Consider the following 226,415-nt stretch of genomic DNA (forward strand, 5'->3'; position numbering starts at 1 on the left):
GTGGACGGCGGTAACAGCGTCCGCGAGGCCCGGTTCCGTTGACCGGGCACGTCCACAGGGGACGGGTCCTGGCCGCCGGTCAGTAGCCGCCGCTGTCGCCGGTGTTGCCGATGAGGACCAGCGCCAGCCAACCACAGCAGGCCAGCAGGGTGAGCCCGGTGAAGGCGTAGCCGAGGACCAATCCCCAGGTGGCGAGCTGGCCGCCCTCCTCGCCGCTGGTGCGGATCTGCCGCTTGGCCACGTGGCCGAGGACAGCGCCGGCCGGGGGGAACACGAAGGCGAACACCAGCGACAGGATCGCCAGCACGTTGGTGCCCCGACCCGGTCCGGACGACGGAGGGCCGTACTGCCCGTAGGGGCCCTGCGGAGGGTACGGCGGCTGCTGCGCCCAGTGCGCCGGCTGGTGCGGTCCCTGCTGCTGGTACGGCGAGGGGTCGTCCGCCGGCGGCCCGTACGGCGAGCGCTCCGGCGGCCCGAAGGCCGACTGGTCCGGCGGCGGCGCGTACGGCGACTGGCCCGCCGGCGGAGGCGCGTAGGGCGACTGGTCCGGGGGTGGCTCGTAGGGTGACGGCGGCTGCTCGTCCTCGGGCGGTCCCGACGGCGGCGGGTAGCTCACGGCTGTCCTCCTCCTGCCGGTGCCGGAAAAGTCCCTCTTGCCGGACGCTACCCGCAGCGGTGAACCTTTTCACAGCGGTTGTGTGGACTGGTCACCTTGGCCTCGCTGGCCCCGGAGGCCGATACTGACCCAGCGTTCAGTTACCCATGAGTAGTGCGCTGATCCCCGGAGGCTGAGATGGCTCGACTCGCCCAGACACCCGGCCTGACCGATGTGCAGCGGTCGATCCTGGAGACCGTCCGGGAGTTCGCCGACAAGGAGATCATCCCGCACGCTCAGCGGCTGGAGCACGCCGACGAATACCCGACCGACATCCTCGACGGGATGCGCGAGATGGGGCTGTTCGGCCTCACCATCGACGAGGAGTACGGCGGCCTCGGCGAGTCGCTGCTCACCTACGCGCTGGTGGTGGAACAGCTGTCCCGAGGCTGGATGTCGATCTCCGGCATCGTGAACACCCACTTCATCGTGGCGTACCTCATCTCCCAGCACGGCTCCGCCGCGCAGAAGGCCCGGCTGCTGCCGAGGATGGCCACCGGCGAGGTACGCGGCGCGTTCTCGATGTCCGAGCCGGAGACCGGCTCCGACGTCTCGGCCATCAAGTCTCGGGCCGTCCGCGACGGCGACCGCTACGTGCTCAACGGTCAGAAGATGTGGCTCACCAACGGGGCGTACTCCTCCGTGGTGGCCACCCTGGTCAAGACCGACACCGGCGCCGAGTCGGTGTACGGAAACATGAGCACCTTCCTGCTGGAGAAGGAGCCGGGCTTCGGCGAGACCGCACCCGGCCTCACCATCCCCGGCAAGATCGACAAGATGGGCTACAAGGGCGTCGAGACCACCGAGATGGTGCTCGACGGGGTGACCGTGCCCGACTCGGCGATCCTCGGCGGCGCCGACAAGGTGGGCCGGGGCTTCTACCAGATGATGGACGGCATCGAGGTGGGCCGGGTGAACGTGGCCGCCCGCGCCTGCGGCATCTCCATCCGGGCCTTCGAGTTGGCGGTCAGCTACGCGCAGCAGCGCAAGACCTTCGGTCAGCCGCTCGCCAAGCACCAGGCCATCGCCTTCAAGCTCGCCGAGATGGGCACGAAGATCGAGGCCGCGCACGCCCTCATGGTCAACGCCGCCCGGCTCAAGGACGCCGGCCAGCGCAACGACGTCGAGGCCGGGATGGCCAAGCTGCTCGCCTCGGAATACTGCGCCGAGGTCGTCCAGGAGGCGTTCCGCATCCACGGCGGCTACGGCTACTCCAAGGAGTACGAGATCGAGCGGCTGATGCGGGAGGCCCCGTTCCTGCTCATCGGCGAGGGCACCTCCGAGATCCAGAAGACCATCATCTCCCGCGGCCTGCTCAAGGAATACAAGCTCTGACCTCCGCCCGGCCCGCAGTCAGGGAAGCAGACGGCGGTCGGTCGTGAGCGTGATGAATCCGGCCGCAGCGTGCGGGAGCGGTTTAGCCGAGGCGGGTGAGGGCGCCGACGGCGCGCTCGACGGCGAGGCAGCGGTCCTCGACGTAGTCCATCCCGGCGGCCTCGGCGATCCGCCGTGCCTCGGCGGAGACGATGCCCAGCTGCAACCAGACCGCCCGGGCGCCGATCGCCGCCGCGTCCCGGACCACCTGCACGGCGTCGGCTGCCGGTCGGAATACGTTCACCAGGTCGACCGGGTGCGGGATGTCGGCCAGCGTGGGGTAAGCCCGCTCCCCGAAGAGCTCCTCGACGCTCGGATTGACCGGAATGATCCGCCAGCCGTGCCGCTGTATCTGCAACGGCACACTGTGCGCGGCCTTGTCCGGGTCGCGGGACGCGCCCACGACGGCGATCACGGCGGAGTCGGCGAGGATCTGCTGAGCGGTACGCACCCGCCGACTGTAGCGCCGCCCGCCGGCTAGAGCAGGGTCAGCTGCTCAGCCGGCTGTGGTGGTGGCTCGGGGAGGCTGCGGTTGTCACCCAGATCAGCGCGGTGCAGCCCGTGCCGGCGGCCCGCGATCCGCACCCGCGCGGTCAGCTCCCGCTGGTACGCCTGCGGGGCGTAGGCGCCGGCCCGGTAGAGCTCGCGGTAGCGGGGGACGAGGTGCGGGTGCTCCCTGGCCAGCCAGTGGGCGTACCACTCCCGGGCGCCAGGGCGCAGGTGCAGCGCCAGCGGGGTCACGCTGGTCGCCCCGGCGGCGGCGATCGCCGACACGGTGGCGTCGATCGACTCGTCGGTGTCGCTCAGCCCGGGCAGGATCGGGGCCATCAGCACCCCGACGGAGAAACCGGCGTCGGCGAGCGCCCGGACCGCGTCCAGCCGCCGGCGCGGGTGCGGCGTGCCCGGCTCGACGGAACGCCAGAGCTGCTCGTCGACGAAGCCCACCGAGAAGGAGATGCCGACGCTGGTCACCTCAGCGGCCTGGCGCAGCAATGGCAGGTCCCGCAGGATCAGCGTGCCCTTGGTGAGGATCGAGAACGGGTTGGCGAAGTCTCGCAAGGCGGCGATGATCTGCGGCATCAGCCGGTAACGGCCCTCGGCGCGCTGGTAGCAGTCCACGTTGGTGCCCATCGCCACGTGCGCGCCCCGCCACTTCGGTGCGGCCAGCTCCCGCCGGACCAGCTCACCGGCGTTGACCTTGACGATCACCTTCCGGTCGAAGTCCGTCCCGGCGTCCAGGTCGAGGTAGGTGTGCGTATTCCGGGCGAAGCAGTTGTGGCTGACCACCCCGTTGGCGATGAAGTCCCCGGTGCCGGTGGTGATGTCCCACAGCGGCAGTTCCAGCCCGAGCGCTTGGATGCCCACCACCCGGAGTGCGGTCTGATGCTTCAGCGCGGCGCCCTCGATCGACCGCTTGCGAGTGATGGCCGGGTCGGTCAAATGGAAGAAGCGCAACCGTGCCGGGAGACCCCCGGTCAGCCGTACGTAACGCAGTCGGTTGGTCCGCCGGCGGTCCTCCAGAACACTGGTGAATCCGAAGGCGCGCAGTGCTTCCGTCGTGTAGCTGAGAATCTGATCATCGCAGTTGGCGATCCTCAGGATGCCCTGGCTGCAACTGCCCTCGGCATCGAAGATGCCAGCGAGGAACCCTCGCTGCCACTCAGAAGTCGGATGTTTCGGCCATCGGATCATCTCCCTGATGGCATCGACCTTCTGCTTACCCGAAGCGCGGACGGCCTCCATCTTCCGCCGGTCAGGCATGGCACGACCGAACGAGGAGCGGCTTGTCTCGACGCCCGTTTCCCTCAAAAACTGCTCGGTACGATCGAGTGCCTCGCTGTCCGCGAGCGCCAAGCGAAACTGGTGACTCCAGCTCTTGCCTGTGGCGTAGGTGCCTATGGTTCCGTCACCACGCACCATGCCGCAGATATAGCCGCGACGGTAGTCGTGGGAGGCCTTCGGAGTTGTTTCGAACGCGCCAGTGCCGATCAGGCGATTGTTGGTGGTGAGGTAGGGGCGTTGGTCGGTGCCGGCCATGTCGCCGGTGATGTGTTTCCAACCTCGCTCCGTCAGGAAGCGGTGGTCCCCGCTGGCGATGAGCGTCGTGCCGTCCTCCAGGGTGACCCGGTAAGCCGCTTTCACGGTCGACCACTTGTCCAGCACGGTGGTGACGACGTATCGCCGGTAGGCGCCGCGCCGCTCCGTCCCGTAGATCCGGTCGCCCGGCTCCAACTCGCTGATCGGCTTGGTGCGCCCGTCCGCCATCAAGACTGGGGTGTCACCCGAGACGCAGTAAACGCAGGCATGAGAACAGCCCCGGTACGGGTTGATGGTCCACTCGAAGGGGACGCGGGACTGCCCCGGCACACGGTTGATGATGGATTTGGCCCGCACCTCGTAGAAGGTCATCCCGGCGAACTCCGGGGTGTCGAAGGTGCGGGCGACGGCGCCGGGCAGCGCCAGCGGCAGGGGTGGCGTCGCTGGCGCTGCCCGCTCGGGGTCTCCCTCAACCGGGGGAGCGGTGAGGTTGTCCCAACGCATGGCCACTATTCGAACACGTGTACGAGGGAAGCGCAAGTGACCCGCCGGACACCGGTGCCCGGTCGGGCGGTGACGGAGGGGAGGATGGACAGCATGAAGACGTCGACCTTCGTCTACGACGGGGACTGCGCGTTCTGCACCCGGTGCGCCGAGTTCATCGAACGCCGCATCCCCACCGCCGCGCGGGTGGTGCCCTGGCAGTTCGCCGACCTGGACGCGCTCGGCCTCACCGCCGACGAGTGCGAGGAGGCCGTGCAGTGGGTCGGCGCCGACGGCTCACGCGCCGCCGGCCCGGACGCCATCGCGAAGCTGCTCGCCGCGAGCGGCCCGGTCTGGCGGGTCGCCGGCGCCGGGCTGCGCTTCCCGCCGGCGCGCGCCGCGGCCTGGCCGGCGTACCGCTGGGTGGCGCGCAACCGGCACCGGCTGCCGGGTGGCACGGCGGCGTGTGCCCTTCCGCAGGAGGCCCGGGAGCGGCTCTACGGCCCGACCGGTCGCCCGACCACCGGCGGCTGACCGCCCAGCGGCGCCGGCTCGGCGCCCTCCAGGGCCGGCGCAGCGCTCGGCTCCGGCGGGTCCTGGACCGCGGCGCTCGTCGGCTCGGCCGTGGGGCGGCCGACGAGCCGGCGGGCCCAGACCAGCGGGCGGACCCGCTCCAGCGGCAGGAAGCTGGTCATCGCCGCCAGGTGCGGTGCGAACGAGATGGTGATGGTCGCGAAGGTCACCACGTGGAACGAGTAGAAGAAGCCGACCATGGCCGACCGCCAGCGGGCCGGCAGCAGGAAGACCACCGGGCTGAACAGCTCGAAGGCCACGATGCCGAACTGGGCGACGATCAGCAGGTACGGCACCTGGGCGATAAGGTCCGCCAGGTCGGTGCCGCGCCGGATGATGGCCCGCGCGAGCACCGAGCCGGTCAGCCAGTCCAGCCCGCCGAAGCGCAGCTTGGCCCAGGCGGCCAGGAAGTACGTGCAGATCACCGCGATCTGGGTGACCCGCAGCGCCCAGCCGCCAGCCTCGGTGCGGGTGGTGTCGCCGTGCCGGGCGCGGCCGGCGGTGGGCAGTACGGCCAGCGCGACGAGCAGCCCGAACCGGTCGTGGTCGACCTTTCCGTAGCTCATCGCGATGATCATCCACAACAGGTACAGCGCGCACACCGACCAGCCGAGCAGCCGATGCGCCCGTCCGGTTGCGGCGAGCAGGGCGAGCAGCAGCAGCACCCAGAAGATCACCGCCACCAGCGCCGGGGTCGGGGTGGGTAGCGGGAGGAGCCGGCCGACCAGCAGCGGCTGGTAGAGCTCGCCGGGCACGCTGGCCCTGGTCCGTACCCAGGGTGTGAAGACGACCAGGTCGGCGGCGACGAAGAGGTAGATCAGGGTCCGGAACGCGGCGATGCGGCCTCGCGGCACCGCTTCGGTCAGCCAGCGACTCATCGGGGGGCCTGCCAGCGGACCACGGTCTCATCGGTGTGCTGGCCGGTCGGCCGGCCGGCGCGGATGCCGTGCCAGCGGATGACGATGCGGACCTCGACCAGCTCGGCGGCGTCCGGGTGGCGTTCGGCGTACGCGTCGGCGACCTCGGTGAGCAGCGTCGGGTCGGCGGCGTATCGGGCCTGCTGACCCTCGATCTCGGCGCGGCGGATGCCGGTCGCGTCCTGGCCGAGGTCGATCACGGCCCCGGAGCTGTTCACCCCCTCAACTCGCGTGTCGGGGGCCGGCGCGTTCGGCGGATTCGAGGTGGAGTACATCCGGAACGGGCCGAACGGGAAGTCGTCGTCGCTGCCCCAGAAGGTGCCGGCCAGCAGCAGGACGAGACCGAGTGCGGTCGCGCCCAGCCGGGTCACGCGCCCGCGGGTGGTCAGGTTCTCCATCGGGTCGTGACGATACGGGATCTACCGACCGCGTTGGTTCCCACCGGCGGTCAGTTCCGCCTGCCCGGGCAGGTGATCATGTGCGCGCTTCCGGGTACGACGAAGGCCAGGCCCGTACCGGGCCCGGCCTCGCGTGCCGTCGCGGGGACGGCTCAGTGGTTGTGCTCGGCCAGCTGCTTACGGACGTCGTCCATGTCCAGTGCCTCGACCTGCTCGATCAGGTTCTCCAGCGCGGACTCCGGCAGCGCACCCGGCTGGGCGAAGACGATGACGCCGTCGCGGATCGCCATGATCGTCGGGATCGACCGGATGTCGAACTTGGCGCCCAGCTCCTGCTGGGCCTCGGTGTCGACCTTGCCGAAGACGATGTTCTGGTGCTTCTCCGAGGAGCGCTCGTAGACCGGGGCGAACCGCTTGCACGGACCACACCAGTCGGCCCAGAAGTCGACCAGGACGATTCCGTCGTTGCCGGTCACCTCGTCGAAGTTCGTCGAGGTCAGCTCAACGGTTGCCATTGCACTCTCCGATCACCGCGGTTTGTCTACGTCCCGTAGAACCAGGGCTGACCGTATCGAATTCCCGGGCGGTCGGGCACGAAACGTGCTGTGGGCTGACTGCGGGCACTGAGGGTCATCGACCCACGTCTGTGCGTTCCGATCTGCGGAACGCAAGTGCATGACGCACTTGCGTGACCGGACGTGATGGGAGCGTTTCCAGGGAGATCCATTCGATCGAGCGCTACGAATCGGTAACTTGCCCCTTGACAAGCAGGTATCGGGCCTGCAGAGATCGCCGATCACCCTGCGCTCAACTACGGAAAGTAGTGTTACAAAAGAGTAAATGTGACGCCGGTCTCTGTTGAACCTACGCTGCCGTAGGGCAGAATTCTCCGCATCAGAGCGTGGGCGGCGGGTGCCGGGGAGGGCCCCGCCGCTCATTGCGTCTCCCCCCGAGCGAGCGACCGGTGTGACTTTTCCGCCGGGGTCACGCCCCGCGGGTCACCTTAACCACCGGTAAGGCATGCTGTGCCGAACTCCATCGCCGCCCGTCGAAGGGGACCAGGATGCAGTTCGGCCGTTACTACGAGGAGTTCGAGGTCGGCGCGGTCTACCGGCACTGGCCGGGCAAGACGGTCACCGAGTACGACGACCACCTCTTCTGCCTGCTCACCATGAACCACCACCCGCTGCACATGGACGCGCACTACGCCGAGACGGCCAGCCAGTTCAAGCGCAACGTCGTGGTCGGCAACTACATCTACTCGCTGCTGCTCGGCATGTCGGTGCCGGACGTCAGCGGCAAGGCGATCGCCAACCTGGAGGTCGAGTCGCTACGGCATGTGGCGCCCACCTTCCACGGCGACACCATCTACGGCGAGACCACCGTGCTGGACAAGCGGGAGTCCGGGTCCAAGCCCGACCGCGGCGTGGTGTCGGTGGAGACCCGCGGCTACAACCAGGACGGCACCATGGTCTGCGTCTTCCGCCGCAAGGTCATGGTCCCCAAGCGGGAGTACGCGGCCAGCAACGTCCCCGAGGGAGTGGACCCGGAGCGGCCCAGCTTCCCCGAGCCCCGCTGAGCACCGCGGCGGGCTACCCGCGCCGGCGTCGGGCTCCTTCCCACACCAGGTTCTGAGGGGGAAGGGGCCCTTTTCCCGTTTCGAGGCATATGCTGGCGCCGGAGGTTCCGATGAGCCACTCCGTTGCCGGAGAGCCGCCCTCTGCCGGTCGCCGAGCCGCACCCTTGACCACCGCCGTCTACTCCGCCGCCGAGTGGGACCTGCTCACCAGCCTGCCCGGTCGGGTCCTCGTGGCCGCCGCCGCCCCGGGCCCCGGCCGGCCCGCGCGCGGGGTCATGGCGGGCCTGGCCGGCCTGGACGCGGTCGCCGCCGGCCGGGCTTTCGACAGCGATCTGGTCCGCGCGGTGGTCGCCGCGATCTACGCCCGCCACGACGGCACCCAGCCCCCGACCGAACGGCTCACCGATCTGGTGGACCTGCTGGCCGCCTGCCGGGCGGCGGTCCGGGTCCTGCACCGGCGCGCCGACCCCGCCGACTCGGCCGCGTACCGCCAGTGGGTGCAGTCGGTCGCGGCTCGGGTCTGCCGGGCGGTGCCCGCCGCCGGCGAGCCCTCGGCCGACCGGTCGACCAGCCCGGCCGACCGGCGGTTCCTGGACCGGCTCGGTGGCGCGCTCGGGCTGGGTTGAACCGGCAGGCCGTCGGTGGCGAACGCGGGACGGGTCCGTACTCTCTGATGACCGTGACCGACGACCAGCTTGAGGTGGGCGTGGGCCCCTGGCCGGGGGACCTGCCGGACGACCCGCGCTACGACCCGCAGTTGCTGGCCGAGGGGGACCGGCGCAACGTGACCGACCGCTATCGCTACTGGCGGCACGAGGCCATCGTCGCCGACCTGGACCGGCACCGGCACGGGTTCCACGTCGCCATCGAGAACTGGCAGCACGACTTCAACATCGGCACGGTGGTCCGCAACGCCAACGCCTTCCTCGCCGCCGAGGTGCACATCGTCGGACGGCGACGGTGGAACCGGCGCGGCGCGATGGTGACCGATCGGTACCAGCACGTCCGGCACCACGAGACGATCGAGGAGTTCGTCGGCTGGGCCGCCGGGCAGGGGTTACTGGTGTTCGGCATCGACAACCTGCCCGGATCGCGCCCACTGGAGACCGGCACCCTGCCGCGGAAGTGTGTGCTGCTGTTCGGCCAGGAGGGGCCCGGTCTCTCCGAACCGGCCCGCGCCGCCTGCGACCAGCTCTACTCCATCGCCCAGTACGGCTCCACGAGGTCGATCAACGCGGGTGTGGCCAGCGGCATCGCCATGCACGCGTGGATCCGCACCCACGCCGGGCCGCCGCCGGACTGACCACGCCACTGAGTGCCGAATCGGGCGTTCCGGCTTGACGGGCCGGCGGTCCGGGGTGACGGTGGGGATGTGAGTGTCGCGGTGAGTTGTCCGAGATGCGGGGGCTCGGTACGGGCGCCGGATCTGATGCACACCGAATCGAGGTGCCTGCACTGTGGCCCGGTGCCACCGCTGCACGTGCCCGAGCACATCGGAGCGGACATCCTGGCGAGCGTGGTGGACCGGATCACCGCGGCGACCGCGGATCCGCCGGGCACGCCGCTGTGGTGCCCGTGGCCGCTGCCGCCCGGCTGGACCCTCACCGGCGTGGCGTACGCCGGGGACGACCGCACCGGAGTTCGGGCGACCGCGGTGGCCTGCGCGGGCCCGGCGCCGCTCGGTGGCGGCCCGGCCGATCTGCTCTTCGTGGCAGAGGAGCCGGGCGTCGGCCTGGGCACCCGGCTGGCCGGGCTGTCCGGCCCGGACCCCGGACCGGAGTTGGCCGACGCGTTGACCGACCCTGGGCCGGGCCACCCCGAGCACGTCGGGCAGGCCCGGATCCGGGTCGGCGGGCATCCCACTCCACTGTGGCTCGTGAATTCGCCGACGGATCGAAGCGCGTACGCCGGCGAGGCTCGGGGAATGTGGCTGCATGCGATAGCCTGGCCGGCGAGTGCGGGTCACCTGCTCGCGGAAGATGTCGTGCTGCACGACCTGACCGAGTGGACTCCGCCCGAGCTCGTGTACGGCGCACCGTCCCCGTACCTACCCGGGAGAGCTTGACATGGCTCCCGGATTGACGGAGAACGGACGCAGATATTCACTGTACGACACCACACTGATACTCTGGGTGCCGCTGCGGTAATGGGACCCGGCGCCGCGCGAGAGGATGGCCCGCCATGGTCAAGAAGGTCCTCACCTGGGCCGGAATCGCATTCTTGATCTTCTTCGTCGCCTACCGGCCAAACTCTGCGGCGGATGTGTTCAAGTCGCTCGGCGGCGGGATCGTCGACATCGCCCAGGGGTTCGGCGACTTCTTCACCAGCCTCGTCGCCTAGCCGCCCATGGGCAGCCCCTCCGGTCCACCCTTCGACCCGGACGACCCCGACCGGGAGCGCCGCGAGCGCGACACCGAGCCGATCCCGCGGATCGGGCCCGACGACGGCCCGGGCTACGGCGCCGGCCCCGGCCTGTCCGACGGTCCGTCCCTATCGGACGACGTCGGCTACGGTGACGGGCCGGGCTACGCCGGTGAGGGTCGTTCGGGCCGGGCCTGGATCCGTGATCCGGAGGCCGGCTACCAGCCTCCGCAGATCTCCGAGGACGAGCTGGCCGGGTTGCGCGCCGACGCGACCGGCGCCACCCCCCGGCGGGTGCTGCCGCTGGAGGACGAGCCCAGCTCGCTGGTCGCCCGCTACCTCTTCCCCACCGAGCGCTACCGGGGTGAGTGGAAGCGGCACTGGATCCACCTCACCACCCCGCTGCTGGTCGGCATCGCGGCGACCTTCGTGCTCGGCTACCTCTCCGGCTTCCTCGCCGGGCAGAACGTCGGGGCGTTGACCACCGTCGCCGTGCTGCTCTGGTTCGCGGTGATGGGCTGGGTGGCGTGGAAGGTCGCCGACTGGTGGTATGACCGGTTCATCCTGACCAACAAGCGGGTCATGGTGGTCAACGGCATCATCACCCGCCGGGTGGCCATGATGCCGCTGGTCCGGGTCACCGACATGAAGTACGAGCAGACGCCCTCCGGTCGGGCGCTCAACTACGGCACCTTCGTGCTGGAGTCCGCCGGCCAGGAGCAGGCGCTACGCGAGATCAAGAACCTGCCCAACCCGAACGAGCTCTACCTGCGAGTGGTCGAAGAGATGTACGAGCCGCAGGCGGTCGAGGCGCGGCTGGGCAAGGAAGCCGACGAGGCCAAGGCCGACGACGGGGCGTGAAGGTTTTCGTCCGAACATCGGAGCAAGTGCGCACCTTTCGTCATGGACCGGAGCGCCTCTGACATGGCACTCTGCCAGGACGGCTGGGGTGCGGAGGTGCGTGGTGGCGAGCAGGGACCCGTTGGAGGAGGAGTTTCGCGACTTCGTCGCGGCTCGCTCCGCCGCCCTGCTGCGTACCGCGTACCTGCTCACCGGCGACTGGGCCACGGCCGAGGACCTGCTCCAGACGGCGCTGACCAAGACCTATCTGGCGTGGAAGCGGCTCGGTGGGATCGAGGCGGTCGAGCCGTACGCCCGGCGGGTGATGGTCAACACATCGACGAGCTGGTGGCGGCGGCGCTGGCACGGTGAGCGCCCCACCGAGGTGCTGCCCGAGCGCGCCGGTGTCGACGAGATCGAACAGCAGCTGGACCGCGACCTGCTCTGGCGGCACCTCAGGGAGCTGCCCAACCGGCAGCGAGCGGTACTGGTGCTGCGCTACTACGAGGACATGTCCGAGGCGCAGACCGCCGCGATGCTGAACATCTCCCCGGGCACCGTGAAGAGCCAGGCCTCCCGGGCGCTGTCCACGCTGCGCCGGCGGATGGGCGCGGCCGCACCAGAGTTGGCCGGCGAGGCCACCACCGGCGGCCGGACCGCCGTTGCCGGGACGCTCCGGAGCGGCGCAGGCCCCGCGCGTGCCGGTGGCGCGACCACCCCGAGCGGGCAGGTCACGGCCACCGGCGGTGCCGCGCCCAGCCGGCCCCGGACGACGACCAACCCGGCGTCCCGTCCGGCCGTGCCCCGCCCGATCGCCCCCCGTCCGGTCGAGCTGCCGGTCGAGTTGGCCGTCGATCCGGCGGCCGTGCCGGTCGGCACGGGCACCGGAGAGCAGCGGTGAAAGCATTCCCGGGGCGGTCAGGCAACCTGACGGGCAGCCCGCCGCGTCCCTACCACGTGCGACCTGACGAGCTGGATGGTGCGGTGCGGGAGACCCTCTCGCACCAGGTCGCCGTACCCCGCCCACTGAGCCCCGATCCGGCCGGCCAGGCCATCCGCCGGGCGAACCGGATCCGGCGCCGTCGTACCACGGGCGGCCTCGCCCTCGCGGCGGTCGCCACGGTGCTGGTCAGCACCGTGATGGCCCAGCTCGGTGACGATTCCGGTGGGCAGGGCACACCCATCGTCGTGATCGGTGACCCGAACCCGTCGGCCCGGCCGATTCCCTCGGCCGCACCCGCCCCCGCGCCCTCGCCCGGGACGTCCCTCGACCTGCTCGTCGACGGAACGCTGATCAGCGCGACCGGGGGGCGGCTGGAGCTGTCTGGCGTCGGGCCGGCCGAAGCCGCCCACCTGCTGCCCGGCGGCGGCGGTTGGTTGGTGGTTGGCGCTCCGACCGCCGCTGGCCGTTCCCTTTGGGTGGCGCAGCGCGACGGGCTGGTGCAGGTGCTGCTGGCCGGGGCGGGCGCGATCGTCGTGGCACCCGACGGCCGCCAGGTCGCCTGGCGCGACGGCACCGGCCTGCTGGTGGCGGGGGTGGTCGGCACCCAGCTCATCGGGCCGGTGCGCACCTCCCTACCCGCCGACGCGGAACCGGTCCGGTTCGTCGGCGACAGCGTGCTGGTCCGGCTCGACCCGGACCGCGCGGGCCACGCCCTGTGGCGGCCCGGCGCCGGGCAGCTGACCGTGGGCGTCGACCGGACCACGCTGAGCATCTACGGCGCGCTGCCCGACGGACGGCTGGTCGGCCAGGTCGCCGCCGGCGACACGAGCGGGACCTGCCTGGCCGTACTCGACCCGAAGCGTGACCTGAAGCGGGTCAGCACCGGCTGCGGTCCGCAGCTGAGCGAGGACGGAGTCGGCGGGATCTCCGCCGACGGGCGGTGGCTGCTGGTGAACGGGCGGGTCGGCAAGGCCGCCCGCGCACTGCTGGTCGACCTGCAGCGGTTCGGACCGGACATGACCGCCGTGCCGGCCGGGCCGCCTGCGACCGGCGCGATCGCCTGGACGACCGACTCGGACGCCACCTACGTCGACGGCGCCGGCCAGCTGGTCCGGGTCGACGTCGGCCGGGTGCGGGCCGGAAACCAGGCCCAGGCGGTCCCGGCGCCCGACGTGCAGCCGGGGAACCGGCCGGTCGTGGTGACGGGCTCCTGACCACCTGCACCGGTCGCGAGCGGGCAGGCCTCGACAGAACCGGGTCGGTGGCGCTGGGTAGCGTCGGGTGATGACCTCGCGTACCGGCTCCGCCCCGCGAATCGACCTGCACGCCCACTCGACGGCCAGCGACGGCACGCTGAGCCCGGGCGAGCTGGTCCGCGCGGCCTCCCACGCGGGGCTGGACGTGCTGGCGATCACCGACCACGACACCACCGCCGGCTGGGCGCCGGCCGTGCGGGCGCTGCCGCCCGGGCTGCGCCTGATCCGGGGCGCGGAGCTGTCCTGCCGCTGGTCCGGCACGGAGTCGCCGGTGCCGCTGCACCTGCTGGCGTACCTGTTCGACCCGGACCACCCGGAGCTGGTCGCCGAGCTGGCCCGGGTGCGTGCCGCCCGCGAGGAGCGGGGCGAACGCATCGTCGGGCTGCTGCGCGCCGACGGCGTCGACGTGAGCTGGCCGGACATTATGGCTGGCGCGGGGGGAGGCACGGTGGGCCGGCCGCACATCGCGCAGGCGCTCATCCGGGCCGGCCTGGTCGGGAGCACCCGGGAGGCGTTCGGTCCGGACTGGCTGGGCGAGCGGTACCGGCTGCCCAAGGAGGACATCGACGTGTTCCGGGCGATCCGGCTGGTCCGGGCGGCCGGCGGGGTGCCGGTCTTCGCCCATCCGCGCGCCACCCGACGCGGCCGGGTGGTGCCCGACGAGCTGATCGCCGAGCTGGCCGCCGCGGGGCTGGCCGGGCTGGAGGCCGACCACGAGGACCACAGCCCGGCCGAGCAGGCGCACGTACGGGCACTTGCCGCCGAGCTCGGTCTGCTGGTCACCGGCTCCTCGGACTTCCACGGCACCCACAAGACCGTCCAACTCGGGGCGTTCAACACCGGTGTCGAGGCGTACGAGCGGATCGTCGCCGCGGGGGTGACCGAGGTCGCTTCGGGCTGATCCGGGTTTCGGTCCACAACGGCGCGGCTAGGTTGATCACGTGGATCTGAAGCTGTTCGGCGAGGTTTTCGTGACCCTGCTGGTGATCACCGACCCGCCGGGCATGATGCCGATCTTCCTCGCGCTGACCGGCCCGCTGCCCGCCCGGGACCGGAACCGGGCGGCCTGGCAGGCGGTGGCGCTGGCGCTCGGCGTGATCGTGATATTCGCGGTGGCGGGGCAGACCCTGCTCGATTACCTGCACGTGGACCTGCCCGCCCTGCAGGCGGCCGGCGGCCTGCTGCTGGTGCTGGTCGCCCTGGAACTGCTCACCGGCAAGGCCGACGACCCCAGCCAGCAGGTCACCTCGAACATCGCGCTGGTGCCCCTGGGCACCCCGCTGCTGGCCGGCCCCGGCGCCATCGTCGCCACCATGCTCTTCGTCCAGCAGGCCGACGGGCTGGGCGACTTCACCGCCATCGCCGCGGCGATCCTCGCCGTGATGGTCGCGGTCTGGATCGTGCTGCGCTTCTCGGGCGGCATCGTGAAGATCCTGCGCCCCGGCGGGATCGAGGTGCTGACCCGGATCGCCGGCCTGCTGCTGGCCGCGATCGCCGTGCAGCTCATCGCGGACGCGGTGGCCGCCTTCGTCACGCAGTACGTGAACATGACCTGACCCGGCACCCCCGTGCTGTCGGGGGTGGGTGGCAGGATCGCAGGCGTGCGACGATCCTCTTCAGCCGGACGACCGGCCGCCGGCGGCCGAGCCCCGCAGCAACGTGCCGGCAGCGCCGAGCAGCTCGGCTTCGAGGGCATGCCGGAGCGGCTCTTCGTCTGCACCCCGAGCAAACTCGGTGCGTACGCGGACTGCCCGCGCCGCTACCGCTACTCCTACGTCGACCGGCCGGCCCCGCCCAAGGGCCCGCCGTGGGCGCACAACTCGCTCGGCGCCAGCGTCCACACCGCGCTGAAGAACTGGTATGCGCTGCCCGCTGACCGGCGTCGCCCAGAGGCGCTGGCCACCCTGCACAAGGGCACCTGGGTCCGCGAGGGCTACCGCGACGACGAGCAGGAGCGGGCCGCCTACCGGCGGGCGTTGGGCTGGCTGGAGGCGTACGTCGAGACGCTGGAGCCGGACGCCGACCCGCTCGGCGTCGAGCGGGTGGTGGCGGTCAAGACCGCCGTGCTGGCCTTCAACGGCCGCGCCGACCGGATCGACTCCCGCCCCGGGCCGGACGGCCAGGAGCTGGTCATCGTCGACTACAAGACCGGTCGCACCGGGCTGGACACCGACGACGCCCGGGGCTCGCAGGCGCTGGCGCTCTACGCGTACGCGGCCGAGCGGGTGTTCCGCCGCCCGTGCCGCCGGGTCGAGCTGCACCACCTGCCGACCGGCACGGTGGCGGGTCACGACCACACCGTCGAGTCACTGGCCCGGCAGTTGACCCGGGCCGAGGAGACGGCCCGCGACATCATGGCCGCCGAGCGGGCGGTCGCCGACGGCGGCGACGCGGATGCGGCGTTCCCCGTGGCGCCCGGCCCGCGCTGCGGCTGGTGCGACTACCGGCGGCACTGCCCGACCGGCGCGCAGACGCCGGGCAAGGATCCGTGGGCGGCCGTGGACCGACCCACCGACGGCTGAAACCTCTGGCGACGCGGGGTCAGCCGGCCAGCGGGGTGGCGGTGAGCCGTTCGGCCCGCTGCCTGGCGGCCTGCCGGATCGGCCCCTCCCGGTAGCGCCGGGGGACCGTGCCGAGTGCCAGCCGCAGGGCGCGCACGGTCAGGTCCGCTGACAGGGCGGTGGTGGGCAGACCGAGCCCGCCGTACATCCGGCGGGCCCACGCCGGCAGCAGCGCGAGCGCGGTGCCGGCGATCCCCAGGTACGCCCAGCGTGCTGGCCCGAGGCCGAGCCCGAGTCGGGCCGGCAGGTTGAGTTTCCACGGCAGCGGCGGGGCGGTGAGCAGGAGCGCGGTCTCCGCCGCCTCCCGGGTCATCCGCAGCTCGGGTCGCACCGCGCGGTAGTACTCCGCGACCTCCTCGGCGGTGCCCGGGACGCTGCCCGGGTCGAGGCCGACCAGGGCGGCGGAACGGCGCTGCTCGGTGTAGTACCCGTCCACCTCGTCGTCGGTGAGCGGCAGCCCGGCCCGCCGGGCCGTGCTGAGGAACGACTCGACCTCGGCGACGTGCACCCAGCGCAGCAGATCCGGCTCGTCGATTCGGAACTCCGCGCCGGTGTCCGGGTCGGTGGCCCGCATCCGGTCGTGCAGCCGGCGCAGTCGCGCCCCGGCCGCCTCCGCCTCGGCGGTGGTCCCGTAGATGGTGGTCGCCACGTAGGTGGCGGTGCGGACCAGGCGGCCCCAGGCGTCGGTGCGGTAGTCGCTGTTCTGCGCGACCCCGGCCATCGCGCGCGGGTGCAACGCCTGGAGGTAGAGCGAACGCAGGCCGGCGACGATCAGGATCGGCTCCTCGTGCACCTTCCACGTGACCGAACCCGGACCGAAGAGGCCGAGGTCATCGGAGTCCACCGCCCAAGAGTGCCACGGCCCGACCGACCCCGCCGGTCACCTCTCCGGACGCGAGCCCGGTCAGCTGTCGGCGGAGCGGCGGGTCTGGCAGCCCGGGCAGAGACCCCAGAAGGTCACTTCCGCCTCGTCCACCTCGAAGCCATGCGAGACGCTCGGCTCGAGGCAGGGGGCGCTGCCCACCGCGCAGTCGATGTCGGCGATCTCGCCGCAGCCCCGGCAGACCACGTGGTGGTGGTTGTCGCCGGCGCGCGCCTCGTACCGGGCGGGACTGCCGGCCGGCTCGATCCGTCGGGACAGCCCGGCCCGGGACAGCGCCCCCAGCACGTCGTAGACCGCCTGGGTGGAGACCGAGTCGAGGCGTTCGCGGACCTGTCGGGTGATCTCGTCGACCTCCAGGTGGCCGCCGCCGGCCAGCACGTCGAGCACCGCGAGGCGCGGTCGGGTGACGCGCAGGCCCCTCGATCGCAGCAGTTCCTCGGCACCGGACATGCGCCAATGACAGCACGTGCGACCGGCGCCGACAACCGACGTCCGGTCGGGGTGGCCGCGGACACAGTCGGCGGTGGCCGGATCGGGGCGCGGTGAACCCGATCGAGAGGCAGCGCGTGTCTCCGGTCGAGAGCCTGGGGGCGGCCGGCGAACCGTAGGCTGGCCACCCCCTGACCGTGATCCACCTGGAGGGTGTCGATGTTCGAGGAGATCCAGGGTCTACCGGTACACGTCCTGGTGGTCCATGCGGTGGTCCTGTTCGTGCCGCTGCTGGCTGTGCTGGCCGTCGCGTACGTGGGACTGCCGCGCTGGCGGCACCGGCTGGACTGGGCGGTGGCCATCCTGGCCGTGGCCGCTCCGCTGACCGCCTTCGTGGCCATCCAGTCGGGTAAGGCGTTCACCGACGCGCTGGTCGCCCGGGGTTTCCAGGGCCCGATCTTCGACCAGATCTTCGAGCACTCCCGCTACGGCGACATCCTGTTCCGGATCGTGGTGCCGCTCGGGATCGTGGCCATCCTGCTGTTGGTGGCGACCAGCGGGCACCCCCGGGTGCCGCGGCTGCCGGCACTGGTGACCCCGGTGTTGGCGGTGGCCGTCGTCGCGCTCTCCATCGCCGCCCTGGTCTACGTCTACCTGACCGGCCACTCCGGCGCGCAGGCCGTCTGGGGCACCACCCTCTGACCGTCGGTCACGACGGGGTCAGAAGAGAACCCGCGAGCAGAGCAGGCAGACCAGGACCACCAGCACCACGCCGACCGCCGCGCCGAAACCGTAGGTGACCCGCTGCGCGCGCTGCTCGGCCACGTCGAGGCCGGCCATGTCCTGCGGCGGCAGCCGCCGGGGCGGCGTCGGCTCCAGGTGTACGGGTGGACGCCAGCCCGCCGGCGGCGGCACGCTCGGCGGTGGGCCGGCGTACCCGGGCGCGGGCGCGGCGGCGGCTTGGTCGGGTGCTTCCTCGCCGCCGGTCCCGGGTCGCCGCCAGTAGTCGTCCGGGGTGCTGCCACCGCTGGGGGTCGTCACGCCGTCCGACGCTACCAACGCGGCCGGCGGCTCGGTCGCTTCTGGCCGGCGCGCCACCGTCTGCCACCGGTCCGCTGCCGTCGGCTGCGCTAGTCTTGCCGCTCGTGAGCACCGAGGACCCCGGCACGCAGGGCGCGCGCGGCGACGATGACCGCACCGTCGACCTGAGCGAAGACTTCGTGGTGCTGCCCGAGCAGACCGCCGACGACACCGACCGCGGCTGGGGCGAGCGGCCCGGCGGCAACGACGACTGGCTGCTCGCCGAACGCCCTCCGCACTGGGGCTGACCCGGCTCCCGTCCTGCGGGTCGGCGCGGCTGCCGCCCCCGTAGCGAGTCTCGGTGGTGTGCGCGGTCAACCGCGGACGACGATCGCGAACCGGCTTCCCTCGGGTAGCCCGACCGCGCGTTGCGCCTGGTCAGGGCGGAGCGCCAGATAGAGCGCTGACGACCCGTCGGTCGCGCCGGCACCCAGCACGTCCAGCACCAGCGCTCGGGGGGCGAGCAGGGCGGCTTCGGTGCCCGAGCCGCCCGGCGGCGTCGCGAGCAGATCGACCCGGGCCCCGGGGCGGACCACCACCAGTGCGGCCGGCTCGGCCAACCGGACCGGCACCCCGACCGCGCCGCTGGGCAGCGCCAACGGGCCGGCCGTCACCTGCGCCCCGGCCGTGGTCGCGCTCGTGCCGGTCGGCTGCGGCCCGTCGACCGTGCCGGCCGGCCCCTTCCCGTCGACCGGTCCCGCGCCGGGCGGGCCGGGGGACGGGGTGGCGCTGGTGGCCGGCGGGCAGCCGGTGGGGGTGTGCAGGACGGCGGCGGCCAAGCCGAGCAACGCGGCGACCACGCCGGCCCGGAGCAGGGTGCGCCCGCGGGGCAGGGCGAGCCGCCGCAGCGGCCGCAATGCCCGAGCGGAATCTGGATCGCCGGTCGCCATCTGCCGCCTCCCGTCGCGGGGTGCCGCAGCGACACCCGTGGACGGCAGGTTAGGCCGATCGGGACCCGGTCAGCTGATCGTCCGCCGATGCCTGTGGACAACCGGCCGGCCTGTGGACAACGCCCACCGACCGGCCGGACCTGCTATGACACGGGACGACCACGCCGCTCGGGCGCAGCGGTCAGGATGCGGAACTGGCCGCCGGGGCCTTGCCGCTGCTCGACCCGCCGCTCGACCCGCCAGACGACGAGGAGCCGGACGACGAGGACGATCCGGACGACGAGGACGTCGACCCGGTCGAGGAACCCGACGACCCGGAGTCTCCGCCTGAGGACGACGAGGACGACTCGGACTTGGCCGGCTTGCCCGCCGTACCACCAGCGGACGTCTCGGAGCCGGAAGCCCGGGAGTCGGTGCGGTAGAAGCCGGAGCCCTTGAAGACGATGCCGACCGAGTTGAAGACCTTGCGCAGCCGCCCCGCGCACGCCGGGCACTCGGTCAGCGGCGCGTCAGAGAAGGACTGGACCGCATCGAGCTGGTGACCGCACGCGGTGCAGGCGTACTGGTACGTGGGCACGTTCTCCTCCGGATGTGGGCTCAGCCAGTTGGCACTCGACGTATTCGAGTGCCAATGGTGCGTCATTCGCCCCGGGTTCGTCCAGCGGACGTGTGGGGCGCGACACCATGCGCCGCACCCGGGCCGTCGTCAAGCGTACGCACCCCGTCGGCAGGGGTGACGATCGCGCGGACCGGACGGTCGTGCGGCTCCACGGGAAGCGCCTCGACCAGCTCGCCGTCGTGCAGCGGCACCACGGTCAGCGTCGCGGTGGGCACCCGGGCGAGCGCCCGGTCGTACGAGCCACCGCCGCGGCCCAGCCGCCGGCCGCGTCGGTCGACCGCCAGCGCCGGAACGACCACCAGACCCGCGTCGGTCACCGCGGCCACCCCGAGCCGGGGGCCGACCGGCTCCCGGATACCCCGCCCGGCCGCGATCATGGCATCCGGACCGGTGTACGCCGCCCAGTCCAGGTCGAGGTCGGCGCGGAGCACCGGCAGCAGCAGCTCGGCGTCGGCCGGCAGCGCCGCCCGCAGCACCTCCGGCAGGTCGGCCCCGCCCGGCTCGGAGCCGACCGGCACGTACGCCGTCATCCGGCGCGGGCGCAGCCGGCGTACCAGCGCGACCAGCTCGGCCTGGACGCGCCCGGCGGCGGCGGCCCGGGCCGGACCGCTCAGCGCCCGACGGCGGGCGAGCAGCTCGGCCCGCGCGTCCCGCTTCGCCACCCGGGTCACTTCCGCTTCATCAGAAAATTCCGGCACGCAACACTCCTGACGCAACGCCTCTCCCACGGTTGCTCTGTGTCAGCATCGCAAGCAACGAAAGCGGAACGTCCGGGGGGACCGAGTGACGCTACGGGGGCGGTTGACGGCAGCATTCCTCGTGGTGGTGCTCGGGCCGGTCCTGCTCGGGGCGTTCTTCGTCGCCTCCACCTTCGCCGCCGTCGACCGCAGCCGCTCCACCGAGCGCCTCGCCGTGGCGGCGTCCACCGTGCGTACCTCGGTCGACGCGCTCTGTCAGCAGCTACGCGCCACCGCCGACGCCGTGGCCCTCACCGGCGATCCGGCCGGCGCCGCTGATCAACTGGTTGGCCGGGGGCTTGCCGCCGGGGTGTTGATCACCGACGTGACCGGCCAGGTCACGTACGCCTCGCCCGGCGCGCCGTCGACCCCCTGGCGGGACTGCTCGGGCACGGTCGCGCCGTCCGGCCCGGTCCGCGCCCTGGCCGCCCGGGTCGACCTGCGTGACCGTGCCGGCACTCTGCTGGGCACGGTAGTCGCCGCGCAACTGGTCGACCCGGCCTTCGTGGCGCGGCTGGCCGCGGTGACCGGCGTGGCCGTCACCCTGCTCGACGGCGGTGCCAGCGCCGGGCGGGTCACCCACACCACCGAATCCCGTGAGGTACGCGACGCGGTGCTGGCCGCCGCCAGCGCCACCGACGGCGAGCGGGTCACCGAGACCTCCGAGGGCCGGTACGTGCGGCGCATCGGGCCCTCCGCCGGGCAGCCACTGCCGCTGGTGCTCTCCGTGCCGAGCGAACGGCCACCCGCGCTGCACGTCACGCTGGTCGGCGTGGTCGTGCTGGCCGGGCTGCTCGCCGTGCTGAGCGCCTGGCGGTTGGCCCGGATTACCACCCGGCCGCTGGTGGAGCTGGCCGGCGCGGTGGACCGGGTGGCGCACGGCGACCTGACCGCCCGGGTGCCGGTGCGCACCCGGGACGAGCTGGGCCGGCTGGCCGCCGCGTTCAACCGGATGACCCGGGAGACCGGGTCGTACGTGACGGCGCTGACCAGCAGCCGGGACCAGCTACGCGGCCACCTCGCCGTCCTCGGGGACACCCTGGCCAGCACGCACGACCTGCAACGCATCCTGCGGGTGATCCTGCACAGCGCCATCGCGGCGACCGGGGCCCGGGCCGGCGCGGTGCTGCTGGTGGAGGCCGATGGGGTGCTGGTCGCCCAGTGCACCGAGGGGCTGGACGGGCGCTGGCCGGAGGGGGACGAGACGGAGACGCTACGGGTGCCGGTGGGCGTCGGCGTCGTCGGCGCTGTTGCCGCCACCGGGGAGCCCCAACGTGGGCGGGCGGGGCCGACCGACGCCCCGGCGGGTGAGCCGCGCTGCCACACATACGTCGCGGTCCCCTTCGCCACCCCGGGCGGCGGCGCCACGGCGGCCCCGGGCGCGCCTGCGGCGCCGGTCGGCGGCGCCGGCGAGGAGGCCGGGGCGCCGGCGGCGGCGCTCGGCGTGCTGGCCCTCTACGACCGGCTGGGCGCGGACGAGTTCGACGACGACGACCTGGTCACCCTGCGCACCTTCGCCGGGCACGCGGCGGTGGCGGTGGACAACGTCCGGGTGCACGAGGAGGCGCAGCGGCTCTCGCTCACCGACCCGCTCACCGGGCTGTGGAACTACCGCTACCTGCGCGAGTCGATCCGGCGGGAGGTGGAACGGGCCAGCCGGTTCAGCCGGATGCTCAGCGTCCTCGCCCTCGACCTGGACCGGTTCAAGGACGTCAACGACACGTACGGGCACGCGGCGGGGGACACCGTGCTGGCCGAGTTCGCCCGGCGGGTGCGCGGCGAGATCCGGGAGGTCGACCTCGCGTTCCGGCAGGGCGGCGAGGAGTTCGTGCTGTTGCTGCCGGAGACCGACGCCCGGGGTGCGGCGATCGTGGCGGAGCGGCTGGGCGCGGCGGTCCGCGAGACGCCGGTCGCCGTCGAGGCGTACGCGGGGCCGGTCGTGGTGACCGTGTCGGTCGGCATCGCCGTCTATCCGGACCACGGCAGCACCGGGCGGGAAGTGCTGGAGGCCGCCGACGACGCGCTCTACGCTGCGAAGGCCGCCGGCCGGGACACCTACCGGGTCGCCGAGGTGTACCCGGACGTGCCGAGGCGGGAGATCCCCGTCCCGGCGGGGGCGATGAGCCCACCGGACGGGCTGCCGCGCGCCGGCCGGCCCGTGCAGGCCACCCGGGAGCCGGGCGGACCCGCCCGGTCGGAGCCGGCTGCGGGCGTACCCGAATCGTCGCCGGCGGGGCCGACGCACGCCCGGCCGGAACCGGCCGACGGCGGGGCGGACAGCGCCGGGGACGCGGCCCGACCCGGCCCGGAAGCCGGCGGGTCGGGGTCAGGCGGCGGCGCGTCTTCTGGGCCACACCCGCCGCGGCAGAGCCGTGGCCGATAGTCTCGCGGCATGTCGGAGCACTCAGCGAACCCCTCATCGACGGTCGCCGCAACCGGCCGTCCCCTGGCGGTCAAGGCCGTCATCCCGGCCGCCGGACTGGCCACCCGGTTCCTGCCGGCCACCAAGGCGGTGCCCAAGGAGCTGCTGCCGGTGGTGGACCGGCCGGTGTTGCAGTACATCGTCGAGGAGGCCGCCCAGGCCGGCATGGGCGACGTGTTGCTGATCACCGGTCGGGGTAAGACGTCGATGGTGGACCACTTCGACCGTCGCCCCGACCTGGAAACCAGGCTGGAGGAGAAGGGCGACGCCGAGCGGCTGGCCGCAGTGCGCCGGCCCAGTGACCTGGCCGAGATCTACACCGTCCGGCAGCCGGAGCAGCTCGGGCTCGGCCACGCCGTCGGGTACGCCGAGGCCCACGTCGGCGACCAGCCCTTCGCGGTGCTGCTCGGCGACGAGTTCGTCAAGCCGTCCGAGCCGCTGCTGCCGGCCATGCTGGAGCTGCAGGCCCGCACCGGTGGCGTGGTGCTCGCCTTCTTCGAGGTCGACCCGGCCGACACCAAGCGGTACGGCATCGCCTCCGTCGAGCCGGCCGAGGCGGAGCTGACCGACATCGGCGAGGTCGTCAAGGTGACCGGCATGGTGGAGAAGCCGCAGCCGGAGGACGCGCCGAGCAACCTCGCGGTGCTGGGCCGCTACGTGCTGCCCGGCACGATCTTCGACGCGATCCGGCGGACAAAGCCGGGCAGCGGCGGTGAGATCCAGCTGACCGACGCGATGGAGCTGCTGCGCACCGAGGGCACGCCGGTGCACGCGATCGTCTACCGGGGCACCCGCTACGACACCGGAATGCCGTTGGGCTACCTCCAGACGGTGGTGCAGATCGCCGCCGAGCGCGACGACATGGGCGCCGAGTTCCGCTCCTGGCTGGCCGGCTTCGTCAAGGCCGATGCGGCAGGCGGATCTGGTACATGACCGCGACGGCCGACGCCGAGGCGGCCGCGAACGAGTTGACGCCGCTCGCCGACTACCTGGGCAGCGTGCTGCGCAGGTTACGAGCGCTGCCGCCACTCGACCTCGACCTCACCCAGGCGTACGGCAACGTCCTCGCCGAGGACGTCGTCGCGCCGCACGCCTTTCCGGCCTTCGACCAGGCGGCCGTGGACGGGTACGCGGCCCGCTGGGAGGACATTTCCGGAGGGGGCCGGGGCCCCAGCTACGTCCCGGCCCCCTCCGGCACGCCCGGCGGCCGGACCATCCGGCTGAACGTGGTCGGCGACCTCGGCGCGGCGAGCTGGCGGCCCGTCCGGCTCACCCCGGGCTCGTGCTTCTCGGTGGCCGCCGGGGCGCCGCTGCCGGTCGCCGCCGACGTGGTGGTCCCGGTGGAGTGGACCGACCAGGGCATGGCCGCGGTGGAGATCTTCCGTACCCCCAAGCGGGGGTACGGGGTACGCCGCGCCGGTGAGGAGCTGCCCGCCGGCACCCTGCTCGCCCGGGCCGGCACGTACGTCTCCCCGGCCCTGGTCGCGGTCTTCGCCGCCACCGGCATCGGGCACGTGGTGGTCCGGCCCAGCCCACGCGTGGTGATCGTGGCCACCGGCGACGAGCTGGTCGACGTGGGCCGGGGCAGCCAGCCCGGGCAGGTGGTGGACGCGAACTCGCACGCGCTGACCGCCGCCGCGGCCGAGGTGGGGGCGCTGGCGTACCGGGTGGGCATCTGCGACGACGACCCGGAGGGGCTGCGCGGGCTGCTGGAGGACCAGACCCTGCGCGCCGACCTGATCATCACCACCGGGGGGACCGGCACCGGCCCGGGGGACATGGTGCGCCGGATCCTGTCCCGCCGGGAGGGCGGCCGGGCGGGGCCGGTCACCTTCACCGACGTGGCGCTCTATCCCGGCACCGCGCTCGGTTTCGGCACCGTCGGCGCCGAGGAGGTGCCGGTGGTCTGCCTGCCCGGCGACCCCGGCGCCGCTCTGATCGGCTTCGAGGTGCTGGCCCGTCCCGCCATCCAACTGCTCGCCGGCGCCGAGCCGGTGTTCCGGCCCAGCGTGCGGGCGCACCTGCTGGAGACCGTGTCGTCACCCGGCGGGCTGCGCGAGTTCCGGCCCGCCCACGTCGCCGAGCGGCGCGGCGGCGGGTACACGGTGCAGCCGCTCAGCGGTGGGCCGTTCACCCTCTCCGGGCTGGCCGAGGCGAACGGGCTGCTGGTGCTCGGCGAGCGGGTCACCACCGCCGCCGCCGGCTCCACGGTGGACGTCCTGCTGCTTGACCGTCGCCGGTGACGGTGTCCCGGTCTCCCGCCGGCAGGTGTGGCGGTGCGTCGGGGCGATCGGTGGTCCGCCTCCCGGCCCCACGAACATGAGGCCCTCTGCGCGGAGGACGGTGGGTCGACTTGCGCGCTACACGGTCCCGCACGGGAGACTGTGCGGGTGAGTCTCTTCGGCCCCGAGCGGGCGCCCGGCTGGCCGGCGGTGCTGGTCGACGGCCCGGTGCTGCTGCGGCCCTACCGGCGCTCCGACGCGGGGGCGTGGTCGGAGGTACGGCGAGGCAACCGGGCCTGGTTGTCACCCTGGGAGTCGTCGCTGCCCGGCGACTGGGACGAGCTGAACTCGCCAGCCGCGTTCCGCTGGGTGCACCGTGACCAGCGGCGTTCGGCCCGCGAGGGCGAGGGCATGCCGTTCGCGGTCTGCCTGCGCGAGGCCGACCGGGACCGGCTGGTCGGGCACCTCAACGTGGGCAGCATCGTGCGGCGGGCCCTGTGTTCCGGGTACGTCGGCTACTGGGTGGACGCCCGGGTGGCCGGCCAGGGCGTGATGCCGACCGCGCTCGCGCTGGCCGTGGACCACGCGTTCGGCCCCGGCGGGCTGCACCGGGTGGAGGTGAACATCCGCCCCGAGAACCGGCCGTCCCGGCGGGTGGTGGAGAAGCTGGGCTTCCGCGAGGAGTCGTACCACGTGCGCTACATGCACATCGACGGCGCATGGCGGGACCACATCGGATACGCGATGACCAGTGAGGAGATTGCTGCCGAGGGTGGTCTGCTGGCCCGATGGCACCGGGTTCGCGCCAACGCGCGGTAGGAGGCTGCCGGGAAATCCCGGGCGAGCGAGGCTGGGCCGCCGTAGCCGGGACGGGATTCCCGACGGCCTCTCCGTCGTCCCACGGACGGGATCGGCGCGGCGCGGCGGCATCCCGGTCGGTGCGCCGTAACCTCAAGTAACTGCAAGCTTCGGCAAGCACTGCCCATCCGGACGATCCACTCGGCCGGGCGCGATCGGTGGAAGATCCTGCGGTCGGGTGGTGGTTGCTCCGAATTAGGTGACGGGAGGGGTGAGGGTGCCGACCTCGGTGCTCCTCGCCGTCCTCGCCGCCGCCGGCCTGCTCGCCCTGGCCCCGGCGCTGGTCCGCCGGTACGACGCCACAGAGCGGCTGGTGGCGGAGCGGGCGCAGTCGACGGCGCGGGTGCTCCAGCGCCGCCGACGGCGCCGCACTGTGCCGGGGCGCCGGCCCGTGCACCCGCCGCGCTCACTTGTTGTCACCCTCAGTGAGGATGCCGCTACCGGAGCGTTGACCGCGCCGGTCTCCGCGCCTCCGGCAGGCCGCCGTTCCGGCCGGCTGCGGGCCGTGCCGCCCGCATCGAAGCGGTCCCGCCGCCGCCCGCCGCCCCGCCGGCAGCACACCCCTGCCGTGTACCGGCGGCGCCGCGTCCTCGCCGCCCTGCTGCTGCTCAACGTCGTCGAGTTGATCGGCGTGCTGTTCGTCAGCCCCGGCTTCTGGATCGGCTTCTCGGTCACCTTCATGCTGCTGGCCGTGTACGTCGTCCACCTGCGCGGTCGGGCCCTGGCCGGCCGCCGCCGGCGCCGGGCCCGGGCCCGCGAGGCGGCCTGGCTGGCAGCCCGGCAGGCCGAGGTGCGCCGCGAGCAGGCCCGCCGCGCCGCGGCCCGTCGGGAGGCGCAGCGTCGGCTGGCAGCCCAGCGCGAGGGGGTACGCCGCGCCGCCATGGGCCTGGACCGGCCGGGCGACCTGCCAGCGGCTGTCAACGGTGCGTCGGTCTCCTACCGGCGGTCCGGTGGCCTGCGCGGACGCCCCTACGAGGCCGGCCGCGGCGCCTGAACGGCCTGAGTGCGGCGGCTTGCCTCGAGTCCGCTGCGGCGCGTGCGACGGCCGCAGTGGCGGCCCGGTAGTGGCGCGCGCCGCGGCGCTTGATCGACTCGGTTTCCTGGAAGTCGGGGTGTCGCGGCGTCCCGCATGCCCCGGTTTCCAGGACGTCGAGTGGATCTTCGGGTGGGTGCGAGCGCCGCGCCGGGGGCGGATTCGCGGTGGGGGCCGGCGACCTGTTAGCCTTGCTGCCGGCCCGCCCGGTGTAAGCCGGGTGGGACCGAAGCCGGTTCGCCGGCGGAGGGGCTGTGGCGCAGACTGGTAGCGCACCTCGTTCGCATCGAGGGGGTCAGGGGTTCAAATCCCCTCAGCTCCACCCAGTTCAAGGCCGTTTCCGCGAGTCGGAAACGGCTTTTTTCGATCTTGTACAGCAGCGAAGGGCGACGGACGAGTCGACCTGTACGCCGGATTCCGGAGCGTCGCTCCGCTTACGATACGGAGCAGCGCTCCATATAACCAGTGTTGGGATGTGCGCCATGCCACCGACTACCGAACCACCTCCGCGCGTCGGCCGGCGACCGCGTTCGGACGCTCAGCGCAACCAGCGCACGCTTCTTGAGGCCGCCAGCGTTGTCTTCGTGCGCTCCGGCGTGGACGCTCCCGTGCGCAACATCGCCGCCGAGGCGGGTGTCGGCATGGGCACCGTCTACCGGCACTTTCCGACCCGGGCGGACCTTGTGGTCGCGGTGTTTCGGCATCAACTCGACGCGCTCGCCGGCAACACGGCGGTCGCCGAACCTGGTGTGACACCGTACGATGCTCTCCGGCGCTGGGTGCTTCGCTTCGCCGATTTCCTCGTGACCAAACACGGTCTGGCTGAAGCGTTGCGCTCGGACCAGGCCGGCTTCGAAAGTCTGCACGCGGAGTTCGTCGAGCGCTTGTTGCCCGTGCTCGATCAGCTGCTCAAGGCATCAGCCGCCGCCGGCCAGACGCATTCGGACACCCGGGCGTACGACCTCATGCTCGCCATCGGCAACCTGTGTATCGGCGTCGAGACCTTCCCCGACTACCGCGCGCGGCACATGATCGATGTGCTTCTCAGCGGGCTGGCCAGGAACAACGAGGAGACTCCGGGCAGCGGCGATCAGTAGTCCCCTCCCACGGCGATCGGCGACTGGCGCGTCCCGAACAGACCCGAACGGATCAGGAGAAACGCTCGGTCGTCACCGGGATCAAGCCGTGCTGACGCAGAAGGTTCGTCAGGTCGCAGAGGGTGGCCGCCACCGCCGCGGAGTCGGCATTGCCCACCAGGACGGTCACGTCCAGGCACCAGGCGAGCCCGTGCCCGACTCGACGTAGGTCCCAGGTGAACTGGTCATCGCCCTGCTCCAGGTGACCGGCGGCAACCGACCCCGGCGACCTGTCGACCGCCGAATGCCAGGCCGTGCGCAAGCTCGCCACCTGCTCCTCCCGGAGGTCCTTGGCGAAGAGGACACGGTAGAGGCGACGCTCGTGGAATCCGGCGGGTGGCTGCGCGGGGCCGAAGCGCAGCGGCGGAACGGTCGGGAACGGCTGGTGGTCGTGGAAGTACGTACGCAGCACCGCTTCGGCCGGAAGTTGACCGCCACCGAGTGTGCGACAGGCGTTCTCCGCACCGCTGCGGCAGGTGGGGAGCACCCTCGCCAGCAGCTCCGGGTCGGAGCGCATGCGGCGGCTGAACGAAGCGGAACTCCACCAGCCGGCACCCGCGGGCGTCCAGCCCGCGCTGTCCAGGCCTGCGGTCGTATGGTCGGGGTGGCGGGTGAACTCCTCGACGACGATCCCCTCGACCTCGCCGGCCGGATGACCGGCCAGGATCAGGTAGTAGTCCAGCGACGGGTTGGTGACCATCCTCCGCCTCTCTGCTGGCGCGGATCCCGGGCAACCCTAGCGAATCGGCCGACTAGCATCCGGACTCGACGTGAGGAGTCCACATGACATCGGCGGTCCAGACCAGGTTCGGCCTCGTTGGCAGTGGTTGGCGGGGCGAGTTCTTCCTCCGCCTGGCTCGACTGCTGCCGGAGCGGTTCCGCGCGGCCGGGGTGGTCACGCGTACCGAATCGCGCGGTGCCGCGGTGGCGGCCGAGTGGGGCGTGCGGACCTTCCGCACGACGGCCGAACTGCTCGCCCACGAGCGGCCGGACTTCGTCATCGTGTCGGTGCCCTGGTCGGTGACGCCCGAGGCGACCCGCGACCTGGTCGCGGCCGGGGTGCCGGTGCTCGCCGAGACGCCGCCCGCGCCCGACCTGGCGGGGCTGCGGTCCCTCTGGTCCGACGTCGGAGGCAGTGACCTGGTGCAGGTCGCCGAGCAGTACCTGCTGATGCCCGGGCACGCGGCCCGGCTGGAGGTGATCCGCGCCGGGGTGCTCGGTGAGCCGACCTCCGTCCAGGTCTCCTCCACGCACCTGTACCACGCGGTCTCGCTGATCCGTGGTCTGCTCGGCGTCGGGTACGACGTCGCCGAGGTCAACGCGCGGGCGTTCGTCGCGCCACTGGCCAACCCGTTGTCACCCGCCGGCTGGAGCGGTGACGCCACCCCGCAGCAACTCTCCACCACCCTCGCCACCATCGACTTCGGCGGGCGGATGGGGCTGTACGACTTCACCGACAACCAGTGGTGGAACCCCCTGCGTACCCGCCGGTTGGTGGTGCGGGGGTCGCTCGGCGAGCTGGTGGACGATCGGGTGGTCCGCCTGGTCGATCCGGCCACGCCGGTGGAGTCGTCCCTGGTGCGGCGGCAGACCGGCGTCGACCTGAACCTCGAAGGGCTCGACCTGAAGCACATCAGCTTCGACGGCGCCGTGGTCTACCGCAATCCGTTCGTCGGCAGTGGAATGTCCGACGACGACATCGCCGTGGCCGACATCATGGCTCGCGCCGGCGCCTGGGCACGGGAGGAAGGCCCGGCGCCGTATCCCCTGGCGGAGGCGTGCCAGGACCACCTCATCAGCCTCGCCATCGAGGAATCGGTACGCACCGACCGTCCGGTCGTCACCGCCAAGGAGGCGTGGGCACGGTAACCGCGGCCGAGATCGATCTGTGCTCCGGTCGTGTTCGGGACCTGACTCGCCGTGGCTAGCGTGCCGGGTATGACGCCACCGATGCACACGCCGCCCGGGGCCGTTGGCCAGCGAGGCTGGGGGCCGTGGGCCGTCGCCGCCGCCTGCGTGGTGGCGCTGCTGGCGGCGGCATTCCTTCCGGTGCTCGGCTTTCTGGTGTGGATGTACGGCGGCCCGGACATCGATGAGGCGCGAGCCGCAGCCGATCGGTTCGTGCAGCACCTGGAGCAGAACCAGGACGACACCGCTGACCGCTCGATGTGTTCGGAGGTGAAGGTCCGAATCAGCGTCGAAGAGTTCACCGAGGCGGTGGAGCGACTGGGCCGCCCGGTCTCCCACGATCTCGGGCGGGCCGGATTCGGCAATGAAGCCGGCAGCAGTGCGCTCGTGACCGTGCGACTGACCGGCGGTTCCGGTGCGACGACGTCGGTTAGTCTCCGGCTCGAGACCGAACCGGGCTGGCGCGTCTGCAGCGACACCTTCGGCTGACCGTCGTCCTTCGCGCGCACGACGAACCCGCCAGGGATGGGCACCGGCTGCCAGCCGTGCGGTGGCGCCCCCGGCACGCCAGACGGGGCGCCACCGCAGTGGCGCGTCAGCTGGTGAAGTCGTCCGAAACGTCCCGGGCGTCCTCCTGGACGTGCTCGCCGGGCTGGTTGCCCCGGATCTCATCGCGCTGCGCCACGTGATCCGCCTGTGACCGCTCGTTCCGGGTCATGTTGCCCACCTGCGCCTTCGCCGGACCGGCCACGCGCTCAACCTGGTCGTTCGCCCTCTCCACGCTCATGTCGCCTCCCTTTCGTCGCGGCGGGACGCCTCTCCTGACTTGCGTCCCCGCCCTCCGTCGGGGAAAACGTCAGGGCTTCCAGGAGCCGGCGGTCTCGAACTCGTGCTGGTACTCCAGCACACCCTTGGTGTCGGGCACGTCGAACACGACGCTGCCGGTGCGCTTGGTGCCGGCGGTCAGGTCGTTGCCGGCGGGCATGGGCTTGCCGCAGCCCGAGAAGGCCCCACCGATCGCGTTGGTCTCGGTGCCGTCGGCGGCGACCCATTGGAAGAAGAGCGGGTTCGTCGAACCGGTGCCCTTGGTGACTGCGACCGTCACGTCCGCGATCACGTACATGCCCTCGTCCGGCTTGAGGCCGTACGACTTGCAGGGCTTGGTGGAGGTGCTGAACTTCGTCACCGTGATCTCGACGGTGCCGTCGTCGCCGTCGATGACCAGGGTGTCCCCGGGCGACATGTTCCGGGTGTCGTCGTCCGTCGAGGGCGGGGCCGACGAGCGCGGGGCCGACGAGGGGGCGCCGATCGGCGGCTGCCCGACGCCCCGGGTCACGCCCGGGGCCGGCAGGGCTTCGGTCACGTCGTTGGCGGCCCGGTTCGCCCCGATGACCACCGCCACGATGCCGCCGGCGCAGCACAGCAGGGTGAGCACGGCCGCGGTGACCGCGATGACCACCACGGTCTTCTTGGAGTTCTTCGCGGGTACGGGCGGCGGCATGGTGAGCGGGTGGCCCGGCCCGCCGGGTGGCGGGTACGCGCCGCCGCCCGCTCCCGGGTACGCGCCGCCCGAGAACGGCGGCGGCGGCCAGGCCTGGTCCGGCGCGGTCGGGTACGGCGGGCTGGCGTACGGCGCCTGCGGCGCGTTCCCCCCTGCCGACCACGGGTTGGGCGGCACGGGCGCCTGCGGGACCGTCGGCTCGGCGGCGGACTGCTGCGGTGTCGCCGGGAACGGTTGGGTCGGCGGCTCCGGGTTCGGCTGTTGGGGGTCCTGCGGCCCGACGGGGGGCTGGGGGTGGGTCACCGTACTCCTTGACGCCTCGGTACGTGCGGTTCGCGAACCCGCCGACGCTACCGTGCGTCATTGACCGACCGGTCGCCGCGCCAGATCCCGTCCCACGCCGGACCACCACGGTGGACGGTCCGGTGCCGGACGCTGGGTGTCAGCGCAGCGGGAGAACGGCGGCGGTGCGGACCAGCCCGTCGGCGACCACGAACCGGCCGCTGACCGTGGCCGGCGGGTCGGTGACCGCCGCCGCGTCCACCCGGGCCGGTGCGATCCGGGCGGTGAACGTGCCGGCGTCCGGGTCGAGATCGAGCCGGGCGTCGTGGAAGTCCAGCCAACTCCCGACGACCGGGTACCAGACCTTGTAGACGGTCTCCTTGGCGCTGAACAGCACGACCGGCCAGGAGACGCCGCGGGGCAGCCGCGCGCAGGCCTCCTCCTCCTCGGGCAGCAGCACGAGTCGGCGTACTCCCTCATTTATCTCGCGGTGCTGCTCGGCGTCCATTCCGACGGACCGGAGGTCGGTGCTGCGCGCCGCCGCGGCGGCGCAGTAGCCGGTGGTGTGGGTGATGCTGCCGACCACCCCGGCCGGCCAGACCGGCGCGCGGGCGGCGGCGGCCGGAACGGCGGCCGGTGGCAGGCCGAGGCCGGCCATCGCCCGGCGGGCGCAGACCCGCCCGGCGGTGAAGTCCCGCCGGCGGGTCTGAACCGCCCGCTCGCCCAGGCAGGCCTGCTCCGCGGCGAGCAGTTCCCCGACCCAGTCGTCCGGGCCGGCGACGGCCACCGCCACCGTCGCGGGCAGCAGGTCACGCATTGCCGGCTACCGGTCGGTAGATAGGGACGCGCTGCGCCGACTTCGGGTCGACCGTCAACTTTCCGACTGCCACGAGGGGAGAACGTACCGGAAGGATGTAACACCGGAGGGACGCGCAGCGCTCGCACTGATGACACCGGGGGGCCACCATCAGCCGCTGACCGGGGCTCGGCAACCGCCAGTCCTGCGGACATCTGGAGAGGACGTGCGATGACCGATGGTGCGGAACGGCCGGGAGGACGGGCTGACGATCACGCCCCGACAACCCCCGGCTGGAGCTGCGGCTCCTGCGGCGAAGAGTGGCCGTGCGCGACGAAGCGCAGCCGGCTGCTGGCCGAATACGGGGGTGACCGGGCGATGCTCAGCGTCTACCTGGGCTCCTGTCTCGCCGCCGCCACGGAGGACCTGCGCGCCGCCCCGGTGATGTCCCTCCAGGATCGGTTCATCGGCTGGCTGCCGCGCGGCTCGCGACGCTCCTGAGCCCGCCGGTGGCCCCGCCGCCGGGCGGGGCCACCGGGGGTCGGGCTCGTTCAGCCGCGCCGGGGTCGCCGGGTCAGGGCGAAGCCGACGACGCCGGCTACCGCGGCCAGCACACCGCCGATGCCGGTCCAGACCCAGCGCGAGCCGAGATCCGGCAGCCAGTCCGCCAGTGAGTCACCCTCGTCGTCGGCCTCCGCGTCGGCCGCCGGTACGGCGGTGAGCACCGTGCCCGCCTTGGTGTTCGGCACCAGCGGCGCGGCCAACTCACCGTCGTCGGCCGAGGCGCCCCGGTCGGCGACGGTGCCGACCAGCAGGTCGACGTCGATCGGCGCGCCCAGGTCCGGTTCCGGCAGGTCCACCACGGAGAGCCGGATGACGTACGTGCCGGGCAGCGGATCGGCCGACCACGGCTCCGCCCAGGGCCGCACCTCGCGCAGCGTGCAGCCCAGCGCCACGCTCGACGCCCGCGCGTCCACCGTCGGGGTCTGCGCCCCGGCGGTGCACGCCTGCCGCCGGCGCAACCCGTCGAAGACGTCGACGGTCCAGGTGGAATCACCGCCGCGTGCCTTCGGCAAGGTGACGGTGGCGCTGATCTCCTGCACCTGCCCGGCCGTTGCCGGGAAGGACCAGTAGAGGTGGTCGCCGACCGAGGCGTCCACCCGCACCGGTTGCCCGGCGGTGATCGGCGTGGCGGTCAGGAACGACGTGCCGGCCCGGGTCACCGGCGTGGCGCCCGGCGAGGGGGTGGGGGCGGCGACGGCCGCCGCGGGCAGCAGCGCGGACCCGCCGGCGGCGAGGACCGCCGCCAGCGACCGGAACAGTGCGGTACGCATCAGTTCTCCCTCCAGGTGGCGACCCACCAGCGGGTGAGCAGGCCGGCGAGTAGTCCGGTGAGCAGGCCGGCCACGGTGAGCAGGGCGAGCAGCGCCCAGCCCCGGCCGAGGTCGGGCCCGTCCGGCGCGGGCGCGGCGGCGACCACGTCGACGGTCAGCTCGACCGGCATGCCGGGCGTCGCCGCGGTGCCTGGGCGCGGGGCGAAGGAGTTGCTCACCACCAGGCAGACGGTGGTGGGCTCGATGGCCGCTGCCGCGGTCTCCTCGGCCTCGACGGCGTCCTCGTCGTCGGCGCTGGCCGACCAGCGCAGCCCGGCGGAGAGCACGTCGGCGCGCCCGCTGCCGGCGTCCGCGCCACGGACCAGTTCCCGGCCGTCCGCCGCGGTGGCCCGCAGCAGCACCCCGTAGTCCCGGTTCACCGGCCGGTCCAGAGCCATGCTCACCGACGCGCGCAGCTCCTGCCCGGGGCGCACCGGCACCCGGTAGTAACGGTGCTCGGAGAACGCCTCCCGGTCGGCGTAGACGCCGGGGGCCAGCAGTGGCGCCGAGTCGCAGGCGTTCGCGCCGCCGACCACGGTCGGGGCCCGGGTGTGCGTGTCACCGGCACGCTCGACGAGTTGCTTGATCCGGTCGGTCAGCTCCTCGGCGCTCTGCGCCGCGGTGTAGGTGCCGCCGGTCGCGCCGGCGATGCAGAGCAGCTGCCGACGGACTTTCTCGTCGGGGGCCAGGCCGAGCGTGTCGACCACCAAACTGGTGCCCTGGGCGGCCAGCTCGCGGGCCACCTCGCACGGGTCCGGCGGGGCGCAGGTGTCCTCGCCGTCGGTGATCAGCACGATCCGTCGGGTGGTGGCGCCGGTGCCCAGGTCCTGCGCGGCGGAGCGCAGCGCGAGGCCGACCGGCGTGAACCCGGTCGGTCGTAGCGTCGCCACCGCCGCCTTGGCGCGCGCACGGTCCACCGGCCCGACGGGCACGATCTGCTGGGTGTCCTGGCAGCCGGCCTTCTTGTCCTTGCCCCGGTAGGTCGCGCCGAGCACCCGGATGCCGAGCTGTGTCTCGGCGGGCAGTGCGTCCACGACCTCGTTGAACGCCTGCTGGGCGACTGAGATTCGGCTATGCCCGTCGATGTCCGCGGCCCGCATCGAGCCGCTGACGTCGAGCACCAGCTCGACCCGGGGCGGCTCGGCCACCGGCTCCTCGTCGGCCGCCGCCGGGACCGGCCCGGTCAGCGCGGTGGTCGCCAGCAGTCCGAGAAGGACGGCCGCCGATCGTCTGAAGTTGATCACGGCCCGCAGTGTAGTTAGATCCACTTTGGATGATCATTTGGGTGGTGGTTGGTGACCGCCGGGCACCGGTCCGGCGGGCGCCGGACGTGGGCGCGGCGAGCGGGGTCGCGCGGCCTCGGGCCTGCTCGTTCGGGGCGCTGAGTCCACGCCGGGTCACCCTCGGTCAACGGCCGGAGGGGAGGCGTCGGCCCGGCCCGCATCCGTCGGAAATCTGACCCAAGTCGACCCGTTGTGCCGGTGGTGCGCGGTGGTTAAGCTGCTCATGCGCGCCCCAATCGCCCGCTTCCCCCGTGGCAGGCGATCGGGGCGCGCATCTGTGTAGAACGGGCCCGCACGCCGAAGCGTGCGGGCCCGTTTCCGTCGCGCTGAGCGGCGCGTCGCCTGCCGATGCTTATATCCAGCGCCCGTCCAGCCACATGCGGGACAGCCAGTCCGAGTACGGGATCAGCCGACCCACGAAGATCGGATAGAAGTACGCGAAGCAGAGCGCCACCAGCAGCACGTACGCGCCGGCCGCGATGCTGCCCACCAACCGGCGTTCATAGCCCGGGTCGCCGGGCACCAGTGGCGCCACCTCGCCGACGTCACCCCCGGCCGGGGCGATCAGCGCACCCAGCACGTAGACGACGGCCAGCACCAGGAAGGGCAGCGCGGGTGCGGCGTAGAACGAGAACATCGTCCGGCCGTCGAGGGCGAACACGAACCAGGGCAGCAGCCCGGCCGCCACGCTGAGCAGGAGCGCTCCGGCCCGCCAGTCGCGGCGAGCCACAACACCCAGCCAGACCAGCGCCACCAGGGCGGGCAGGAACGACCACCAGAGCAGCGGGGTGCCGAGCAGCAAGATCTCCGAGGCGCAGGACGGCGCGCCACAGGCGCCATCGCCGGACCAGTGGAACGCCACCGGACGGCCGAGCAGAAGCCACTGCCAGGGCCACGACTGGTATTTGTGCGGGGTGTCCAGCCCGGTGTGGAAGCCGAATGCCGCCCGGTGGTACTCGAAGAGGTTGATCAGCGGACCGATCACCGGGGTGTCGCTGAGCGGGGCGTTCGGATAGGACGACGCGAGCCGGTAGTAGCCGTCGTCGCTGAGCAGCCAGCCCGACCAGGTGGCCAGGTAGGTGCCCACCATCAGCACGCCGGCCAGCACCAGCCAGGGCAGCTCGTCGAGCAGGGTGTCCCGCCAGGGCCGGCGGACCCCGGCCGAGCGGCGGACGCCGACCTCCCAGAGGAGCACCAGCAGCGCGAGGGCCGGCACGAAGTAGAGCGCGCTCCACTTCACCGCGCAGGCGCAGCCGAGCAGCACCCCGGCGGCGAGCCGCCACCACGGCCAGGTGCGCCAGCCGGTCGGCGGCCGGCCGGCGCGGCCGGGCAGGGACGGGTCGAGCCCGTCGTCGAGCGCCCGCGCCCAGCGCCGGCGGCGGGCGTCGCGGTCGAGCACCAGCGCGCCGAACGCGGCCAGCACGAAGAAGAGCAGGAAGATGTCGAGCAGCGCCGCGCGGGACAGCACCAGGTGGAAGCCGTCCAGAGCGAGCAGCAGGCCGGCCGCGCAGCCCAGCACCGTCGAGCGGAACATCCGCCGCCCGATGCGGACCAGCAGCAGCACCGACAGCGTGCCGACCACGGCCGCCGAGAACCGCCAGCCGAACTCCGGGGCGGTCGTCATCAGGTGCCCGGGGACGGAGACCTTCGACTCGACGTCCTGATAGCCGAAGGCCCACTCGCCGAGGCCGATCAGCCACTTGCCCAGCGGGGGGTGCACCACGTACGACGGGGCGTTGTCCTTGTAGTTCCACTCGACGCCGCGGCTGATCAGCCCGTAGGCGTCCTTGGCGTAGTACGTCTCGTCGAAGATCTTGCCCTTCGGGCTGGACAGGCCGACGAAGCGCAGGATCGCCGCGATGGCCACCACGACGGCGGTGGCCAGCCACGAGAAGCGGTCCAGCCGGGTGTCGACGGTGGTGAACCGTCGGCGGACCCCGCCGGACACCGCGCCACCGCCGGCGGGGGGCGACGCGGACTCCTGGTCGGGGCTCTGGTCGCTCGTCACGTCGACCATCTTTGCCGGGTCGGCGCTCGGGCTCTGCGCTGTCGACGCACTCGTCACCCGGCGATCGTAGGCTGCCAACGTGTCCGGTGGCGTCCGTCGTCCCTGATACCGGTATCCGCTGTCAACGAAGGAGACGATCCTGTGGGTGAAATGTCCGAAGCTGGGCGCCTGATCCTGCTCGGCGCCCCGCTCGGCAACCCCGCCGACGCCTCGGCCCGGTTCCGGGAGGTCCTGAGCAGCGCCGACGTGGTGGCCGCCGAGGACACTCGCCGGCTCACCCGGCTGGCCCGCGACCTCGACATCACCGTCGGCGGCCGGATCGTCTCCTACTTCGAGGGCAACGAGGAGCGACGTACCCCCGAGCTGGTCGAAGTCATCCTCGGCGGGTACGTGGTGGCGCTGGTGACCGACGGCGGGATGCCGAGCGTCTCCGACCCCGGCTACCGGCTGGTCCGGGCCGCACTGGACGTCGGGGCGCCGGTCAGCGTCGCGCCCGGGCCGAGTGCGGTGACCACCGCGTTGGCCGTCTCCGGGCTGCCCTGCGACCGGTTCTGCTTCGAGGGCTTCCTTCCCCGTACTCCCGGCGCCCGCCGATCCCGGCTGCGCGCCCTCGCCGCCGAGGAGCGCACCCTCGTCTTCTTCGAGGCGCCGCACCGGATCGGAGCGGCGCTCGCCGACCTGGCCGAGACGTTCGGGGCGGACCGGCCGGCGGCGCTCTGCCGGGAGCTCACCAAGACCTACGAGGAGGTCCTGCGCCGCCCGCTCGGCGAGCTGGCCCGGTGGGCCGCCGAGGGAGATCCGCGCGGGGAGATCACCCTGGTGGTGGCCGGGGCGCCGGTGACCGCCGCGGAACGCCCCGACGACGACACCCTGCGCGCGGCGGTCGCCGAGCGGGAGGCGGCCGGCCGGTCACGCCGCGACGCCATCACCGACGTCGCCACCGAGTACGCCCTGCGCCGCCGCGACGTCTACACCATCGTGCACAGCTGACCCACGTTCGCGGCGCGTCGGACCGGGTTCACCGGGTGGTCGGTCCCGCAGGCGGGAGCGCACCGGGCGGACGGGTCACCACGCGGCGGCGAGGAAACCGAGAGTGATCAGCACCGGGCCGGCGACGGCGACCGCGACCGCCCAGCGGCGGTTCCGTCGGCCCGGCAGCCGCGTCGCTCCGGTCCACCGGGCGATACCGGCGGCGCAGCCGAGCACCACCAGCAGGCCGGGCAGCCAGCGGAGGTGCCGGGCCACGCCGGTGTCGACGTACGCGGTGCCGCCGTCGGGGCCGGCCATCCGCGCCGGCAGCGCCGTCCCGGGGACGTCCCGACCGGCGGGTACGCCGCCGACCCGTACCCCGTGTGCCAGGAACCGCCCGTCGTCCGCCGTGAAGATTCCCCGGCAGCGCTGGGTGAGCCCGCCGCCGGTGCAGTCGTCGATCACCACCGTGCCGACCCGGGCATGCCCGACCGCGAGCCAGAACGGGCCGGCGCTGACCCAGGCGAAGAAGGCCGCGACCAGGCTCAGCAGCACCAGCACCGCGAGCCCGGGCAGCGGCTCGGGGGGTGGAGTGGTGCGGGTCGGTGCCCGGCGCCGGGCCGCGCCGGAGCCCCGGTCCCGCTCCGGTGCGGGATCGTCCCGGACCGGGGTGCCGTCCCAGTGCACCTGCTCGATCGGCGCCCAGTAGGTGCCGTCGTCACCATCCGGCGGCGTGTCGCCGTCGGTCCGGCGGGCGCCCCGGTGCCAGCGGCTGTGCTGCCGGACCGGCACCCGGCGCGGCACCGCGTCCACCGGCGCCCCGGTGGTCGGCTGCAGCTCGACGGCCGCCGCGGGCTCGCCGCCGGCCGGTGCCCTGCCGCCCGACCGGCCCGCCGGCGTGGGACGAGCCGAGGTGGGTGCCCGCGCGGCCGGCGTGGGACGGCCCGGAGCCGCGGCGGTCCCCGCCGTGCCGTCCGGCTTCGGCGTGGCTGTCCGCCCCGCCGGCGTGGGCCGCTGCCTGCCGGGCCGGCCGGCGGCGGGGGCCGGTGAAGCGGTGGCGCCGGGCACCAGCCGGGGCTGGGGCGCGACCGTTCCACCACGCGCCCCGCCGGGCTCGGGGCTGGGGTCGCCGCCGACCGTCGGCCCGGTGGGACGGTCATCGTGGTCCCGGGCCGCTCGTCTGCCAGTCACGACGTTCATTGCACACCGGTGCCGGAGTCGGATCGGGCAGGCTGAGCGCGTGTCGACACAAATCGGACCAATGGGCGGGGTGCCCGGACCGGTCCGCCGACCCCGCACCCCCCATTGGTTCGCGGGCGTCCCGGAGAGGTCACTAGGCTTGCTGCTCATGAGTCACGTTCTCGCGGCAGTGGCCTGGCCGTACGCCAACGGCCCACGCCACATCGGCCACGTTTCCGGTTTCGGCGTTCCCTCCGACGTCTTCGCCCGGTACATGCGGATGGCCGGCCACGACGTGCTCATGGTCTCGGGCACCGACGAACACGGCACCCCCATCCAGGTGCAGGCCGACGCCGACGGGGTCACCCCGCGCGAGCTGGCCGACCGGTACAACAGGGTGATCGTCGAGGACCTGCACGGCCTGGGGCTCTCCTACGACCTGTTCACCCGCACCACCACCCGCAACCACTACGCGGTGGTGCAGGAGCTGTTCGAGGGGATGTACCGCAACGGCTACATCGTGCCGAAGACCACCATGGGCGCGATCTCCCCGTCCACCGGGCGCACCCTGCCCGACCGGTACATCGAGGGCACCTGCCCGATCTGCGGGTACGACAGCGCCCGCGGTGACCAGTGCGACAACTGCGGCAACCAGCTCGACCCGATCGACCTGATCGACCCGAAGTCGCGGATCAACGGGGAAACTCCGAAGTTCGTCGAGACCGAGCACTTCTTCCTGGACCTGCCCGCGCTGGCCGACGTCCTGCGGCAGTGGCTGGACACCCGGGAGGGGTGGCGGCCCAACGTGCTGCGGTTCTCCCGCAACCTGCTCGACGACCTCCAGCCGCGGGCGATCACCCGGGACCTGGAGTGGGGCGTACCGATCCCGTTGGACGGCTGGCGGGACCGGCCGGACAAGCGGATCTACGTCTGGTTCGACGCGGTGATCGGCTACCTGTCCGCCTCGATCGAGTGGGCCCGCCGCACCGGCGATCCCGAGGCGTGGCGGAAGTGGTGGTCCGCCGACGGGGAGGGCAAGGACGCCCGGTCCTACTACTTCATGGGCAAGGACAACATCGTCTTCCACTCGGTGATCTGGCCGGCGCTGCTCTCCGGATACTCCGGCGAGGGCTCCCGCGACGGTGAGCCGGGCGAGCTGGGCCAGCTCAACCTGCCCACCGAGGTGGTCTCCAGCGAGTACCTGACCATGGAGGGGCGCAAGTTCTCCTCGTCCCGCAAGGTGGTCATCTACGTCCGGGACTTCCTGGAGCGCTACGACGCCGACGCGCTGCGCTACTTCATCGCCGCCGCCGGCCCGGAGAGCAACGACACCGACTTCACCTGGGCGGAGTTCCTTCGCCGCAACAACGACGAGCTGGTCGCCGGCTGGGGAAACCTGGTCAACCGGTGCGTCTCGATGGCGGCGAAGAACTTCGGCGCCATCCCGCCGGTCGACCCGGCCGGCCTCACCGAGGCCGACGAGGCACTGCTCGCGGTGGCCCGTGCCGGCTTCACCACGGTCGGCGACCTGATCGGCCGGCACCGGCAGAAGCAGGCGATCGGTGAGGCCATGAAGGTGGTCGCCGAAGCCAACAAGTACCTGTCCGAGCAGGCGCCGTGGAAGCTCAAGGCCGAGGCGGACAAGCCCCGCATGGGCACCATCCTGCACGTCGCCCTCCAGGTGATCAGCGACGCCAACACGCTGCTCACCCCGTTCCTGCCGCACTCCGCGCAGCAGGTGCACGAGCTGCTCGGCCGCACCGGCGTGCACGCGCCGATGCCCGTCATCGAGCAGGTCGACGACCTGGACGGCGGGCCGGCGTACCCGGTGCTGACCGGGGACTACACGGTCGGCGCGCGCTGGGAGTCGGTGCCGCTGGAGGCCGGCCGTCCGCTGGCCGCGCCGAAGCCCGTGTTCCGCAAGCTCGACCCGTCGATCGTCGACGAGGAGCTGGCCCGGCTGGCCGGCTGAGCGCAGGACGTCGCCGTGCGGCGGCACGGCGCCCACCCGGGCGCCGTGCCGCCGCTGGGCTTCACAGCGCGTACCGGGTGTCCATCACCTGATCGTCGGTCACCTCGGCGACCGGCGCCCAGGTCTCGTAGACGCCACGATCGTGGCACTGCGCCCCGGTCGTGAGCACCGTGTCCGGATCCGGCTGGCGCAGCCGCAGCCGCAGCCAACCGGCCTCCTCCCGCAGCACCAGGCAGGGCACGCCCCGCCACCGGGCGAACCGGATCCGGCGGGCCACCGCGTCCACCGGGTAGCGGGCCGCCCGGGTCATCGCCAGCACCCGGAACCCGCCGGGCAGGTCCGCCACCGCCTCGTACTCGCCGTCGCCGTGCACGCCGACCAGCTGGGTGGAGCGCGGCGCGTCCCCGGTCGGCACGTACTCCTGGTCCGGGGAGAGACCCGGCACCGCGGCCAGCAGGTGCCGCCACTGCGGGCCCACCATCCGCAGCCACCCGCGCTGCTCGGCCTGATAGGTGTAGAGCACCACCTCCACCCCCTCCGCAGGGTAGGCGAGCAGGGCGGCGTTCGCGGGCATCGGCAGGTCGGCGAAGTCCCGGGTGATGAACTCCGGAATGAGCTGGGCGTTGCTCGGCACGAACCCGGTACCCAGCACCGGCGGGCCCAGCCGGTCCCGGGGCGCCAGCGCGGTCAGACCGTGGTGCGCCTCGCCGACCGGCACGTCGTAGTCACCCGGGTCGGCAGCCCGCCAGCGCAGGGCGTACGCCACATCCAGGCCGTCCCGGCCGACCTCGCCGTCGGTGCGCAGCACCGTGGTCGCCGCCGGCGTACGCAGGTGTGCCACGTCGTGCTCCCGGTAGCAGAAGCCGTGCGGCAACCACCCCCGCACGTACCCGGCGAGCTGTCGGGGGGAGAGCACCTTCACCATCCGGGTGCCCCGCCGGACCACCGCCGACGCGCGTGCCGCTGCCACCATCGGGTCACCCGCCGCGGCCGGCTGCTGGCTGAGCTGGTGCAGCTGCGCCCACCCCCGCTCCCGGTGTGCCGGCAGCATCAGCGGCGTGTCCGGCTCCTCGGCCGGCTCCACCGCCCCGTGCACCGCCGTCACCTCGGTGACGTGCACGAACCGGTGCCACGGCAGGGCGCTGCCGGGTCGGGGAGCCCACTCGAAACCGGGCACCTCGTCGGCGCTGAACAGCTCGTACGCGGCGCCGCGGGCGATCTCCTCGGCCGGGTAGACGCCGCCGCCGAACGCCACGCGCAGCCCGGTACGTTCGCTGGCGGCGTCGCTGGCCTGGGGAATGACGCTCATGCCGTCACCTCCCTCCACTCGGTGAGATGCGGGCCGTCACGCTGTCGCGTCGGCCCGGTGACGCACTCAGTCCGCCCACGCGGCGATGGTAGAGTCGCGCGGCGTAGGCGAGGTGAACGTCGGGTGGCGGGTGGATGGACAGCCCCGGTGTGTGATGCTGTCGCTGATGAGCGAGCCTGCTGAAACCCGCCGAGAGCGTGCCGCACGGCGGGCCGGAGAGTTCCCGCCCGCCCCCGAGCCGCTGCCCCGGCCGGTGCTGGACAGCCACACCCACCTGGACATCACCGTCAGCGAGGCCGGCGTACCCGGCGGCGGGCCGGCCGACGACCCGGTCGCCGTGGCGATCTCGCTGGCCGCGAAGGTCGGCGTGGACCGGCTGGTCCAGGTGGGGGTGGACGTGGTCTCCTCCCGGTGGGGCGTGGAAATCGCCGACCGGCATCCCGCCGTGCTGGCCACGGTGGCCCTGCACCCCAACGAGGCGCCCCGGCTGGCCGACCTCGACGAGGCGCTGCGGGAGATCGATTCACTCGCCGCCCGCGACCGGGTCCGGGGCATCGGCGAGACCGGGATGGACTTCTTCCGCACCGGCGACGAGGGGCGTGCCGCGCAGGAGGAGAGCTTCCGGGCGCACATCGCGATCGCCAAGCGGTACGGCCGGGCGTTGGTGATCCACGATCGGGACGCGCACGCCGACGTGCTGCGGATCCTCGACGACGAGGGCGCTCCGGACACCGTGGTGCTGCACTGCTTCTCCGGTGACGCCGACTTCGCCCGCGAGTGCGTCCGCCGCGGGTACGTGCTCAGCTTCGCCGGCACCGTCACCTTCGGCAGCGCCGCCGCGCTCCGCGAGGCCGCCGCGCTCACCCCCGTGGACCAGATCCTGGTGGAGACCGACGCTCCCTACCTCACCCCGACGCCGTACCGCGGCCGGCCGAACGCCTCGTACCTGATCCCGCTCACCGTCCGCTCGCTCGCCGCGACCACCGGCGCCGACCTGGACGAGCTGTGCGCGGCCATCTCCGCCACCGGCGACCGCGTCTTCGGCCCGTGGTGAGCCCGGCCCCATCGCACGCCCGGACGTTAGGAAGGGCGGCACCTTGCAATCGCCTGGTGTTGTACAAGGGGCCCTTCCTAACGGCGGGGTGCGGGCGCATACGCTGCCAGCCATGACCGGACTCCTCGGCCCGGCGGAGATCCGGGAACTCGCCGCCCGGCTGGGCGTCGCGCCCACCAAGAAGCTGGGCCAGAACTTCGTGCACGACCCGAACACCGTGCGCCGGATCGTCACCGCCGCCGGCCTGACCCCCGACGACGTGGCCCTGGAGGTCGGCCCAGGGCTCGGCTCGCTCACCCTCGGGCTGCTGCCGGTCGCCGGGCACGTGCACGCCGTGGAGATCGACCCGGTGCTCGCCGGCGCGCTGCCGGAGACCGCCACCCGGCACGCCGGCGCGGACGCCGGCCGGCTCACCGTGCACCGCGCCGACGCGCTGCGCGTCGACGCCGCCGAGCTGGCCGACCCGCCGCCGACCGCGCTGGTGGCCAACCTGCCCTACAACGTGGCCGTGCCCGTGGTGCTGCACCTGCTCGCCGAGCTGCCCAGCCTGCGCAAGGGCCTGGTGATGGTGCAGAAGGAGGTCGCCGACCGGCTGGTCGCCGGCCCCGGTTCCAAGGTGTACGGCATCCCGTCGGTGAAGCTCGCCTGGTACGCCCAGGCGCGAGGCGCCGGCCGGGTGCCGCCGAACGTCTTCTGGCCGGTGCCCAACGTCGACTCCGGCCTGGTCGCCTTCACCCGCCGCGAGCCACCCCGAGCCGACGTACCCCGGGAACGGGTCTTCGCCGTTGTGGACGCCGCGTTCGCGCAGCGCCGAAAGACCCTGCGCGCCGCGTTGGCCGGCTGGGCCGGCGGCGCCGACCGGGCGGCCGCCACGCTCACGGCGGCCGGCGTCGACCCCGGCGCCCGGGGGGAGTCGCTGACCGTCGAGCAGTTCGCCGCCATCGCCGCGTCGGCTCCGGTCGGTACGCCGGCCGCGAAGTAGGCTGACGCCGTGCCCGCCGAGGAGGCGTACGGGTGAATGCCGACCACGCCGAGGAGCTGATCGTGATCAAGTCGTTCGACATCCGCCTGGCCGTTCGGGACATCGCCCCGTGACCGAGGCCTGGCGACCGGACGAGGACGACGAGCGCCGCGGAGCCATCGGACCGGTCAAGGTCCGGGTGCCGGCCAAGGTCAACCTGCACCTCGGGGTGGGCCCGCTGCGCCGCGACGGCTACCACGAGCTGAACACCGTCTACCACGCGATCTCCATCTACGACGAGCTGACCGCCCGTCGGGGCGACACGCTCGCCCTGACGATGGAGGGCGAAGGCACCGGCGAACTGGCGCTGGACGACACCAACCTGGTGATCCGCGCCGCGCACGCCCTGGCCGGGTACGCCGGGGTGCTGCCGCACGCCCGGCTGCACCTGCGCAAGCAGATCCCGCTCGCCGGCGGGCTGGCCGGCGGCAGCGCCGACGCCGCCGCCGCGCTGGTGGCCTGCGACGCGCTCTGGGGCACCGGGCTGTCCCGTGACGAGCTGGCCGGGATCGCCGCCGACCTCGGCTCCGACGTGCCGTTCCTGATCTACGGTGGCACCGCGCTGGGGACCGGCCGGGGTGAGGCGGTCAGCCCCGTGCTGGTACGCCCCACCTCCTGGCACTGGGTGGTGGCGATCGCCGACGGCGGCCTGTCCACCCCGGCCGCCTACCGCGAGTTGGACCGGCTCCGCGACGCCCGCACCGCCGGTGCCCCGCTGGGCAGCACCGACGCGCTGCTGGGCGCGCTGCGCCAGCGTGACCCCCGGGTGCTCGCCCGCACCCTCGGCAACGATCTCCAGGACGCGGCGCTGGCCATGCGCCCGGCGCTGGCCGACACCCTCAAGGCCGGCGAGGCGGCCGGTGCGCTCGCCGGCCTTGTCTCCGGCTCCGGCCCGACCTGTGTCTTCCTCGCCGCCGACGCGGCCGCCGCTGAGCGGATCGCCGCCGAGCTGACCGCCGTGGGCGTGTGCCGGGAGGCGCGGGTCGCGCACGGCCCGGTCGCCGGAGCCCGCGTCGGCTGACGTCCCGTCCCTCCCGCGCTGCGGGCGCGCGGCGCGGGAGGCTGGGGCGTCCGCGTACCCTTGTGGCAGGCGTCCAGGTGCCCGCCGGCACCGGGACGCCTTGATCATGAAGGGTGGAACGTGGCGAACATCGTCAATCTGGACCGGGTGTCCAAGGGGTACGGCGCCGCGGGGCGGCTGCTCACGGACGTCTCGCTCGGTCTGGACGACGCCGACCGGATCGGCGTGGTCGGCCTCAACGGCGCCGGCAAGTCCACCCTGCTGCGGCTGCTCACCAAGCAGGAGGATCCCGACGACGGCCGGGTCACCCACCGCCGCGACCTGCGGGTGCTCTGGCTGCCGCAGCAGCTCACCCTCGCCCCCGAGGCCACCGTCCGGGACGTCGTGCTCGGCACCGCCTGGCTCGCCGAGGGCATGGGCGCCGAGCACGAGTGGGCCGGTGACGCCGGGGTGCGCGCCATCCTCGATGGCCTCGGCATGCCGCACCTCGGCCTCGACCAGCCGGTCGGCCCGATGTCCGGCGGCGAACGGCGCCGGGTGGCGCTCGCCGCGCTGCTCGTGCGCGACTCCGACCTGCTGATCCTCGACGAGCCCACGAACCACCTCGACGTGGGCGGTGTCGACTGGCTGGCCCGGCACCTGGTCGGTCGCAAGGGTGCCCTGGTCGTGGTCACCCACGACCGGTGGTTCCTGGACGCGGTCTGCACCACCACGTGGGAGGTCGCCGACCAGACCGTCCGCGCCTACGAGGGCGGCTTCGCCGCCTGGATCCTGGCCCGCGCCGAGCGCGAGCGCGTCGCCGCCGCCACCGAGGCCCGCCGCCAGAACCTGCTTCGCAAGGAGATCGCCTGGCTGCGCCGCGGCCCGCCGGCGCGTACCTCGAAGCCCCAGTTCCGCATCGACGCCGCGAACGCCCTGATCGCCGACGTGCCGCCGGCGCGCGACACCATGTCGCTCCAACGGATGGCCACCTCCCGGCTCGGCAAGCAGGTCTACGACCTGGAGAACGTCGAGCTGCACGCCGGCCCCAAGGAGATCCTGCGGGACGTCACCTGGCTGGTCGGGCCCGGCGACCGGATCGCGATCCTCGGCGCCAACGGCGCCGGCAAGACCACGCTGCTGCGGATGCTCGCCGGCATCACCCGCCCCGACGGTGGCCGGCTCGGCACCGGTACCACCGTGCGGCCGGCTTTTCTCTCCCAGGAGCTCGCCGAGCTGCCCGGGCACCTGCGCGTGCTCGAAGCCGTCGAGGAGGTCGCCCGCCGGGTCCAGCTCGGCGACCGGGAGGTCTCCGCCGCCCAGCTCGCCGAGGTCTTCGGCTTCGACGACCGACGGCTCTGGACCCCGGTCAGCGACCTCTCGGGCGGGGAACGCCGCCGGCTGCAGATGCTGCGGCTGCTCGCCGGGGAGCCCAACGTGCTGCTCTTCGACGAGCCCACCAACGACCTGGACACCGACACCCTCGCTGCCCTGGAGGACCTGCTCGACTCCTGGCCCGGCACGATCATCGTGGCCAGCCACGACCGCTACCTCATCGAACGGGTCACCGACACGGCGTACGGGATGTTCGGTGACGGCCGGCTGGTGCACCTGCCCGGAGGCGTCGACGAGTACCTCGCCCGGACCGCCGAGCGAGCCGGGCCCTCCCGGGCTGGCGCCACCCCGGGCGCCGGCCCGGCCGCCGTGCCGACCGGCACCGGCGCGACGGGAATGTCCGCCGCCGAGGTCCGACAGGCCCGCAAGGAGTTGACCCGGCTGGAACGCCAGCTCGGCAAGCTCGACCAGCGCGAGGCCACGCTGCTCGGCCAGCTCGCCGCCGACGCCACGGACTACGCCCGGGTCGCCGAATTGGACACCCAGCTCAAGGATCTGCGCGCCGAGCGGGAGCGGATCGAGGAGACCTGGATGACGCTCGCCGAGGACCTGCCCGAGACCTGATCCGGGCGGGGCGCGCCGCCCGGGGGCCGTGTGCGGCGTCACATCTCCGCGTGCGGGACAATCGTCCACGACACCTCACCCCACGGCGTTGGAGACTCAGATGGCCCACACCCCCGTCAACCACCCCGCGCGGCCGATCTACCGGGCGATCGGCGGGCTGACCGGTCTTTACCTGGTGGTCTTCGGTGTGCTCGGCATCATCGCGAGCGCCGGCAACGAGATTTTCGCGCAGGACGACACCAAGGTCCTCGGCCAGGGCACCAACATCGGCTTCTCGCTGCTCAGCGTGCTGCTCGGGCTCCTCGTGCTGGCTGGCACCGCACTCGGCCGCAACATCGACGTGGCGATCAACCAGTGGCTGGCGTACGCCCTGATGGTGATCAGCCTGGGCGGCCTCGCGTTCATCCGGACCGACGCCAACTTCCTCAACTTCAGCATCACCACCGTGGTCGTGGTGATGGCGGCGGCCCTGGTGCTGCTGATGGTCGGCATGTACGGCAAGGTCGGCACGGACGACGAGGCGGAGGCGTTCCAGAAGGCTCGCCTGGTGCTCTGAGTTCTTGCTGGTTGCGGTGGTGGGTTTTCGCCGGAGCCCGAGCTGCTCCGGCGGTCAGGCTTGATCCCTGCGCAGCTCGGGCTCCGGCGAAAACCTGACTCGGTCCGGCCTGCGGCGGACCTACCGCCTTTGTGGTTCTCCGGACAGCCCCCTCTGCCTCAGGTGACAATCCTCCTGAAATGGTCTTTCTCGGGTGGATGGGGATCAGGGCATGGCGCACTTTCCGGTGAACCATCCGGCACGGCCGCTCTACCGGGTCCTCGCCGGCCTGATCGGCGTCTACATCCTGGTCTTCGGCGTCTGGGGCGTCGCCCAGACGCTCGGAGATCCGCTCTTCAACCGGGGCAGCCACTGGGTGCTCGGGCTGCGCACCAACCTGGCCTTCTCGCTCGCCTCAGTGGTCTTCGGAGTCGTTCTGATCATCGGGGCGTCCCGGCGCACCAACCTCGGCCACTACATGAACCTCACGGCCGGCGTGGTGTTCCTGGTGACCAGCATCCTGATGATGTCCGTGCTGCAGACCGACGCGAACTTCCTCAACTTCTCGATGTCGACCGTGGTCGTGTCGATGCTGTTCGGCCTGATCCTTCTCGGCACCGGCCTGTACGACAAGGTCGGCCCCGAGGACCACGCCGAGGCGGAACGTCGCAACCGCAGTCACCCGGTGGCCGAGGTGCACACCCGCCGCTGACCGTGGTCAGCGTCGGCGGGCGGTGATCAGCGTCGGCTTCGCCTCCAGGTGGGACAACCCGTTCCACGCCAGGTTGACCAGGTGTGCCGCCACCGTCTCCTTGCGCGGCTTGCGCACCTCCAGCCACCAGCGGCCGGTCAGCGCCACCATGCCCACCAGCGACTGCGAGTACAGCTCCGCCAGCTTCGGGTCGTACCCGCGGCTCTTGAACTCGGCGCCCAGGATGTGCTCGACCTGGTGTGCCACGTCGTTCATCACGCTGATGAAGTTGCCCGTCGCGGACATCACCGGCGATTCGCGGACCAGCACCCGGAACCCGCTGGTCTCCTCCTCGATGTAGCCCAGCAGGGCCATCGCCGCCTGCTCGAGCAACTCCCTCGGGTGCCCGGCGGTCAAGGCCGTGGTGATCCGGTCGAGCAGTGCCCGGACCTCCCGGTCCACCACCACCGCGTAGAGCCCTTCCTTGCCGCCGAAGTGCTCGTACACCACCGGCTTGGAGACCTTGGCGCGGGCCGCCACCTCCTCGATGGAGGTGGCGTCGAAACCGCGCTCGGCGAAGAGTTGCCGGCCGGTCGCGATCAACTGCTCCCGCCGCTGGGCCGCTGACATGCGGACCCGGGAGGTGGGTTTGGCGGGTGGAGCCGGCGTCGCACGCCGGCCCCCCGCTCCGTCTTTGAGCTCAGGCATGTCGCCGCCTCGCTGGCGCTCGGTCACGCCCTGCCGTGGGATGGTGCCTCCGCTGTGCCCGTTCACGTCGTCGCCTCACTGGCGGGCGGTCCGACCGCCCAGCCGCGCCGTCCGACCGTACCCGGATCGGGCCCGGCTCCCCGGCCGCCGAGCCGTCCGGTCCCCCCGCGTCGCTCGGTCACCCGGCCATCCTGCCAGGCGGCCTCCCGGAGCACCGCCCGCTTTTAGCGGGGTGCGACCGGCTTCACCAGCTTCGCCGCGAGACGCTCCGGCTTCGGCCAGCGCACCTGCGACGCGGCGCCGACCTTCTCGAACAGCCAGATCACCCGGGCGGAGATGTCCACCTGACCACGCAGCACGCCGTGTCGGGCGCTGGTCGGGTCGGCGTGGTGCAGGTTGTGCCAGCTCTCGCCGAACGACAGGATCGCCAGCGGCCAGAAGTTCGACGCCCGGTCGCCCTGGCGCATGGCGAACGGACGCTCGCCGTAGACGTGGCAGACCGAGTTGATCGCCCAGGTGACGTGGTGCAGCAGGCCGATCCGGACCAGCCCGGCCCAGAAGAACGCGGTGAGCGCGCCCTGCCAGGACCAGGTCACCAGGCCGCCGATCAGCGCCGGGCCGAGCAGCGAGATGGCGACCAGCAGCGGGAAGAGTCGGTCCACCCGGCGGATGTCATGGTCGGCCAGCAGGTCGGGGGCGAACCGCTCACGATTGGACAGCTCGCGCCGGAACAACCAGCCGACGTGGGCGTGGAACAGGCCCCGGGTCAGTGCCCAGAGGCTGGTGCCGAAGCGCCACGGCGAGTGCGGGTCGCCCTCCAGGTCGGAGAAGGCGTGGTGCCGTCGGTGGTCGGCCACCCACTGGATGATCTCGCCCTGCACCGCCAACGAACCCGCGACCGCCAACGTCACCCGCAGCCACCGCTTGGCCTTGAACGAGCCGTGCGTGAAGTAGCGGTGGAAGCCGACCGTGATGCCGAGCCCGGAGACCACGTACCAGACCAGGCCGATGGCGATGTCGGTCCAGCCCAGCCAGCCGCCCCACGCCACCGGCACGGCGACCAGCAGGGCGACGAAGGGGATCACGACGAAGGCCCAGAGGGCGACCAGGATGCCGGGGGACTGGCTGCCGTCGGTGAGGGGTTTCGGGCCGGGCCCGGCGGTGTTGGGTTCGAGCAGAGCGGTCGACATGGGACCTCGCAGAGGGGACGGAAACGATCACGAAGCTACGCCTACGTCACCGTAACTTACGGCACCGTAGATCGCACGGGGAACTTTCCGAAGTCGTGCTGAGGGCCAGGTCAGAGCCCTGATCAGGGCTGCGGGCAGTGGTGCCGTCGGCCCCATCCCGGCAGGGCCGGGGCGGCGCTGCGGGTCGCGGTGTGCGGTCGGGAGGCATCGAGGTTCGGCGTTGTCGACGACGCCCCCGAGGTGATCCCCCTTCGTCCGGATCCGCCCGTCCGGGCCGCCGCCGCGTGGGCGTGGCGGAATGAGCGATGGCGTCCGGCGGGCGGGGCGCTAAGGTGTAGCGGCGGGATCCCCATCCCCGGATGTGACGCGCTCGCGTTGCTGATCGGCCGTGGTGTAATTGGCAACACCCGGGTCTTTGGTACCCGTATTTCAGGTTCGAACCCTGGCGGCCGAGCTGCCCCCTAAGTCTGGTTTAGGTTCCAGTGGGGTAAGGCGGAGACGTTCCCGGCGGCGCGGTTAGCATGACCGCGAGAGTGTCCGCCGTCCCGACGGGAGCCACATCGTGCCCCAGCCCCACCTTCGTACCGTCGTCGTGCTCGCCGCCGGTGAGGGCAAGCGGATGAAGTCGACACTGCCCAAGGTGCTGCACCCCCTGCTCGGCCGGACCCTGCTCGGTCACGTGCTGAGCGCGGCCGCGCCGCTGGCCGCCGACCGCACCGTCGTGGTGGTGGGGCACGGCGCCGACCAGGTCCGGGGCCACCTGACCGAGGTCGCCCCGGAGGCCACGCCGGTGCTCCAGGCCGAGCAGCTCGGCACCGGGCACGCCGTCCGCATCGCGCTGGACGCCGTGCCCGAGGGCGCCGGCACGGTCGTGGTGATCAACGGGGACGTGCCGCTGTTGCGGCCGGAGACGGTGGGCGCGCTGGTGTCCGCACACGAGGAGGCCGGCGCGGCGGCCACCGTGCTGGCCGCCGAGGTGCCCGACCCGACCGGGCTCGGGCGGATCGTCCGGGACGACGACGGTCGGCTGGAGCAGATCGTCGAGGAGCGCGACGCCGACGCGACGCAGCGCGCGATCCGGGAGATCAACGCCGGTATCTACGCGTTCGACGCGGTGCGGCTGCGCGACGCGCTGGGCAAGCTCTCCACCGACAACGATCAGGGTGAGGAGTACCTGACCGACGTCTTCGGCCTGCTCCGCTCGGCCGGCGAGCCGGTCGCGGTGCACGTGGCCGTGGACCACGTCGAGACGTTGGGCTGCAACGACCGGGTGGAGCTGGCGACGCTGCGCCGGCTGCTGCGCGACCGGGTCAACGAGGCGTGGATGCGCACCGGCGTGAGCCTGCTCGACCCGGTGACCACCTGGATCGACGTGACGGTGGCCTTGGACCGCGACGCGGTGATCGACCAGAACACCCAGCTGCGCGGCGGCACCGTGGTCGGGGCGGGCGCGCAGATCGGCCCGGACGTCACGCTGATCGACACGGTGGTCGGCGCGGGCGCGACCGTTCTGCGCAGCCACGCGGTGGGCGCCGAGATCGGGCCGGGGGCCAGCGTCGGGCCGTACGCGTACCTGCGCCCGGACGCGCGGTTGGCGGAGAAGGCCAAGGTCGGCACGTTCGTCGAGGTGAAGAACTCCGAGGTCGGCCCGGGTGCGAAGGTGCCGCACCTGTCGTACGTGGGTGACGCGACGATCGGCGCGAAGGCGAACATCGGCGCGGCGACGATCTTCGTCAACTACGATGGGGTGCACAAGAACCGGACGGTCGTGGGCGAGGGCGCGTTCGTCGGCTGCGACACGAGCCTGATCGCACCGGTCGAGGTGGGCGCCGGGGCGTACGTGGCGGCGGGTAGCGCGATCGCTCAGGATGTGCCGCCGGGCGCGCTCGGGGTGACCCGCGCGCCGCAGCGCAACATCGAGGGCTGGGTGGCGCGCAAGCGCCCCGGAACGGTCTCCGCGGCGGCGGCCGAGCGTGCGCTGCGGGCTGCTGAGGGTGCGTCGGGTGTGGCCGGTACCGCAAGCGACAGTGAGGCAATGCACGGGCAGACCGAGACGGTGGGCGGCACCTCCGGCACGGGAGATACTGCAACCGAATAGTCCCCGACCCACCACCACCGGGCCGGGTACCACCGACAAACGGGAGCAGACGGGCCCATGGGCAGCATCGTCGCCGAAAACCGCAAAAGCCTGATGCTCTTCTCCGGACGTGGTTTTCCGGAGCTGGCCAAGGAGATCGGCGAGGTGCTCGGCGTCGCGCCGACGCCGGCCGACGCGTACGAGTTCGCCAACGGCGAGATCTTCGTACGGTTCAAGGACTCGGTCCGTGGTTCGGACGCCTTCGTGGTGCAGTCCGTGACGCACGGGGTGAACACCTGGGTCATGGAGACCCTGATCATGGTGGACGCGCTGAAGCGGGGGTCGGCCAAGCGGATCACCGTGGTGCTGCCGTTCTACCCGTACGCGCGGCAGGACAAGAAGCACCGGGGTCGGGAGCCGATCTCGGCCCGGCTGGTGGCGGACCTGCTGAAGACGGCCGGCGCGAACCGGATCCTCACCGTCGACCTGCACACCGCGCAGATCCAGGGCTTCTTCGACGGCCCGGTCGACCACCTCTTCGCGATGGACATCCTGGCCGAGTACGTGGAGCGCAAGTACGCCGGCCGGCCGATGACCGTGGTGGCACCGGATTCGGGTCGGGTGCGGGTGGCCGAGCGGTGGACCGACCGGCTGGGCGGTTGCCCGCTGGCGTTCATCCACAAGACCCGCGACCCGATGAAGCCGAACCAGGTGGTGGCCAACCGGGTGGTCGGCGAGGTCGAGGGTCGGGTCTGCCTGATCGTCGACGACATGATCGACACCGGGGGCACGATCACCGGCGCGGCGGACATCCTCAAGGAGTCGGGCGCGGCGGAGATCGTCGTCGCGTCCACCCACGCGCTGCTGTCGGACCCGGCCACCGAGCGGCTGAAGAACAGCTCGATCAGCGAGGTCGTGGTGACCAACACGCTGCCGTTGCCACCGGAGAAGCAGCTGGACAAGCTGACCGTGCTGTCGATCGCGCCGCTGCTGGCGCGGGCGATCCGGGAGGTCTTCGACGACGGCTCGGTGACCACCCTCTTCGGTGGCCTGAGCTGAGCGTCGCGCTGCGGTGAGGGCCCGTTCCCGCCGGCGTCCCAGCCGGCGGGAACGGCCCTCAGCGGCGTCGGGCGCGCGTCCGGCGCCCGTTTGTGAGTGGTGACCTGGGGACTGCCGGAAACCTCGGAATCAGCTCGGGTAGACTGGTGCGGTTGCCACGGCGAGGGTGCCCGGCGGGCCGCTGAATAGCGCCGCACGGAGGCACCGTCATCGACGCGGTGCTCCGGGCAGTCGTTCATGACGCATGAGCCCCAGCGAGCCCCTCGCCCCAGCACCGCAAGACGACAAGCCGCCGCAGCGAAAGCATCAGGAGTTTCCCCGTGTCCGAGGTAAAGATCAGCGCCGAGCCCCGTACCGAGTTCGGCAAGGGTGGTGCCCGTCGTACCCGCCGGGCCGGCAAGGTGCCCGCCGTGCTGTACGGCCACGGCGAGAAGCCCAAGCACATCGCGCTGCCGTCCCGGGAGTTCGCCGCGGCGATCCGCAAGGGTGGCGCCAACCAGCTCTTCGCGATCGACATCACCGACGGCACCCAGGTGCTGGCGCTGCCGAAGGCGATCCAGCGTGACCCGATTCGCGACACCTTCGAGCACGTCGACCTCATCCTGGTCCGCCGGGGCGAGAAGGTCACCGTCGAGGTCCCGATCCAGCTGACCGGTGAGGCCGCACGGGACACCCTGATCGTGCACGACCACGACACCCTCTCGGTGACCGCCGACGCCACCAAGGTGCCGGACCACCTCGAGGCGTCGATCGAGGGCCTGGAGGCGGGCTCCCAGGTGACCGCCGCTGACGTGCAGTTGCCGGCCGGTGTCGAGCTGGCCGTCGACCCGGAGCTGACGGTCGCCGCGGTGACCGCCGCGCCGACCGCCGAGCAGCTCGAGGCGACGCTGCCGGAGGTCGAGGAGGCCACCGAGGAGGCCGAGGCCGAGGTCGGCGAGGGCACCGAGGGCTCCGAGGGCGCGGACGCCGCCCCGACCGCCGAGGGCGGGGAGAACACCGAGGCGCGCACCGAGGCCTGATCGGTTCGTACTGTGCGGCAGGCGTCCCCGAGCGTTCGGGGGCGCCTGTTGTCGTATCGGGAGTCGGTGGGACGGACGTCGGGAGGGGCGGGTCGTGACGGACGAGGCGGGGCCGTGGCTGGTGGTCGGCCTGGGAAACCCGGGCCGGGAGTACGCCGGGAACCGGCACAACGTCGGGTTCATGGTGGCGGACCTGCTGGCCGGGCGGATCGGCGCGCGGTTCGGCCGGCACAAGCGGGCGGTTGCCGAGGTGGCCGAGGGGCGACTGGGTTTCGGCGGGCCGAAGCTGGTGCTGGTCAAGCCACTGACGTACATGAATCTGTCCGGCGGGCCGGTGGTGGCGCTGGCGCAGTTCTACAAGGTGCCGCCGGCGCAGGTGATCGCGACGCACGACGAGCTGGACATCGGGTACGGCCAGGTGCGGGTCAAGTGCGGTGGCGGCGAGGGTGGGCACAACGGCCTGCGCTCGATGTCGAAGTCGCTGGGCACCAAGGAGTACATCCGGGTGCGGTTCGGCGTCGGCCGGCCGCCGGGGCGGCAGGACCCGGCGGATTACGTGCTGTCGGATTTCGGCGCGGCGGAGCGCAAGGAGTTGGATTTCCTGGTGGACCGGGCTGCCGACGTGGTGGAGTCGGTGATCGTCAAGGGTGTGGAGCCGACGCAGAACCTCTACCACGGCGGTTGAGACTGTCGGGGAAGTCCCGCACCGGGTTGGCGGGCCGGTAGTCTGCGCCTTTCGGCGTGCCGCGATCGGCGACGCGGGTCGCGGCGCGGCGATCCGGGTGGGCAGGGGTCGCGGCGAGGCGACGGGAGCGGGCAATGAGCAGTCCTCCGATGATCGACGGCGCGTTCGCCCGGTGGTTGGCCGCCCGGGCCGGTCAGGCGCTGCTCGACCTGCGGGCGGAGCTGGGCTTCGCGGACGCCGGCGCGCTGAAGTCGGCCGGGGACAAGGTGTCGCACGACCTGATCCGTACGGAGCTGGCGAAGTGGCGGCCGGGCGACGCGGTGCTCTCCGAGGAGGACGAGGGGTCGCGGCTGGCCTGGGCGGCCGAGGTGAACGCCGAGGCGGTGTCCCGGTTGGCCGCCGACCGGGTGTGGATCATCGATCCGTTGGACGGCACCCGGGAGTTCGCCGAGGAGGGCCGCTCTGACTGGGCGGTGCACGTGGCGCTCTGGGCCCGCAGCGCGCCGAGCCCGCACGGGCTCGTCGCCGGCGCGGTGGGACTGCCGGCGCAGCACCGGGTGCTGGGCACGGACTATCCGCCGGCGTACCCACCGATGACGGTGGAGGCCGCGACGGCCGGCACGCGGGTGATCCGGTTGGCGGCGAGCCGGAGCCGGCCGCCGGTGTTCCTCACCGACCTGGCCGAGGACGTGGCGGCGAAACTGGTGCCGATGGGGTCGGCCGGGGCGAAGATCGCCGCGGTGATCAACGGTGAGGTGGACGCCTACATTCACGCCGGCGGGCAGTACGAGTGGGACTCGGCGGCGCCGGTGGCTGTGGCGACGGCCACCGGACTGCACGCTTCCCGGATCGACGGTTCTGCGCTGAGATACAACGAGGCGGATCCGCGCCTGCCGGACCTGCTGGTCTGCCGCAGGGATCTCGCCCCCCGGTTGCTTGCAGCGCTGCAGAGGCATTCCGGGTAGCCTGAGGCACTTCTTGACATGCCCGACCGGAAAGGTCTGGAAATCGGATGAGCGAGCGAGTCGAGCCGGTGTCATGACCACCCCCGCGGCCTACCGGGTCTCCCATCTGGACGCGCTGGAGGCGGAGAGCATCTTCGTGATGCGCGAGGTGGTCGCCGAGATGGAGCGCCCGGTGCTGCTCTTCTCCGGCGGCAAGGACTCGATCGTCATGCTGCGGCTCGCGCAGAAGGCGTTCGCCCCGGCCAACATCCCCTTCCCGGTCATGCACGTGGACACCGGGCACAACTTCCCCGAGGTTCTCGAATACCGCGACCAGCGGGTCGCCGAGCTGGGGTTGCAGCTCGTCGTGGCGAGCGTGCCGGAGGCGCTGACCAGCGGGCTGGTCCGGGAGTCCGGCGACGGCATGCGCAACCGGATCCAGACGCCGGTGCTGCTGGACGCGGTGGAGAAGCACCGCTTCGACGCGCTGTTCGGTGGTGCCCGCCGGGACGAGGAGAAGGCCCGGGCCAAGGAGCGAATGTTCAGCTTCCGCGACGAGTTCGGCCAGTGGGACCCGAAGAACCAGCGGCCGGAGCTGTGGTCGCTCTACAACGGCCGGCACCATCCGGGCGAATCGATCCGGGTCTTTCCGCTGTCCAACTGGACCGAGCTGGACGTGTGGCACTACGTCGCCCGGGAGCGGATCCCGCTGCCGTCGATCTACTACGCGCACGAGCGTGAGGTGATCGAGCGGGACGGGATGTTCTACGCGGTCAACGAGTTCTTCCGTCCCCGGGCGGGTGAGGAGCGCTTCAAAGCGCAGGTGCGCTATCGCACCGTGGGCGACGCCTCCTGCACCGCGGCGGTCCGCTCGGACGCGGACACCGTGGAGAAGGTCATCGAGGAGGTGGCGGCCACCCGGATCACCGAGCGCGGCGCGACCCGCGGTGACGACCGGGTCAGCGAGGCCGCCATGGAGGACCGCAAGCGGGAGGGCTACTTCTGATGACCACCGAGATCGTGGCCCCGGCTCCCGAAGCCCGGCCGATGGACCTGCTGCGGTTCGCCACCGCCGGCAGCGTGGACGACGGCAAGTCGACCCTGATCGGCCGGCTGCTCTACGACACCAAGTCGCTCTTCACCGACCAGTTGGCCGCGGTGGAGGCGGTCAGCGCGGCGCGTGGGGACGAGTACACCAACCTGGCTCTGCTCACCGACGGCCTGCGGGCCGAGCGCGAGCAGGGCATCACCATCGACGTGGCGTACCGGTACTTCGCCACGCCGCGACGCAAGTTCATCATCGCGGACACCCCCGGGCACATCCAGTACACCCGCAACATGGTCACCGGGGCGTCCACCGCCGACCTGGCGCTGATCCTGGTGGACGCGCGCAAGGGCCTGGTCGAGCAGTCCCGCCGGCACGCGTTCCTCTGCTCCCTGCTGCGGGTGCCGCACCTGGTCCTCTGCGTCAACAAGATGGACCTGGTGGACTGGTCGCAGGAGGTCTACGAGCGGATCGCCGACGAGTTCACCGCGTTCGCCGCGAAGCTCGACGTGCCGGACCTGACCGTGGTGCCCGTCTCCGCGCTGCGCGGCGACAACATCGTCACCCGGTCGGAGAACATGCCTTGGTATGAGGGCCCGTCGTTGCTGCACCACCTGGAGCGGGTGCACATCGCCAGCGACCGCAACCTGGTCGACGTGCGGTTCCCGGTGCAGTACGTGATCCGGCCGCAGTCCACCACGGTCACCGACTACCGCGGCTACGCCGGCCAGGTCGCCTCCGGCGTGCTGAAGCCGGGCGACGAGGTGATGGTGCTGCCCTCCGGCTTCACCAGCCGGATCGCCGCGGTGGAGACCGCCGACGGGCCGGTCGCGGAGGCGTTCCCACCGATGTCGGTGACGGTACGGCTGGCCGACGAGATCGACATCTCCCGGGGTGACCTGATCTGCCGGCCGAACAACGCGCCGGCGGTGGCACAGGACATCGAGGCGATGGTCTGCTGGATGGACGAGACCCGCCCGTTGCAGGTCGGCGGCCGGTACGCGATCAAGCACACCACCCGGTCGGCGCGGGCGATCGTGCGCGGGCTGCACTACCGGCTGGACATCAACTCGCTGCACCGCGACGAGACGGCCGACGCGCTGCGGCTCAACGAGATCGGCCGTGTGCGACTGCGCACCACGGTGCCGCTGCTGGCCGACGAGTACCGGCGTAACCGGACCACCGGCGGTTTCGTCATCATCGACGAGGCCACCAACCGCACCGTCGGCGCCGGCATGATCGTCGAAGCCAGCTGATCCTGGGCTCGGCCCGGCCAGGTCGCCCGCAAGATCACGCTCCAACCAGGGACTAGTGGCCTCGCCCGATGGGCGAGGCCACTACTTCCACGAACGAGCACGATCTCGCCGCCGGGGGTCGCCGCCCGGTGGGGTCAGTCGAGGCGGGTGGCGCCGGGGGCGGGGAGGACCGTGATGGTGCCCGGTGCGGTGAAGCCGCGCTCGGCGTAGGCGGCGGTCACGGTTGCGGCGACCGCGTCGGCCCGGCCCGTGTCGACCAGGGCGAGGACGCACCCCCCGAAGCCGCCGCCGGTCATCCGGGCGCCCAGGGCGCCAGCGGCAAGCGCCGCCTCGACCGCGGTGTCGATCTCGGGCACCGTGATCTCGAAGTCGTCGCGCATCGAGACGTGCGAGGCGGTGAGCAGCGGGCCGATGTCCCGGACCCGGCCGGCGCGCAGCAGCGCCACCGTGTCCAGCACCCGCTGGTCCTCGGTGACCACGTGCCGGACCCGCCGCCGGGTCTCCTCGTCATCGAGCCGGGCGAGCGCGGCGTTGAGCTGGTCGACGGCCACGTCGCGCAGCGCGGAGACGCCGAGCGCCTTGGCCGCCGTCTCACAGGACCGACGGCGGGCGGCGTACTCGCCGTCGGCGTGCCGGTGCGGCGCCCGGCTGTCGATCACCAGCACGGCCAGCCCGGCGGCGTCCAGGTCGAACGGAATGTGTTCGACGGACTCGTCACGGCAGTCGAGGAAGAGGGCGTGCCCGGCACGGCAGCGGATCACGGCGGACTGGTCCATGATCCCGGTCGGCGCGCCGACGTAGACGTTCTCCGCCCGCTGCGCCAGCCGGGGCTGCCGCTCGGCGGGCAGCTCCAGCCCTCCGAGGTCGAGTAGCGCGGCGAGCACGGCCGACTCCAGCGCGGCCGAGGAGGAGAGCCCGGAGCCCAGCGGCACGTCGGAGGCGATCGCCAGCCGGGCGCCGGGCACCTGGTGGCCGGCCTCGCGCAGCGCCCAGACCACACCGGCCACGTACGCGCCCCAGCCGGTGACCCGGCCCGGCTCGGCGACGTCGTCCGCGCCGAAGGTGATCGTCTCGTCGGAGAGCTCGGACCAGACCGTCCACCGCTCGCCGTCCTGCCGGTCGGCGGCGACGACCGTCCGCAGTGGCAGTGCGAAGGGCAGCACGAACCCGTCGTTGTAGTCGGTGTGCTCGCCGATCAGATTGACCCGCCCGGGAGCCGCCCAGCGGCCGGCGGCCCGGCCGCCGTACTGGGCGGTGAAGCCGGCGGCGGCCCGCTCGGCGACGTCACCGGTCGGGTGGGTCATGACTGCTCCAGGATGTGCGTGCGGTAGAAGGCCCAGGCGTCCCCGACCATGTCGTGCAGGGTCGGCTTCTGCGGCGTCCAGCCCAGCTCGTCACGGGCCAGCGCGGAGGAGGCGACCAGCTCGGCCGGGTCGCCCTCGCGGCGGGGCGCCACCTCGACCGGCAGCGCGTGCCCGGTGACCTCGCGGACGACGTCGACCACCTGCCGGTTGGTGAAGCCGTTGCCGTTGCCCAGGTTGTAGATCCGGTGCTGGCCGGCCGTCGCCGCGTCCAGCGCCAGCAGGTGGGCCCGGGCCAGGTCGGCGACGTGGATGTAGTCGCGGACGCAGGTGCCGTCGACGGTGGGGTAGTCGTCGCCGAAGAGTTGGAGCTTCTCCCGCCGGCCGGCGGCGACCTCCAGCGCGATCGGGATCAGGTGCGTCTCCGGGTCGTGCCGCTCGCCGAGCGCGACGTCACCGGCGAGGTGCGCGCCGGCCACGTTGAAGTAGCGCAGCGACACGGCGGCCAGCCCGTGGGCGATCGTCTCGGAGGTGAGCGCCATGTCGACGGCGAGCTTGGTGGCGCCGTACGTGTTGGTGGGCGCCTTGACCGCGCTCTCCGGGATGGGCAGCTCGGTGGGGTTGCCGTAGACGGCGGCGGTGGAGGAAAAGACCATCCGGGGCACCCCGGCGGCCCGGACCGCGTCGATCAGGGCGAGCGTGCCGACCGTGTTGGTCTGCCAGTACAGCTCCGGCCTGACCATCGACTCGCCGGCGGCGATCAGAGCGGCGAAGTGCAGCACCCCGTCGAAGCCGGCGTCGGGAGTGACGATCCGGGCGGCGTCGTGGATGGACGCCTCGACGTGGGTCGCATCCGGAGCGAGCGCCTCGCGGTGGCCGGTGCGCAGGTCGTCCAGGACCACCACCCGGTGACCCGCGTCGAGCAGCATCCGGGTCACTACGCTGCCGATGAAGCCGGCGCCCCCGGTGACGAGCAGTTTCACGTCGTTGCCTCCCTGCCTGGCCCGCCCGGGACGTGGCCTCGGTGAATCACCCTACGGCGGCGGGTGGCCCCCGGCCGATCCCGTCACCATCGCCATTCCATCATAATCTCTCACGATTAAACAGACCCGAACATTTGATCCGCACCATGCGAACCCCGGTGCGACGGGCCGTCGGTGTCTACCATCTCTGTCATGCGGGAAGCGGCCCGTACCGGGCTCCGGCGAGGCGCGCGGGGGAGGCCCCGCCGCGACCCTGGCCCGCTCGCCCGGGTCGTCGCCCGGGTCGTGGTCCGCGCCGCCGACGGCGCCACCCGTCTCGTCACCGACCTGCTGGGGGCCGGCCCGGCAGCCGGCCGGGAGCGCATCTCCGAAGCCGAACTGCGGGACCTGGTCGCGGCGAACACGCTGCTCGACCCGGATGAGCGGCGGATCATCGACGAGGTTCTGGTGGCCGGAGCCAGCCTGGTCCGTGAGGTGATGATGCCCCGCACCGAGGTGGTCTTCCTGCCCGCCCGGCTGACCATCGCCGAGGCCGCCCGGCTGGTACGCGCCGAGACGCACACCCGCTACCCGGTCACCGACGGCACCCACGACGACGTGGTCGGCTTCGTGCACCTCCGAGACGTGCTGCTGCGCCCGGACGCCGACGCGTGCGCCACCGTCGGCGAGCTCACCCGGGAGGTGAAGCGCCTGCCCGGCAGCAAGCGGGTGCTGCCCGCGCTGACCGAGATGCGCCGGGAGGGTCAGCACCTCGCGGTGGTCGTCGACGAGTACGGCGGCACCGCCGGGATCGTCACCCTGGAGGACCTGATCGAGGAGCTGATCGGCGAGATCCGCGACGAGTACGACGTCGCGCCGGACCCGGTGCACGCCGGCCTGCCCGCCGTGGTGGATGGTCGGCTCAACCTGGCCGACTTCGCCGAGCGGACGGGCGTCGCGCTGCCCGCCGGGCCGTACGAGACGGTCGGCGGGTTCGTGATGGCCGCGCTGGGCCGACTACCGGTCACCGGCGACGAGGTGCCCGTACCCGTTGAGCCGGCCGAAGCCGGCGGACCCGACCCGGCCGACCCCCTGGGCGGTTGGCTGCTGCGGGTGCTGGCCCTCGACGGACGCCGGGTGACCCGGGTCGCCGTCTCCGCCGTGCGGGTGCCGGAGCAACGCCGTGAGTTTAGCGCCGGGTTGGCGCGGGACGCCGGGGCGGAGCAGGCGTGGGAGGCGCTGCCGGAGCAGCAGATCGAGGCCGGTGTCGCGCCCGTCCGCCGGGTCGGCGCGAGGGAAGCGTGCGAGGTGAACGCCCCGACACCGGCGGGCCGCGGCCGACCCGCCGGCCCGTCATGACGGACCCCGCTGCTTGCTGACAGAATTATCGGCATGTCCGACGTTCCCGCCCGCCCCCGCGTCTTCTCCGGCATCCAGCCGACGGCCGACTCGTTCCACCTCGGCAACTACCTCGGCGCGGTGCGGCACTGGGTGGCCCTGCAGGAGACCCACGACGCCTTCTACTGCGTGGTGGACCTGCACGCCATCACGGCGGGGCACGACCCGGCGCTGCTGCGCCAGCGGACCAGGGTGGCCGCCGCCCAGCTCTTCGCGGTCGGTCTGGACCCGGAACGCAGCACCCTGTTCGTGCAGTCGCAGGTGCCCGAGCACCCGCAGCTGGCCTGGGTGCTCGGCTGCATCACCGGCTTCGGCGAGGCCAGCCGGATGACCCAGTTCAAGGACAAGTCGCAGAAGCAGGGCAACGAGCGGGCCAGCGTCGGCCTGTTCACCTACCCGATCCTGCAGGCCGCCGACATCTTGCTCTACCAGGCCAATGCGGTGCCGGTCGGCGAGGACCAGCGCCAGCACCTGGAGCTCTCCCGGGACCTGGCCCAGCGGTTCAACTCGCTGTTCGGCCCGACGTTCACCGTGCCCGCGCCGCACATCGTCAAGGACACCGCGAAGATCACCGACCTGCAGGACCCGACCGCGAAGATGTCCAAGTCGTCGTCCTCGCCGGCCGGCATCATCGACCTGCTGGAGGACCCGGCCCGGTCGGCGAAGAAGATCCGCTCGGCGGTCACCGACACCGGCCGGGAGATCGTCTTCGACGCCGAGACCAAGCCGGGCGTGTCCAATCTGCTGACCATCCACTCGGCGCTCAGCGGGCGCGACATCGACGAGCTGGTGGCCGCGTACGCCGGTCGCGGCTACGGCGACCTGAAGAAGGACCTGGCCGAGGTGGTGGCGGAGTTCGTCCGCCCGATCCAGCAGCGCACCAGCACGTACCTCGACGACCCGGCGCAACTGGACAAGCTGCTCGACGCCGGCGCGGAGAAGGCCCGGGCGGTGGCAGGGGCCACCCTGCGGTCGGCGTACGAGCGGGTCGGGTTCTTCCCGCCGGTGCGCGGCGAATAGCGCCGCGGGACAGGTGGGCGGGTCGGTGGCCGAAGGGGCGACGCGAAGCGTGGATCGCAGTGGTGGGGTGCCGCCGACCGGCGACACCATCCAGATCGGCATCGCGGTGGACATCCCGGAGCCGTGGGGGGCCCAGCTCACCCGGCGGCGGGTCGAGGCCGGTGACCCGCTGGCCGTACCCGCGCACGTGACGCTGCTCGGGCCCACCGAGATCCCGACGGCCAACCTGCCGACCGTCGAGCGGCACCTCGCCAGCGTCGCCGCCGCGCACCTGCCGTTCACGCTGCACCTGCGGGGCACCGGCACGTTCCGCCCGGTGACCCAGGTGGTGTTCGTGGCGGTGGCCGCCGGGATCAGCGAGTGCGAGCTGCTCGCCTCCGCCATCGCTGCGACGCCGGGCCTGCACCGCCAGACCCGGTTCCCTTACCACCCGCACGTCACCGTGGCGCAGGACGTGGCGCCGGAGGCGCTGGACAAGGCGTACGAGGACCTGGCCGACTTCTCCGCGATGTTCGAGGTCGAGGCGTTCACCCTGTTCTCGCACAGTGGGCAGGCCCGATGGCGGCCGCGCCGGGACTTCCGCCTCGGCGGCTGAACCAGCCGGCGACGCGCCGCCGGGCGAGGACGGGAAGCCGGTTGCCACCACGGCGGCGGGAGATCGGCGAGGATGACCGCGTGAACGTGATCGGCCGGATCGAGGCGGGCATCGACCGCTGGGTGAACGCCGCGCGCTGCCGGTCGGGGCTCTTCGACCACGTGTGGCGAGCCGGCGCCCTGTACGCCGAGGTGCTGGCCGGGCGGCTGGCGGCGGCGATCGCCTACTACGGCTTCTTCGCGGTGTTCGCCCTCGCGCTGGTCGCGTACTCCATCTTCGGCGCGATCCTGGAGGACAACGACGAGGTCAGCGCGGCGGCGGCCGATTTCCTGAAGGACAACCTGCCGTTCCTGGACGCGCAGCAGATCGCCAACTCCAGCGGAACGGTCGGTGTGGTCGGCCTCGTCATCCTGGTCTTCACCGGGATCGGCTGGGTGGAGGCGATCCGCTCCTCGCAGCGGTTGATGTACCGGCTCAACCAGCAGCCCGGCAACCTGGTGATCCGGCGGCTGGTCGACCTGGGCGTGATGATCGGCGTCTTCGTGCTGCTCGGCGTCTCGGTGGCGGCGGTGGACGCGTTGGAGTCGCTGCTGCGCTTCCTGCTGCGCAGCACCGGCTCGGTCGGCCTGACCACGATCAGCGCCGTGCTCAGCGTGCTGATCAACACCGTGCTCGCCACCGCGCTGCTGCTCGCGGTGCCCCGGCTGCGGATGAGCCGGTCCCGGCTGCGCCCGGTGGTGCTGCTGGTCGCGGTCGGCATCACGCTGCTGAACACCGTCGGGCGGTACTACGTGGTGCGCACCGAGCGGAACCCGGCGTACACGGTGGTGGCCGGTGCCGTCGGCCTGCTGCTCTACCTCTATCTGCTCAACCAGCTGGTGCTGTTCGGGGCGGCGCTCCTCGCGACCAGCATGCGCGGGCGGGTGGTCGACCTGGCGGAGGGCGCCCCGCCGGCGAATCTCGACGAGGACACCGATCCGGGTACGCCGGGCGGCGCGGGCTGATGATGGAAGGTGTGCAGGTGCTGATCTCGGTCGATCCGGACTCGTCGGTGGCGCCGTACGAGCAGGTGCGCGGACAACTCGCCGAGCTGATCGGCGACGGCCGGTTGCCGGTGGGCACCAGACTGCCGACCGTCCGACAGCTCGCCGCGGACCTGCGGCTGGCGGCGAACACGGTGGCCAGGGCTTACCGGGAGCTGGAGGCGGCCGGGCTGCTGGAGACCCGGGGGCGTAACGGCACCTTCGTGGCCCCGGGGCGGGACGACGCCGTCGACCGGCTGCATCGGGCGGCGGCCGGTTACGCGGCCGAGGCGGTCCGGCTCGGCGTGCCGCCGGCCACCGCGCTCGCCCTGGTCCGTGCGGCCCTGGACGCCACCCGCCCCGGCTGATCGGAGCCTGATCGGGCGCCGGACGGGCGAAAACTGAGGCGAACGGCGTCACGGCTCGCGTTGGCCGACCATGATGAGCCGGTGGGCGCACTCATGACACTGGACCTGCCGGCCGACTCGCCGATGCTCGGCCTGCCCTGGATCATCACCTTCGGCCCGCTCGGTGACCTGGATGAGTGGGAGCCGGTGGTCTGCGGGCCGTACGAGCGGCCGCACGCGTTGGCGCTGGCCGAGGCGGTGGTGGCTGAGGAGCAGCTGATGGCGGTTGTGGAGCCACTGCTGCCGGCGCTGTCCGCCGACGAGATCCGCAGCGAGATCGCCGCCGCGCAGGTCGCCGCCGAGGATGAGGCCCGGCAGGTCGAGGGGGCCGACCTGTACGGCGACTTCGAGGATGTGATCGACGAGGAGTTGGACGCCGCCGCCGACGAGGCGGGCCATGGCGAACCCGCCGAGCCGCCGGACGAGGCCGAGGTGCGCGCGGGCTTCACCCGGATCGCGGCGCTGCTCACCGCGAAGTGAGCGACTCCCACCGGTGACGGCCCGGTCAGCGGGTCGGTGCGCTGTCCAGCACGCAGAACTCGTTGCCCTCGGGATCGGCGAGCACCGTGAACTGCTCGCTGCCCCTCTGCCCGACGTCCACGTGCCGCGCGCCGAGCCCGATCAGCCGCCGTACCTCGGTCTGCGGGTCACCGTCGGCGACCAGGTCGAGGTGGAGCCGGTTCTTGCCCCGCTTGGTCGTGCCGGAGCCCTGCAACCAGACGCTGGGCATCGCGGCGGAGGGCTGCCCCGGCGGCCAGAGTTTGGCGCTGCCGTCGTCGCCCTCCTCGACCTCGTGGCCGAGGGCCGCCGACCAGAACGCCACCATGAGGTCCAGGTCCTCGACGTCGAGTGTGCACTGCGCTATCCGTACCACCATGCTCCGTGTGGTACGGCCGGCGGCGACGACGCACACCCCGCGCAGACGGACACCGGCGCCGCGCGGAGCGGACTCCGCGTGGCGCCGGCGCCACCTCACCCCCCACCACAAGGGGCCGGTAGCCCAGTCGCCCGTCGGCGCGGGGCACGACGGACGACCAGGTCGATGACGGGTTACCCGCTCAGCGTCGTTCCAACCAGGCGGCCGCGTCGACCGGCAGCAGGTGGCCGGAGCCCTGCCCGGTGAGCGCCTCGCTGGCGACGAGCGGTTCGCCGTACCCGTCGATGGGGACCGGTGCGCCGCTGAGGTTGACCACGCAGGTCAGCACGGTCGCGCCGGCGGCGCGGGAGAACGCCAGCACGCCCGGCCCGCTCTCCAGCCAGGTCACCCCGCCGGCGTCGACGGCCAGCGCCGGGTGCTCGTGCCGGATCCGCAGCGCCGCCCGGTAGAGCTCCAGCGTCGAGCCGGGCAGGCCGGTCTGCGCGGTGACCGAGAGGGCGGCCCAGGTCGCCGGCGCGGGCAGCCAGCTCAGCTCGCTGCCGGCCGGCCCGAAGCCGTACGGGGCCAGCTCACCACTCCACGGGATGGGCACCCGGCAGCCGTCCCGGCTCTCGCCGGTCCGCAGGAACGCCGGGTCCTGGCGCAGTTCGTCGGGGAGGTCGAGCACCTCGGGCAGGCCCAGCTCCTCGCCCTGGTAGAGGTAGGCGCAGCCGGGCAGGGCGAGCATCAGCAGGCTGGCCGCGCGGGCACGGCGCAGCCCTTCGACGCCGTCGCCGTAGCGGGTGACGTGTCGCTGCTTGTCGTGGTTGGACAGCACCCAGGTGGTGGGCGCGCCGACCACGGTCGACTCGGCCAGCGCGGTGTCGACCACCTTGCGGAACGAGTCCGCCGACCAGGTCGCGTCGAGGAAGTCGAAGCTGAACGCCTGGTGCAGCTCGTCCGCGCCGATGTAGCGGGCCAGCCGCTGCGGGGTCTCGGCCCACGCCTCGGCGACGGCCATCCGGCCTCCGGGGTAGCTGTCCAGGATGGGCCGCCAGGCGCGGTAGATCTCGTGCACCTCGTCCTGGTCGAAGTAGGGAAGCCGGCCCTTGCCGAGCAGCTCGACCTGGCGCTGGCCGGTGGTCAGCGTGCTGAAGCCGACGTCCGGCAGACCCTCGGCCTTGATCATGCCGTGTGCCACGTCGATCCGGAAGCCGTCCACGCCCCGGTCCAGCCAGAAGCGCAGCACGTCCTCGAACTCGGCGCGGACCTCGGGGTGGCGCCAGTTCAGGTCCGGCTGGGCCGGGTCGAACAGGTGCAGGTACCACTCGCCGTCCGGGACCCGGGTCCAGGCGGGGCCGCCGAAGATGCTCTCCCAGTCGTTCGGCGGCAGCTCGCCGTGCGCGCCCCGGCCCTCGGCGAAGAGGTAGCGGGCCCGCTCCGGCGAGCCGGGGCCGGCGGCGAGGGCGGCGGTGAACCAGCGGTGTGCGCTGGAGGTGTGGTTGGGCACCAGGTCGACGATGATCCGCAGGCCGAGGGCGTGCGCGTCGGTGATCATCGCGTCGAAGTCGGTGAGGGTGCCGAACATCGGGTCGACGTCCCGGTAGTCGGCGACGTCGTACCCGCCGTCGACCATCGGGGAGGTGTAGAAGGGGGTCAGCCAGAGCGCGTCCACCCCGAGGTCGCGCAGGTACGGCAGGCGCTGCCGGATGCCCTGGAGGTCACCGGTGCCGTCGCCGTCGCTGTCGGCGAAGCTGCGGACGTAGACCTGGTAGACGACCGCGGAACGCCACCAGTCGTCGTCGGCGGCGGTGCGGGGCGGGGTGGCGGTGCTGGCGGTCATCGGTTGGCGTTCCCCGTCTGTCTCTGGCCGGGTGCGGTGGCACCCGGCGGGGTGTGGCCGATGGCCCGCCGGGTGTCTGAGCAATATGCCGGCCGAGCGCTGCAAGAGTCAAGCAGTTCTTGCGCAAGGCAGCACCGCGGTTGCTGCGGCAGTTGGCAGCTGGGACCGTGTGGCGTCGATCAGCCGGGACCGTGCGGGGCCGATCAGGCGGGGACGGCCAGCGCCGAAGAGCCGCCCCGGTGCCGGTTGGAGCCGGCGGCGCCGGGGCGGGCCGGGACGACAGCGGTGGAGCCGCGTACCACCAGCTCCGGGCGGAACAGGTACTCCGAGTGCGGAGCGCCATGCCCGTTGATCTCGTCCACCAAGGCCCGGACCGCGGCCACCGCCATCGCGATGACCGGCTGCTGCATCGTGGTCAACGGCGGGTCGGTGAAGGCCATCAGCGGCGAGTCGTCGTAGCCGACCACGGAGAGGTCGCCGGGGACGGTCAGGCCGCGCTGGCGGGCCGCCCGGATCGCGCCGAGCGCCATCAGGTCGGAGCCGCACACCACACCGGTCACGCCGCGGTCCAGCAGCCGGCCGGCTGCGGCCTCGCCACCCTCCACACCGAACAGCGACAGCTCGGCCAGGGAGCCCAGGTCAGCCTCGGCGACGCCGGCCAGCCGGGTCATCGCGGAGCGCCAGCCGGCCACCTTGCGCTGCACCGGGACGAACCGGTCGGGGCCGGTGATCAGGCCGATCCGGCGGTGCCCGAGTGCGACCAGGTGGGCCACCGCCAGCTCGGCGGCCTCCCCGTCGTCGCAGGAGACGAAGGGGGCGCCGATGCCGGGCACGTACCCGTTGATCATCACGACCGGCAACGGCCGGGCGATCAACGCCCGGTAGCGGTCGTGGTTGGCGGCGGTGTCGGCGTGCAGGCCGGAGACGAAGACGATCCCGGAGACCTGCCGGTCCAGCAGCATCTCGACGTACTCGTCCTCGGTGACGCCGCCGGCGGTCTGGGTGCAGAGCACCGGGGTGAACCCGCTCTGCGCCAGCGTCGACTCGATGACCTGGGCGAAGGCGGGGAAGATCGGGTTGTCCAGCTCCGGGACCACCAGGCCGACCAGCCCGGCGCTGCGCTTGCGCAGCCGGGCCGGCCGCTCGTAGCCAAGCACGTCGAGGGCGGTGAGGACGGCCTGCCGGGTCTCCGGGGCCACGCCGGGGCGGTCGTTGAGCACCCGCGACACCGTGGCCTCGCTGACTTCGGCCTGCTGGGCGATGTCGGACAGTCGAGCGCGCATGGCGGCACTTTAGCCCACCGGCAAGTTCTTGCGGGGCTCTCTGCAAGCCCTTCCATTATCTGCAACCTCTTGCTAACGTCCCGGCAACATGCGAGAGCAGCGGCGCGACATCGATGCGCCGGTTGGCAAGAACTTCCAGAGCTTCCCGCTGGCGGGCTGCCCTTCCCCCGGCGGACCCGCCATGACGACAGGAGTACCGATGCGCATCCGTACCGCGGGTGTGGTCGCCCTCTTCGCCCTGGCGCTCGCCGCCTCCGGCTGTGGTGGCGACAGCGACGAGCCGGCCGCGAAGGAATCCCCCAAGGCCGCCGGCGGCAAACTGGTGATCTGGGCGGACGACAAGCGGACCGCCGCCCTCAAGCCGTTCGCCGAAAAGTTCGGTCAGGAGAACGGCGTCACCGTCGAGGTCGAGGCCGTCAGCAAGGACCTGCAGACCAACTTCGTCACCGCCTCCCAGCAGGGCAGCGGCCCCGACGTGGTGGTCGGCGCGCACGACTGGATCGGTAACCTGGTGCAGAACGGCGCCATCGACCCCGTGCAGCTCGCCGCGGAGCAGAAGAGCGCGTTCAACGAGACCGCCATCAAGGCGGTCACCTTCAACGGTCAGCTCTACGGCGTGCCGTACGCGCAGGAGAACCTGGCGCTGATCCGCAACACCGAGCTGGCCCCCGAGGCGCCGAAGACGATCGAGGACCTGGTCGCCACGGGCAAGCAGCTCAAGACGGCGAAGAAGGCCACCGAGACGCTCTGCCTCCAGGTCGGCCAGAACGGCGACGCGTACCACATCTACCCGCTGTACACCTCGGCTGGCGGCTACCTCTTCGGCACCGGCGCCAACGGCGACTACGACCCGAAGGACCTGGGCGTGGGCAAGCCCGCGTCGATCGAGGCGTTCAAGAAGATCGGCGCGCTCGGCGAGAAGGGCGCGGGCGTGCTCAAGCGCTCCATCGCGGACACCAACTCGATCGCCACCTTCACCAGCAAGAAGTGCGCGTTCCTGGTCTCCGGTCCGTGGGCGGTGGCCGACGTCAAGAAGGCCAACATCAAGTACGACATCTCCGCCATCCCCGGCTTCGCCGGTGGCAAGGAGGCCCAGCCGTTCGTGGGTGTTCAGGCGTTCTACGTCGCCACCAAGGGCAAGAACAAGGCGCTGGCCCAGGAGTTCGTGGCCAACTACACCACCACCCCTGAGCTGGCCGTCGCGCTCTACAACGCCGAGCCCCGGCCGCCGGCGCTGACCGCCGCCCTCGAGCAGGTCAAGGGCAGCGACCCGGATCTGGCCAAGTTCCAGGAGGCCGGCAGGAACGGCCAGGTGCTCCCGGCCATCCCGGCGATGGCCGCGATCTGGGACCCGTTCGGCAAGGCCGAGGCCGCCGTCATCGGTGGCGCCGACCCGACCAGCACCATCACCGCGGCCGGCAAGACCATCTCCGGCCAGATCAAGTAATGAGCACGCCGCTGTCCGGCCCGGGGTCTGCCAAGCAGGCCCCGGGCCGGGGGCCCGTCGGCTCCCGGCCCCCGCGCTCCCGTGCCGCGCGTGACCACGCGCCGATCACCCTGACCGGCCTGGCCGGCAAGGTGCTCCTGCTCGGCCTGACCGCCGGTATCGCGGTCTGGGCGGCCTTCCCGCTCATCGACGCAGGGAAGTGGGTCGGTCTGGCCCTGCTGGCGGCGACCACCGCCGGACTGTTCTACCTGTACCTCACCCGCCGGCACATCCCGGCCAAGTACCTGGTCCCAGGCACCCTGTTCCTGATCGCCTTCCAGGTCTTCCCGGTGCTCTACACGGCCAGCACCGCCTTCACCAACTTCGGCGACGGGCACCGGGGCAGCAAGGACGACGCGATCGTCGCGATCCAGACCTCCTCGGTCACCCAGGTGCCCGGCTCCGCCGAGTACGCCCTGTCGATCGCCACCAAGGGCGACCCGGCCACCGGACCGCTGGTCTTCCTGGTCACCAACCCCGCCACCGGCACGGTCTCCGCCGGCGACACCGGCGGGCTACGCCAGCTCGACGCCGCCGACGTCACGGTCACCCCGGCCGGCAAGGTCACCGCCGCCGACGGCTACACCGTGCTGAACTTCGGCCAGGCCAGCGCCCGCAGCAAGGAGATCACCGACCTGGTGGTGCCCACCGCCGGCGGCGCGCTGCGCTCCAGCGGCCTGTCCCGCGCGTACGAGGGCAAGGCGGTGCGGGCGTACGAGGCCGGCTGCGACTGCGTCCGGGACACCGAGACCGGGCAGACCTGGACCGCCGACGAGGAGGTGGGCGCCTTCGTCGCCGCCGACGGCGAGCGGCTCGCCCAGGGCTGGAAGGTCAGCGTCGGGCTGAGCAACTTCACCCGGGTGCTCACCGACGAGAACATCTCCGGCCCGTTCCTCGGCACCCTGATCTGGAACTTCGCCTTCGCTGTGGCTTCCACCGGCGGGACGTTCCTGCTCGGCGTGCTGATCGCGCTCGTGCTGCACTCGCCCCGGATGCGCGGCACCAACCTCTACCGCGTGCTGCTGGTCCTGCCGTACGCCATGCCGTCGTTCGCGATGCTGCTGGCCTGGCGGGACATGTTCAACGCCGACTTCGGCCTGATCAACAACCTGTTCGGCCTGGACGTGGACTGGTTCGGCCACGCGTGGACGGCGCGCCTCGCGGTCATCCTGGTGCAGCTCTGGCTCGGCTACCCGTACATGTTCCTGGTGGCCACCGGTGCGTTGCAGGCCATCCCGCGGGAGTTGACCGAGGCGACCTCGGTCGACGGGGCATCGCCCTGGCAGTCCTTCCGGGCGGTCACCCTGCCCCTGCTGCTGATCGCGCTCTCCCCGCTGTTGATCTCGTCGTTCGCGTACAACTTCAACAACTTCAACGCGATCTACCTGACCACCGAGGGCGCGCCGTTCCCGGCCGACAACCCGACCAACGGCGCGACGGACCTGCTCATCACGTACACCTACCGGCTCGCCTTCGGCGGGCAGGGCGCGGAGTTCGGCTTCGCGGCCGCGATCTCACTGTTCATCTTCGCCATCGTCGCGGTGGTCTCGGCGGTCAGCTTCCGCCGGACCCGTAAGCAGGAGGAGGTGTACTCGTGACCACGCTCACCGGGCCCATGCCTACCGGCGACACGGCAGGTCCGCCGCCGGCGGTCAACCGCAACGTCACCGGCCGGCGGCGCAACCGCTGGTTCGCCCAGGTCGGCTGGCGGCACCTGGTCGCCGTGCTCGGCGTGCTGTTCAGTCTCTTCCCGATCGTGTTCGTGCTCTCCGCCGCGCTCAACCCGCTCGGCACGCTCTCCACCACCGACCTGGTGCCGACCGACGGGGTGTCGCTCGGCAACTTCGGCGGGTTGTTCGAACGGACCGCCTTCGGGCGGTGGTTCCTCAACTCGCTGCTGATCGCCGGGGTGGCCTCGTTCGCGTCGGTGCTCCTCTCCGCGCTGGCCGCGTACGCCTTCTCGCGGATGCGGTTCCGCGGCCGCCGGGTGGGGCTGCTCGCCCTGCTGTTGATCCAGATGTTCCCGCAGTTCCTGGCGATCGTGGCGATCTACCTGATCTTCGGCACGATCACCGACCTGTGGCCGTCGATCGGCTTCAACACCCCCTGGGGGCTGTTGCTGCTCTACATGGGTGGCGCGCTCGGGGTGAACACCTGGCTGATGAAGGGCTTCTTCGACACCCTGCCCCGGGAACTGGACGAGTCGGCGACCATGGACGGGGCGTCGCACGCCCAGGTCTTCTTCCGGATCATGCTGCCGCTGGTGGCGCCGATCCTGGCGGTGACCGGGCTGCTGGCGTTCATCGGCACCATCAACGAGTTCCTGATGGCCAACGTGTTCCTCACCGGCACCGACTCGAAGACCCTGGCGGTCGGCATGTACGGCATGTTGCAGGGCAACGAGCGCAACAACAACTTCGGCATCTTCGCCGCCGGGACCCTGCTCACCGCGATCCCCACCGTGCTGGTCTTCCAACTGCTCCAGCGCTACATCGTGTCCGGGCTGACCGCCGGCGCGGTGAAGGGGTAGTCGGCCTGGGGCTGGGTGTGGGTCGTGACACGGGCGCGGGCTTGGGCGCGGGCCGGGACACCCTGCCCTGCTGCCTTTGCTCTGCTTCAACCCGCGCAACAGCCGGTGTCCGCTATCCGGACAGTGCCCGTTGCGCGGGTGTAAGCAGAGCAAAGGCGGCCAGCAGAGGCAGCTGGCCCGGCTCACCGTCGTACCCCCGCGCCCCGGACGAAAGGAACATCGTGCAGCCGCACCACGACGGATCCGCCAGTTACGTCCCGCAGCAGGAGCCCACGCTGGGGGAGACAATCGACGTCTTCGTCCGGGCGCCGGCCGGGGGCGACATCCAACAGGTATATGTGCGCACGACTGGCGATGGCGAGCCGCGTTTCCGCGAGGCCACTGTGGACCGCGTCGACGGTGAGGTGGTCTGGTGGCGGGCCGAGATCGAGGCGCGCAACCCGGTGAGCAACTACCGCTTCCTGCTCTCCGGGCGACGGCGTACCCGGTGGCTGACTGCCGCCGGGCTGGTCGACCACGACGTGCCCGACCACGGTGACTTCAAGCTGGTCACCCACGCGCCGCCGCCGGCCTGGGCGCGCGACGCCGTGATCTACCAGATCTTTCCGGACCGGTTCGCCCGCTCCGCGGCGGCCGGCACCCGGCCGCTGCCGGACTGGGCGATCCCGTGCGACTGGGACACCCCGGTGATCGGGCGCGGCCCGGAGACGCCGCACCAGCTCTACGGCGGCGACCTGGACGGGATCGCCGAGCGGCTGGACCACCTGGACCGGCTCGGGGTGAACACCGTCTACCTGACCCCGGTCTTTCCGGCCCGATCCAACCACCGCTACGACGCGGCCAGCTTCGACCGGGTCGACCCGTTGCTCGGCGGGGACGCCGCGCTGGCCCGGCTCGCCGACGCGGTACGGGCCCGGGGCTGGCGGCTGCTCGGCGACATCACCAGCAACCACACCGGCGACGCGCACGACTGGTTCACCGCCGCGTCCTCCGACGTCCGCGCTCCGGAACGGGAGCTGTACTACTTCGACGGGAGCACCGGGGACTACGAGTCCTGGAACGGGGTCAAGTCGCTGCCGAAGCTGAACTGGCGAAGCGCCGAGCTGCGCCGCCGCTTCGCCACCGCCGAGGACGCGGTGCTGCGCCGCTGGCTGCGCCCCCCGTACGGGCTGGACGGGTGGCGGGTGGACGTGGCGAACATGACCGGCCGGCGTGGCGCCGACGCGTACACCCACGAGGTGGCGGCGCTGCTGCGCTCGGTGGTGGCCCAGGACCGCCCGGACGGCCTGCTGATGGGCGAGCACGGCCACGACCACACCGGTGACCTGGACCGCGACGGCTGGCACGGCACCATGAACTACGTCGGCTTCACCGACCCGGTCTGGTCCTGGCTCCGCCACGGCGACCAGCCGGTGCCGAACTTCCTCGGCACGCCGGGCGGGGTGCCCCACCGGGACGCGGACGCGGTGCTGGCCACCATGGACGCCTACCGGTCGCTGGTGTCCTGGCGTTCGTACGTGCACTCGTGGCAACTGCTCGGCTCGCACGACTCGGCTCGGATCCGGACGGTGGTCGGCGACGCGGCCCGACAGGAGGTCGCCGCCGGGCTGCTCGCCACCATGCCCGGCATCCCGATGATCTTCGCGGGGGATGAGCTGGGCCTGACCGGCACGAACGGCGAGTCGTCTCGTACCCCGATGCCGTGGCACCGCCCTCGGAGCTGGGACGCCGGCACGTTCGCCGCGTACCAGGCGCTGATCGCGCTGCGGCGGGGTGAGCCGGCGCTACGCCACGGCGGCCTGCGGCGGCTGCACCACGACCCGGACACGCTCGTCTTCCTGCGCGAGGCGCCGACCGGGGCGGTGCTGGTGCTGGCCCGCCGGGCACCCGGCGGCCCGGTGCGGCTGGCCGGGCTGCCGGCGGCCGAGAACCTGTACGGGGGTGCGCCAGCGCTCCGACCCGGCCCGGACGGCTCGATGACCCTGCCCGGTGACGGCCCCACCTTCCAGGTCTGGCGGCTGTGCTGAACGCGGTCGGTCAGCCTCGACGCGCCGATCCGCAGGACCCCCTACTACAAACTGTCGTTGATAGGGGAGGATGGGCGGCGTGGAAGCTCTGCGACTGACTCTCCTCTATGTCCATCTGATCGGTTTCGCCCTGCTGCTCGGCGGCTCGATCGCCCAATACATCAGCGGCCGGCTGCGGATCAACCCGGCCATGCTGTGGGGGGCGGTGATCCAGTTGCTGACCGGGCTCGGCCTCTCCGCCCCGCTGCGCGACGGTGACGAGCCGGCCCCGGCGAAACTCGTGACGAAGCTGGTGATCGCGCTGCTGATCTTCGTCATGGTCTTCTTCTCGCGGAAGCGGGACGTGGTCAATCGCGGTCACTTCCTCGCGATCGTCGGCCTGACGCTGGTCAACGCGGCGGTCGCGGTCTTTTGGCGGTAGCGTCCGAGGAGGGGGCCGCCCCTGAAAAACGGACGTTCGTGACGCCTGGACTGCTCGCCTACCAGCACGAAGAGTGACTTGCCCCACGCGAGGATTACACCCGGGTAACAGGCACTCAACAGTCGTGCACGATTGTCGGCTGGTGGGTGGGCGCGGGCGTACGCTCCCGTCCGTAACGTGGGACAGCCGGCGGCACACCGCAGGTCGGCTGATGGGCTGCCACCGCACTAGGCGCGGTGTGCAATGGGAAGGAGACGTCTTGCGCTCGGTGCGTGGGATGCGGATCGCCTCGATCTTCGCGGTGGGTGGGCTCGCGCTCACCGCCGCCGCGTGTGGCGAGGCCCCCAAGGATGACAACAACGCGGGCAGTGGCGCCAAGAAGTTCAGCGCCTGCATGGTGACCGACGTCGGCGGCATCGACGACAAGTCGTTCAACGCTTCGGCCTGGAAGGGCCTGCAGGAGGCCAAGGCCGCCAACGACAACATCGACATCAAGTACGTCGCGTCGAAGGCCGAGGCCGACTACGAGCCGAACCTGACGCAGTACGTCAACCAGAAGTGCAACTTCATCCTGGCCGTCGGTGGCCTGATGTCGAACGCCACCTCGAAGATCGCCAAGGCGAACCCGAACCAGGAGTTCGGCATCGTCGACGCCAACCCGGGTGACGCCAACGTCTACCCGATGCAGTTCGACACCGCGCAGGCCGCCTTTCAGGCGGGCTACCTGGCCGCCGGGCTGACCAAGACCGGCAAGGTGGCCACCTACGGCGCCCTGCCGATCCCGCCGGTGACCATCTTCATGGACGGCTTCGTCGACGGCGTGGCGTACTACAACACCACCAAGAAGAAGAACGTCCAGGCGCTCGGCTGGGACAAGGCGACCCAGAAGGGTTCCTTCACCAACGACTTCGCCAAGCAGGACGAGGGCAAGAAGGTCTCCGACACGCTGGTCGCCCAGGGCGCGGACATCATCATGCCCGTCGCCGGTGGCTCCGGCCTCGGCACGACCTCCGCGGCCAAGGCCTCGAGCGGCAAGTACAACACCATCTGGGTGGACGTCGACGGCTGCGAGAGCACCCCGGACTGCGCGGCGATCATCACCACCGTGGTCAAGAACATCCCGGACGCCGTCAAGGAGGCCGTGGTCAAGGCCGCCGCCGGCGACAAGCTGCCGGCCAAGCCGGGCTTCGTCGGCACCCTGGCCAACAACGGTGTCTCGCTCGCCCCGTACCACGACTTCGACAGCAAGGTTCCGGCCGAGCTGAAGGCCGAGATCGACAAGATCAAGGCGGACATCGCCGCCGGCACCATCACCGTCACCTCAAAGGCCCAGCCGACCAAGTGACGACCGGCCGGTCCCTCCGGTGAGATCATCGGAGGGTCGGCGGGGACAGGTACGACCGATCCGGCCGCTCCGGCGCCGCGGGTGACCACCCGTGGGGCCGGAGCGGCCGATCGCGCGCCACGATGACCGGGCCAGCCGGGCCGGGTCGACGGCAGCTACGCTGCACCATCGCTCGCACTCCAGGAGGTTGCGCTGAGACTCGAACTGCGCGGCATCACCAAGCGGTTCGGTGATCTGGTCGCCAACGACCACATCGATCTGACGGTGGAGCCTGGAGAGATTCACGCCCTGCTCGGCGAGAACGGCGCGGGCAAGTCGACCCTGATGAACGTGCTCTACGGGCTCTACCAGCCCGACGAGGGCGAGATCCTGGTCGACGGCAAGCCGCTGAAGCTGAAGGGCCCGTCCGACGCGATCGCGGCCGGGATCGGCATGGTGCACCAGCACTTCATGCTGGTGCCGGTCTTCACGGTCACCGAGAACATCATGCTCGGAGCCGAGCAGGTCCGGGGCGGCATCGCCGGCTTCCTGGACCGGCGGCGTGCCCGGCGCGAGGTCGCCGAGGTGTCCGAGCGCTACAACCTGCAGGTCGACCCGGACGCGGTGATCGAGGACCTGCCGGTCGGCATCCAGCAGCGCGTCGAGATCGTCAAGGCGCTCACCCGCGACGTCGACCTGCTCATCCTGGACGAGCCGACCGCGGTGCTCACGCCGCAGGAGACCGAAGAACTGCTGACGGTCATGCGGTCGCTGAAGGCGGCCGGCAAGTCGATCGTCTTCATCACCCACAAGCTCGGCGAGGTCAAGGCCATCGCCGACCGTATCACCGTGATCCGACGCGGAAAGACCGTCGGCACCGCCTCGCCGGAGGCCAGCCGTGACGAACTGGCCGCGCTGATGGTGGGGCGCAGCGTCCGGCTCACCGTGGACAAGGGCAATGCGACACCGGGCGAGCCGATGCTGGAGGTGGCCGGGCTGGTCGTCGACGACGACCGGCAGATCCGCGCGGTCGACGGGGTGGACCTGACCGTACGCGCGGGCGAGGTGCTCGGCGTGGCGGGTGTGCAGGGCAACGGTCAGACCGAGCTGATCGAGGCGATCATGGGCTTGCGCCCGGTGCTCGCCGGCACGGTCAGCCTGGCCGGCGACCGGATCGACGGCTGGACGACCAAGAAGGTGCTCCGCGCCGGCGTCGGCTACGTGCCGGAGGACCGCAGCGTGGACGGCCTGGTCAAGGAGTTCAGCGTCGCGGAGAACCTGGTGCTGGACATCTACGACCGGCCGCCGTTCGGTGCGGGGCTCGCGCTCAAACCGGACGCGATCGCGACCTCGGCGAAGGAGCGGATCGAGCAGTTCGACGTCCGCACCTCATCGGCCGACGCGCCCGTGGGCACCCTCTCCGGCGGTAACCAGCAGAAGGTGATCGTGGCCCGGGAGCTGTCCCGGCCGCTGAAGCTCTTCATCGCCGCCCAGCCGACCCGCGGCGTCGACGTCGGGTCCATCGAGTTCATCCACAGCCGGATCATCCGCGAGCGGGACATCGGCACCGCCGTCATGGTGGTTTCCAGCGAACTCGACGAGGTGATCGGGCTGGCCGACCGGATCGCGGTGATGTACCGGGGTCGGATCATCGGCATCGTCGGCCCGGACACCCCGCGCGAGGAGATCGGCCTGCTGATGGCCGGTATCAGCCCGGACGCGGCCCACGAGCAGGGTACGGACGCCGTGCCCACCGACGGCGCGGCTACCGACGGGAGCCCGGCGAGCGACGCAGGCTCCGCGAACGAGGACGAGGCATGAGCGACCCCATCCCGCAGTCCGGCTCGCCGGACAAGGAGCCGGCGAGCGAGGCGCAGGCCGCGCAGAACGCGCTCAGCAACACCGAACGGGCCGAGCCGGCGACCAAGCCGGACCCGTCGGCACCGGAGCCCAAGCCCAGCCTGGGCCGGCTGTTCCTGGACAACCTCTGGGCGGCCAACACCTTCACGGTGACCCTGCTGTCGTTGGTGCTGGCGATCGTGGTCGGCGCGGTGCTGATGATCATTTCTGATCCGGCCGTGCTCTCCACCTACTCCTACATCACCGCCCGCCCGGCGGACGCGTTCAGCGCCAGCTGGACGCTGGTCAGCGAGGCGTACGCGAACCTGTTCAAGGGGTCGATCTTCGACCCGGAGGCGTTCTCCGGCTGGCTGAACGGCAGCAACGGCTGGCAGGCCGTGCTCGCGCCGATCTCCGAGACGCTCACCTACACGGCGCCGCTGGTCTTCACCGGCCTGGCGGTGGCGCTGGCCTTCCGCGGCGGCCTGTTCAACATCGGTGCCCAGGGCCAGGCCACCGTCGGCGTGGTCCTGGCGGCGCTGGCCGGCTTCCTGCTGCCGCTGCCGCCCGGTCTGCACCTGCTGGTGGCGGTGCTGGCCGGGGCCCTGGGCGGGGCGATCTGGGGTTTCATCCCGGGCATCCTCAAGGCCCGCGCCGGGGCCCACGAGGTGATCAACACGATCATGCTCAACTACGTCGCCACGTACTTCCTCACCTGGTTGATCGTGCAGAACGGCGTGCAGGACCCGACCCGTCCCGACGCGATCAGCAGGGCGGTGGACACCTCCGCCCAGCTGCCCCGGCTGCTCGGTGACAACCTGCGGGTGCACGCCGGCATCCTGCTCGCCGTGCTGGCCACCTGGGCGGTCGCCTGGCTGCTGAACCGCTCGACGCTCGGCTTCGAGCTGCGCGCGGTCGGTGCCAACCCGGACGCCGCCCGGACCGCCGGAATCAGCGTCACCCGGACGTACATCCTGATCATGGTCTTCTCCGGAATCCTGGCCGGCCTCGGCGGCTCGAACATGGTGTTGGGCTCCACCGCCAGCGCCCTGACCCCGCTGGTGGTCGCGCAGATCGGCTTCGACGGCATCCTGGTGGCGCTGCTCGGCCGGGTGAAGCCGTGGGGGGTGCTGCTGGCAGGGCTGCTGTTCGGGGCGCTCCAGGCCGGCGGTAACCGGATGCAGTCGTACTCGGGGATCTCGCTGGAGCTGGTGACCGTGCTCCAGGCGCTGATCGTCATCTTCATCGCCGCGCCGGCCCTGGTGAAGGCGATCTTCCAGCTCCGGGCCGCGCGCGCCGCCCGGTTGCAGACGAGCCTGGCGAAGGGCTGGTAACTCATGTCCACCATGGCTGTCCCCGACATCGCGGTCGCCCCGGTCGACGAGGGCTTCTGGACCCGTAGCCGCAAGGTCGGTCTGACGCTGCTGGCGCTCGGTCTGCTGTCGGCGGTGCTCTTCGGCGCGCTCGCCACCGACCAGCAGGCCCGGTTCACGCTCAGCGACGACGCGGCCGGCGCCGCACTGGAGATCAACGGCACGATCGGGGCGATCCTGTTCGGGATCATCGCGATCGCCGCTGGCGCGGCGCTGCTCGCCGGGGTGCCGAAGCGCTGGTTCCTTCCCGTGCTCGGCGTCGGGCTGGTCGGCTTCGTGCTCTCCTTCCTCTGCTGGCAGGTCTCCGCCGCGCCGGCCGGGCAGAACTTCATGCCGCTGGTCAACATCATCCGGGGCACGTTCATCCTCGCGCTGCCGCTGATCTTCGGCGCGCTCGCCGGGGTGCTCTGCGAACGGTCCGGCGTGGTCAACGTGGCCATCGAGGGTCAGTTGCTGATGGGCGCGTTCAGCGGCGCGTTGTTCGGCAGCCTCTCCGGCAGCGTCTGGGTGGGTCTGGTCGCCGCCGCCCTCGGTGGCGCGTTCATCTCGCTGCTGCTGGCCGTCTTCGCCATCCGCTACCTGGTCGACCAGGTCGTCATGGGCATCGTGCTGAACCTGCTGGCGGTCGGTGTCACCGGCTTCCTCTACGAGCGGCTGATGCAGACCGACGCGACGAAATACAACAGCGCGCCACGCTTCAGCAACTGGAACATCCCGCTGCTCGAGGACATCCCGGTGCTCGGCCCGGCGCTGTTCCGCGGCAACATCTTCCTCTACCTCGGCCTGCTCCTGGTGCTGGTGATCCACATCGGGCTGTTCCGGACCCGGTGGGGGCTGCGTACCCGCTCGGTCGGCGAGCACCCGACCGCCGCCGACACGCTCGGCGTCAAGGTGCTGCGGGTGCGTTACCGCAACGTGCTGCTGGCCGGCGTGGTCGCCGGAATCGGCGGCGCGTCCTACACGCTGGCGCTCTACTCGTTCACCAAGAACATGATCGGCGGCAAGGGCTTCATCGCACTGGCCGCGCTGATCTTCGGCCGGTGGAACCCGACCGGCGCGCTGCTCGCCGCGCTCTTCTTCGGCTTCGCCGACCAGCTCGCCACCTATCTGGGCGCGATCAACAGCGTGATCCCCAGCCAGTTCCTGGCCATGCTGCCCTATCTGGCGACGATCCTGGCGGTCGCCGGGTTGGTCGGCCGGGTCCGGGCACCGGCTGCGGACGGCAAGCCGTACATCAAGGGCTGACGCCCGGCGTCGACGCGGCGGGGCCGAGGTGGTCCCGCCGCAGGCAGCGATGACGGTGCGGCAGAATGATGGGATGACTGAGATCGACTGGGCGCGATTGCGCGCCGCCGCCTCGGACGCGATGCGGCACGCGTACGCGCCGTACTCGACGTTCCCGGTCGGCGCGGCCGCGCTGGTCGACGACGGCCGCGTGGTGGTCGGCTGCAACGTGGAGAACGCCGCGTACGGGGTGACCCTCTGCGCCGAGTGCGGGGTGGTGTCCAGCCTGCACGCCACCGGGGGTGGCCGTCTCGTCGCGCTCTCCTGCGTCGACGCCACCGGTGAGCCGTTGATGCCGTGCGGCCGGTGCCGGCAGCTGCTCTGGGAGCACGGTGGGCCGGAGTGCCTGATCGAGACCAAGGGTCGCCCGCTGCGGATGGCAGAGCTGCTGCCGCACGCCTTCGGTGTGGAGGACCTGGAGGCGGTGACCGGTGAGACGCCGGTGCCGGTGGTCCCGGAGCGGCTGGCTGCCTGGCGCGGGCGCGGCACCGTCTTCGTGCACCCGGACATGTCCGCCGGGCAGCAGGTCTGGACGGCGTACTGGGAGCGGTCGGCCGGGGACGACGCGGGCGCCGAGACCGGCGTGCTGGAGGAGGCCCCGAGCTGGGACGACCCGGCGGAGGCGATCACCTGGGGGATGGCCCGGACGCCTCGGGTGGTGGTGGTCGACGCGACCGGGACCATCTTCTGGGCCGGTGAGGGCGAGCCGCCTTTGGAGATTCCCGTTCGCTGGGCTGCTGGTTGAGCTCTGGGGATTGGGCCGACCGCGCCCGGCTCCGGGCGGTCAGGCTTGATCCCTCCGCCGGGCACGGTCGGCCCATTCCCTCGGTGTTCACGGTCCGTGGGTCGGGATCTGCATACGACTAGGAAAGATCTTTTCTGATGAGTAGTGGTTTTGCTGCTGTTGATGTCATTCGGGTGAAGCGGGACGGGGGTGTGCTGTCGGACGCGCAGATCGACTGGGTGATGGACGCGTACACCCGCGGGGTGGTCGCCGACGAGCAGATGGCCGCGCTGGCCATGGCGATCCTGCTCAACGGCATGACCGGCCCGGAGATCGCCCGGTGGACCGCCGCGATGATCGCCAGCGGTGAGCGGCTGGACCTCTCGGCGGTACGACGCCCGACGGTCGACAAGCACTCCACCGGCGGCGTCGGCGACAAGATCACCCTGCCGCTCACCCCGCTGGTCGCGGCGTGCGGCGCGGCCGTGCCGCAGCTCAGTGGGCGCGGTCTCGGGCACACCGGCGGCACGCTGGACAAGTTGGAGTCCGTCCCGGGCTGGCGGGCCGCGCTGAGCAACGACGAGTTCATCAGCCAGCTCGGCGACGTCGGCGCGGTGATCTGCGCGGCCGGCGCCGGCCTGGCTCCCGCCGATCGGAAGCTGTACGCGCTGCGCGACGTGACCGGCACGGTGGAGGCGATCCCTCTGATCGCCAGCTCGATCATGAGCAAGAAGATCGCCGAGGGCACCGGCGCACTGGTCCTCGACGTCAAGGTCGGCTCGGGCGCCTTCATGAAGTCCGTCGACCAGGCCCGTGAGCTGGCCCGCACCATGGTCGAGCTGGGCGGTGCGCACGGCGTGCGGACGGTCGCCCTGCTCACCGACATGTCCACACCGCTCGGCCTGGCGATTGGCAACGCGGTCGAGGTGACCGAGTCGGTCGAGGTGCTGGCCGGAGGTGGACCGGCCGACGTGGTGGAGCTGACGCTGGCCCTGGCGCGGGAGATGCTCGACGCCGCCGGCCTGCCGGACGCCGATCCGGCGGCGGCGCTGCGGGACGGCCGGGCGATGGACTCCTGGCGGGCGATGATCCGGGCGCAGGGCGGCGACCCGGACGCGCCGATGCCGGCTGCCCCGGAGGTCGAGGTGGTGCGCGCGGAGCAGGACGGGCACGTGGCGGCCGTCGACGCGTACGCCATGGGGGTGGCGGCCTGGCGGCTCGGCGCGGGCCGGGCCCGCAAGGAGGACCCGGTGAGCGTTCCGGCCGGGGTGGTCCTGCACAAGCGACCCGGCGATGCGGTGCGGGCCGGTGACGCCCTCTACGAGCTGCGCGCCGAGGACCCGGCGCGGATCCCGGCGGCGCTCGCGGAGGCGGCCCGCGCGGTGCGGGTCGCGCCGACCGCGCCGGTGCCGACGCCGCTGGTCATCGAGCGGATCGGCTGACCTGACCCGGGGTCGGGGCGGCGTGGTGCCGGTCACCAGGGAGCGCTATTCTCGCAGGCCAAGGGGGGATAGCCGGCCTTGAGCCGTCGCGAGCAGACAGGAAAACGCGCCGTGACCGTACCTGCCCCCGACCCACGAGAGGTACGCGAGGCGAGCCTGGACGAGTTGTCCCGGCTCCGCCTGCCGTTGCCGCCTCCCCAGTTCCCGCTCGTCTGGGAGCCGGGTGACCAGATCGAGTTGCGCCCCACAGCGGAGATCGAGGCGCGGATCGCCGTGCTGCACCTGATCCTGGCCCGCTGCTTCGGGATGCCCCCGCAGGCGGCGATGAGCTGGCTGCTCGGCTCGCACCTGATGGAGATGGTGACCCCGCCGGAGTGGCAGTTCGTGACCGGCGGCAAGGGCGACCACCGGTCGTTCGTGCTGCACCACGACGCGCTCTTCGCCCTGGCCTGGGTGCTCGGGCTGAGCAAGCAGCTCGACCCGACCCTCGCCGTGGACGAGCGGCTGGTCGAGCGGCTGCCGCACATCGCCGAGGGGGAGACGTTCCCGCGCTGGCGGTCCCGGATCCTCACCGCGCCGCAGCATCCCGCCGACGCGGCCGCCCTGCTCGATCTGCACTACTGCCTGGACTGGGCTTACCTGGAGACTGAGCGGGTCGGGCGGTCGCTGCCTGGGCTGGTCGACGCGAACGCGATCGGTCAGCGGCGCTGGGCGCTGGAGTGGGCGGTGATCCTGCGTGGGCCGTACCACGATGAACCGCCCGGCTGGGAAGAGGTCGACCTCTCCACCTGACCTCAGCGGGGCCGCTGGACGTCGAGCCGGACCGCCACGGTGACCCGGACCGGTTCGGGCAGCGCGACCAGCCGGGCGGCGAGAGCGGCCGGGTCGGTGTGCCATGCGCTGGGGCCCATCCCGACCAGGGTGGCGACCTCCGGCCGGGTCAGCGTCAGCTCCGCCCGGTGTACGGCCGAGTTGACCCCGGTGAAGTGCCCGCCCAGGCTGCCGGCCACCCGGTCGGCCTTGTCCGGGTCCACTCGCAGCAGGCCGAGAGCGTCCACCAGTTCGGCGAGGTGGTCGGCGGCGGGGGTGACCACCAGCAACGTGCCGTTCGGGTCGAGCACCCGGTGGAACTCCGCGCCGTTGCGCGGGGCGAAGACGTTCAGCAGCACGGAGGTCGACGCGTCGGCGAGCGGCAGCCGCTGCCAGGTGTCGGCGAGCGCCGCGGCCGCCCGGGGATGCGCCCGTGCCGCGCGGCGGAGCGCCGGCTTGGACACGTCCAGGGCCAGACCCACCGCGTCCGGCAGCGCCGCCAGCACCGCGCCGAGGTACCGGCCGGTGCCGGCGCCGGCGTCCACCACCAGGGGGTACGCCTCGAAGTCGGGCGTCGGCGGCTCAACCCGTACCTCTGCGGTTGTGTCCTTTGCTCTGCTTGCCTCCGCGCAACGGTTCTGTCCGGAAACCGTTGCGTCGGTTGAAGCAGAGCAAAGGGCGGACGGGGTAGGCCCCGGGTGCGTGGCGGCCGGCGCGCGGAGCCGGCCGACGGCGTCCGTGGCGGCAGCGGCGAGGGCGGCCGAGATGACGTCGTAGTGCCCGGCGGCGAGGAAGTCCGCCCGGGCGGCCACCATCTCGGCGCTGTCGCCGGCGTGCGGGGCGCGCCCGGCCAGCAGGTTGACGTACCCCTGCCGGGCGATGTCGAAGCTGTGCCGGCGCGGGCAGCGCAGCGCCCTGGCGGTGCCGGCGGTCGACTCGGACAGCGGCTCGCCGCAGACCGGGCAGCGCAGCCGGTCGAGGATGCGCGGGTCCACGTCAGGCCGCCGGTTCGGGCTGCGGGCGGGTGGCCCGGGGCTCGGGGCCGGCGAGGTGGTCGACCACCCGGTGGGTGAGCGCGCCGAGCGCGTCGACCTCAGCGGGGGTGAGCAGGTCGATCAGGTGCCGCCGGACGGCGGCCACGTGGCCGGGGGCAGCGGACTCGATGGCCTGCCGACCCGCCGGGGTGAGCACGACGATGGAGCCGCGGGCGTCGTCGGCGCACTCCTCGCGGGTCACCAGGCCGCGTTGCTGCATCCGGCTCAGGTGGTGCGAGAGCCGGCTGCGCGACCACAGCATCCTGGCGGCCAGCTCGCTGAGGCGCAGCCGCCCCTGCTGGGTCTCGGAGAGGTCGGAGAGCACGTCGTAGTCCGGCTCGGAGAGGCCGGCGTCCTGGGTCAGCTCCCGGGCCAGCTCCAGATCGAGCAGTCGACGCATCCGGCGGTAGCCGCGCCAGGCGCGGGCCTCCCGTTCGTCCAGCCACCGCGGTGTGTCCATACGTGGAGTCTAGCGGTTTGGTTGACATGTCACCGATTCGCCTTCTAGGTTGATGACATGTCAACAAATTCACTCGAGCGCGACCCGACCACCCGCCGCCTCAACGTGATCGTCGCGAGCACGCGCCCCGGCCGGGTGGGTCGGATGATCGGCGACTGGTTCACAGACGCCGCCGGCCGCCACGGTGGCTTCGACGACGTCCGACTGGTCGACCTCGCCGAGGTCGGGCTGCCGTTCCATGACGAGCCGCATCACCCGTCCGAGGGTCGCTACCTCTACCGGCACACCCAGCGGTGGAGCGCGACGACCGCGGCCGCGGACGCGTTCGTCTTCGTGATGCCCGAGTACAACTACGGCTTCAGCGCCCCGCTCAAGAACGCGATCGACTACCTCTACCACGAGTGGCAGCACAAGCCGGTGGGCTTCGTCAGTTACGGCATGAGCTCCGGCGGCCTGCGTGCCGTTCAGATGATCAAGCAGGTGGTGACCACGCTCAACATGGTCCCGGTCAACGACGCGGTGACCATCTTCTTGCGACAGGCGCTGGACGGCGCCGGCCGGCTGGTGCCGGATCCGGGGCGGGACGCCGCCGCCGAGGCGATGCTCCACCAGCTCGGCCGGCTGGCCGCCGCGCTTGCGCCGCTGCGGGTGCCGGCATGAGCGACCGGCTGTGGGGGCTGTTCGGCACGCGGGGGCGCGGGGTGCTGGTCACCCTGCGCCGGGACGGCCGACCCCAGCTGTCCAACCTCGACTACCTGGCCGAGCCGGGGCTGATCCGCTGCTCCACCACCGGGGACCGGGCGAAGGTGCGCAACCTGCGCCGCGACCCCCGGGCCAGCTTTCACGTGACCACGCCGGACGGCGGCGCGTACGCGGTCGCCGAGGGCACCGTTACCCTCACCGAGCCGGCCGCGGCCACCGCCGACGCGACGGTCGACGAGCTGGTCGAGGTCTACCGGCGGATTCGCGGCGAGCACCCGGACTGGGCGGACTACCGTGCCGCCATGGTCGCCGACGGGCGGCTCGTGATCCGCCTCGAAGTGCACCGGGTGTACGGCTGGCAGCCGTGACTGCCGGCCGGTCCCGTCCCGGTCCGCCAGGGTCGCTGACTAGGGTCTGAGCATGGTCGCAACTATCCGGTACGAGGACATCGTCAAGGTCCCGAAGGCGCTGCTGCACGACCACCTCGACGGCGGGCTGCGGCCGGCGACGATCGTCGAGCTGGCCGCGGAGGTGGGCCACGAGCTGCCCACCACCGACCCCGAGGCGCTGGGGCGCTGGTTCGTCGACGCGGCCGACTCCGGCTCGCTGGAGCGCTACCTGGAGACGTTCGCGCACACCGTGGCGGTCATGCAGACCGCGCCGGCGCTGCGCCGGGTGGCCCGCGAGTGCGCGCTGGACCTGGCCGCCGACGGCGTGGTCTACGCCGAGGTGCGGTTCGCTCCGGAGCAGCACCTGGAACAGGACCTGAGCCTGGACGAGGTGGTCGAGGCGGTGCTGGCCGGTTTCGCCGAGGGCACCGCCCAGGCCGTCGAGGCGGGGTTGAACATCCGGGTGGGCACGCTGCTCACCGCCATGCGGCACGCGGCCCGTTCGCAGGAGATCGCCGAGCTGGCCGTGCGGCACCGGGACTCCGGGGTGGTCGGCTTCGACATCGCCGGCGCCGAGGCGGGCTTCCCGCCCACCCGGCACCTGGACGCCTTCGAGTACCTCCAGCGGGAGAACTTCCACTTCACCATCCACGCCGGCGAGGCGTTCGGCCTGCCGTCGATCTGGCAGGCGATCCAGTGGTGCGGCGCGGATCGGCTCGGCCACGGGGTGCGGATCGTGGACGACATCACCCCCGGCGCGGCGCCGGTGCTCGGCCGGCTGGCCGCGTACGTCCGGGACAAGCGGATCCCGCTGGAGCTGTGCCCGTCGTCGAACGTGCAGACCGGAGCGGTGGACTCGATCGCGGACCACCCGATCGGCCTGCTGCGGGACCTGCGGTTCCGGGTCACCGTCAACACCGACAACCGGCTGATGAGCGGCACGTCGATGTCGCGGGAGATGGCCCTGCTGGTGGAGACGTTCGGCTACGGCTGGCGGGAGTTGCAGTGGTTCACCATCAACGCGATGAAGAGCGCCTTCATCCCGTTCGACGAGCGGCTGCGGATCATCGATGAGGTGATCAAGCCGGCGTACGCGAAGCTGCTGGCCTGAGTGGTCAGCCGTGCGGGTGGCCGGCGAGCAGGCCGGCCACCCTGCGCAGCACCTCCCGGGCCCGGGCCGCCTCCGCGCCCAGCCCGGTCTGCCGGCGCAGCACCGCGGGCTCGGCGCGCAGCAGCGCCACCCCGCGCCGGACCAGCACCTGTGGCGCCTTGCGCTGCTCGGACAGGTCGCGGGCCAGCCGGCGGAGGAAGGTCGCCCCGCGCGGGCGGCGCAGCGCGTACGCACCGGCGAGCAGGCCACGACGGCGGCACTCATCGACGATCTCGGCGGCGAAGATCCCTTCGGCCACGAAAAGTGGCGATCCGGCGACGTCAAATGGCCGTGTGGCCACCCGTCGATCCGCGCCGATCGCATAAACCGGCACATCGGCGCGACCCTCGCGAGCCAGTCGGGCAATCGTTTCGACCGCCGTGAGGGCGTCCCACGACTCGGGTGATTCCCAGTCCACCTGGCCGTTTCGGCGCGGCAACGTAGGGTCATCGCCATCTTTGTAAAAGTCGTCCAGGCAGAGCACCGGTAGGCCGGTTTGCTGCGCTATGTACGACTTTCCAGAGCCAGAAGGGCCAGCGAGCAGGACAACGCGGTGCGGATGTTTCATTACCTTCAGTTACTCCGGCCAGACGGACTGCTATCAAATCGCATCAACATCTCATCACACCTTCGGCGGGTGACAACCTGGGCTTTCTTCTTGCCGGGCGGCGTGATGGAATCTCGGGGGTCCGACCCGCCGGGTCGGACGCTGGGCGTTGCGCGGGGGCAACGCGTTCAAGCTGTAATCGCGAGGGCGGTGACGTGAGCAAACGGCCAAAGACGGCGGGCTCCTTCCTGTCGCGGCTGCGCCGACCGGCCAGCCGGCTCCGGGACATGCCGATCTGGTCCAAGCTCGGTCTCATCATGATCGTGCCGACCATCGCCACGGTCGTGGTGGGCACCAGTGGTCTCGTCGACCACCTGGAGACGCTCAACAATGCCAACCGGGCCGGCGACCTGGCCAACCTGTCGAGCTACTCGGGTGACCTGGTCGACACGCTTCAGGACGAGCGGACCACCGCCGTGCTGCTGCTGGGGGCCAAGGGGACGCAGCCGACGGCGCAGTACCAGGAGGCCTACAACCGGGTGAACTCCCGGGTAGACCAGGCGAGGGGCCCCTACCTGCAGCAGCGGGCCGAGATCGAGGACCTGCCGAGCAGCCTGGAGGGCGTGCTCAACGGGATCGACCAGACCCTGAAGGACCTGCCAGGCGTCCGCAGCCAGGTGTTCAACGGCAAACTCAAGCTCACCGAGACCATTCAGGCGTACGAGCGCCTGATCAACGACCTGCTCGCCATCCGTGACTCCGCCACCCAACTCGCCGGCAACAGCGACCTGAGCGACCGGATGCGGGCCGCCGCGGCGATCGCCCGGGAGAAGGAGTTCCTCTCCGTCCGCCGGGTCGTCGTGCACCGCGCCCTCGGCTCGGAGCAGCGGCGGATGACCCCGGTGCTGCGCACCGACTACATCGCCAGCGGCACCGGTCAGCAGCAGGCCCTGCAGAGCTTCAAAGCCGTCGCCAGCCCCGACGAGGCGAAGTTCCACGACCAGACGGTCGCCGGCGGTGACCGTCGGGAGGCGCAGAACTACACCGGCTGGATCGACGGCAACACCACCGGCGACATGAGCGGTGCGCCGTTCGGCCCGGACCAGTGGGACTCGGCCATGACGGCCAACGCCAAGCTGATCCGCACCGTCGAGACGAAGCTCGACGGCGACGTGGTCGCCGAGGCCGACAACCTGCGCTCGGACGTCCAGCGTCAGGTGTTCCTGGAGACCGGCCTGCTGCTCAGCATGCTGCTGCTGGCCATCCTCTTCGCGTACCTGGTCGCCCGCTCGATGGCCCGCTCGCTGCGTGAGCTGCGGCAGGGCGCTCTCTCCGTCGCCCAGTACGGCCTGCCGCAGGCGGTGGCCCGACTGCGTGACCCGCAGGTCGTCGGGCAGCTCTCCCCGGTGCAGCTGGCCAACCAGATCGCCGAGCCGCTCCCGGTCCGCAGCAAGGACGAGTTCGGCCAGGTGACCGAGGCGTTCAACGCCGTCCACCTGGAAGCCGTCCGAACCGCCGCCGAGCAGGCGGCGCTGCGCGCCTCCGTCGCGACCATGTTCGTCAACCTGGCCCGCCGTTCGCAGATCCTGGTCGACCGCCTCATCGGGCACCTCGACCGGCTGGAGCGCGGCGAGGAGGACCCGGACCGGCTGGCCGAGCTGTTCCAGCTCGACCACCTGGCTACCCGGATGCGCCGCAACGACGAGAACCTGCTCGTGCTCGCCGGCGCCGACTCCACCCGCGTGCAGCGCGAGCCGGCGGCGCTCATCGACGTGCTGCGCGCCGCGCAGTCCGAGGTCGAGCACTACACCCGGATCGAGTTCGGGGTCATCGACCGGGACATCGAGGTCGCCGCGCACGCGGTCAACGACCTGGTGCACCTCGTCGCCGAGCTGTTCGACAACGCGACCGCGTTCTCGCCGCCGGACTCGCAGGTGATGGTCGAGGCCCGCCGGGTCGGCGACCGCACCTCGCTCTACGTCGAGGACCGCGGCATCGGCATCAGCAACGACCAGCTGAACGAGCTCAACGAGCGTCTCGCGACGCCGCCGCAGGTGGACGTGGCCGTGTCCCGGATGATGGGCCTGGTCGTGGTCGCCCGGCTGGCGTCCCGGCACGGGGTCCGGGTCGAGCTGCGTCCCGGTGGTGACCGTGGCACGGTCGCCGACGTGACCCTGCCGACCTCGGTGCTGGTGCCCCGGGCGCTCTCCGGCCGGATGCAGCAGCCGCCGGCGCTGCCCGCGGCCGGTGGCCCGCAGGGCGGTGGCCCGGTTCCGGCCTTCGGCGCGCTGCCCGCGCTGGGCAACGGCCCTCGCCCGAGCGAGTCCGGCAACCAGGTCACCCTGGGTGGTCGCCCGTTCGACCCAGCCTCGCGCAACGGCGCCGGCACCCCCGCCAACGCCGGTGCGTACCGCTCGATGCCGGCCTGGTCGGACCTGACCGGTGCGGCCGGCACGAACGGCGGGGACGGGTTCACCCCGCGGACGGCCAACGGACAGCCGATCGACCCGCTGCCGCAGCGCCGCGCCGGCGACGACTCTCCGGACGCGGGCCAGCAGCCGGCCATTCCACGGCAGCTGCCCAGCAGCCCCGAGGCGCACCCGTACTCGCCGCCGCCGGTCTCCGCGCAGCCCTACTCCGGCGCACCGGTCTCCGCCTCGCCGGCCTCCGGCCAGCCGTACTCCGCGCAGCCCTACTCGGGTGCGCCGTACGCCGGTCCGCCGGTGTCGGCCGCCCCGGCCTCGGGTCAGCCGTACTCGGCCCCGCCGGCCGGTCAGCCCTATTCGGCCCCGCCGGCCGGTCAGCCGTACTCGGCGCCGCCAGCCGGTCAGCCCTATTCGGCCCCGCCGGCATCGAGTCAGCCGTACTCGGCGCCGCCGGCGTCCGCCCAGTCGTTCCAGTCGTTCAGCGGCTTCGCGCCCCGATCGGCCCCGCCCGCCCAGGCGCCCAACGCCCCCGCGCCGCCGGCCTGGCCGCCGGTGCCCGGTGGCGACCGGGACGCGGCCACCCCGCCGGTGCCCGAGCGGTTCGCCGCCGCCCTGGACATGACGACGGAGCTGCCGCGGGTGCAGCGACCCGCCGAGCAGCCGGCCGCCACGGCTCAGCCGACGGCACCGACCTCGGCGGCACCGGCGCAGAGCCGGCCGGCGCCGCAGCAGCCGCAGGCCCAGAATCGGCAGCGGTACGCGGACGAGACCATGGAGCTGCCGATCTTCCGGGAGCTCGAGTCGGCCTGGTTCCGTACCCGTCGGCCGGGTCCGGAGGAGGCGGCAGCGGCTCAGGCAGCCGCACCGGCCGCCCAGCCGGCGGCCAATGGCGGCACCGCGACCCAGCAGTTCGCGACGGTCGAGGCCAGCGGCCGGGCAGTCCACAAGACACCACCCGGGACGACAGGTAACACACCGATGGCAGACACTCCGACGGCCGGAGGAGCGCCGCGGGACAACGGGTCGACAGCGAACGGGGGCACCCGCCCCAGCCTCGCCGAGAGCCTGCCGAACCGCCGGCCCCAACCGCCACAGACCAACGGCTGGCAGACCGCCGCCGACGACGGCTGGCGTGCCGCCTCGGCAGCGGCCAGCGCGGTCCCGGTGAGCGAGACCACCACGACCGGTCTGCCGAAGCGCAAGCCGATGGCGCAGCTGGTCCCCGGCGCGGTGGAGAAGCCCACCACCTCGGTCCAGCGGCGTTCCCCGGAGGCGGTCCGTGGCCTGCTCTCCGCCTACCACCGGGGCGTGCAGCGAGGGCGTAGCACCTCGGACAACCCGACCAGCCCGGAGGCGACTCCGGGAGGGCAGCAATCCTCGCAGTCTGGCTCAGGCCCAGCGGCCGGGAGCGGGCAGAAGGAGCAAGAAGGATGACAACTACGCAGGATCTTGGTTGGCTGCTGGCCAACTTCGCTGACCGGGTGCCCGGTGTCGCGCATGCGGTCGCCGTCTCGGCGGATGGCCTGCTTCTCGCGTCGTCACGGGATCTGCCGCGGGACCGGGCCGATCAGCTCGCCGCGATCGCGTCCGGTCTGGTCAGCCTCACCCAGGGAGCGGCCCGCTGCTTCGAGGGAGGCGCTGTGCTGCAGACCGTCGTGGAGATGGACAATGGCTTCCTGTTCCTGATGTCCATCTCGGACGGCTCGTCCTTCGCAGTGCTGGCCGCCCGCAGCTCGGACGTCGGGCAGGTCGGCTACGAGATGGCGTTGCTGGTCGACCGGGTGGGCGACGCGCTGACCCCGCAGCCGCGTGCGGCCGCGGGGATGCTGAGCTGACGCCTCGCCGATCGTGAGGTCGGCGCTACTGCAACAACGACAACGACGGGTTTCACCGGTGGGAGCCGGTGCCGGGTACGAAGGAGGTGAGCGGCGACATGGCCGATCGTGACGAACCGACCGGAGCGTTGGTCCGTCCATACGCCGTGACCCGCGGTCGTACCCGTCCCCGGCTCGACATCGCGCTGGAGGCGCTCGTCGAGACGACGGTGCGTGGCCGGGCCGCTGCCAATGGCAACGGTGGCCGCGAACACCAGTACATCGCCGCGCTGTGTGACGGACGCGTGCAATCGCTCGCCGAGATCGCGGCGCGGATGCAGCTCCCGCTCGGTGTGGCCCGGGTGCTCATCGCCGACATGGCGACGGACGGCCTGGTCGCAGTCCACGAGCCGACCATTTTGGACGACTCCGACGACGCGATGGGCACTGAACTGCTGGAGAGGGTGCTGAGTGGACTTCGCAGGCTCTGACATGTCGCACCGCCCGCCGAACCCGAGTGGGCGCGTGACGTCGGCGAAGATCGTTATCGCCGGTGGATTCGGCGTCGGTAAGACGACGCTGGTCGGCTCGGTCTCGGAGATCACGCCGCTGACCACCGAGGCCATCATGACCTCCGCTGGCGTGGGCGTCGACGACACCCGGCAGGTGCCGGGCAAGACGACGACCACGGTGGCCATGGACTTCGGCCGGATCTCGATCGACCGTGACCTGATCCTGTACCTGTTCGGTACGCCGGGTCAGACTCGATTCTGGTTCATGTGGGACGAACTGGTTCGGGGCGCCATCGGTGCGGTCGTGCTGGTGGACACTCGCCGGCTGGCCGACTGCTTCGCGGCGATCGACTTCTTCGAGCACCGGCGGCTGCCGTACCTGGTGGCCATCAACTGCTTCGACGGGATGCAGTACCACGACCCGCAGGACGTTCGGGACGCGCTGGCGATCTCGAGCGACGTGCCGGTGGTGGCCTGCGACGCCCGCAACCGGGAGTCGACGAAGCACGTGCTGATCTCGCTGGTCGAGTACGTGCTCACCATGCGGCGTACACGCGCCGTCGCGCCGGCCTGACCGGGCGATCGCGCCCGGTGGTGGCTTCGGCCGCCACCGGGCGCTGAGTGCTGTCCGGAGGCACCTCGCCGGGCAGCCCCGCACCTCTTTTCAAGACGCCGCCTTTCCAGGCTCTTGGACGCAGTCGGCCCCTTCAGGGGCGGATTGGTCCAGGACCTTCACGAGGCGGCGTTGGTCGTGCCGGGCTAACGCTGTGGCCTGAACGCGCTCCCGCCCCCAGTCAGCTGACTGAGGGCGGGACAGACGCGTGGGTGATGGTGACCGGGGGTCAGGACTGGTAGCCGGCGGACCGGTACTCGTATTCGCGGTCGTCGTCGCGGTCACCGTGGTCACGACTGAAGTCCCAGCCGCCGGCGGCCTCGCGACCCGGCCGGCCGCCCACCGCGAACCCACCGATCTCCTGCCCCCGACGCCAGCCACGGAAGTAGCCGGTGGTGTTCTCCGCGAGACTCGCCGCATCACGCACTATCCGCAGCGGACGCTCCTCGCGCAACGGGGAACCCGGGACCAGGTTGGCCTGCGGCACGCGCTTCGGTAGACCGGCCGTCGTCTCGGCGCCCACCGCGGGACGGGCCGCCTGCTCGGCTGCCTGCCACCCGGTGTCGGCCGTGGTCGACCAGTCCAGGTCGGACTCCTCGGTCTGCCCGACGAACCAGGCCGACTTGGCCTGCGCGAAGATCAGCAGGTCCCCGTCGCCCTCGTCCGCCACCGGTGGCGGACGGTGCTCGACCGGGGGTGACGGCCGGTGCTCGACGGGTCGTTCCATGCGGGGCGCGGGGCGGCCGTTGCGGGCGGCCTGCTCCCGATCGACCAGCCGCAGCGGCGGCGTCTCGAGGCGCGGGTCGGTGGGCGGGTTGAGGCTTGCCTCGCGCAGCGCCCGGTCGGCCAGCGGTGGCGGCTCCACGAGCCGCAGCATGGGTGGCTCCTGCGGCAGGTCGTCCGCCAGCCAGGGCGGGGTGACGCGGCCGTCGGCCCGGCCCGGGTCGGTGGGGGCGTCGATGCCACGGCCGCCGCCGTACGAGTAGGCGGCCGGGTTGTTCGGCGAGCTGTCGGCCGGGTCCTCCGGGTTGTTGACCAGCGGCCAGTTGGCCCGGGAGCCCGGCGGTGCCGACTCCTGGCCCGGACGGGGAGTGGGCACCGGGATGCTGAGGTCGGTGGCGCTGAAACCGCCGGTGGGAGCCTCGTCGACCGGGCGTTGCAGATGGCTGGGCCGGGGCTCGCCGTTGGTCTTGGGGCGGGGCGGGATGACCGTGCGTTGCCGCTCGGCCCGCGCGTTGTTGATCGCCGCGGTCGTCAACGTCGGCCGGAACGGCTCGCCCGCCTCGGCCGGCGGCACCGCGCCGCGCTGCGCCGGCGCGATCGGGGTGATCCCGGGCGGCGGGGGCGGTGGCGAGGAGACTGGCCGGTTGGTCGGACCGTCGATGCGGCTCGGGAGGGGTTCGCCACGCCCCGGCAGGGCGGACACCGCCGGGCCGGCGGCCGCCGCCGGGGCAACCGGAGCGGGTGCGACCGGCGGCGGGGTGATCGGAGCCGGGGCGACCGGCGGTGGCCCGAGCGGGCGCGGCGACGCCAGCGGGGCGCCACCCGGGATCGGTTCGGGGCGGCTGCGTCGGCCCCCGGTGGGGGCGGGCTCGGCGGCGACCGGGGTCGGCCGGACCGCGCGCAGCCCGGTGCCGGTGTTGGACATGCCGGCCAGCTCGCCGACCGACTCGCCACGGCGGGCGGCGGCGCGGCGACCGGGCGCCGGCGCGGGCGTGCTGGCCCGTGCGCTGAGCGCGCTGACCAGCGCCTCGCAACCGGCGTCGCAGGCCCGTACCGAGGCGACCGCCTGCCGGACGGTCTCGGCCACCGCGGAGGTGAGCGCCCGGTTCACCGCGGCGCGGCGGGGCGTCTCGGAGATGGCGACCCGCAGTGCGGTGACCGCCTCGTTGATTTCCTCGGCGTCGGCCACCCCGTCCGCGGCGAGGTGCGCGGCGATGGCGTCCGCCGCCACCGAGACCTCGCGGCCCCGGGCCACGGTGCCGCCCAGCATGCCCGGCTCGGGCAGGGCGTCCAGCACGGCCAGCGAGACCGGCTCGGCCGGGTCCGGATACGCGCGCAGCGCCGCCGGGTAGAGCTCGCGCAGCACCTCGCGCAGCGCCACGGCGGCCGAGTGCCGACCGCTGGCAAGCGCGGCGTGCGCGGAGAGCACCTGCTTGTAGCCGGCGAGATCCCGGGGTGCCGGCAGAGTGACCGCGGACAGCGCGCCCGCCTGCAACGCGCGGGCCAGGCCGACGGCGCGTCGTTCGGCTGGCGGCGACTGCATCTCCTCCAGGGAGTCGTCGTCGGCGAACCGCTCGGCGAAGTCGTCCACCGAGTCGTCGTCCGCGATCGCCAGCGGCCGACCCGCCGCGCTCAGCAGCGAGGTGACCGTGTGGTCGTCGCTGTCGGCGGCGATGGCCGCACCGCTCGGCCCGCCCGACCGCTCCACGAGCAGCGCGACGAGCTGGGCGTAGCCAGCCGCGTCGTCGCCGATCTCGCAGACATGCAGCAGACGGCCTGCGTCGTCGACCACAGCGGACGTCAGCGTCGAACCGGCCGAGGCCGGTCGGTCAGCAGGATCCGCTGAGGCCAGACCGCAGTACACGCGCACGAGCGCCACGGCGTCGTCCTCCTCCCGGGACAGGTCTTTCCTCTGCCAGCAACTGATGCTCCCCGGTACGGGTCAGTCGCGCCAGTCCACGACCGCAGAGATCTTGCCGACAATGGTGCGCCAACCCAAACTTGCGGTTTGTGCCCCGATTTTCTTCAACCGCCGTCGGCCCATGAAACCGCCGATCCCGCCGTTGGCGGTCGCCCGCAGCGCCTCGTCCAGGTCGTCGAGGCTGGAGGCGGCGGAGAGCATGTCCAGCACCGCAGGCAGCCGCAACGCGTACGACAGGTCACGTGCGACCTCGCCGGCCTTGATCAGCAGGGCCGAATCCCAGGCGTCGTGCCCGCCGCGCAGGTTCTCCACGACGAGGTCGAGCTCGTAGCTGTCCTCGTCGAGCGACGCGATGTCGGCCGGCTCCACCCGTTCGGACAATTCATTCCAGCTGTCCAGTTGGGACAGATCATTTGGCGCGCCGGACCGGATGAAACTGACCAACGACTCGGGGGTCTTGAACAGCAGCAGCTTGCCCCGGTGGCTGAGGAAGACCGGCACCTCCTCGTCGTCCGCCTCGTCCGTGGCGTTCTCGTCGTCGGCCTCGTCGGCGTCCGTGTCGGCGTCACGGCGACGGCGCGACGCCTCGTCCTCGTCGCTCTCGGCCAACTCCTCGGCCAACTCCTCGTCGAGGATGACGACGGTCTCGTCGTCCTCGTCCTCCTCGATCACCTGACGGCGGGCGAGGAACGGGTCGTCCTGGTCGCGCTCGGTCACGTCGGTGGGGGTCAGCGCCCCCGCCGGCCGGTAGGCCCGCAGCGTGAAACCGGAGCCGGCGGGCAGGGCGATCTCGACCGGGTCGATCCGCAGCTCGTCCCAGAGCGACCGGTCGTCCGACGTCGACGCGAGGCCAATCTCCTCGGCCTCGTCGGCCTGATCTGGCTCGGCCGGGCCGGTGGTGTCGTCGAGCTCGGGCTCGTCGGCGTCGGGCCGTTGGGGCGACTGGCGGGCCACGCTGACCTCCGTGTGCTTCGGGTTGCCCACCCGCCGACGTCTTCGACCGGCGAGTGACTCTGGGCACATACCCTAGTCGGCGGTCCTGGGCGGCCGGTGCCCGCACCCCGATGACCGGCTGGCGCACCGGTTCGGGCCCGCGGGTCATCGCGGGTGGCCACCGGTGGCGTACCGGCGATTCGACAAGTAGCGTAGCTACGTATGAAGGCCCAGGAGTTGCACGGCCACCTCGACGCACTGCTGCTCGCCGTGCTCGAACAGGGCGCGCTGCACGGGTACGCCATCATCGAGGCGCTGCGGGCGCGCAGCGACGGCAGCCTCGACCTGCCCACCGGCACCATCTATCCCGCGCTGCGCCGGCTGGAGCGCGCCGGGCACGTCGCGAGCACCTGGAGCACGGTCAACGGTCGGGAGCGACGGACGTACCAGCTCACCGACTCCGGTCGGCGGGCGCTGGCCGGTGAGCGCGCTGGTTGGCACGAGTTCCGCGTGACGGTCGGACGATTCCTCGACCCCGGCAGCCCACCCGGCACCCCGGCCTGAGCCGCTCAGCGGGTGGTGGCGAGCAGCCAGCCGCGCGCCGCGCGGACGAGCGAGAAGTAGGCTCCGCCGACCAGCACCGCCCCGATGAACATCGGTGGCCAGCTCAGCGCCGCGTCCCAGAGCCCGATCGACCATGCGAAGAGGGCGGTGACGGCCAGCATGCCGAGGACCAGGGTGCCGGTCAGGCCGGCGCCCACCGCGCGCTGCGCGACGGCCAGGCCCGGCCGGGCGGACCGGGCGCTCGCCACCACCACCAGCAGGCCAGCCACCGCGAGCAGCAGCGAGCCGATCCAGATCCAGTCGACCGAGGCGGCGAGCAACCGGTAGACGGCCGGCGGGTGCGGACCGTCGCTCCAGCTCGCCCCGCGCCACGTCAGGTCGCCGGCCACCACCGACACTCCGGCCACCGCCAGCATCCGCAGGGAGAGCCCGCGCAGCGCGCCGACCGCCAGCTCGGCCTGCCAGGAGGGAAGCAGCTGCGCCGGTGAGCCGAACTCGGCCACCGCACGCCGCTGCGCCTCCGTGGGCGGCACGCCGTCCTCGCGGTACGCCTCGACGGCGTCCAGCAGACCGTGCCGGGCCTCGGTGAGCAGGTCGGACTTCAGTCGGGCCGGCCCCTGCAACCGGGCAGCAAGCTCCCGCAGGTGCTCCTCCACCAACACGTCCTCACAGCGCGGCATGGCACCACCCTGCCACGGACGCCGGCGCGCCGACGTCCGGGAGAACCCTGGTCCGTCCCCGAGCCCGGTCAGGGGGTGAGAGCCAGGTACCCGCGTTCGGCCGCCGCCTGGAGCAGCCACTGGTCCCGGTACCAGCCGGGGGCGGTGACCAACTCGGCGTGCCGACCGCGCTGGATCACCCGGCCGCCATCGAGGACGACGATCTCGTCCAGCTCGGCCAGCCCGCTGAGCCGGTGACTGATCAGGAGTACCGAGTGCCCGGCGGGAGTGGCGGCGAGGGCGGAGGCGAGCACGGCGTCCGCGGCGGTCGGGTCCAGCCCCTCGGTGGGCTCGTCGAGCACCAGCACCGGCGGCGCGGCGAGCAGGGCCCGGGCGAGCGCGAGCCGTTGCCGCTGGCCGCCGGAGAGCTGACCGCCCTCCTCGCCGACCAGGGTGTCCCATCCCGCCGGCTGGGCGTGCACCCACTCCAGCAGGCCGGCGGCGGCGGTCGCCGCCACCAACTCGTCGTCGCTGGCCCCGGCACGGCCGAGCAGCAGGTTCTCCCGCACCGTGGCGTGGAAGACGTACGCCTCGGCGAGCAGCCCACCGACCGCGCGGGGCAGCTCCTCCTCGGCGTACGTCGAGACGTCGCGACCGTCCAGCGTGACCCGGCCGGACGTGGGCCGGACCGCGCCGGTCAGCACGGCGGCCAGGGTGCTCTTGCCGGCTCCGCTCGGGCCGACCACCGCGATCCGCCGCCCGGCGGGCAGGTCCAGGCTCACCCGGTCGAGCGCGGGCGCGGCACCGGCCCGGTACCGCACGGTCACCTCGGCGAAGCGCAGCTCGTGCGCGCCGCCTCGGTCCGGGCCGCCGATGCCATTCGCGCTGGGCTCCACGGCGGCGTGCCGGGGAGTCGGCAGGTCCGCGTCGAGCAGGGCGGCCACCCGGGTCAGGCCGGGCCGCAGCTGGGTCCACTGCCGGGCCGCCGAGACCAGGGCCAGCGCCACCTCGACGGCCGCCAGGGTGCCGACGGCCAGTACGCCGACCAGCACCCCCGGCACGTCCGCGGCCAGCGCGGCCAGCACCACCGCGGCGGCGGTCAGCCCGGCGACCAGCACCCCGGCCGCGTCGACGGCGAACCCGGTGGCGGCCAGGCGGCGTTCCAGCCGGGCCAGTCGGCCGGCCCGCTGCTCGGCGGCGTGCAGGGCAGCGCCGGTCGCGCCGAACGCGGCCAGGTCGGCGGCACCGTGGGTGAGGTCGATCGCGTCGGTGGCCAGCGCGCCGCGCAGCGGGGCCACCTCCGCCGCGTTGCGCCGGGTGACCGCGGTGGCCAGTGCGGGCAACGCCACCCCGGCGATGAGCAGCCCGGCGGCGAGCACACCGGCGGCCGGCGGCGAGATCAGCGCCGCCCCGGCCACCGCCAGCAGCCCGACCAGTGCCGCCGCCGATCCCGGCACCAGCACCCGCAGCAGAAGGTCCTGCACCGCCTCGACGTCGGAGACCAGCCGGCTCAGCACGTCCCCCGAGCGGTGCGCGGCGGTGCGGCGGGCGGCGAGGGTGGCGAAGACCCGGGCCCGGACGTCGGTGATCATGCGGAGGACCGCGTCGTGCCCGGCGAGCCGTTCGGTGTAGCGGAACACGCCCCGGCTGATCGCCAGCGCCCGGACCGCCACGATCGCCACGGTGAGCCGGTCCAGCGGTGGCCGGCCGGCGGCGCTCATCAACAGCCAGGTGGCGGTCGCCATCAGGGCGAGCCCGGCGAACTCGGTGGCCGCGGCGAGCAGGCCCGCGCCCACCAGCCGGCCCAGGTACGGCCGGGCCAGGCGCAGGACCGTCCGCTCGGCGGTCGACCGCCCGGTCGGGGCGGCGTCGACCGCCGCTTCCAGTGGGCCCGGCCCGCCGGCCAGCGGCTCGGGTGCCGCGTTCATCGGGCCACCTTCCCGGTCGGCTCGGGCGTCAGCTCGGTGACCCGGCCATCCTCGATCCGCAGGATCCGGTCGGCGTCGGCCAGCAGTGCCGGCCGATGCGCGACCAGCAGCGCGGTCCGCCCGGCGACCAGCCGGCGGGTGGCGTCGAGCACCACCGCCTCGGCCGCGGTGTCGAGTCGGGCGGTGGGCTCGTCGAGCACCACCACCGGGGCGTCCCTGAGGAACGCGCGGGCCAGGGCCACCCGTTGCCGCTGCCCGCTGGAGAGGCCGTGCCCGCGCTCGCCGAGCAGCGTCTCCAGCCCCTCCGGCAGGCCGGCCACCACGTCGTCCAGGGCCGCGTCGTGCACCGCGGTGGCGAGCGCGTCGGGCGGGGTGTCCGGTGCGCCGAGCCGGATGTTGTCGGCCAGCGAGGCGGCGAAGAGGTGGGCGCGCTGCGGCACCCAGGCGAGCTGGCGGCGCCAGGCGTCCGGGTCGGCGTCGGCGAGGTCGACCCCGTCCACGGTGACCCGGCCGCTGGTCGGGGTCACGAAGCCGAGCAGCAGACCGAGCAGGGTGCTCTTGCCGGCGCCGCTGGGCCCGATGATGGCGATCCGCTGACCGGGTCGGACGGTCAGCGTCACGTCGCGCAGCGCGGTGGTCCGCTCGTACGCCACGGTCACCGACTCGAAGCGGATCTCGCCCCGCCCGTCCGGGGTGGCCGCGCCCTCGGCGGCCCGGGGTGCGGCGGGCGCGGCGGAGATGGTGAGCGCCTCGTCCAGCGCGGTTAGCCCCTCCATGCTGGCGTGGAAGCGGCTGCCGGCGGCCCGCAGCGGCAGGTACGCCTCCGGGGTGAGCAGCAGCACCAGCAGCGCGGTCTGCAGGGCCAGCCCGCCGCCGAGCAGCCGGATGCCGACCGGCACCGCGACCAGGGCCACGGAGAGGGTGGCGACCAGCTCCAGCACCAGCGCGGAGAGGAACGCGATCCGCAGTGTCTTCATGGTGGCGACCCGATGCCCGTCGGCCATCCGGCGGACCACCTCGGTCTGCGCCCGGGCCCGGCCGAACGCGCGAAGCGTGGGCAGCCCGGCGACCATGTCCAGGAAGTGCCCGCCCAGCAGGGAGAGCCGGCGCCACTGCCGCTCCGTGGCGGCCTGCGCCTGCCAGCCGAGCAGCGCGCCGAAGACCGGGATCAGCGGCAGGGTCAGTGCGATGATCACCGCGGAGCCCCAGTCGGCGAAGACGACCCGGGCCAGCACCGCCACCGGCACCGTCACGCTGAGCACCAGCTGGGGCAGGTACCCGGTGAAGTACGCGTCCAGCGCGTCCAGCCCGCGCCCGGTCAGCGTGGCGAGCTGGCCGGCCCGTTGCCCGGCAACCCAACCCGGCCCGTGCCGGCCCACAGCGCCGAGCAGGTCGGCCCGCAGTGCGGCCTTGACGGTGGCGGCGACCCGCGCTGAGACCGTGCCCTGCGCCCAGACCAGCGCCGAACGGGCGGCGACCGCCACCGCGAAGGCGGCCAGCGCGGGCCGGTCCAGGCGGCCGTCGACGGCGGTGGCCAGCACCGCTGCCAGCGCGGTGGCCTGCGCCACGATCAACCCGGCGGCGAGCACGCCGAGCAGAACGAGCACGGCGAGATCGCGCCGGGCCGCGGGGACCCGGCGCAGCAGACGCGGGTCGAAGGGACGGCGGTTCACCAGTACACCGGTGCCCTGCCGTCGGTCCGTCCCCGGAAAACCCACCAACACATCGCCTGGAAGCCTAGTAGGGCCGGCAGCAGCGGCAGCGCCACCCAGCCGAGTAGCCGCAGCGTCGGCGCGCTGGCGGCGGCGTCGGCCACCGTCAGCGAGGTGCCCGGGTCCGCCGAGGACACCAGCACGTAGGGCCAGAGGGCCGCACCGACCAGCGCCACCGGCAGTGCCAGAGCCGCGCCGGTGGCGACCAGGGCCCATCCCGGCCGCCGTCGGGCCAGCGCCGCGCGGGCCAGCAGCAGCGCCGCCGCCAGCAGCAGCGGCAGCAGTACGGCCACCGCCGGCCGCTGGACGGCGTCGTGTACCCGGGTGGAGAGCAGCCCCAGGACGGTGGCCAGGGCGACCGCGGTGAGCGCCACCGGCACCAGCCGGCGGGCCGACCGGCCGACCGCGTCGGCGTCGGCGGCCGGCAGCCGCAGGGTGAGGAAGGTCGCACCGTGCACCGCGACCAGGGCGACCATGGCCAGCCCGGCGGCGGCCGCGAACGGGGTGGCCAGATGCGACACCCCGACGACGTGCCCGTCGGCCGCGCGGGGCACGCCCTGCAGCAGCGCGGCCAGCAGCACGCCCCAGCCCAGGGCGGCGAGCACGCTGCCGACCACCACCACCCGGTCCCAGCGGGCCCGGATCCGCTCGTCGGTCGGCCGGCTGCGCAGTTGCACTCCGGCGGTCACCAGGACCACACCGGCCAGCGCGCCGGCGACCGCCGGGTAGCACCCGGAGAGCAGCTCGCCCTCCAGCACCGGAAAGGCTCCGAAGAGGATGCCCACGGCGGCCACCAGCCAGACCTCGTTGCCGAGGAAGAACGGGCCGAGCGCGGTGAGCGCGGCCCGTCGTCCGGCCGGGCCACCGCGGCGCGCGAGCAGCAGCCCGACGCCGTAGTCGTAGCCGGCGAGCACCAGGTAGGCGCCGAAGAAGAGGCCGAGCAGGGCGTACCAGGCGAGGTCCACGGTGATCTCCTCAGGCCAGGGCGGGTTCGGGGTGAGCCGGTTCGTTCGCCGGTGCCGGCGGGCGGCCGAGCGGCGGGTCACCCGCGCCGCGCGCCGCGTGCCGGGCGAGCAGCACCCAGTTGGTGACGGCGAGGGTGCCCAGCAGCAGGCTGAACCCGATCAGCGAGGCGAGCATCACCGGTGCGCCGACGGGGGAGACCGCCTGCTCGGTGGGGAGCAGGCCGTACGCCACCCAGGGCTGGCGGCCGACCTCCCGGGCGATCCAGCCGAGGATCACCGCCACGAACGGCAGCGGCAGGGCCAGCAGGACCAGCCAGAGCGGGAAGCGCAGCCGGATGATCCAGTCCCGGAAGAGCAGGGGGAGCAGCAGCCAGACGCAGCCGAGCGTGAAGCCGATCAGGATCATGAAGCCCAGCCCGACGTTGGCCAGCACGGGCGGGGTGTAGTCGCCGGGGCCGAACCGCGCCGTCCACTCGGTGATCAGCGCCTGGGCTTCCGGGCCCTGGCCGAACTTGGTCGGCTGCACCGCGCCCACCGGGCCGAACTGGGCGAAACCGAAGCCCTGCACCAGCGTGATCGCCAGCGCCGAGGTGACCAGGCCGATCCGCAGCGAGGTGCGGAAGATCGCGAAGTCGGGGGTACGCCGGATCAGGTGCCAGGCGCTGACGGCCGCCATCAGCATCCCGCCGACCAGCAGCGCGGCCGAGACCACGTGCCCGAACGCCATGCCGAGGCTGGGATTGGTGAGCAGCGCGCCGAAGTCGGTGAGGTGGGCGATGCCGTCGCGCACCTCGTACCCGACGGGGTGCTGCAGCCAGGAGTTCGCCACCATGATCCAGAACGCCGAGGCGTACGCGGTGAGCGCCACGCCCCACAGCAGCGCGAGGTGGACGCCCTTGCGGAGCCGGTGCCAGCCGAAGATCCACATCCCGAGGAACGTGGACTCCAGGAAGAACGCCACCAGCGTCTCGATGGCCAGCGGCGCGCCGAAGACGTTGCCGACGTAGCGCGACAGGCCGCTCCAGTTCAGCCCGAACTGGAACTCCATCACGATGCCGGTGGCGATGCCGAGCACGTAGTTGATCACGTAGAGCTGGCCCCAGTATCGGGTGAGCCGCTCCCACTTCGGGTTGCCCGTGAGCACCCACGCGGTCTGCATCCCGACCAGCAGGGTGACCAGCCCGAGCGTGACGACCACGAACAGGAAGTGGATCGACGTGGTGGTGGCGAACTGCAGACGGGCGAGGAGCAGGGTGTCCATGACCGGCTCTCCAAAGCGTTGGCTGCCTTGTCGTAGCCACCCTACACGTAGCTTGGCTACACGTTGATTACTACGTCTTGTCGTAGACAATTCTACGACAAGACGTAGTAATTGTGGGGAGCCTGCTCCTCAGCCTGGACGTGGGATCAGGAGCGCGCGCCGAACTCGGCGGGCCAGCGCGGGTCAGCTCAGGAAGAGGGTGATCGGGAGGGCGACCAGCATGGTGGCGACCGCGAGAGCGGTGGCGCCCAGCACCCGCGGCGGCCGGTCGCTGACCAGCAACCGCTGTACGCGTACGTCCAGGTCGCGGTCGCCCATGCCCAGCGCGCCGGCCGGGGTGATCCGGTGACCCGCGGCGGCGAACCGACGCAGCGCGCCCGCCAGCGGCGCCTCGGCGTGCAGCTCGCGCGCCTTGTCGTCGGCTCGCATCTCGACCAGCAGGGCGACCCGCTCGTGCGCGTCCCGGACCCAACGGAACCACGGCAACGCGCGGCAGAGCGCGGTGAAGGGCAACAGCACCAGGTCGTGCCGCTCGTTGGCGTGCGCGCGCTCGTGGCTGAGCACCGCGGCGAGCTCGGCCCGGTCCAGCAGGCTCAGCGTGCCCGCGCTGACCACCACCTGCGGCTTCACCCCCGGCAGGCAGTACGCGGCCGCGCTCGGATGGTCCAGCACAAGCGCGCCGGGCGCGGCCGGGTCGTTCCGGGCGACCAGGGTGAGCAGGTCCCGGTGCCGACGCTGGGCGCGCAACGTGCCGTGGATGCTGCGCACGGTCGTGGTGACCAGCACCGCGCCGATGCCGAAGCCAACCCCCACACCGGCCAGGTGGAAGGCGGTCACCCCGACCGGCAGCGTGCCGTGGGCGAGGTCGGTGGCCAGGGCGAACAGTGCGCTCCCGGTCGGCAGGTCGTAGGCGGTCACCCCGAGCGCCATCGGCAGGCCCATCGCCGAGAGGCCCAGCGCCAACCCGACCGCCTGCCAGCACACGATCGCCACCCGAGGGCTGCGCCACGTCCAGGTGGAGCTGGCCAGCACCTGAGCGGTCAGATAGCAGGCCAGCATGGTGGCGGCGAAGTGCGCGGCGTAGGCCATGGCGCGCGCCCTACCGCTCCGCTGCCTCGCCGGCCGGCCGTCGGCCCGCCGGCCCGTCCACGCGGTCGGTCAACTCGGCGCCGGCCTCGGCCGTGCCCGGCCCGGTCAGCCCGGCCTCGCTGCCCAGGGCCGCGCGCAGCACCTCGGCCTCGGTGCCGGTCACCGAGCGGGCGAAGCGCACCAGCGCGGCGTCGCGGCTGCCGCCGAGGTCGAGCGCGTCGAGCATGAGCTGGGCGATGTGCGCCTCACGGCTGGCCGCCGGCCGGTAGCGCCAGGCCCGGCCCTCTCGCTCCCGCTGCACCATCCCCTTGCCGGCGAGCCGGTCCAGCACGGTCATCACCGTGGTGTACGCCAGCTCGCGGCCGTCGAGCGCGTCGGCCACCTCGCGCACGGTCACCCCATCCGACGTGCCCGGGACCACGTCCCACAGCACGTCCATAACCGCACGCTCAAGATCGCCCAACCGAGTCACGCCCCAATCCTACCCCCGGTAGTAGACCCCCACCCCACAAGCCCACCCGACGGCCCTCACCCCCGCCCCCATCCCGCCGGCGAGTCGCTGGCCGGTGACCCAACCCGGGGCGCCGGCCGGCAAGACGAGACACCCGGGCGGACCCGGCCCACGTCAGGGTTTCGGGGGGAGCCCGCCCGCGGAGGGATCAAGCCTGACCGCCCGGAGCGGGTGGGCTCCCCCCGAAACCCCACGGCCGGGACCCGAACAATCACACCCCCTTGGGGTGCCACACCGTCTTCGTCTCCAACAGGTTGGTCATCCGCGCGACGCCGGGGTCGGCGGACCAGTCGTGGTCGGCCGGGGCCGGACGGAGCACCCGCTTCAGGTTCTCCGCCGCCTTGACCTCCAGGTCGGCCGCCAGATCGGCGTCGGTCACCCCGCTGAGGTCGATCGCGTTGACGTCCATGTGCGCGGCCAGCGTCGGCGCGGTCTCGGTGATCCGGCCGGTGAGGATGTTCACCACCCCGCCGGGCAGGTCGGAGGTGGCCAGCACCTCGGCCAGCGTCACCGCCGCCAGCGGCTCGGTCGGGGAGGCCGCCACCACCACCGTGTTGCCGGTGACGATCGCCGGGGCGATCACGCTGACCAGGCCGAGCAGCGCCGGGCGCTCCGGTGCGACGACCGCGACCACGCCGGTCGGCTCGGGCGCGGAGATGTTGAAGTACGGCCCGGCGACCGGGTTTGCCCCGCCGTGCACCTGGGCGAGCTTGTCGGCCCAGCCCGCGTACCAGACCCAGCGGTCCACCGCGGCGTCCACCTCGTCGCCCGGCACGCCGAGGGCGACGAACTGCTCGCGGCGGCCCTCCAGCATCTCGGCGGCCCGGTAGAGGATCTGACCCCGGTTGTACGCGGTCGCTCCGGCCCAGCCCTTCACGGCGGCGCGGGCGGCGACCACCGCGTCCCGGGCGTCCTTGCGGGAGGCCAGTGACACATTCGAGGACTGCACGAGATACGACCGTCCCGACTCGCTGCGCGGGAACTTCCCGCCGATGAAGAGCTTGTACGTCTTGCGTACCGCGACCCGCTCAGACATTGAGGTACCCCTCCAGCCCGTGCCGGCCGCCCTCGCGACCGTAGCCCGACTCCTTGTAGCCGCCGAACGGCGAGGTGGGGTCGAACTTGTTGAACGTGTTGGCCCAGACGACCCCGGCGCGCAGCCGGTCGGCCGTCCATAGGATCCGGGAACCCTTGTCGGTCCAGATTCCCGCCGAGAGCCCGTACGGCGTGTTGTTGGCCTTCTCCACGGCCTCGGCCGGGGTGCGGAAGGTGAGCACCGACAGCACCGGGCCGAAGATCTCCTCGCGGGCGATGCGGTGCGCCTGGGTGACGCCGGTGAAGATGGTCGGCGCGAACCAGAAGCCGCGGTCGGGCAGTTCGCACGGTGGCGACCAGCGTTCGGCGCCCTCGGCCGAGCCGGCGTCGGACAGCTCGCGGATCCGCTCCAACTGGGCGGCGGAGTTGATCGCGCCGATGTCGGTGTTCTTGTCCAGCGGGTCGCCGACCCGAAGCTGGGCCATCCGCCGCTTCAGGGACTCCAGCACCCGGTCGGCCACGTTCTCCTGGACCAGCAGGCGGGAGCCGGCGCAGCAGACGTGCCCCTGGTTGAAGAAGATGCCGTTGACGATCCCCTCGACCGCCTGGTCGATCGGTGCGTCGTCGAAGACGATGTTGGCGGCCTTGCCGCCGAGCTCCAGCGTGAGCTTCTTGCGGGTGCCGGCGACGGACCGGGCGATGGCCCGTCCGACGTCGGTGGAGCCGGTGAAGGCGACCTTGTCCACGCCGGGGTGCTCGACCAGTGCCCGGCCGGTGTCGCCGGCCCCGGTGATGATGTTGACCACGCCGGCCGGCAGCTCGGCCTGCTGGCAGATCTCGGCGAAGAGCAGCGCGGTCAGCGGGGTGGTCTCGGCCGGCTTCAGCACCACCGTGTTGCCCGCCGCGAGGGCGGGGGCGATCTTCCAGGCCAGCATCAGCAGCGGGAAGTTCCACGGGATGACCTGCGCGGCGACCCCGATGGGCTTCGGGTCGGCGCCGAAGCCCGCGTGCTCCAGCTTGTCGGCCCAGCCCGCGTAGTAGAAGAAGTGCGCGGCGACCAGCGGCAGGTCGACGTCGCGCGCCTCCTTGATCGGCTTGCCGTTGTCCAGCGACTCCAGCACGGCCAGCTCGCGGGACCGCTCCTGGATGAGCCGGGCGATCCGGAACAGGTACTTGGCCCGGTCCCGGCCCGGCATCGGACCCCAGACCTTCTCGTACGCCTTCCGGGCGGCGCGCACCGCGCGCTCCACGTCCTGCGCGCCGGCCTCAGCGATCTCGGCCAGCACCTCCTCCGAGGCGGGGTTGATCGACTTGAAGCTGCCGCCATCGGTCGGGTCGACGAACGTGCCGTCGATGAACAGCCCGTAGGTGGGTTTGAGGTCCACCACCGAGCGGGACTCGGGGGCGGGTGCGTACTCGAACATCGGCTCAGTCCAGGGTGAAGTAGTCGGGACCGGAGTAGGTGCCGGTCGTCAGCTTGGTGCGCTGCATCAGCAGGTCGTTGAGCAGGCTGGACGCGCCGAAGCGGAACCAGTCCGGGTCGAGCCAGTCCGCGCCGACGGTCTCGTTGACCATCACCAGGTACTTGATCGCGTCCTTGGTGGTCTTGATGCCGCCGGCCGGCTTCACGCCGACCTGCCGCCCGGTGGCGGCCCGGAAGTCGCGGACCGCCTCCAGCATCACCAGGCTCACCGGCAGCGTCGCGGCGACCGGGACCTTGCCGGTGGAGGTCTTGATGAAGTCGCCGCCGGCCAACATCGCCAGCCAGGAGGCCCGGCGCACGTTGTCGTAGGTGGCCAGCTCGCCGGTCTCCAGGATCACCTTGAGGTGGGCGTCCCCGGAGGCTTCCTTGGTGGCCACGATCTCGTCGTAGACCTCCTTGTAGCGGCCGGCCAGGAACGCGCTCCGGTTGATCACCATGTCGATCTCGTCGGCGCCGGCCGCGACGGCGGCCCGGGTGTCGGCGAGCTTGATCTCCAGCGCCACCTGGCCCGACGGGAAGGCGGTCGCCACGCTGGCCAGGTGCACGCCGCTGCCGCGCAGCACCTCCGCCACGTACGGGACCATCGCGGGGTAGACGCAGACGGCGCCGACGTGCGGGCAGGACGGGTCGGCCGGGTCCGGGCGAACGGCCTTCGCGGCCAGCGCGCGCACCTTGCCCGGGGTGTCCGCCCCTTCGAGGGTGGTCAGGTCCACCATCCGGATCGCCAGGTCGATCGCCTGTGCCTTGGCGGTGGTCTTGATGGAGCGGGTGCCGAGCTGCGCCGCCCGCTGCTCCGCGCCGACCTGGTCCACGCCGGGAAGGCCGTGCAGGAAGGTCCGCAGAGCGGTCTCGGATCGTCCCAGCTCGGAGAGCTCCGACCGGGCCGACGTCGTTGTCGCCGTCATGCCCCGAAGTCTACGCACCGGACCGCTGTGTGATCTTGCTCACGCGGTCCCGCTGTGACCGGTCCGGCGTGAGCGGCGTCGCTGGTCCGACCGCACCCGCACCGTCCCACGCGACGGACCGGTAGGTTGAGCGATCGTGGATGTACACGTCATTGACCACCCGCTGGCACAGTCACGGCTGACCGCCATGCGGGACGCGCGCACCGATTCCTCGACGTTCCGGGCGGCGCTGCACGAACTGACCACCATGCTGGTGTACGAGGCGGCACGCTCCTTCCCCGTCGAGCGGTACCCGGTGCAGACGCCGATCACCGGCACCGAAGGCACCCGGCTGGCCAACCCGCCGCTGCTGGTGCCGGTGCTGCGGGCCGGCCTGGGCATGGCGGACGCCGCACTCGGCCTGCTGCCCGAGTCCTCGATGGGCTTCGTCGGCCTGGCCCGGGACGAGGAGACGTACGAGCCGCGCGCGTACATGGAGTCGCTGCCTCGGGAACTGGCCGGCCTGCCGGTGCTGGTGCTCGACCCGATGCTGGCCACCGGTGGTTCGCTGGAACACGGCTGCCGGCTGCTGGCCGACCGGGGCTGCACCGACATCACCGTGCTCTGCGTGCTCGCCGCACCGGCCGGCATCGAGCGCCTGGAGCGCTCCGGCCTGCCGTTGCGCCTGGTCACCGCCTCGATCGACGAGGGCCTCAACGAGCGGATGTTCATCGTTCCCGGCCTCGGCGACGCCGGCGACCGCCAGTTCGGCGGCATGCCCCGGTTCTGAGTCGTCACCCCGGTCGGTGCCCGGGTCCGGCGGGTCCGCGCGCGGTGGTGCGCGGACCCGCTACCGTCTCCGGCCATGACTGGTGTTGCGCTCGCCGAGGAACTGCTGCTCCTCGCCTACGACGACACGACCGGCAAGGCGACCATGCCGCGGATCAGCCTGGACCTGGGCATGGCCGCCGCGGTGCTGGTCGAGCTGGCCCTGGCCGGCCGGATCGCGTACGCGGACGGTTCCCTGACGGTGGTCGACCCGACGCCCACCGGCGAGCCGGTCGCCGACGAGGTGCTCGGCCGGATCGCCGCCGACACCCCGCACACCCCGGCGTCGTGGGTGCAGCGCCTGCGGCACGGCCTGCGCGACCGGATCCTCGGTGACCTGTGCCAGCAGGGTGTGGTCCGGGACATCGACGAGACCGAACTGGGCTTCATCCACGTGCACCGCTACCCGGTGGTGGACACCTCGGTGGAGGCGGACACCCGGCAGCGGCTGGCCGAGGCGCTGACCGGCACGGCAGCGCCGGACGAGCGGACCGCAGCGCTGGCCACCCTCGTCGTGGTGCTGCGGATGGAATCCGCGCTCGGGGTGAGCGGCGAGACTGCCGCCGACGCCCGCCGCCGGCTGGAGGAGATCGCCACCGGCGCCGGGTTCTCCGGAGAGGTGAGCATCGACGACTCGGTGGTCCGCCCCTCGGTCGGCCTGGTCGTCGCCGCGCTGGCGAAGGCCGTCGACCAGGCCCTCGGCAAACGCCACTGACCTGTTAGGAAGGGCCCCTTCCTCTACACGAGGCGGTAATAAGGGGCCCTTCCTTGCACTACACGCCGAGGGCGGTGGCGATTTCCGTGCGGAGCTGCGCGATCGCTGCGGCGGCGCGGGCGCGGGCGGCTCCGACGTCGCCGTCGGGCACCAGCTCCACCACCTCCAGGTACGCCTTGAGCTTCGGCTCGGTCCCGGACGGGCGGATCACCACCCGGGCGGCCCCGGTGCGCAGGATCACCACGTCCGCCTCGGGGAGCAGATCCCGGGTGCTGTCGACCGGGTGCCCGAGCAGCGTGGTCGGGGTGGCCGCCCGGATCCGGGCCATCGCGTCGGCGATCTCCCGCAGGTCGTCCACCCGGACGGAGAGCTGGTCGGTGTGGTGCACGCCGAACTCGGCGGCCAGCTCGTCCAGCCGGTCGGTCAGCGTGCGGCCCTGCGCCTTGAGGCCGGCGGCCAGCTCGGCGACGGTCAGCGCGGCGGTGATGCCGTCCTTGTCCCGGACGTGGTCCGGGGCGACGCAGTAGCCGAGCGCCTCCTCGTAGCCGTAGACCAGCGGCGCGCTCCCGCCGCCCGCCCGGACGATCCACTTGAAGCCGGTCAGCGTCTCGTCGTAGGGCAGGCCCCGGGCCGCGCACATCGCCCGTAGCAGTGACGACGAGACGATGGTGGTGGCGTAGAGCCCGGTCACCCCGCGGCGCATCAGGTGGTCGGCGAGCAGCGCGCCCACCTCGTCGCCGCGCAGCATCCGCCAGCCCGTGTCGCCGTCGCGGACCACCACCGCGCAGCGGTCCGCGTCCGGGTCGTTGGCGATGGCGAGGTCCGCGCCGGTGGAGTCGGCCAGCGCGATCAGCAGGTCCACCGCCCCCGGCTCCTCTGGGTTGGGGAACGACACGGTCGGGAACTCCGGGTCCGGCTCGGCCTGCCCGGGTACTACCCCGGGCACCGGGAAGCCGGCCCGGGCGAAGGCGGCGGTGAGCACCGCGGCACCCACCCCGTGCAGCGGCGTGTACGCCACCGTCAGGTCCCGCGACCCGTCCGGCGCGATCACCGCGGTGGCCCGCTCGACGTACGAGGCGACCAGGTCGTCACCCAGCACCTCACCGGGGCGGCCCAGCGGCACCTCGGTCAGCGGGCCGACCGCCCGGATGGCGGCCTCGATGCCGGCGTCGGCCGGTGGCACGATCTGCGCTCCGGCGCCGAGCTCCCCGCCCAGCTCCGCACCGAGGTAGACCTTGTAGCCGTTGTCCTGCGGCGGGTTGTGGCTGGCCGTGACCATCACTCCGGCCACCGCGCCGAGCCGACGCACCGCGTAGGCCAGCACCGGGGTGGGCAGCGGGCGGGGCAGCAGCAACGCCGGCCGACCGGCCCCGGTGGCCACCTGGGCGGTCCGCTCGGCGAACTGGCGGGAGCCGTGCCGGGCGTCGTACCCGATCACCAGGGGGCCGGTGCCGCCCTGGGCGGCGAGCCAGCCGACCAGACCGGCGGCGGCCTGGGTGACGACGGCGAGGTTCATGCCGTTCGGGCCGGCGCGCAGCGGGCCGCGCAGGCCCGCGGTGCCGAAGGTCAACGGCCCGGCGAACCGGTCCGCCAGCTCGGGGGCGCTCGTCGGCAGCCTGTCCAGCACCGCCGTCAGCTCGTCCCGGCTGGCCGGGTCGGGGTCGTCGGCGAGCCAGCGCCGGGCTTGCTCGCGAATGTCGTCGATGTCAGTGGTGTCCGCCGCCATGCCTCTTGATAGCACGGCGGCGATCACCGCTGTCGGTTCCCTCCCGCTCAGCTGTCCCCGGTGAGCTGGAACGTCCGCACCATCTCGTCGAAGATCGCCTTGCTCTCGGCGAACTTGACGTCCGTCGAGGTGAGGTAGAACGAGAACGCCTTGCCGTCCTGCGCCACGCCACGCCAGATGCCGTGCCGTTTGGCGTCGCCCTCACCGCAGGTGTACTCGAACTCGGCGGCCGGCTGGCTGGCCAGCTCGGTCTCTTGCGAGGCGACCTGGCTGTACGGCTTGACGCAGGACTTGCTCCTGGTCTTGAGGCCGTTCTCGGCCGTCTCCGCCCACCGGGTGGAGCTGCTCGACCACTTCTCGGTGATGATGCGGACCTTGCGGCCGCTGTCCTCCGGGTCGATGTAGTCGGTGTACGAGCCGCCGGTGGCCTTCTTCCAGCCCTTCGGGACCAACACCTGGATGCCCCGGGCGGAGTGCTCCTGCATCTCCACCCCGGCACCGGTCGGGGCGGACGCGGTGGGCTGTGCCTGCGGGGTGCTCGGCGGGGTCTCGTCGCCGCCACTGGACAGCGCCACGATGCTGAGCAGCAGCACCACGGCCAGCCCGCCGGCCGCGGCGAGCTGCACCTTGCGCGGCCAGCCCTTGACCGTGGTGACCAGCTGACCACCGGTGGCGCGGATCTTGCCCAGAGCGCCGCCGCCCGCCGTCGCAGGCGTGGCCCAGGGCTGCCCGGTGCCCGGCACCGACCACTGGTTGCCGCCACCGTAGGTGCCGCCGATGTGTTGGGTGGCCTCCGGCGCACCGCCGTAGCCGACCTGCTGGGTGGCGTCGGGCCGGTTGCCGTAGCTGACCCGCTGGGTGGCGTCCGGGTGCCCGCCGGCGTCCACCCGCTGGGTGGCGTCCGCGGCGCCGCCGTAGGTGCGCCCGGTGGTGGGTCGGCCGGAGACGGACATCGCGCCGGTGGGCGTGTGCAGTGGGCCGGCCAGCGCGTCGGCGCTGGTCTCGTCGAGCCCCGTGGTGCCGCCCGCGTCGCCGGGCTGCGGGCGTTCGCCCCGGCGCAGCGACGCCAGGCGGTCGGTCAGGGACTCGTCCGGGGCGAGCATCGCCCGGCCGCCGATCTGGTTGTCCGGCTTCGGCTCGGGCCGGGCCGGCGGGGCGACGGGCGCCGGGCGCTGCTGCACCGGGACCACGGCGTACGGGTCGGTCACCGAGTGCACGGCGGTGGCGGTGCTGCCCAGCGGGCCGGCGAGCAGCTCGCGCAGCATGGCCCGGGACGTGTGCACGTCCAGCCGCCGGGCCGGGTCCTTCTCCAGCAGGCCCATCAGCACCCGGGTCAGGGGGCCACTGCGCTGCGGTGGGGCGGGTGGGTCCTCGACCACGGCGTGCATGGTCTCGATCGGGTCACCCTTGTCGAACGGAGGCCGCCCCTCGACGGCCGTGTAGAGCGTCACGCCCAGCGAGAACAGGTCGCTCGGCGGGCCGAACTCCTGACCCATGGCCCGCTCGGGCGAAATGAAGTGCGGCGAGCCGAGCACCATGCCGGGGGTGGTGAGCTGCACGTCGGTGGGCATCCGGGCGACCCCGAAGTCGGTCAGCACGCAGCGCCCGTCGGTGCAGATGAGCACGTTGGCCGGTTTGACGTCGCGGTGCAGTACGCCGATCGCGTGCGCGACCTCCAGCGCGCCGAGCAGCGCGATGCCGATCTTGGCGACCGCGCGGGGCGCGACCGGCCCGTCCTCGATCACCATGTCGGCGAGGCTGCGGGCGTCCAGCAGCTCCATCACGATCCAGGGCCGGCCGGCCTCGGTGACCACGTCGTACACCTGCACCACCGCGGGGTGCTGGATGGCGGCGGCGGCGCGGGCCTCGCGCAGCGTGCGCTCGTACATGGCGTCGCGGTCGCTGGGGGCCAGCCCCGGGGGCAGGACGACCTCCTTCACCGCCACGTCGCGGCGCAGCAGTGTGTCTGTGGCGCGCCACACCGTACCCATGCCGCCGTTGCCCACCGAGGACCGCAGCGAGTACCGGCCACCAATGGTGGTGCCGGGCGCTGCTCGTCCGTTGGCGGGACTTAGCTGTCCGCCGCTCCACGTCGGGATCTGAGTCACAGAAAAGCCACCGGGGGAAATCGAGGGGGGCTGGGACACAACCCCCCTATCTTGCTGGTTCCGACGCCCGATGCGAAAGCCGACGCGTCGGGCGTTTATCGAAGTCGACGGAACGTGCCCTGTCGTTCACCTCCTGTCGACGGGTCGGGACGCACTGTGCGGTATCCCTCACCCGACGACACGCGCGGGCGTCCTACCATCCGGGGATGAGTGAACGGCGGTCAAGCGAGTCCGGTTTCCCGATCAAGGGCGTCTACACGGCGGCCGACCTTCCGGAGGACCTCGACTCCCGGCAGGGCGCCCCGGGCGAGTTCCCGTACACCCGGGGGGTCTACCCCACGATGTACACCTCCCGTCCGTGGACCATGCGCCAGTACGCCGGCTTCGGCACCGCCACCGAGTCCAACGCGCGATACCACCAACTGTTGCGGGCCGGCACGATGGGCCTCTCCGTCGCCTTCGACCTGCCGACCCAGATGGGCTACGACTCGGACGAGCCGATCGCGCACGGCGAGGTCGGCAAGGTGGGCGTGGCCATCGACTCCATCGAGGACATGCGGCTGCTCTTCGCCGACATCCCGCTGGACAAGGTGTCCACGTCGATGACCATCAACGCTCCCGGATCCGTGCTGCTGCTGCTCTACCAGCTCGTCGCCGAGGAGAACGGGGTGCCCGGCTCGGCGCTCAACGGCACCATCCAGAACGACATCCTCAAGGAGTACATCGCCCGGGGGACGTACATCTTCCCGCCCAAGCCCTCGCTGCGCCTGGTGGCCGACACGTTCGCGTACTGCCGCAAGGAGGTGCCGAAGTGGAACACCATCTCCATCTCCGGCTACCACATGGCCGAGGCTGGTGCGACGCCCGCGCAGGAGATCGCGTTCACCCTGGCCAACGGTGTGGAGTACGTCCGGGCGGCGCTGGCCGCCGGGCTCGCGGTGGACGACTTCGCGCCCCGGCTGTCGTTCTTCTTCGTGGCCCGCACGACGCTGCTGGAGGAGGTGGCGAAGTTCCGCGCGGCCCGCAAGATCTGGGCCCGGCTGATGCGTGACGAATTCGGCGCCAAGGACCCGAAGTCGATGATGCTGCGCTTCCACACCCAGACCGCCGGCGTGCAGCTCACCGCCCAGCAGCCGGAGGTGAACCTGGTCCGGGTCGCGGTGCAGGGGCTCGGTGCGGTGCTCGGCGGCACCCAGTCGCTGCACACCAACAGCTTCGACGAGGCGATCGCGCTGCCCACCGAGAAGGCCGCCCGGCTGGCGCTGCGTACCCAGCAGGTGTTGGCGTACGAGACCGACCTGACCGCTACCGTCGACCCGTTCGCCGGCTCGTACGTGGTGGAGGCGATGACCGACGAGATCGAGGCCGCGGCCGTCGAGCTGATGGAGCGGGTGGCCGACCACGGCTCGGCGGTGGACGCGATTGAGGCCGGGTTCCAGAAGCGCGAGATCGAGCAGTCCGCGTACCGGATCGCCCAGGAGATCGACTCGGGTGACCGGGTGGTGGTGGGTCTCAACCGGTTCGCGGTCGACGAGGAGGAGCCGTACGAGCCGCTGCGGGTCGACCCGACGATCGAGGCGGCCCAAGCTGACCGGCTGGCCCGGCTGCGCGCCGAGCGGGACTCCGACGCGGTGGCGCGGGCCCTGGCCGAGCTGCGGGCCGCCGCCGACGGCACGGAGAACGTGCTGTACCCGATGAGGGAGGCGCTGCGGGCCCGCGCCACGGTGGGTGAGGTCTGCGGGACGCTGCGCGAGGCGTGGGGTCTGTACCGGCCCACCGATCGGTTCTGATCGGCTGACCGGCCGTTCTCGCAGGTCAGGGCGGGTTTATTCGGTCCTGGCAGAGCTACAGTCGGAAGCGGATCCTCCACCGGCCGGGCCGAGGGCGGCGTGGCCCCCGACGGCGTCCGGGGTGTGTCCATCAGGTTTGGGGGTACCCCGACCGGGTGATCGGGGACGCACACCGTGTGCGGTCATGGCGGGCCGGCGCGTGTGAGCGTCTTTTCCGGCTCGCTGCGGAGCGTGGTCGGCTTATTGTCGGAGTGTCAGTTCATCACCCCGACTAATGCGACAATTCGCAACGTGGGCCCGCGAGTGGCGCCGGATTCGTGACCGCCGACATCGGTTACGCGTTGTAGGAGGTGAGGGGGAGATGACGGCGTTCGACCGCGATCTACCTGCTGTCCCGCGCATCTCCGAGCGCCCTCAGCAGGGCATACGTGACGCTGTGCGGTCTGATCATCACCGTAACGAGGTTGCGCAGCGTCACCGCCGGAGGTCTAGGCTGTCTGCTGTTCCCGATGATCCATCCATCTCTAGTGATCGAGAATTCGACGTGACGAGTGCGTTGACGCTGCCCACCGGCAGCCAGCTGGCGTCGTCCTGGCCGGAGCTGCCGCCCGGGTCCCAGCCCCTGCCCCGCGACCTGGACCACCTCCTCGCGCTCCGGGTACCCGGGCTGATCGCTACCCGCCGTCACATCCACTCGCACCCAGAGCTCTCCGGCACCGAGTTCGAGACGGCCGCACTGATCGCCAGGGAGCTCTCACTGGCCGGGTTGAAGCCGCGACTGCTGCCCAAGGGCAACGGCGTGATCTGCGACGTCAACGGCCGCCCGGACGGCCCGGTCATCGCGCTGCGCGCCGACATCGACGCACTGCCGCTGGACGACCCCAAGGACGTGCCCTACCGGTCCACGGTGCAGGGCGTCTGCCACGCCTGCGGGCACGACGTGCACACCACGATCCTGCTCGGCGTCGGCATGCTGCTGGCCCAGCTCGCCGACCTCGGCGAGCTGGACGGCCGGGTCCGGCTCATCTTCCAGCCGGCCGAGGAGATCCTGCCCTGCGGCTCGCTGGAGGTCATCGAGGCCGGCGGCCTGGACGACGTGGCGCAGATCTTCGCGCTGCACTGCGACCCGAACCTGCCGGTGGGTCAGGTCGGCCTGCGGGTCGGTCCGATCACCGCGGCCGCCGACAACGTCACCGTCCGGCTCAGCGGCCCGGGCGGGCACACCGCCCGCCCGCACCTGACCGTCGACCTGGTGGACGCGCTCGGCCGGCTGATCACCGAGGTGCCCGCCCTGGTCAGCCGCCGGGTGCCGGCCAACAGCGGGCTGCTGCTGGTCTTCGGCCACGCCTCGGCCGGCACCCGCTACAACGTCATCCCCTCCGAGGCGTCCGCCTCCGGCACCCTGCGGGTGATGGACCGCGACACCTGGGAACAGGCTCCCAAGATCGTGGCTCAGGTCGTCCGGGACGTGATCGCGCCGACCGGTGCGACCGTCGATCTGGAATACCTGCGCGGCCGGCCACCGGTGTGCAACGACGCGCGGGCGATCCAGGTGCTGACCGCCGCCACCGCCGCCGCGCTCGGCCCGGACGGCATCGCCGAGACGCCGCAGAGCATGGGCGGCGAGGACTTCTCCTGGTACCTGGAGTACGTCCCCGGCGCCCTCGCCCGGCTCGGCGTGGGCCGCTCCGGCCCCAACGTCGACCTGCACCGCGCGTCCTTCGACGTCGACGAGGGGGCCATCCCGGCCGGCGTACGCGTCATGGTGCAGACCGCGCTGCGGGCACTGGCGGCGGTGCGCTGACCGGAGCGACCAGGGCCGGCTCCTTCTTCCGCCGGCGCAGCACCAGCAGCAGCACCGCCAGCGGTACGCCGAGCGCCACCAGCCAGGGCAGCAGCGCGCCCAGCACGGTGAGCAGGACGGTCAGCGAGGCGACGAACGCCTTCCAGCCGCCCTTCAGCCCGACCAGGAAGCCGGTCTCGGTCTTCTCCTCGGGGGTCTTGGCAGCCGGCCCGGCCAGCGACACGGTGATCGTGGAGAGGGCGGTCAGGTCGGACAGCCGCCGCTTCTTGGCCTCCAGCGACGCCAGGTCGGCCTCGCGGCGACCCAGCTCGTTCTCCAGCGACACCAGGTCGGTGATCGAGGTGGCTCGGCCGAGGAGCCGGCGTGCGCTGTCGACCCGGGCCCGTTGACTGGTGATCCGGGCGTCCAGGTCGACGGTCTCCTCGGTGACGTCCTGGGTGCTGATCTCCCGGCTCTGCTGCTTGCCGAGCTGCGCGATCTCCTCCACCACGCCGGCGAACTTCGCCGCCGGCACCCGCAGCTGCAACTCCGCGACCGCGTCGGCCTCGGCGCTGCGCCGCTGGTCACCGCCGATGAAGCCACCCGCTCGGGTGACCGCGGCGGCGACCTCGCGGGCGGCGCCGTCCACATCGTCCACCTGGACCCGCATGGCTCCGGTGTAGATGATCGCCCGCTGGTCCACCCGCAGGTCCGGAGCGCCGGCTCCGGCAGCCCCCGGCGCCCCGGCGGCGCTGTCCTTGTCCGCCGCGCCGCCGTTCGCCGCCGGTGCCTCGGCCGCCGCGCCCGCCGTGTCCCGTGCACCGCTGTCGCCGGCACCGCACCCGGTCAACCCGAGCACCGCCGCCAGCGCCGTCGCCGCCAGCAGTGCGCCGCGGCGTCGTCCCGCCCGTCCGTCCATCCCCGCTCCCATCGTCGTCAGCCGGTGTGGCGATACCTCGGACGCGGCGCGCTCGTCGGCTGGTTCCGGCAGACTGCGCTGAGGACGTCACGATTCGATAATCGAGGAGTCACGATGCGGCTCACCAAGTACGCCCACTCCTGTATCCGGGTGGAACACGACGGGGGAGTGCTCGTCGTCGACCCCGGGGTGTTCAGCGACCCTGCGGCGTTGGACGGTGCGGACGCGGTGCTGATCACCCACGAACACCCCGACCACCTCGATCTGGCGGCGGTGCGCCTGCAACTCGACCGGCGACCGTTTCCGATCCACGGGCCCGCCTCGCTCGCCGGCACCCTGGGCGACACGGCCGAGGCGTTGCATCCGGTCGCGGCCGGTGAGTCCTTCACCGCCGCCGGGGTGGCCGTCCGCGCCTACGGCGGGAGACACGCGGTGATCCATCCGGACATCCCGGTGGTGGACAACCTCGGGTTCCTGATCAACGACGTGGTCTACCACCCGGGCGACGCCCTGGTGGTGCCGGAGGAGACGCCGGTCGACACGCTCTTCGCGCCGATCCACGCCCCCTGGTCGAAGTTCTCCGAGGTGGTCGACTTCATCCGGGCGGTCGCCCCGCGCCGCGCGTACGCGTTGCACGACGGGTTGCTCAACGACACCGGGCTGGGCGTGCTCGACCGTCAGTACTCGGCGCTGTCCGGCACCGAGTACCAGCGCCTGGAGCCCGGTAGCCGGGTGGACGTCTGAGGCCATGCCCGGCCCCTCCCCGGAGCTGGTGCAGCAGCTCTACCGCACCCCACCGGAGCGGTTCGTGGCCGCCCGGGACGCCGCCGTGGCCGAGGCCCGCCGCGCCGGCGACCCGACCACGGCCCGGCAGTTGGCCCGGTTGCGCCGCCCCACGGTGGCCGCCTGGCTGGTGAACCTGCTCGCCATCGACCGTCCCGAGCTGGTCGCCGACCTGGTCCAGCTCGCCGACGCGCTGCGGGCCGCCCAGCGGGAGCTGCGTGGGCCGCGGCTCCGGGAGCTGTCCGCGCAACGCCGGGCGGTGGTCGGCGCGCTGGTCGCCGAGGTCCGCAAGCTCGCCGCGGCGGAGCCGGACGCGCCGTCGGCCGGCAAGCTGCCGTTGGCCGAGGTGGAGGCGACCCTGAACGCGGCGCTCTCCGACGCCGAGGTCGCCGAGCAGGTCCGGTCCGGGCGTCTGCTGCGATCGGCCAGCTACGCCGGCTTCGGCGAGGTGCCCCGCCCGCAGCTGCGGCTGGTCACCGGCGATGAGGAGGATCGGGCCGAGGAACGCCCGGCCCGCCGACCCGGCACCCAGCGGACGGGTCCCGAGGCGGCCCCCCGTACCGACCGGGCCGCGGAACGCGCCGAGCGGGCGGCGCAGCGGGCGGCCCAGGCCGAGCGGGCGCGGCAGCGCCGGGCGCTGGACCGGGAACTGGCCAGGGCCCGGACCGATCAGGAGCGGGCCGAGGCCGAGTTGACCGAGGCGACCGGGCAGGAACGGGACGGCGTCGCCGTGCTCGACGGGATAGAGACCGAGCTGGCCGAGCTGGAGCGGCGGCGGGCGGTGGCGGAGCAGGACCTCAGCCGGGCCAAGCTGGCCCGGCGTGCGGCCGAGCGGGCCGTCACCGTGGCCCGGCGGCGCGCCGGCGAGGTGGAGGCGGCGGTCGAGGCGCTGGCGGCCGAAGAGGGGGATGCGGACTCGGGCGGTGGCCCGGCAGACTGACCATCGATGGACGACGACGAGTGGCCGGACCGTCCCGGGCCGGCGATCCCGGATCCGGAAGCCGCCGTGGCCGGCGGGTCGAGGCACCCGACGTTGGCGTCCGGATGACACCGGAGCAGGTCGCCGCCGCCAGCAAGCCCGTCGCGCTCGACCTGGGCGACCGATACAGCCGGTGCCCGACCACACTGCGCCGGGCACGGCTGCTCGGCATCTCCGGCTGGGCCTTCTACATCAGCGGGCGGGCCGGTGCTCTCGGCGACGTACGGGCCGAGACGGCGGCCGCGGCACTCGGCTTCGTCGCCCCGGACGCGGTCGCCGACGGCTGGGACGCGGCGGCCCGGGTCCTCCGGCCGGCCGAGGTCGCCGCCGCGAGCCTCGCCGAGTGCTGCCGGTGGGGGGCGCAGCGGTTGGGCGCCCTGCCCACCGTCGAGCGCCTGGCCGGGCTGGTCGAGCGGGCGGTGGCGGCGGCGGACGCCAGCGGCATGCCACTCTTCGCCGCGTGGCGGGCCATGCCACTGCCGGATCTCTCCCCGGGCGCCCGGAGCGCCGCCGGGCTGCGGCTGCTCCGCGAACACTTCGCCGGCGCCTACCTGTTGGCGGTACGCGCCGCCGGGATGACCCCGCTGGAGGCCGTGCTGGCCGGGCCGGAGGGGGAGGCCGGTGCGGTCGCCTGTGGCTGGTCGCCGCCGTACCCGCCGGTCGGGCCGCTGGTGCGCCGGCGGCTCTGGGCGGAGGCCGTCACCGACCGGCTGGCCGCACCGGCGTTCGCGGCGCTCGGCCCCGCCGACGGCATCGAGCTGGTGGAACTGCTGCACCAGACCCGGGCCGACCTCGCCGCCCGGTGAAAAATCGGCGGCGCTCGCGGGCCTCGGCTGTCAGGATCACCTGCCGTGACCCTTCCTGCTGGCTGGACCGTGCGCCGGCCCACCCTCGACGACGTGCCGGCGATCCTCGCGGTGGTGCACGCCGCCGACACCTTCGCCATCGGTCATCCCGACTTCGACGCCGAGGACGTTGCCGAGTCGCTGACCGGCCCGTTCTTCGACCCGGCTCGTGACTCCTGGCTGGCACTGGACCCGGACGACACCGTGGTGGGCTGGGCGACCGTCGACAACCCGACCGGGGTGGGCAGGGAGTTCGTCGAGGTCTACGTCGATCCGGAGCGGGGCGCTGCGGTCCGGGCGCCGCTGCTGGCCCGGCAACTGGACCGGGTCGCCGAGCGGGCGGCCGAGCGGGGGCTGCCCGCACTCACCGTCCGCTGCGCGGTCTTCGCGCCGGAACGTGACTGGGAACGCGACCTGCGGACGGTCGGCTTCACCCTGGCCAAGAGATACGTCCGGATGCGCCGCCCGCTGGCCGACCTGCCCGCCGAACCGCCCCCGCCGCCCGGGATGACGGTGCGGCCGGTCCGCTCCGACGACGAGGCCGAACTCCGGGAGTTCCACCGCATCCAGGACGCCGCCTTCCGCGACACCCCGGACCACGAGCCGCTGTCGTACGAGCGGTGGCGGGCCCGGATCGGTGACATGACCGCCTGGGACGAATGGTTCGTCGCCGAGGTCGACGGGGCGGTGGCGGGCGCGTTGCAGTCCTCGGATCAGGCGCTCGACCAGCAGGAGGGCTTCGTGCGGAGCCTGGCGGTGCTGCCCGCGTACCGCCGGCGGGGGGTGGGCGCCGCGCTGTTGCGCCGCGCCTTCGCCCGCTACGCCGAGAAGGGCCGGCAGGCGGCCGGCCTGGGGGTGGACCTCACAAACCCGACCGCCCCGCTGTCGCTCTACCGGACCGTGGGCCTGCGGGAGACCCGGTGGACGGACATGTACCAGCTGCTCGTCCCGGTTGCCGGTGTGTGATTGACGACGCCGGTCGAGCCCGACGGACGGTCCGGCCGGCGTCGGTAGCAGACTGGCAGCGTGCGACAGCCTCCAGGCCGACTGCGACAGCCCCTAGGCCGACGCGGTGCCGGTGGGGCGGGCCCGCAGCTCGGTGACGTAGTCGTCCGGCGCGCCCGCCTTCTCGGCGGCGTTCGCGATCTCGGAGAGATACCACGACGTCGGCAGGCCGCCCTCGTACCCGTCGAAGACGTAGATCCACGCGGTCACGTCGCCGTCGAGGGTGGAGACCCGAACGTGCAGCTTGCGGTACGTGCCGGCGGCGACCCCCTCAAGCTCGTCGAGCTGGGCCGCGTCGTACGGGTGGATGTCGTAGAGCGCCACGAAGACCCGGTCACCGGGGGACTCGACCAGGGTGCTCACCGCGCCCTCCCAGCCGATCACGTCCGCCCCGGCGAAGGTCAGCCGCCACCCCTCCAGCCAGCCGACGCCCACCATCGGCGAATGCGGGCAGTAGGCGCGCATCCGGGCGGGATCCAGGTTTGAGCCGTAGGCGGCGTGAAGACCCACGGCGATGACGATAGCCGGACAGGCGGGTGGGGGAGAATACGACTGTGCGTGTCGGGTGCGTTCGGGAGAAGAAAATCACTGTGAGCATCGACGAAGGGCAGACGCTGTGAGCCGGATCGTGATCATCGGTGGGGGGCCGGCCGGGTACGAGGCGGCGCTGGTCGCCGCCCAGCTGGACGCCGATGTCACCGTGGTGGAGGCCGACGGCGCGGGCGGGGCGTGCGTGCTCTCCGACTGCGTTCCGTCGAAGACCTTCATCGCCAGCTCGGAGGTGGTCACCGGCTATCGGGACACGGAAGAGTTCGGGGTGCACTCGGACGGCCTGGAGGCGGTGACCGTCGACGCGCGGGCGGTGCACGAGCGGGTCAAGCGGCTGGCGCTGGCGCAGTCCGCCGACATCCACGCCAAGCTGCTCAAGGCGGGGGTCGCCTTCGTGGCCGGCACCGCCCGGCTGGGTGAGGACACGCTGGGCCACACCCACCGGGTCATCGTCACCCCCGCCGACGGTGGCGAGGAATACTCGATCGCCGCGTCCACCGTGCTGGTGGCCACCGGCTCGACGCCCCGCCAACTGCCCACCGCCGTACCGGACGGTGAGCGGATCCTGACCTGGCGCCAGGTGTACGACCTGCCGGAGCTGCCCGAGCATCTGATCGTGGTCGGCTCCGGCGTGACCGGCGCCGAGTTCGCCAGCGCGTACCTGGCGATGGGGGTCCAGGTCACCCTGGTCTCCAGCCGCGACCGGGTGATGCCGCACGAGGACGCCGACGCGGCGTCGGCCATCGAGCGGGTGTTCCGCAACCGGGGCATGAGCATCCTCAACAACTCCCGCGCCGACGCGGTCCGGCGTACGGCCGACGGCGTCGAGGTGGAGCTCTCCGACGGCCGTAAGGTCTCCGGCTCGCACGCCCTGATCGCGGTCGGTTCGATCCCGAACACCGCCAACCTGGGCCTGACCGAGTACGGCGTGGAGCTGGGCCGGGGCGGCTACGTCACGGTCGACCGGGTGTCCCGGACCAACGTGCCCGGCATCTACGCCGCTGGTGACTGCACCGGCGTCCTGCTGCTGGCCAGCGTCGCCGCCATGCAGGGCCGGATCGCCATGTGGCACGCCCTCGGCGAGGCGGTCCGCCCGCTGCGGCTGCGGACCGTCGCGGCGAACGTCTTCACCGACCCGGAGCTGGCCACCGTGGGCGTCTCCCAGGACGAGGTGGACGCCGGCAAGGTGCCGGCCCGGCAGGTGATGCTGCCGCTGTCGGGCAACGCCCGGGCCAAGATGGACGACCTCTCCGACGGCTTCGTGAAGCTGTTCTGCCGGCCGGCGAGCGGCCAGGTCGTCGGCGGGGTGGTGGTCGCGCCGAAGGCCAGCGAGCTGATCCTGCCGATCACGATGGCGGTGGAGAACAACCTCACCGTCAACGAGTTGGCGCAGACCATCACCATCTACCCGAGCCTCTCCGGCTCGATCACCGAGGCGGCCCGCCAACTAATGCTCCACGAGTTGGAGTAGGACCCACCCTCCGCGTCGCGGTCAGCGGGCGGGCGACGGACGTCCGGGTCAGGGCCACCGCGACGGTGCCTAGTACGGCGACCTCGGTGAGGATGAGCAGGCGCTCGGCCAGGCCGATCAGCACACGGTCGCCGGGGTAGGCGGACCAGATCATCGCCGCGGCCAGGGCCAGGCTGAGCACGACGAGGGTGCGCAGCGTCCGGGCGGTGGGCGCCAGGTCGGGCCGGCGGGCGAGCAGCCAGCCGGCGGCCGGCAGCGCCAGGAAGGCGACCACCGAGGCGTACCGGTGCAGGTAGGCGGCGGTGGTCATGGCGGTGCCCGGCTCGTTCGTCGGCACCACCGCGGCCAGCAGCAGCCCGGCCGCCCACGCGCCGAGCAGCAGCTCGGCCGGCCGACCCGGGGCCGGTTGGGGTGGGCCGGCGCGGCGCAGCCCGTACAGCAGCGCCACGGTGGCGAGCGCGAGAACCACCATCGCGATGTCGATGACGCCGCCGCGGTCGGAGACCGCGAAGTCGCTGATGGTCAGCGCCCACGGGTTGAGGTCGTCGTTGACTTCGAGGTGGCCGATCACGGTCAGCAGCGCCGCCAGGGCGATCCCGCCGAGGGCGAACAGGCCGGTGCTCCGGGTTCCAGGCATGCCTCAGCCTGTCGCTCCGGAGGCCCGAGCCGGATCCGGGACGGCCACCGAAATCGTCCCGGGGGACTACCCCTAGAGGCACCCGGGTGTGCCGCGCCCGACACTCAGTCGATGGGGATGTCGGCTGCCGCTGCGGCCCGGGCGTGCCGTGCACTGACCAGGGTCATGGCCCACCCGGCGGCGGCGAAGCCGGCCGCTGCGGCGGTGGCGATGATGGCCAGCCGCCAGGCCGACTCGGTCAGCGCGGTGCCGCCGAGGTGCCCGACCAGCGCACCGTAGGTGGCCCAGCCCAGCGCCGCCACCGTCTCGTAGAGCACGAACAGCCGGTACGGGTAACGGCTGCGGCCGGCTGAGAAGCAGGCCGCCATTCGCCCGCCGGGCACGAACCGGCAGAGCAGGATGACCAGCGGCCCGGGCTGTCGCAACCCCTGGGTGACCCGGCTGGCGACCCGTCGTGCCCGGCTCGGCTCGGCGTGCCGGGGTGCCCGCCGGTCCGGTGCGCCGCGACCGAGCAGGTAGCAGGCCAGGTCACCGGCGAAGACGCCGAGCGCGCCGACGATGATGGTGACCGGCAGGCTGAGCCCGCCGTAGACGGTGAGCGCACCGCTGGTGATCATGACGATCTGGGTGGGAATCACCGGGACGAAGGCGTCCGCGATCAGCAGGCTGAGCAGCACGAGGTACGCCCAGGTCGGCGATGCGACGTCAGTCAGTAGTTCGGGCACGCGTGCCACCTCGCCGGATGCGGCCGATTGGGTGTCTCGAGCCTGACGGCGTGTCCGGCGTCACCGTGGACAGCCCCACCCCGCCGTGACCGTCGACACGACTGGGCCACCCAGGTACAACGAGGCGAGCCGTCCTCGGGTGACGGTCCGGTGGCCGTCCGCCCGCCCCGCGCCGGTCGGCGGATCGGCGTTCGTCGGCGTACCGTTGTCCGCGCGGCCCCAGCACCGTCGGGTCCCCCGTTCCTGACGATCCGGGTCGCCCAGGGCCGCCGGCGGGTCCCGCGCCGGCGGCCCGCCCTCCCCTCCGCCACGCCAAATCCGGGTGCGTTCCCGATCGCCCGACGGGTACGGTCGCCGCATGCGCAGCGCGGTAGTGGTGACCACGACGCCGGGTGTCCCCGGCGCGCCGCTCTGACGTAACCACCGTCGACCAGGCCTCGGGGCGATCCGCCCCGAGGGCCGCGCGGCGTTCGGAGTCCGGGTCGCCTCCGGGTCGTACCCGATCCAGGAGCGCGACATGATCGACCACCGCAAGCTCGGCCGGGAGCTGGACCTCTTCGTCTCCGACCCGTTGGCCGGCGCCGGCCTGCCGATCTGGCTGCCGGCCGGCGCCGCCGCCCGGCACGCCGTCGAGGAGTACGTCCGTGAGCTGGAGCGCCGGTCCGGCCACCAGCACGTCTACTCGCCGCCGCTGGGCAAGCGCGAACTCTTCGAACTCTCCGGGCACCTCGGCTACTTCGCCGACGACATGTTCCCGCCGATGCGGCTGAGCGCCGACGACGAGTTCGTGCTCCGGCCGGCGCTCTGCCCGCACCACGCGCTGGTCTTCCGAGCCCGGGGCCGCTCCTACCGGGAGTTGCCGCTGCGGATCGCGGAGCTGGGTGGGATGTACCGCTCGGAGCGCTCCGGGGTGCTCGGCGGGCTGTCCCGGGTGCGAGCTATCTCGCTCAACGACGCGCACACCTTCTGCGCGCCCGACCAGGTGGGCGCGGAGGTCGCGGAGATCCTCGGGCTGATCCGTGCCGCGCACGCCGCGCTCGGCGTCCGCCCGGCCGGTTTCCGGCTGTCGCTGCGCGGGCTGGGCGAGAAGTACGTCGGCGACGACGCGCAGTGGGCCCACGCCGAGGAACTGCTCCGGGGTGCGCTGGCCGGGGTGGCGTACGTCGAGGCGCCGGGGGAGGCCGCGTTCTACGGTCCGAAGATCGACATTCAGATCGTCGACGCTGCCGGTCGGGAGTCGACCATCTCCACCATCCAGCTGGACTTCGACAAGCCGGAACGGTTCGACCTGTCGTACACCGACTCCGACGGCGGCCGGCGCCGGCCGGTGATGGTGCACCGCAGCCTGGTCGGCAGCATGGAGCGGTTGTTCGCGTACCTCATCGAGGTGCACCAGGGCGCCTTCCCGGCCTGGTACGCCCCGGTCCAGCTGGTGCTGCTGCCGGTGGACGACGGGCAGGCCGAGGCGGCGGCCGAGCTGGCCCGGCGGGCCCTCGCTGCCGGGCTGCGGGTCGAGGTCGCCGCCCCCGGCTCGTTGGGCGCCCGGATCCGGGACGCGACCCGCCGCCGCGTCCCGTACCTCGGAGTGCTGGGCTCCCGGGAGGAGGCCGACGGGCACCTCGCGCTGCGCCTCCGCGACGGCCGCACCCTGGATCCGATGCCCGCCGCGGCCGCACTGACCCTGATCACCCGCCAGGTCGCCGCCCGCTCGGCCGACCTTTTGCCCCCCGACTGACCCACCCGTCGATCCGGGGTGGGTCGTTGTGAGTGGATCTCCGTTCATGATGATCCGCCCTAGATCGACGCGGGCTGGGGGGACTTGGCGGGTGCGGCGGGGTCTTCCTCGACCACGGCGGCGGTGAACTGGGAGCGGTAGAGCTGGTGGTAGGGGCCGTGGGCGGCCAACAGCTGTTCGTGGGTGCCCTGCTCGACGATGCGGCCGTTCTCCATCATCAGGATCAGGTCGGCGTCGCGAATGGTGGAGAGCCGGTGCGCGATGACGAAACTGGTCCGATCCGAGCGCAGCGCGGCCATCGCGCGCTGGAGCAGCACCTCGGTGCGGGTGTCCACCGAGCTGGTCGCCTCGTCCAGGATCAGCAGGGACGGCTCGGCGAGGAACGCCCGGGCGATGGTGATGAGCTGCTTCTCGCCGGCGCTGACGTTGCTGCCCTCCTCGTCGATGACCGTGTCGTAGCCGTCCGGCAGGCTGCGCACGAACCGGTCGACGAAGGTGGCCCGGGCCGCGGCGAGGATCTCCTCCTCGGTGGCGTCCGGCCGGCCGTACGCGATGTTGTCGCGGATGGTGCCGCCGAAGAGCCAGGTGTCCTGGAGCACCATGCCGATCCGACCCCGCAGGTCGTCGCGGCGCATGGTGGTGATGTCCACCCCGTCCAGGGTGATCCGGCCGGCGTCCAGCTCGTAGAACCGCATGACCAGGTTGACCAGGGTGGTCTTGCCGGCGCCGGTCGGGCCGACGATGGCCACCGTGTGGCCTGGCTCGGCGACCAGCGACAGGTCGTCGATCAGCGGCTTGTCCGGCTCGTACCGGAACGAGACGTGCTCGAACTCGACGCGACCGTGCGGGTCGGTGACTCGGGCCGGCTGAACCGGGTCGGGGCTCTGCTCGTCGGCGTCGAGGACCGCGAAGACCCGCTCGGCCGAGGCCACTCCGGACTGGAGCAGGTTGGCCATCGAGGCGAGCTGGGTGAGCGGCTGGGTGAACTGACGGGAGTACTGGATGAACGCCTGCACATCGCCGAGGCTCATCGTCCCGGAGGCCACCCGCAGCCCACCGACCACCGCGATCGCCACGTAGCTGAGGTTTCCGATGAACATCATCGACGGCATGATGATCCCGGAGATGAACTGGGCGCCGAAGCTGGCCCGGAACAGCTCCTCGTTCTTGGCGTTGAACGCGGCCTCCACCTCGCGTTGCCGGCCGAAGACCTTCACCAGCTCGTGACCGGTGTAGGCCTCCTCGATCTGGCCGTTCAGCTCGCCGGTGTGCTTCCACTGCGCGATGAACTGCTGCTGGGAGCGCTTGGCGATGCGCTGGGTGACCAGCACCGACAGCGGCACCGCGACCAGGGCCACCAGGGCCAGCAGCGGCGAGATCCAGAACATCACGGCCAGCACGCCGACCACGGTCAGCAGCGAGGTGAGCAGCTGGCTGAGCGTCTGCTGGAGGCTGGTCGAGATGTTGTCGATGTCGTTGGTGACCCGGCTGAGCAGCTCGCCGCGGGGTTGCCGATCGAAGTACGGCAGCGGCAGCCGGTTGAGCTTCTCCTCCACCTCGGCGCGCAGCCGCAGCACGGTGCGCTGGACCACCCCGTTGAGCAACCAGCCCTGCCACCAGGACAGCACGCTCGCGGCGAGGTAGAGCCCGAGCGCCAGCAGCAGCACCCGGCTCAGGGCGCTGAAGTCGATGCCCACGCCGGGCACCACGTCCATTCGGCCCAGCATGTCGGCGAAGCTGTCGTTGCCGCCGGCCCGGGCCGCCGCGACGGCCTGCTCGGTGCTGGTGCCCGCCGGCAGTTGCCGACCGATCACCCCGTTGAAGATCAGGTCCGTGGCGTGGCCGAGGATCTTCGGTCCGGCCACGCTGAACCCGACGCTCACCACGGCCAGGGTGATGATGGCGGCCAGGTGCAGCCGGTGCGGGCGCAGCCGGCCGAGCAGCCGCCGGGCGGACGGCCCGAAGTTCATCGACTTCTCGGCGGGCATCCCCGCGCCCGCCCACGGCGGCCCACCGCCCTGCCGGCCGGGGGGCAGCCGCTTCGGCGTCGGCCCGTCGCCGGCCGGCTTCTGCGTGGGTACGGCCGCGGTCCGCGGCTCGTCGGGCTCGCTCATGCCGGCACCTCCGCCGTCTGCTGGGAGGCCACGATCTCGGCGTACGTCGGGCAGCTCTCCAGCAACTCCTCGTGTCGTCCCACTCCGACGACCCCCCCGTCCTCAAGCACGATGATCTGATCGGCGTCGACGATCGTGGAGACCCGCTGGGCCACGATCACCACCGCGGACTGCGCGGTGACCGGACGTAGCGCCGCCCGCAGCCGCGCGTCGGTGCCGAGGTCGAGCGCGGAGAACGAGTCGTCGAAAAGGTAGATCTCCGGCTGTTTGACCAGGGCCCGGGCGATGGCCAGGCGTTGGCGCTGCCCGCCGGAGACGGTGCTGCCACCCTGGGCGATCGGAGCATCCAGCCCGCCGGGCATCTGGGCCACGAAGTCCCGGGCCTGGGCGAGCTCCAGGGCCCGCCACAGCTCGTCGTCGGTGGCGTCCGGGTTTCCGTAGCGCAGGTTGCTGGCGACCGTGCCGGTGAACAGGTACGGCCGCTGCGGCACCAGGCCGATGCGCCGCCACAGCTCGTCGGGCGCCAGCTCCCGCACGTCCACGCCGTCGACCAGCACCGCGCCGGCGCTGACGTCGACCAGGCGGGGAATGAGTGACAGCAGGGTGGTCTTGCCCGCGCCGGTGCTGCCGATGATCGCTGTGGTGGTGCCGGGGGTCGCTCGGAAGGAGATGTCCCGCAACACCGGCTCGACCGCGCCCGGGTACTGGAAGCGCACCCCGCGCAGCTCCAGCTCGGCCCTGGTGGGCGGCTCAGCGATGGGCTCGGCGGCGGGAACCACCGAGGAGTCGGTGTCCAGCACCTCGACGATCCGCTCGGCGCAGACCGCGGCCCGGGGCACCATCATCAGCATGAAGGTGGCCATCATGACGGCCATCAGGATCTGCATCAGGTACTGGAGGAAGGCGGTGAGCGCGCCGACCTGGATCGCGCCGGAGTCGACCCGCTGGGCGCCGAACCAGAGCACCGCCACGCTGGAGACGTTCAGCACCAGCATGACCACCGGGAAGATCAGTGCCAGCAGTCGGCCGGTACGCAGCGCGGTGGCGGTCAGGTCGGCGTTGGCGACGGCGAAGCGGTCCGTCTCGTACGGCTCGCGGACGAAGGCGCGGACCACCCGGATGCCGGTGATCTGCTCGCGCAGCACCCGGTTGACCGTGTCGATCCGGGTCTGCATCAGCCGGAAGCCTGGCACCATCCGACGGATGATCATGCTGAGCGCGACGGCCAGGACCGGCACGCTGACCAGCATCAGCCAGGAGAGCCCGAGATCCTCCCGGAGCGCCATCACCACACCGCCAACGCTCATGATCGGTGCGGCGACCAGCATGGTGCAGCTCATCAGCACGAGCATCTGCACCTGCTGCACGTCGTTCGTGTTGCGGGTGATCAGCGACGGTGCGCCGAACCGGGCCACCTCGCGGGCGGAGAAGCGGTTGACGTGCCCGAACAGGGTCGCCCGGACGTCCCGGCCGAAGCCCATCGCGATCCGTGCGCCCAGGTAGACCGCGGCGATCGAACAGATGATCTGGATCAGGCTGACCAGCAGCATCCAGCCGCCGATGCGCACGATGTAGTCGGTGTCGCCCCGGGCCACGCCCCGGTCGATGATGTCGGCGTTGAGGCTGGGCAGGTAGAGCGACGCCATGGTGCCCACGAACTGGAGCAGCACCACTGCCGTCAACGGTCGCTGGTAGGTGCGCAACTGGTTGCGCAACAGTCGGATCAGCACGCCGGGTCCTTCGCGTCGGTGGGGCGTCCGGTCATCCGCGGGTCGTCCCCGCTGCCGATGACCTCGAGCAGGAAGTCCCGGATCACCTGCGCCTTCGCCGGGTCAGCGTCGACCGAGGTGAGCGGACTTCCGGAGTGCATCAGGGTGGTGAGGGCCGCCACCCGCTCCCGGCCGGCGGGGGTGATGGCGAGCCGGACGCTGCGTCGGTCGCTGTCGTCGCGCTGCCGCTCGACCAGCCCCTCGCGGGCCAGCGTGTCCACGATGCCGGTCAGGGTCGCCGGGCGCACGAAGCCCTTCTCGGCGACCTGGCGGTGGGGCAGCTCGCCGTGCCGGGCGAGCGTCATCAGGGTCACCATGCCGGCCTGGGTGAGACCGTGCTCCTCGGCGAGGTAGCGGTTCCACCGCTGCCCGACGAGGTGCCCGGCCACGACCAGCAGCCGGCCGAGCGGCACGTCCTGGAGAGTGACGATGTCCACGGCAAGCAGGTTAGTCCCCTGATAGTCAGGGGCCAAACGAAATAGCCGCCGCGGTGGCTACGAACATGATCTGCAGAACGGTGCGCTGGCCGAGCGGGGTGACCGGTTGCCCGGCCAGGGTCAGCCCCCGGCGGGCGGCCGAGACGTTGGCCGGGAACATCGCGAGCATCAAGAGGCCGAGCCCGGCGGCGGCCAGGCGGGCGGTTGCCGGAATCAGCAGGCCGACCGCGCCGACCAGCTCCAACACGCCGGTGACGGTGACCAGCAGCCCAGGGCGGGGCATGCCGGGCGGGACCATTGCAATCAGGTCGGTGCGGCGCTGGCCGGCGAAGTGCGCCACGGCGGTCAGCGTGAACATCAGGGCCAGTCCGACCCGTAGTGCGGGGTGCCAGCCGTCCACCGCGTCGACGCCGGCGAAGCCGGTCAACCGGGCCAGTGCGGTGCCGACCAGCAGGGCGATCAGGGGTGCCATTGGAATCCTCCTCGTGAACTTGTCAGTGACAAGATTGCCTGGGCGAGTGGCATCTTGTCACTGACAAGATAGGATTCGGGTATGACCGGAACGCGCGCCTACCACCACGGCGATCTGCGCCGTGCCCTGCTCGCCGCCGCGGTCGAAGCGATCGAGGAGGTGGGGCCCGTCGCGCTGAGCCTGCGCGACCTGGCCCGCCGGGCCGGCGTCTCGCACGCCGCGCCCGCCCACCACTTCGGCGACAAGGCCGGGCTGCTCACCGCGCTGGCCGCCCAGGGCTTCGACCTGTTGGCGCAGGCGCTGACCGCGACGGCCGACGACCTGTTGGACGCCGGTGTCGCGTACGTCGACTTCGCCGTCCGGCACCGCGCGCACTTCGAGGTGATGTTCCGGACCGAGCTCTACCGGGCCGACGACGCCGAACTGGTCGCCGCACAGGAGCGCGCCGGTGCCGCGCTCCGGTCGGGGGTGGCCGCACTGCCCGCCCGTGGCGCGCCCGTCGACGCCGACAGCGACGCGCTCGCCGCCTGGTCGATCGCGCACGGCTTCGCGACCCTCTGGCTGGCCGGCGCACTGCCGGACCGGGTCGGCGACAACCCCAGCGACGCAGCCCGCGAAGTCCTCAAGCGCCTGACCCGGTAACCACCCACCCCTCCACGGCGTCGATCATGGAGTTGTGGTGGGGGCTCGCCCATTGGTGCCCCTTGTGTGAGGCACCACAACTTCATGATCGACACGTCCGTGGGATGCGGGATCACCAGCTCGTGGGCAGCGGCATCCCCTCGGTGAAGCCGGCGGCGCTCTGCACACCGACGACCGCCCGCTCGTGGAACTGCGCCAGGTCCCGCGCGCCGGCATAGGTGAAGGCGCTGCGGACCCCGGCGATGATCTCGTCGATCAGGTCCTCGACGCCGGGCCGGGCCGGGTCCAGGTGCATCCGGGCCGAGGAGATGCCCTCCTCGAACACCGCCTTACGGGCGCGGTCGTACGGGCTGTCGTCGGCCGTACGGGCGCTGACCGCCCGCGCCGAAGCCATCCCGAAGCTCTCCTTGTACCGCCGACCGTCGGCGTCGGTGTACAGATCGCCGGGAGACTCGTAGGTGCCGGCGAACCACGAACCGATCATCACGTTCGAGGCGCCGGCGGCGAGCGCGAGCGCCACGTCACGGGGGTGCCGCACGCCGCCGTCGGCCCAGACGTGCCGGCCGAGCTCGCGGGCCGCCACCGAGCAGTCGAGCACGGCGGAGAACTGGGGTCGGCCCACGCCGGTCATCATCCGGGTGGTGCACATCGCCCCCGGGCCGACGCCGACCTTGATGATGTCGGCGCCCGCCTCGACCAAGTCACGTACCCCCTCGGCGGTCACCACGTTGCCGGCCGCCACCGGCACCCCCGGGTTCAGCTTGCGGACCGCCCGCAGCGCCGACATCATCCGCGCCTGGTGGCCGTGAGCGGTGTCCACGACCAGCGTGTCCACCCCCGCCTCCAGCAGCGCGGCGGCCTTGCCGGTGACGTCCCCGTTGATCCCGACCGCGGCCGCGATGCGCAGCCGACCCCGGTCGTCCACCGCCGGCGTGTAGAGCGTGGCCCGCAACGCGCCCTGGCGGGTCAACACCCCGACCAGTCGGCCGTCGGCGTCCACCACCGGAGCGAGCCGGCGCCGCCCCGCGGAGAGCAGGTCGAAGCCGGCACGCGGGTCCGCGTCCGCCGGGACGGTGTGCAGCTCGGTGGACATCACGTGCCGCAACTGGGCGAACCGGTCCACGCCCATGGTGTCCGCCTCGGTGACCACGCCCATTGGCCGGCCGGCCTCGTCGACCACGATCACCGCGCCGTGCGAGCGCTTCGGCAGCAGGTGGATGGCGTCACCCACGGTCTCGGTCGGACCGAGCGTGATCGGCGTGTCGTAGACCAGGTGCCGTTGCTTCACCCAGGCGACGACGTTCGCCACCACCTCGATCGGGATGTCCTGCGGAATCACGGCGATCGCGCCCCGCCGGGCCACCGTCTCGGCCATCCGCCGACCGGCGACGGCGGTCATGTTCGACACCACCAGCGGAATGGTGGTGCCCGTGCCGTCGCCCGTGGACAGGTCGACATCGAGCCGGGAGCCCAGGTCGGAGCGGGCCGGCGCCATGAAGACGTCGGTGTAGGTCAGGTCGTGCGCGGGGGCCGCGCCGTGAAGGAACTGCACCTGGCCATCATTCCTGCCTCCGACCGTCCGCGCCCACGTCGGTGCCGCAAACCACCCCCGCGCCGAGCCCCACCACGGACAAAGTGTTAGGAAGGGCCCCTTCTTATGCACCAGGCGTTAATAAGGTGCCCTTCCTTCAGGCGATGGTGCAGATCGCGGCGCCGGCGGTGATCACGGCGCCGACCTCGGCGGAGAGTCCGCTGACCGTGCCGGCCTTGTGGGCGTGCAGCGGCTGCTCCATCTTCATCGCCTCCAGCACCACCACCAGGTCGCCCTCGGCGACGGTGTCGCCGTCCGCCACTGCGATCTTGACGATGGTGCCCTGCATCGGCGAGGCGAGGGTGTCGCCGCCGATCGGGGCACCGGCCTTGGCCCCGCCGCGCCGGGTCGACTTGCGCGCGGCCGGTGCGGCGGTGGTCGTACCCCCGCCGAAGCCGGCGGGGAGGCTGACCTCCAGCCGCTTGCCGCCCACCTCGACCACCACGGTCTCGCGCTCGACCGGCGCCTCGGCGGCGCTGGCGGCGGCGAACGGCGGCACGGTGTTGTGGAACTCCGTCTCGATCCACCGGGTGTGCACGGTGAACGGCTCGGCGGTGAACGCCTCGTCCCGCACCACCAGCCGGTGGAACGGCAGCGCGGTGGCCATCCCCTCGAGCACCATCTCGTCCAGCGCGCGGCGGGCCCGCTCCAGCGCCTCGGTGCGCGTCTCGCCGGTGATGATCACCTTGGCCAGCAGGGAGTCGAAGTTGCCGCCGATCACGTCGCCGGCCGAGATGCCGGTGTCCACCCGGACACCGGGGCCGGTGGGCAGCCGCAGGGCGGTGACGGTGCCGGGGGCGGGCAGGAAGTTGCGGCCCGGGTCCTCGCCGTTGATCCGGAACTCGATCGAGTGCCCGCGCGGCGTCGGGTCCTCGGTGATGCGCAGCTTCTCGCCGTCGGCGATCCGGAACTGCTCGCGGACCAGGTCGATACCGGCGGTCTCCTCGGTCACCGGGTGTTCGACCTGGAGCCGGGTATTGACCTCCAGGAAGGAGATGGTGCCGTCCACGCCGACCAGGTATTCCACCGTGCCGGCGCCGTGGTAGCCGGCCTCGCGGCAGATTGCCTTGGCGCTCTCGTGAATCTGGGCCCGCTGGGCGTCGCTGAGGAACGGCGCGGGGGCCTCCTCAACCAGCTTCTGGTGTCGCCGCTGCAACGAGCAGTCCCGGGTGCCGACCACGATCACGTTGCCGTGCTGGTCGGCGAGGACCTGCGCCTCGACGTGCCGCGGCTGGTCCAGGTAGCGCTCGACGAAGCACTCGCCCCGGCCGAACGCCGCGACCGCCTCCCGGGTGGCCGACTCGAACAGCTGGGGGATCTCCTCCATGGTCCGGGCCACCTTGAGCCCGCGCCCGCCACCACCGAAGGCGGCCTTGATGGCGACCGGCAGGCCGTGGTCGACGGCGAACGCCATCACCTCGTCCGGGCTGGCGACCGGGTCCGGGGTGCCGGGGACCAGCGGCGCGCCGGCGCGCTGGGCGATGTGCCGGGCGGTGACCTTGTCACCCAGATCGCGGATCGCCTGCGGGGTGGGGCCGATCCAGGTCAGCCCGGCGTCGATGACCGCCTGGGCGAAGTCGGCGTTCTCGGACAGGAAGCCGTAGCCGGGGTGCACGGCGTCGGCGCCGGCCCGGGCGGCCACGTCGAGCAGCTTGTCGATGCGCAGGTACGTGTCGGTCGCGCTGTCCCCGCCGAGCGCGTACGCCTCGTCCGCGAGCGTGGCGTGCAGGGCGTCGCGGTCGGAGTCCGCGTACACGGCGACGCTGCCGAGGCCAGCGTCGCGGCAGGCGCGGATCACCCGGACGGCGATCTCGCCGCGATTGGCGATGAGTACCTTGCGCACCTTCGTGGCTCCTCCCGGCAGGTTACTGACGGGGAGTGTATCGGCCGCCCTGGTGGCCCTAACGATCGCTCAGTGTGGGATGCCGCACTGTGCGTGCCGCGCTCTAGTCAAACTTGCCTATTACGCTTGTCCGGTGTCTGCGACTCGGATGATGATTCTCGGTCTGGTGCGGTGGATGCAGCCCGTACACGGCTATGACGTGCGCCGCGAGCTGCTGAGCTGGAGCGCCGACAAGTGGGCCAACGTGCAGCCCGGCTCGATCTACCACGCTCTGCGAAAGCTCACCGAGGAAGGGCTGCTCCGCGCCGTCGCGACCGAGCAGGTCGGTGCCCGTCCCGCGCGGACCACGTACGAGGTGACCCCCAAGGGTGAGGACGAGTTCGAGACGTTGCTGCGCGGCCTCTGGTGGAACTTCTCCGAGCCGGTGGACCCGTTCACGGCGGCCTTCTCCTTCCTGCCCGCGATGCCGCGGCCCGAGGCGGCGGCGGCTCTGCGCAACCGGGCCAACCTGCTGCGCGCCGGCATCGAGTCGATGCGCGCCTCGCTTGAGTCGGACTGGGTGCGCAACACCAAGCCGGTCCACGTCGGTTGGATGTTCGAGCTGTGGTCGGCGCGGGCCGAGGCCGAGATGGCCTGGTGCGAGCGGATCGCCGAGAAAATCGATTCCGGAGTGTCGTACCTACCTGCTGAGCTGGAGAGCGCCGAGGGTTGGCCGCAGTGGACGGACGGGACCGAGCCGGCCGCTCCCAACGCGGAATAATCAACGTTGACCATAAGAGCTATATCGCGTTAGCCTGCTGTCGGCACAGCGGGGGAGTGCGCCGTCCGGCGTCGTCCCCTTCGACGGCCGGCTCGACCGGCCCGGACGACCAGGAGCAGAAATGATCGAGACCAGGGGGCTGCGGAAGTCGTTCCGCTCCCGCGCGGGTCGAGAGACGAAGACGGTGGACGCCGTGCGGGGCGTCAACCTCGAGGTCGCCGAGGGCGAGATCTTCGGCTTCCTCGGCCCGAACGGCGCCGGCAAGACCACCACGCTGCGGATGCTCGCCACGCTGATCGAGCCGGACGGCGGCGAGGCCACCATCGCTGGCGCGGACCTGCGCAAGGACCCGGCCGAGGTACGCCGCCGGATCGGCTACGTCCCGCAGGGCGGTAGCACCTGGGACGAGTCCACCGCCCGCGAGGAGCTGGTGCTGCACGCCCGGATGTACGGCATCGGCAAGGCCGACGCGCAGCGCCGCGCAGCCCGCGCGCTGGACGCCTTTCAGCTCACCGAGTACGCCGACCGCAAGTGCAAGACCTACTCCGGCGGCCAGCGCCGGCGGGTGGAGATCGCGCTCGGCATCATCCACGAGCCGAAGATCGTCTTCCTAGACGAGCCGACCACCGGCCTCGACCCGCAGAGCCGCGCGCACATGTGGGACGAGATCCGGCGGCTGCGCCGGGACGGGATGACCGTCTTCATCACCACCCACTACCTCGACGAGGCCGACGCGCTCTGCGACCGGATCGCGATCATGGACAACGGCGAGGTGGTGGCCGAGGGCACCCCGGCCGAGCTCAAGCGGGAGATCTCCGGCGACGTGGTGCTGGTCGGCCTCGACCTGGCCGCCACCCCGCAGGCCGCCCAGGCGCTCGACGGCGAGCCGTACGTCAACAAGCTGGAAACCGCCGACGAGGGCGGCCTGCGCCTCTACGTCGACGAGGGCGCCACCGCCATCCCGCAGGTGCTGCGCCGACTCGACAACGCCGGGCTGGAGCTGCGCTCGATCGAGCTGCACCGGCCCAGCCTGGACGACGTCTTCCTGACCAAGACCGGCCGCTCGCTGCGCGAGTCCTGACCACCCGGAGACGACTCATGAAATTCGCCCGTGACACGTGGCTGATCTTCCAGCGGCAGATCCAACTCCTGCTGCGTAACCCGGTCTGGGTCTTCGTCGGCGTCTTCCAGCCGGTGATGTACCTGCTGCTCTTCGCCCCACTGCTCAAGCCGGCGCTGAACGCGCCCACCCAGGCCGCCGCCTACAAGATCTTCGTACCCGGTCTGCTGGTGCTGCTGGCCATCTTCGGTGGCCTGTTCCAGGGCTTCGGCCTGATCGCCGAGCTGCGCGCCGGGGTCATCGAACGCTCCCGGGTCACCCCGATCAGCCGGCTCGCTCTGCTGCTCGGCCGCTCGCTGCGCGACGTGGTCTCGCTGCTCGTGCAGGCGGTCATCATCACCCTGCTGGCGCTCCTGTTCGACCTGCGGGTGTTCATCGGGGACCTGCTGCTCGCGTACCTGATGCTCGCCCTGATCGCGCTGATGACCTCGGCCGTCTCGTACGGCGTCGCGCTCAAGGTCAAGAGCGAGGACGCGCTGGCCCCGCTGATGAACACGGTGGCGCAGCCGGTGCTGCTGCTCTCCGGAATCCTGCTGCCGCTCACGTTCGCGCCCGGCTGGTTGCAGGCCATCGCCGACTGGAACCCGTTCTCCTGGGCGGTCGACGGCACCCGGGCGCTGTTCGCCGGGGACCTCGGCAGCGACAAGGTCTGGCAGGGCCTGACCATCACCGCGGTGCTCGCCGCGGCGGGGGTCGTCTGGGCCGCACGCCAGTTCGCCCGCAGCGTCCGCTGACGTTCGCGCTCCGGATGTCGGGGTGTCCTTCGCGCGAGGACACCTCGACATCCGCGTTCACGGTTGCCTGCGTTCAGCGCACCCGGGCGAGGGTCAGGCCGTCCGCGACCGGCAGCATCACCGGGTCCACCCGTACGTCGGCCAGCACCTCGTCGTTGAAGGCGGCGATGGCCCGGTCGTCGGCGTTCTGCGGTGCGATCACCCGCCCGCCGCGCAGCACGTTGTCGACGGCGATCACCCCGCCGGGGCGCATCCGGGGCACCAGCTCCGCCCAGTAGACCGGGTAGCCGGTCTTGTCCGCGTCAATGAACGCGAAGTCCAGGTACCGCTCGTGCGGCAGCTCCCGTAGCCGGTCCCCGGCCGGGCCGATACGCAGGTCGATCCGGTCCTGCACGCCCGCGCGAGCCCAGTAGCGCCGGGCGATGCCGGTGAACTCCTCGGAGATGTCAAAGCAGGTCAGCTGCCCGCCCTCGGGCAACCCGCGGGCGATCGCCAGCGACGAGAGCCCGGTGAACGTGCCGACCTCGACGGCCTGCCGCGTGCCGAGCAGCCGGGTGAGGAAGGTCAGGAACGCAGCCTGTTCCGGAGCCACCTGCATCGTGGCGTGCTCCGGCAGCACCGACCGGGTCTCCTCGGCCAGGTCCCGGATGATCTCGTCCGGCGGGGCTCCGTGCGCCACCAGGTAGGCGTGCAGCTCGTCGGTGAGCGGGATCGATTTGGCGGTCATGACCGGACGTTACCGAGCGGCTCGACCGACTGGCCGCCGGGCGCGACCTTCGTCCACAGATCCGTGATCCGCAGGTCCAGCTCGGCGAGGAGGCGGCGCAGCAGCGGCATCGACAGCCCGATCACCGTCCCCGGGTCACCCTCGATCCGCTCCACGAACGGCCCGCCCAGCCCGTCGATGGTGAACGCGCCGGCCACCGCCAGCGGCTCGCCACTGGCCACGTAGGCGGCGATCTCGTCGTCACTGATGTCGGCGAAGTGGACGGTGGTCGAGGCCACCGCCTCAGCGCGCCGCCCGGCGACAACGTCGATCAAACAGTGCCCGCTGTGCAGGACGCCGCTGCGCCCCCGCATGCGCTGCCAGCGCCGGGTGGCGTCTGCCGGATCCGCCGGCTTGCCGAGGATCTCCCCGTCGAACGCGAGCACCGAGTCGCAGCCGATCACCAACGTCCGCTGGTCGGTCGCCGGGCTCAGCCGGGTCAGCACAGCCTGTGCTTTGAGCCGCGCCAACTCCAGGCACAGCTCCTCGGCCCGATCGGTCACGACCAGGGATTCGTCCACCCCGCTGACCAGCACGTCCGGCTCGATGCCGGCGGCCTGGAGTGACTTGCGACGGGCTGGGCTCGCCGAGGCGAGCACGAGACGGAGCGGCAGGGATGCAGACACCCGACCGACGTTACCGGCTCACCACCCTCGCCACGACCATCCGCCCCGCGCCGGCCCGTGCCCACCAGTTCACCCGCTCTTGATCGACTCGATTTCATTGATACCTGGCGGTCCCACCACCCCCGACACCGCGACATCAATGATCCCGAGTCGATCACTGTGCCGTCTTCCGGTCAGCGACTGACCCGGGGAGGCGGATCGTCCCGCGCCGCCGACGCCGCACCACCAGCACCCACCCAGCACCAGCGGCCACGATCACCCCGAGGGTGGCCAGACCGCGCACCGACGAGCCGCCGTCGTCGTCCGGCTGAGCGCCGGCCGTCGTGGTCGGGCCACCGCCGGCCGGCGCGCTCGCCGACTCGAACCCCAACGGGGGTACGTCTGCCGTCAGCGCCGCCACGAGGTCGATCACGCCGTAGCCGTACTCGTCGTCGCGCCCGGGCGGACCCTTGTCTACCGCGGTGGCCGTGAGGCGGTGCGCCACCTCCTGCGCGGGAAGGTAGGGGTATTTCGATCTGATCAACGCCGCCGCCCCCGCCACGATCGCCGTCGCACTCGAGGTCCCGGTGCCCTTCGAGTATTTTCCGTCGTAGCTGGTGCTGTAGATGTCGACCGCCGGTGCTACTACGTCGACTTCCGGTCCAGTCACCGAAATAGCCGCATGTTTCCCCGTGCGGTCGACACCACCGACGGCGATTACCCCAGTCTCGCTGGCCGGGTATCCGATGGTCTGGTCACGAGGCAGATTGCCAACACCAGCGACGACAACTATGTTTGCGTTCAGGGCGCCTTTGATCGCTTGGCGCAGCCTCGAACTGCTCCCGCCGACGGAGGCAATGCTTATCACGTCCGCGCCGTTCGCTATTGCGTACTCTATCCCCTGCGCGAGGCCGTCCGGATTGCCATCGCCGTGCGGCGGGGAAGCGTAAATAGGCAGTATTTTCGCTTCGGGTGCAATGCCTAGCGCGCCCAGCTCTCCACCCCGGCCATGAGCAGCAATTAGGCCCGCCATGGACGTCCCATGGCTATCCCTGTCTTGTCGAACGTCACCACTTCGGCCAGCGATGATGTCTGTTCCCGTAAGTAAGTTGGTACGTAGATCGGGATGTGAGTCAACCCCAGTATCCGGTACAGCGACAACTACCCCGTTGCCGCGACTAATAACCTGGGCCTTGGTCGTCTTAAGATAGCTGAGGTGCCATTTGCCATTGCTCTGCGCGAATCCGGGCTGCGGCATCAGTCGCTTGGCTAGGCTGGGTCGAGGAACTTGTTGACGCGGCTAACGCGACGATCGCCGACATCGAAGTCAGCAGCAATATGGCGCGAATGGTCACCGATTGAAACCAATGGCGGGGCCAGGGTCAATCGGGCCTTGCTCATCTCCTGGGCGGACAACTGGGTTCACCCCTTGGTCGGTCTCCCACGGATTATCCGGATCCCATCGGCCGGTCTGATCGTTGTCTCGCTGCTGGCGGCTTGGACGTCCGGGAGGTAGGCCTGCGCCCGTATTAGTCCCCATCGAAGGTGCGCCGCCGATTGGAGTAAGACCGCCGTGAACGCTGCCAGCTGCGCGGCTGCCGCCCGGACGAGACCCAGCTCCCCCTGTCGGTCCTGTGCCAGCCCCACCGCCGCCGATCACACCTCCAATCGGATTGACCTTCCGGGGCGGAGTTGTCCCCGGGGCCGGTGGGCCGAGCCCCAGGCCAGGCGGTCCGCCAATCAGTCCGCTAGGGGGCGTCAGGCGTGGCTGCGACATCGGAGGCGACGCTTGCGGTCGATTCATGCTGCTGCCGGGTGGTCGATTAGTGGAGATTGGCGGGCCTGCGCCACGGGATGAGATAGACGGGCCGGGTGGCAGCCCAGGTCCTAGATGTGGGCCCGTCGACGTCGTTGAAGGTGGACTTCCTGTGTTCACAGTGGCAGGACTATTCACCAGCCCTGTCCCTGCACTGCCTAGAACTGGTCCAACGCCTTGCGACTGCGGCATGGGCACTGCGATGTCGGCTGTCGCAGGTCGGGCTGCCACGGACCTGCCGACAGTTGGCATCGGTACCGGGACGATCGGCGGGATAACTGGTGCTGTGGGGTTGGGGCCTAATGCGTCAGGATCCCCAGACTGAATTGGCGGTCGCACCACCGGTGGTTTTTGGAGGGTGGCTTGGGCTTGTTGGAGTTCCCCGCTGAGGTTGAACATCATGCCCCGCGCCTGCGCGTTCAGCCGTTCCAGTTCGGCGTCGGTCACCGGTGATTCGGTGACTCGGCTGCCCATGACCGCTTTCGCGTCGGCGGCCGTGGCCTCGTACGCCTGTTTCCGCTGGAGCTTGGTCGCGTACTCCTCATGGATCTTGCGAAGCTCGGCGCGGGTGGTGCCGATGGCCTGGGTGGCGGCGGAGAGCGCGGTGTAGTTGGCGGCGGCGGCGTCGTGGGTGTGCCGCACCTTGTCGATCAGCTCATCGAGTTGGGCGAGGTACGTGCGGGAGGCGGCGCTGGTTTCGGGCGGCCACGCCTCGGCGAGACCGCGCCGGTATTCCTGGAGCCGGCCGAGGTGGATCTGGGCCAGGTCGCAGACCTTGCGCCAGCCGGCGACCTGCTTCCAGTGGTTGGCGGTGTCGTGGTCCTGCAGGCAGGCCCACATGCTGTTGACGTCCATCAGTTGCCAGTCGGTGACGCCGGAGGTGCGGCCGCTGCCCCGTTCGATCACGGCAGCACCACCGGCCTGTCCCCGTCGGCGCCGGTCGGGTCGGGCAGCATCGGGGTCGGGCCTCCGGGCAGGACGGTCCCCGGGTCGGCGAGTGCCCGCTGCACGTCCACGACGCGGGCGGCCGAGAAGGCGTCGGCGTCGGAGTATTGGGTGGCGACCCGGTCGGCGACGGCGGCCAGGTGGCCGGTGGCGCCTTGGACGGCATACACCATGTCGGCGGTGGCCTGCTGTGTCTCGTGGTGTGCCTGCAGGAAGGTGACCAGCTCGATGAAGGCGTCGCACGGGTTGGGCAGTTGGGCGGACATGTCGTCGGCGATGTACGACAGGTGTGGCGCGTAGTTGCTCTCGACCTCCGCGGCGAGCCGGTCGGCGAACTCTCGGAGTTGGCGGATGTCGGCCTCGATGCCGCCATAGTTGCGCAGCCAGGGGGTTGGCCGGTCCTCTTCGGGGATCATCGATCCTCCCTACCCGTCACGGCACCGTTTCCCTGAGTGAGGTTAACGGCTGGGAGCGACGCTGGCAGCCCCCGCACGGCGGGTCGGGTCAGCGGGGCAGACCGGCGGAGCGCCATCCGCCCGGGCGGGCCGTGAGCACCGCGCCGGCCGGTCGACCGCTGCGAGCCCAGGCCGACGTGGCCACCGGCGCGGAGGCGGCGGCCGGACGGGACCGGACGACGATCGCCCCCACGAGGGCGGCCAGTTCCTCGGTGGTGGGCACGCCGCGGACGACCCGGAACAACGGCTCTTCGGCAGACATGACGCCAGGGTACGCGCCGCGAAGTTACCGACAATGCGGAGTGGCGTGCCGGCGGTGTGACGATCAGGGGGTCCGGGTACCGTCTCACCGATGTCGAACGCGCTTCCCCAACTCGTCGCTGACCGATACCGGCTCCTGTCGCCGCTCGGCCAGGGCGGCATGGGTCGGGTGTGGAAGGCGCGCGACGAGGTGCTGCACCGGGACGTGGCCATCAAGGAGTTGGTGCCGCCGCCTGGCCTCACCGACGAGGAACGCCGCGAGATGCGGGAGCGCTCGCTGCGCGAGGCCCGGGCCATCGCCCGGCTCAACCACGTCAATGTGGTGCGCATCTTCGACGTTCTCCGCACCGACGGCGATCCGTGGATCGTCATGGAGTACGTGGCGTCGAAGTCGTTGCAGGACACCCTCGCCGAGAGCGGGCCGGTGCCGCCGGCCCGCGCGGTCGAGATCGGCCTCGGCGTGCTGGGCGCCCTCAACGCCGCGCACAAGGCGGGCGTCATGCACCGCGACGTGAAGCCCGGCAACGTGCTGCTCGGCGACGACGGCCGGGTGGTGCTGACCGATTTTGGTCTCGCGACCATCCCGGGCGACCCGAACGTCACCCGCACCGGCATGGTGCTCGGTTCGCCCGCGTACATCTCTCCGGAGCGTGCCCGGGAGGGCACCGCCGGGCCGGAGGCCGACCTGTGGTCGCTGGGCGCGACGCTCTACGCGGCGGTCGAGGGCAAGTCGCCGTACGCGCGGCCGTCGGCGATCGCCACGCTGGCCGCGCTGGCCACCGAGCCGATGCCGCCGCCGAAGAACGCCGGTCCACTCAAGCCGGTGCTCAACGGGCTGTTGCGCAAGGACCCGAACGAGCGGATCAACGCCGAGGTGGCGGAGCGGCTGCTGCGCCGCGCCGGGGGCAAGCGGGCGCGAAGCATCTCGCTGCTGGATGGCGTACGCCGGCCCGGGCCGAACGGCCCGCGCGAGCCGCGCCCGCCGCTCGTGCCGGCGCCGCGACCCGCCGACAAGGGCGCCGACCGGCCGGTTTCGCCGCCGGCCCCGCGGACCCAGCCGGCCGCCGCGGCCGTGACTCCCGTCGTCGACACCAGCTCGACGCCCAGCGATGCGAGCCCGACGGCCGTCGTGCCTCCCGCTGCGGACGCCGCGCCGGTTCCGGCCGAGCCGACCGCCACGATCGACCGCCCGGATACCGCCGAGGCCGACCCGACGGCGAAGGTGACGGCCGCGGTCGGCACATCCGCCGACGGCACGACGAAGGCCGACGACGAGCCGACCGAGGTCGACGGTCCGCCGGTGGCGCCGGAACAGCGCAGGCCGCCGACCCCGACGTCGGTCATGTCGACCCCGGTGAGCCCCGCCGGGCGGGCGTCCGTGCCGCTCTATGGCGGTACGAAGCCGAACAACACGCAACGCAACCTGCTGATCGGGGCCGTGGTGGCCCTGCTGCTGATCGGCCTCGTGGTGATCGTGCCGCTGCTCACCAAGGGCGACGGCGACGGCGACAAGAGCCCGCAGGCCGGCCCGACCGGGGGTGCCGCTACCTCGGCTCCGGCGCCGCAGACCACGGCTCCGGCGGTGCCCCCGCCCACCAGCGGCGCGCCCAGCCCGACGGCCTCGGCCACCCCGTCGGTCGACCCGAACGCGCTGCCGGCGGGCTGGAAGCTGCACAGGGACCCGGCCGGCTTCGCCCTGCCACTGCCGGACGGCTGGTCGCGCCGGCAGGTCGACGGCAGCACGGTCGTCTTCAGCCAGAACAACGGGCCGGGTGAACTGCTCGTGCAGTGGACCAGCACTCCGGCGAAGGACGCCGTCAAGGACTGGCAGGCGCAGGAGCCGAACCGGAAGAGGCTCGTCAACAACTACCAGTACCTCAGCATCAATGCCTGCGACTTCTGGAAGACCTGCGGCGACTGGGAGTGGCTGGAGACCCGGGACGGGACCCGGATTCACGTCCGCAACCGCGGCTTCGTCACCGCCAGCAACCGCGGCTACGCCCTGCGGTGGGAGATCGCGGAGAAGGACTGGCAGGCCAACCTGCCGAACTTCGACCGGATCGCCAAGGGTTTCGTGCCTGACCGCAAGGACTGAGCATGACCTTCCGTCGTCCGGGGTATGTGACCTTCGACGACGGAAGGAGGTACGACATGGGTTACCGACGGAGGGACGCTCGGCCCCGGCTGGCACTGTGGATGCTCGTCGCGCTCGGCGACGCCGTCCTGCTGCTGGTCAGCGCGGGAATCTGGGCGCTCATCGCGCTGCTCAGCGTCGTGACCGTTGCCGTCTGCGGGGTGGCTGCCTGGCGGCTGACCCGGCGGAGCGCTCTGGCCAGTGAGGACGCTCCGGTGGTGGTGCCGGCGATGAGCCGACGGCGGGCCTGACCAGTACCGGTGGTGTGGCGGCAGCCGGACCGATTGTCGACCGTGCGGTGACAGCCGATCCCGCTGCCGCCAACCGCCTCCCCAGGCGGATCAGGCGGACCGGTCCGGTCAGGGCGTGTTGTTGGCCAGCGCGATCAGCCGCGACCGGTCGCCGTTCCAGTAGTTGCGGTCCACGTTGCCGCTGATCCCGGAGACGGCGCCGGTGCTGGTGTACTGCCAGAAGCTCCACACCGGCGCGCCGGCCGGCAGGGCGCCCGGCGTGCTCGCCCAGCGGGCCAGCCAGAGCGGGTGGTTCGCCCACGGACCGGTCCAGCTGCCGGTGCACTGGTTCCAGAAGCTGGTCGTGGTGTAGATGACCGCGTAACGGCCGGTGCGGGAGCGGTAGGTGTTCAGGAAGTCCTGGACCCAGTTGCGCATCCCGGTGGTGCTCAGGCCGTAGCAGTAGCCGCCGGCGTACGGGTTGGCTTCCAGGTCCAGGGCGGCGGGGAGGGTCCGGCTGTCGGCCGACCAGGCGCCGCCGTTGGAGGCCAGGTAGTTGGCCTGGGTCGAGCCGGCGGAGATGTTCGGCCGGGCGAAGTGGTACGCCCCGCGGATCACCCCGGCGTTGTACGAGTTGACGTAGTTCGCGTTGAAGTTCGGGTCCTTGTAGCTGGTGCCCTCGGTGGCCTTGATGAAGGCGAACTGGATGCCGGCGTTGCGCACGCTGGTCCAGTTGATGGTGCCCTGGTAGCGGGACACGTCGACGCCGGGCGTGGTGGCGGCGGCCGCCGGGCCGGCGGTCGCGACCAGGGTCGCCGCCGCGGTGGCGAGCAGGGTGAGGCCGGCCGCGAGCACGCGGCGCAGCGGTGATCTGGTACAGGCCATGGCTGCCTCCAAGGACGTCGGTCTATTGACGCCCATCTTTGGAGGTAAGTGCCCTAGATCGCAAGAGTTGTAGAAAAAAGCTTCATCGACGGGTGTCGGTGGCACCTCGACGTAGTGCTCGCCGTCGAGCCGGAACAGCCTCAGGGAATCCCACCCGATCAGTCTCACCCGATACGAGCCGGTGGCCCGGGACCGACACCGGAACGACGCCGGTAGGCTCGCGCCCCATGATGTCGATCGACGGGCTGAGCGACCTGTGGGACACGCTGTTCGGCGCGCAGCCGGACCCGCCCGCGCTGTTGGTGCTGATCACCGCGGCCGTCGCGCTGGTGGTGGTCAGCACCCGACTGCCGTGGCGGATCGCCCGTAACGCCATCACCATCGCCCACGAGGGCGGGCACGCGCTGATCGCCCTGCTCACCGGCCGCAAGCTGCGCGGCATCCGGTTGCACTCGGATACCTCCGGGCTGACGCTCTCCGCCGGTCGGCCCTCGGGGCCGGGCATGATCCTCACCCTGCTCGCCGGTTACGTCGCCCCGCCGCTGGTCGGGTTGGCCGGCGCCTGGCTGCTCGGCGGCAACCGGATCACCCTGCTGCTCTGGGTCGCGGTGGTGCTGCTGCTCGCCATGCTCGTGATGATCCGCAACGCTTTCGGCGTGGTGTCGCTGCTGGTCACCGGCGCCCTGGTGCTCGCCGTCTCGTGGTACGCCACCCCGCAGGTGCAGGCCGCGTTCGCGTACACCGGGGTGTGGTTCCTGCTGCTCGGTGGGGTGCGGCCGGTGGTGGAGCTGCAACGGCTGCGCTCGCGCGGCCGGATGCCCGCGTCCGACGCCGACCAGCTCGCCGGCCTCACCCCGTTCCCGGCGTTCTTCTGGGTGCTCTTCTTCGCCCTGGTCAACCTGGTCGCGCTCGTCGCCGGCGCGCTGCTGCTCGCCGGCCCGATCCTCACCGACGCCGGCCTGACTCTCTGACCACGAGGGTTCGGGCGGGCAGAATGAGGCGCATGCGATACGTGATCATCGGGGCGGGCGCGGTCGGCGGGACCATCGGGGTACGGCTGGCCGAGGCCGGTCGGGACGTGACCCTGGTGGCGCGGGGCGCGCACCTGGACGCGATCCGCGAGCGGGGCCTGACCCTGCGCCAGCCTGACGGCGACCTGACCGCCCGGCTCGCCGCCGCGGACGGCCCCGGTGACCTCCCGCTGCCGGCCGACACGGTGCTGATTCTCACCGTGAAGTCGCAGGACACCGCGGGCGCGCTGGCCGCCTGGGTGGACGCGCCGGTGGACGGGGGTGGCACGGCGGGTGAGCGGCTGCCGCTGGTCACCGCGCAGAACGGGGTGGCTAACGAGAGGGCCGCCCTGCGGCTCTTCGCCGACGTGCACCCGGTCTGCGTCTGGCTGCCGGCCACCCATCTGGACCCGGGCGCGGTGGTGTCCAACGGCTACCCGCACCCGGGAATGCTGCACATCGGGCGCTACCCGGCCGGCGTCGACGACACCGATCAGGCGATCGCCGCTGACCTGACCGCCGCCGGGTTCGTCGCCCCGGTCCGGCAGGACGTGCTGCGCTGGAAGTACGGCAAGCTGCTCGCCAACCTCGGCAACGGCCTCCAGGCGCTGCTCGGCCGGGACATCCCGGACGCGCTGGCCGAGCGGGTACGCGCCGAGGGCGTCGCCGCGCTCGCCGCCGCACACATCGCGCACACCTCGCAGGACGAGGAGCGAGCCGAACGCGGCGATCGGGTTCAGCAGCGCCCGGTCGACGGCGCGGGCCGCTCCGGCGGTTCCACCTGGCAGAGCCTGGCCCGGGGTACGGGCTCAACCGAGGTCGACCACCTCAACGGTGAGATCGCGCTGCTCGGCCGGCTGCACGGCGTACCGACGCCGGCCAACGTGGCCGTGCAACGCGCGGTGCGCCGGGCGGTGCGGGAGCGGATCGGACCCGGCGCGTTTTCGCTCGCCGACCTGGAGAAGATGATCGCCTGACCGGGGCAACCGAGGACCCCACCCGGCGCGTGTTCCCTGCGACCGACACGGGGAGGTAGCGGGTGCCGGACGTCGACGGGTTCGACGAGTTCTACCGCGGGAGCCGGCAACGGCTGCTCGGCTTCGTCTACGCGCTCACCGGCGACCGGGTCGAGGCGCAGGACGCCGTGCAGGAGGCGTACATCCGGGCGTGGCAGCGCTGGTCGACGGTCAGCCGATACGACGACCCGGAGGCGTGGGTGCGGGTGGTGGCCAGCCGGATCGCGGTCAGCCGGTGGCGCAGCCTGCGCAGTCGCGCCCGCGCGTACCTGCGGCACGGCGCCACCGAGACCGTTCCCGGCCCGGGCACCGACACCGTCGAGGTGGTCGCCGCGCTGCGCCGGCTGCCCGAGGAGCAGCGCACCGCCATCGCCCTGTACTACCTGATGGGCATGCCGGTCGCCGAGGTGGCGCGGGAGACCTCGGCCCCGGTCGGCACCGTCAAGGCCCGGCTCTCCCGGGGGCGCACCGCGCTCGCCGGGCTGCTCGCCGTCTCTGAACTCGAGGAGGCTACCGATGCGTGACGACCTGGCATTCGTCGAGCGGGTCCATCGGGACCTGCGGGACGTGCGGTGGCCCGAGCCGCAGGAGATCCGGGCCCGGGCCCGGCGGCGCAATCGGCGTACCGCCGTGACCGCCACGGTGGTGCTGGTGATCACGGGGGCGTTCGCCGTCGACGTGGTCGGCAACGGTCGTGGGCCGACAGCACCCCCGGTGGCTGCCTCGGCGAGCCCGACCGCACCAGCCCGGGGCGAGATCGACGCCGACGCACTGTTGCAACCGGCCGACCTGGCGCAGCCGGCGCAGGTGCAGCTCAGCCAGTCGGGGTTGGGGGAGATGGTCGTCGTCGAGAACATGCTGGGTTACTGCCGGGAAGAGCAGGGGATGGCCCCTGCCTGGCAGACGTCCCGCTGGTCACGGGCGCTGACCATGCTCCGGGAACCCGCAGAGGCCGCCGACACCGGTCCCGATGACTTCCTGCTCAGTCAGGATCTGTACCGGGTGACGCCGGAGGCTGCCGGGTCGTTCTTCGCCGACCTCGACCGGCTGGTGGCTCCCTGCGCCGAGTGGCGCAGCGTCGGGCCGTACGAGGTCGCGGGACGAAAGGGGACCGGGACGGCCGTACATCAGTGGGCGGTGGTGCAGCGGGACTTCGCCGGCGACGGTGCCGCCCTGCTGCGCCACACCGTGTCGCAGCCCCGCGACCAGAAGACCGGCAAGGCCATTGGTGACGAGCACTCGCCGACCAGCACGGCGGTGGTACGAGTGGGTGACCTGATCACGGTGCTCAGTCTGGGACGGAACAGCTCCGAGCCGGAGCTGCGCCGGCTGGCCGTGGTGGCAGCGCGTCGGATGTGCCTCGCCGCCAACCCCTCCTGCTGACCGCGGCCGCCCTTGGTCTGCACAACTTCTGTGAAGTTGCGCGGACCAGGGAGCGCGGTCAGAGCGGGATGTTGCCGTGCTTCTTCGCCGGGAGGGTTTCGCGCTTGGTGCGCAGGACTCGTAGCGCCCGGACGATCTGGGTCCGGGTCTCATGCGGCGGGATCACCGAGTCGATGTACCCACGCTCGGCGGCCACGTACGGGTTGGCCAGAGTGTCCTCGTACTCGGCGATCTTCTCGGCCCGAACCGCCGCCGGGTCCTCGGCGCCGGCCAGCTCGGAACGGTAGAGGATGTTCACCGCGCCCTGCGCGCCCATCACCGCGATCTGCGCGGTCGGCCAGGCGAAGTTCAGGTCCGCGCCGAGATGCTTGGAACCCATCACGTCGTACGCCCCGCCGTACGCCTTGCGGGTGATCACGGTGACCTTGGGGACGGTCGCCTCGGCGTACGCGTAGATGAGCTTGGCGCCGCGGCGGATGATGCCGTCCCACTCCTGACCGGTGCCGGGCAGGAAGCCGGGGACGTCCACGAAGGTCAGCACCGGGATGTTGAACGCGTCGCAGGTGCGGACGAACCGGGCGGCCTTCTCCGAGGCGGCGATGTCCAGCGTGCCGGCGAAGTGCATCGGCTGGTTGGCCACCACGCCGACCGGGCGCCCCTCGACGCGGCCGTAGCCGACCACGATGTTCTGCGCGTAGAGCGGCTGGACCTCCAGGAACTCCCCGTCGTCGAGGACGTGCTCGATCACCCGGTGGATGTCGTACGGCTGGTTGGCCGAGTCGGGGATCAGCGTGTCGAGCTCCCGGTCCTCGTCGCTGATGGCGAGATCCGCCTCGGCAGGGTGGACCACCGGCTCGTCGAGGTTGTTCGACGGCAGGTACGACAGCAGTGCCTTGACGTAGTCGACCGCGTCCTCCTCGTCCGTGGCGAGGTAGTGCGCGTTGCCGCTGCGCGAGTTGTGCGTACGGGCCCCGCCCAGCTCCTCCATGCCGACGTCCTCGCCGGTCACCGTCTTGATCACGTCTGGGCCGGTGATGAACATGTGCGAGGTCTGGTCGACCATCACGGTGAAGTCGGTGACCGCCGGGGAGTAGACCGCGCCGCCGGCGCAGGGGCCCATCACCAGCGAGATCTGCGGGATGACGCCGGAGGCGCGGACGTTGCGGAAGAAGATCTCGCCGTAGAGGCCGAGGGAGACCACGCCTTCCTGGATGCGCGCCCCGCCGGAGTCGTTGATGCCCACCACCGGGCAGCCGATCTTCATGGCCAGGTCCATCACCTTGACGATCTTCTCGCCGAAGACCTCGCCGAGGGAGCCACCGAAGACCGTGAAGTCCTGGGCGAAGACGCAGACCTGCCGGCCGTCCACCGTGCCGTAGCCGGTGACCACACCGTCGCCGTACGGCCGGTTCTTCTCCAGCCCGAAGGCCGTGGACCGGTGCCGGGCCAGTTCGTCGAGCTCGACGAAGGAGCCCTCGTCGAGCAGCATCTCGATCCGCTCGCGGGCGGTCTTCTTGCCCCGGGCGTGCTGCTTCTCGACCGCGCGCGCCGATCCGGCGTGCACCGCCTCGTCGACCCGGCGCTCCAGGTCCGCCAGCTTGCCCGCGGTGCTGTGGATGTTGGTCCCGGTCTCGGTAGTCACCCAGGGAATATAACGATGGTTCAGGACGACGCCGCTGTGCAGTACGCCTCAGTGCCGGTGCGGCCACCGCCGTAGGCTGGCGGGATGCCGGGCTCCCCGTACACCGATCTGGACCGCCCGCCGTTGTCGGCGGCCCGGCTGCGGCGCGCGTTGGTCGCGCCGCACGGCCCGTGGGCCCGGCTGGAGCTGCGCACCGAGACCGGCTCCACCAACGCCGACGTGGCCGAGGCTGCCCGGGCCGGCGAGCCGGAGGGCCTGGTCGTGGTCGCCGAGCGGCAGACCGCCGGTCGCGGCCGGCGCGGCCGCGTCTGGCAGTCGCCGGCGCGGGCCGGGATCACCACCAGCGTGCTGCTGCGGCCCGGCGAGGCCGTGCCGGACCGTGGTTGGCAGGCCGCGCCGCCCACCGGGTACGGCTGGCTGCCGCTGCTGGCCGGCGTGGCGCTGGTCGAGGCGGTGGCCCGGCTGGCCGAGCTGGAGGCCACCCTGAAGTGGCCCAACGACCTGCTCATCGGCGACGCGAAGTGCGCCGGCGTGCTCGCCGAGGCGGTGCCTGGGGGTTCGCCGGACCAGCCGCCGGCGATCGTGCTCGGTATCGGGCTGAACGTGACGCTGCGCGCCGACGAGCTGCCGGTGAACCCGACCGGGCTGCCGGCCACCTCGCTGAAGTTGGCCGGCGGGGCGGCCACCGACCGGGACCCGCTGCTGCGGGCGTTGCTGCGCGCGGTCGCCGACTGGTACGAGCGCTGGCGCGCCGCCGGCGGGGACGCCGTGGCCAGCGGCCTGCGCGACGCCTACCTGGCGGCCTGTGCCACGGTCGGTCGCGAGGTGCGGGTCCTGCTTCCTGGCGGCGACGACCTGACCGGCACCGCCACCGGCGTGGATCCCGACGGGCAGCTCCTGGTCACCACCCCCACCGGCGACCGCGTCCTGGCCGCCGGCGATGTCCTGCACCTCCGGTGAACGCAACCCGCCCCGTGCGGCTGATCCGCCGGGGCGGTTGGACCGGTTACGGTCTGCGCGTCGGAAAAATGGCGATGGAGGTTCCCGTGGCGTTCCCCGAAGACGTGCTCACCGAGGACGAGCACGTCGTGCTGCACCTGCACCCGCACTGGAAGGCGTTGATCCGGCCGATCGCGGTGCTGGTGCTGGCCGTTGCGGCGGTAGTCGTTGGCGTGCTCCTGCTGCCGGCCGGCGGCGGTGGCTCGATCGCGCTGGCCGTGATCGGGGTGCTCGCCCTGGTCGCCGTGTTCTGGCTGGGGCTGTGGCCGTTCCTGGTCTGGCGCACCACGCACTACCTGTTCACCAATGAGCGGGTGCTGCTCCAGCAGGGTGTCTTCTCCCGGGACCGGCGGGACCTCCCGCTCACCCGGATCAACGACCACTCGATGAACCAGCGTTTCATCGAGCGGCTGCTCGGCTGCGGCACGCTCACGATCGAGTCCGCCGGCGAGCGCGGCCAGTCGGTGCTCGCCGACGTCCCGGGCGTCGGCCAGGTGCAGACCACCCTGTACGAGCTGGTCGAGGCGCAGCACGACAAGCACTCGCTGGGCGACGGGGAGATGCGTGACATCCTCGCCGACATGCGCGAGGGCAAGCCGCTGCGCGACACCACGAGCTGATTCCGACTGCGTGACCGCCCCGGCCACCGCGCCGGGGCGGGTCAGGCGGGCGGTTCGGTCTCGGTCGGTTCGGTCTCAGGCGACGGGTCGGCGGGGCGCAGGGCGAACCAGCCGCGGAAACGGGTCCGCAACACCTCCTGCTCGGGCCGGTCGTCCGGGCCGAGGCGGAGCATGGTGCCGGTGAGGCTGGCGGTGCCGAGGCCCGGGCGGGCGGTGGACGGCCGGGCGCCCATCACGTCGACCCGGACGGCGAGCCGGTCCCCGGCGCGCACCGGGGCGAGCCAGCGCAGCTCCTCCAGGCCGGGGGAGGCGTCCGCCGCCGCGCGGGACAGCAGGTGGTCGACGTACGCCCGCATGAACAGGCTGACCGTGTAGAAACCGCTGGCGATGAGCCCCCCGTGCCGGCTCGCTCCGGCCAGCTCCGGGTCGACGTGGTACCACTGCGGGTCGAAGCGGCGGGCGAAGGCGACCATCTCGTCGCCATCCACCGTGACCACGCCGAGGTCGACGGTGAGCCCCGGGACGAGGTCCTCGAAGAACAACTCGGCGCGTGCCCCGGTGCCGGAGCGGGCTGCGGGTGGGGTCACCGGCGGGGCGCGCGGCGGGTGCCGGCGTGCAGCTCCGCGGCGAGTTCCGCGTCCAGGTCGGCGGAGAAACCAGCGCTCAACGGCGTGGGCCTCCCCTGGGTGGGAGCGCCGATCGGGCCGGGTGCGGTCGCCGGACGGCCGTCGGACTCCTCCAGCTCGGAGACGGATTCGGCCAGCTCGGCGACCGGGTCCATCCCGGCCATGGTGTCCCACTCGTCACGCGGGATGCTGTGCCAGGTGGGCTCGGCCTTCGCCTCGGTCTCGGCCGGTACGACGGGCTGGAAGACGAAGGTCCGGTACGACCAGAACCGGAACAGGGTGGCCAGCAGCACGCCACCGGTCTTCGCGACGTTCAGTGCCAGCAGGCCGTGGACGCCGAGGCCGTACTTGGCTGCGGCCAGTACGCCCAACTCAATGAGCAGGCCGGTCGCGTTGAAGAGAAAAAACAGGACGTACTCCCGCCGGAGCGCCGATTTCGGGCGGTCCCGGTACGTCCAGTGACGATTCATAAGATACGACGTGATCGTGGCGACGATGGTCGCGATCACGGTGGCCTTCAACTGACCATCGGCAAAGACGGTGAGTGCAAGGACATTGAACACCGCGTAATTGATGACGGTGTTGATGCCGCCGACGATGCCGAATTTGAGCGCCTCGCGGATGAACTTCTGCCAGCGCTCAGGCAGCAGACGGACAAGACGCATGCGAAACACCTTAGGGCAGTCGGTGAGGCCGGCGATCACCGGCCGGACGAGGTGGGCGGCAGGTCACGCCCCGTGGTCTCGGTCGTGCTTCACCTGCGGAACGGTCCGGGTTCCCGCTTCGACGAAGACGAACCGCCGGTAGGACCAGAATCGGAAGAGCGTGCCGAGGCCCGTGCCGACGACGAAGCTGGCGATGTTGTCGGCCAGCGGCGTCTGGAACACCGCCGGCCAGATGCTGCCGAGCCCGTACCGGCTGATTGCGAGGCAGGCCACCGCGATGCCGAGGCCGACAGCGTTGAAGAAGAAGAAGAGCGCGTACTCCCGGGCCGGATTGTTGCGTTGGCGGTGCCGCCAGGTCCAGAACCGGTTGCCGACGAACGCGAAGCTGGCCGCGAGAACGGTGGAGATGGTCTTCGCCGTCACCTGTTCGACGCCACGCGCGGTCGTCAGGTAGTTGAACAGCGCGAAGTCGATGAGGAAGGCGATGCCGCCGACCGTGGCGAACTTGCTCAACTCGCGGACGAGGTGACCGAAACGGTCGAGGAGTGCCCGGACCAGACCCGGCCGGGTCTGCCGGGGACCCGGTTGCTCCCCGGTCATCGTGGCGGCCACGGGCCGAGCGTACCGGCTGATGACCAGTCAGCGGGGTAGCAACGGCGAGCATGCGTGGTCGCTCGTGCCGGGCTCGCGCCGGGTGCGTCGCTGCTGAACGCAGCGTAACCAACGGGAGGAGTGACGCGTCCCGGAACGGGAATCCACGCAACGGTCGGCGGGACCGGTTCGCCGCTCGACCGCAACTCACGTCGACGGGGTGCACAACAAGATTTGCGTGAAACTGCGCGGGAAAGCGGGTATCAGCTCCCAATGCCGCAGCGTAGCCGTAGCTTGTGCAGTTCTTCACAACCAGTCCCACTGACTCGGAAGGCTGCCCGGTTTACGCTGAGCCCAATCCCAGGTTTCCACGAAGCGACGCATCGCGCCGCTGAGACTCGTGCATCCCATAGATCGGTCAGCGTCGACCACAAGGAGATGTGTCATGGTTGCTCCGGCTGTTGTGCGGGGTATCGATCAGGCCCCGACGTCCCATCCGAAACTGCTCGCCTGGGTCCGTGAGGTCGCGGAACTGACCACCCCCGACCGGGTCGTCTGGGTGGACGGGTCCGACGAGGAGTGGCGCCGCCTCACGGATGAGCTGGTCGAGGCCGGCACCCTGATCCGGCTGAACCCGGAGAAGAAGCCCAACTCGTTCTACGCGCGCACCGATCCCACGGACGTCGCCCGGGTCGAGGAGCGCACCTTCATCTGCTCCGTCGACGAGGCGGACGCCGGCCCCACCAACAACTGGATGGCGCCGGCCGAGATGAAGCGGACGATGAACGACCTGTACCGCGGTTCGATGCGCGGTCGCACCATGTACGTCATCCCGTTCGTCATGGGCCCGGTCGAGGCCGAGAGCCCGATGTTCGGCGTCGAGGTCACCGACAGCCCGTACGTGGTCGCCTCGATGCGGATCATGACCCGGATGGGTGCCAGGATCCTCGAGGCGATGGGTGACGACGCGGACTTCGTGCACGCGTTGCACTCGATCGGCGCCCCGCTCGCGCCGGGCCAGGAGGACGTCGCGTGGCCGTGCAACGAGACGAAGTACATCTCGCACTTCCCGGAGACCCGCGAGATCTGGTCGTACGGCTCCGGGTACGGCGGCAACTCGCTGCTCGGCAAGAAGTGCTACTCGCTGCGGATCGCCAGCGTGATGGGGCGCGACGACGGCTGGCTCGCCGAGCACATGCTGATCCTCAAGATCACCTCGCCCGAGGGGAAGGTCTACCACATCGCGGGGGCGTTCCCCTCCGCCTGCGGCAAGACCAACCTGGCCATGGTGGAGCCGACCATCCCGGGTTGGAAGGTCGAGACCATCGGCGATGACATCGCCTGGATGCGGTTCGGCGAGGACGGTCGCCTCTACGCGGTCAACCCGGAGTACGGCCTCTTCGGCGTCGCGCCGGGCACCGACTGGAAGACCAACGCCAACGCGATGCGGACGCTGGACCGGGGCAACTCCATCTTCACCAACGTGGGCCTCACCGACGATGGGGACATCTGGTGGGAGGGCATGGGCGAGCCTCCGGCGCACCTGATCGACTGGAAGGGCAACGACTGGACGCCGGACAGCGACCGCCTCTCCTCGCACGCGAACAGCCGGTTCTGCACCCCGATCACCCAGTGCCCGATCCTGGCCGAGGACTACTACAACCCCAACGGCGTGCCGATCGACGCCATCCTCTTCGGCGGCCGCCGCCGGGACACCATCCCGCTGGTGACCGAAGCTCGGGACTGGGTGCACGGCGTCTACATGGGTGCGACCCTCTCCTCGGAGACCACCGCCGCCGCGTCCGGCGCGGTCGGCGTGGTGCGTCGGGACCCGATGGCGATGCTGCCGTTCATCGGCTACCACGCCGGTGACTACTTCCGGCACTGGATCGAGATGGGCAAGGGCACCGACGGCGACGAGGCCAAGCTGCCCAAGATCTACTACGTCAACTGGTTCCGTAAGGACCCGGACGGCTCGTTCCTCTGGCCGGGCTTCGGCGAGAACTCCCGGGTGCTGAAGTGGGTCGTCGAGCGGATCGAGGGCCGGGCCGCGGCGGTGGAGACCCCGATCGGCATGGTTCCGGCCCCGGACGCGCTGGACGTCGAGGGCCTGGACATGACCCCGGAGGACGTCCGGATCGCGCTGAAGGTCGACCCGGACGAGTGGCGCAACGAGCTGCCGCTGGTCACCGAGTGGTTCGAGAAGTTCGGTGACAAGCTGCCCGGCGTGCTCTGGGCCGAGCTGGACGCGTTGCGGGCCCGACTGGACGCCGCGCAGCCGCAACGGTAGGTGTGAACATCGCCCCTGCCGGGCATCATCGGATCCCATGAGGACGGCCGCCGAGACCGAGGTCCGGCGGCCGTCCGCCGTCCGGGTGCTGACCATCCTGCTCGCGACGACCGCGGCGGCCACCGTCGTGGTCGAGCTGCTCAACTGGTGGTACGCCCCGGAGCCGGGCTTCGGGCTGGCGGTGCGCACCGGCTGGGCGATGCTGCGCTCGTTCGGTTTCCTGCTGCTGATCGGGCACGTCCGGCGGGGGCGTACGGCCGCCCGCCCGTTCGGGCTGATCCTCGCGGTCACCACGATCTTCGCCGTCGGCCGGCTGATCGTGCCCCGGCAGGGAGTGCCGCCACTGCCCGGGTTGCTCGGCTTCGCCGCGCTCACCGCGCTCTGCGCGGCGGTGGTCTGGCTGCTCTACCACTCGCCGGCGCTGACCGGGCACCTGGTCCGGCACCGGCCGCGACTGGTGATCGACCGGGCCGGCATCTCCTGGCGGGAGACGCCACGGCGCCGGCCGGAGGCCAGTGGCTGGCTGCTGACCAGTCGGGTGGCGGCGTTCACCTACAGCCCGCTGATGCTGGTGCCGGCGCTGGTGGCCGGAGGATCCATCCTGGACGATCGCCTGACCGCGGTGCCGGCCGTGCTGTTCTGGTTCGGCGCCGGGATCACGGCCAGCTACGCGGTGCTGTTCTGCACCGCGTTTCTGATGCGCGGCAAGCACTGGGCGCGCGGCCTGCTGGTCGTCGTCACGATGGCCGTACTCGCCGTGGACCTGCCGCTGTGCTGGTGGCTGTTGGGGCTGGACGGACTGATCCGGGACGGTGGCCCGCTGCTCGCTGCCGCGGCCCTGACGCTGTACGGGCTACGGCGCGCGGCTCGCGCGAAGGATGCCGCGGCCCCGGCCTGACCCCGCGTGGCGCGGCTCCGTTCGGGCCTGCCACGCCTCTCTGGTGCCCTGTCGAGCTGCCCCGGAAATGGGCCGCCGGGCACTTCGGCCGTTTGCGTGGCCCGCTCGCGGGCAGCTTCTCCGGGCACCTGTCGAGCTGCCCCAGAAATGGGCCGCCGGGCACTTCGGCCTTGCATGCCCCACAGGTGGGGCAGCTCTACAGGGCCTGGGACATGCACATACCCCGGGCTGCCGCGGCAGCGTGCGGCACGAGGGGGTGCCGGCCGGTTGGGGCGTTCTGGCCAGATCGGGCGCTTCGGTGTCGGTCGACCCGAGCCGGCAGGAGGCAGGATGGCGGGTGGCGTCGGTCACAGACCGGCGTCGGCGGCACGGGCGGATCGCCGGCGGGGCGGGACGGGCCGCGTCGCACCGGCCGGAGGGAGGCTCGCGGTGGGCGACGAGTTCGACGTGGTGGTGGTGGGAGCGGGGCCGGCCGGAGCGGCCGCCGCGCTGACGGCCCGCCGGGCCGGTGCCAGCGTGCTGCTGCTGGACCGGGCCGACTTTCCCCGGGACAAGGCGTGTGGCGACGGGATCGCCGCGCACTCGGTGGACGTTCTCGCCGAACTGGGGGTGGCCGAGGCGGTGGCGGGCTACGTGCCGCTGCCCGCGCTGCGCATGATCGCCCCGGGCGGGGGCGCGGTGGCGCGGGCGTTGCCCCGCCCGGCGTACACGGTGCCCCGGCAGGTCTTCGACGCGCGGTTGGTGGCGGCCGCGGTGGCCGCCGGCGCGCAGTTGCGCCGGCACACCGTCCGGCGGGTGGAGCCGCGCGCCAACCGGGTGGTGCTCGACGGGGAGTTGTCCGGCCGTGTGGTGGTGGGCGCGGACGGCGCCGGGTCGGTGGTGCGCCGGGCGCTCGGCCACCCGGTGAACCCCGACCGGCACCTGGCGCTGGCCATCCGGGGGTACGCGCCGGCGCTGCCCGGCCCGTCCGAGCAGCTCATCGTCACCTCGCAGGCTCACTGGCCGGCGTACGCCTGGTCGTTCCCGATCGGCGACGGACGGGCGAACGTCGGGTACGGGGAAGTGCTGCGCGGGGAGCCGCTGAGTCGGGCGTACCTGCTGGACCGGCTGGCCGCGCTGCTGCCCGGCACCGACCTCGCGACGGTGACCGCGCTGCGTGCCCACCACCTGCCGTTGTCCACCCACCGGCCGGCACCGGCGCAGGGCCGCACCCTGCTCGCCGGGGACGCGCTGTCGCTGATCAATCCGTTCACCGGGGAGGGCATCTTCTACGCGCTGCTCTCCGGTGCGCTGGCCGGGGCGGCAGCGGCCCGCGCACCCGAGGCCGCCGCCCGCCGCTACGCCGACGGACTCCGTCGCCGCCTCGGCACCCACCTGCGGCACAGCTCGGTGGCGGCCTGGTTGGCGCGGCGCCGGTGGGTGGTCGACGCGGCGGTCCGGGCGGCCCGTCGGGACGATCGGGTGTTCGACGACGTGGTCGAGCTGGGGCTGGGCGACGGGCGGCTCACCGCCCGTACCCTGGCCATGATCGGATTCGGGCTCTCCGGCGGGGATCGGCCTCCGAGGCGGTGATCCGCCCGGCGGGTCGCTACGCTGCTAGGTGATGACGCTGCGGAACCTTATCTACTCCGTGTACGAGCGCCGGCTCACGGCGAAGCTCGCGGGTAAGCCGGTGCCCCGGCACGTCGGGGTGATGTGCGACGGCAACCGTCGGTGGGCGAGGGAGATGGGCTTCGTCGACCCGAACGACGGGCACCGGGTCGGCGCCGCGAAGATCAAGCACGTCCTCGGCTGGTGTGACCAGGCCGGTATCGGGCACGTCACGCTCTACCTGCTGGCCACCGACAACCTGCGCCGGCCGGCCAGCGAGCTGGACCCGCTGCTCAAGATCATTGAGGATCTGGTGGTGGAGCTGGCCGAGGAGGGCAACCCCTGGCGGCTGCGCATCGTCGGGGCGCTCGACCTGCTGCCGGCACAGACCGCGGCGGCGCTCAAGGGCGCCGAGGAGCGCACCCGCGAGCGCAGCGGCGGCGCCGAGGTCAACATCGCGGTGGGCTACGGCGGCCGGCGGGAGATCACCGACGCGGTGCGCTCGCTGTTGCTGGAGCACGCCGCCTCCGGCGGCACCATCGAGGAGTTGGCCGAGGTGCTGGACGTCGAGCACATCGCCGAGCACCTCTACACCCGCGGCCAACCCGACCCCGACCTGGTCATCCGCACCAGCGGCGAGCAGCGGCTGTCCGGCTTCATGCTGTGGCAGTCCGCGCACTCGGAGTTCTACTTCTGCGAGCTCAACTGGCCGGATTTCCGGCACATCGACTTCCTGCGTGCGCTGCGCTCGTACGCCACTCGGCAACGTCGCTACGGCGCCTGACGTCAGGGCAGGTGGGTCAGCGCCCGGGTGAGGAAGTCGCCCAGGGCGGCCGGGGACTCGATGGTCAGATCGGCGGCGTTCGCCACCTCCTGGCCGGTCTCCGGGTTGGCCACCGCCACGCAGACGCCGAAGAAGTCCGGGTCGGCCGCGGCTCGGGCGCGCAGGGCGGCGAAGGCCTTGATGTCCGAGACGTCGTCGCCGAAGTACCAGGCGCCGGTGGCATCCCGGATCACCTCGCCGATCACCATGCCCTTGTCCCCGTCGACCGGCGGCTTGAGCTCCAGCACCATCCGCCCGGCCTGCACACGCAGCCCCAGACGGTCGGCCTGGGCCTGCCCCCACTGCTGCATGGTCGGGCCGAGCTGCGGCGCGGTACGCCAGTGCAGCGCGACGGAGAGCCGCTTGTACTCGACCAGCGTGCCGGGCGGCAGCTCCGCACGGGCCAGGTCGGCCAGCTCCGCCATGGTCGGCACCCAGGGCAGCGCAGTCGGCTCGGTGACCGTCTCTCCGCCGGAGTGGCTGTGCTCCAGCCCGTAGAGGCCGTACAGGTCCACGCCTGCGAGCCCGCCGAGATGGTCCCGGAGGAACTCCACCGGTCGGGCGGAGACGATCGCGACCCGCTGCACCACCGGGGCCAGTGCCTCGATCGCGGCCAGCGCCTTGGGAGCGGGGCGTACCGCGGTCGGATCGTCGTCGACGGGCGCGAGCGTGCCGTCGAAGTCGAAGAAGAGGACGGTCCCGGCGGCCCGGCCGGCGGTGATCCGCCAGGCCTGGTCGGCGTTCAACGGGGTCCTCGGCTGCTGATTGCCCAGATTCAACGGCGGCACGCGCGTCAGCGTACCCCGGCGAAGGAGGCTCATTCCTGGCCGAGCGGGCCCACTCGGCGGCGCGTGGTCAGCGTTCGGCGGCTCCTCGTCCGCGACGGCCGAACGGCACCACCGCCGCCTCCTGGCCGTGACTCAGCAGATAACCCTCCACGAACCCGGTGTTGCGATCGCCGGTGTGGTTCTCGATCTCGTTGAGCCGTGCCACCAGGAACTCGGTGAGTGCGCTGATCCGGTCGTTCAGCCGCTCGTGCAGCTCCGCCATGACGGCCAGGATGACCGCGGTGCCGGCGCTGATGAGCACGAGGAGGTTGACGAGCAGCGGAAGCTGCCCGCCGTTGACCACGAGGGTCACCGCGTTGCCGGTCGCCCACAGTGTCATCGACACCGTGGCGACCACGACTGCCAACCACTTCAGGGTCATGGACAGACGCCTCCTTCTGTCCCGCAGGGCTGGGTTCGGCCTTGTCCCGTCCCCCGCCGACGACGAGCCCAAGCAGTACGAATAGGGACGCTAGCGTGCCCGTTCCGGCCCCGGAGCCAAACGAATGAACCTGACCAGGCGTTCTTTCGCCATCTGAGGAACTAGCCGGCCTGATTCCCTCTTTTTCGGACGTCGACCGGCAGCGTCGGGCGATATGCGAGGTATCGAATGGTTTCGCGGATGTGGAACTTCTCCGCGTCCGACACGTTCGGATCGACCAGCCGCCGCAGCAGTGCCTCCACGTCCGGGTCCATCGGCGGTGCCGGTTGGCCGGCGCGCGGGCCCGCGGCGGTGCGGTCCCAGCCGAGGGCGGCGAAGGCCGCGGCGGGGTTCAGCCCCAGACCCTCGCAGAAGGCGACCACACGTTCGGCCTCCGGGTCGCTGGCCCAGTCGCCGCGGACCCACCGGTTGATGGTCTGCCGGGAGACGCCGGTGCGCCGGGACACCTCGGTGCCGCTCCAGGCCCGGGTCGCCCGGGCCTCGTCGAGCGCGCGCCGGACGAAGGTGGCGAAGGCGATCTTCCGCGCATTGGCCGTCTCGGTCACCCCGTGACGGTACGGCCAGTCGGTCGTCGGCGCGCGCCCGGGCGCGCCGTCGTCACGCGAACGTGACGGGTTCTTCGGATTTCCGGTAAACGATCCAGTGCCACTGTTGAGGGGTGTCACCCGGGCAGAATAGATGCCTTTAGGGGCGGCGGTAAACGGACGAAAAGCTGATACTGTCACGCCCATGGGACAATCTACGGTGTGTCACGTGCATGAGACGACTGGTGCTCACATGCGTCACGCCCCCGGCGCGAGGGGGGTGCGGTGACCGAGCTCGCCACCCGAGCCCAGGCCTTCGGGCTGATTGCCGAAGGGGTGGCCGCAGGGCTGACCGCTCCGTGGCGCCTCTACGTCGCCCGAGGCTGCCGCTACCTGTCGCTGAGCGTCGGCGACCGCACCGAGTGGAACGCCTGGCGTACCCATCTCGGTTGCCCGGAGCTGAGCGTGCGGGTCTACGACGCGGGCGGAGAGATCCGCCGCTCCTCCGTGGCCGAGGTCGTGCTGGACGGCTGCCGGATCAGCGTCGAGCTGGTCGAGGAGGTCAGCACCGACGACCTGGACCGGCTGCTCGTCGCGGATCCCACCGCGGTCGAGCCGGAGGAGCGATGACCGGGCGTCCGGGCCGGGCCGGGGCCGCCCGATGAGCCCGTTCCTGGCGGTCTTCCTCGTCCTGGTGCTCGGCGCCACCAGCTACGCGGCCGGCCGGCTGCACGGCCAGCTCAGCTACCGCATCGGCTACCGCTTCGGCTACCGGCAGGGCTACTTCGACGGTGACCGGGGCGCGTGGAACCGACGGCGGCGCGACGCCCAGGCGGCCATCGCCTCCGCCCTGTCGGTCTCCCCCGCGGGCGTCGTGCGCTCAGCGGGCACGGTCGCTCGCCCCGGTACCACCTACACCGGCTCGTCGTTCACGGCGCCGGCCGCCCCGATCACCGGGCGGCACCCGACCGGCACGCTCGTCCGACGGACCGGCTGAGGCCGGTCGGCGAGCCGCCGGGGGCGGTTCCGCCGACCGGCGCCACGAGCGCGGTGCGTCGTCCGCGGCGGACACGCACCGTCGGGGCCACGTCAGACCGGTGACGGTGGCCCCACCGGCCGGGATGCACGCAGGGGGCATGCATCCCGGCCGGTTCCGCCGCGCCCCGTCGGCGCCGGCCCGGCCGCCGCCGCGTCGGGCTGTGCGCGTTCACACGGCGGTCACCGGAGATCCACGATCGCCCTCTAGCCGGGACGGTCCGCCGCCGCTAGCGTCTAGGCATGGCACGGGGTTCTCCCGGGCCAGCCGGTCCGCCCGGATCTGCGACCTCGCGCATGGGGTTCCGCATCCGACCCCGTGTCCCCGGGCACCGGAGGAGGCGGAACACGGGTGGCGGGTGCCCATCCGTCGGAGCAGGCCTGTGACGACTCGCCGTTCGACCGCCGGTGCCGATCAGACCCCGGCCGCGACTGCCACGACCCGCCGCGCCAGCAGGGGCCGCCGTGCGGCGGGCGCCGCGCCGGCCGACCCCAAGGAGCCGCGACCAACCGGCCAGGCCTTCGTCCTGGACACCTCCGTGCTGCTGTCCGACCCGGCGGCCTTCCACCGCTTCGAGGAGCACGAGGTGGTCCTGCCCCTGGTGGTCATCACCGAACTGGAGGGCAAGCGGCACCATCCGGAGCTGGGTTGGTTCGCCCGGCAGTCGCTGCGGATGCTCGACGAACTGCGGATTAGGCACGGGCGACTCGACCACCCGGTGCCCGCCAACGACAACGGCGGCACGTTGCGGGTGGAGCTGAACCACACCGACGACGGGGTGCTGCCGCCCGGGTTCCGCACCGAGAGCAATGACGCCCGGATCCTCTCCGTGGCGCTCAACCTCGCCGCCGAGGGGCGGGAGGTCACCCTGGTCAGCAAGGACATGCCGCTGCGGGTCAAGGCCGCCTCGGTGGGCCTGCGGGCCGACGAGTACCGGCACGGCCAGGCCAGCGACCCGACCTGGACCGGCATGTCCGAGCTGGAGCTGGGCGAGGAGCAGATCGGTCGCCTGTACGCCGGCGAGACGCTCGACGTGGACGAGGCGGGTGGGCTGCCCTGCCACACCGGCCTGGTGCTGCACTCGGGGCGCGGCTCCGCGCTCGGCCGGGTGCTGCCGGACAAGTCGGTCCGGTTGGTCCGGGGTGATCGGGAGGCGTTCGGGCTGCACGGCCGCTCGGCGGAGCAGCGGATCGCCCTCGACCTGCTGCTGGACGAGTCGATCGGGATCGTCTCGCTGGGTGGACGGGCCGGCACCGGCAAGTCGGCGTTGGCGCTCTGCGCGGGCCTGGAGGCGGTGATGGAGCGCCGCCGGCACAAGAAGGTGATCGTGTTCCGCCCGTTGTACGCGGTCGGCGGCCAGGAACTGGGTTATCTGCCCGGGTCGGAGTCGGAGAAGATGTCGCCCTGGGCCCAGGCGGTCTTCGACACGCTCGGCGCGGTGGTGCACGAGAACGTGCTGGAGGAGGTGACCTCGCGGGGCATCCTCGAGGTGCTGCCGTTGACCCACATCCGTGGGCGCAGCCTGCACGACGCCTTCGTGATCGTGGACGAGGCCCAGTCGCTGGAGCGCGGCGTGCTGCTGACGGTGCTGTCCCGGATCGGGCAGGGCTCCCGGGTGGTGCTCACCCACGACGTGGCCCAGCGGGACAATCTGCGGGTCGGGCGGCACGACGGCGTGACCGCGGTCATCGAGGCGCTCAAGGGCCATCCGCTCTTCGCCCATGTCACGCTCAGCCGTTCGGAGCGGTCGCCGATTGCCGCCATGGTGACGGATCTGCTGGAGGACATCCCGCTCTGATGGTGCTTATGTAGGGATTCGTCTGCATTCTCAGTGTGACGCAGATCACGAACGAGTCGGTTGGTTTCCCATCGGTCTCACTGTGCGCGATGGTGTACAACGAGCGCCCACGCACCACAGGAATCGTTGATGATCGTTCGTCCCGAGATGGACGACATCGGCGAAGGCCGGTGCGGCGGCGCGACCGGCAACCGGTCGGGGCGCTCGCGGCACGGCTGACGGCCCTCGTGTGGCCGGCGCCGCGCCCCGTCCTTGCCCCCGACGAAGGGACCACTTCGTGAGTCGGCTGTGGAGCCGGTTGGGCGCCCGTACGGCTGCTGTCGCACTGCTCTCCGTGGGCGTTGCCGGTGGCTTCTACCTGGGCGAAGACCGCGAAACCCAGCAACAGGGCCTGACCGCGCAGGTCGGCCTTGAGGTCGACCGCGCCGATTTCGCCTACCAGCGCGAGCGCCAGGCCGCCCACCGGGTGAAGTTCGCCAAGCAGCGGGCCGCCGAGTACGAGGCCAAGCTGCGGGCGGCCCAGGCCGCCAAGGAGGCCGCCGAGCGGGCCCGCAAGGCCAAGGCCGCCGCGGCGTCGCGCAAGGCGGCCGAGCGGAGGGCGGCGGAGCAGCCCAAGCCGTACGACGGGCCGATCCCGGCGTCCTGCGCCGAGTACAGCGGCAACCGCAAGGTCGGCTGCGCCATGATGATCGAGGCGGGTTTCGGCATCGCCGAGTTCCCGTGCCTGGAGAAGCTCTGGACCAAGGAGAGCGGCTGGAACCACAAGGCCAGCAACTCCGGGTCCGGTGCTTACGGAATTCCGCAGGCCCTGCCGGGCAGCAAGATGGGTACGGTCGCCGACGACTGGCGGACGAACCCGGCCACCCAGATCAAGTGGGGCCTGGGCTACATCAAGGGCAGGTACGACACGCCCTGCGGGGCCTGGGGTTTCTTCCAGAGCAACGGCCACTACTGACGGTGTCGATGGCGGGGCGGGTGGGCGACCATCCGCCCCGCCGTCGTCCGTACCGGGCCGGCGCGGACGGGACGCGAGTGGCGGCCGGCCCCATTTGCTGATAGCAGTTGGGGGTGACCCTGCACCCTGGAAGCGGCGACCCCCACCGGTTCGGCACCGAGGCGTTCTACGCCGCGCTCGGCCGGGCCTTCGTCGCGATGTGCGCGGTGGTCCCGTTCCTCTTCCTCATCGAGGCCGTCGACCAGGGGCTGGAGTTCGGCCTGGACGCCACCGCCGGCATCATTCCGAAGCGTATCGACGGGCTGGACGGGGTCTTCTTCTCGCCGTTCCTGCACCATGGCTTCGACCACCTCTACAGCAACAGCATCCCGCTGATCCTGCTGGGCACCTTCGTGCTGGCCGCCGGCGCCCGGCGGTTCCTCTGGTCGACCCTGATCATCATCCTGGTCAGTGGGCTCGGCGTCTGGTTCACCGGCTCGCCCAACTCGGTGGTGGTCGGTGCCAGCGGCGTGATCTTCGGATACCTGGGCATCCTGCTCACCCGGGGCATCTTCGAGCGCAGTTGGTGGAACTTCGCCGTCTTCCTGCTGGTTGGTCTGCTCTACGGCTGGCAGCTGGTCGGCATCCTCCCCACCGACGAGCGGATCTCCTGGCAGGGCCACCTGTTCGGGCTGCTGGGCGGGGTGGTGGCCGCGATCCTGTTCCGTCGTCGCCGGCCGGTCGTCGGCGGCTCGGACTACACGGGGTCCACGCTCAGCCTGCCCTGACCGGTTCCCTCGGCGCGCCTCTGGGACGTGCTTGCCGGACCGCCGCCACCCGCCTACCGTCGTGATCAGCAAGCGTTGATCCGTGAGCGGAAAGCGACGGTACGCCATGCGCGAGGTCGATGTCGCCGTGATCGGGGCCGGTCCGGCCGGCCTCTTCGCCGCGTACTACGCCGGGTTCCGAGGGCTGTCGGTGGCGGTGATCGACGCGCTGCCGGAGCCGGGCGGTCAGGTCACCGCGATGTACCCGGAGAAGCTGATCCTCGACGTGGCCGGTTTCCCCGCCGTCAAGGGCCGCGACCTGGTCGCCAACCTGGTGGCTCAGGCCGCCCCGTTCGGCCCGCACTACCTGCTCGGCACCCGGGCCGAGAAGCTGTCGTACGCCGAGGAGCGGCCGGTGCTCGGGCTGGCCGGTGGCGAGCAGCTCGGCTGCGGCGCGGTCGTGATCACCGGCGGCCTGGGCAGCTTCAGCCCTCGGCCGCTGCCCTGCGCCGACAGCGCGCCAGGCGCCGGCATCGTCTACTTCGTACCGGAGCCGGCCGAGTTGGCCGACCGGGACGTGCTGATCGTCGGTGGCGGAGACTCCGCGTTCGACTGGGCGTTGACGCTGCAACCGCTGGCCCGCTCGGTGACCCTGGTGCACCGGCGGGAGAAGTTCCGGGCGCACGCCTCCACGGTCGCCCGGGTGCTGTCGCTGCCGGTGCGGGTGGTGGTCAACGCCGAGGTGACTCGGCTGTTCGGGGAGGCCACGGTGACCGGCGCCGAGGTGACCGTGCGCGGTGGCGCGACCGAGACGCTGCCGGTGGACACGGTGGTGGCCGCGCTCGGCTTCACCGCCGACCTGGGCCCGCTCGCCGAGTGGGGGCTGCGGCTGGACCGCCGGCACATCCTGGTGGACAGCGCCATGGCGACGAACCTGCCCCGGGTCTACGCGGCCGGTGACATCACCGAGTACGCGGGCAAGGTCCGGCTGATCGCGACCGGCTTCGGCGAGGCCGCGACGGCGGTCAACAACGCCGCGGTGGCCATCGACCCGAGCGCCCACCTGTTCCCTGGGCACTCGTCCGACGCCGGCTGACCGCGGTGCCGGCCGCGGACCGGTTCGCGTCGGTGGCGGTCACTGCGGGCGGGGCAGACCGATCAGGTCGGCCAGCAGCCCGACCTGGTGGTCGAAGTACGCGTCCCGGTGCGCGACGGTCCGGTTGAGCCGGCCGAACAGCTCGAAGCTGATCAGCCCGAAGAGCTGGGTCCAGCCGGCCATGCCCCGGGCCAGCAGGGCGGGGGGCATTCCGGGGAAGAACGTGTCGGCCAGTTCGGTCAGGTCGTCGTGCAGCGGCGCCGGCAGCTCACCGGCGGGCGGCGGGCTGAGCAGCCCCGCGTCCAGCCCTTCCCGGAGCAGGCCGACCAGGGTCAGTGGGGGGCGCTGGGCCGGGCCGACAGTGTCGTCCGGGGCGGCGTACCCGGGGACCGGGCTGCCGTAGAGCAGCGCGTATTCGGCGGGGTGAGCCAGCGCCCAGTCCCGGGCCGCCCGGCAGGCCGCCTGCCAGCGGGCGCGGAGGTCGAGTCGGTCGGGCACGGCCTCGGCCGCCTCCACCGCGTCGCCGAGTGCGTCGTACGCCTCGATGATCAGCGCGGTGAGCAGGTCGTCCCGGCTCGGGAAGTAGCGGTAGATGGCGGACGAGACCATGCCCATGTCCCGGGCCACGGCGCGCAATGAGAGGTTCGCGCCGTCGGTGGCGAGGTGCCGGCGGGCGACCGCCTTGATCTCGCCGAGCATCTCGGCGCGGACCCGGGCGCGGATCGAGGAAGCGGGCATGGGGCCAGTCTGCCACGGTTTGGAGCACCAATCAAAAAAGAGAGCACTGCTCTTGACTATTGCCACGGTGGCAGGCCATGCTGGACGAGCAACCGAGAGCACCGCTCTCGCTTCATATCCCCGCTCGGAGGAGTTCCCATGGCACTGCACGTGATCGTCGGCACCGGCCCGGTCGGCACCGCGACCGCCCTTCTTCTCGCCGAACGAGGTGAACGGGTCCGGGTGATCAGCCGCCGAGGCGCCGGGCCGGAGCACCCCGCCATCGAACGGATCGCCGCCGACGCCGCCGACGCCGACCGGCTCAGCGTGCTGACCGACGGCGCGCAGGCGCTGTACAACTGCGCGAACCCGGCCTACCACCGCTGGCCCATCGACTGGCCGCCGCTGGCCGGCGCGCTGCTCGCCGCCGCCGAGCGGACCGGCGCGGTGCTCGCGACGGTCGGCAACCTCTACGGGTACGGACCCGTCGACGGCCCGATGACCGAGCAGACCCCGCCGAACGCGACCGGCACCAAGGGTCGGGTACGCAACCAGATGTGGGCCGACGCGCTCGCCGCCCACCGGGCCGGCCGGGTCCGGGCCACCGAGGTGCGCGGATCGGACTACATCGGCGTCGGCGGCACCTCGCTGGCGATGATGGTGCTACCCCGGGTGCTCGCCGAGCAGCGGGTCTTCCTGCCCGTCAACTGGGACGCCCCGCACACCTGGACGTACATCGCCGACGTCGCCCGTACCCTCGTCGCGGCAGCCGCCGAGGAGCGGGCCTGGGGGCGGGCCTGGCACGTGCCCAGCGCGCCGGCCGCGCCGATGCGCGAGCTGGCCACCCGGGCGGCGGCGCTGGCCGGCACGCCCACGCCGAAGCTGATCCGGATGCCCTACCCGGTGCTGTGGCTGGGCGGCCTGACCAACCCGTTCATCCGTGAGCTGCGGGAGACCGCCTACCAGTTCGACCGCCCGTTCCTGATGGACTCGACCGCCACCACCGCCACCCTCGGCGTCGAGCCGACCCCCCTGGACCGCGCCCTGAAGGAGATCGTCGAGGCCCTGCACGGCTGAACCCGCACGTCACCTGCCGCGAGACCGGTCCCGCTCAGCGGCGGGCGGGCCGGGCCGTGCGAGCGCGGCGATCAGCACGGCCACCATGGTCAGCGCGGCCCCGAGCAGGGTGTTCGGGCCCGGGTGCGACGCCGCGGTGGGCAGCAGCAGGTCCAACAGGACGGCCCCCACGATCTGGCCGGCGATGGTGGCCAGGCCGAGCAGCAGCACACCGGTGAAGCGCACGATCGCCGCGGCGATCGCGATGAACACGATGCCGATCGGGCCACCCAGGTAGAGCCACGGTTCGGTCGGCAGGTGGCCGATCGGCCAGCCGCGTACGGCGATGTCGACCGCGAACGCGACGAGCAGGGCGATCGTGCCCACGGTGAAGTTGACCAGGGTTGCGGTCAGGGCGCTGTCGGCCGCGGCCCGGACCCGGCCGTTGACCGCCTGCTGCCACGCGATGCCCACCCCGGCGAGCAGCGGCAGCAGGGCCAGCGCCAGCGCGCCCGGGTCACCGAACCGGTCGCCGACCGCCAGGCCGACCGCCAGCACGGTGAGCACCGCACCGGCCAGCCGCTGCCGGGTGACCGGCTGCCGGCCGGTCGGCCCGATTCCCGCCCGGTCCACCGCGAGACTGCTGCCGGTCTGCCCGGCGACCACCGCCACGGTGAAGACCGCCACGCCCAACGAGCCGATGGTCAGCCCCTGGGTGGCCACCAGGAACGCCCCGCACACCCCGCCGAGGCACTGCCAGGGCCGGAGCGTGCCCGCCGCGAGGGCCGACCGCACCGCGACCAGCCCCCGCCGACCGCCCGGGGTGGCGGGCACCAGCACCAGCAGCACCAGCAGGCCGACGCCGAACGAGACCACCGCGGCGGCGAAGCCGTCGGCCAGGCGTACCCCCATCTCGCCGTTGATCCGAGACTGCACCGCCACCGCGAGCCCGGAGACCGACGCCAGCGCGACACCGGTGATCCGGCGGGTGGCTGACAGGGTCTGTGGCGTCGCCGTGCCGGTGACACTCACTCCTGCTCGGCCAGTGGACGACCGTCGAAGTCGACCGCGGAGTAGAGCGCCAGCTTCTCCAGCCGGTGGTACGAGTCGATCACGCGGATGGTGCCGCTCTTCGACCGCATCACGATCGACTGGGTGTACGCGCCGCCGGCCCGGTAGCGCACCCCGCGCAGCAGATCCCCGGAGGTGACACCGGTCGCCACGAAGAAGCAGTTGTCCCCGGTGACCAGGTCGTCGGTGCCCAGCACCCGGTCCAGGTCGTGCCCCGCGGCGAGCGCCTTCTCCCGCTCCTCGTCGTCGCGCGGCCAGAGCTTGGCCTGCATCGCCCCGCCCATGCACTTCAGCGCGCAGGCGGAGATGATGCCCTCGGGGGTGCCACCGATGCCCATCAGCACGTCGACGTCCGACTCGCCCCGGGCCGCCGCGATGGAACCGGCGATGTCCCCGTCGGAGATGAACCGGATACCCGCTCCGGCGCGGCGGATCTGCGCGACCAGGTCGTCGTGGCGGCTGCGGTCCAGCACACAGACCGTCACCTCCGAGACGTCGGTGCCCTTGACCTTGGCGATCCGGCGCAGGTTGTCGGCCACCCCGGCGTTGATGTCGATCACGTCGGCGTACGCCGGCCCGACGGCGAGCTTCTCCATGTAGAAGACGGCGCTCGGGTCGAACATCGCGCCGCGCTCGGAGACGGCGAGCACCGCCAGCGCGTTCGGCATGCCCTTGCTCATCAGCGTGGTGCCGTCCACGGGGTCGACCGCGACGTCCACCTCCGGTCCGGTGCCGTCGCCGACCTGTTCGCCGTTGAAGAGCATCGGGGCGTTGTCCTTCTCGCCCTCGCCGATCACCACGACGCCGCGCATCTGGATCGAGTTGATCAGCTTGCGCATGGCGTCGACGGCGGCCCCGTCGCCGCCCTCCTTGTCGCCCCGGCCGACCCAACGGCCAGCGGCCATCGCCGCGGCCTCGGTGACCCGGACCAGGTCGAGGGCAAGGTTACGGTCGAGATCCTGTGGGATCCGCGTCCTGGTGTTCGTCATGACGGCTGCTCCTCCTCGCGACGGTGCGGGGTGGACCGACGGCGGGACGCCTCCCGCTGCCGGCTTTGTCGCTGATCCTCACACGATGGCTGACCCGGCGTCGGCGCGGGGCGGTGATGGGCCGGATACCGCCGGTCGGGCGGCTGCGAAGATAGGAGGGTGGAACCCGCACAGCCAGCCGACCGCGTACCCGACGACCCCACGCCGCCCGGCGGCCAGCCGCCGGCGGACGTCCCCGCCGGTTCCGGTGCTGAGCAGGCCGAGACCGACCGGACGACGCCGCCGGCCGACGAGCCGGCCCTGGTCGCGTCGGGCCCGGCCGCCGGCGAGCGGCCCGCGCCGCCGCCGCCGACGGGATCCGTGAAATCCGAGCGGTCGCCGAAGGACATGGCGATCTCGCTGCTGGTGCTGCTGATCCCGATCGCGCTGCTGTTGGCCTTCTACCGGGGATTCCTCGGCGGCGACGAGCCCACCACGGTCGACCCGGCGCCGGCGATCGAACAGGCCCAGTCGGCGAACGCCTTCCCGGTGAACCAGCCGCAGGGGCTCAGCTCCGGCTGGCGCACGGTCAGCGCCCGCTTCCAGACCGTCGAGGACGGCGCGAATCTGCGCATCGGGTACCTCACCCCGGAGGGGCGGGGCGTCCAGCTGGTGCAGAGCAGCGTGCCGGCGGAGCGGCTGCTCCCCGCCGAGCTGACCGACCAGGGCCAGCCGCAGGGCCCGACGGAGCTGGCCGGACGCACCTGGCAGCGCTACACCGCACGGGGCAACCAGCAGGCGCTGGTGCTGCTGGAGCCGGCCCGGACGGTGCTGGTCATCGGAGACGCCCGGGACAACGAACTCCGCCAACTCGCCGGCTCGTTGCGTTGACGGGCGGGGTGGCCTCGTGCCGCCCCGGTCCCACCGGCGCCGTCCTCCACCGGGCAACCGGACAGAAAGGGTGATTGTCCGACGGGTCGACAGGGAACAGAGAGGGAGTGATCCGGGCGCGCGCACGGCCCGGGTCGCGCGGCGCAGCCGAGGGTGCTGCTGCGTCGCCCGGTTTCCGGCGCCGTCCTGGTCGTCGGGTGACCCCCTTGGGAGACACATATGACTGTTCGACGACTCAGTGCCGGCCTGGTGGCCGCCGCCCTGTTCACGCCCGGCCTGGCCGCCTGCAACAGCAGTGGGACCTCTAGCGCCGGATCGACCGCGTCCCCGACGGTGAGCGCGTCCGGCGTGCCGAGCCCGCCCGGCTCGCCCGTGGCGGGCGACGCCAAGCAGGCCCTGCTCGACTCCACCCGGGAGATCAGCAACGGAAACTTCCGCTTCACCCTCGCCGGCGTCGGCTCCACCGCCGAGGGCCAGGTGCACCAGCCGAGCCAGAGCGCGTCCATGAAGATCGCGCTTGGCGGTCCCTCGTCCGACCTGGCCATGAAGCTCGACGTGATCCACTTCAAGCCGGACAGCTGGGTGAAGCTGGAGCTGACCGGCGCCACCGCCGACAGCCTGCCCGCCATCAAGCGGCTCAACCTCGGCAAGTACCAGCACCTGGACCAGACCCGCATCAAGGGCAACCGGAGCCTCGGCTTCGACTTCGAGAAGGTCGACCCGGCCGGCAGCGCCGTGCTGACCCAGGGCATCACCGAGGTCCGCAGCACCGGCACCGGCACGTACGCCGGCACCATCGACGTCAGCAGGGCGGCCGAGGCCGGCTCGCTGAACGCCGCCACGATCGCCGCGTTGGGCACGCAGGCGAAGACGGTTCCGTTCACCGCGAAGGTGGATCCGCAGGGCCGGCTCAGTGAGCTGGTGCTGCAACTCCCGGCCGCCGGGCAGACCGCGGCGCAGGAGATCCGGATGACGTACTCCGACTACGGTGCCGCCACCGCCGCGCAGAAGCCGCCGGCGAACCAGGTCGTCGAGGCGCCGGCCGAGCTGTACAGCCTGTTCAACTGACGGTCGTACGCGGGTGGGGCGGCTCCGGTCGCCCCACCGGCGGTCAGGAGGCGGACTCCTGCCGGGCCGCTTCGATCCGCGCCCGGGCGCCGTCCAACCACCGCTGGCAGATCACCGCCAGCGCCTCGCCGCGCTCCCAGAGCGCCAGCGACTCCTCCAGGGACGTGCCGCCGGCCTCCAGCCGCTCCACCACCGAGGCCAGCTCGGCACGGGCCTGCTCGTAGCTGAGCCGCTCGTCCGGCCCGGCTTTCGTGTCGTCAGTCATCGCGTCCATCTCAGCACACCACGCTCCGGTCGCCGCGCCCCGCCACTCAGCCGTCCACCGTGGCGGCCAGCTCACCGTCGGCCAGGCGGACGCGCAGCGGGTCGCCCTTGCCGACCTCGGCCGCCGCGCGGACCACGTGGCCGTCCGCGCGCTGCACGATCGCGTACCCCCGGTCGAGGGTGGCCGCGGGTGAGAGGGCGCGTAGCCGGGCCAGGGTGTGCCGCAGCTCGTCGTCGGCCGCACCCAGGCGGTGGGCCAGGCATCGTCCGGCCCGCTGACGCAGCGCACTCAGGTCGGTCGCCCGCTGCTCCACCATCACCTGCGGCCGGGCCAGCACCGGACGGGAACGTAGCCCGTCGAGCCGGTGGGACTCCCGGTCGACCAGGTTGCGCACCGCCCGTTCGAGGCGGTGCCGGGCCTGACCGATGAGGCGTACCTCCTCGGTGAGGTCGGGGACCACCCGCTTGGCCGCGTCGGTCGGGGTGGACGCGCGGACGTCGGCGACGTAGTCGATCAACGGCGCGTCCGTTTCGTGACCGATCGCGCTGACCACCGGGGTGCGGCAGCCGAACACCGCGCGGCAGAGCGCCTCGTCGGAGAAGGGCAGCAGGTCCTCGATGCCGCCGCCACCCCTGGCGATGATGATCACGTCGATGCTCGGGTCGGCGTCCAGCACCTTGAGCGCGTCGATGATCTGCGGCACCGCGGACGGGCCCTGCACGGCCACGTTCACCGTACGGAACTCCACCGCCGGCCACCGTCGCCGTGCGTTGGTCAGCACGTCCCGCTCGGCGGCCGACGCCCTGCCGGTGATCAGCCCGATGCGGCCGGGCAGGAACGGCAGCCGGCGTTTGCGTGCCCGGTCGAAAAGTCCCTCGGCGGCGAGCAGCTTCTTGAGCTTCTCCAGCCGGGCCAGCAGCTCACCCAGCCCCACCTGGCGGATCTCGTCGGCACGCAGGCTCAGCGTGCCGCGGGCGGCGTAGAACTCCGGTTTGGCGTGCAGCACCACCCGGGCGCCCTCGCGCAGCTCGGGCGCGCCGGCGTCCAGTACGTCCCGGTTGGTGGTGACGGTCAGGCTCAGGTCGGCCGACGGATCACGCAGGGTGAGGAAGACGGTGCTGGCCCCGGGCCGGCGGCTGATCTGCGCCACCTGCCCGTCCACCCACACCCAGCCGAGCTTCGCGATCCAGGCGCCCACCTTCTGGCTGACCACCCGGACCGGCCACGGCTCCTCCGCGCTGCTCCGCGCCCCGTCACTCACCCGCCCACCCTACGACCCACCCACCCCACCGGATCGGCCTCGGGCCTCGGCGCGGCAGGAGGGGCGGGGTCGCGGCCGCTGCCGCCGGGAAATCGGACACGTACGATGGACGGGTGACCGAGGCTCAGGCGACCCCCCAGACCGGTAAGCGCGTGCTCCTGGCCAAGCCCCGCGGCTACTGCGCGGGCGTCGACCGCGCGGTGCAGACCGTCGAGGAGGCGCTGAAGCTCTACGGCGCCCCGATCTACGTCCGCAAGCAGATCGTGCACAACAAGCACGTCGTGCAGACCCTGGAGGCGCAGGGCGCGATCTTCGTGGAGGAGAACGAGGAGGTGCCGGAGGGCGCCACCGTCATCTTCTCCGCGCACGGGGTGGCCCCCGAGGTCTACGAGCAGGCGAAGGCGCGCTCACTGAAGGCCATCGACGCGACCTGCCCGCTGGTCACGAAGGTGCACCAGGAGGCGAAGCGGTTCGCCGCCGAGGACTACGACATCCTGCTGATCGGTCACGAGGGGCACGAGGAGGTCGTCGGCACCGCCGGCGAGGCTCCCGCCCACATCCAGCTGGTGGACGGGCCGGACGGCGTCGACAAGATCACCGTTCGCGACCCGGAGAAGGTGGTCTGGCTCTCCCAGACCACGCTCTCGGTGGACGAGACGTTGGAGACGGTCGCCCGGCTCAAGCAGCGGCTGCCGCTGCTCCAGTCGCCGCCCAGCGACGACATCTGCTACGCGACCTCCAACCGGCAGCACGTGGTCAAGGAGATCGCCCCGGAGTGCGACGTGGTGATGGTCGTCGGCTCGCGAAACTCGTCCAACTCCGTCCGGCTGGTCGAGGTGGCCCTGGACGCCGGCGCCCGCGCCGGTCATCTGGTCGACTTCGCCCACGAGATCGAAGACGCCTGGCTGGCCGACGCCCGTACCGTCGGCGTGACCTCCGGCGCGAGCGTCCCCGAGGACCTGGTCCGGGACGTGCTGGCGCACCTGGCGGCACGCGGTTTCGCCGACGTCGAGGAGATCACCACCGCCAACGAGCGGCTCACCTTCTCGCTGCCGCAGGAGCTGAAGCGGGACATGAAGGCCGCGGCGGCCCGCGGTTGAGTGGTCTCGGCGGGTTTCCGGCGGGAACGCCCGGCCACTCCGGCGCGTCCAAATCGGCATGAGGACCTTTCGGCTCGTCGTCTCCGCCCTGGTGGTCTGCGCGGCGCTGAGCGCCTGCGGCGGCACGGACGGTCCTGCCACCCCCACCCCGAGCGGATCGTCACCGGCCACCGGGCAGCCCAGCCCGTCGGCGGCCGTCCCGCCGACCCCTGGCCCGGTGACACCCACCCCCGCCCCGACGCTCAAACCACCCGGTGGACCCACCGTCCCGCCGCCCGTCGGAGCCACCGAACTCACCGGCACGATCACCCCTGGCGTGGAGCCGAACTGCGTGCTGCTCGACGGCTACCTGCTGATCGGCGGCCCGCGGGACGTGCTCACCGCCGGTGCCAAGGTGACCGTCACCGGCCGGGTCGAGCCCGGCATGATGACCACCTGCCAGCAGGGCACGCCGTTCGTCGTCGAGAGCGCGCACCGTAGCTGACACGGTGGGCCAGCGGGTAACCCGCCCGGCCGACCGGTCAGCCGCCGGCGAAACCGGTCAGCGGTCGCGGTCGACGGGGACGACGTCGTCCAGCAGCTCGGGAGCCTGCGGCTGACGGGGAGTCAGCTCGACCTGGGCCGGACTGGCCAGTTCCTCGTCCGAGACGCCCAGCTCGGCGAGCTTGCGCGCGCTGACCAGCACTCGGGCCTCCAGCGATCCGACCGCCCGGTTGTACGCCGTCACCGCGCCGGCCAGCGACGAGCCGAGCTTGCCCACGTGGTCGCCGAGCGTGGCGAGCCGCCCGTACAGCTCCCGGGCCAGCGTGTGCACCGCGAGCGCGTTGCGGGCCAGCGCCTCCTGCCGCCAGGAGTAGGCCACCGTGCGGAGCAGGGCGACCAGGGTGGCTGGCGTGGCCAGCACCACGTTGCGGGCGAAGGCGTGCTCCAGCAGCGTCGGGTCACGCTGGAGCGCGACGTCGAGGAACGGGTCGGCGGGCACGAACAGCACCACGAACTCCGGCGAGCTGTCGAACGCGGCCCAGTAGGACTTGGCGGCCAGCGCGTCGACGTGCCCCCGCAGGTGCCGGGCGTGCGCGTCGAGGTGCGTGTCCCGGCCGCGCTCGTCGCGGGCCTCCATCGCGGTGAGGTACGCGTCGAACGGCGCCTTGGCGTCCACCACCACCGACCGGCCGCCGTGCAGCCGGACCACCAGATCCGGGCGGACGACCTGCTCGTCGGTGGCGGCGGTGACCTGCTCGGAGAAGTCGCAGTGCTCCAGCATGCCGGCCGCCTCGACGATCCGGCGTAACTGGTGCTCGCCCCAGCGGCCCCGCACCTGCGGCGCGCGCAGCGCCGCCACCAGCTGCTTGGTCTCGGTGCGCAGCTCGCCGGAGACGGCATTCATCGAGCGGACCTGCTCACGCAGCTCGGCGTACGCGTCGACCCGGTCGTGCTCCAGGTCGGCGACCCGCTGCTCGTAGCGGCGCAGGGTCTCGTGCAGCGGCGCCACCGCGCGGGCCACCGCCTCCTGGGACTGGGCGGTGGCCTCGTAGCTCAGCGCCCGCATGGACTGCTCTAGGCGCCCCTCGCCCTCCCGGGTCGCGGTCAGCGTGGCGTCCAGCCGGGCGATGTCGGCCGCCGACCGGGACCGGGCCGCGAGCCAGCCCACCGCCCCGCCGGCGCCGAGGCACACGATCACCAGGAGCAGCGTCGAGACGTCCATCACCGGAGCTTGCCAGACGGATACGACGTGACGCCCGGGGGTACGTTCGGAGACATGGAACTTCTGCTGTGCCTCGCCATCGTGGTGGTCGGCGTGCTGGGCGCCGCGGCGATCATCCGTGCCCAGGCCACCGCCCGGCAGCGCACCGAACTCGGTGACGCCCGCGCGGAGGCGCAACGCTGGTACGAGCGCCTCGGCGGCCAGTTGATGAACCTGCACGGCGACGAGCCGGCGGTCCGCCAGGCGCTGTCCGACGCCGGTGAGCGGTACAACGCGGCGGGCTCACAGCTGGAGCAGGCGCGTACGCCCAACCAGTTCGCGCTGGCCCGGGAGACCGCGCTGGAGGGGTTGGCGTACATCCGGGCGGCACGGACGGCACTGGGCATCGATCCCGGCCCGGAGGTGCCGCAGTTGGCCGCGGCGCGCGGGGTCGGACAGCTCACCAAGGAGCGGGAGGTCGACGTGCAGGGGCAGACCTTCCGGGCCGGCCCGCAACCCGGCCGGGACACGCCCTACTACTACCCCGGTGGCCGTTACAAGGGCCGGCCGGTGCCGGCGGGCTGGTACTCGACGCCGTGGTGGAAGACCGCGCTGGGCGCCGGCGCCGGTGTGCTCGGCGGCATCCTGATCGCCGACGCGCTGTTCTCGCCCGCCTTCGCGGACCCGGGTTACGGCTACGACGAGGGCTACCAGGAGGGCTTCGGCGACGGCGTCGACCAGGGCGCTGACGGCGGCGACCAGGGCGGTGACGGCGGCGACCAGGGCGGCGACCAGGGCTTCGACGGCGGCGACCAGGGTGGTGGCGACTACGCCGGCGGCGACTACGCGGGCGGCGATTTCGGCGGCGGCGGTGACTTCGGCGGCGGCGGTGACTTCGGCGGCGGCGATTTCGGCGGCGGTGACTTCGGCGGCGGCGACTGGTGACCGCCGCTGAGTGACACGCGAACAGGCCCCGGTCGAAGGACCGGGGCCTGTTTCGTTGTGCCGTCGCTCAGCCCGTGTTGCGCATTCCGGCGGCGATGCCGTTCACCGTGGTGAGCAGTGCCCGTTCCAGGGCCGTGCCGTCGCTCGGTGCGCGTCGGCCGCCCGGCGCGGTGGCCACCGCCCGTCCGGCGGCACCGGACTCCCGGTACTGCCGCAGCAGCGCCACCTGGAGGTGGTGCAGCGGCTCCAGGTAGGTGTCGCGGACGGCCAGGGTGCGCTGGAGCACCGGCGAGTTCTCCAGCAGGGCGGGCGAGGCGGTCACCGCCAGCACCTCCCGCTTGGTCAGCTCGTACTCCTGCTCGATCTGCTCGAAGATCGGGTGCAGCTTCTTCGGCACCAGCGTCTCGACGTACCGGCGGGCGATGCTCAGGTCGGTCTTGGTCAACATCATCTCGACATTCGACAGGAACGTGCGGAAGAAGTGCCAGTTGCGGTGCATCTCGGCCAGCACGTCCGCCAGGCCGGCCTCGCGGGCGGCGGCCAGCCCCGCGCCGACGCCGAACCAGCCCGGCACGATCTGCCGCGTCTGCGTCCACCCGAACACCCACGGGATGGCCCGCAGCCCGGACAGCCCGGCACCGGTGTTCGGGCGCTTCGCCGGCCGGGAGCCGATGTTCAGCGCGCCCAGCAGCTCGGTGGGGGTGGACGCCCAGAAGTACGCCGGCAGGTCCGGGTCCTCGACCAGCGACCGGTACGACCGGTACGCAGACTCGGAAACCACGTCCATGGCGGCGTCCCAGCGTTCGAGCATCTCCGCCGGCTGCCGGGGGCCGGTGTGCAGCAGCGTCGCCTGGAGCACCGCGGCGAGGGTGAGCTCCAGGTTCTCCCGGGCCAGCGAGGGCAGGCTGTACTTGTCGGAGATCACCTCGCCCTGCTCGGTCACCTTGATCGCGCCGTCCAGCGTGCCGTACGGCTGGGCCAGGATCGCCTCGTGCGTCGGCCCGCCACCGCGACCCACCGTGCCGCCCCGGCCGTGGAACAGCCGCAGGTGCACGCCGTGCCGGGCGGCCACGTCGCGCAGCGCGCGCTGGGCCCGGTGGATCGACCACTGGCTGGTGGTGATCCCAGCCTCCTTGTTGGAGTCCGAGTAGCCGAGCATGACCTCCTGCACGTCACCCCGGGCGGCCACCAGCGCCCGGTACGCGGGCAGCGACAGCAGTTCGTCGAGAAGTTCACCGCCGGCGTTCAGCTCGGCCGGGGTCTCCAGCAGCGGCACGAACCCGATCCGGGCCCGCCCGCTGTGCACGTCGACCAGCCCGGCCTCGCGGGCCAGCACCACCGCGGCCAGCACGTCGTCCACGCCGAGGGTCATCGAGATGATGTACGACTCGATCACCTCGGTGCCGAACCGGTCCTGCGCCTCCCGGATGGTGCCGAACACGTCGAACGTCTTGCGGGCCGGCTCGGACAGCGGAGTGTCCAGCGTGGACAGCGGTCGGCGGCCGGTCAGCTCGTCGGCGAGCAGCTTGGTGCGCTCCAGGCGGCTCAGCGCCGGATAGTCGGAGACCTCGCCGACCGCACCGTACAGCTGGGCGAGCACCGCGTGGTGTGCCTCGGCGTGCTCCCGGACGTCCATGGTGGCCAGGTGCAGGCCGAACGCGGAGACCGTCCGGATGGTGGAGGCCAGCCGGCCGACTGCGGTGAGCTGCCCGGAGTTACGGGCCAGCGAGGCGCGCAGCAGCTCCAGGTCGGCGATCAGCTCGGCGGAGCCCAGGTAGTCCCGGCCCGGCACGTGCGCGGTGCCCTGGCGCAACCGCTGCCGGGTGTTGGCCAGCTTCGCCTTCACGCAGCGCGCCTTGAGCCGGTACGGCTCCTCGGCGTTGACCCGGCGGAACCGGGGTGCCACCTCGGGCAGCGCGTCCAGGTCGGCGGCGAGGCTGGCGGAGAGGTCCAGTGACACCCCGCGCAACCGGCGCGAGACCGACACCTCGTTGATCAGGTGGTCCATCGCCTTCTCGGTGGCCGCGATGCCGTGCTCGTGCTGAATGGTCAGCACCTCGCGGGTGACCGCCGGGGTGACGAAGGGGTTGCCGTCCCGGTCACCGCCGATCCAGGTGCCGAAGCTCAACGGGCGGGCCGTCGGCGAGGTCTCCACGCCGAGCGTGCGCAGCGTGTCGGCCAGGTCGTCGAGCACCTGGGGGGCGGCCTCGGCGTACAGGTCACGCAGGTAGTAGATCGCGTTGCGGGCCTCGTCGGTCGGGTCCGGCCGGTCCAGCCGCAGCTCGTCGGTCTGCCACATCAGGTCCAGCAGCTCGGCCAGCCGCCGGTTCGCCGGGCCCTCGTCGCTGGCGCCGTAGAGGATCGCGTTGGCGGTCTCGGTGTCCAGTTCGTCGGCGATGGCCCGCAGCTTGGACAGAATCGAGCGGCGGGCCGCCTCGGTGGGGTGCGCGGTGAAGACCGGCCGTACCGCCAGCCGGCGGGCCGCGGCGGCGATCTCTTCCGCCGGCACCCCGCGCTCGGCGATCATCTTGGCCGCCTGGTCCAGCCAGCCGCCCTGCACGGCGCGGCGGCGGCGCAGGTCCCGGCCGCGGTGCACCTGCTCGGTGATGTTGGCCAGGTGGAAGTAGGTGGAGAAGGCGCGGGCCAGCTTGGTGCCGGTGGTCACGTCCAGCCCGCCGAGCCGCTGGGCGGCCGCCGGGGCGTCGGTGCGGACCTGGGCGCGGATCTCCTCGACGAGGTCGAGCAGTGGTCGGCCCTCCTGGCGGGCGAGCGTCTGCCCGAGGAGGGTGCCGAGCCGGCGGATGTCGGCGCGCAGCGCGGCGTCCGGGCCGTCGTGGTCGTGCTGGTCGGTCACGATGCGCTCCTTACGTGAGTACGAAGGACAGCGCTGTCCGACTCCCTGGATGGTATCCGCGCCGGGCCGGATGGCAGGAGGGGCTCTCCGAATGGTGCGCCGTGACGCGGAACACCTCGGAGATCACCTAAACGGCCCGCGATCTTGGTCTTGTCGGTCAGGGCCGGATTCGCCCTGCTCGTGGCGTTTCGCCGGGCGGTAATCCGCTGGCCCCCACCGCTACCGTTCGATCATGGCTGCGCCGCGATATCCCACCAAACCGAAGCCCGGCGACCGGGTCGCGATCGTCTCACCCTCCGCCGGTCTGCCGGGTCTCTTCCCCCACGTGTACGAGTTGGGGCTGCGCCGGCTGCGCGAGGAGTTCAGTCTGGAGCCGGTGGAGTACCCGACCACCCGGGTGATGGGGGCCGACCCGCGCGACCGGGCTCGTGACCTGACCGCCGCGTTCGCCGACCCGACGATCACCGCCGTGCTCGCTACCGTCGGCGGCGAGGACCTGATCACCGTCACCCCGCACCTACACGACGACGTGCTGCGGTCCAACCCCAAGCCCTACTTCGGGTACTCCGACAACACCAACGTGCTCAACCACCTGTACCGGCTCGGGATCGTGGCCTACCACGGCGGCTCGGTGCTGGTGCACCTCGGCCGGCCGGGCGCACCGCACCCGCTGACCTTCGACTCGCTGCGCGCCGCGCTCTTCACCACCGACTGGTACGACCTCGCCCCGGCCGCCGAGTGGGGTGACGAGCCGCGCGACTGGCGGGACCCGGCGACGCTCGCCGAGGAGCCGGTGATGCTGCCCGGCGAGGGCTGGCACTGGCAGGGCCCGGCGCGCGTGGTCCGGGGACGCACCTGGGGCGGCAACCTGGAGGTGCTCAACTGGTTGCTCGCCGCCGACCGGGTGGCACCGGCGGCGTCGCTGTCCGGCTCGGTGCTGCTGATCGAGACCTCCGAGGAACTGCCCTCGGACACCGAGGTGTACCGGATCCTGCGCAACCTGGGGGAGCGCGGCCTGCTCGCCAGCTTCCCGGCGGTGCTGGTTGGACGGGCCAAGGCATGGGACTTCGACCGGCCGCACACCCTCGACGAACGCCGGGCGTACGCGGCGGCCCAGCGGGCCGCGGTGGCCCGGGCCTGCGCCGAGTACGCGCCCGACGCGGTGCTGGTCTTCGACGTCGACCTCGGGCACACCGACCCGCAGCTGATCATCCCGTACGGCGGAGAGATCCTGGTCGACGCTGAGGCCCGACGCATCGCGGTCCGCTACTGACCCGGTCCGGCTGCCCGGCTGCCCGGCTGGCCCGCTGGCTTTCGCAACTCTCAGGAAGTAGTGGTGTCCCGGCGCACCGGAGGCCACTACTTCCTTGAAGTTGCGTAGATCTTGGGCTCGGGGCGCGGGGCGCGGGGCTCGGCCTTTTCGGCGGGGCGGCCGAGGCTCGGACGCCGCGTCCGGTGCGGTGTGACGCGCGCTCAGCCGTCGATGATGGCGAAGGCGCGGACTGGAAAGGTGCCCATGCCGGCGACCCTCGGTGGCGCCGCGGTGAACCGGAAGCCGTTCGGCGGCAGGGCGTCCAGGCCGGTCAGGTGCTCCACGATCGGGATGCCCGCGGCGAGCAGCGCGCTGTGCGCGGGGCGTTCACCGCCGGCCGCCGGGCTCATGTCGTCGATGTTGATCGAGTCGATGCCGACCAGTGCCACGCCAGCGTCCACCAGCGCCCGGGCGGCGTCCCCGGTCAGGTGCGGCGCCTCCGGCGCGCCGTACCGCTCGGTGCCGAAGTGCGCATCCCAGCCCGTGTGCAGCAACACCGCGCGCCCGGCCACCTCGTACGGGGCCAGCATCAACCGGTCCACCGCCCGCGTGCCGGCCGGCACCCGGACCACCACGCCGGGCAGGTCGGCGAGCCGGTCCAGCGGCACCCCGGCCAGGTCCTCGCCGTCGTTCCAGCGGTGTGCGGGGGTGTCCAGGTACGTGCCGGTGTTGGCGATCATGTCGATCCGAGCCACCCGGAACTCGGTGCCCGGCGCATAGTTCGCACGCGACGCCGCGAACGTGAGCCAGTCGGCGATCCGCGGCCCGGGCCAGCCGGGCAGGGTGGTCATCCCGTCGCTGATCACGTGGCTCAACTCGACCAGCCGGCGGCCGGGGCCGGTTTCGCCGACGGCGACGCCACGGCCACCCTTGTGCGGCTCCTCGATGATCGTCTTCGCGCTGATCCGGACCTCGGCGACCATCAGCAGCCCGAGATGCCGGACGAACAACGCCGCCAGGTCCTGATCGGTGATCTCTCGACCCGGGATGTCCAGCCGGAACCCCTCGGTGCGCAGCCCACCGCCGTTGGCGAAGCTCACCTCAGCATCGAACTGTGCCCGCCACTGCCCGCCCATACCAAGACCTGATCACGGCCTCCGGTCGCCGTCAAGATCGAACGCCCCGTCCGTTAGGACGGTGTGCAGTTCGGTCGGTACCGGCGATCCGTCGGCAGGCGGCCGGCCTGACCGTGGCGGCGCCGAGCCGGGTCAGCGCCAAGGCCAGGTCGTGCACATGGCCCGCCCGGGGCAGACGCGGCAGCGCGGGCAGCGGGCAGCGGGGCAGTGGGGGCAGCTGGCAGCGCGGGGTGGCGGGGGCAGCGCAGGTGGCGGGGGCAGCGCGGGCAACGGGGGATGATCCACACAACTTCAGGGAAATAGTTGTCTCCCGGCGCGCGGACGCCACTACATCCCTGAAGTTGTGCGGATCTTGGGCGCAGGGCGCAGGGCGCAGGGCAGGGCGCAGGGCGCAGGGCACGGGCCGCGGGAGCGGGGCACGGGGCGCGGGCCGCGGGAGCGGGGCGCGGGGCGCGGGCCGCGGGAGCGGGGCGCGGGGCGCGGGCGCGGGGCACGGGCCGCGGGGGCGGGGCGCGGGGCTTGGGCATGGACCTGGGCGGAAGGGGGTGGCTGTCGGTGGACGGGGATAGGCTGGTTGTCGTGCACCCCCCGTCCGACCGGACGAGGGGCAGCCGTCGTGTGCGTCGACTCCCCTGGAAGTGATCACATGCTCACCGGTCTGTTCTCTGCCGCCCTGGCCGACCCCGGGCTGGCCCGGGCGCGTGACCTGGCGCGCTCCGGTGCCGCTCAGGTCGACGGCCTCGACATCACCGCTCCACCGGCGCTGCGCCCGTTCGCGGTGGCCGCCGTCGCGGCCGACCCTGACGGGCCCGGTGGCGGGGCTGGGCGGCCGGTGCTGGCGGTGACCGCCACCACCCGTGAGGCCGATGACCTGGCCGCCGCGCTGGGCGGGCTGCTGCCGGCGGAGCAGGTGGTGGTCTTCCCGTCGTGGGAGACGCTGCCGCACGAGCGGCTCTCCCCGCGTTCGGACACGGTCGGCCGGCGGCTGGCCGTGCTGCGCCGGCTGGCGCACCCGGAGTCGGCTGACGCGCACGGCAGCACCGGGCCGCTGCGGGTGGTGGTGGCCCCGGTTCGTTCGCTGCTCCAACCGCAGCTCAAAGGGCTCGGTGACCTGGAGCCGGTGCAGCTCGCCGCAGGCGAGGAGGCGGATCTGGAGGAGGTCGCCCGCCGGCTGATCGACATGGCGTACGCCCGGGTCGACCTGGTCACCAAGCGCGGCGAGTTCGCGGTGCGTGGCGGCATCCTGGACGTCTTCCCGCCGACCGACGAGCATCCTTCCCGGGTCGAGTTCTGGGGCGACGAGGTGGAGGAGATCCGCACCTTCGCCGTCGCCGACCAGCGGACCATCGAGCAGGTTCCGCTGCTCTGGGCGCCGCCCTGCCGGGAGCTGTTGCTCACTCCGCAGGTCCGTGAGCGGGCCGCCGCGCTCGCCGAGCAGCATCCGGAGCTGGCCGAGATCCTGGACAAGCTGGCCGAGGGCATCCCGGTGGAGGGGATGGAGTCGCTGGCGCCGGTGCTGGTCGGCCCGGACTCGCTGGAGCTGCTGCTGGACGCCATGCCGTCCGGCACCCACGTGCTGCTCTGCGACCCGGAGCGGATCCGCACCCGGGCGCACGACCTGGTGCGTACCTCGGAGGAGTTCCTCCAGGCCAGCTGGGCCGCCGCGGCGGTCGGCGGGCAGGCCCCGGTGGATGTCGGCGCCGCCGCCTTCCGCACCCTGGCCGAGGTGCGGGCCGCCGCCGGCAAGCTCGGCCAGCCGTGGTGGACGCTGTCCCCGTTCGGCCTGGAGGCGGAGACCGCCGAGACCCGGCAGCCCTGGGAGGACGCGCCGGAGCAGGCCGCGGTCACTCCGGACGACGCCATCGCGGTGACGCTCTCCGCTCAGCCGGCCCCGCTCTATCACGGTGAGACCGCGCGTGTGGTCGACGACCTCAAGCGCTGGGCCGGCGAGGGCTGGTCGATCGCGCTGGTCTTCGAGGGGCACGGTCCCGCCCAGCGGGCGGTGGAGGTGCTGCGCGACGCCGGGCTGGGCGCCCGGCTCACCGAGGAGATGCCGACAGCCCCCGCCGCCGGCGAGCTGGTGGTCACCTGCGGTGCGCTGAGCAGCGGGTTCGTCGATGAGGCGTCCCGTTTCGTGCTGCTCACCGGCAACGACGTCACCGGGGGTCGGGGCACCTCCACGCGGGACATGCGCAAGATGCCGAGCCGGCGGCGCAACACGATTGACCCGCTGGAGCTCAAGGCCGGCGACCACGTGGTGCACGAGCAGCACGGCATCGGCCGGTACGTCGAGCTGGTGCAGCGCACCGTCAACGGCGCCAGCCGGGAATACCTGGTCATCGAGTACGCGGCCAGCAAGCGCGGCCAGCCCGGCGACCGGCTCTTCGTGCCGACCGACCAGCTGGACCAGCTCTCCCGTTACGTGGGCGGCGAGCAGCCGACCCTGCACAAGATGGGCGGCTCGGACTGGCAGAAGTCCAAGGCCCGGGCGCGCAAGGCGGTCCGGGAGATCGCCGCGCAGCTGATCCAGCTCTACGCCGCCCGCAAGGCGTCCAAGGGTCACTCGTTCGGCCCGGACACGCCGTGGCAGCGGGAGCTGGAGGACGCCTTCCCCTGGCAGGAGACGCCGGATCAGCTCGCCGCGATCGACGAGGTCAAGCGGGACATGGAGCAGACCGTCCCGATGGACCGGTTGATCTGCGGTGATGTCGGCTACGGCAAGACCGAGATCGCGGTCCGGGCGGCGTTCAAGGCGGTACAGGACGGCAAGCAGGTGGCGGTGCTGGTGCCGACCACGCTGCTGGTGCAGCAGCACTACAACACGTTCGCCGAGCGGATGAGCCAGTTCCCGGTGGAGATCCGGCAGCTGTCCCGGTTCCAGACTCCGAAGGAGACCGAGCGGACGCTGGAGATGGTCGCTGACGGCACGGTCGACATCGTCATCGGCACCCACCGGCTGCTCCAGACCGCCACCCGGTTCAAGCAGCTGGGTCTGGTGGTCGTCGATGAGGAGCAGCGCTTCGGTGTCGAGCACAAGGAGCACCTGAAGACGCTGCGGGCCTCGGTCGACGTGCTGAGCATGTCGGCCACCCCGATCCCGCGCACCCTGGAGATGGCTATCACCGGCATCCGGGAGATGTCGACCATCGCCACCCCGCCGGAGGAGCGGCACCCGGTGCTCACCTTCGTGGGCGCGCAGGACGACCGGCAGGTGGCCGCGTCCATCCACCGGGAGCTGCTCCGCGACGGGCAGGTCTTCTACCTGCACAACCGGGTCGAGTCGATCGACCGGGCGGCGCGGCGGCTGCGTGAGCTCGTGCCCGAGGCGCGGGTCGCGGTGGCGCACGGCCAGATGGGCGAGGAGGCCCTGGAGAAGGTCATGGTCGGCTTCTGGGAGAAGGAGTTCGACGTGCTGGTCTGCACCACGATCGTGGAGTCCGGCATCGACATCCCGAACGCCAACACCCTGATCGTGGAGCGGGCCGACCTGCTCGGCCTGGCCCAGCTGCACCAGATCCGTGGCCGGGTCGGCCGGGGCCGGGAGCGGGCGTACGCGTACTTCCTCTACCCGCCGGAGAAGCCGCTCACCGAGCACGCCCACGAGCGGTTGGCGACCATCGCCCAGCACACCGAGCTGGGCGCCGGCATGTACGTGGCGATGAAGGACCTGGAGATCCGGGGCGCCGGCAACCTGCTCGGCGGCGAGCAGTCCGGGCACATCGAGGGTGTCGGCTTCGATCTGTACGTGCGGATGGTCGGCGAGGCGGTCTCGGCGTTCAAGGGCGAGCGGCCGGAGGAGGAGGCCGACGTCAAGATCGACCTGCCGGTCGACGCGCACCTGCCGCACGACTACGTGGGGGTGGAGCGCCTGCGGTTGGAGATGTACCGCAAGCTCGCCGAGGCGCGCGACGAGGAGCGGCTGCGCGAGGTGGTCGCCGAGATGACCGACCGGTACGGCGAGCCACCGGCCCCGGTGCAGAACCTGGTCGCGGTGGCCCGGTTCCGCCTGCTGGCCCGCCGGTACGGCTTGGCCGACGTGTCGATGCAGGGCAAGCACGTCCGGTTCGGGCCGCTGCCGCTGCCCGACTCGAAGCAGCTGCGGCTCAAGCGCTACCACCCGGACGCGGTCTACAAGCAGGCCACCGACCAGGTGAGTGTGCCCCGGCCGAGCACGCGTCGGGTCGGTGGCGAGCCGCTGCGCGACCAGGCTCTGCTGGAGTGGTGCGCCCAGCTCCTCTCCGACGTACTCGGCGCCCCGGCCGTCACGGCGGGGGCGACCGCCTGAGCCGGTGCCGCGTGCGTCGAGCGGCGGCCCGTGGCGCGGGGGCGTGTCGAGCAGGCGCACCCGGTCGCGGGTGCGCGGAGGTGGGGGGCGTCACAGCGACGTGTCCTGCCGTGAGAGAGTGACCGTCATGCGTGCTCGCCGTCTTCTCGCCGTCGCCAGCGTGGCGGTCGGCCTCGTCGTCCTCTCCGGTTGCCGTGCCGAGCCGGGTGTCGCCGCCTACGTCGGTGACTTCCGCATCACGGAGGACGCGCTCACCGCCGCGATGAGCGACCTGCGGACGAAGAACCCGACGCCGAGCGCGTCGGCGACGCCGACCACCGGCGACCAGCCTCCGGTGGAGAAGCCGCCGCTGCCCGATTCGGCGCAGGTGGCAAGCGTGCTGGTGCTGGCCAAGGTGTGCGAGCAGGTCTCCGCCGAGGAGAACTACCAGCCGCGCGGCCAGATCGCGGTCGACCAGGTCGCCCAGCAGCTCGGCCTCTCGCCGGACACCGGTTACGTGCGGCGGATGACCGAGCTCTACACCTGCCTGTCCGGGGTGCCGGTCGGCGAGTCGGTCGCGCCGACCGAGCAGGAGCTGGCCGCGGTGGTGGCGGCGGGCCGCAAGGCGGGCACGATCCCGGCCCAGGTGACCGACCAGGAGGCCGCCAGTCAGCTTGACGGCGACCAACTGCGGGGCGCGTTGGCCACCCGGAAGGCCCTGGGCGAGGCGGTCGATCGTTACGACGTCACGGTCAGCCCGCGGTACCGTCCGCTGGAGTTTCCGCTGCTCACCTTCCCTAACAACGCCCCCGCGGTGAGTGTGCCGCTGGGTGAGCCGGGCTCCGACGCGGTCACGGACATCTCCACTCCGGAGTCGGTCCCGTCGACCGAGACTCCGGAGGCCGAGGGCACGGCCAGCTGAGCATGACGGCACGGATCGTCCTGCTGGTCACCTCGCCCCGGCTGCCGGCCGGTCTGCTGACCTCCGCCGCCTGGGATGTCGTACGCCAGCATCCGGTGTTGACCGGCGCGGAGAGCGAGCTGGCCACGGCCGTGCGCCAGGCGGGCGCGGCGGTCACCGTCGTGGACGGCCCGGCGACGCAGCCGCTGCTGGACACGGTGGCGGCGCACGGCGCCGCGGTGTGGCTGGCCGGGCCGGCCGGCGACGAGTCGCTGGCCCGGGAGTTGGGCCTGCGGCTGGCGCGGGAGCCGGGGTTGGCCGAGTTGGAGCTGATGTACGGCTCGTGGGATCCGCCGGGTGCCCGGCTGCTGGACGCGGTGGCCGTGCTGGACCGCCTGGCCTCGCCGGGCGGCGACCCGTGGAAGCGGGCGCAGACGCACCGCAGCCTCGCCGGTTATCTGCTGGAGGAGAGCTACGAGGCGTACGACGCGATCAGCGCCGGCGACACGGACGCGCTGCGCGAGGAGTTGGGCGACGTGCTGCTTCAGGTGGTGTTGCACGCCCGGCTCGCCGAGGAGTTGCCCGAGGGCGAGCGGTGGAACGTCGACGACGTGGCGGGTGGCCTGGTCGACAAGATGATCCGGCGCAATCCGCACGTCTTCGCCGGTGCGGAGGCGGGCACGCTGGAGGAGATCACCGCCAACTGGGAGCGCATCAAGCGGGCCGAGAAGGCGCGCGACTCGGTGCTGGACGGCGTGGCGCTGAGCCAGCCCGCCCTCGCCCTGGCCGCGACGATCCTGGACCGAGCCGCCCGGGTCGGGCTGGCCGTCCCGCCGCCGCTGGCCGACTCCCAGGTGGACGCGGAGGCCCGACTGGGCGCGAGCCTCCTGGCCACCGTCGCGGCGGCCCGCCAGGCCGACCTGAACCCGGAGGCCGCCCTCCGCCGTACCACCCTCGCCTACGCCGAGGCGGTCCGCGCCGCTGAGCGCACCACCACCCCACCCACTGCACCCACTCCACCCGCGGACTGACGTTGATCAAGAGGTTTGCGTCAGCTCCGGGCCGGATCCTGACGCAAACCTCTTGATCAACACGGCTGGCCGAGGGGCGGTCGATAGGGTCGGGGGGTGGAAGCGTTTGGGGTTTTGGCGGAGCGGGTCGTCGAGGCGTTGCTGGAGACGCGGCCGGGGGTCGCGACCGCGGCGGGGGACCACCGGTTCGACGACCGGCTGCCGGATCGGTCCGCCGGGGCGATAGCCGGCGATCAGGCGATGCTCTCCGACGCGGCGAACGCACTGTCCGAACTGGACCCCGACTCGCTCGACGTCGAGGAGCAGGTGGACCACGCGCTGCTCACCTCGTTCGTGGACCGGGAGCTGTTCGAGCTGACCGAGATCCGCGCGCACGAGTGGGACCCGCTGCACCACAACCCCGGCCCGCTGCTGCATCCGCTGCTGGCCCGCCCGTACGCCTCGGCCGAGGTGCGGCTGAACCACCTGGCCGGTCGGCTCGCCGCCGTACCGGACGCCCTCGCCACCGCCCGCGCGACGCTGCGGGACATGCCGCGGATCCACGCCGAGACGGCGGTCGGGCAGTTCACCGGCACGGCCGCGCTGATCCGCGACGAGCTGCCGCCCCTGCTCGCCCAGGCGCCCGGCAGCCTCGACCGGGTGGAGCCGGCGGCCACCGCGGCGATCGCCGCGCTGGAGGAGTTCGTCGCCTGGCTGCGCATGGGCCTCGCCGCCGACGGCGGCCCCGGCCGTGACCCTCGCCTGGGCCGCCGCCGTTGGGAGGCCCGGCTCTGGCACACCCTCGACACCGAGCTGGGCGCCGCCGAGATCCAGCGCCGCGCCTGGGCCAACCTGGACCGGGTCACCGCGGAGATCCGCGAGGCGTCCGTCGAGCTGGTCGGCGGCCGGGCCGACGACGCGACGGTACGCCGGGCGCTGGACCTGCTCGCGGCCGAGCACCCGGACGACCGGACCATCGTCGAGCTGGCCGGGGTGACCCTGGACGAGGCGACCGACTTCGTCCGCGCGCACGATCTGGTCACGCTGGTCGACGACCGATGCGTGATCCAGGAGATGCCGGAGTTCGCCCGGGGTGTCGCGGTGGCGTACTGCGACTCGCCCGGCCCGTTGGAGACCGCGGCGCTGCCGACGTTCTACTGCATCGCGCCCACGCCGGCGGACTGGCCGGCGCACCGGGTCGAGTCGTTCTACCGCGAATACAACGATCACATGATCCGCAACCTGACGGTGCACGAGGCGATGCCCGGGCACTTCCTCCAGCTCGCCCACGCCCGCCGCTACGTCGGTGGCACCCGGGTCCGGGCGCTGGCCGAGTCGGGTCCGTTCATCGAGGGCTGGGCCGTGTACGCCGAGGAGCTGATGGCCGGGCTCGGCTTCGGCGGCCTGCCGGTGCGGTTGCAGCAGCTCAAGATGCAGCTGCGGATGACCATCAACGCGCTGCTCGACCAGTTGGTGCACGCCGAGGACCTGCCCGAGGCCGAGGCGATGGCGCTGATGACCGGGCGCGGCTTCCAGGAGGAGGGCGAGGCGGCCGGCAAGTGGCGTCGGTCGCTGCTCACGTCCACCCAGCTCTCCACCTACTTTGTCGGGTACAGCGAGGTGGCCGAGATCGCCAGGGCCCGCCCGCACGGGGTGTCGGTGCGTGACTGGCACGACGCGATGCTCGCCCACGACTGCCCGCCCCCGCGCCACCTGCGCTCCCTGCTCGGCGTCTGACCCGCCCCGGTCGGGGCTCGCCGGTCGGTCGCGGTCGCGCCGGTCACCGCCGTCCGGCGGTCACCGTCGCGTCGATCAGCCAGCGCGAGATGGAGTACGCGGGCGGCAGCTCCGCCGGCAGCGCGTCCAGGCCGAACCAGCGGGCCTGGGTCAGCTCGCGCCCGTCGACGACCGGCGCGGCGTGCGGGTCGGCGGCACGGGCGGTGAAGCCGGCGAGCAGCACCCCGGGGCCGGAGACCGCCCACGGCTGGCTGCCGAAGTAGGCCAGCCGGTCGACGCTGAGCCCGACCTCCTCGGCGACCTCCCGGTGCACCGCCGCCTCCAGGGTCTCACCGGCCTCGACGAAGCCGGCCACCAGTGCCCACAACCCGGTCGGCCCGGTGGCGTGCCGGACCAGCAGCAGCTCGTCGGCGCCGCCGGCCGGACCGGCCCGGGTGATCGCGACCAGCACCGCGGCGGAGAGCTGCATCGGCACGTACAGGCCGCAGCCGGGGCAGCGCCGGGCGGTCTCGCCGGGCTGGTCCGTCAGCTCGGCACGGCAGGCGCCGCACCACCGGTGGGTACGCCGCCAGGTGACCACGGCCAACGCCCGCCCGGCCAGCGTGGCGAGCGGCTCGGGCACCTCGGCGGCGAGCGACGCCCAGCCACGCGCCCGGCCGGGGATCCCGTCGGCCGTGGCCAGGTCGGTCGCCCACGCGGGCACCCCGTCGAGGGTGCCCAACGGCACCCACGGGGTCTCGGCGGGCAGATCGGCGACCCGGGCCACCGTCCCGTCGGCGGTGGTCAGCAGCTTCGCCCCGAGCACCGGCAGGGCCAGGTCGGTGGGCTCGGGCGGGCGGCCGAGGTCGGCGCCCGGCTGGAACCCGGTGCGCCGCGCGATTGGCACGGACCCGACGGCCGGATCGGTCACGACCCGCCCGGCCGCTGGTCCACCACGCTGGCATTGGCGGGCGGGTCGAACGCGTCCTTCGCCACCGTCTCGGAGTAGCTGCTCAGCGCCAGCTCCATCGGCTTGCCGTCGACAGCCCCGGTGAAGCTGCCGAGCACGCCGTCGGTGGTCACGCAGGCCGTGAGGTCGCCGTCCGACCGCTGCACCTCGACGCAGGTGGCGTGGTGCCCGGCGACGGTGGTGTCGCTCTGCTCGATGACCGCCTGCGGGTCGAGCGCGGCGGCGGTCAGCAGCCCGACCACCACCGGCGGGGTGACCAGACCCTGCTGGTTCGCCTCGGCGAAGAGCGCGACGGTGGGTCTGCTGCCCGGGGTGGGTGGCGTGACCAGCGTGCACGCCGTACGGCCGTCGGTCGTCGTGCACCGGGTGACGCCGTCCGGGGTGACGGTGAGTCGTCCGCCCGGGTAGCTGTACGCGGAGCGGGCCGGATCCTGCGCCTGCACGATCGCGGCGGTCTCTCCGCCGGGGAGCTGGTATTCGGCCGAGTAGGTCAGCTCCAGCGCCCGGTCGAGCCGGACGGCGAGGTCGTTGACCAGATCGGAGCGGCCCATGGCGCGTCCGGCGTCCTCGAATGTCTGACAGCCGGTGACCGTGAGCGACGCGATGACCGACACGGCGAGCATGCGGAGGGTGGTCGAGGCGGCGGGCATGGCGACCAGCCTGGTGGATGGGGTCCGCGCAGCGCAAACCCGTTGCCGGTTGAGGCCCGGAAATCCGGGAATGTCCGTCACCGTGGGGCGGCTCGGGTACGCGGGCGACGCCGTGCCCGTTCCCGTGGCCCGATACGCTGCGTTCAACACCTGCCTCAGCCGCACCGTCGCGGCCCACCCACGGACCGGATCACAACAACGAGGAGCGACTCAGTGGCAACCATCGAGGGAATCGTCGCCCGGGAGATTCTCGACTCGCGGGGCAACCCGACGGTCGAGGTCGAGGTCGGCCTGGACGACGGCACGGTGGCCCGCGCCGCCGTGCCCTCCGGCGCCTCCACCGGCGCCTTCGAGGCGATCGAGCTGCGCGACGGTGACGCCGACCGCTACCAGGGCAAGGGCGTGGAGAAGGCGGTCTCCAACGTCGAAGACAAGATCGTCGACCAGATCATCGGGTACGAGGCCAGCGAGCAGCGGCTGATCGACCAGAAGATGCTCGACATCGACGGCACCGACAGCAAGTCGGAGCTGGGCGCGAACGCCATCCTCGGCGTGTCCCTCGCGGTCGCGAAGGCCGCCGCCGGCAGCGCCGAGCTGAGCCTCTTCCGCTACCTGGGCGGCCCGAACGCGCACCTCCTGCCGGTGCCGATGATGAACATCCTCAACGGTGGCGCGCACGCCGACTCCAACGTCGACATCCAGGAATTCATGATCGCGCCGATCGGCGCGCCCACCTTCCGTGAGGCGCTGCGCTCCGGCGCGGAGGTCTACCACGCGCTCAAGTCGGTGCTGAAGAAGAAGGGCCTGTCGACCGGGCTCGGCGACGAGGGTGGCTTCGCGCCGAACCTGCCGACCAACGCCGCGGCGCTGGACCTGATCGCCGAGGCGGTCGAGAAGGCCGGCTACCGGCTGGGCAGCGACATCGTGTTCGCGCTCGACGTGGCGGCCACGGAGTTCTTCGACAACGGCACCTACACCTTCGAGGGTGCCGCGAAGTCCGCCGAGGACATGAGCACCTACTACACGAAGCTGGCCGACGAGTACCCGATCGTGTCGATCGAGGACCCGCTGGCGGAGGACGACTGGAGCGGCTGGCAGACGCTGACCGCCTCGATCGGCGACCGGGTGCAGATCGTCGGTGACGACCTGTTCGTCACCAACCCGCAGCGCATCGCCCGTGGCATCGCGGAGAAGTCGGCGAACGCGGTCCTGGTCAAGGTCAACCAGATCGGTTCGCTGACCGAGACCCTGGACGCGGTGGACCTGGCCCACCGGGCCGGCTTCAAGTGCATGATGAGCCACCGCTCCGGCGAGACCGAGGACACCACCATCGCCGACCTGGCGGTGGCCACCGGCTGCGGCCAGATCAAGACCGGCGCGCCGGCCCGCTCGGACCGGGTCGCCAAGTACAACCAGCTGCTCCGGATCGAGGAGGAGCTGGCCGACGCGGCGCGCTACGCCGGCGTCGGCGCGTTCCCGCGCTACCGTTCGGCCTGAGACGCGGAAGCCTCGGGGGAGGGGTGTGACGATGCAGCAGCGCCGCACACCGGGTGGTCAGCGCCCCGCCCGCCGGCCGGGTCAGTCCGGTCGGCCGGGTGGCGGCCGCGCCACACGGGGATCGGTCCGCGAGGCAGGCGTACGCGCCGAGCCGCGCGGCACCGCTGGTCGGGCGCCGGGCGCGGCCCGGGGCGCCGAGGGGGTCCGCTCCGCGAACCGTCCGGCCGCCGCTCGGCGTACCGCCGCCGGTGGTGCCGTCAAACGCCTCGCCGCACCCCACCCCCGTCGCTTCACCGGCCGGGCCACCGTGCTGTTCGCGGTCCTGATCGCGCTCGCTCTGGCCTACACCTACCCGGTCCGGGTCTACCTGGACCAGCAGGCTGACATCGAGCGGATGGAGGCCGCCCAGGCGGCGCAGGAAGAAGAGATCGGCAAGCTCGCCGCCGAGGCCGCCAAATGGCAGGACGACGAGTACATCAAGACCCAGGCCCGGGAACGGTTCTTCATGGGCCGGCCGGGCGAGAAGATGATGGTGGTGCTCCACGACCCGGAGGGCGCTGCCCGGGACGCCGGAAAGTCGGCCGGACCGGCGGCCCCGGCCGGTCCGGTGACCTGGTACGACACGCTCTGGTCGAGCGTTCAGGCGGCGGACAGCCAGCAGCCGGGCAAGTGAACCACCGACCAGCGCATCAGGAGAGATGGGCACCGTGACTGTCGCACCACCGCCGGAGTCGGCGGCGGATTCCGTACCCCTGCCGCACCGCGAGCCGGCCACCGAGGCCGACCTGGCCGCGGTGGGCGCGCAGCTCGGCCGCCCGCCCCGTGGGACCCGGGCGGTGGCGCACCGCTGCCCGTGCGGTCTGCCGGACGTGGTGGAGACGACGCCCCGCCTCGCCGACGGCACGCCGTTCCCGACGCTGTACTACCTGACGTGCCCGCGGGCCACGGCGGCGTGCAGCCGGCTGGAGTCGGGCGGGCTGATGAAGGAGATGGCCGACCGGCTGACGACGGATCCCGAGCTGGCCGCCCACTACCGGGCGGCGCACGAGGACTACCTCGCCCGTCGCGAGGCGATCGGCGAGGTGCCCGAGATCGCCGGCATCTCTGCCGGCGGCATGCCGGGCCGGGTGAAGTGCCTGCACGTGCACCTGGGACACGCGTTGGGTGCCGGCCCCGGGGTGAACCCGTTCGGTGACGAGACGCTGGCGCTGGTCGAACCCTGGTGGACGGCCGGCCCGTGCGTGGACGTGCCGGCGGGCGAATGAGCGCGGACGCCGGGTCGTCGGCACCGGTTGCCGAGAGCCAGATACTGGTGCGGCGGGCCCGTACCGGGGATGTGCGTGGCATCCGGCGGCTGGTCGACACGTACACCGACGACCGGCGGTTGCTGAGCAAGGCCACCGTCACCCTCTACGAGGACGTGCAGGAGTTCCGGGTGGCGGTCCGCGCCGAGGACGGCGCCGTGGTGGGCTGCGGCGCGCTGCACGTGATGTGGGAGGACCTGGCCGAGATCCGCACCGTCGCGGTGGATCCGTCCTGCCGGGGCCAGCGGATCGGGCACCGGCTGGTCGGTGAGCTGATCGACGCGGCTCGGGAGCTGGGCGTGGCCCGGATCTTCGTGCTCACCTTCGAGACCCGGTTCTTCGCCTCGTTCGGGTTCCAGGCGATCGACGGCGCGCCGGTGCCGCAGCCGGTCTACGAGCAGCTGCTGCGCTCGTACGACGAGGGTGTCGCGGAGTTCCTGGACCTGGAGCGGGTGAAGCCGAACACGCTGGGCAACACCCGGATGCTGCTGCGGCTGTAGTCAGGCCTTGCGGGGGTGCGCGGCGAAGAACTCCCACATCAGGTCGGTGGCCGACAGACCCGCGGTGGGTGCGGCGAGCTGACCGGTTGTCGCTCCCGGCCAGCTGTGGCCCATGCTGGCGATCGTGTAGACGCTGACCTCGCTGCCGTCCGCGCAGCCGGCCACGGTCCGGGTCACCCCCGGCACTCCGGACGCCTTCGGGCTGGGCTTGCACCGGAGTCGCTGCTGCCAGGTCCGCATGCCCGCCTGGAAGACCGATTCGTACCGGTCCTGCGCGCCGATGAAGGTGATCACCGAAACCGGTCTCTTCGGTACGTAGTCGTCGTCCGTGGTCAGGGGACCGCTGTACCCGCCGCTGACCACCCCGATCGCGGCGAACCGGCCCGCACCCTCCACCGCCGTCCGGAAACTCATGTCGGCGCCGTTCGAGATGCCGGTGAGGAAGACCCGGGTCGGGTCCACCCGCCAGGTCTGCACGAGGTGGTCGGTGAGGGCGTTGAGGAAGCCGACGTCGTCGGCCTTGCCGCAGCAGACCAGCGCGTTGAAGCCGCCACCCTGCCCGTCGGGGTAGGCGACCAGGACGTTGTCCTTGTCGGCCTTGGCGTCCAGGCCGGTCAGCTCCCGCAGGGAGGGGCCGGTTCCGGGATAGAAGTGCAGCGCGATGACCAGTGCGGGCGACCGGCTCGGGTCGTACCCGTCTGGTGCGTGCAGCAGGTAGGCGCGGTCCAGCCCGTTGTGCTTCAGGGTGAGCCGGTGATCGCCCGGCGCTGGGCGTGACGCGGAGGGTGCGGCTGGCGGGGTCGACGAGGGCTGCCCCCGCTCGCAGGCCGCGACGGCCACGATGAGGCAGAGCCCCGTCAACACTGCCATCGTCCGACGCACGCCGGCCCACCCCCCGTCGATCCCGACGTCCACACTGGAGGCGGCCGGCGTGCGGATCAACCCTTTCGGTCCTGGCCGAAGGCAGGCAGGCTGTCCCCATGCTTCGCCTCCAGCTCGGGCCGGCGGATCTGTGCCGGGTGCGGCTCGCCGACCGGCTGCACCCGGTCGGGACCGCGCTGCTGGCCGGTCAGTGGCTGCGTGATCCCACGGTCGCGGTGATGGCGCCGTCCCTGGCCGAGCAGGCAGGGGTTGTCGAGGCCGCCGGCGTCGCCCAGGCCGCCACCGCGATCCTGCGGCACCTCCTGCCCGGTCGGGGGAGCCTGCCGGATTTCGTCACCCCCTTGGACGGCCTGGAGTCGGTGACGGCCGGTCTCGAGGCGATCCGGGCCACTCCGGCGCGCCGGGTCCGGGCCGAGGTTACCGCCGCGTACGCCGATGTGGCCGCCAGCCCGCTGCGGCGACGGTTCGCGACGGCCGACCCGGAGACGCTGGACCTGTTCGGCGGGGCCGTGCGCACCTGGTTCGAGGCCGTCCTGGCACCGCACTGGCCCGATCTGGTGGCGGCGCATCGCCAGCAGGTGATCTGCGCCAGCCAGCGGTTGGCGCGGCACGGCCTGGCCAGCCTCTTCGACGGTCTGCACCCGGCGATCCGGTGGCGGGAGCCGGTGCTGGAGGTGCGGACCTGGTGGCACGGGGAGCTGACCGGCACCGGGCACGGGCTCATCCTGTTGCCCTCCCCGTTGGCTGGTCCCCGCCCCCGGGTGCTGGTCGAGCCGGGTCGGCCGATCCTGCTCGTCTACCCGGTGCCGATGCCGCGCCGGGCCGCTTCCGCGGGGGTCGACTCCCTCGGGCGGCTGCTCGGCACCACTCGGGCGCTGGTGCTCCGCCGGCTCGCGGACGACGGCGGGCTGACCACGACGGTGCTGGCCCGGGCCGTCGGGATCAGCCTCTCCTCGACGTCGGAGCACGCCAGCGCGCTGAGGTCGGCCGGGTTGATCGCCAGCGAGCGGGACGGCGGGGCCGTCCGGCACCACCTGACCCCGCTCGGCGCGCACCTGCTGGTCGCCGGCTCGGAGTCGTCGGTGTCGGACCTCTCCGCGGTGTGGCCTTCGGCTGGACAACCCGCCGGGCGACCGCCTGGCCTGCCGTAGGGTTGCTGCCGTGACGACGCGTGTGGCGGCCATCGACTGCGGGACCAACTCGATCCGACTGCTGGTCGCCGGATTGCCCGACCCATCGGCCGGGCCGCAGGCGCCGCTGACCGACCTGACCCGACGGATGGAGATCGTCCGGCTGGGGCAGGGCGTGGACCGGACCGGCCGGTTGGCGCCGGAGGCGATCGAGCGGACCAGGGTGGCACTGGCGTCGTACGCCGCCGACATCGAGAAGCTGGGTGCGGAGCGGGTGCGGATGTGCGCCACCTCGGCCTCCCGGGACGCGGCCAACGCCGACGACTTCACCGAGATGGTGCGGCGCACCCTCGGGGTCGCGCCCGAGGTGGTCAGCGGTGACGAGGAGGCGCGGCTGTCCTTCACCGGCGCGGTGCGGGGGCTTCCCGCGGACGCGAAGGAGCCGTTCCTGGTCGTGGACATCGGCGGCGGCTCCACCGAGTTCGTGGTCGGTGACCGGGCCGGCGGGGTGCGGGCCGCGATCTCGGTGGACATCGGGTGTGTCCGGATGACCGAGCGGCATCTGCCGGGCGATCCGCCGACGCCGGAGCAGGTCGCCGCCGCGCAGGCCGACATCGTGGCGGCGGTGGACCGGGCGCTCGCGGCGGTGCCCGGCCGGGAGGCGGCCACGCTGGTCGGTCTCGCCGGGTCGGTCACGACCGTGGTCGCCGTGGCCCAGGGCCTGCGGGAGTACGACCCGGAGCTGATCCACCACGCCCGGGTCTCCTACGAAGCGGTGGCCGAGGTGACGGCCGACCTGCTGGGTCGAACCCGCGAGCAGCGGCTGGCGATCCCGGTGATGCATCCGGGCCGGGCCGACGTGATCGGCGCGGGTGCGCTGGTGCTCCGCGTGATCATGGAGCGGGCCGGCATGCCGTCGGTGGTCGCCTCGGAGCACGACATCCTCGACGGCATCGCCTGGAGTCTTCAGTGAAGACATCACACTGATCGTCGTCGAACTGTGACGACGCTGAGGCCCTGAGTCGACGCTGAGCTGTGACCGTCGGAGGATGGGCCTTCAAGCGCGGACGACGCGCCGGGCGGCTGCTGTGCTGGCCGTGGCGGCATTCGTACTCGGCGGTTTGACCTCCTGCTCGCCGGAGAGGAAGGGCATCACCGGCCTGACCGTTGACGCCGCTGGCCGCCCGCTCGCGGCGCTGGCCTGGTGTTCGGACCGGCCGCCCGACGTCGTGGTGCTCTTCTCCGTCAGGGAGTCGACGTCGCCAAAACCGTCGGGTCGGGCGACCCCGTCGGGTCGGGCGACGCCGTGGCCGAAGTGGCCGGGGCGGAACTTCACCGTGCCACGTGCCGCGACTTCGCCCACCACCGTGCCCCTGGATGGCTTCCCACCGGAGTCGATTGCTGACCCGGACGGTGCCTTCGACATGTACGGAGTCGCTGACGACAGCAGCTTCACTACGCACCGGGTGAGCTTTCGCCTCGGCGAACTGACCGAACTGGCGTCCGGATCGGTCCTGGTCACCGCCATCGTCCGCGGCGAGGAGGTGCAGGAAGTTCTCTCCCTCGAGGAGTTCGCGCATCGGGGAGAGAACGAATGCTGATGGGGCGAACGAGGCTGAATCGTTGACGCTATTTCGCATTGCACAGTAGTGTGCAGTGCGTGGACACCACACAGTTACTGAAGGGCGTGCTCGATCTGGCCGTCCTGGCCGTGCTCCGGGAGGAGGACGGCTACGGCTACGACATCCTGCGCCGGCTCCGCGAGGCCGGGCTGGAGGAGGTCGGCGACGCCTCGGTCTACGGCACGCTGCGCCGCCTCTTCGGCGCCGGCCTGCTCACCACCTACGTCGTGCCGAGCGAATCCGGGCCGCACCGCAAGTACTACGCACTCAACGCGGCCGGGCGCGACCAGTTGACCCGCTCCGGCAAGCTCTGGCGCTCGTTCGCCACCACCATGGACAGTCTGCTCGACGATCGGGGGATGGCGGCATGACCGTCACGGGGCAGGAAATCACGGACTATGTCGCGCGGGTCCGAGCGGCGCTGGCCGACCTGCCGCCCACCCAGCGCGACGAGCTGACCGAGGATCTGGCCGATCACCTCGCCGAGGTGGCCGCCGAGGCCGGCGGCACCCTCGTCGAGCGGCTTGGGGAGCCCGAGACGTACGCCGCCGAGCTGCGCGCCGCGGCCGGCGCACCGGGCGGCGGGCGCAACCTCGACCAGCGGGTCGCCACCGCGGTGGTCCGGGCCCGCAGGCGACTGCGCTCGATCGACTCCCGGCTCGGCCCACCGCTGGGGTACGAGACGGCCAGCGACTTCCTCCGGTTGCTGCGTCCCGGCTGGTGGGTGCTGCGCGGCTACCTGGCGGCGATGCTGATCACCATGATCACCACTGGTGGTGGCTTCGGGCTGCTGCCCCGGTTCGGTGGAGAGCTGCTCGGCGGCCTGATCATGCTGGTCGGTCTCGTGCTCGCCTCGATCTGGCTCGGCCGCCGCTCCGAGCGGTTGACCCGCTGGCCGCGTTGGGCACTGCACGCCGGCAGCCTGGTGCTCGTGTTCTTCGCCCTCGCCACGCTGGCGAACGCCGAGGATCGGCTCGGCTACAGCGACTACTACTACGACCAGACCTCGGTCGACAGCCAGTACAGCCAGGTCCGGGATGTCTTCGTCTACGACCGCGAGGGCCGGCTGGTGGAGAACGCCCGGCTCTTCGACCAGAACGGTGACCCGATCCGGCTCGGCTACCCGGACTGCGCGGACCCCGCCGACGTCTATGGCAAGCCGCTGCTGCGGGCGTACCCGTACTGCCCGGACCAGGCACCCTTCGGCCCCCGGGCTCCGGGCGCGCCGGCGCCGACGGTCCCGCCCGCGCCGCCGACGACGGCCCCGACCGTGACGCCCGAGCCGACCGGGACGGCCACCGGTGGGCCGACGGTGGGTCCGACCGCGACGCCGACCGGCACACCGATCCCCACCGCGACGGGATGAACGACGATGTGAATTGGATCATGCATACGAAGCTGGGAAATAGCTGAACGGACGAGGCGAGCGGGACGACGCCGGAAATCAATGATCGTTACGGTGTCGTCTGCTCATCAACCCCTCGGAAGGAACCCCCGTGTCAGAGCAGGTTGCACCGCCCCCCGCGTCCGACGTCGCGCCGCCCCAGCCGGCCGTCGAGACGCCGTCGCCGGTCGAGCCGGAGGCGAAGAAGCCCGGTGCAAAGAAGGCCCTCGGCATCATCGGCGCGATCCTCGTGTTCGTCGTCATCGCCGGCCTGAAGTTCGGCGTCGCCAGCGCCATCGGCAACTTCCTGAACAAGGACGAGACCGCCGACGCCAAGGCCGGCGACTGCATCGCCGAGCTGCCCGAGGTCACCGGCACCGAGGAGGAGGAGGTCGACGGCGCCAAGGTCGTCGAGTGCACCTCCACCGACGCGGCGTACAACGTGGTCGGTCGCGTTGATGGGCAGACCGAGGCGCAGGCCAAGGCCGGCACCGCGTGTGACGAGTACCTCAAGGAGGGCGAGGAGGGGTACGTCTTCTACAGCATCGAGCCGGGCAAGACGGGCTACCTGCTCTGCCTGACCAAGAAGGCCTGACCGGAGCGTCAGCAGCAGGGCAACGGCACCGACGGCGGTGGGGGAACGGTCCCCGCCGCCGTCGGCGTACGCGGAGTCACGACCCGGCGAACGGGAGGTGAATGCCACTGTTCCCGTGTCTTCCCCGGCGACGGCGCGGCATGGCAGGCTACCGGCACGTAGGACCACTGGGCGACCAGCCAACGATGACTGACCGCTAGGAGGACGGGCCGATGGGCGAGATGGTGAGCTACCGCAGCAACGGGGGCATGAGCGAGGGGTATCTCGCGATACCTGCCAGCGGCGTCGCCAGCCCCGCCGTTATCGTCATCCAGGAGTGGTGGGGCCTGGTCCCGCACATCCGGTCGGTGGCGGACCGGTTCGCCGAGGCCGGCTTCGTGGCCCTCGCCCCGGACTTCTACCACGGTGAGACCACCAGTGAGCCGGACGAGGCGCAGCGGCTGCTGATGGCCATGCGGATGGACGAGGCGGCGAAGGACATCGCCGGCGCGGCCGACTACCTCGCCGGCCGACCGGAGGTCACCGGCAAGGTAGGGGCGGTGGGCTTCTGCGCCGGCGGCAGCCTGGCTCTCTGGTCGGCGACGCTCTCCGAGCGCATCGTCGCCAGCGTGGGTTTCTACCCCGTGCTGCCCTGGGAGTCGATGCGCCCCGACTGGGTCGACTACGCCGGTAAGTCCGCCGTCATCCACTGCTCCGAAGAGGACGGCACGTCGGCCGCCGAGGGCGTGCAGACCGCCCGCCGGGCCATCGAGGAGGCCGGCGGCACCTGCCACCTCTACGACTACCCGGGCACCTCGCACGCCTTCTTCAACGACGACCGGCCGGAGGCGTTCGACCAGCGCGCCGCCGCCAGCGCCTGGGCCCGCACCCTGGAACTCTTCCGGGCCAAGCTTGGCTGAGTCGCGTACCCCCGATCAGGTGGTCGCCCGCGCCGCGCGGGCGACCGACCTGGCCGATCTGGACGCGGCGGTCAGCGACTGTTTCGCCTGCCCGCGGCTCGTCCGCTGGCGGGAGGAGGTGGCCCGCACACGCCGGGCCGCCTTCCGCGACCAGGAGTACTGGGGACGGCCGGTCCCGGGCTTCGGCGCCGCCGACGCGCGGATCGCCATCCTCGGGCTGGCGCCCGCCGCGCACGGTGGCAACCGCACCGGCCGGATCTTCACCGGCGACCGGTCGGGCGACGTGCTGTTCGCCGCCCTGCACCGGGCCGGGCTGGCCAACCAGCCGACCAGCGTCGCCGCCGACGACGGGCTGGCTCTGCGCGACACCCGCATCTTCTCGGCCGTCCGGTGCGCGCCGCCGGACAACAAGCCCACCCCGGATGAGCGGGACACCTGCGCGCCCTGGCTGCACCGCGAGGTCGCGCTCATCCGGCCCACCCTGCGCGTCGTGGTCGCGCTGGGTGCGTTCGCCTGGGCGGCGTGGTGGCCGGTGCTGCACCAGGTGTACGGGCAGCGCCCGCCCAGCCCGCGACCGAGGTTCGGCCATGGGGCACACTGGTCCGGCACGGCCGCACCGGAATTGCTTGGCTGTTACCACGTCAGCCAGCAGAACACCTTCACCGGGCGGCTGACACCAGGGATGCTGGACGACGTCTTCGGCCGGGCCAGGCAGCTGGCCGGAGTGGACTGAGAGTGCGTGGGGCGGTGGCCATGACGGACGGAACGCGCCCGCCCACGCCGTACCCCGCCGGCGAGCCCGGGGTGCTGCGCCAGGTGTTCGGCCTGCTCCGCCGGTGGTGGCCGGTGGGTGCGGTCGCCGTTCTGCTCGCCGGGGCCGCGCTGGCCTCCGCGCACTCGTCGATCGGGGCCAGCCGGATCCCCCCGGCCGCGGAGAACGTCCCCTGGGTCCCCGAGTACCCGACGGCGGAGCCATCGTCGTCGATTCCGGTGGAGCCGCGCGACGCCGGCGAGGCCACCCAGGCGCACATCCCGCAGTGGATCGCCACCGTGGCGATGGTGCTGCTCGGGCTGGCCATCGCCGCCGTGTTGGGTTACCTCACCTGGATCCTCGTGCGCGGCGCGGTGCGCCGTACCACCCGGGCACTGCCGGCGCAGCGGGGCCGGCGTACCGCCGAAGGCACCGCCCGCGAGGTGGTCGCCGCGCTCGACGCCGGCCTTGTGGAGCTGGACGACCGGGACACCGATCCCCGGGTCGCGGTGATCGCCTGCTGGGTACGCCTGGAGGAGGCCGCCGCCACCGCCGGTGTTCCCCGGCGGCCCGGTGACACTCCCACCGACCTGGTCACCCGGCTGCTGCGCGGCGACCCGTCGGCCGGGGTGCCGGCGATCGTCAGCGCCGACGTGCTGGCCGAGTTCGCGCACGTCTACCGGGAGGCCCGGTACGCCACCCGCCCGGTCGACGAACGCACCCGCGACCAGGCCCGAGCCGCGCTGCGCCGGTTGCGCCACGAACTGGCCGCGGTGGCCCCCAGCCAGGAGGTGCCTGCTTGAGCACCACCAGCATCGACGACCTGCTCGCCTTCGAGGAGGAACCGGCACCGGCCGACCCGCAGTCGCGGGGCGGGCCGGCCCGCCTGGTGCTGCGCTCGCTCGCGATCGCGGCCGCCCTGGTCGCGGTGCTCGTCGCCGGGCTGCGCGCCATCGGCCTCCAGGTCTCCCTGCCCGTGCTGATCGCCGGGGTGCTCGCCGTGCTGGCGGTCCGCCGGGTCACCGGCCTGCTCGCGCCGCCACCCCCGCCGCCGCCGAGCGGTCGGATGACGACGGGCGAGGAGGACGGCAGCTACAACTGGGGCTCCCGGGACGCGCTGCGCACCGCGATCAACCGCTGGGAATGGCCACTCGACTGGTCCACGACGCGACCCGAACGCTTCACCAGCGTGGTCCTGCCCCGGATCGGTGAACTCGCCGACGAGCGGATGCGCCTGAAGCACGGCGTGACCCGTGAGTCGGACCCGGGCCGCGCCCGTGTCCTGCTGGGCGACCGGCTGTGGACGTTCCTGGAAAACCCGCCCCGCCGCCCCCCGTCGCCGCGCGACCTCGCGGTGATCGTCGCCGAACTGGAGCAGATCTGATGAACGACGTGGACCCGAGCATGCCCGCCGCCGAGGTCGGCCGTCTGGCCCAGGCGGTGCTGGACGCGGTCGGCACCGTCGTGGTCGGCAAGCGGGACGCGTTGGAGCTGGTCCTCGCCGGCATCCTGGCCGGTGGGCACGTCCTGCTGGAGGATCTGCCGGGTCTCGGCAAGACGCTCACCGCGCGCTCGTTCGCCCAGGCGCTCGGGCTGGACTTCCGCCGGCTCCAGTTCACCCCGGACCTGCTCCCCGCCGACGTCACCGGCTCGTTCCTCTACGACCAGCGCAACGGCGACTTCACCTTCCGGGCCGGCCCGGTCTTCACCAACCTCCTCCTCGCCGACGAGATCAACCGGACGCCCCCGAAGACCCAGTCCGCGCTGCTGGAGGCGATGCAGGAGAAGCAGGTCTCGGTGGAGGGCGTGACCTACAAGCTGGACGAGCCGTTCCACGTGCTGGCCACCGCCAACCCGATCGAGTACGAGGGCACCTATCCGCTGCCCGAGGCGCAGCTGGACCGGTTCCTGCTCCGGGTCTCCTTCGGCTACCCGGAGCACGACGAGGAGTGGGAGGTGCTGCGCCGCCGGATGAGCCGCCGCCGCGAGGAGGCGGAGATCAAGCCGGTGGTCGACGCGGCCACCCTGCGGTCGATGCAGGCGGCCCTGGAGGACGTGGTGGTGGAGGACTCCGTGGGCCGCTACATCGTGGCGCTCACCGCGGCCACCCGGGAGCACCCGTCGGTGCTGGTCGGCGCGTCGCCGCGGGGCTCGCTGGCGCTGCTGCTGCTGGCCCGGGTCCGTGCGGTGTTCGGCGGCCGGGACTACGTGGTGCCGGAGGACGTCAAGGAGGTGGCGGCGCCCGCGCTGGCCCACCGGATCACCCTGCGCCCGGAGATGTGGCTGCGGCGGGTCGACCCGGCGTTCGTGGTCGGCGAGGTGCTGGAGGGCACTCCGGCCCCGGCCAGCGGCGCGCTGCCCAGCTACGCCGCCGGCGGGCCCCGGCGCTGATGACCGGACCGACCGTGCCCGCGCCGAGATCCGCCGAGCCGGAACCGGCCACCGGCTGGGCGCCCACCTGGGCACTCGGCCGGGCGGTGCTGCTCGCCGGTCTGTTGCTGGTGGCGGGGGTGCTGCTGGGGCGGGTCGACCTGATCGTGCTGGCCGCCCCGTTCGCGCTCGGCACCGCGTACGCGCTGCGCCGCCGACCCTCCGCGCTACCGCAGGTGTGGATCACCCCGGGTGACGACGGGCCGATGGTCGAGGGCGGCGCGGTGACGGCGGCGGTGAGCGTCGGCAACCCGGACACGGTCGACTACGACCTCGTGGTGGTGCGGTCCCGGGTCTCGCCGTGGCTGCGGATCGAGCGGGCCGGCTTCGCCTTCGACGGGTCGCACGACGATGCGACGCACAACGGTGGTGCCGCACCGGCCGGTGGCGCGGGGCGCTCGGTCGCCGATCGGCCGTTCGTGACGTCGGTGCCCAGGGCGACGGCGGTGGACCTCGGCCTGGCCGGCAGGGCCCTGCGCTGGGGTCGGCACCCGGTCGGTCCGGCCGGCGCGCGGGTCGCCACGGCGGGTGGCCTGCTGGTCTCCCGGGCGGTGATCACCGAGCCGGTCCGGGTCCGGGTCTATCCGCGAACCGAACCGTTCGAGGCGGTGGAGGCGATGCCCCGAGCCGCCGGCCTGGTCGGGGCGCACCACTCCCGCCGGCCCGGCGAGGGCGGCGAGCTGGCCGGCGTACGGATCTTCGCGCCCGGCGACCGGCTGCGCCGCATCGACTGGCGGGTTTCGCTGCGCGCCCGGCAACTGCACGTGGCGTCCACCCTCTCCGACCGGGACGCCGAGGTGGTGGTGCTGCTCGACGTGCTCGCCGAGGCAGGCCGCTCGGGCGGGGTGGGCGGCGCCGCCTCGGTGCTGGACACCACGGTGCGGGCCACCGCCGCGATCGCCGAGCACTACCTGCACCGGGGCGACCGGGTCTCGCTGCTGGAGTACGGGCCGGCCGCGCGGCGGCTGCGCCCGGCCGCCGGTCGCCGGCAGTACCTGACCGTGCTGGAGTGGCTGCTCGACGTACGCGCCCAGGCCTCCCAGCACGAGCCGTACGACCAGGTGTTCGGCCCGCAGCTGCTCTCCTCGGACGCGCTGGTGGTGGTGCTCACCCCGCTGCTGGACGAGCGGTCGGCGCAGATGCTGGCCCGGCTGGCCCGCGCCGGGCGGTTCGTGGTGGCGGTCGACACGCTGCCGACCGACCTGACGCCGCCGAAGGACCGGGGCTGGGCCGAGGTGGCGTACCGGCTGTGGCGGCTGGACCGGGAAATCATGATCGGGCAGCTCCGGGAGCACGGCGTGCCCGTGGTGCGCTGGGCGGGCGCCGGCAGCCTCGACCAGGTGCTGCGGGACGTGGCGCGGCTGGCGATGGCCCCGAGGGTCGGTGCCCGGTGAGCGGGGGTGGGCACAGATGATCGACGCCGTCACCGGGCGGGTCAGGGCGGCCCAGGACGCCTTCGCCCGGATCAGCGCCGCCCCGCTCATGGTTCGGGCCGGGATCTTCGTCACCTTGCTGGCCGGGTTTGCGCTGGCGTTCCCCGCCGAGGTGCTGTCCGGCCGGCCGCTCGGCTTCCTGGCGGTGGCCGCGCTGCTGCCCGCGGTGGGTCCGCGTCGGGTCTGGCCGACCTTCGCGGCGCTGGTGATGGTCGGCGGCTGGCTACTCGCCACCGACGGTTACGGCCGGCCGGTGGCGCTCTGGCGGCTGCTCGCTCTCGCCGCGCTGCTCTACCTGGGGCACACCCTCTGCGCGTTGGCCGCGCTGCTGCCCTACGACGCGGTGGTGGACCCGGAGCTGATCACGCGCTGGCTGCTGCGGGCGGCCGCGGTGCTGCTGGGTACCGCCGTGCTGGGGGTGCTGCTGTTGCAGGTCGCGGGCCTGGGTGGGGAGAGCGGCCACCAGTGGGTCACCGTGCTCGGGTTACTCGTGGCGGTGGGGATAGCAGCGTTGCTGGGCTGGCTCCTGCGACGCAGGTAGATTGTGTGTCGACCAGGGTTATCCAGGTCACAGGGGTTGTGCTCCGTCACAGATGGGGGGCGCGAGCGGGATTACCTGAGCCGACCGGGGAAAGATAGATGACGTGAATCCGAAGCGGATCCTTGTGGTGGGTGCCGGGCACGTCGGTCTCTATGCCGCCCTGCGCCTGTCGAAGAAGCTCAGCTCCCGTGAGGCTGAGGTCATCGTGGTGGACCCCCAGCCGCACATGACGTACCAGCCGTTCCTGCCCGAGGCCGCGGCCGGCAACATCTCCCCCCGGCACTCCGTGGTGCCGCTGCGGCGGGAGTTGCAGCGGTGCACGGTGGTGGCGGGCACGGTCACCCGTGTCGAACATGATCGCAAGGTGGCGACCGTGCAGCCGATCGTCGGCCCGGCCCGGGAGATCCCGTACGACCACGTGGTCGTGGCCCCGGGCTCGGTGTCCCGGACGCTGCCGATCCCCGGCCTGCACGAGCATGGCATCGGGTTCAAGACCATCGGCGAGGCGATCTACCTTCGCAACCACGTGCTGGACCGGCTGGACGTGGCGGCCGTCACCCCCGACCCGGACGTCCGCCGGTCGGCGCTGACCTTCACCTTCGTCGGTGGTGGCTACGCCGGCATCGAGGCGCTCGCCGAGATGGAGGACATGGCCCGGGACGCCCTGCGCTACTACCCGGAGCTGAAGCCCGAGGAGATGCGCTGGGTGCTCGTCGAGGCCACCCAGCGGGTGCTGCCCGAGGTGGACCGGGACATGGGCGCCTACACGGTGCAGCAGCTGCTCAAGCGGAACATGGACATCCGGCTGGACACCCGGCTGGAGTCCTGCGTCGACGGGGTGGTCAAGCTCTCCGACGGCGACAGCTTCCGCTCCGACACGATTGTCTGGACGGCCGGCGTGAAGCCGTCGCCGATGCTGGACGCCACCGACTTCCCGCGCGACGGCCGGCGGCGGGTCACCTGCCTGCCCACCCTTCAGGTGGTCGACGGTGACCGGGTTGTCGAGGGCGCGTGGAGCGCCGGCGACTGCGCCGCGGTGCCCGACCTGACCAAGGAGCCGGGCAACTTCTGCTCGCCGAGCGCCCAGCATGCGGTGCGTGAGGCCGCCCGGATGGCCGACAACATCGTGGCGGTGATCCGGGGCCGCGAGCCGGTCAACTACAAGCACAAGCACGTCGGCAGCGTGGCCAGCCTCGGGCTGCACAAGGGCGTCGCCCAGGTGTACGGCGTGAAGATGACCGGCTGGCCGGCCTGGTTCATGCACCGGACGTACCACATGAGCCGGATCCCGTCGTTCAACCGCAAGGTCCGGGTGGTGGTGGACTGGTCGCTGGCGTTCTTCCTCAAGCGTGAGGTGGTCGCCCTGGGCCAGCTGCACGACCCGCGCGAGGAGTTCGTCGAGGCGTCCCAGCCCGTCGGCGCCCCCCGCGTCTGACCCGATCGACGACAAGGGGCCCTGCCGTGTTGGCGGGGCCCCTTGTCGTACGCGGTCAGACCCGCCAGGTCCAGGCGTCGGCGATCCGGGTGGCCGGGCCGTAGAGCTGCTCCAGGGTCGCGCGCAGGCTCTCCACGTGTGGGGCGTCGTCCGCCAGCGCCACACACGAGGCGCCCCAGAAGTCGGCGTCCCGGGCGGCCTGCCGGCGCTGCTCGTCGCCGATGGCCGGCTGGTCGCCGCGCCGCGCGACGTCGGCCAGCAGGGCCGAGGTGGGCTGCTTGAAGGTGCCCATCGCCGCGGTGCCGCCCCGTCCGTACGGGCCGATGAAGAATCCCTCCGGCAGACCGAAGCCCGCGTCGGCGGCGGCTGCCCAGCGCATCGGCCACGGTTCCTTGGGCGTGGGCAGCGGCACCGGGACCAGCACCCCGCCGGGCTGGACGCACTGCCGCCAGTGCCCGCCGGTGACGAATTCCGGCACGGCGGGCCGCTCGGCCGTCGGCAGCGGGGTCGGGAAGATCGGCAGTAGCGCCGCGACGACGGCCAGCGGCACCAGCCGCCGCGCCCGACCGGTGCTCCGGAGGGCCTTGTCGAGCGCCAGCACCAGCAGCGTCGCGATGATCGGGAGCATTGCCAGGCCGAACCGCATCGGCAGCGCGCCGTCCACCACCGGCAGCCCGGCCAGCAGGGCGTACGGGCCGGGCAGTGCCGTCCTGGTGCCGCCGAGCACCACTTCCGGGCCGAGCGAGAGCGCACCCATCACCAGCGCCGCGACCACGCAGGCGAGCACCAGTCGCCGCCGCCCCGCCCAGATCCAGATCGCGCTGGCCGCGGTGACCAGCAGCAGCGGCCAGCCGAGGAAGGTGTTGTACTCGGCCGGGCCGGTGGTCAGCCGGGCGGACTCGGCGCTGCCGGCCACCGACAGTGGGGAGACGGTCCACCAACTGCTCAGGTCGGCGGAGAAGTAGGCCGGACTGAACATCCCGTCGGCGACCCCCTGCGGCCCGGCGAACTGGAACCACAGCGGATATCCGAGCACCAGCAGGGCCAGCCCGGCGGCGACGGCCAGCCCGCCGGCGAAGTTGGGCAGCGCCCGACGGGCCAGGTCCCGGTCCGCCACGGCGTAGCTGACCGCCATCACCAGCAGTGTGACGGCGGCGAGGAAGAGCACCTCCTCGCCGATGAAGACCTGCGCGGTGATCGCCGCGGCCAGCCCGGCCGCGGAGCTGAGCATGCGCCGCCGGTCCGGCCCGGCGACCAGGCGGCGGGACCCGGTGGGCGGCGTGGGCCCCGGATCGGACGCCCGCAGCAGCCGGACCACCAGCCAGATGATCACCGGCACCAGCCACTGGGCGGTCATGTGCAGGTGGCTGTTGGTCTGCGAGATCATGCCGGGGCCGAACCCGCACAGCCCTCCGCCGAGGGCGGCGGCGAGCCGCCGGGCGCGCATCGCCCGGTGGAACAGCAGGTACCAGGCGACGGCGGTGCCGGCCAGGTTGGCCGCGGCGAGCAGCGCGAAGGTGACCGGCGCGCCGAGCAGCAGGGTGATCGGCGCGCAGACGATGCCGAGCGCGATGACCGTGGTGTTGGCCATCAGGTTGACCCCGTCGGGGGCGTTGAGCCGGTCGGTGAGCAGACTGAAGTCACCGAGCAGCGCGCGCGCGTCGACCGCGAGGAACCACTCGTAGAGGGTCTGGTCCTCGGGGTTCAGCGCCAGCGTCCGGCCGGCCGGGTCGGGCCACAGTCCGTGGGTGAGCCAGCCGGCCACCACCGTGCAGATCAGCGCGACGAGCAGGTCCCCCCGGTGCCGGCGGACGGCGGCCAGCAGCCGGACGGCCCAGGCTTGGCGGTTGACCTGATCGGCGAGGCGGAAGGCCTGCTCAGGGGCGGCGTCGGGGGCCGTGGGGGCTGCGCTGCTCACGGCATCGACCCTAATGCGGCCAGGCTGGCGGGGTACGCCGGGTCGCCGCGAACCAGCTACGGTGACACTGCACCGTGCGTGTCGGCGCGCCGGTGCCACCCGCCCGGGTGGTGGAACGGCAGACACGGCCGCCTTAAAAGCGGCTGCCGCAAGGCGTGCGGGTTCGACCCCCGCCCCGGGCACCAGCGGGCTGAACGCATTCTCAGTCGTGATCACCATGAGTTGGTCGGGCCGTTTACTCTTGGAGGGCACGTTCACGTGCAAACGACCCCCTGAGGGAGGCCAGACAGTGAAGACCTCGAACCCGGTGCTCGCCCGGCTCGGCCAGGCGGCCGAGCGGGAGCGCTCCGCCGGGTACGCCCCGACCGGGCCGTACGGACAGCCCGGCATTCCGCAGCAGTACCCATCCCAGGCCGGTTACCCGGTCGCGCCGCCAACCGTGGCGCCCATGACCGTCGACGACGTGGTGGTCAAGACCGTCGCCCTGCTCGGCATCCTCGGCATCACCGCCGCGGCCGCCTGGGTGCTCGTGCCCGACGCGCTGGTCGGTGCCGCCTGGATCGGCGCGGCGGTCGTCGGCCTGGTGCTCGGCCTGATCATCTCGTTCTCCCGGATGGCCAACCCGGCGCTGGTCATCACGTACGCGGTCGTCGAAGGCGTCTTCGTCGGCATGGTCAGCAAGGCGTTCGAGACGGCGTACGACGGCATCGTGCTCCAGGCCGCCGCGGCCAGCTTCGGCATCTTCTTCCTGATGGCGATGCTCTACCGGGCGAAGGTCATCCGGGCCACCCCGGCCTTCGTCAAGGGCATGATCGCGGTGATGACCGGCCTCTTCGCGGTCATGCTGATCAACCTGGTGCTGGCGCTGTTCGGCGTCAACACCGGCCTGCGCGACGGCAGCCCGCTGGCGATCGGCTTCAGCCTGGTGTGCATCGTGGTCGCCTCGCTGAGCTTCGTGCTCAGCTTCAAGGAGATCGAGGACGGCGTCCGGATGGGCCTGCCGCAGCGCTACTCCTGGACGGCCGCCTTCGGCATCCTGGTCAGCCTGGTCTGGCTCTACATCGAGATCCTGCGACTGCTGAGCTACTTCCAGGGCGACGACTGACGTCGTCCGCGCTGCCGACCGGCGCCCGCCCCCGCTCCTGGGGGCGGGCGCCGTCGTCTGCGCCGGCCGTGCCGTTTGCCCGCCGCCGCCGGTCCGCCCGGGGCAGAGTGACTGCGAGGGGTACGCGGGCGAAGGAGGTGGCGGTGCGCAGCAACAACCCGGTGCTCAACCGGCTGGACGAGACCGGCCGGTTGGAAGCCCGGGTGCTCGGTGCCCGTGACGTCGAGCCGATGACCGTCGACGACGTGGTGGTCCGCACCGTCGGGTTGCTGCTGCTCACCGGCGTGGCGGCGGCGGTCTCCTGGGCGGTGGTGCCGGAGGCGGTCTGGGTGCCCGCCGCGCTGGCCGGCAGCGCTCTCGCGTCGATCGCGCTGGTCCTGGTCATCTCGCTGCGCGGGATCACCAACCCGGTGCCGATCGTCGGCTACGCCCTGCTCCAGGGGCTGCTGCTGGGGGTGGCCAGCCGTGCCTTCGAGCTGGTCTATCCGGGCATCGTGGTGCAGGCGGTGGCCGGCACCTTCGGCGTCTTCTTCGGCATGGCGGCGCTCTACCGGGCCCGGATCATCCGGGCGACGCCCCGGCTGGCCCGCGTGGTGATCGGCACGCTGCTCGGCATCGCCGTGCTCAGCGTGGTCAACCTGGTGTCGTACCTGATCTCTGGGCGGCCGGGGCTGGCGGTTTACAGCGTCAGCGGAGAGGTGGGCTGGCTGCCGTACGCCTTCTCGGTCGTGGCGATCATCGCCGGCGCGCTCAGCTTCATCCTCGACTTCGACCTCGTCGAGCGTTCGGTGCGCGACGGCCGACCCCGCCGGTACGCGTGGTTGAGCGCGTTCGGCCTGCTCACCGGGCTGGTCTTTCTCTACTGGCAACTGCTGCGGCTGCTCAGCTACCTGCGCCGCTGACCGGCCGACGTGACTCGCCCGGCGTCGGCCGTAGACTCGGCGGCGATGAGCACAGCGGAGTTGGACCAGGCCGTGCGGCTGCTGGTCCGTCAGGTCGCGCACTGGGAGCAGCCCCGCTGGGCGGCGGTCGCGACCACCGGCAACATGTCCCGCGCCGACCTGGTGCACCGGCTCGTGCAGGAGATCGCCAACCTGGCCGCCGACGCCGAGGGCGAACCCCGCCGGGTGGTGCCCCGGCTGGACAACGACCTGGCCCTGCCCGACCAGGTGCGGGTGGTGGTGGCGGACCTGATCGCCGCCGGGCCGGGTGCGGAGGTGCTGGCGCGGGCCGCCGCCGAGGTGACGGCGACCCGCAGCGCGCTCTGAGCGACGGTCGGCTCAGCTGAGCCGTTCCAGCACCATGGCCATGCCCTGACCGCCGCCGACGCACATCGTCTCCAGGCCGATGGTCTTGTCGTGCCACTCGAGTGCGTTGAGCAGGGTGCCGGTGATCCGGGCGCCGGTCATGCCGAACGGGTGGCCGACGGCGATCGCGCCGCCCATCACGTTCAGCTTCTCCTCCGGGATGCCCAGCTCCCGGTAGGAGGGGATGACCTGCGCGGCGAACGCCTCGTTGATCTCGACCAGGTCGACGTCGTCGATGGTCATGCCGGCCCGGCGCAACGCCTGCCGGGACGCCTCGACCGGACCGAGGCCCATGATCTCCGGCGACAACGCGGTCACGCCGGTGGAGACGATCCGGGCCAGCGGGGTCAGCCCGAGCTCCTCGGCCCGCTGCGCGCTCATCACCACCACGGCGGCGGCGCCGTCGTTGAGCGGGCAGCAGTTGCCGGCGGTGATCCGGCCGTCCGGACGGAACACCGGCTTCAGGCCGGCCACGCCCTCCAGGTTGACCCCCGCCCGGGGGCCGTCGTCGGTGCTCACCACCGTGCCGTCCGGCGTGGTGACCGGCGTGATCTCCCGGGCCCAGAAACCGTCGGCGATGGCCTTCTCGGCGAGGTTCTGACTGCGGACGCCGAACGCGTCCATGTCGGCGCGGCTGACGTCGTACACCTGGGCCAGGTTCTCCGCGGTCTGACCCATGGTCAGGTAGATGTCCGGCAGCTCCCCGGACTCGCGCGGGTCGGCCCACACCTCGGCGCCGCCCTGCGCGCGACGCTTCGAGCGTTCGCCAGCCGCCGCGAAGCGCGGGTTCTCCCAGCCGCCGCCGACCAGCGCCTGCGCCTCGGGGGGCAGCCCGTCGGAGCTGCCCCGGGCGTACCGGGAGACCATCTCCACGCCGGCGGAGACGAACACGTCGCCCTCGCCGGCCCGGATCGCGTGCATGGCCATCCGGGTGGTCTGCAAGGAGGAGGCGCAGTATCGGGTCAGCGTGGCGCCGGGCACGGTGTCCAGCCCGAGCAGGGTGGCCACCACGCGGGCCATGTTGAAGCCCTGCTCGCCGCCGGGCAGGCCGCACCCGAGGTAGAGATCGTCGATCGTGGTCGGGTCGAGCTGGGGGATCTTGTCCAGGGCCGCCTGGACGATGGTCGCGGCGAGGGCGTCGGAGCGGACGTCGCGCAGGGACCCCTTGTGCGCCCGGCCGATGGGGGAGCGGGCGGTGGCGACGATGACGGCGTCGCGGGACGACTCAATCGGCATGGACCCACGTTAACCCGCCGGTAACTTGGCGCGGAAGGAGCCGGCCCGGCGGGAAATGTCACCCCGAGCCGCGTCGATCTAGCGTCGGGAGGCGACCGCCGCGGCGGCCGCGACGGCGGGGAGCAGGGCGTGCGCCCACACCCGGTAGCCGTCGGCGGAGGGATGGAAGCCGTCGTGGCAGAGCGTCCCCGCGTCGGCCCGGAACACCGGCCCGGTCTCGGTGGCCAGATCGACCACCGCGCCGCCGGCATCGAGCACGGCCGTCGTCTGGGCGCGGGCCACGCGGCGCCCGGACCAGCCGACCAGCTGGCGCAACGGGGGCGCGATGGCCCGTACGGCGCCGAGGTCGGGGCAGGTGCCCACCACCACCTCGACCCGCGCCTCGCGCAATCGGTGTACCGCCGCACCGAGATACGCCGACGCGTCGGCGGGCCGACGCAGCCCGGTGGCGTCGTTCGCCCCGATCAGGACCAGCGCCACGTCGGGCCGCTCGCCGAGCAGGGCCCGCGCCACCTGGGTGGTCAGGTCCGTCGAGCGGGACCCGGAGACGCCGACGCTGGACAGGTGCACCCGCCGCCCGGCGGGGCCCTCGGCGAGCAGGTTGGCCAACTGCCCGCCGATGGTGTCCTCGAGCCGGTCGACGCCCACGCCCAACGCCGACGAGTCGCCGAGCAGCACCAGCCGCAGCGGTGGCGCGTCAAGCCGACCGATCGTGGCCCGCAGCGCCAGCCCCAGCTCCGGCTGGGCGTAGCGCCGGTGCCGGGCGACGAACGCCTCGCCGGCCAGGACGGCAGCGCCGCCCACGGTGCCGGCGAGCAGCGAGAGCGCCGCCGCCCGACCCAGTCGGACCGGGAAACCGGCGGTCACGTCCCGCTCGCTGCGCTCGTTCATGCCAGTCCCTCCACTGTCGAGGTGTCCGGGGCGGACCCGCGTTGCGGCACCGCACCGACACCGAAGAACGCCCGGCGGCGCAGCTGCGCCCACCGGCCGGCCGGCCCGTGGTCGTGGCCCCGGACCTGGGTGCCGCTGACCTCCGTGCCGGCGTGCCGGGCCGCCTCCTGCGCGGCCTCCGGCAGCGACCGTACGCCCTCGCCCGGTGTCGGTGTGACCCGTCGTTCCTGCCCCGTGCCGAGCGCGGAGAGCATCGTCGGCAGCAGCGCGGCGGCAGCCACCGCGTACCCCTCGGCGGAGGGATGGAACCGGTCCCAGGCGAACATCCGGTGCGGCTCGGCGGCGAAGCGGGGGCCGAGCAGGTCACCGAGGGAGACCGTCCAGCCGCCAGCCTCGACCACGGCCACCGTCTGGGCGGCGGCGAGCTGTCGGCTCCACCGGTGCGCCAGCCAGCGCAGCGGTGGCTGGATCGGACGGATCGCGCCCAGGTCGGGGCAGGTGCCGACGACCACCTCGCAACCGGCGTCGCGCAGCGTGCGGACCGCCTCGACCAGGTAGCGCACGGCCAGCCCGCGCGGGGTGCGGTTGGTGATGTCGTTGCCGCCGATCAGGATCACCGCGATGTCGGGCTCGCGCTCCAGCGCCGCCTCCACCTGGTGCCGGAGCACTGCCGAGATGGCCCCGACCACCGCGAAGCGGTGCACCCGCACCGGCCGGGCCAGCCGTCGGGACAGGCCGGTGGCGAGCAGCGCGCCCGGCGTCTCCCGGCGGCGGTGGACCCCGTAGCCGGCCGCCGACGAGTCGCCGAGCACGACCATGGTGAGCGCCGCGCCAGGGAACTTGGCGCCGTAGAGCCCGTCGCAGCGCGGCGGCGGGGCCTCGGCCATCGGGATGGTGCGCCGGGCCTGGCGGGCCTGGCCGAGCAGCACCCCGCCGGTCGCGATCGCGGCCGCCGCGGTGGCGCCCGTCCCGATGGCCGCCAGCCAGGCGACCCGCCGGGCCTGCCGCCAGCGCGGATCAACGGGTACGACGGAACCAGCCACCCCCATTCCACGACATTATCTCGCCGGGCCGACACGCCGCTGTCGTCGTGACGGCTCGCGGGTGCCTGGAAACCGACGCGACGGGGTACCTGTCCGGGGGAGGCCGGCCGACTTGCGCCGACCCGTCACGCTGATCCGGCGGAGAGGAGCGCGACGATGGGGAAGACACTCAAGCGCAGCGCGGCGTTCGCGGCCCTGGCCCGGGCGTTGGCGGCCGGGGCACGCGGCGGGCCGTCGCTGGGCGCCCGGTTGGCGGCGTTGCCCCGGATGATCCGGGCCACCGCCCGTGGGCAGTACGACGGCGGCCTCCGGCTGGCCCTGATGACCGCGGCGACGGCGTACATCGTCTCGCCGATCGACCTGCTCCCCGAGATCCCACTGGCGATCTTCGGGCTGGCCGACGACGCGGTCATGATCACCTGGCTGGCCGGGAGCGTGCTCGCCGAGACGGACCGTTTCCTGGAGTGGGAGGCCCGGCGCAGCTCGGTCATCCCCGGGGGGCTGGTGCCCTGACGGCACGTACCCTGGGCGGCGAGGAAACGTCTGCCCGGCCGCCATCGCCGGCGCCGCAACGGAGGGCACACCGTGCAGTACTACGACAACGTCGTCGACATGATCGGCAACACCCCGCTGGTACGTCTGCGTAACGTCACCGAGGGCATCCAGGCCACCGTGCTCGCCAAGGTCGAGTACGTCAACCCGGGCGGTTCGGTGAAGGACCGGATCGCGCTGCGGATGGTGGAGGACGCCGAGGCGGCCGGCCTTCTCAAGCCCGGCGGCACCATCGTCGAGCCGACCAGCGGCAACACCGGTGTCGGGCTGGCCCTGGTGGCCCAGCTCAAGGGCTACCGCTGCGTCTTCGTCTGCCCCGACAAGGTCAGCCAGGACAAGCAGGACGTGCTGCGGGCGTACGGCGCCGAGGTGGTCGTCTGCCCGACCGCCGTCGCCCCGGAGGACCCGCGCTCGTACTACAACGTCTCCGACCGGCTGACCCGGGAGATCCCCGGCGCCTGGAAGCCGAACCAGTACAGCAACCCGGCCAACCCGCGCTCGCACTACGAGACGACCGGCCCGGAGCTGTGGAAGCAGACCGAGGGCGGGCTCACCCACTTCGTGGCGGGCGTCGGCACCGGCGGCACCATCTCCGGCATCGGCCGCTACCTCAAGGAGGCCTCCGAGGGCCGGGTGCGGATCATCGGAGCCGACCCGGAGGGCTCGGTCTACTCCGGCGGCACCGGCCGGCCGTACCTCGTGGAGGGCGTCGGCGAGGACTTCTGGCCGGAGACGTACGACCGGGGTGTCGCCGACGAGATCGTCGAGGTCTCCGACAAGGCGTCCTTCGAGATGACCAGGCGGCTGGCACGCGAGGAGGGGCTGCTGGTCGGCGGCTCCTGCGGGATGGCTGTGGTCGCCGCGCTGGAGGTGGCTCGTCGGGCCGGCCCGGACGACGTGGTGGTCGTGCTGCTGCCGGACGGCGGCCGGGGCTACCTGTCCAAGATCTTCAACGACTCGTGGATGGCCCGGTACGGCTTCCTCGACAACTCCGGCACCGAGCCGACGGTGGCCGACGCGCTGGCCAGCAAGCCGGGCGGGCTGCCCGAGCTGGTGCACGTGCACCCGACCGAGACGGTCCGCGACGCGATCGACTACATGCGCGAGTACGGCGTCTCGCAGCTGCCGGTGCTCAAGGCCGAGCCGCCGGTGGTGACCGGCGAGGTCGCCGGCTCCATCGCCGAGCGGGACCTGCTCGACGCGCTCTTCACCGGTCAGGCGCACCTGCACGACACCATCGAGCGGCACATGGGCGACCCGCTGCCGATGATCGGTGGTGGCCAGCCGGTCAGCGAGGCCGTCGGCCTGCTGGAGAAGTCCGACGCCGCCCTGGTCCTCGTCGACGGCAAGCCCAAGGGCGTCCTCACCCGCCAGGACCTCCTGGCCCACCTGGGCGCCCACTGAGCGGTAAGGAAGGGCACCTTATTAACGCCTCGTGTAGAGCAGGGGCCCCTTGTTAACGCTCCGGCCGCCGGGTGCCCGGCGGCCGGAGCGTTAGGCACGCAGCTCGGTAGGGACCGCGACGACGTCGACGAACGCGCCCTTGCGCAACACGGTCACCGGCAGCCGGACGCCGATGGCCGGGCCGAGCATCAACCGCTGCAACCCCTGGCCGTCGGCCACGGGTCGCCCGCCCGCGCTGAGGATGACGTCGCCCAGGTAGAGACCGGCCACGCCGGCCGGGCTGCCTGGCACCACCTCCACCACGCGCAGCCCGCGTCGCCGGCCGGTACGTGCGGTCACCTCTGGCGGCAGCGGAACGGGTACGCCCGCCACGCCGAGCCAGGCCCGTCGGACCCGGCCGGCGGTGGTCAACTCGGCGATGATCTGCCGGGTGGTGGCGTTGATCGGCACCGCCAGTCCCAGTCCGTAGCCGGCGACGGCGGTGTTCACGCCGATCACCCGCCCGGCGGAGTCGGCCAGCGCGCCGCCGGAGTTGCCGGGGTTGAGCGCCGCGTCGGTCTGGATCACGTCCTCGATCAGCCGGGTGACCCGCCCGTCCCGGGCGGGCAGCGAGCGGCCGAGCCCGGAGACCACCCCGGCGGTCACCGAACCAGCCAGCCCCATCGGGTTGCCAACGGCCACCACCAGCTGGCCGATCCGCAGTGCGTCGGCGTCGCCCAGCTCCACCGTTGGCACGGTGGTCTCGTCGACTCGCAGCACGGCGAGGTCGGAGAGCGGGTCGGCGCCGACCACCCGGAACGTCGTCTCGGTGCCGTCGCCGAACGCCGCCGAGCCGTCCGCGGCACCCTGCACGACGTGTGCGCTGGTCAGCAGTAGACCGTCGGTGCCCACGGTGACCGCGGAGCCGGCGCCGGCGCCGCGTGCGGTCCGCACCGACAGCGCGGCCACACTGGGCAGCACCCGGGCCGCCACGGTCGTGACCACCTGGGAGTACGCGTCCAGCGCGGCCTCCTCGGCCGGGCCGGACCTGGTGTGATCGGTGTCCATGTACCCGGCAACGCCGCCCGTGGCGCCGGCATGCCCTGATCCGCCGACAGCGAACATCGACCTGCGCCGTGTTAATAAGGGGCCCCTGTACAACCGGAGGCGTTAATAAGGTGCCCTTCCTTACACCGTCAGCGGGCGGGTGTAGCGGAGTTGCGGGGTGGGGGCGGAGCCGATGTACTCCTCGCGTTCGGCGCCGGTGGGGGTCCAGCCGCCGCGTTCGTAGAAGGCGCGGGCGTGGGCGTTGTCCCGGAGCACCCAGAGCACCGCTCGCCGCCAGCCCCCGGCCCGCATGGCGTCCAGCGCGTCCACCATCAGCGCGCGGCCGGTGCCCCGCCCCTGCTCGGCCGGGTCCAGGTGGATCGCGTTGAGCAGCCCGGTCGCCGGGTCGTCCTCGTCGTCCGGGCCCAGGTAGCTGAACCCGACCAGCGTCCCGGCGCGTTCCGCCACGGTCAGCTGGTGGGTGTCCCGCTCCCAGCTCCACCGCTCGGTCCAGTACCGGCCCATCGCCTCCGGCGTCGGGTCGGCCAGCGCCTCGGCGGGCAGGAAGGAGGAGTACGCGGCGACCCGCGAGCGCTGGTGCAGGGCACCCACCCCCATGAGGTCGTCACCGGTGGCGGGGCGGAGCGTGACGGTCACCCGGCCGAGGCTACCCGGCGTGGTGGGAGCTGCACCGTGGTCAGATCCTCGGCGATGATCAGGTCGCCGTCGAAGTGCTCGCGCGCCTCGTCGTGGAACCGGCGCGGGTCCGGGTAACGCTGGGAGAAGTGGGTGAGCAGCAGCCGCCGTACCCCCGACTCGGTCGCCACCCGGGCGGCCTGCGCCGCGGTCAGATGGCCGACCTCGGCGGCGAGCGCGGCCTCCGACTCCAGAAAGGTCGACTCGATGACCAGCAGGTCGGCGTGTTCGGCGAGGGCGTAGACCCCGTCGCAGAGGCCGGTGTCCATCACGAAGGCGAACCGCTGCCCCGGTCGGGGCACGCTCACCTCGTCCCGGCTGACGCGACGCCCGTCCAGGTCGAGGTGGCCGACGCGGATCAGCTCGCCGATGGCCGGCCCGGCGATGCCGTACGCGGCCAGCTTCTCCGGCAGCATCCGGTAGCCGTCCGGCTCGACCAGCCGGTAGCCGTACGTCTCGATGGGGTGCCGCAGCCGGCGGGCCTCCAGCGTGCCGCATCCCAGGGTGATCCGCTGCCCGTCGGCCTCGATCGGCTCGACCCGCAGCTCGGCGGTCTCGTAGAAGGAGGTGGCGTGCCGCAGCCGGGCGAAGTATTCGGCGCCGCCGGCCGGGAAGTGCACGGCGACCGGGTGCGCCACCCGGTCCAGTGAGAGCCGCTGGATGGTGCCGGGCAGGCCGAGGCAGTGGTCGCCGTGGAAGTGGGTGACGCAGATCCGGGTCAGGTCGGTGGCGGTGACCGTGGTGTGCAGCAGTTGCCGCTGGCTGCCCTCGCCCGGGTCGAAGAGGATCACCTCGTCGTCCCAGCGCAGCACGTACCCGTTGTGGTTGCGCTGGCGGGTCGGCGCCTGACTGGCCGTCCCCAGGACCACCAGCTCGCGCATGGACATCGCGGGTCCTCCGGCTGAGCTGACCGGCCCGACCGCTGCCGGCAGATGAAGCGACCCCCGGGGTGTTCCGCGCTTTCGCGCGGGCCGGCTGGACTGGGCCGGCACCCCGGGGGTCGGGTGGCTGTCATGGATTCGCCGCACCGCTGCCACACGGTCTCGACGTTGGTACTGGTGCCCGCCTCGCGGCGGACCGATCACTGTCGAGGACAGCGGCTAGCGGACAGCCACCTCACGAGTCCGATTGCTATACAAGTCTGGACCACCTCCTTTCACGTGTACCGCCACGCTATCGAGTCCCCGGCGGGCTCGGCAACGGATTTCGATCACACGCCGGACGGGAATGCCCGGCCGCCTCTCGGCGGCCGGGCATCGTGGTCGTGCGGGTTGCTGACGGTCAGCCGGCGGTACGGGCCACACCGACCGGGCAGCTCAGCCCGTTCGGGCCGTGGTTGCAGTACCCGTTCGGGTTCTTCGTCGGCGCCAGGTACTGCTGGTGGTAGTCCTCGGCGAAGTAGTAGCTGCCGAGCGGGGCGATCTCCGTGGTGATGTCACCCTTGCCGGCCCGCTTCACGATCGGCTGGAACGCGTCCCGGGACGACTCCGCGACGGCCCGCTGCTCGTCGGTGGTCGTGTAGATCGCCGACCGGTACTGGGTGCCCACGTCGTTGCCCTGGCGCATGCCCTGGGTCGGGTCGTGGTTCTCCCAGAAGACCTTCAGCAGGTCCTCATACGCGATCTTGCTCGGGTCGTAGACCACCTGGACGACCTCGGCGTGCCCGGTCCGGCCGGAACACGCCTCCTCGTAGGTCGGGTTCCTGGTGATGCCACCCGCGTAGCCGGCGGAGGTGGTGAACACCCCGGGCAGCGTCCAGAACAGCCGCTCGGCGCCCCAGAAGCAGCCCATACCGAAGACGGCGACCTGGAGTCCCTCCGGGTACGGGCCCTTCAGCGGGGTCCCCAGCACCTCGTGCCGGTCGGCGACCGGCATGGCGATCGGGCGGCCCGGCAGGGCCTGGTCGGGGGTGGGCAGCTCAGCCTTGGACTGGCGAAGGAACACGGTGGAACTCCTCTCGTACCTCTGCCGCATGCAACCCGGTGGGCCCAGGTTCCTTACCCGCCCAGGCTGGAGTCAGGCCGGCGGCCGGGACGGGCGTGGCAGGGCGTCGGCCACCCGGGCCGCGATGTCTCGGGCGTCCTGATCGGCGGGGTAGCGGGTACGCGGCCAGAAGAAGCCGCGCAGCCCGTCCCCCTTGGTCCGAGGAACCACGTGGGTGTGCAGGTGCGGCACCGATTGGGACACCTTGTTGTTGATCGCCACGAACGTCCCACCGGCCCCCAGGCCGGTCTCCACCGCCACCGCCAGCCGCTGGACCAGGGCGAAGTAGCCCGGCAGCAGCTCGGCCGGCAGCTCGGCCAGGGTCACCAGGTGGACCCGGGGCACCACCAGCACGTGCCCCGCGAAGACCGGGCGGGTGTCCAGGAACGCCACCCCGTCCGACTCGTCGGCCACCCGGAACGCGGGCACCTCGCCGGCCACGATTCCGCAGAACACGCACCCGCTCATCGGCCCAGGCTAATGCCGACTGCCCGGCCCCGCCCCGAAGCGCCGGGCGGGGCACTAGCCTCACCAGCATGAACCACGGCTTCGAGACGCTCGCCATTCACGCCGGTCAGGACCCTGAGGCCCGCACCGGCGCGGTGATTCCACCGATCTACCAGACCAGCACGTACGCGCAGGACGCCGTCGGCGCGCCCCGGCTCGGCTACGAGTACAGCCGCTCCGGCAACCCGACCCGCGACGCCCTCCAGGAGTGCCTGGCCGCGCTCGAGGGCGGGCCGGTGGGGCTCGCCTTCGCCAGCGGCCTGGCCGCCGAGGACACCCTGCTGCGGGCCCTCTGCCAGCCGGGCGACCACGTGGTCATCCCGGACGACGCGTACGGCGGCACGTACCGGCTCTTCGCCCGTGTCTCCCAGCGGTGGGGCCTGGAGTTCACCCCGGCCAAGGTGTCCGACGCGGCCGCGGTCCGGGCCGCCGTGCAGCCG

General features: G+C 72.4%; 220 protein-coding genes, 3 tRNA genes and 2 pseudogenes (2 of these 225 running past the window's edge). 137 read left to right on the top strand and 88 right to left on the bottom strand.

The features are described 5' to 3' along the window. On the top strand, positions 1-42 hold the end of the coding sequence (locus ACFYPS_RS06325) for an SDR family NAD(P)-dependent oxidoreductase (RefSeq protein WP_354964569.1). 864 nt of this gene lie to the left of the window's left edge; the window shows 42 of its 906 coding nt (coding positions 865-906); its start codon lies beyond the left edge, outside the window; the stop codon is at positions 40-42. Between the two features lie 37 nt (positions 43-79). Here the strand turns inward: ACFYPS_RS06325 and ACFYPS_RS06330 are convergent, their stop codons facing one another. Beyond that, complete coding sequence (locus ACFYPS_RS06330; RefSeq protein ID WP_387323141.1) at positions 80-616, bottom strand: DUF4190 domain-containing protein; 537 nt, start codon at positions 614-616, stop codon at positions 80-82. A gap of 177 nt (positions 617-793) precedes the next feature. Between ACFYPS_RS06330 and ACFYPS_RS06335 the strand changes: the two genes are divergently transcribed. Continuing rightward, positions 794-1,990: an acyl-CoA dehydrogenase family protein gene (locus ACFYPS_RS06335; RefSeq protein ID WP_387323143.1), complete on the top strand. Its 1,197-nt coding sequence runs from the start codon at positions 794-796 to the stop codon at positions 1,988-1,990. Between the two features lie 82 nt (positions 1,991-2,072). On the opposite strand, the gene ACFYPS_RS06340 is transcribed toward ACFYPS_RS06335, so the two are convergent. Both ACFYPS_RS06340 and ACFYPS_RS06345 read right to left on the bottom strand, forming a co-directional pair. Beyond that, complete coding sequence (locus ACFYPS_RS06340; RefSeq protein ID WP_387323145.1) at positions 2,073-2,480, bottom strand: CoA-binding protein; 408 nt, start codon at positions 2,478-2,480, stop codon at positions 2,073-2,075. Positions 2,481-2,506: 26 nt separating this feature from the next. Further along, positions 2,507-4,570 carry an intein-containing Rv2578c family radical SAM protein gene (locus tag ACFYPS_RS06345; RefSeq protein WP_387323147.1) on the bottom strand — a complete coding sequence of 688 codons (2,064 nt, stop codon included), beginning with the start codon at positions 4,568-4,570 and terminating at the stop codon, positions 2,507-2,509. A 93-nt stretch (positions 4,571-4,663) separates the two neighbouring features. Here ACFYPS_RS06345 and ACFYPS_RS06350 point away from each other — a divergent pair, with 93 nt between their 5' ends. After that, complete coding sequence (locus ACFYPS_RS06350; RefSeq protein ID WP_354964574.1) at positions 4,664-5,083, top strand: DUF393 domain-containing protein; 420 nt, start codon at positions 4,664-4,666, stop codon at positions 5,081-5,083. Here ACFYPS_RS06350 and ACFYPS_RS06355 read toward each other — a convergent pair. From ACFYPS_RS06355 to trxA, 3 genes are all read right to left on the bottom strand, one after another. Further along, positions 5,047-6,000 (bottom strand): HTTM domain-containing protein, encoded by a 954-nt coding sequence (locus ACFYPS_RS06355; protein WP_387323149.1) that lies wholly within the window; start codon positions 5,998-6,000, stop codon positions 5,047-5,049. The two genes, ACFYPS_RS06350 and ACFYPS_RS06355, sit on opposite strands and share 37 nt — an antisense overlap. Further along, positions 5,997-6,437, bottom strand: coding sequence for a hypothetical protein (locus ACFYPS_RS06360; RefSeq protein WP_387323151.1), 441 nt, complete (start codon positions 6,435-6,437; stop codon positions 5,997-5,999). Before ACFYPS_RS06360 ends, ACFYPS_RS06355 begins: the two co-directional genes overlap by 4 nt. 152 nt (positions 6,438-6,589) lie before the next feature. Then, complete coding sequence (gene trxA, locus ACFYPS_RS06365; protein ID WP_007455291.1) at positions 6,590-6,952, bottom strand: thioredoxin; 363 nt, start codon at positions 6,950-6,952, stop codon at positions 6,590-6,592. Between the two features lie 548 nt (positions 6,953-7,500). On the opposite strand from trxA, the gene ACFYPS_RS06370 reads away from it, so the two are divergent. The 11 genes from ACFYPS_RS06370 (at position 7,501) to ACFYPS_RS06420 (ending at position 15,938) form a co-directional block, all read left to right on the top strand. Continuing rightward, positions 7,501-8,016: a MaoC family dehydratase gene (locus ACFYPS_RS06370; RefSeq protein WP_089017858.1), complete on the top strand. Its 516-nt coding sequence runs from the start codon at positions 7,501-7,503 to the stop codon at positions 8,014-8,016. 110 nt (positions 8,017-8,126) lie between these two features. Next, positions 8,127-8,642: a hypothetical protein gene (locus ACFYPS_RS06375; protein ID WP_387323153.1), complete on the top strand. Its 516-nt coding sequence runs from the start codon at positions 8,127-8,129 to the stop codon at positions 8,640-8,642. 53 nt (positions 8,643-8,695) lie between these two features. Then, positions 8,696-9,319 (top strand): TrmH family RNA methyltransferase, encoded by a 624-nt coding sequence (locus tag ACFYPS_RS06380; RefSeq protein ID WP_387323155.1) that lies wholly within the window; start codon positions 8,696-8,698, stop codon positions 9,317-9,319. An 81-nt stretch (positions 9,320-9,400) separates the two neighbouring features. Further along, positions 9,401-10,081, top strand: coding sequence for a DUF6758 family protein (locus ACFYPS_RS06385; RefSeq protein ID WP_387323157.1), 681 nt, complete (start codon positions 9,401-9,403; stop codon positions 10,079-10,081). Positions 10,082-10,197: 116 nt separating this feature from the next. Further along, the gene (locus ACFYPS_RS06390) at positions 10,198-10,356 is read left to right on the top strand and encodes a hypothetical protein (protein ID WP_165942702.1); all 159 of its coding nucleotides are present in this window, start codon (positions 10,198-10,200) and stop codon (positions 10,354-10,356) included. 6 nt (positions 10,357-10,362) lie between these two features. Then, positions 10,363-11,238: a PH domain-containing protein gene (locus ACFYPS_RS06395; protein WP_387323159.1), complete on the top strand. Its 876-nt coding sequence runs from the start codon at positions 10,363-10,365 to the stop codon at positions 11,236-11,238. Between the two features lie 103 nt (positions 11,239-11,341). Next, entirely contained in the window at positions 11,342-12,118 is a 777-nt protein-coding gene (locus tag ACFYPS_RS06400; protein ID WP_387323161.1) for a SigE family RNA polymerase sigma factor, read from the top strand. Between the two features lie 83 nt (positions 12,119-12,201). Continuing rightward, complete coding sequence (locus tag ACFYPS_RS06405; protein ID WP_387323163.1) at positions 12,202-13,374, top strand: hypothetical protein; 1,173 nt, start codon at positions 12,202-12,204, stop codon at positions 13,372-13,374. A 70-nt stretch (positions 13,375-13,444) separates the two neighbouring features. Then, the gene (locus ACFYPS_RS06410) at positions 13,445-14,317 is read left to right on the top strand and encodes a PHP domain-containing protein (protein ID WP_354964583.1); all 873 of its coding nucleotides are present in this window, start codon (positions 13,445-13,447) and stop codon (positions 14,315-14,317) included. Positions 14,318-14,357: 40 nt separating this feature from the next. Next, entirely contained in the window at positions 14,358-14,972 is a 615-nt protein-coding gene (locus tag ACFYPS_RS06415) for a MarC family protein (protein WP_089017854.1), read from the top strand. A 138-nt stretch (positions 14,973-15,110) separates the two neighbouring features. Beyond that, entirely contained in the window at positions 15,111-15,938 is an 828-nt protein-coding gene (locus tag ACFYPS_RS06420) for a RecB family exonuclease (protein ID WP_387323596.1), read from the top strand. A gap of 19 nt (positions 15,939-15,957) precedes the next feature. Here the strand turns inward: ACFYPS_RS06420 and ACFYPS_RS06425 are convergent, their stop codons facing one another. Further along, positions 15,958-16,821, bottom strand: a complete 864-nt coding sequence (locus ACFYPS_RS06425; protein WP_387323165.1) for an oxygenase MpaB family protein — start codon at positions 16,819-16,821, stop codon at positions 15,958-15,960. Positions 16,822-16,881: 60 nt separating this feature from the next. Continuing rightward, a complete protein-coding gene (locus ACFYPS_RS06430) occupies positions 16,882-17,310 on the bottom strand; it encodes a Fur family transcriptional regulator (protein WP_387323167.1) in 429 nt (142 codons plus the stop codon). Positions 17,311-17,508: 198 nt separating this feature from the next. On the opposite strand from ACFYPS_RS06430, the gene ACFYPS_RS06435 reads away from it, so the two are divergent. Continuing rightward, positions 17,509-17,991: a DUF2231 domain-containing protein gene (locus tag ACFYPS_RS06435; RefSeq protein ID WP_387323169.1), complete on the top strand. Its 483-nt coding sequence runs from the start codon at positions 17,509-17,511 to the stop codon at positions 17,989-17,991. 18 nt (positions 17,992-18,009) lie between these two features. Here the strand turns inward: ACFYPS_RS06435 and ACFYPS_RS06440 are convergent, their stop codons facing one another. Further along, a complete protein-coding gene (locus tag ACFYPS_RS06440; RefSeq protein ID WP_354964587.1) occupies positions 18,010-18,330 on the bottom strand; it encodes a hypothetical protein in 321 nt (106 codons plus the stop codon). Positions 18,331-18,434: 104 nt separating this feature from the next. On the opposite strand from ACFYPS_RS06440, the gene ACFYPS_RS06445 reads away from it, so the two are divergent. Further along, positions 18,435-18,617 (top strand): hypothetical protein, encoded by a 183-nt coding sequence (locus ACFYPS_RS06445; RefSeq protein WP_074316562.1) that lies wholly within the window; start codon positions 18,435-18,437, stop codon positions 18,615-18,617. Between the two features lie 66 nt (positions 18,618-18,683). Here the strand turns inward: ACFYPS_RS06445 and ACFYPS_RS06450 are convergent, their stop codons facing one another. After that, positions 18,684-19,259, bottom strand: a complete 576-nt coding sequence (locus tag ACFYPS_RS06450) for a flagellar biosynthesis protein FlgA (protein ID WP_387323171.1) — start codon at positions 19,257-19,259, stop codon at positions 18,684-18,686. Between the two features lie 209 nt (positions 19,260-19,468). On the opposite strand from ACFYPS_RS06450, the gene ACFYPS_RS06455 reads away from it, so the two are divergent. Beyond that, positions 19,469-19,681: a hypothetical protein gene (locus ACFYPS_RS06455; protein WP_354964639.1), complete on the top strand. Its 213-nt coding sequence runs from the start codon at positions 19,469-19,471 to the stop codon at positions 19,679-19,681. 14 nt (positions 19,682-19,695) lie between these two features. Here ACFYPS_RS06455 and ACFYPS_RS06460 read toward each other — a convergent pair. Both ACFYPS_RS06460 and ACFYPS_RS06465 read right to left on the bottom strand, forming a co-directional pair. After that, positions 19,696-19,902, bottom strand: a pseudogene (locus ACFYPS_RS06460) (FmdB family zinc ribbon protein); the annotation flags it as partial. Continuing rightward, a complete protein-coding gene (locus tag ACFYPS_RS06465) occupies positions 19,899-20,576 on the bottom strand; it encodes a 5-formyltetrahydrofolate cyclo-ligase (RefSeq protein WP_387323173.1) in 678 nt (225 codons plus the stop codon). The gene ACFYPS_RS06465 and the pseudogene ACFYPS_RS06460, both read right to left, overlap by 4 nt. A gap of 85 nt (positions 20,577-20,661) precedes the next feature. Here ACFYPS_RS06465 and ACFYPS_RS06470 point away from each other — a divergent pair, with 85 nt between their 5' ends. From ACFYPS_RS06470 to ACFYPS_RS06500, 7 genes are all read left to right on the top strand, one after another. Then, on the top strand, positions 20,662-22,998 hold the full coding sequence (locus ACFYPS_RS06470; RefSeq protein ID WP_387323175.1) for a diguanylate cyclase: 2,337 nt from the start codon (positions 20,662-20,664) through the stop codon (positions 22,996-22,998). A gap of 9 nt (positions 22,999-23,007) precedes the next feature. Beyond that, the gene (locus ACFYPS_RS06475; RefSeq protein WP_387323177.1) at positions 23,008-23,970 is read left to right on the top strand and encodes a UTP--glucose-1-phosphate uridylyltransferase; all 963 of its coding nucleotides are present in this window, start codon (positions 23,008-23,010) and stop codon (positions 23,968-23,970) included. Next, positions 23,967-25,280, top strand: a complete 1,314-nt coding sequence (gene glp, locus ACFYPS_RS06480; protein ID WP_074316573.1) for a gephyrin-like molybdotransferase Glp — start codon at positions 23,967-23,969, stop codon at positions 25,278-25,280. The genes ACFYPS_RS06475 and glp overlap by 4 nt, the downstream gene beginning before the upstream one ends. Positions 25,281-25,427: 147 nt before the next feature. Next, a complete protein-coding gene (locus ACFYPS_RS06485) occupies positions 25,428-26,078 on the top strand; it encodes a GNAT family protein (RefSeq protein ID WP_354964591.1) in 651 nt (216 codons plus the stop codon). A gap of 250 nt (positions 26,079-26,328) precedes the next feature. After that, complete coding sequence (locus tag ACFYPS_RS06490) at positions 26,329-27,111, top strand: hypothetical protein (RefSeq protein WP_387323179.1); 783 nt, start codon at positions 26,329-26,331, stop codon at positions 27,109-27,111. 287 nt (positions 27,112-27,398) lie between these two features. Continuing rightward, positions 27,399-27,472: transfer RNA gene (locus ACFYPS_RS06495), tRNA-Ala, on the top strand. A gap of 160 nt (positions 27,473-27,632) precedes the next feature. Further along, a complete protein-coding gene (locus ACFYPS_RS06500) occupies positions 27,633-28,247 on the top strand; it encodes a TetR/AcrR family transcriptional regulator (RefSeq protein ID WP_387323181.1) in 615 nt (204 codons plus the stop codon). Positions 28,248-28,299: 52 nt separating this feature from the next. On the opposite strand, the gene ACFYPS_RS06505 is transcribed toward ACFYPS_RS06500, so the two are convergent. Further along, positions 28,300-28,986 carry a hypothetical protein gene (locus ACFYPS_RS06505; RefSeq protein ID WP_387323183.1) on the bottom strand — a complete coding sequence of 229 codons (687 nt, stop codon included), beginning with the start codon at positions 28,984-28,986 and terminating at the stop codon, positions 28,300-28,302. Positions 28,987-29,069: 83 nt separating this feature from the next. Here ACFYPS_RS06505 and ACFYPS_RS06510 point away from each other — a divergent pair, with 83 nt between their 5' ends. Together ACFYPS_RS06510 and ACFYPS_RS06515 are read left to right on the top strand one after the other, a co-directional pair. Further along, complete coding sequence (locus ACFYPS_RS06510; RefSeq protein ID WP_387323185.1) at positions 29,070-30,155, top strand: Gfo/Idh/MocA family protein; 1,086 nt, start codon at positions 29,070-29,072, stop codon at positions 30,153-30,155. Between the two features lie 69 nt (positions 30,156-30,224). Beyond that, positions 30,225-30,683 carry a hypothetical protein gene (locus tag ACFYPS_RS06515; RefSeq protein ID WP_387323187.1) on the top strand — a complete coding sequence of 153 codons (459 nt, stop codon included), beginning with the start codon at positions 30,225-30,227 and terminating at the stop codon, positions 30,681-30,683. A 106-nt stretch (positions 30,684-30,789) separates the two neighbouring features. Here the strand turns inward: ACFYPS_RS06515 and ACFYPS_RS06520 are convergent, their stop codons facing one another. The 3 genes from ACFYPS_RS06520 to ACFYPS_RS06530 form a co-directional block, all read right to left on the bottom strand. Continuing rightward, the gene (locus tag ACFYPS_RS06520; protein ID WP_387323189.1) at positions 30,790-30,981 is read right to left on the bottom strand and encodes a general stress protein CsbD; all 192 of its coding nucleotides are present in this window, start codon (positions 30,979-30,981) and stop codon (positions 30,790-30,792) included. Between the two features lie 69 nt (positions 30,982-31,050). Next, the gene (locus tag ACFYPS_RS06525; protein ID WP_387323191.1) at positions 31,051-31,998 is read right to left on the bottom strand and encodes a DUF4352 domain-containing protein; all 948 of its coding nucleotides are present in this window, start codon (positions 31,996-31,998) and stop codon (positions 31,051-31,053) included. A gap of 139 nt (positions 31,999-32,137) precedes the next feature. Further along, positions 32,138-32,794, bottom strand: a complete 657-nt coding sequence (locus ACFYPS_RS06530; protein ID WP_387323193.1) for a 4'-phosphopantetheinyl transferase — start codon at positions 32,792-32,794, stop codon at positions 32,138-32,140. A 210-nt stretch (positions 32,795-33,004) separates the two neighbouring features. Between ACFYPS_RS06530 and ACFYPS_RS06535 the strand changes: the two genes are divergently transcribed. Beyond that, the gene (locus ACFYPS_RS06535; protein ID WP_387323195.1) at positions 33,005-33,274 is read left to right on the top strand and encodes a hypothetical protein; all 270 of its coding nucleotides are present in this window, start codon (positions 33,005-33,007) and stop codon (positions 33,272-33,274) included. A gap of 50 nt (positions 33,275-33,324) precedes the next feature. Here the strand turns inward: ACFYPS_RS06535 and ACFYPS_RS06540 are convergent, their stop codons facing one another. From ACFYPS_RS06540 to ACFYPS_RS06550, 3 genes are all read right to left on the bottom strand, one after another. Then, the gene (locus ACFYPS_RS06540; protein ID WP_387323197.1) at positions 33,325-34,107 is read right to left on the bottom strand and encodes a peptidase; all 783 of its coding nucleotides are present in this window, start codon (positions 34,105-34,107) and stop codon (positions 33,325-33,327) included. Then, positions 34,107-35,390, bottom strand: coding sequence for a VWA domain-containing protein (locus ACFYPS_RS06545; protein ID WP_387323199.1), 1,284 nt, complete (start codon positions 35,388-35,390; stop codon positions 34,107-34,109). The genes ACFYPS_RS06540 and ACFYPS_RS06545 overlap by 1 nt, the downstream gene beginning before the upstream one ends. Positions 35,391-35,781: 391 nt before the next feature. Next, positions 35,782-37,446: a dolichyl-phosphate-mannose--protein mannosyltransferase gene (locus tag ACFYPS_RS06550; RefSeq protein WP_387323598.1), complete on the bottom strand. Its 1,665-nt coding sequence runs from the start codon at positions 37,444-37,446 to the stop codon at positions 35,782-35,784. Positions 37,447-37,587: 141 nt separating this feature from the next. Here ACFYPS_RS06550 and rsmI point away from each other — a divergent pair, with 141 nt between their 5' ends. Beyond that, positions 37,588-38,427, top strand: coding sequence for a 16S rRNA (cytidine(1402)-2'-O)-methyltransferase (gene rsmI / locus ACFYPS_RS06555; protein WP_387323201.1), 840 nt, complete (start codon positions 37,588-37,590; stop codon positions 38,425-38,427). 75 nt (positions 38,428-38,502) lie between these two features. Here the strand turns inward: rsmI and ACFYPS_RS06560 are convergent, their stop codons facing one another. Further along, positions 38,503-39,606, bottom strand: coding sequence for a hypothetical protein (locus ACFYPS_RS06560; RefSeq protein WP_387323203.1), 1,104 nt, complete (start codon positions 39,604-39,606; stop codon positions 38,503-38,505). Positions 39,607-39,754: 148 nt separating this feature from the next. On the opposite strand from ACFYPS_RS06560, the gene metG reads away from it, so the two are divergent. Then, entirely contained in the window at positions 39,755-41,557 is a 1,803-nt protein-coding gene (gene metG / locus ACFYPS_RS06565) for a methionine--tRNA ligase (RefSeq protein WP_354964606.1), read from the top strand. Positions 41,558-41,618: 61 nt separating this feature from the next. On the opposite strand, the gene ACFYPS_RS06570 is transcribed toward metG, so the two are convergent. After that, positions 41,619-42,866, bottom strand: coding sequence for a hypothetical protein (locus ACFYPS_RS06570; RefSeq protein ID WP_387323204.1), 1,248 nt, complete (start codon positions 42,864-42,866; stop codon positions 41,619-41,621). 154 nt (positions 42,867-43,020) lie between these two features. On the opposite strand from ACFYPS_RS06570, the gene ACFYPS_RS06575 reads away from it, so the two are divergent. The 6 genes from ACFYPS_RS06575 to ACFYPS_RS06600 all read left to right on the top strand — a co-directional run bounded on the left by ACFYPS_RS06575 (position 43,021) and on the right by ACFYPS_RS06600 (position 49,147). Further along, positions 43,021-43,920 (top strand): TatD family hydrolase, encoded by a 900-nt coding sequence (locus ACFYPS_RS06575; RefSeq protein ID WP_387323206.1) that lies wholly within the window; start codon positions 43,021-43,023, stop codon positions 43,918-43,920. 112 nt (positions 43,921-44,032) lie between these two features. Beyond that, positions 44,033-44,902 (top strand): 16S rRNA (adenine(1518)-N(6)/adenine(1519)-N(6))-dimethyltransferase RsmA, encoded by an 870-nt coding sequence (gene rsmA, locus ACFYPS_RS06580; RefSeq protein WP_354964609.1) that lies wholly within the window; start codon positions 44,033-44,035, stop codon positions 44,900-44,902. 109 nt (positions 44,903-45,011) lie between these two features. After that, positions 45,012-45,962: a 4-(cytidine 5'-diphospho)-2-C-methyl-D-erythritol kinase gene (locus tag ACFYPS_RS06585; RefSeq protein WP_354964610.1), complete on the top strand. Its 951-nt coding sequence runs from the start codon at positions 45,012-45,014 to the stop codon at positions 45,960-45,962. 120 nt (positions 45,963-46,082) lie between these two features. Continuing rightward, positions 46,083-47,900, top strand: a complete 1,818-nt coding sequence (locus ACFYPS_RS06590; RefSeq protein ID WP_354964611.1) for an ABC-F family ATP-binding cassette domain-containing protein — start codon at positions 46,083-46,085, stop codon at positions 47,898-47,900. 100 nt (positions 47,901-48,000) lie between these two features. Further along, positions 48,001-48,456, top strand: a complete 456-nt coding sequence (locus ACFYPS_RS06595; RefSeq protein WP_354964612.1) for a DUF4383 domain-containing protein — start codon at positions 48,001-48,003, stop codon at positions 48,454-48,456. Between the two features lie 211 nt (positions 48,457-48,667). After that, entirely contained in the window at positions 48,668-49,147 is a 480-nt protein-coding gene (locus ACFYPS_RS06600; protein WP_354964613.1) for a DUF4383 domain-containing protein, read from the top strand. A gap of 6 nt (positions 49,148-49,153) precedes the next feature. Here the strand turns inward: ACFYPS_RS06600 and ACFYPS_RS06605 are convergent, their stop codons facing one another. Next, the gene (locus ACFYPS_RS06605; RefSeq protein WP_387323209.1) at positions 49,154-49,834 is read right to left on the bottom strand and encodes a TetR family transcriptional regulator; all 681 of its coding nucleotides are present in this window, start codon (positions 49,832-49,834) and stop codon (positions 49,154-49,156) included. Positions 49,835-50,058: 224 nt separating this feature from the next. After that, positions 50,059-51,024 (bottom strand): acyl-CoA desaturase, encoded by a 966-nt coding sequence (locus tag ACFYPS_RS06610; protein ID WP_354964614.1) that lies wholly within the window; start codon positions 51,022-51,024, stop codon positions 50,059-50,061. A 382-nt stretch (positions 51,025-51,406) separates the two neighbouring features. On the opposite strand from ACFYPS_RS06610, the gene ACFYPS_RS06615 reads away from it, so the two are divergent. The 8 genes from ACFYPS_RS06615 (at position 51,407) to ACFYPS_RS06650 (ending at position 59,109) form a co-directional block, all read left to right on the top strand. Further along, positions 51,407-51,478: transfer RNA gene (locus tag ACFYPS_RS06615), tRNA-Gln, on the top strand. Positions 51,479-51,583: 105 nt separating this feature from the next. Then, positions 51,584-53,122: a bifunctional UDP-N-acetylglucosamine diphosphorylase/glucosamine-1-phosphate N-acetyltransferase GlmU gene (gene glmU / locus ACFYPS_RS06620; protein ID WP_354964637.1), complete on the top strand. Its 1,539-nt coding sequence runs from the start codon at positions 51,584-51,586 to the stop codon at positions 53,120-53,122. A gap of 57 nt (positions 53,123-53,179) precedes the next feature. Next, on the top strand, positions 53,180-54,160 hold the full coding sequence (locus ACFYPS_RS06625) for a ribose-phosphate diphosphokinase (RefSeq protein WP_354964615.1): 981 nt from the start codon (positions 53,180-53,182) through the stop codon (positions 54,158-54,160). Positions 54,161-54,480: 320 nt separating this feature from the next. Further along, positions 54,481-55,179, top strand: a complete 699-nt coding sequence (locus ACFYPS_RS06630; RefSeq protein WP_354964616.1) for a 50S ribosomal protein L25/general stress protein Ctc — start codon at positions 54,481-54,483, stop codon at positions 55,177-55,179. A 94-nt stretch (positions 55,180-55,273) separates the two neighbouring features. After that, positions 55,274-55,864, top strand: coding sequence for an aminoacyl-tRNA hydrolase (gene pth, locus ACFYPS_RS06635; RefSeq protein WP_354964617.1), 591 nt, complete (start codon positions 55,274-55,276; stop codon positions 55,862-55,864). A gap of 134 nt (positions 55,865-55,998) precedes the next feature. After that, positions 55,999-56,829: an inositol monophosphatase family protein gene (locus tag ACFYPS_RS06640; protein ID WP_354964618.1), complete on the top strand. Its 831-nt coding sequence runs from the start codon at positions 55,999-56,001 to the stop codon at positions 56,827-56,829. A 73-nt stretch (positions 56,830-56,902) separates the two neighbouring features. Next, positions 56,903-57,814: a sulfate adenylyltransferase subunit CysD gene (cysD, locus tag ACFYPS_RS06645; RefSeq protein WP_354964619.1), complete on the top strand. Its 912-nt coding sequence runs from the start codon at positions 56,903-56,905 to the stop codon at positions 57,812-57,814. Next, positions 57,814-59,109, top strand: coding sequence for a GTP-binding protein (locus ACFYPS_RS06650; protein WP_354964620.1), 1,296 nt, complete (start codon positions 57,814-57,816; stop codon positions 59,107-59,109). The genes cysD and ACFYPS_RS06650 overlap by 1 nt, the downstream gene beginning before the upstream one ends. A 134-nt stretch (positions 59,110-59,243) precedes the next feature. Here ACFYPS_RS06650 and galK read toward each other — a convergent pair whose 3' ends face one another. Both galK and galE read right to left on the bottom strand, forming a co-directional pair. Continuing rightward, the gene (gene galK / locus ACFYPS_RS06655) at positions 59,244-60,413 is read right to left on the bottom strand and encodes a galactokinase (RefSeq protein WP_354962596.1); all 1,170 of its coding nucleotides are present in this window, start codon (positions 60,411-60,413) and stop codon (positions 59,244-59,246) included. Next, positions 60,410-61,339: a UDP-glucose 4-epimerase GalE gene (galE, locus tag ACFYPS_RS06660; RefSeq protein ID WP_354962932.1), complete on the bottom strand. Its 930-nt coding sequence runs from the start codon at positions 61,337-61,339 to the stop codon at positions 60,410-60,412. The genes galK and galE overlap by 4 nt, the downstream gene beginning before the upstream one ends. Before the next feature lie 246 nt (positions 61,340-61,585). Between galE and ACFYPS_RS06665 the strand changes: the two genes are divergently transcribed. The 6 genes from ACFYPS_RS06665 (at position 61,586) to ACFYPS_RS06690 (ending at position 66,294) form a co-directional block, all read left to right on the top strand. Next, on the top strand, positions 61,586-62,731 hold the full coding sequence (locus tag ACFYPS_RS06665) for a hemolysin family protein (RefSeq protein ID WP_387323213.1): 1,146 nt from the start codon (positions 61,586-61,588) through the stop codon (positions 62,729-62,731). Positions 62,732-62,764: 33 nt separating this feature from the next. Then, complete coding sequence (gene trpS / locus ACFYPS_RS06670; protein ID WP_387323215.1) at positions 62,765-63,790, top strand: tryptophan--tRNA ligase; 1,026 nt, start codon at positions 62,765-62,767, stop codon at positions 63,788-63,790. Between the two features lie 13 nt (positions 63,791-63,803). After that, on the top strand, positions 63,804-64,385 hold the full coding sequence (locus ACFYPS_RS06675; protein ID WP_387323217.1) for a 2'-5' RNA ligase family protein: 582 nt from the start codon (positions 63,804-63,806) through the stop codon (positions 64,383-64,385). A gap of 80 nt (positions 64,386-64,465) precedes the next feature. Then, positions 64,466-65,389, top strand: coding sequence for a YhjD/YihY/BrkB family envelope integrity protein (locus ACFYPS_RS06680; protein ID WP_354962598.1), 924 nt, complete (start codon positions 64,466-64,468; stop codon positions 65,387-65,389). Positions 65,390-65,406: 17 nt separating this feature from the next. Next, positions 65,407-65,775, top strand: a complete 369-nt coding sequence (locus tag ACFYPS_RS06685) for a GntR family transcriptional regulator (protein WP_387323219.1) — start codon at positions 65,407-65,409, stop codon at positions 65,773-65,775. Between the two features lie 81 nt (positions 65,776-65,856). Next, positions 65,857-66,294 carry a hypothetical protein gene (locus tag ACFYPS_RS06690; protein ID WP_089017805.1) on the top strand — a complete coding sequence of 146 codons (438 nt, stop codon included), beginning with the start codon at positions 65,857-65,859 and terminating at the stop codon, positions 66,292-66,294. Between the two features lie 25 nt (positions 66,295-66,319). On the opposite strand, the gene ACFYPS_RS06695 is transcribed toward ACFYPS_RS06690, so the two are convergent. From ACFYPS_RS06695 to ACFYPS_RS06705, 3 genes are all read right to left on the bottom strand, one after another. Continuing rightward, the gene (locus ACFYPS_RS06695; RefSeq protein WP_354962600.1) at positions 66,320-66,691 is read right to left on the bottom strand and encodes a VOC family protein; all 372 of its coding nucleotides are present in this window, start codon (positions 66,689-66,691) and stop codon (positions 66,320-66,322) included. 181 nt (positions 66,692-66,872) lie between these two features. After that, positions 66,873-68,513, bottom strand: coding sequence for a glycoside hydrolase family 13 protein (locus ACFYPS_RS06700; protein WP_387323222.1), 1,641 nt, complete (start codon positions 68,511-68,513; stop codon positions 66,873-66,875). A gap of 203 nt (positions 68,514-68,716) precedes the next feature. Next, positions 68,717-69,796: a LacI family DNA-binding transcriptional regulator gene (locus ACFYPS_RS06705; RefSeq protein ID WP_387323224.1), complete on the bottom strand. Its 1,080-nt coding sequence runs from the start codon at positions 69,794-69,796 to the stop codon at positions 68,717-68,719. A gap of 199 nt (positions 69,797-69,995) precedes the next feature. On the opposite strand from ACFYPS_RS06705, the gene ACFYPS_RS06710 reads away from it, so the two are divergent. The 12 genes from ACFYPS_RS06710 to ACFYPS_RS06765 all read left to right on the top strand — a co-directional run bounded on the left by ACFYPS_RS06710 (position 69,996) and on the right by ACFYPS_RS06765 (position 85,038). Next, complete coding sequence (locus ACFYPS_RS06710) at positions 69,996-71,243, top strand: maltose ABC transporter substrate-binding protein (RefSeq protein WP_354962603.1); 1,248 nt, start codon at positions 69,996-69,998, stop codon at positions 71,241-71,243. Continuing rightward, positions 71,243-72,880 carry an ABC transporter permease subunit gene (locus ACFYPS_RS06715; RefSeq protein WP_387323226.1) on the top strand — a complete coding sequence of 546 codons (1,638 nt, stop codon included), beginning with the start codon at positions 71,243-71,245 and terminating at the stop codon, positions 72,878-72,880. The genes ACFYPS_RS06710 and ACFYPS_RS06715 overlap by 1 nt, the downstream gene beginning before the upstream one ends. 17 nt (positions 72,881-72,897) lie before the next feature. Further along, positions 72,898-73,812, top strand: coding sequence for a sugar ABC transporter permease (locus ACFYPS_RS06720; protein WP_387323602.1), 915 nt, complete (start codon positions 72,898-72,900; stop codon positions 73,810-73,812). 221 nt (positions 73,813-74,033) lie between these two features. Further along, positions 74,034-75,839, top strand: a complete 1,806-nt coding sequence (locus ACFYPS_RS06725; RefSeq protein WP_354962605.1) for a glycoside hydrolase family 13 protein — start codon at positions 74,034-74,036, stop codon at positions 75,837-75,839. Positions 75,840-75,918: 79 nt separating this feature from the next. Next, entirely contained in the window at positions 75,919-76,260 is a 342-nt protein-coding gene (locus ACFYPS_RS06730; RefSeq protein ID WP_354962606.1) for a hypothetical protein, read from the top strand. Between the two features lie 277 nt (positions 76,261-76,537). Continuing rightward, complete coding sequence (locus ACFYPS_RS06735; RefSeq protein ID WP_354962934.1) at positions 76,538-77,605, top strand: BMP family ABC transporter substrate-binding protein; 1,068 nt, start codon at positions 76,538-76,540, stop codon at positions 77,603-77,605. A 252-nt stretch (positions 77,606-77,857) separates the two neighbouring features. After that, complete coding sequence (locus tag ACFYPS_RS06740; protein WP_354962935.1) at positions 77,858-79,405, top strand: ABC transporter ATP-binding protein; 1,548 nt, start codon at positions 77,858-77,860, stop codon at positions 79,403-79,405. Beyond that, positions 79,402-80,757, top strand: a complete 1,356-nt coding sequence (locus ACFYPS_RS06745) for an ABC transporter permease (protein ID WP_387323229.1) — start codon at positions 79,402-79,404, stop codon at positions 80,755-80,757. The genes ACFYPS_RS06740 and ACFYPS_RS06745 overlap by 4 nt, the downstream gene beginning before the upstream one ends. 3 nt (positions 80,758-80,760) lie before the next feature. After that, positions 80,761-82,041, top strand: a complete 1,281-nt coding sequence (locus ACFYPS_RS06750; protein ID WP_354962608.1) for an ABC transporter permease — start codon at positions 80,761-80,763, stop codon at positions 82,039-82,041. 49 nt (positions 82,042-82,090) lie between these two features. After that, the gene (locus ACFYPS_RS06755; protein WP_387323231.1) at positions 82,091-82,825 is read left to right on the top strand and encodes a cytidine deaminase; all 735 of its coding nucleotides are present in this window, start codon (positions 82,091-82,093) and stop codon (positions 82,823-82,825) included. A 137-nt stretch (positions 82,826-82,962) separates the two neighbouring features. Then, entirely contained in the window at positions 82,963-84,246 is a 1,284-nt protein-coding gene (locus ACFYPS_RS06760; protein WP_387323233.1) for a thymidine phosphorylase, read from the top strand. Between the two features lie 111 nt (positions 84,247-84,357). Further along, on the top strand, positions 84,358-85,038 hold the full coding sequence (locus ACFYPS_RS06765; protein ID WP_354962611.1) for a DUF4272 domain-containing protein: 681 nt from the start codon (positions 84,358-84,360) through the stop codon (positions 85,036-85,038). Positions 85,039-85,040: 2 nt separating this feature from the next. On the opposite strand, the gene ACFYPS_RS06770 is transcribed toward ACFYPS_RS06765, so the two are convergent. Together ACFYPS_RS06770 and ACFYPS_RS06775 are read right to left on the bottom strand one after the other, a co-directional pair. Beyond that, positions 85,041-86,051, bottom strand: a complete 1,011-nt coding sequence (locus ACFYPS_RS06770) for a putative RNA methyltransferase (protein WP_354962612.1) — start codon at positions 86,049-86,051, stop codon at positions 85,041-85,043. Position 86,052: 1 nt separating this feature from the next. Then, the gene (locus ACFYPS_RS06775; protein ID WP_354962613.1) at positions 86,053-86,550 is read right to left on the bottom strand and encodes a MarR family transcriptional regulator; all 498 of its coding nucleotides are present in this window, start codon (positions 86,548-86,550) and stop codon (positions 86,053-86,055) included. A gap of 57 nt (positions 86,551-86,607) precedes the next feature. Here ACFYPS_RS06775 and ACFYPS_RS06780 point away from each other — a divergent pair, with 57 nt between their 5' ends. From ACFYPS_RS06780 to ACFYPS_RS06790, 3 genes are read left to right on the top strand one after another with little or no spacing between them, the layout of a single operon-like run. Beyond that, positions 86,608-87,210 (top strand): NAD(P)H-dependent oxidoreductase, encoded by a 603-nt coding sequence (locus ACFYPS_RS06780; protein WP_354962614.1) that lies wholly within the window; start codon positions 86,608-86,610, stop codon positions 87,208-87,210. Then, the gene (locus tag ACFYPS_RS06785) at positions 87,207-87,620 is read left to right on the top strand and encodes a PPOX class F420-dependent oxidoreductase (RefSeq protein ID WP_354962615.1); all 414 of its coding nucleotides are present in this window, start codon (positions 87,207-87,209) and stop codon (positions 87,618-87,620) included. Before ACFYPS_RS06780 ends, ACFYPS_RS06785 begins: the two co-directional genes overlap by 4 nt. Positions 87,621-87,672: 52 nt before the next feature. Further along, positions 87,673-88,752, top strand: a complete 1,080-nt coding sequence (locus ACFYPS_RS06790; RefSeq protein WP_387323237.1) for an adenosine deaminase — start codon at positions 87,673-87,675, stop codon at positions 88,750-88,752. A 4-nt stretch (positions 88,753-88,756) separates the two neighbouring features. Here the strand turns inward: ACFYPS_RS06790 and ACFYPS_RS06795 are convergent, their stop codons facing one another. Then, entirely contained in the window at positions 88,757-89,050 is a 294-nt protein-coding gene (locus ACFYPS_RS06795; RefSeq protein WP_354962617.1) for a hypothetical protein, read from the bottom strand. 503 nt (positions 89,051-89,553) lie between these two features. Here ACFYPS_RS06795 and ACFYPS_RS06800 point away from each other — a divergent pair. The 4 genes from ACFYPS_RS06800 (at position 89,554) to ACFYPS_RS06815 (ending at position 94,664) form a co-directional block, all read left to right on the top strand. Then, positions 89,554-93,198 carry a nitrate- and nitrite sensing domain-containing protein gene (locus ACFYPS_RS06800; RefSeq protein WP_354962618.1) on the top strand — a complete coding sequence of 1,215 codons (3,645 nt, stop codon included), beginning with the start codon at positions 89,554-89,556 and terminating at the stop codon, positions 93,196-93,198. After that, complete coding sequence (locus ACFYPS_RS06805) at positions 93,195-93,599, top strand: roadblock/LC7 domain-containing protein (RefSeq protein WP_354962619.1); 405 nt, start codon at positions 93,195-93,197, stop codon at positions 93,597-93,599. Before ACFYPS_RS06800 ends, ACFYPS_RS06805 begins: the two co-directional genes overlap by 4 nt. A 98-nt stretch (positions 93,600-93,697) precedes the next feature. Beyond that, on the top strand, positions 93,698-94,069 hold the full coding sequence (locus ACFYPS_RS06810) for a DUF742 domain-containing protein (protein WP_354962936.1): 372 nt from the start codon (positions 93,698-93,700) through the stop codon (positions 94,067-94,069). Position 94,070: 1 nt separating this feature from the next. Beyond that, positions 94,071-94,664 carry an ATP/GTP-binding protein gene (locus tag ACFYPS_RS06815; protein ID WP_007455465.1) on the top strand — a complete coding sequence of 198 codons (594 nt, stop codon included), beginning with the start codon at positions 94,071-94,073 and terminating at the stop codon, positions 94,662-94,664. 268 nt (positions 94,665-94,932) lie between these two features. On the opposite strand, the gene ACFYPS_RS06820 is transcribed toward ACFYPS_RS06815, so the two are convergent. Both ACFYPS_RS06820 and ACFYPS_RS06825 read right to left on the bottom strand, forming a co-directional pair. Continuing rightward, the gene (locus tag ACFYPS_RS06820) at positions 94,933-97,329 is read right to left on the bottom strand and encodes a transposase (protein ID WP_354962937.1); all 2,397 of its coding nucleotides are present in this window, start codon (positions 97,327-97,329) and stop codon (positions 94,933-94,935) included. Positions 97,330-97,368: 39 nt separating this feature from the next. Then, a complete protein-coding gene (locus ACFYPS_RS06825) occupies positions 97,369-98,331 on the bottom strand; it encodes a DNA primase (RefSeq protein ID WP_354962620.1) in 963 nt (320 codons plus the stop codon). A gap of 171 nt (positions 98,332-98,502) precedes the next feature. On the opposite strand from ACFYPS_RS06825, the gene ACFYPS_RS06830 reads away from it, so the two are divergent. Then, positions 98,503-98,844: a helix-turn-helix transcriptional regulator gene (locus tag ACFYPS_RS06830; protein ID WP_354962621.1), complete on the top strand. Its 342-nt coding sequence runs from the start codon at positions 98,503-98,505 to the stop codon at positions 98,842-98,844. 5 nt (positions 98,845-98,849) lie between these two features. On the opposite strand, the gene ACFYPS_RS06835 is transcribed toward ACFYPS_RS06830, so the two are convergent. The 10 genes from ACFYPS_RS06835 to deoC form a co-directional block, all read right to left on the bottom strand. Continuing rightward, a complete protein-coding gene (locus tag ACFYPS_RS06835) occupies positions 98,850-99,524 on the bottom strand; it encodes a permease prefix domain 1-containing protein (RefSeq protein WP_354962622.1) in 675 nt (224 codons plus the stop codon). Positions 99,525-99,592: 68 nt separating this feature from the next. Then, positions 99,593-101,431: a thiol reductant ABC exporter subunit CydC gene (gene cydC / locus ACFYPS_RS06840; RefSeq protein WP_354962623.1), complete on the bottom strand. Its 1,839-nt coding sequence runs from the start codon at positions 101,429-101,431 to the stop codon at positions 99,593-99,595. After that, complete coding sequence (gene cydD, locus ACFYPS_RS06845; protein WP_387323241.1) at positions 101,428-103,104, bottom strand: thiol reductant ABC exporter subunit CydD; 1,677 nt, start codon at positions 103,102-103,104, stop codon at positions 101,428-101,430. Before cydD ends, cydC begins: the two co-directional genes overlap by 4 nt. Further along, positions 103,101-104,108 carry a cytochrome d ubiquinol oxidase subunit II gene (locus tag ACFYPS_RS06850; protein ID WP_354962625.1) on the bottom strand — a complete coding sequence of 336 codons (1,008 nt, stop codon included), beginning with the start codon at positions 104,106-104,108 and terminating at the stop codon, positions 103,101-103,103. The genes cydD and ACFYPS_RS06850 overlap by 4 nt, the downstream gene beginning before the upstream one ends. Before the next feature lie 10 nt (positions 104,109-104,118). Next, complete coding sequence (locus ACFYPS_RS06855; protein ID WP_354962626.1) at positions 104,119-105,369, bottom strand: cytochrome ubiquinol oxidase subunit I; 1,251 nt, start codon at positions 105,367-105,369, stop codon at positions 104,119-104,121. Between the two features lie 183 nt (positions 105,370-105,552). Further along, a complete protein-coding gene (locus ACFYPS_RS06860) occupies positions 105,553-106,458 on the bottom strand; it encodes a M56 family metallopeptidase (RefSeq protein ID WP_387323244.1) in 906 nt (301 codons plus the stop codon). A 10-nt stretch (positions 106,459-106,468) separates the two neighbouring features. Then, a complete protein-coding gene (locus tag ACFYPS_RS06865) occupies positions 106,469-106,930 on the bottom strand; it encodes a BlaI/MecI/CopY family transcriptional regulator (RefSeq protein WP_354962628.1) in 462 nt (153 codons plus the stop codon). Between the two features lie 250 nt (positions 106,931-107,180). Then, entirely contained in the window at positions 107,181-108,005 is an 825-nt protein-coding gene (locus tag ACFYPS_RS06870; protein ID WP_354962629.1) for an aldehyde dehydrogenase family protein, read from the bottom strand. Further along, positions 107,998-109,428, bottom strand: a complete 1,431-nt coding sequence (locus tag ACFYPS_RS06875) for an aldehyde dehydrogenase family protein (protein ID WP_354962630.1) — start codon at positions 109,426-109,428, stop codon at positions 107,998-108,000. Before ACFYPS_RS06875 ends, ACFYPS_RS06870 begins: the two co-directional genes overlap by 8 nt. Before the next feature lie 4 nt (positions 109,429-109,432). After that, positions 109,433-110,392: a deoxyribose-phosphate aldolase gene (deoC, locus tag ACFYPS_RS06880; protein ID WP_387323247.1), complete on the bottom strand. Its 960-nt coding sequence runs from the start codon at positions 110,390-110,392 to the stop codon at positions 109,433-109,435. Between the two features lie 136 nt (positions 110,393-110,528). Here deoC and upp point away from each other — a divergent pair, with 136 nt between their 5' ends. Further along, the gene (gene upp, locus ACFYPS_RS06885) at positions 110,529-111,161 is read left to right on the top strand and encodes a uracil phosphoribosyltransferase (RefSeq protein ID WP_354962632.1); all 633 of its coding nucleotides are present in this window, start codon (positions 110,529-110,531) and stop codon (positions 111,159-111,161) included. A gap of 75 nt (positions 111,162-111,236) precedes the next feature. Continuing rightward, on the top strand, positions 111,237-111,914 hold the full coding sequence (locus tag ACFYPS_RS06890; protein ID WP_354962633.1) for a GPP34 family phosphoprotein: 678 nt from the start codon (positions 111,237-111,239) through the stop codon (positions 111,912-111,914). A 58-nt stretch (positions 111,915-111,972) separates the two neighbouring features. Here ACFYPS_RS06890 and ACFYPS_RS06895 read toward each other — a convergent pair whose 3' ends face one another. Together ACFYPS_RS06895 and ACFYPS_RS06900 are read right to left on the bottom strand one after the other, a co-directional pair. Further along, on the bottom strand, positions 111,973-113,640 hold the full coding sequence (locus ACFYPS_RS06895) for a phospho-sugar mutase (protein ID WP_354962634.1): 1,668 nt from the start codon (positions 113,638-113,640) through the stop codon (positions 111,973-111,975). A gap of 47 nt (positions 113,641-113,687) precedes the next feature. Beyond that, the gene (locus tag ACFYPS_RS06900) at positions 113,688-115,748 is read right to left on the bottom strand and encodes a serine/threonine-protein kinase (protein WP_354962635.1); all 2,061 of its coding nucleotides are present in this window, start codon (positions 115,746-115,748) and stop codon (positions 113,688-113,690) included. Positions 115,749-115,954: 206 nt separating this feature from the next. Here ACFYPS_RS06900 and ACFYPS_RS06905 point away from each other — a divergent pair, with 206 nt between their 5' ends. Further along, positions 115,955-117,538: a methylmalonyl-CoA mutase family protein gene (locus tag ACFYPS_RS06905; RefSeq protein WP_354962636.1), complete on the top strand. Its 1,584-nt coding sequence runs from the start codon at positions 115,955-115,957 to the stop codon at positions 117,536-117,538. Positions 117,539-118,082: 544 nt separating this feature from the next. Continuing rightward, positions 118,083-119,342, top strand: a complete 1,260-nt coding sequence (locus tag ACFYPS_RS06910) for an amidohydrolase (protein WP_354962637.1) — start codon at positions 118,083-118,085, stop codon at positions 119,340-119,342. On the opposite strand, the gene ACFYPS_RS06915 is transcribed toward ACFYPS_RS06910, so the two are convergent. Next, positions 119,299-120,261 (bottom strand): DUF4349 domain-containing protein, encoded by a 963-nt coding sequence (locus tag ACFYPS_RS06915; RefSeq protein WP_354962938.1) that lies wholly within the window; start codon positions 120,259-120,261, stop codon positions 119,299-119,301. The two genes, ACFYPS_RS06910 and ACFYPS_RS06915, sit on opposite strands and share 44 nt — an antisense overlap. Positions 120,262-120,354: 93 nt before the next feature. Here ACFYPS_RS06915 and ACFYPS_RS06920 point away from each other — a divergent pair, with 93 nt between their 5' ends. The 4 genes from ACFYPS_RS06920 (at position 120,355) to ACFYPS_RS06935 (ending at position 123,813) form a co-directional block, all read left to right on the top strand. Beyond that, complete coding sequence (locus ACFYPS_RS06920) at positions 120,355-120,984, top strand: MBL fold metallo-hydrolase (RefSeq protein ID WP_354962638.1); 630 nt, start codon at positions 120,355-120,357, stop codon at positions 120,982-120,984. Positions 120,985-120,988: 4 nt separating this feature from the next. Beyond that, the gene (locus ACFYPS_RS06925; RefSeq protein ID WP_354962639.1) at positions 120,989-121,963 is read left to right on the top strand and encodes a hypothetical protein; all 975 of its coding nucleotides are present in this window, start codon (positions 120,989-120,991) and stop codon (positions 121,961-121,963) included. A gap of 104 nt (positions 121,964-122,067) precedes the next feature. After that, positions 122,068-122,808 carry a hypothetical protein gene (locus ACFYPS_RS06930; RefSeq protein WP_354962640.1) on the top strand — a complete coding sequence of 247 codons (741 nt, stop codon included), beginning with the start codon at positions 122,068-122,070 and terminating at the stop codon, positions 122,806-122,808. Between the two features lie 45 nt (positions 122,809-122,853). Further along, the gene (locus tag ACFYPS_RS06935) at positions 122,854-123,813 is read left to right on the top strand and encodes a GNAT family N-acetyltransferase (RefSeq protein ID WP_354962641.1); all 960 of its coding nucleotides are present in this window, start codon (positions 122,854-122,856) and stop codon (positions 123,811-123,813) included. A 93-nt stretch (positions 123,814-123,906) separates the two neighbouring features. Here the strand turns inward: ACFYPS_RS06935 and ACFYPS_RS06940 are convergent, their stop codons facing one another. Beyond that, on the bottom strand, positions 123,907-124,362 hold the full coding sequence (locus ACFYPS_RS06940) for a gamma-glutamylcyclotransferase (protein ID WP_354962642.1): 456 nt from the start codon (positions 124,360-124,362) through the stop codon (positions 123,907-123,909). Positions 124,363-124,468: 106 nt separating this feature from the next. Between ACFYPS_RS06940 and ACFYPS_RS06945 the strand changes: the two genes are divergently transcribed. Further along, entirely contained in the window at positions 124,469-125,872 is a 1,404-nt protein-coding gene (locus ACFYPS_RS06945; protein ID WP_354962643.1) for an NAD(P)H-quinone dehydrogenase, read from the top strand. Here the strand turns inward: ACFYPS_RS06945 and ACFYPS_RS06950 are convergent. Both ACFYPS_RS06950 and ACFYPS_RS06955 read right to left on the bottom strand, forming a co-directional pair. Then, positions 125,829-126,509 (bottom strand): DUF998 domain-containing protein, encoded by a 681-nt coding sequence (locus tag ACFYPS_RS06950; protein WP_354962644.1) that lies wholly within the window; start codon positions 126,507-126,509, stop codon positions 125,829-125,831. The genes ACFYPS_RS06945 and ACFYPS_RS06950 overlap by 44 nt on opposite strands. Before the next feature lie 104 nt (positions 126,510-126,613). Then, on the bottom strand, positions 126,614-127,234 hold the full coding sequence (locus ACFYPS_RS06955) for a DedA family protein (RefSeq protein ID WP_354962645.1): 621 nt from the start codon (positions 127,232-127,234) through the stop codon (positions 126,614-126,616). Positions 127,235-127,751: 517 nt separating this feature from the next. Here ACFYPS_RS06955 and thrS point away from each other — a divergent pair. Continuing rightward, entirely contained in the window at positions 127,752-128,969 is a 1,218-nt protein-coding gene (thrS, locus tag ACFYPS_RS06960; RefSeq protein ID WP_354962646.1) for a threonine--tRNA ligase, read from the top strand. A gap of 59 nt (positions 128,970-129,028) precedes the next feature. On the opposite strand, the gene ACFYPS_RS06965 is transcribed toward thrS, so the two are convergent. Genes ACFYPS_RS06965 through ACFYPS_RS06980 form a run of 4 tightly spaced genes read right to left on the bottom strand, consistent with a single transcriptional unit; the run spans position 129,029 to position 133,761 of the window. Continuing rightward, a complete protein-coding gene (locus tag ACFYPS_RS06965; RefSeq protein ID WP_387323252.1) occupies positions 129,029-131,083 on the bottom strand; it encodes an ABC transporter ATP-binding protein in 2,055 nt (684 codons plus the stop codon). Continuing rightward, positions 131,080-132,813 carry an ABC transporter ATP-binding protein gene (locus ACFYPS_RS06970; protein WP_387323254.1) on the bottom strand — a complete coding sequence of 578 codons (1,734 nt, stop codon included), beginning with the start codon at positions 132,811-132,813 and terminating at the stop codon, positions 131,080-131,082. Before ACFYPS_RS06970 ends, ACFYPS_RS06965 begins: the two co-directional genes overlap by 4 nt. Next, the gene (locus tag ACFYPS_RS06975) at positions 132,807-133,289 is read right to left on the bottom strand and encodes a MarR family transcriptional regulator (protein WP_354962649.1); all 483 of its coding nucleotides are present in this window, start codon (positions 133,287-133,289) and stop codon (positions 132,807-132,809) included. Before ACFYPS_RS06975 ends, ACFYPS_RS06970 begins: the two co-directional genes overlap by 7 nt. Before the next feature lie 25 nt (positions 133,290-133,314). Beyond that, positions 133,315-133,761, bottom strand: a complete 447-nt coding sequence (locus ACFYPS_RS06980; RefSeq protein WP_354962650.1) for a DoxX family protein — start codon at positions 133,759-133,761, stop codon at positions 133,315-133,317. An 81-nt stretch (positions 133,762-133,842) separates the two neighbouring features. On the opposite strand from ACFYPS_RS06980, the gene ACFYPS_RS06985 reads away from it, so the two are divergent. Further along, positions 133,843-134,403, top strand: coding sequence for a TetR/AcrR family transcriptional regulator (locus ACFYPS_RS06985; protein WP_354962651.1), 561 nt, complete (start codon positions 133,843-133,845; stop codon positions 134,401-134,403). Positions 134,404-134,515: 112 nt separating this feature from the next. On the opposite strand, the gene ACFYPS_RS06990 is transcribed toward ACFYPS_RS06985, so the two are convergent. After that, the gene (locus tag ACFYPS_RS06990; protein ID WP_354962652.1) at positions 134,516-135,955 is read right to left on the bottom strand and encodes a GuaB1 family IMP dehydrogenase-related protein; all 1,440 of its coding nucleotides are present in this window, start codon (positions 135,953-135,955) and stop codon (positions 134,516-134,518) included. A gap of 136 nt (positions 135,956-136,091) precedes the next feature. Further along, a complete protein-coding gene (locus ACFYPS_RS06995; protein WP_354962653.1) occupies positions 136,092-137,837 on the bottom strand; it encodes a biotin carboxylase N-terminal domain-containing protein in 1,746 nt (581 codons plus the stop codon). A gap of 148 nt (positions 137,838-137,985) precedes the next feature. Here ACFYPS_RS06995 and ACFYPS_RS07000 point away from each other — a divergent pair, with 148 nt between their 5' ends. From ACFYPS_RS07000 to ACFYPS_RS07010, 3 genes are all read left to right on the top strand, one after another. Beyond that, entirely contained in the window at positions 137,986-138,597 is a 612-nt protein-coding gene (locus ACFYPS_RS07000; RefSeq protein WP_354962939.1) for a PadR family transcriptional regulator, read from the top strand. Positions 138,598-138,718: 121 nt separating this feature from the next. After that, positions 138,719-139,678, top strand: a complete 960-nt coding sequence (locus ACFYPS_RS07005) for an ATP-binding cassette domain-containing protein (protein WP_354962654.1) — start codon at positions 138,719-138,721, stop codon at positions 139,676-139,678. A gap of 17 nt (positions 139,679-139,695) precedes the next feature. Next, positions 139,696-140,451 carry an ABC transporter permease gene (locus ACFYPS_RS07010; RefSeq protein WP_354962655.1) on the top strand — a complete coding sequence of 252 codons (756 nt, stop codon included), beginning with the start codon at positions 139,696-139,698 and terminating at the stop codon, positions 140,449-140,451. Between the two features lie 73 nt (positions 140,452-140,524). Here ACFYPS_RS07010 and ACFYPS_RS07015 read toward each other — a convergent pair whose 3' ends face one another. The 5 genes and pseudogenes from ACFYPS_RS07015 to ACFYPS_RS07035 form a co-directional block, all read right to left on the bottom strand. Next, a complete protein-coding gene (locus ACFYPS_RS07015) occupies positions 140,525-141,178 on the bottom strand; it encodes an O-methyltransferase (protein ID WP_354962656.1) in 654 nt (217 codons plus the stop codon). Further along, the gene (locus tag ACFYPS_RS07020; protein WP_387323258.1) at positions 141,175-141,843 is read right to left on the bottom strand and encodes a Maf family protein; all 669 of its coding nucleotides are present in this window, start codon (positions 141,841-141,843) and stop codon (positions 141,175-141,177) included. The genes ACFYPS_RS07015 and ACFYPS_RS07020 overlap by 4 nt, the downstream gene beginning before the upstream one ends. A 173-nt stretch (positions 141,844-142,016) precedes the next feature. After that, a pseudogene (locus ACFYPS_RS07025) lies at positions 142,017-143,153 on the bottom strand (S8 family serine peptidase). 1,387 nt (positions 143,154-144,540) lie between these two features. Then, positions 144,541-144,999, bottom strand: a complete 459-nt coding sequence (locus ACFYPS_RS07030; protein ID WP_354962658.1) for a hypothetical protein — start codon at positions 144,997-144,999, stop codon at positions 144,541-144,543. A gap of 88 nt (positions 145,000-145,087) precedes the next feature. Then, the gene (locus ACFYPS_RS07035) at positions 145,088-145,300 is read right to left on the bottom strand and encodes an acyl-CoA carboxylase subunit epsilon (protein ID WP_354962659.1); all 213 of its coding nucleotides are present in this window, start codon (positions 145,298-145,300) and stop codon (positions 145,088-145,090) included. A gap of 90 nt (positions 145,301-145,390) precedes the next feature. Here ACFYPS_RS07035 and ACFYPS_RS07040 point away from each other — a divergent pair, with 90 nt between their 5' ends. Together ACFYPS_RS07040 and ACFYPS_RS07045 are read left to right on the top strand one after the other, a co-directional pair. Beyond that, positions 145,391-147,394, top strand: a complete 2,004-nt coding sequence (locus ACFYPS_RS07040) for a protein kinase (RefSeq protein ID WP_354962660.1) — start codon at positions 145,391-145,393, stop codon at positions 147,392-147,394. Between the two features lie 56 nt (positions 147,395-147,450). Beyond that, positions 147,451-147,684, top strand: a complete 234-nt coding sequence (locus tag ACFYPS_RS07045; protein ID WP_354962661.1) for a hypothetical protein — start codon at positions 147,451-147,453, stop codon at positions 147,682-147,684. A 108-nt stretch (positions 147,685-147,792) separates the two neighbouring features. Here the strand turns inward: ACFYPS_RS07045 and ACFYPS_RS07050 are convergent, their stop codons facing one another. Next, complete coding sequence (locus ACFYPS_RS07050; protein WP_387323260.1) at positions 147,793-148,548, bottom strand: GH25 family lysozyme; 756 nt, start codon at positions 148,546-148,548, stop codon at positions 147,793-147,795. Positions 148,549-148,775: 227 nt separating this feature from the next. Here ACFYPS_RS07050 and ACFYPS_RS07055 point away from each other — a divergent pair, with 227 nt between their 5' ends. From ACFYPS_RS07055 to ACFYPS_RS07070, 4 genes are all read left to right on the top strand, one after another. Next, on the top strand, positions 148,776-149,519 hold the full coding sequence (locus ACFYPS_RS07055) for a M50 family metallopeptidase (RefSeq protein ID WP_354962663.1): 744 nt from the start codon (positions 148,776-148,778) through the stop codon (positions 149,517-149,519). A gap of 32 nt (positions 149,520-149,551) precedes the next feature. Continuing rightward, entirely contained in the window at positions 149,552-150,535 is a 984-nt protein-coding gene (locus ACFYPS_RS07060; RefSeq protein WP_354962664.1) for a 2-dehydropantoate 2-reductase N-terminal domain-containing protein, read from the top strand. Between the two features lie 62 nt (positions 150,536-150,597). Then, the gene (locus ACFYPS_RS07065; protein WP_354962665.1) at positions 150,598-151,098 is read left to right on the top strand and encodes a SigE family RNA polymerase sigma factor; all 501 of its coding nucleotides are present in this window, start codon (positions 150,598-150,600) and stop codon (positions 151,096-151,098) included. Further along, on the top strand, positions 151,091-151,957 hold the full coding sequence (locus ACFYPS_RS07070) for a hypothetical protein (protein ID WP_354962666.1): 867 nt from the start codon (positions 151,091-151,093) through the stop codon (positions 151,955-151,957). The genes ACFYPS_RS07065 and ACFYPS_RS07070 overlap by 8 nt, the downstream gene beginning before the upstream one ends. A gap of 58 nt (positions 151,958-152,015) precedes the next feature. Here the strand turns inward: ACFYPS_RS07070 and ACFYPS_RS07075 are convergent, their stop codons facing one another. Then, entirely contained in the window at positions 152,016-153,599 is a 1,584-nt protein-coding gene (locus ACFYPS_RS07075) for an acyl-CoA carboxylase subunit beta (RefSeq protein ID WP_354962667.1), read from the bottom strand. Positions 153,600-153,683: 84 nt separating this feature from the next. Between ACFYPS_RS07075 and ACFYPS_RS07080 the strand changes: the two genes are divergently transcribed. Beyond that, a complete protein-coding gene (locus ACFYPS_RS07080) occupies positions 153,684-154,559 on the top strand; it encodes a biotin--[acetyl-CoA-carboxylase] ligase (protein ID WP_354962668.1) in 876 nt (291 codons plus the stop codon). A gap of 86 nt (positions 154,560-154,645) precedes the next feature. After that, the gene (locus ACFYPS_RS07085; protein ID WP_354962669.1) at positions 154,646-155,218 is read left to right on the top strand and encodes a PH domain-containing protein; all 573 of its coding nucleotides are present in this window, start codon (positions 154,646-154,648) and stop codon (positions 155,216-155,218) included. Positions 155,219-155,259: 41 nt separating this feature from the next. Here the strand turns inward: ACFYPS_RS07085 and ACFYPS_RS07090 are convergent, their stop codons facing one another. The 3 genes from ACFYPS_RS07090 to ACFYPS_RS07100 all read right to left on the bottom strand — a co-directional run bounded on the left by ACFYPS_RS07090 (position 155,260) and on the right by ACFYPS_RS07100 (position 157,109). Further along, a complete protein-coding gene (locus ACFYPS_RS07090; protein ID WP_354962670.1) occupies positions 155,260-155,805 on the bottom strand; it encodes a MaoC/PaaZ C-terminal domain-containing protein in 546 nt (181 codons plus the stop codon). Beyond that, positions 155,802-156,509 carry a GtrA family protein gene (locus ACFYPS_RS07095; protein ID WP_354962940.1) on the bottom strand — a complete coding sequence of 236 codons (708 nt, stop codon included), beginning with the start codon at positions 156,507-156,509 and terminating at the stop codon, positions 155,802-155,804. Before ACFYPS_RS07095 ends, ACFYPS_RS07090 begins: the two co-directional genes overlap by 4 nt. Positions 156,510-156,572: 63 nt before the next feature. Next, the gene (locus ACFYPS_RS07100; protein WP_354962941.1) at positions 156,573-157,109 is read right to left on the bottom strand and encodes a GtrA family protein; all 537 of its coding nucleotides are present in this window, start codon (positions 157,107-157,109) and stop codon (positions 156,573-156,575) included. Positions 157,110-157,545: 436 nt separating this feature from the next. Between ACFYPS_RS07100 and ACFYPS_RS07105 the strand changes: the two genes are divergently transcribed. The 4 genes from ACFYPS_RS07105 (at position 157,546) to ACFYPS_RS07120 (ending at position 162,662) form a co-directional block, all read left to right on the top strand. Next, positions 157,546-159,390: a phosphoenolpyruvate carboxykinase (GTP) gene (locus tag ACFYPS_RS07105; protein ID WP_387323264.1), complete on the top strand. Its 1,845-nt coding sequence runs from the start codon at positions 157,546-157,548 to the stop codon at positions 159,388-159,390. A gap of 37 nt (positions 159,391-159,427) precedes the next feature. Further along, complete coding sequence (locus tag ACFYPS_RS07110) at positions 159,428-160,288, top strand: hypothetical protein (protein ID WP_354962672.1); 861 nt, start codon at positions 159,428-159,430, stop codon at positions 160,286-160,288. A gap of 330 nt (positions 160,289-160,618) precedes the next feature. Continuing rightward, positions 160,619-161,860, top strand: coding sequence for an NAD(P)/FAD-dependent oxidoreductase (locus ACFYPS_RS07115; protein ID WP_387323266.1), 1,242 nt, complete (start codon positions 160,619-160,621; stop codon positions 161,858-161,860). Positions 161,861-161,891: 31 nt separating this feature from the next. Continuing rightward, a complete protein-coding gene (locus ACFYPS_RS07120) occupies positions 161,892-162,662 on the top strand; it encodes an isoprenyl transferase (RefSeq protein WP_089017723.1) in 771 nt (256 codons plus the stop codon). Positions 162,663-162,664: 2 nt separating this feature from the next. Here the strand turns inward: ACFYPS_RS07120 and otsB are convergent, their stop codons facing one another. The 3 genes from otsB to ACFYPS_RS07135 form a co-directional block, all read right to left on the bottom strand. After that, the gene (otsB, locus tag ACFYPS_RS07125; RefSeq protein WP_354962674.1) at positions 162,665-163,489 is read right to left on the bottom strand and encodes a trehalose-phosphatase; all 825 of its coding nucleotides are present in this window, start codon (positions 163,487-163,489) and stop codon (positions 162,665-162,667) included. A 67-nt stretch (positions 163,490-163,556) separates the two neighbouring features. Next, positions 163,557-163,910 (bottom strand): hypothetical protein, encoded by a 354-nt coding sequence (locus ACFYPS_RS07130; RefSeq protein WP_354962675.1) that lies wholly within the window; start codon positions 163,908-163,910, stop codon positions 163,557-163,559. A 161-nt stretch (positions 163,911-164,071) separates the two neighbouring features. Then, complete coding sequence (locus tag ACFYPS_RS07135; protein WP_089021730.1) at positions 164,072-164,515, bottom strand: XRE family transcriptional regulator; 444 nt, start codon at positions 164,513-164,515, stop codon at positions 164,072-164,074. Positions 164,516-164,779: 264 nt separating this feature from the next. On the opposite strand from ACFYPS_RS07135, the gene ACFYPS_RS07140 reads away from it, so the two are divergent. The 6 genes from ACFYPS_RS07140 to ACFYPS_RS07165 all read left to right on the top strand — a co-directional run bounded on the left by ACFYPS_RS07140 (position 164,780) and on the right by ACFYPS_RS07165 (position 170,125). Further along, the gene (locus tag ACFYPS_RS07140) at positions 164,780-165,124 is read left to right on the top strand and encodes a hypothetical protein (protein WP_354962676.1); all 345 of its coding nucleotides are present in this window, start codon (positions 164,780-164,782) and stop codon (positions 165,122-165,124) included. A 31-nt stretch (positions 165,125-165,155) separates the two neighbouring features. Then, entirely contained in the window at positions 165,156-165,491 is a 336-nt protein-coding gene (locus tag ACFYPS_RS07145) for a hypothetical protein (protein ID WP_074316807.1), read from the top strand. Positions 165,492-165,912: 421 nt separating this feature from the next. Then, complete coding sequence (locus ACFYPS_RS07150; protein WP_354962677.1) at positions 165,913-167,328, top strand: PhoH family protein; 1,416 nt, start codon at positions 165,913-165,915, stop codon at positions 167,326-167,328. 277 nt (positions 167,329-167,605) lie between these two features. After that, positions 167,606-168,283: a transglycosylase SLT domain-containing protein gene (locus tag ACFYPS_RS07155; RefSeq protein ID WP_354962678.1), complete on the top strand. Its 678-nt coding sequence runs from the start codon at positions 167,606-167,608 to the stop codon at positions 168,281-168,283. A gap of 113 nt (positions 168,284-168,396) precedes the next feature. Continuing rightward, the gene (locus ACFYPS_RS07160) at positions 168,397-169,050 is read left to right on the top strand and encodes a rhomboid family intramembrane serine protease (RefSeq protein ID WP_089017719.1); all 654 of its coding nucleotides are present in this window, start codon (positions 168,397-168,399) and stop codon (positions 169,048-169,050) included. Positions 169,051-169,156: 106 nt separating this feature from the next. Continuing rightward, a complete protein-coding gene (locus tag ACFYPS_RS07165) occupies positions 169,157-170,125 on the top strand; it encodes an NAD(P)/FAD-dependent oxidoreductase (protein WP_354962942.1) in 969 nt (322 codons plus the stop codon). Positions 170,126-170,164: 39 nt separating this feature from the next. Here the strand turns inward: ACFYPS_RS07165 and ACFYPS_RS07170 are convergent, their stop codons facing one another. After that, positions 170,165-170,863 carry a TetR/AcrR family transcriptional regulator gene (locus ACFYPS_RS07170; protein ID WP_354962679.1) on the bottom strand — a complete coding sequence of 233 codons (699 nt, stop codon included), beginning with the start codon at positions 170,861-170,863 and terminating at the stop codon, positions 170,165-170,167. A 138-nt stretch (positions 170,864-171,001) separates the two neighbouring features. Between ACFYPS_RS07170 and ACFYPS_RS07175 the strand changes: the two genes are divergently transcribed. Further along, a complete protein-coding gene (locus tag ACFYPS_RS07175) occupies positions 171,002-171,919 on the top strand; it encodes an NAD-dependent epimerase/dehydratase family protein (RefSeq protein ID WP_354962680.1) in 918 nt (305 codons plus the stop codon). A gap of 9 nt (positions 171,920-171,928) precedes the next feature. Here the strand turns inward: ACFYPS_RS07175 and ACFYPS_RS07180 are convergent, their stop codons facing one another. Together ACFYPS_RS07180 and glpX are read right to left on the bottom strand one after the other, a co-directional pair. Then, entirely contained in the window at positions 171,929-172,930 is a 1,002-nt protein-coding gene (locus ACFYPS_RS07180) for a DMT family transporter (protein WP_354962681.1), read from the bottom strand. Continuing rightward, a complete protein-coding gene (glpX, locus tag ACFYPS_RS07185) occupies positions 172,927-173,958 on the bottom strand; it encodes a class II fructose-bisphosphatase (protein ID WP_354962682.1) in 1,032 nt (343 codons plus the stop codon). Before glpX ends, ACFYPS_RS07180 begins: the two co-directional genes overlap by 4 nt. Before the next feature lie 159 nt (positions 173,959-174,117). On the opposite strand from glpX, the gene ACFYPS_RS07190 reads away from it, so the two are divergent. Both ACFYPS_RS07190 and ACFYPS_RS07195 read left to right on the top strand, forming a co-directional pair. Next, a complete protein-coding gene (locus tag ACFYPS_RS07190) occupies positions 174,118-174,828 on the top strand; it encodes a DUF4245 family protein (RefSeq protein WP_354962683.1) in 711 nt (236 codons plus the stop codon). Between the two features lie 219 nt (positions 174,829-175,047). Next, positions 175,048-175,896, top strand: a complete 849-nt coding sequence (locus tag ACFYPS_RS07195) for a hypothetical protein (protein ID WP_354962684.1) — start codon at positions 175,048-175,050, stop codon at positions 175,894-175,896. Positions 175,897-175,939: 43 nt separating this feature from the next. Here the strand turns inward: ACFYPS_RS07195 and ACFYPS_RS07200 are convergent, their stop codons facing one another. Then, positions 175,940-176,161 (bottom strand): exodeoxyribonuclease VII small subunit, encoded by a 222-nt coding sequence (locus tag ACFYPS_RS07200; RefSeq protein ID WP_354962685.1) that lies wholly within the window; start codon positions 176,159-176,161, stop codon positions 175,940-175,942. 46 nt (positions 176,162-176,207) lie between these two features. Further along, entirely contained in the window at positions 176,208-177,422 is a 1,215-nt protein-coding gene (gene xseA, locus ACFYPS_RS07205; protein ID WP_354962686.1) for an exodeoxyribonuclease VII large subunit, read from the bottom strand. 113 nt (positions 177,423-177,535) lie between these two features. Between xseA and ACFYPS_RS07210 the strand changes: the two genes are divergently transcribed. After that, the gene (locus ACFYPS_RS07210) at positions 177,536-178,522 is read left to right on the top strand and encodes a 4-hydroxy-3-methylbut-2-enyl diphosphate reductase (RefSeq protein WP_354962687.1); all 987 of its coding nucleotides are present in this window, start codon (positions 177,536-177,538) and stop codon (positions 178,520-178,522) included. Between the two features lie 58 nt (positions 178,523-178,580). Beyond that, positions 178,581-179,006 (top strand): hypothetical protein, encoded by a 426-nt coding sequence (locus ACFYPS_RS07215; RefSeq protein ID WP_354962688.1) that lies wholly within the window; start codon positions 178,581-178,583, stop codon positions 179,004-179,006. 57 nt (positions 179,007-179,063) lie between these two features. Here the strand turns inward: ACFYPS_RS07215 and ACFYPS_RS07220 are convergent, their stop codons facing one another. After that, the gene (locus ACFYPS_RS07220) at positions 179,064-180,227 is read right to left on the bottom strand and encodes a DNA recombination protein RmuC (protein WP_089017708.1); all 1,164 of its coding nucleotides are present in this window, start codon (positions 180,225-180,227) and stop codon (positions 179,064-179,066) included. Positions 180,228-180,281: 54 nt separating this feature from the next. Between ACFYPS_RS07220 and ACFYPS_RS07225 the strand changes: the two genes are divergently transcribed. After that, positions 180,282-181,151 (top strand): hypothetical protein, encoded by an 870-nt coding sequence (locus tag ACFYPS_RS07225; protein WP_354962689.1) that lies wholly within the window; start codon positions 180,282-180,284, stop codon positions 181,149-181,151. Positions 181,152-181,218: 67 nt separating this feature from the next. Here the strand turns inward: ACFYPS_RS07225 and ppc are convergent, their stop codons facing one another. Beyond that, complete coding sequence (ppc, locus tag ACFYPS_RS07230; RefSeq protein WP_354962690.1) at positions 181,219-184,005, bottom strand: phosphoenolpyruvate carboxylase; 2,787 nt, start codon at positions 184,003-184,005, stop codon at positions 181,219-181,221. A gap of 232 nt (positions 184,006-184,237) precedes the next feature. Between ppc and ACFYPS_RS07235 the strand changes: the two genes are divergently transcribed. After that, positions 184,238-185,278: a S66 peptidase family protein gene (locus ACFYPS_RS07235; protein ID WP_354962691.1), complete on the top strand. Its 1,041-nt coding sequence runs from the start codon at positions 184,238-184,240 to the stop codon at positions 185,276-185,278. A 200-nt stretch (positions 185,279-185,478) separates the two neighbouring features. Here ACFYPS_RS07235 and ACFYPS_RS07240 read toward each other — a convergent pair whose 3' ends face one another. After that, positions 185,479-186,393: a cyclase family protein gene (locus tag ACFYPS_RS07240; RefSeq protein ID WP_354962692.1), complete on the bottom strand. Its 915-nt coding sequence runs from the start codon at positions 186,391-186,393 to the stop codon at positions 185,479-185,481. A 646-nt stretch (positions 186,394-187,039) separates the two neighbouring features. Between ACFYPS_RS07240 and mfd the strand changes: the two genes are divergently transcribed. The 4 genes from mfd to ACFYPS_RS07260 all read left to right on the top strand — a co-directional run bounded on the left by mfd (position 187,040) and on the right by ACFYPS_RS07260 (position 194,305). Continuing rightward, positions 187,040-190,678, top strand: a complete 3,639-nt coding sequence (mfd, locus tag ACFYPS_RS07245; protein ID WP_354962693.1) for a transcription-repair coupling factor — start codon at positions 187,040-187,042, stop codon at positions 190,676-190,678. 127 nt (positions 190,679-190,805) lie between these two features. Continuing rightward, the gene (locus tag ACFYPS_RS07250) at positions 190,806-191,579 is read left to right on the top strand and encodes a hypothetical protein (protein WP_354962694.1); all 774 of its coding nucleotides are present in this window, start codon (positions 190,806-190,808) and stop codon (positions 191,577-191,579) included. A 2-nt stretch (positions 191,580-191,581) separates the two neighbouring features. Beyond that, a complete protein-coding gene (locus ACFYPS_RS07255) occupies positions 191,582-192,589 on the top strand; it encodes a nucleoside triphosphate pyrophosphohydrolase (protein WP_354962695.1) in 1,008 nt (335 codons plus the stop codon). Positions 192,590-192,685: 96 nt separating this feature from the next. Beyond that, positions 192,686-194,305 (top strand): DUF885 domain-containing protein, encoded by a 1,620-nt coding sequence (locus ACFYPS_RS07260; RefSeq protein WP_354962696.1) that lies wholly within the window; start codon positions 192,686-192,688, stop codon positions 194,303-194,305. Between the two features lie 43 nt (positions 194,306-194,348). Here ACFYPS_RS07260 and nudC read toward each other — a convergent pair whose 3' ends face one another. Both nudC and ACFYPS_RS07270 read right to left on the bottom strand, forming a co-directional pair. Next, positions 194,349-195,191, bottom strand: a complete 843-nt coding sequence (gene nudC, locus ACFYPS_RS07265) for an NAD(+) diphosphatase (RefSeq protein ID WP_387323276.1) — start codon at positions 195,189-195,191, stop codon at positions 194,349-194,351. Between the two features lie 20 nt (positions 195,192-195,211). After that, the gene (locus ACFYPS_RS07270; RefSeq protein ID WP_354962698.1) at positions 195,212-195,904 is read right to left on the bottom strand and encodes a hypothetical protein; all 693 of its coding nucleotides are present in this window, start codon (positions 195,902-195,904) and stop codon (positions 195,212-195,214) included. Between the two features lie 213 nt (positions 195,905-196,117). Here ACFYPS_RS07270 and eno point away from each other — a divergent pair, with 213 nt between their 5' ends. Genes eno through ACFYPS_RS07290 form a run of 4 tightly spaced genes read left to right on the top strand, consistent with a single transcriptional unit; the run spans position 196,118 to position 199,205 of the window. Further along, a complete protein-coding gene (gene eno, locus ACFYPS_RS07275) occupies positions 196,118-197,401 on the top strand; it encodes a phosphopyruvate hydratase (protein ID WP_354962699.1) in 1,284 nt (427 codons plus the stop codon). Between the two features lie 31 nt (positions 197,402-197,432). Beyond that, a complete protein-coding gene (locus ACFYPS_RS07280) occupies positions 197,433-198,074 on the top strand; it encodes a septum formation initiator family protein (RefSeq protein WP_354962943.1) in 642 nt (213 codons plus the stop codon). Positions 198,075-198,108: 34 nt separating this feature from the next. After that, a complete protein-coding gene (locus ACFYPS_RS07285; protein ID WP_354962700.1) occupies positions 198,109-198,666 on the top strand; it encodes a DUF501 domain-containing protein in 558 nt (185 codons plus the stop codon). Next, entirely contained in the window at positions 198,663-199,205 is a 543-nt protein-coding gene (locus tag ACFYPS_RS07290) for an amino-acid N-acetyltransferase (RefSeq protein ID WP_354962701.1), read from the top strand. Before ACFYPS_RS07285 ends, ACFYPS_RS07290 begins: the two co-directional genes overlap by 4 nt. On the opposite strand, the gene ACFYPS_RS07295 is transcribed toward ACFYPS_RS07290, so the two are convergent. Then, the gene (locus tag ACFYPS_RS07295; RefSeq protein ID WP_354962702.1) at positions 199,206-200,075 is read right to left on the bottom strand and encodes a PHB depolymerase family esterase; all 870 of its coding nucleotides are present in this window, start codon (positions 200,073-200,075) and stop codon (positions 199,206-199,208) included. It lies immediately after the preceding gene. A gap of 110 nt (positions 200,076-200,185) precedes the next feature. On the opposite strand from ACFYPS_RS07295, the gene ACFYPS_RS07300 reads away from it, so the two are divergent. The 14 genes from ACFYPS_RS07300 (at position 200,186) to ACFYPS_RS07365 (ending at position 212,307) form a co-directional block, all read left to right on the top strand. Next, the gene (locus tag ACFYPS_RS07300) at positions 200,186-201,238 is read left to right on the top strand and encodes a winged helix-turn-helix transcriptional regulator (RefSeq protein WP_387323279.1); all 1,053 of its coding nucleotides are present in this window, start codon (positions 200,186-200,188) and stop codon (positions 201,236-201,238) included. A gap of 22 nt (positions 201,239-201,260) precedes the next feature. Beyond that, a complete protein-coding gene (locus ACFYPS_RS07305; protein ID WP_354962944.1) occupies positions 201,261-202,190 on the top strand; it encodes a Ppx/GppA phosphatase family protein in 930 nt (309 codons plus the stop codon). 115 nt (positions 202,191-202,305) lie between these two features. Then, positions 202,306-202,818, top strand: a complete 513-nt coding sequence (locus ACFYPS_RS07310) for a hypothetical protein (RefSeq protein ID WP_354962704.1) — start codon at positions 202,306-202,308, stop codon at positions 202,816-202,818. Positions 202,819-202,877: 59 nt separating this feature from the next. Beyond that, positions 202,878-203,210: a PadR family transcriptional regulator gene (locus tag ACFYPS_RS07315; RefSeq protein WP_354962705.1), complete on the top strand. Its 333-nt coding sequence runs from the start codon at positions 202,878-202,880 to the stop codon at positions 203,208-203,210. Next, positions 203,207-204,205: an HAAS signaling domain-containing protein gene (locus tag ACFYPS_RS07320; protein WP_354962706.1), complete on the top strand. Its 999-nt coding sequence runs from the start codon at positions 203,207-203,209 to the stop codon at positions 204,203-204,205. Before ACFYPS_RS07315 ends, ACFYPS_RS07320 begins: the two co-directional genes overlap by 4 nt. Positions 204,206-204,335: 130 nt before the next feature. After that, a complete protein-coding gene (locus tag ACFYPS_RS07325; RefSeq protein WP_354962707.1) occupies positions 204,336-204,818 on the top strand; it encodes a hypothetical protein in 483 nt (160 codons plus the stop codon). A gap of 212 nt (positions 204,819-205,030) precedes the next feature. Next, positions 205,031-205,717 (top strand): dienelactone hydrolase family protein, encoded by a 687-nt coding sequence (locus ACFYPS_RS07330; RefSeq protein WP_354962708.1) that lies wholly within the window; start codon positions 205,031-205,033, stop codon positions 205,715-205,717. Positions 205,718-205,736: 19 nt separating this feature from the next. Then, positions 205,737-206,450 (top strand): uracil-DNA glycosylase, encoded by a 714-nt coding sequence (locus ACFYPS_RS07335; protein WP_354962945.1) that lies wholly within the window; start codon positions 205,737-205,739, stop codon positions 206,448-206,450. A gap of 20 nt (positions 206,451-206,470) precedes the next feature. Continuing rightward, on the top strand, positions 206,471-207,271 hold the full coding sequence (locus ACFYPS_RS07340; protein WP_387323283.1) for a DUF4129 domain-containing protein: 801 nt from the start codon (positions 206,471-206,473) through the stop codon (positions 207,269-207,271). Further along, the gene (locus tag ACFYPS_RS07345; RefSeq protein WP_354962710.1) at positions 207,268-207,852 is read left to right on the top strand and encodes a hypothetical protein; all 585 of its coding nucleotides are present in this window, start codon (positions 207,268-207,270) and stop codon (positions 207,850-207,852) included. Before ACFYPS_RS07340 ends, ACFYPS_RS07345 begins: the two co-directional genes overlap by 4 nt. Further along, entirely contained in the window at positions 207,852-208,859 is a 1,008-nt protein-coding gene (locus ACFYPS_RS07350) for an AAA family ATPase (RefSeq protein WP_387323285.1), read from the top strand. The genes ACFYPS_RS07345 and ACFYPS_RS07350 overlap by 1 nt, the downstream gene beginning before the upstream one ends. Next, complete coding sequence (locus ACFYPS_RS07355) at positions 208,859-210,292, top strand: DUF58 domain-containing protein (RefSeq protein WP_387323287.1); 1,434 nt, start codon at positions 208,859-208,861, stop codon at positions 210,290-210,292. Before ACFYPS_RS07350 ends, ACFYPS_RS07355 begins: the two co-directional genes overlap by 1 nt. A gap of 19 nt (positions 210,293-210,311) precedes the next feature. After that, entirely contained in the window at positions 210,312-210,872 is a 561-nt protein-coding gene (locus ACFYPS_RS07360) for a hypothetical protein (RefSeq protein WP_387323608.1), read from the top strand. 103 nt (positions 210,873-210,975) lie between these two features. Then, positions 210,976-212,307: an NAD(P)/FAD-dependent oxidoreductase gene (locus ACFYPS_RS07365; protein ID WP_387323289.1), complete on the top strand. Its 1,332-nt coding sequence runs from the start codon at positions 210,976-210,978 to the stop codon at positions 212,305-212,307. A 55-nt stretch (positions 212,308-212,362) separates the two neighbouring features. Here ACFYPS_RS07365 and ACFYPS_RS07370 read toward each other — a convergent pair whose 3' ends face one another. Continuing rightward, positions 212,363-214,225: a hypothetical protein gene (locus ACFYPS_RS07370; protein WP_387323291.1), complete on the bottom strand. Its 1,863-nt coding sequence runs from the start codon at positions 214,223-214,225 to the stop codon at positions 212,363-212,365. 101 nt (positions 214,226-214,326) lie between these two features. On the opposite strand from ACFYPS_RS07370, the gene ACFYPS_RS07375 reads away from it, so the two are divergent. From ACFYPS_RS07375 to ACFYPS_RS07390, 4 genes are all read left to right on the top strand, one after another. Further along, positions 214,327-214,410 (top strand) — tRNA-Leu (locus tag ACFYPS_RS07375). A 104-nt stretch (positions 214,411-214,514) separates the two neighbouring features. After that, on the top strand, positions 214,515-215,330 hold the full coding sequence (locus tag ACFYPS_RS07380) for a Bax inhibitor-1/YccA family protein (RefSeq protein ID WP_354962716.1): 816 nt from the start codon (positions 214,515-214,517) through the stop codon (positions 215,328-215,330). Positions 215,331-215,473: 143 nt separating this feature from the next. Beyond that, positions 215,474-216,232, top strand: a complete 759-nt coding sequence (locus ACFYPS_RS07385; protein WP_387323293.1) for a Bax inhibitor-1/YccA family protein — start codon at positions 215,474-215,476, stop codon at positions 216,230-216,232. 45 nt (positions 216,233-216,277) lie between these two features. Continuing rightward, the gene (locus ACFYPS_RS07390; protein WP_354962718.1) at positions 216,278-216,598 is read left to right on the top strand and encodes a hypothetical protein; all 321 of its coding nucleotides are present in this window, start codon (positions 216,278-216,280) and stop codon (positions 216,596-216,598) included. Between the two features lie 12 nt (positions 216,599-216,610). On the opposite strand, the gene ACFYPS_RS07395 is transcribed toward ACFYPS_RS07390, so the two are convergent. The 3 genes from ACFYPS_RS07395 to ACFYPS_RS07405 all read right to left on the bottom strand — a co-directional run bounded on the left by ACFYPS_RS07395 (position 216,611) and on the right by ACFYPS_RS07405 (position 219,813). Further along, complete coding sequence (locus ACFYPS_RS07395; RefSeq protein ID WP_354962719.1) at positions 216,611-217,873, bottom strand: acetyl-CoA C-acetyltransferase; 1,263 nt, start codon at positions 217,871-217,873, stop codon at positions 216,611-216,613. A 78-nt stretch (positions 217,874-217,951) separates the two neighbouring features. Beyond that, the gene (locus tag ACFYPS_RS07400; RefSeq protein WP_354962720.1) at positions 217,952-218,764 is read right to left on the bottom strand and encodes an SGNH/GDSL hydrolase family protein; all 813 of its coding nucleotides are present in this window, start codon (positions 218,762-218,764) and stop codon (positions 217,952-217,954) included. Continuing rightward, entirely contained in the window at positions 218,761-219,813 is a 1,053-nt protein-coding gene (locus ACFYPS_RS07405; RefSeq protein ID WP_387323296.1) for an SGNH/GDSL hydrolase family protein, read from the bottom strand. The genes ACFYPS_RS07400 and ACFYPS_RS07405 overlap by 4 nt, the downstream gene beginning before the upstream one ends. A gap of 150 nt (positions 219,814-219,963) precedes the next feature. Between ACFYPS_RS07405 and ACFYPS_RS07410 the strand changes: the two genes are divergently transcribed. Both ACFYPS_RS07410 and ACFYPS_RS07415 read left to right on the top strand, forming a co-directional pair. Next, positions 219,964-220,320 carry a YkvA family protein gene (locus tag ACFYPS_RS07410; protein WP_354962722.1) on the top strand — a complete coding sequence of 119 codons (357 nt, stop codon included), beginning with the start codon at positions 219,964-219,966 and terminating at the stop codon, positions 220,318-220,320. A 72-nt stretch (positions 220,321-220,392) separates the two neighbouring features. Beyond that, on the top strand, positions 220,393-221,763 hold the full coding sequence (locus ACFYPS_RS07415; RefSeq protein WP_210911327.1) for a cystathionine beta-synthase: 1,371 nt from the start codon (positions 220,393-220,395) through the stop codon (positions 221,761-221,763). 90 nt (positions 221,764-221,853) lie between these two features. On the opposite strand, the gene ACFYPS_RS07420 is transcribed toward ACFYPS_RS07415, so the two are convergent. The 5 genes from ACFYPS_RS07420 to ACFYPS_RS07440 form a co-directional block, all read right to left on the bottom strand. Next, complete coding sequence (locus tag ACFYPS_RS07420) at positions 221,854-222,810, bottom strand: S1C family serine protease (protein WP_387323298.1); 957 nt, start codon at positions 222,808-222,810, stop codon at positions 221,854-221,856. A 120-nt stretch (positions 222,811-222,930) separates the two neighbouring features. Further along, positions 222,931-223,446, bottom strand: a complete 516-nt coding sequence (locus tag ACFYPS_RS07425; RefSeq protein ID WP_387323300.1) for a GNAT family N-acetyltransferase — start codon at positions 223,444-223,446, stop codon at positions 222,931-222,933. After that, the gene (locus ACFYPS_RS07430; protein WP_354962726.1) at positions 223,443-224,372 is read right to left on the bottom strand and encodes a ribonuclease Z; all 930 of its coding nucleotides are present in this window, start codon (positions 224,370-224,372) and stop codon (positions 223,443-223,445) included. Before ACFYPS_RS07430 ends, ACFYPS_RS07425 begins: the two co-directional genes overlap by 4 nt. 394 nt (positions 224,373-224,766) lie before the next feature. Next, entirely contained in the window at positions 224,767-225,429 is a 663-nt protein-coding gene (msrA, locus tag ACFYPS_RS07435; RefSeq protein WP_354962727.1) for a peptide-methionine (S)-S-oxide reductase MsrA, read from the bottom strand. 72 nt (positions 225,430-225,501) lie between these two features. Continuing rightward, positions 225,502-225,936, bottom strand: coding sequence for an HIT family protein (locus ACFYPS_RS07440; RefSeq protein WP_387323303.1), 435 nt, complete (start codon positions 225,934-225,936; stop codon positions 225,502-225,504). 68 nt (positions 225,937-226,004) lie between these two features. Between ACFYPS_RS07440 and ACFYPS_RS07445 the strand changes: the two genes are divergently transcribed. Then, positions 226,005-226,415, top strand: the 5' end (the start) of a protein-coding gene (locus ACFYPS_RS07445) for a cystathionine gamma-synthase (protein WP_354962729.1). Its footprint extends 732 nt past the window's final position; the window shows 411 of its 1,143 coding nt (coding positions 1-411); its start codon is at positions 226,005-226,007; its stop codon lies off the right edge, out of view.

Origin of the sequence: Micromonospora sp. NPDC005087 (genome assembly GCF_042872965.1) — a bacterium.
Lineage (GTDB): Bacteria > Actinomycetota > Actinomycetes > Mycobacteriales > Micromonosporaceae > Micromonospora.

Coding starts and splice junctions, on each gene's coding strand:
- ACFYPS_RS06335 (WP_387323143.1), top strand. CDS start 794: ATGGCTCGACTCGCCCAGACACCCGGCCTGACCGATGTGCAGCGGTCG.
- ACFYPS_RS06345 (WP_387323147.1), bottom strand. CDS start 4,570: ATGCGTTGGGACAACCTCACCGCTCCCCCGGTTGAGGGAGACCCCGAG.
- ACFYPS_RS06350 (WP_354964574.1), top strand. CDS start 4,664: ATGAAGACGTCGACCTTCGTCTACGACGGGGACTGCGCGTTCTGCACC.
- ACFYPS_RS06355 (WP_387323149.1), bottom strand. CDS start 6,000: ATGAGTCGCTGGCTGACCGAAGCGGTGCCGCGAGGCCGCATCGCCGCG.
- ACFYPS_RS06360 (WP_387323151.1), bottom strand. CDS start 6,437: ATGGAGAACCTGACCACCCGCGGGCGCGTGACCCGGCTGGGCGCGACC.
- trxA (WP_007455291.1), bottom strand. CDS start 6,952: ATGGCAACCGTTGAGCTGACCTCGACGAACTTCGACGAGGTGACCGGC.
- ACFYPS_RS06370 (WP_089017858.1), top strand. CDS start 7,501: ATGCAGTTCGGCCGTTACTACGAGGAGTTCGAGGTCGGCGCGGTCTAC.
- ACFYPS_RS06375 (WP_387323153.1), top strand. CDS start 8,127: ATGAGCCACTCCGTTGCCGGAGAGCCGCCCTCTGCCGGTCGCCGAGCC.
- ACFYPS_RS06390 (WP_165942702.1), top strand. CDS start 10,198: ATGGTCAAGAAGGTCCTCACCTGGGCCGGAATCGCATTCTTGATCTTC.
- ACFYPS_RS06395 (WP_387323159.1), top strand. CDS start 10,363: ATGGGCAGCCCCTCCGGTCCACCCTTCGACCCGGACGACCCCGACCGG.
- ACFYPS_RS06410 (WP_354964583.1), top strand. CDS start 13,445: ATGACCTCGCGTACCGGCTCCGCCCCGCGAATCGACCTGCACGCCCAC.
- ACFYPS_RS06420 (WP_387323596.1), top strand. CDS start 15,111: ATGCCGGAGCGGCTCTTCGTCTGCACCCCGAGCAAACTCGGTGCGTAC.
- ACFYPS_RS06430 (WP_387323167.1), bottom strand. CDS start 17,310: ATGTCCGGTGCCGAGGAACTGCTGCGATCGAGGGGCCTGCGCGTCACC.
- ACFYPS_RS06435 (WP_387323169.1), top strand. CDS start 17,509: ATGTTCGAGGAGATCCAGGGTCTACCGGTACACGTCCTGGTGGTCCAT.
- ACFYPS_RS06450 (WP_387323171.1), bottom strand. CDS start 19,259: ATGGCGACCGGCGATCCAGATTCCGCTCGGGCATTGCGGCCGCTGCGG.
- ACFYPS_RS06475 (WP_387323177.1), top strand. CDS start 23,008: ATGTCGGAGCACTCAGCGAACCCCTCATCGACGGTCGCCGCAACCGGC.
- glp (WP_074316573.1), top strand. CDS start 23,967: ATGACCGCGACGGCCGACGCCGAGGCGGCCGCGAACGAGTTGACGCCG.
- ACFYPS_RS06500 (WP_387323181.1), top strand. CDS start 27,633: ATGCCACCGACTACCGAACCACCTCCGCGCGTCGGCCGGCGACCGCGT.
- ACFYPS_RS06505 (WP_387323183.1), bottom strand. CDS start 28,986: ATGGTCACCAACCCGTCGCTGGACTACTACCTGATCCTGGCCGGTCAT.
- ACFYPS_RS06510 (WP_387323185.1), top strand. CDS start 29,070: ATGACATCGGCGGTCCAGACCAGGTTCGGCCTCGTTGGCAGTGGTTGG.
- ACFYPS_RS06515 (WP_387323187.1), top strand. CDS start 30,225: ATGACGCCACCGATGCACACGCCGCCCGGGGCCGTTGGCCAGCGAGGC.
- ACFYPS_RS06520 (WP_387323189.1), bottom strand. CDS start 30,981: ATGAGCGTGGAGAGGGCGAACGACCAGGTTGAGCGCGTGGCCGGTCCG.
- ACFYPS_RS06530 (WP_387323193.1), bottom strand. CDS start 32,794: ATGCGTGACCTGCTGCCCGCGACGGTGGCGGTGGCCGTCGCCGGCCCG.
- ACFYPS_RS06535 (WP_387323195.1), top strand. CDS start 33,005: ATGACCGATGGTGCGGAACGGCCGGGAGGACGGGCTGACGATCACGCC.
- ACFYPS_RS06540 (WP_387323197.1), bottom strand. CDS start 34,107: ATGCGTACCGCACTGTTCCGGTCGCTGGCGGCGGTCCTCGCCGCCGGC.
- ACFYPS_RS06550 (WP_387323598.1), bottom strand. CDS start 37,446: ATGGTCGACGTGACGAGCGACCAGAGCCCCGACCAGGAGTCCGCGTCG.
- rsmI (WP_387323201.1), top strand. CDS start 37,588: ATGTCCGAAGCTGGGCGCCTGATCCTGCTCGGCGCCCCGCTCGGCAAC.
- ACFYPS_RS06560 (WP_387323203.1), bottom strand. CDS start 39,606: ATGAACGTCGTGACTGGCAGACGAGCGGCCCGGGACCACGATGACCGT.
- metG (WP_354964606.1), top strand. CDS start 39,755: ATGAGTCACGTTCTCGCGGCAGTGGCCTGGCCGTACGCCAACGGCCCA.
- ACFYPS_RS06570 (WP_387323204.1), bottom strand. CDS start 42,866: ATGAGCGTCATTCCCCAGGCCAGCGACGCCGCCAGCGAACGTACCGGG.
- ACFYPS_RS06575 (WP_387323206.1), top strand. CDS start 43,021: ATGCTGTCGCTGATGAGCGAGCCTGCTGAAACCCGCCGAGAGCGTGCC.
- rsmA (WP_354964609.1), top strand. CDS start 44,033: ATGACCGGACTCCTCGGCCCGGCGGAGATCCGGGAACTCGCCGCCCGG.
- ACFYPS_RS06595 (WP_354964612.1), top strand. CDS start 48,001: ATGGCCCACACCCCCGTCAACCACCCCGCGCGGCCGATCTACCGGGCG.
- ACFYPS_RS06600 (WP_354964613.1), top strand. CDS start 48,668: ATGGCGCACTTTCCGGTGAACCATCCGGCACGGCCGCTCTACCGGGTC.
- ACFYPS_RS06605 (WP_387323209.1), bottom strand. CDS start 49,834: ATGCCTGAGCTCAAAGACGGAGCGGGGGGCCGGCGTGCGACGCCGGCT.
- ACFYPS_RS06610 (WP_354964614.1), bottom strand. CDS start 51,024: ATGTCGACCGCTCTGCTCGAACCCAACACCGCCGGGCCCGGCCCGAAA.
- ACFYPS_RS06625 (WP_354964615.1), top strand. CDS start 53,180: ATGGGCAGCATCGTCGCCGAAAACCGCAAAAGCCTGATGCTCTTCTCC.
- ACFYPS_RS06640 (WP_354964618.1), top strand. CDS start 55,999: ATGAGCAGTCCTCCGATGATCGACGGCGCGTTCGCCCGGTGGTTGGCC.
- cysD (WP_354964619.1), top strand. CDS start 56,903: ATGACCACCCCCGCGGCCTACCGGGTCTCCCATCTGGACGCGCTGGAG.
- ACFYPS_RS06650 (WP_354964620.1), top strand. CDS start 57,814: ATGACCACCGAGATCGTGGCCCCGGCTCCCGAAGCCCGGCCGATGGAC.
- galK (WP_354962596.1), bottom strand. CDS start 60,413: ATGACCCACCCGACCGGTGACGTCGCCGAGCGGGCCGCCGCCGGCTTC.
- galE (WP_354962932.1), bottom strand. CDS start 61,339: ATGCTGCTCGACGCGGGTCACCGGGTGGTGGTCCTGGACGACCTGCGC.
- ACFYPS_RS06665 (WP_387323213.1), top strand. CDS start 61,586: ATGCGGGAAGCGGCCCGTACCGGGCTCCGGCGAGGCGCGCGGGGGAGG.
- trpS (WP_387323215.1), top strand. CDS start 62,765: ATGTCCGACGTTCCCGCCCGCCCCCGCGTCTTCTCCGGCATCCAGCCG.
- ACFYPS_RS06695 (WP_354962600.1), bottom strand. CDS start 66,691: ATGGTGGTACGGATAGCGCAGTGCACACTCGACGTCGAGGACCTGGAC.
- ACFYPS_RS06700 (WP_387323222.1), bottom strand. CDS start 68,513: ATGACCGCCAGCACCGCCACCCCGCCCCGCACCGCCGCCGACGACGAC.
- ACFYPS_RS06705 (WP_387323224.1), bottom strand. CDS start 69,796: ATGCGCGCTCGACTGTCCGACATCGCCCAGCAGGCCGAAGTCAGCGAG.
- ACFYPS_RS06710 (WP_354962603.1), top strand. CDS start 69,996: ATGCGCATCCGTACCGCGGGTGTGGTCGCCCTCTTCGCCCTGGCGCTC.
- ACFYPS_RS06715 (WP_387323226.1), top strand. CDS start 71,243: ATGAGCACGCCGCTGTCCGGCCCGGGGTCTGCCAAGCAGGCCCCGGGC.
- ACFYPS_RS06720 (WP_387323602.1), top strand. CDS start 72,898: ATGCCTACCGGCGACACGGCAGGTCCGCCGCCGGCGGTCAACCGCAAC.
- ACFYPS_RS06735 (WP_354962934.1), top strand. CDS start 76,538: ATGCGGATCGCCTCGATCTTCGCGGTGGGTGGGCTCGCGCTCACCGCC.
- ACFYPS_RS06745 (WP_387323229.1), top strand. CDS start 79,402: ATGAGCGACCCCATCCCGCAGTCCGGCTCGCCGGACAAGGAGCCGGCG.
- ACFYPS_RS06750 (WP_354962608.1), top strand. CDS start 80,761: ATGTCCACCATGGCTGTCCCCGACATCGCGGTCGCCCCGGTCGACGAG.
- ACFYPS_RS06755 (WP_387323231.1), top strand. CDS start 82,091: ATGACGGTGCGGCAGAATGATGGGATGACTGAGATCGACTGGGCGCGA.
- ACFYPS_RS06760 (WP_387323233.1), top strand. CDS start 82,963: ATGAGTAGTGGTTTTGCTGCTGTTGATGTCATTCGGGTGAAGCGGGAC.
- ACFYPS_RS06775 (WP_354962613.1), bottom strand. CDS start 86,550: ATGGACACACCGCGGTGGCTGGACGAACGGGAGGCCCGCGCCTGGCGC.
- ACFYPS_RS06780 (WP_354962614.1), top strand. CDS start 86,608: ATGTCAACAAATTCACTCGAGCGCGACCCGACCACCCGCCGCCTCAAC.
- ACFYPS_RS06785 (WP_354962615.1), top strand. CDS start 87,207: ATGAGCGACCGGCTGTGGGGGCTGTTCGGCACGCGGGGGCGCGGGGTG.
- ACFYPS_RS06790 (WP_387323237.1), top strand. CDS start 87,673: ATGGTCGCAACTATCCGGTACGAGGACATCGTCAAGGTCCCGAAGGCG.
- ACFYPS_RS06805 (WP_354962619.1), top strand. CDS start 93,195: ATGACAACTACGCAGGATCTTGGTTGGCTGCTGGCCAACTTCGCTGAC.
- ACFYPS_RS06810 (WP_354962936.1), top strand. CDS start 93,698: ATGGCCGATCGTGACGAACCGACCGGAGCGTTGGTCCGTCCATACGCC.
- ACFYPS_RS06815 (WP_007455465.1), top strand. CDS start 94,071: ATGTCGCACCGCCCGCCGAACCCGAGTGGGCGCGTGACGTCGGCGAAG.
- ACFYPS_RS06830 (WP_354962621.1), top strand. CDS start 98,503: ATGAAGGCCCAGGAGTTGCACGGCCACCTCGACGCACTGCTGCTCGCC.
- ACFYPS_RS06835 (WP_354962622.1), bottom strand. CDS start 99,524: ATGCCGCGCTGTGAGGACGTGTTGGTGGAGGAGCACCTGCGGGAGCTT.
- cydC (WP_354962623.1), bottom strand. CDS start 101,431: ATGAACGCGGCACCCGAGCCGCTGGCCGGCGGGCCGGGCCCACTGGAA.
- ACFYPS_RS06855 (WP_354962626.1), bottom strand. CDS start 105,369: ATGGACACCCTGCTCCTCGCCCGTCTGCAGTTCGCCACCACCACGTCG.
- ACFYPS_RS06860 (WP_387323244.1), bottom strand. CDS start 106,458: ATGGCCTACGCCGCGCACTTCGCCGCCACCATGCTGGCCTGCTATCTG.
- ACFYPS_RS06870 (WP_354962629.1), bottom strand. CDS start 108,005: ATGTCTGAGCGGGTCGCGGTACGCAAGACGTACAAGCTCTTCATCGGC.
- ACFYPS_RS06875 (WP_354962630.1), bottom strand. CDS start 109,428: ATGTTCGAGTACGCACCCGCCCCCGAGTCCCGCTCGGTGGTGGACCTC.
- deoC (WP_387323247.1), bottom strand. CDS start 110,392: ATGACGGCGACAACGACGTCGGCCCGGTCGGAGCTCTCCGAGCTGGGA.
- ACFYPS_RS06890 (WP_354962633.1), top strand. CDS start 111,237: ATGACTGGTGTTGCGCTCGCCGAGGAACTGCTGCTCCTCGCCTACGAC.
- ACFYPS_RS06895 (WP_354962634.1), bottom strand. CDS start 113,640: ATGGCGGCGGACACCACTGACATCGACGACATTCGCGAGCAAGCCCGG.
- ACFYPS_RS06905 (WP_354962636.1), top strand. CDS start 115,955: ATGAGTGAACGGCGGTCAAGCGAGTCCGGTTTCCCGATCAAGGGCGTC.
- ACFYPS_RS06920 (WP_354962638.1), top strand. CDS start 120,355: ATGCGGCTCACCAAGTACGCCCACTCCTGTATCCGGGTGGAACACGAC.
- ACFYPS_RS06925 (WP_354962639.1), top strand. CDS start 120,989: ATGCCCGGCCCCTCCCCGGAGCTGGTGCAGCAGCTCTACCGCACCCCA.
- ACFYPS_RS06930 (WP_354962640.1), top strand. CDS start 122,068: ATGACACCGGAGCAGGTCGCCGCCGCCAGCAAGCCCGTCGCGCTCGAC.
- ACFYPS_RS06950 (WP_354962644.1), bottom strand. CDS start 126,509: ATGCCTGGAACCCGGAGCACCGGCCTGTTCGCCCTCGGCGGGATCGCC.
- thrS (WP_354962646.1), top strand. CDS start 127,752: ATGATCGACCACCGCAAGCTCGGCCGGGAGCTGGACCTCTTCGTCTCC.
- ACFYPS_RS06965 (WP_387323252.1), bottom strand. CDS start 131,083: ATGAGCGAGCCCGACGAGCCGCGGACCGCGGCCGTACCCACGCAGAAG.
- ACFYPS_RS06980 (WP_354962650.1), bottom strand. CDS start 133,761: ATGGCACCCCTGATCGCCCTGCTGGTCGGCACCGCACTGGCCCGGTTG.
- ACFYPS_RS06985 (WP_354962651.1), top strand. CDS start 133,843: ATGACCGGAACGCGCGCCTACCACCACGGCGATCTGCGCCGTGCCCTG.
- ACFYPS_RS07000 (WP_354962939.1), top strand. CDS start 137,986: ATGATGATTCTCGGTCTGGTGCGGTGGATGCAGCCCGTACACGGCTAT.
- ACFYPS_RS07005 (WP_354962654.1), top strand. CDS start 138,719: ATGATCGAGACCAGGGGGCTGCGGAAGTCGTTCCGCTCCCGCGCGGGT.
- ACFYPS_RS07010 (WP_354962655.1), top strand. CDS start 139,696: ATGAAATTCGCCCGTGACACGTGGCTGATCTTCCAGCGGCAGATCCAA.
- ACFYPS_RS07015 (WP_354962656.1), bottom strand. CDS start 141,178: ATGACCGCCAAATCGATCCCGCTCACCGACGAGCTGCACGCCTACCTG.
- ACFYPS_RS07030 (WP_354962658.1), bottom strand. CDS start 144,999: ATGATCCCCGAAGAGGACCGGCCAACCCCCTGGCTGCGCAACTATGGC.
- ACFYPS_RS07035 (WP_354962659.1), bottom strand. CDS start 145,300: ATGTCTGCCGAAGAGCCGTTGTTCCGGGTCGTCCGCGGCGTGCCCACC.
- ACFYPS_RS07040 (WP_354962660.1), top strand. CDS start 145,391: ATGTCGAACGCGCTTCCCCAACTCGTCGCTGACCGATACCGGCTCCTG.
- ACFYPS_RS07045 (WP_354962661.1), top strand. CDS start 147,451: ATGGGTTACCGACGGAGGGACGCTCGGCCCCGGCTGGCACTGTGGATG.
- ACFYPS_RS07050 (WP_387323260.1), bottom strand. CDS start 148,548: ATGGCCTGTACCAGATCACCGCTGCGCCGCGTGCTCGCGGCCGGCCTC.
- ACFYPS_RS07055 (WP_354962663.1), top strand. CDS start 148,776: ATGATGTCGATCGACGGGCTGAGCGACCTGTGGGACACGCTGTTCGGC.
- ACFYPS_RS07060 (WP_354962664.1), top strand. CDS start 149,552: ATGCGATACGTGATCATCGGGGCGGGCGCGGTCGGCGGGACCATCGGG.
- ACFYPS_RS07070 (WP_354962666.1), top strand. CDS start 151,091: ATGCGTGACGACCTGGCATTCGTCGAGCGGGTCCATCGGGACCTGCGG.
- ACFYPS_RS07080 (WP_354962668.1), top strand. CDS start 153,684: ATGCCGGGCTCCCCGTACACCGATCTGGACCGCCCGCCGTTGTCGGCG.
- ACFYPS_RS07095 (WP_354962940.1), bottom strand. CDS start 156,509: ATGCGTCTTGTCCGTCTGCTGCCTGAGCGCTGGCAGAAGTTCATCCGC.
- ACFYPS_RS07100 (WP_354962941.1), bottom strand. CDS start 157,109: ATGACCGGGGAGCAACCGGGTCCCCGGCAGACCCGGCCGGGTCTGGTC.
- ACFYPS_RS07105 (WP_387323264.1), top strand. CDS start 157,546: ATGGTTGCTCCGGCTGTTGTGCGGGGTATCGATCAGGCCCCGACGTCC.
- ACFYPS_RS07110 (WP_354962672.1), top strand. CDS start 159,428: ATGAGGACGGCCGCCGAGACCGAGGTCCGGCGGCCGTCCGCCGTCCGG.
- ACFYPS_RS07115 (WP_387323266.1), top strand. CDS start 160,619: ATGGCGGGTGGCGTCGGTCACAGACCGGCGTCGGCGGCACGGGCGGAT.
- ACFYPS_RS07120 (WP_089017723.1), top strand. CDS start 161,892: ATGACGCTGCGGAACCTTATCTACTCCGTGTACGAGCGCCGGCTCACG.
- ACFYPS_RS07130 (WP_354962675.1), bottom strand. CDS start 163,910: ATGACCCTGAAGTGGTTGGCAGTCGTGGTCGCCACGGTGTCGATGACA.
- ACFYPS_RS07145 (WP_074316807.1), top strand. CDS start 165,156: ATGAGCCCGTTCCTGGCGGTCTTCCTCGTCCTGGTGCTCGGCGCCACC.
- ACFYPS_RS07165 (WP_354962942.1), top strand. CDS start 169,157: ATGCGCGAGGTCGATGTCGCCGTGATCGGGGCCGGTCCGGCCGGCCTC.
- ACFYPS_RS07170 (WP_354962679.1), bottom strand. CDS start 170,863: ATGCCCGCTTCCTCGATCCGCGCCCGGGTCCGCGCCGAGATGCTCGGC.
- ACFYPS_RS07175 (WP_354962680.1), top strand. CDS start 171,002: ATGGCACTGCACGTGATCGTCGGCACCGGCCCGGTCGGCACCGCGACC.
- glpX (WP_354962682.1), bottom strand. CDS start 173,958: ATGACGAACACCAGGACGCGGATCCCACAGGATCTCGACCGTAACCTT.
- ACFYPS_RS07195 (WP_354962684.1), top strand. CDS start 175,048: ATGACTGTTCGACGACTCAGTGCCGGCCTGGTGGCCGCCGCCCTGTTC.
- ACFYPS_RS07200 (WP_354962685.1), bottom strand. CDS start 176,161: ATGACTGACGACACGAAAGCCGGGCCGGACGAGCGGCTCAGCTACGAG.
- ACFYPS_RS07215 (WP_354962688.1), top strand. CDS start 178,581: ATGAGGACCTTTCGGCTCGTCGTCTCCGCCCTGGTGGTCTGCGCGGCG.
- ACFYPS_RS07220 (WP_089017708.1), bottom strand. CDS start 180,227: ATGGACGTCTCGACGCTGCTCCTGGTGATCGTGTGCCTCGGCGCCGGC.
- ACFYPS_RS07225 (WP_354962689.1), top strand. CDS start 180,282: ATGGAACTTCTGCTGTGCCTCGCCATCGTGGTGGTCGGCGTGCTGGGC.
- ACFYPS_RS07235 (WP_354962691.1), top strand. CDS start 184,238: ATGGCTGCGCCGCGATATCCCACCAAACCGAAGCCCGGCGACCGGGTC.
- ACFYPS_RS07240 (WP_354962692.1), bottom strand. CDS start 186,393: ATGGGCGGGCAGTGGCGGGCACAGTTCGATGCTGAGGTGAGCTTCGCC.
- mfd (WP_354962693.1), top strand. CDS start 187,040: ATGCTCACCGGTCTGTTCTCTGCCGCCCTGGCCGACCCCGGGCTGGCC.
- ACFYPS_RS07250 (WP_354962694.1), top strand. CDS start 190,806: ATGCGTGCTCGCCGTCTTCTCGCCGTCGCCAGCGTGGCGGTCGGCCTC.
- ACFYPS_RS07255 (WP_354962695.1), top strand. CDS start 191,582: ATGACGGCACGGATCGTCCTGCTGGTCACCTCGCCCCGGCTGCCGGCC.
- ACFYPS_RS07270 (WP_354962698.1), bottom strand. CDS start 195,904: ATGCCCGCCGCCTCGACCACCCTCCGCATGCTCGCCGTGTCGGTCATC.
- ACFYPS_RS07280 (WP_354962943.1), top strand. CDS start 197,433: ATGCAGCAGCGCCGCACACCGGGTGGTCAGCGCCCCGCCCGCCGGCCG.
- ACFYPS_RS07290 (WP_354962701.1), top strand. CDS start 198,663: ATGAGCGCGGACGCCGGGTCGTCGGCACCGGTTGCCGAGAGCCAGATA.
- ACFYPS_RS07295 (WP_354962702.1), bottom strand. CDS start 200,075: ATGGCAGTGTTGACGGGGCTCTGCCTCATCGTGGCCGTCGCGGCCTGC.
- ACFYPS_RS07300 (WP_387323279.1), top strand. CDS start 200,186: ATGCTTCGCCTCCAGCTCGGGCCGGCGGATCTGTGCCGGGTGCGGCTC.
- ACFYPS_RS07320 (WP_354962706.1), top strand. CDS start 203,207: ATGACCGTCACGGGGCAGGAAATCACGGACTATGTCGCGCGGGTCCGA.
- ACFYPS_RS07330 (WP_354962708.1), top strand. CDS start 205,031: ATGGGCGAGATGGTGAGCTACCGCAGCAACGGGGGCATGAGCGAGGGG.
- ACFYPS_RS07340 (WP_387323283.1), top strand. CDS start 206,471: ATGACGGACGGAACGCGCCCGCCCACGCCGTACCCCGCCGGCGAGCCC.
- ACFYPS_RS07350 (WP_387323285.1), top strand. CDS start 207,852: ATGAACGACGTGGACCCGAGCATGCCCGCCGCCGAGGTCGGCCGTCTG.
- ACFYPS_RS07355 (WP_387323287.1), top strand. CDS start 208,859: ATGACCGGACCGACCGTGCCCGCGCCGAGATCCGCCGAGCCGGAACCG.
- ACFYPS_RS07390 (WP_354962718.1), top strand. CDS start 216,278: ATGAGCACAGCGGAGTTGGACCAGGCCGTGCGGCTGCTGGTCCGTCAG.
- ACFYPS_RS07395 (WP_354962719.1), bottom strand. CDS start 217,873: ATGCCGATTGAGTCGTCCCGCGACGCCGTCATCGTCGCCACCGCCCGC.
- ACFYPS_RS07400 (WP_354962720.1), bottom strand. CDS start 218,764: ATGAACGAGCGCAGCGAGCGGGACGTGACCGCCGGTTTCCCGGTCCGA.
- ACFYPS_RS07405 (WP_387323296.1), bottom strand. CDS start 219,813: ATGGGGGTGGCTGGTTCCGTCGTACCCGTTGATCCGCGCTGGCGGCAG.
- ACFYPS_RS07410 (WP_354962722.1), top strand. CDS start 219,964: ATGGGGAAGACACTCAAGCGCAGCGCGGCGTTCGCGGCCCTGGCCCGG.
- ACFYPS_RS07420 (WP_387323298.1), bottom strand. CDS start 222,810: ATGGACACCGATCACACCAGGTCCGGCCCGGCCGAGGAGGCCGCGCTG.
- ACFYPS_RS07430 (WP_354962726.1), bottom strand. CDS start 224,372: ATGTCCATGCGCGAGCTGGTGGTCCTGGGGACGGCCAGTCAGGCGCCG.
- ACFYPS_RS07440 (WP_387323303.1), bottom strand. CDS start 225,936: ATGAGCGGGTGCGTGTTCTGCGGAATCGTGGCCGGCGAGGTGCCCGCG.